Origin of the sequence: Rathayibacter sp. AY2B5 (assembly GCF_002931645.1) — a bacterium.
GTDB lineage: Bacteria > Actinomycetota > Actinomycetes > Actinomycetales > Microbacteriaceae > Rathayibacter.
The window spans coordinates 38,877-233,195 of sequence record NZ_PSUE01000002.1 but is presented as its reverse complement, the minus strand read 5'-3'; the positions used below and the strand labels follow the sequence as shown (position 1 = coordinate 233,195).

Below are 194,319 nucleotides of genomic sequence, written 5' to 3'. Positions count from 1 at the left end.
GGGCGTCCGTCGTCCGCCCCTTCTGGTCGAGTGGCCGCGGAGCGGCGTGCCGAGAGTCGGCTTCCTGCGCGGACGGCCGCCCGCTGACCCCCCGAGGTCCGGGCAGCCGTCCGCGCAGGAAGCCGACTCTCGGCACGCCGCTCCGCGGCCACTCGACCAGAAGGGGCGGACGACGGACGCCCTCCCACCGCACGGTAGACACATCGCGCCCTGGAAATGGGAGTCTTGATACGCCGCTCTGCGGCTACTCGACCAGCAGGAGGAGGGAGCGCCCTCTCACCGCAAGGTGGAGGGCGCGTCCGAGAATCGCGTGGCAGCGATTCGAGGCAGCCCGACGGAATACGCTCTGCGGAACGCACCCCGTCGGGAGGCCGACCGCGCTGAGCCGCGCAGGGAGCGGCTCAGAGTCGAGCTCAGCCCAGCGCCCGCTCGATCTTCTCCGTGATCTCGTTCTGGTCGAGGTAGTTGTCGATGACGACGACCTCGGCGAAGGTGCGGCCGATGCGGTCGACGAGCTCGCCGGAGGTGAGGATGACCTGCGCGTCGGCGGCGAGCGCGTCGACGGAAGCCAGGTCGGAGGCGATCACCTCGGCCTCGAGGTCGAGGGTCTCGAGGGCGCGCTCGGCGCCGAGCTTGAGGATGGCGGAGGTGCCGATTCCGGCGCCGCAGAGGGTGACGATCTTCATGCGCTTCTTCCGTGGTGCGGGTGGTGCGGGGTGCTGTCGGTGAGGACGGCGTTGATGCTGCGGAGGGTGCGGGCGGCGGCGAGGGCGCCGACCGCGTCCGGACGGCTGAGCACGTCGGCGAGCCCGGAGACGAAGCCGACGTGCCCGTGCGCCTGGGTGGCGGCGATCCCGATGACGACCGAGACCGGATCGTTGGTGCTGTGCCCGAAGGCGACGGGCTCGGCCAGCGTGACGACGGAGAGGCCGTCCGCGAGGACGTCGTTGCCGGGCCGGGCGTGCGCGAGGGCGAGCCCGGGCGCGATGACGATGTACGGCCCGAGCACGTCGACCTGCTCGACCATGCGCCGGGAGTAGGCGGCGTCCACCGCGCCGGTCCGCTCGAGAGCACGGCCCGCCTCGAGGACGGCCTCCCGCCAGGATCCGGCGGAGTGGCGGAGGGCCACCGCCTCCTCGGGAAGCGCGTCGAGCGGCACCGTCAGGCCGCCTCGAAGCCGGCGCTGATCGTCTCGACGAGCTCGCGGCGCTCGTCGAGCGGCAGGAAGGCGGCGTGAGCCGCGTTCAGCTGGAAGGCCTCGAAGTCGTCGAGATCGTACCCGAACGCGTCCGACAGGAGGGCGAGCTCGCGGCTGAGGGTCGTCGCGCTCATCAGGCGGTTGTCGGTGTTCACCGTGACGCGGAAGCCCAGCTGGTAGAGCAGGTCGAAGGGGTGGTCGGCGAGCTCGGCACCCCACGCCGCGACGGCGCCGGTCTGCAGGTTGGAGGAGGGGCTGAGCTCGAGGGCGATCTCGCGGTCCTTCACCCACTCCGAGAGCTCGCCGAGGGTCACGTAGCTCGCGTCGTCGTCCTGGCGCTCGATGCGGATGTCCTCCGCGATCCGGACGCCGTGGCCCAGGCGCAGCGCGCGGCCGTCGAGCAGGGCCGAGCGGATGCTGTCGAGGCCGTCCGCCTCCCCCGCGTGCACCGTGGTCGGGAAGTGAGCCGCCGCGAGCAGCTCGAAGGCGGGACGGTGCCGCGAGGCGGGGAAGCCCGCCTCGGCTCCGGCGATGTCGAAGCCGATCGCACCGCGCTCGCGGTGGCGCAGCGCCAGCTCGGCGACCTCGAGCGAGCGGTCGGCGTGCCGCATCGCGGTGATCAGCTGGCCGACGCGGATGCGGTGTCCCTGCGCCGCCGCCTCCTGCACGCCCTGCTGCAGTCCCTCCTGGACCGCCTCGACAGCCGCGTCGAGCGAGAGCCCGGCGCGCTGGTGCTGCTCCGGCGCCCAGCGCACCTCGCCGTGCACGACTCCGTCGGCGGCGAGGTCGAGCACGAACTCGCGGGCCACGCGCTCGAGCGCCGGCGCGGTCTGCATCACGGCGACCGTCGTCTCGAAGGTGGCGATGTAGTCGGTGAGGGAGCCGGAGTCGGCCGTGGCGCGGAACCACTCGGCGAGGGCATCCGGCTCCTCGGCCGGGAGCGGCACGCCCGTCTCGCGGGCGATCTCGAGGACCGTCCCGGGCCGCAGCCCTCCGTCGAGGTGGTCGTGCAGCGACACCTTGGGGAGCTCGTCGATGAGGACGCCCTCGCCCGGGAGGAGGTACTCCTCGGTCTGATCGGTCACGGTGCTCCTCGCGGGTCGGCGGTGGTTCGCCGACCACCCTAGAGGGTCGGCGGGAGCGGCTCGCCGGGCGGCGCCTCCTCCGTGCCGGGCGGCGCAGGGCTAGGAGACGCGCTCCGCCACGAGGGGGCCGCCGTCGAGCACCTCGTCGCCGTCGTCGCCGATCCGGTAGGCACCGTCGAGCGCCTCGAGCGCCCGGGCGAAGCGCTCCGGCTCGTCGGCCGACAGCGTGAGCAGGGGCCGGCCCGCGCGGACGCGGTCGCCCGGCTTCGCGTGCAGGTCGATCCCCGCCGCGTGCTGCACCGCGTCGGACTGTCGGGCGCGTCCGGCGCCCAGGCGCCAGGCGGCGATGCCGAACGGCAGCGCCTGCTGCTCCACCAGGACGCCGTCGCGCTCGGCGACCACGACGTGGGTCTCGCGGGCCTCGGGGAGCGCCGCATCCGGATCCCCTCCCTGAGCGCGGATGACCGCGCGCCAGGTGTCCATCGCCGCGCCGCCGTCGAGGGCGCGCTCGACGTCCGCGTCCGGCTGCCCGGCGAGGGCCAGCATCTCGCGGGCCAGGGCCAGCGTCAGCTCCCGGACGTCCGAGGGACCGCCGCCGGCGAGCACCTCGACCGACTCCCGCACCTCGTTCGCGTTGCCGATGGCCAGACCGAGCGGCACGTTCATGCTGGTCAGCAGCGCGGTGGTCCGCACCCCCGCGTCGTTGCCGAGGTCGACCATCGCCCGCGCCAGCTCCCGCGAGCGCTCGATGTCGACCATGAACGCCCCTGAGCCGAACTTCACGTCGAGCACCAGGGCGTCGGTCCCCTCGGCGATCTTCTTCGACATGATCGAGGACGCGATCAGCGGGATCGCCTCGACGGTCCCGGTGATGTCCCGGAGCGCGTAGAGCTTCTTGTCGGCGGGGGCGAGGCCCGAGCCCGCGGCGCAGATCACGCCGCCGACCGTCCGCAGCTGCTCCAGCATCTCCTCGTTGCCGAGGTCGGCCCGCCAGCCCGGGATCGACTCCAGCTTGTCGAGCGTTCCGCCCGTGTGGCCGAGCCCGCGTCCCGAGAGCTGGGGCACCGCCACGCCGAAGGAGGCGACCAGCGGCATCAGCGGCAGCGTGATCTTGTCGCCGACCCCGCCCGTGGAGTGCTTGTCGACCGTGCGCTTGCCGAGTCCGTCGAACCGCATGCGCTCGCCGCTGGCGATCATCGCCAGGGTGAGGTCGCGGATCTCGTCGCGCTCCATCCCGTTCAGCAGGACCGCCATCGCGAAGGCCGCCATCTGCTCGTCGGCGACGTAGCCGCGGGTGTAGGCGTCGATCAGCCAGTCGATCTGCGCGGTCGAGAGCGTGCCGCGGTCGCGCTTGGTGCGGATGATGTCGACGGCGTCGAAGTCCTCGACGGGGGTGGTGCGGGTCATGCGGAGTCCTCGGTTCGGGAGTGGGAGCGGTGACGGCGGCGCTAGGAGGCGGCGTAGGCCTCGAGCGTGCGCGGGCCGAAGGCGTCGGGGATGACCTCGTCGATCGTCTTCACGCCCGACACGGTCTGGAGGAGCATGCCCTCGGCCGAGTGCTCGAAGAGCAGCTGGCGGCAGCGCCCGCAGGGCATCAGGACGCCGCCCTTCCCGTCGACGCAGGTGAAGGCGACGAGCCGGCCGCCGCCCGTCATGTGCAGCGAGGACACCAGCGCGCATTCGGCGCAGAGCGTGAGCCCGTAGGAGGCGTTCTCGACGTTGCAGCCCGAGATCGTCCGGCCGTCGTCCACGAGCGCGGCGACCCCGACGGGGAACTTCGAGTACGGGACGTAGGCGTGGCTCATGGCCTCCAGGGCGGCCTCGCGCAGCGCCTCCCAGTCGATGTCGGTCACGACGGCTCCTCTCAGGACTTCAGGTACGGCTTGCCGGCGGCGGCCGGTCCGCGGGACTGGCCGACGAGACCGGCCACCGCGAAGATCGTCACGACGTACGGCAGCATCAGCATGAACTCGCTGGGCACGGGCGAGCCGATGACGCCGAGCACGTTCTGCAGGTTGGTCGCGAAGCCGAACAGGAGCGACGCGAGCGTCGCCTTGATCGGGTCCCAGCGGCCGAAGATGACGGCGGCCAGGGCGATGAAGCCCGCGCCCGCGGTCATCTCCTTGCCGAACGCGCCGACCGCGTCGAGCGTGTAGTACGCGCCGCCGACTCCGGCGATCGCCCCGGCGAGGGAGACGTTCCAGAAGCGCGTGCGGGCGACATCGATGCCCACGGTGTCCGCGGCCTGCGGGTGCTCGCCCACGGCGCGCAGGCGGAGGCCCCACTTGGTCTTGAACAGGCCCCACCACACCGCGAATATCGCGAAGTACATCAGGTAGACGATCACCGTCTGGTTGAACAGGACGGCGCCCACGATCGGCACCTGGCTGAGCACCGGGATCGGGAGGCGGTCGAACTTCACCGGCGAGTTGAACGTCGACGCGTCGGCGGAGAGGACCTGGGAGTAGAGGAAGCTCGTCAGGCCGGTCACCAGCACGTTCAGCACGACTCCGACGATCACCTGGTCGACCAGGTACTTGATCGCGAAGGCGGCCAGCACGAACGACACCAGGACGCTCGCGACCATCGCCGCGAGCAGGCCGAGCACCGGCTGGCGGGTGAGGGAGCCGACCATCGCCGCGGTGAAGGCGCCGGCGAGCAGCTGCCCCTCGATCGCGACGTTGACGACTCCGACCCGCTCCGAGATGACGCCGCCGAGCGAGCCGAAGATCAGCGGAGTGGCGAGCCCGACGGTCCCGAGCAGCAGCCCCGAGACGGGCAGCGCGGCACCGGCCGACGCCCAGACGAGGAACCCGATCAGGAAGACCAGGGCGAAGACCGCCGAGAGCCAGAGCGGGATCCGGCGGCCGGCGCGGGTGAGCGCGGCCGACGCGACGGCCAGGGCGACCAGGAGGATCGCGACGACCACGCCCGTCCCCCGCGTCGGGAACGGGATGTCCGGCAGCGCGAAGAAGTCGGTCCCCGCGGCGAGGCGGAACGAGCTCGTCCCGTCGCGGCCGAGGGCCACGAAGAGGACGACGGCGAGCAGCGCGAAGACGCCGAACGCGATCGGCGCCTTCCAGCTGCGGATCACGACGCGGTCGGGGGCGGTGGCGACGGCGGTGCTCATGCGGACACCTCCGAGGTGCGGCGGGTGCGGCGCTTCGGGGCGGCCCCGGGCGTCGGGAGGCGGAAGATCGCGCGCACCAGCGGCGGTGCGGCGATGAAGAGGACGATCAGCGACTGCACGACGAGGACCACGTCGATCGGCACGCCCTCGGCGGCCTGCATCGAGTAGCCGCCCGCCTTGAAGGCGCCGAAGAGGATGCCGGCGAAGAACACACCCCAGGGGCGGGAGCGGCCCAGCAGCGCGACCGTGATCGCGTCGAAGCCGATGCCCGCGTCGATCCCGGAGGTGAAGCCGGTCGTGACCGTCCCCATCACCTGGGCGCTGCCGGCCAGGCCGAGCAGGCCGCCGGAGAGCAGCATCGCGTACACGTAGCTGTTCTTCACGTCGATGCCCGCGACCCGTGCCGCGTGCGGGTTCTCCCCCACCGCGCGGAACTTGAAGCCGATCGTCGAGCGGTTCAGGAGCCACCAGACGAACACGGTCGCGAGGACCGCGAAGACGAAGCCGAGCGTGAGCGAGTATCCGGGGCCGAGGAGCGCCGGGAAGACCGCGGTCTCCTTCATCCCGGGCGACTTCGGGTTGTTCGAGCCGGGCGCCTGCAGCGCGCCGGGCGTCCGCAGGAGGTAGGAGATCAGGTAGAACGCGACGTAGTTGAGCATGATCGTGAGGATCACCTCGTGCGCGCCGGTGCGGGCCTTGAGCAGTCCCACGAGTCCGCCCCAGAGCGCGCCGCCCAGGATGCCGGCGGCGAGCGCGACGATCAGGTGCACGCCCCACGGGAGGTCGAAGGAGAAGCCGACCCAGCCCGCGCAGGCGGCGGCGATCAGCATCTGGCCGCGGCCGCCGATGTTGAACAGGCCGACGCGGAAGGCCAGCGCCACTCCGAGGCCGCCGGCGATCAGCGGGGTCGCGAAGGCCAGGGTGTCCGTCAGCGGCTTGATGCCGTTGGCGAAGCCCTCGCGGCGGAAGTTGTAGACCGAGCCCTGGAAGAGCGAGGAGTAGGCACCGGAGACGGACTGCCAGATCGCCTGCAGGGTGTCGAGCGGCCGGGCGAAGAAGTAGCCCGACGCCGCCTGGACGTCCTTGTCGGTCGCGGCGATCAGCACGCCGCCCGCGATGAGGGAGAGCAGCACGGCGAGCACCGACATCAGCGCGGTGCCGGAGAGGATGTCGCGCAGGACACGCGAGGCACCGCTCTCGAGCGGGCCGGGGCGCACCTCCTGATCCGGCTTCTGGCCGCGCTCGAGCCCGGACGCCTTCTCGGTCTCCGCGTCGGGATCGACCGCGGGCAGTTGCGCGTCGCTCACGCCGCCGCTCCCTTCTCGGCGGGCGCCTGCCCGGCCATCATGAGCCCCAGGACCTCGCGGGGCGTGTCGGCGGGGACGATGCCGATGATCCCGCCCTTGTACATGACCGCGATGCGGTCGGCGAGCGCCGCGACCTCGTCGAGCTCGGTCGACACCACGATCACGGGTACCCCGGTGTCGCGCGTCTCGACGATGCGCTTGTGGACGAACTCGATGGAGCCGACGTCGATGCCGCGAGTGGGCTGCGCCGCGATGAACAGCCGCAGCTCCCGGCTGAGCTCGCGCGCGAGCACCACCTTCTGCTGGTTGCCTCCGGAGAGGCGGCCGACGTGGGTGCCGATCCCCTGGGCGCGCACGTCGAACTCGCGCACCCGCTCCTCGGCGAAGCGCTCGAGCTCCTTCAGCCGCAGGCCCAGTCCCTTCACGAACGGACCGCGGTCGCTGCGGTCGAGCATGAGGTTCTCGGCGATCGTGAACTCGGCGACCAGACCGTCCTCGGTGCGGTCCTCGGGGACGAAGCCGACCCCCGACTCGAGGACGCGGCGCACGGACAGCCCGTCGAGGCGGCGCCCGTCCAGGGTCACCGAGCCCTCGACCCGCTCCTGCAGGCCCATGATCGCCTCGGTGAGCTCGGTCTGGCCGTTGCCCTGCACGCCCGCGATCGCGAGGATCTCGCCGCGGCGGACCTCGAAGGAGACGTCGTCGACGACGGCCTGGCCGTTGGCGTCGCGCACGGTGAGGTTCGAGACGACGAGGGCCTCGTCGCCCGGCACCGCCTGCTCCTTCTGCACCGTCAGCTCGACGGCGCGGCCCACCATCAGCGAGGCGAGCTCGGCGTTGCTCGCCGTCGGCGACGCCTCCCCCACGACTCTGCCGAGGCGGATGACGGTGATGCGGTCTCCGACCTCGCGCACCTCGCGGAGCTTGTGCGTGATGAAGACGATGGCGGTCCCGGCCGCACGCAGCTGGCGCATGATCGCGATCAGCTCGTCGGTCTCCTGCGGGGTCAGCACCGCGGTCGGCTCGTCGAACACGAGCACCCGGGCGTCGCGGGAGAGGGCCTTGATGATCTCGACCCGCTGCTGGACGCCGACGGGGAGGTCCTCGACCAGGGCGTCGGGATCCACGTCGAAGCCGAAGCGGTCCGAGATCTCGCGCACCCGGGCGCGCGCGGCAGCGAGGTCCAGGCGCCCGCCGGCCTTCGTCTCCTCGTGGCCCAGCATGACGTTCTCGGCGACGGTGAAGACGGGGACGAGCATGAAGTGCTGGTGGACCATCCCGATGCCCGCCTTCATGGCGTCACCCGGACCGGAGAAGTGCTGGACCGCGTCGTCCAGCAGGATCTCCCCCTCCTCGGCCTGGTACAGGCCGTAGAGCACGTTCATGAGCGTCGACTTGCCCGCGCCGTTCTCGCCGAGGAGGCAGTGGATCTCACCGGGTTCGACGGTGAGATCGATGTGGTCATTGGCCACGAGCGCGCCGAAGCGCTTCGTGATGCCACGCAGTTCGAGCTTCATGGGACCAATCTAACTTTCGGTTCGCGCCACGATGCGCCGTCGGCCGGGATCGAGGGACGCAGCGGAGCCGATCCGCCCGCCGGACCGACGAAGAGGCCGGCGGTCCCGAGGTGTGCTCGGGCCCGCCGGCCTCTTCGAGTAAGCGGCTAGGACGCCGCGGGAGCGGACGGGGAGGTGACGGTGATGGAGCCGTCGATGATGCCCGCCTTGATGGTGTCGAGCTCGCCCTGCAGGTCGCCCGAGACCTTCGACTCGAAGTCGTGGAACGGCGCGATGCCGACTCCGTCGTTCTCGAGGGTGCCCACGAAGGGAGTGGGGTCGAAGTCGTCGGCTCCGGCGGAGCTGGTGACGTCGGTCGTGCCGGCCTCGATGCCCTTGAGGATCGAGGTCAGGTACAGGTCGGCGCCGTCGGGGTAGGTCTCGTACAGGTCCGCGTCCACGCCGACCATCGCGATGTCCTTGCCGGAGTCGCGGATCGCCTCGATCGCCGACTGGAAGATCGGACCGCCGACGGGGAGGATGACGTCCGCGTTCTGGTCGATCAGCGACTGCGCGGCCGACTTGGCCTCGACGCCCGCCGCGAAGCCGCCGGTGAAGGAGCCGGTCTGCGCGTCGACGTCCCAGCCGACGACCTTGACGTCCTTCCCCTTCTGCTCGTTGTAGTACTTCACGCCGTCGGCGTAGCCGTCCATGAAGATCGTGACGGTCGGGAACTGCTGGCCGCCGTAGGTGCCGACGACGCCGGTCTTGGAGTACGACGCGGCCGCGTAGCCGGCGAGGAACGCCGCCTGCGAGGTGTCGAAGGTGATCGGCTTGACGTTCGGCAGGTCGATCGACGCGTCGTCGATGATCGCGAAGTCGATGTCCGTGTTCGCCTCGGCCGCGGCCGACGTGGCCTCGGCCAGCGCGAAGCCGACGGTGATGATCAGGTTGCAGCCCTGGTCGACGAGGCTGGTCAGGTTCGGGGCGTAGTCCGTCTCGGACTCCGAGGTGACGGTCTTCGGCGTGACGCCGAGGTCCTCCGAGGCCTTCACGAGGCCGTTGTAGCCGAGCTCGTTGAACGACTTGTCGTCGAACCCGCCCGCGTCGGAGACCATGCAGGGCAGGAAGTCGCCACCGGCGGCGGCGCTGGAGCCGCTCTCCTCGGGGGCGGAGGCGCAACCGGCGAGAAGCGCGGTGACGCCGAGGGCGGCGAGACCGCCGAACGCGGCCTTACGCGAGGTGATAGTCAAGATGTCGTCCTCCAGGAATGCGGCCCCGCGCGACGAGCGCAGCAGGGCGTCGATCCCCACACGTTACCCAATGTGACAAGCCGCTCAGCCGCCCGGACGGTGGTGGTCAGGAAGAGTTACACAGTGTTGATCTTCGCGACATGCGGAGCGTGTCGCGGGGCGGTCGGCTGTGCTCGATTCCGAGCCGCGGAGCGGCTCGGCGCGGTCGCTGTGCTCGATTCCGAGCCGCGGGGCGGCTCGGCGCGGTCGGCTGGGCTCGATTCCGAGCCGCGGAGCGGCTCGGCGCGGTCGGCTTCGCGACGGGTGCTTTCCGCAGAGCGAGTCGCGTCGGGCTGGCCTGAATCGCTTGGCACGCGATTCCGGCTCGCGGCCCTCTCCCCTGCTGCCGGATGTCGAAGGCGTTCGGAGGAGCTCCGCGCTGCGCGCGGTCGGGCTCGACGCGATGCTCCTCCATAGTGGTCGAGTTGCCGCGGAAGCGGCCTATCGAGACCCAGCCACCAGCACCCAGGGCGACGGCCGAGGCCCTCATCGAGGGTGGTCGAGTCGCCGCGCGAACGGCGTATCGGGACCGCCGCACGCGCATGAGGCGAGGGGCGGAACGGCGAAGCGCGGCGCCTCCGAGGGGAGGGCCGCGCTTCGACGGGTGGGACGGAGGGCTAGAGGACGTCCGTGCGGCCGGAGAGGCGCAGGGCGTCGACGACGCCCTTGACCTTCTGGGCGTTCTCGGTCGTGGTCACCAGGAGTGCGTCGGGGGTGTCCACGACGACGATGTCCTTCACTCCGATGAGGGCGATGGTGCGGTTGCCGCCGCTGACGACGATGCCCGTCGCGGAGTCGGCCAGAACACGCGCGTCCTCGCCGAGGATGGCGAGGTCCGAGCGGAGTCCGCTCGAGTGCAGCTTCGCGATCGAGGCGAAGTCGCCCACGTCGTCCCAGGAGAAGTGGCCGGGCACGACGGCCAGCTTGCCCGCGGCCGCGGCCGGCTCGGCGACGGAGTAGTCGATCGCGATCTTCTCCAGGCCCGGCCAGATGCGGTCGACGACCGCGCCGCGCTCCGGGGTGTCCCACGCGGCGGCGAGCTCGAGCAGTCCGGCGAGCAGCTTCGGCTTGGCGCGGCCGAGCTCCTCGAGGAGGCGGTCGGCGCGGGCGATGAACATGCCCGCGTTCCAGAGGTACTGACCACTGGAGAGATAGGCGCGCGCGGTGTCGGCGTCGGGCTTCTCGACGAAGGAGTCGACGGCGAGCGTGTGCGTCGCCCCGTCGATCCCGAGGTGCTTCCCCGTGCGGATGTAGCCGAAGCCCACGGCAGGCTCGGTCGGCGTGATGCCGATGGTCGCGATGTAGCCCGCGTCCGCCGCGACGACGGCCTCGGCGACCGCGTCGTGGAACAGCTGCTGACCGCTGATGACGTGGTCGGCGGCGAACGAGCCGATGATCACGCCCGGCTGGCGGCGCTCGAGGATGGCGGCGGCCAGGCCGATCGCGGCGGACGAGTCGCGCGGCTCGCTCTCGAGGACGACGTTGAGGTCCTCGAGGCTCTCGAGCTGCTCCTCGACGGCGGCGCGGTGCGCGCGCCCGGTCACGACCATGATCCGGTCGGCGCCCGAGATGGGCGCGAGGCGGTCCCAGGTGTCGCGGAGGAGGGTCTGTCCCGATCCCGTCAGATCGTGCAGGAACTTCGGGGCGTCGGCCCGGGAGAGCGGCCACAGCCTCGAGCCGATCCCGCCGGCGGGGATCACGCTGTAGAAGCGGTCGAGCGGGGCGCGGCCATCGGTCTCAGGTGATGTCATGTCCGCAGGATACAAGGGAGCCCGAGCGCGACCGTCCGTTCACCCGGGCGCGCGCCGCCGTTCATCCCGCCGCCGTAGCGTCCGGGGCGTGAGAGTCGCGGTCGTCACCGAGAGCTTCCTGCCGTCGTTGAACGGCGTGACCACGAGCGTCCTGCGGGTGCTCGACGAGTTCGCGGAGCGCGGGATCGAGGCGCTCGTCGTCTGCCCGGCCGCGGGGGCGCCGGGCCACTACGCGGGCCACCGCGTCGTGGAGCACCCGGCGATCGCCTACCGCGACTTCCCGGTCGGGATCCCCACGCTCGCCCTCACCCGGGAGCTGGCCGACTTCGAGCCCGACGTGGTGCACGTCGCCTCGCCCTTCCTCCTCGGCGCCCGCGCCATCGCCTCGGCCGGCCGGCTCGGGGTGCCGAGTGTCGCGATCTACCAGACGGACGTCGCGCGATTCGCGGCCCGCTACGGCATCCGCGGCGCCCGCGCCCTCGCCTGGCGGGTGATCCGCCAGATCCACGCCGGGGCGGACCTGACCCTCGCCCCCTCCACCAGCGCCCTCGACGACCTCGCCGCCGCCGGCATCGAGCGCACCGCGCTGTGGGGCCGCGGCGTGCAGAGCGAGCGCTTCCACCCGCGCCGCCGCTCCTCCCCCTACGCGCAGGCCGTCCGAGCCGGACTCGGCGCCGATGACGCGCTCGTCGGCTACATCGGGCGCCTCTCCCCCGAGAAGAGGGTGGAGCGGATGGCGGCACTCGCCTCCCTCCCGCACGCGGAGCTGGTCGTGGGCGGCTACGGCCCCTCCTCCGCCCGGGTCGCCGCCGCCCTCGGCCCGGCGGCGCGGATGCTCGGCCGGCTCGACGGCGACCGGCTGCCGGCGGTCTTCGCCGCGCTCGACGTCTTCGTGCACACCGGCACGGAGGAGACGTTCGGCCAGACGGTCCAGGAGGCGCAGGCGTCCGGCACCGCCGTGGTCGCGCCGCACGCGGGCGGCCCCACCGACCTCATCGAGCACGGCGTGGACGGCCTGCTCTACGCGCCCGAGAGCGACTCCGACCTCCGCCGACAGGTGGAGCGCCTGGTCCGAGATCCCGCACTGCGCGCCCGGCTCGGCGAGGCGGGCCGCCGCCGCGTGCTCCACCGCACCTGGAGCGCGCTCACCGACGAGCTCCTCGCGCACTACGCGACCGCGGGGGCGCCCGCCCTTGCCCTGCCCCGCAGCTAAGGCTCGCCTAAGCCGCGCCCGCCTGCGAGCGCGCTTAGAATCGGAGGGCGAGTTTCTCGTCGCTCCCCGCCCCGTCCCCGTCCACGCGACGTGGGAACAGGTCAGGCCGTCGGAGCACAACCAGGGAGGGTTGTTCGTGTCAGTTCAAGCTGCTCAAACCCTCGCACCCCGGAAGCAGGGGAAGATCCGGCGTCCGGCCGGCACCCTGTACCGCGGTCGCGAAGGCATGTGGTCGTGGGTGCTCCACCGGATCACCGGTGTCGCCATCTTCTTCTTCCTCCTCGTCCACGTCCTCGACTCCGCTCTCATCGCCGTGAGCCCCGAGGCGTACAACGCGGTCATCGGCACGTACAAGAACCCGATCATGGGACTCGGCGAGACCGGGCTCGTGGGCGCCATCGCGTTCCACGCGCTGAACGGCCTGCGGATCATCCTGGTCGACTTCTGGAGCTGGGCGACCCGCAACCAGCGCGTCCTCTTCTGGGTCGTCATGGGCCTCTGGGTCGTGCTGATGCTCGGCTTCGCGCCGCGCCACCTGATCAACGTCTTCAGCGAGGGGGGTGCGCATTGAGCACCGTCGCCGCACCGCGGACCCCGCACACCCCGACCCGCTCCTCCGGCACCAACTGGGAGAAGTGGGGCTGGATCTACATGCGCGCCTCCGGCGTCGTGCTGATCGTCCTGATCTTCGGGCACCTCATCTACAACCTGCTGCTGGGCGACGGCATCAAGGCCATCGACTTCGGCTTCGTCGGCGGCAAGCTGGCGAACCCGTTCTGGCAGTGGTGGGACGTCCTCATGCTGTGGCTCGCGCTGATCCACGGCGGCAACGGCATGCGCACGCTGGTCAACGACTACGCGACCTCGCCCCTGCTGGCCAAGGCCTTCAAGGGCGGCATCCTCGTCGCCGTCGTGGCGCTGATCGCGCTCGGCACCTGGGTCGTCTTCGCGTTCGACCCGTGCCCCGCCGGCACCGCCGCGGACCTGCTGCCCTCCTTCTGCGCAGCGTGACCACGGTGCCGCGGATCGGAGAGGGGCCCGCGCCCCTCCCGGTCCGCGGCACCGCGTCCCGGCACCTCCCCCTCCCATCCCCGTACGACGGAGCACCCACCCCGTGAGCACACCAGGCCACTCCCACACCGGCGCCGACCAGAGCGCCTTCGCGCAGACGGTCGGACCCGACGGCGTCCACTACCACCAGTTCGACGTCGTCATCGTCGGCGCCGGCGGTGCCGGGATGCGCGCGGCCATCGAGGCCGGCCCCAAGGCGAGGACGGCCGTGATCTCGAAGCTGTACCCGACCCGCTCCCACACCGGAGCGGCGCAGGGCGGCATGGCCGCCGCCCTCGCGAACGTCGAGGAGGACAGCTGGGAGTGGCACACCTTCGACACCGTCAAGGGCGGCGACTACCTCGTCGACCAGGACGCGGCCGAGATCCTCGCGAAGGAGGCCATCGACGCGGTCATCGACCTCGAGAACATGGGCCTGCCCTTCAACCGCACCGAGGAGGGCAAGATCGACCAGCGCCGCTTCGGCGGCCACACCCGCGACCACGGCAAGGCGCCCGTCCGCCGCGCCTGCTACGCGGCCGACCGCACCGGCCACATGATCCTGCAGACGCTGTTCCAGAACTGCGTCCGGCTCGGCATCAACTTCTACAACGAGTTCTACGTCCTCGACCTGGTGATGACCGAGGTCGACGGAGTGGCCAAGCCCTCCGGCGTCGTCGCCTACGAGCTGGCCACGGGCGAGCTGCACGTCTTCCAGGCGAAGGCGATCATCTTCGCGACCGGCGGCTTCGGCAAGATCTACAAGACCACCTCCAACGCGCACACCCTCACCGGCGACGGCGTCGGCATCATCTGGCGCAAGGGCCTCCCCCTGGAGGACATGGAGTTCTTCCAGTTCCACCCGACCGGCCTCGCCGGCCTCGGCATCCTCCTCACCGAGGGAGCGCGAGGAGAGGGTGCGATCCTCCGCAACGCCTCGGGCGAGCGCTTCATGGAGCGCTACGCCCCCACCATCAAGGACCTCGCGCCGCGCGACATCGTCGCCCGCTGCATGGTCCAGGAGGTGGCGGAGGGCCGCGGCGCCGGACCGCACAAGGACTACGTGCTGCTGGACTGCACCCACCTGGGCGCCGAGGTCCTCGAGACCAAGCTCCCCGACATCACCGAGTTCGCCCGCACCTACCTGGGCGTCGACCCCGTCGTCGAGCCGGTCCCCGTCATGCCGACCGCGCATTACGCGATGGGCGGCATCCCGACCAACGTCAAGGCCGAGGTGCTCTCGGACAACACGACCGTCGTCCCCGGCCTCTACGCCGCCGGCGAGTGCGCGTGCGTCTCGGTGCACGGCTCCAACCGCCTCGGCACCAACTCCCTCCTCGACATCAACGTCTTCGGCAAGCGCAGCGGCAACAACGCCGCCGACTACGCCAAGACGGTCGACTTCACCCCCCTGCCCGCCGACCCGGCCGGCGCGATCCGCGACATGCTCGCCTCGCTCCGCTCCGCGACCGGCACCGAGCGGATCGCCTCGATCCGCAAGGAGCTGCAGGACGAGATGGACAAGAACGCCCAGGTGTTCCGCACCGACGAGTCCCTCGAGGCCGTCACCGGGACCATCCAGCGCCTGCGCGACCGGTTCCGCAACATCTCGGTGCAGGACAAGGGCAAGCGCTTCAACACCGACCTCCTCGAGGCCGTCGAGCTGGGCTTCCTGCTCGACCTCGCCGAGGTCGTCGTCTACTCGGCGCGCAACCGCAAGGAGAGCCGCGGCGGCCACATGCGCGACGACTTCCCGAAGCGCGACGACGAGAACTACATGCAGCACACGATGGCGTACCTCTCCGGTGACGCCCACTCCTCCGACGCCGGTGACCACATCCGGCTCGACTGGAAGCCCGTCGTGATCACCCGGTACCAGCCGATGGAGAGGAAGTACTAGCCATGTCGACCGCTACCCTCGAGCAGCCGCCCGCCGCCCCCGCGGCCCCGGAGGCGTTCACCGTCACGTTCATCATCCGCCGCTTCGACCCCGAGGTGGACGCCGAGCCGCGCTGGCAGGACTTCGACGTCGAGATGTACTCGACCGACCGCGTCCTCGACGCCCTGCACCGCATCAAGTGGGACCAGGACGGATCGCTGACCTTCCGCCGCTCGTGCGCGCACGGCATCTGCGGATCCGACGCGATGCGGATCAACGGCCGCAACCGCCTGGCCTGCAAGACGCTGATCAAGGATCTCGACATCTCGCAGCCGATCTACATCGAGGCGATCAAGGGCCTGCCCCTCGAGAAGGACCTCGTCGTCGACATGGAGCCGTTCTTCGCCTCCTACCGCGAGGTGCAGCCGTTCCTGGTCGCCAACACCCCGGCACCCAAGGGCAAGGAGCGCGTGCAGTCGGTCGCCGATCGCGCCCGCTTCGACGACACCACGAAGTGCATCCTCTGCGCCGCGTGCACGTCGTCCTGCCCCGTGTTCTGGACCGACGGGCAGTACTTCGGCCCTGCGGCGATCGTGAACGCCCACCGCTTCATCTTCGACTCGCGCGACGACGCCGGTGGAGCGCGCCTGGACATCCTCAACGACAAGGAGGGCGTGTGGCGCTGCCGCACGACCTTCAACTGCACGGAGGCGTGCCCGCGCGGCATCCAGATCACGCAGGCGATCGCCGAGGTGAAGCAGGCCGTCATCCGCGGCCGCGCCTGATCCTCCCCCTCGCGAACGCGTCCGGCCCGCCGGGATCCTCGGATCCGGCGGGCCGGACGCGTTCCTGCGTGCAGGCGGGCGCGTGCACGGGAGCGCCGCGAGGCCTCAGTACGCTGGAGGAATGACCGAGGCGGCCGACACTCCCCGCGGGATCCCAGGCCTGTTCGAGCGGGTCATGCGGACGCGGCCGGTGCGGGTGATGCTCCACTACTCCGAGACCGGCGGGCCCCTCTTCGCCTCCGGACTCGCCTTCCAGGCCCTGTTCGCGGTCTTCGCGGCGCTCTTCGTCTTCTTCGCCGTCTTCGGCTTCTGGGTGCGCGACGACTCGGTGCTGCGCGACTCCCTCCTCGATCTGGTGACCCGCTCCGTCCCCGGCCTGATCGGCGGGAAGAACGCGCTCGTGTCGGTGGACGACCTGCTCGACTCGTCGATCCTCGGCTGGACGGGTGCGATCGCGGCCGCCGGCCTGCTCTGGACGGCGCTGAACTTCCTGGGGAGCCTGCGCCAGGCGGTCCGGCTGCTCTTCTCGCTCCCCGGACCCACGACCCTCTTCGTCCTGCTCAAGCTCAAGGACGCGGGGCTCGCCCTGGTCTTCGGGGCGGTGCTGCTGGTCTCGGCCGGTCTCTCGGTGTTCTCGACCTCGCTGGTGGACGTGGCGTTCGGCTTCCTCGGGATCGGCAGCGAGTCGATGCCGGCCCGTCTCGCCGGCAGCGCGGTCGGCCTGCTGATCATGCTCGCCCTGGACACGGGCACGCTCGCCGGCTCCTTCCGCATCCTCTCGGGCATCTCGATCCCCTGGAAGAACCTCTGGGCGGGCTCTCTGCTCGGCGGGATCGCTCTCGGCGCGCTCAAGGTCCTCGGGACGCAGCTGCTGGGCGGTGCCTCCCGCAATCCGCTGCTCGCCTCGTTCGCGGTCCTCATCGGTCTGCTGATCTGGTTCAACCTCGTCTGCCAGGTGATCCTGATCGCCGCGTCGTGGATCTCCGTCGGGATGAGCGACGCCGGGATCTCGGCGCGCAAGCTCACGCCGGAGGAGCGCGAGAAGGAGCGGGAGGAGCAGCTGCGCACCGCCCGCCGCACCCTCGCCGAGGCCGAGCGCGAGCGGCTTCGCGCCGCGCTGCCGGAGGCGTCCCTCCTGAAACGACGGCGCCTGGAGCGCCAGCTCGCGCAGCTCGAGGAGGAGCTCGAGCAGCTCGCCGCCTGACCCGGCGGTCCGCTTCCCGGTCTTCCCGGCGTCGCCGAGCCCGATTCCGCCTGCCGATTCTGTCCGTTTCTGTTGACTTCCCTCCTGAACGGGTCTAAAAAGAGGTAAACGCAGATTCGAGGTCGGCAACGACACCGCGGATCCGGCGCACCACCCACGGCGAGACGACGGAGTCCACATGTACGCACCGGAGCGGCACCAGGCGATCCTGGACCGCGCCCGCACCGACGGGCGCGTCGAGGTCCGCGACCTCGCCATCTCCCTCGCCGTGACGCCGGAGACGATCCGCCGCGATCTCACCAGCCTCGAGAAGCGGGGCCTGCTGCGCCGTGCGCACGGCGGCGCCATCCCCGTCGAGCGGCTGGGCATCGAGCCCGAGGTCGCCGCCCGCGAGGGACACCTCGCCGGCGAGAAGGACCGCATCGCCACCGCGGCCCTCGCCGAGGTGCCCGACGGCGGCTCGATCGCCATCGACGCCGGCACCACCACGGTGCGGCTGGCGGAGCTGCTCCCCCTGGACCGCCGGCTGACGGTCGTCACCCACTCCCTCCCCGTCGCGATGGCGCTCGTCGGCCGGCCCAACATCGACCTCCACCTCATCGGCGGGCACCTGCGCGGAGTCACGCAGGCCGCCGTCGGGCCGTGGGCCGCCCAGGCCCTCTCCACGGTCTCGGTGGACGTCGCCTTCATCGGCACGAACGGCCTCAGCCTCGAGCGCGGGCTCACCACCCCCGATCTCGACGAGGCCGTCGTCAAGTCCGCGATCATCGCCTCCGCGCGCCGGGTCGTGGTCCTCGCCGACCACTCGAAGTTCGGCCGGCAGGACTTCGGGCACGTCGCTCCGCTGTCCGCGGTCGACACCGTCATCACCGACGCCGATGTCGACGACGAGCTCGCCGACGACATCGAGTCGGCCGGCCCGGAGGTCGTCCGCGCATGATCGTCACCGTCACCGCCAACCCGAGCATCGACGTCACCCTCTCCACGAGCGGCTTCGCCGTCGGCGAGGTCAACCGCGCGCACGACGTGCGGCGCGACCCGGCCGGCAAGGGCGTCAACGTCGCCCGTGCCCTCGCGCGCAACGGCGTCGAGGCGACCGCGGTCTACCCGGCCGACGCCTCCACCGGCGTCGACCTGTCCACGATGCTCCGGGCCGCCGGAGTCCGCTCGGCCAGTGCGGCGATCGCCCACCCGATCCGCACCAACATCACCGTGGTCGACGACCGGACGGGCCGCACCACCAAGATCAACGAGCCCGGCCCCGCCGTCACGGAGGAGGAGGCTCACGCCCTCTCCGAGCTGATCGGCGAGCACGTCTCGGCCTCGCCCCGCTGGCTCGTCGCCTGCGGCAGCGTCCCCCCGGGACTGGGAGCGGACTTCTACCCCGCCCTCGGCCGCCTCGCCCTGCACTTCGGCGTCCCCCTCGCCGTCGACACCTCGGGAGCCCCCCTGACCGCGATCATCGCGGCCGGCACCGCCACCCTGGTGAAGCCCAACCTCGAGGAGCTCGAGGAGCTCCTCGGCCGCTCCCTGACGACGGTCGGAGACGTCGTCGCCGGAGCCCGTGAACTCCTGCAGCTGCCCGACGCGCGAGCGCTCGTCAGCCTCGGAGAGCACGGCGCCCTCCTCGTCACGGCGCACGCGTCGTGGTGGGCGGGCGCCCCCGCCGTCGTGCCCCTCAGCACCGTCGGCGCCGGCGACAGCACGCTCGCCGGCTACCTCTCGGCCGTCGACGCCACGGAGGCGGAGCGCCTCGCGACAGCAGTCGCGTGGGGTACCGCCGCCGTCCAGCTCCCGGGCAGCGAAGCCCCGGGTCCCGACTCCCTCCGCCTCGACGACGTCTCCGTCGTCGAGAACCCCGACCCCACCCTCCCGATTGGAGAACTGAGCGCATGACTGCTCTCACCGAGGCGTCGACGGTCATCGTCGACCTCACCGCCGCCACGAAGGACGAGGCCACCGCGCAGCTCGCGAAGACGCTCGCCGACGCCGGCCGCGTCACCGACCTCGACGGCTTCCTCGCCGACGTCCGCGACCGCGAGTCGCAGATGGCGACCGGCATGCCCGGCGGCATCGGGATCCCCCACGCCCGCTCCTCCCACGTCGTCTCGCCCAGCGTGGCGGTCGGCATCGCGAAGCAGGGCGTCGACTTCGGCGCCCCCGACGGCCCGGCCGACCTGATCTTCCTGATCGCGGCTCCGGACGGCGCCGACCAGGCGCACCTCAAGATCCTCGCCCAGCTCGCCCGCAAGCTGATCCACGAGTCCTTCACCGGTTCCCTCCGCGCCGCCGCCAGCGGCCAGGAGGTCGCGGACATCATCGCCCGAGAGGTCGTCGTCTCATGAGGATCGTCGCCGTCACGAGCTGCATCGCCGGCATCGCGCACACCTACATGGCGGCCGAGGCCCTCGAGCAGGCCGCGAAGAAGAAGGGGTACGAGATCCAGGTCGAGACCCAGGGCGCCGCGGGGTCCGATCCCATGTCGGACCGGACCATCGCCGACGCCGACGTCGTGATCCTCGCCGCCGACCTCGAGGTCCGCGGCAAGGAGCGCTTCGCCGGGAAGCCCACCCTCGAGGTGGGCACGTCGGAGGCGCTCGCGAAGGCGGCCGACGTCATCGACCGCGCCGTGGCGAAGGTGCAGGACGCGCCCGCCGCGAGCCCCGCCTCCGGCCCGCGCTTCGTCGCCGTGACCAGCTGCATCGCGGGCATCGCCCACACGTACATGGCGGCGGAGGCGCTCGAGCAGGCCGCGAAGAAGCGCGGCTACCCGATCCACGTCGAGACCCAGGGCGCGGCCGGCTCGGACGAGATGACCGCGGCCGACATCGCCGCCGCGGACGTCGTCATCCTCGCCGCCGACCTCGAGGTCCGCGGCAAGGACCGCTTCGCCGGCAAGCCGATCCTCCAGGTGGGCGTCGCCGAGGCCCTGTCCAAGCCGGACGAGGTCCTCGACCGCGCTCTGGCCCTCCGCGGCTCCGGCTCCGCCGCGTCCGCCCCCGCCCGCTCGACTCCGGCCGCGGCCCCCGCCGCGCCGAAGAAGGTCGGCGTCGGCACGCGCATCCGCCAGAACCTGATGACCGGCGTCTCCTACATGATCCCGTTCGTCGCGGCGGGCGGTCTGCTGATCGCGCTGTCGTTCCTGTTCGGCGGCTACCGGATCGTCGACTTCACGGCCCAGCAGATCATCGACGACGGCTTCAACGTCGCGAACATCACCGACTGGGCCGGAGTGATGTTCCTGATCGGAAGCGCGACCTTCGCGTTCCTGGTGCCGGTGCTCTCGGGCTTCATCGCCTTCGGCATCGCCGACCGTCCCGGCATCGCGCCGGGCTTCCTCGGCGGCGCGGTCGCGGTCACCGTCGGCGCGGGCTTCCTGGGCGGTCTCGCCTCCGGCTTCATCGCCGGCTACGCGGCCCTCTACATCTCGCGGATCAAGCTCCCCGCGGCGTTCAAGTCGCTGATGCCCGTCGTGATCATCCCCCTGATCGCCACCTTCATCACCGGCTTCCTGATGTTCGTGGTGCTCGGAGCGCCGCTCCGCGCACTGAGCGAGGGCCTGTCGTCCTGGCTCTCGGGCCTCTCGGGCGGCAACCTGATCATCCTGGGGATCATCCTCGGCCTCATGATGGCGTTCGACATGGGCGGTCCGGTCAACAAGGTGGCCTACGCCTTCGCGACCACCGGCCTCGCCTCCGTCCCCGCCGACGGCGACCCGAACTCCGTGCAGTTCAAGGTGATGGCGATCGTCATGGCCGCCGGCATGACCCCGCCGCTGGGTCTGGCCCTGGCCACGACGCTCCGCAAGCGCCTGTTCACCGACGCCGAGCGCCAGAACGGCAAGGCCGCCTACCTGCTGGGCGCGTCCTTCATCTCGGAGGGGGCCATCCCGTTCGCCGCGGTCGACCCGCTGCGCGTGATCCCGTCCGCCATGGTCGGCTCGGCCGTCACGGGTGCGCTCGTCGCGCTCTTCGGCTCCACCCTCCGCGCCCCGCACGGCGGCGTCTGGGTCACCGGGCTCGTCGGGCAGCCGATCCTCTACCTGGTCGCCATCCTGGTGGGCATGGTCGTCACGGCCGTCTGCGTGATCATCGCGAAGAGCATCAAGCGCGCCCCCGTGGTCGCCGAGGTGCCCGAGCCCGCCACCGCGCAGGCCGTCCCCGCCTGATCCCCTCCGACCGACCGTCCTGAGCGGTCCCGCCGGCGGTCGCCTCCGCGCTCCTCCCCCTCTCCGAGGGAGTCGCGCGAGGCGGCCGCCGGCTTCCGCGTTCCGGGGTGCGAGCGCGGCCGGGCGGCCCGCTCCGCGGCTCCGAATAGACTGCTCCGGTGACTCGCAGCACCCTCCGCATCGCCTCCGTCAACGTGAACGGCGTCCGCGCCGCCTACCGCAAGGGGATGGGCGACTGGCTCGCCGCGCGCGACGTCGACGTCCTGGCCCTGCAGGAGGTCCGCGCCTCCACGGACGACCTCACGGGGCTCCTCGGGGACGAGTGGGACGTGCTGCACGACGAGGCGACCGCCAAGGGGCGCGCCGGAGTCGCTCTCGCCTCGCGCAGGCGCGCCACGATCCACCGGGTGACGTTCGGCGCCGACGACTTCGACTCGGCCGGACGCTGGCTCGAGGCCGACTACGAGGTCGGCGGCCGCTCGCTCACCGTCGTCTCCACCTACGTCCACTCCGGCGAGGTCGGCACCCCCAAGCAGGTCGAGAAGTACCGCTTCCTCGACGCGATGGAGGCGCGCCTGCCCGAGATCCAGGCGCACAGCGAGCTCGCCGTGGTGATGGGCGACCTCAACGTCGGCCACCGCACGCTCGACATCAAGAACTGGAAGGGCAACGTCAAGAAGGCCGGCTTCCTCCCGGAGGAGCGCGCCTACGTCGACCGCTTCGTCGGCGCCGAGGGCGACCCGGACTACAACGCCGGTGCCGGACTGGGCTGGGTCGACCTCGGCCGCCGGTTCGCGGGCGAGGTGCCCGGACCGTACACGTGGTGGTCGCAGCGCGGCCAGGCCTTCGACACCGACACCGGCTGGCGCCTCGACTACCAGCTCGCCACGCCCGCGCTCGCCGACCTCGCCCGCAGCTACGAGGTCGACCGCGCCGCCTCCTACGACACCCGCTGGTCCGACCACTCCCCCGTGGTCGTCGACTACGAGCTCTGACCCTCTCCCCCGCGAACCGACCCCTCGAGGCCACCCATGACTCCCAGCACCCCGGGCGCCAAGCCCGTCATCTTCTCCGGCATGCAGCCCTCCTCCGGGTCGCTGCACCTCGGCAACTACATCGGCGCGCTGACCCAGTGGGTCGCGATGCAGGCGGACTTCGACGCCTACTTCTGCGTCGTCGACCTGCACGCGATCACGGTCCCGCAGGACCCGCAGCAGCTCCGCGAGCGCACCCGCGCGACCGCCGCGCAGTACATCGCCGCGGGCATCGACCCCGCGCGCTCGACCCTCTTCATCCAGTCCCACGTGCCCGCTCACGCCGAGCTCGCCTGGGTCCTCAACACCCTGACCGGCTTCGGCGAGGCCAGCCGGATGACGCAGTTCAAGGACAAGTCGGCGAAGCAGGGCGCTGAGGCCGCCTCGGTGGGCCTGTTCACCTACCCGATCCTGATGGCGGCCGACATCCTGCTGTACCAGACGGACGCGGTGCCGGTCGGCGAGGACCAGCGCCAGCACCTGGAGCTCACCCGCGATCTCGCCGCGCGCTTCAACTCGCGCTTCGGCGAGACCTTCGCCGTGCCGGAGCCCCACATCGTGCGCGAGACCGCGAAGATCTTCGACCTGCAGAACCCGGGCGCCAAGATGTCGAAGTCGGCGGAGTCGGATGCGGGCCTGCTCAGCGTGCTCGACGAGCCGAAGGCGACCGCGAAGAAGATCATGCGCGCCGTGACGGACACCGAGTCGGAGGTGCGCTTCGACCGGGCGGCGAAGCCCGGCGTCTCGAACCTGCTGACGATCTACTCGGTCCTCGCCGACCGCTCCGTCGAGTCGCTGGAGCAGGAGTACGCGGGCCGCGGCTACGGGGACCTCAAGAAGGGCCTCGTCGAGGTGGTCGCCGCCACCTTCGACCCGATCCGCGCGCGGACCGCGGAGCTGCTCGCCGACCCGGCCGAGCTCGACCGGGTCCTCTCCCTCGCCGCCGACCGCGCGTCCGAGACCGCGGAGCGCACGCTCGCCGCCGTCTACGACTCCGTCGGCCTCCTCCGCCGCGTCCGCTGAGGCGGCCGTGCTGCGGCTCGCGCTCTTCGACCTCGACGACACCCTCTTCGCCCATGCCCGCGCTGTGCGGGAGGGGATCGTCGCGTACGCCGCCTCGCTCGGCGCCGCCTACGCCGGCGAGCCGGCCGACGTGCAGCGCCGCTGGCACCTGCTCGAGGAGGAGCGCTACCACCGCTACCTCGCGGGCGAGCTCGACTACGAGGGCCAGCGCCGGGCGCGCGCCACGGACTTCGCCGCGGAGGCCGGAGTCGGGCTGACTCCCGAGGAGGCGAGCTCCTGGTTCCGCGGATACCTCGAGCACTACGTCGCCGCCTGGACCCTCCACGACGACGCGCTGCCCGTCCTCGACCGGCTCGGCGCCACCGGGTTCCGCCTCGGCGTCATCACCAACGGCGTGCTCGACTTCCAGCGGGGGAAGATCGAGGGCACGGGCCTCTCCGGTCGCTTCGAGCACGTGGTCGCCTCCGGCGACGTCGGCGTCACCAAGCCGGACGCGCGGATCTTCGCGATCGCCTGCGAGCGGTTCGGGGTCTCTCCGGAGGAGGCCCTCTACGTCGGCGACCGGCTCGGCACCGACGCCGTCGGAGCGGCCGCTGCGGGCCTGCGCGGCGTCTGGCTCGACCGCGTCGGCGGTCCCGAGCACGGCCGCGTGCTGCCGCCCGAGGCGGTCGAGCTGGGCGTGCGCCGGATCGGCTCCCTGGACGAGCTGGACGCGCAGCTCGGGCTGTCGGCGGACTGAGGCCCCGCCCGGGTCTGGTCTCGATAAGCCGCCTGCAGCGACTAAGCGACCAGCATGCACGTCCGAATTGCCGGGTCTCGATGAGCCGTCTGCGGCGACCACTCGACCAGCATGGGTGTCCCCGAACCACCCCGTTGCGATAGCCGTTGCGCCGTCGTCGGAACGACGAAGCGCCCCACCCGACCCGAGGGTCGGACAGGGCGCTTCACCGTGAACGGACTCACGTCATCCGCTCGCCGCACGAGGTGAACGGGGAGAACGCGTGTCAGCGTTGTCCCCTAGCCGGACGCGACCCGCTCCCCGAGACGAGACCGCCTCGACGAGCCGACCGCGCCGCGGCAGGCAGGGACTGCCGCGGAGAAAACTACTGCACGTCCTCGTCGATCCAGTCGAAGGTCTTGGTGACGGCCTTCTTCCAGAGGCGGTACTGGCGGGCGGCCTCGTCCTGGTCCATCTGCGGGGTCCAGCGCGAGTCCTCCTGCCAGTTCTGGCGCAGGTCGTCGAGGTTCTCCCAGAAGCCGACCGCGAGTCCGGCTGCGTAGGCCGCTCCGAGCGCGGTGGTCTCCGCGACGACCGGTCGGACGACCGGGACGCCGAGGATGTCGGCCTGGAACTGCATGAGCAGGTTGTTGGCGATCATTCCGCCGTCGACCTTGAGCTCCTGCAGGGGGACGCTGGAGTCGGCGTTGACCGCGTCCAGGACCTCGCGGGTCTGGAAGGCGGTCGCCTCGAGCGCGGCGCGGGCGATGTGGCCCTTGTTGACGTAGCGGGTGAGGCCGACGAGGGCTCCGCGGGCGTCGGAGCGCCAGTAGGGGGCGAACAGACCCGAGAAGGCGGGGACGAAGTACGCGCCTCCGTTGTCCTCGACGGTGGCGGCCAGCGCCTCGACCTCGGGGGCCGAGCCGATGAGGCCCAGGTTGTCGCGCAGCCACTGGATCAGCGAGCCGGAGACCGCGATCGAGCCCTCGAGCGCGTAGTGCACCTCGCCGTCGCCGAGCTTGTAGCCGATGGTGGTGAGCAGACCGTTCTTCGAGTGGACGATCTCGGTGCCCGTGTTGAAGATCAGGAAGTTGCCGGTGCCGTAGGTGTTCTTCGCCTCGCCCGGATCGAACGCCGCCTGGCCGAAGGTCGCGGCCTGCTGGTCGCCGAGGATGCCGGCGATCGGGACCTCGCGCAGCAGCGACGAGGACTCGACGTGGCCGTAGACCTCGGAGGAGGAGCAGACCTCGGGGAGCATCGACTTCGGGACCCCGAAGGCCTCGAGGATGTCGTCGCGCCACTCGAGGGTCTCGAGGTCGAGGAACAGGGTGCGGGAGGCGTTGGTGACGTCGGTCTTGTGGACGCCGCCGTCGATGCCGCCGGTCAGGTTCCAGAGGACCCAGGTGTCCGTCGTGCCGAAGATCAGGTCGCCCGCCTCGGCCTTCTCGCGCGCACCCTCGACGTTCTCGAGGATCCAGACGATCTTGGTGCCGGAGAAGTAGGTCGCGAGCGGGAGGCCCACGATCGACTTGAAGCGGTCAGCGCCCTCGTCGCCGGCGAGGCGGTCGACGATCGACTGGGTGCGGGTGTCCTGCCAGACGATGGCGTTGTAGACGGGCTTGCCGGTCGTCCTGTCCCAGACGACAGCGGTCTCGCGCTGGTTGGTGATGCCGACGGAGGCGATGTCGTGGCGGGTCAGGTCGGCGCGGGAGAGAGCCTGGCCGATCACCTCGCGGACGTTGTTCCAGATCTCGATCGGGTCGTGCTCGACCCAGCCGGCGCGCGGGAAGATCTGCTCGTGCTCCTTCTGGCCGGTGGAGACGATCGATCCCTTCTTGTCGAAGATGATCGCGCGGGACGACGTGGTCCCCTGGTCGATAGCGATGACGTAGTCAGCCATGAATGATTACTCCTTCGTAACGGGGGTGAAAGGAAGCGCGGCGGTCTAGAGGACCGGGAGCAGCACGAGCGAGGCGAGGCCCGCGAGCACTCCACCGACGATCGGGCCGGCGACGGGCACCCAGGCGTAGCTCCAGTCGCTCGAGCCCTTGCCCTTGATCGGCAGGAGAGCGTGCGCGATGCGGGGGCCGAGGTCGCGGGCGGGGTTGATGGCGTAGCCGGTCGGGCCGCCGAGGGAGGCGCCGATCGCGATCACCAGGATGGCGACGGGCAGCGCGCCGAGCGCGGCCAGACCGCCGTCGCCCTGACGTCCGCCGCCGAAGCCGATGACGACGAAGACGAGGACGAAGGTGCCGATGACCTCGGTGACGAAGTTCCAGCCGTACGAGCGGATCGCCGGGCCGGTCGAGAAGACGCCGAGCTTGTTCGCCGCGTCGGGCTCCTCGTCGAAGTGCTGCTTGTAGGCGAGCCAGCAGAAGACGGCACCGAGGATCGCACCGATCATCTGGGCGAGGATGTAGACGAGGATCGAGACGATGTTGACGGGCACGCCGGATCCGAACTCGGTCGCTCCGCTCGCGACGAGGCCCAGGGTGACCGCGGGGTTGAGGTGCGCCCCCGAGTTGTACGAGACGATCACACCGGCGAAGACCGCGAAGCCCCAGCCGATGTTGACCATGAGGGTTCCGCCGTTGAGACCCTTGCTCTTCACGAGCGCGACGTTGGCGACGACACCGCAGCCGAGGAGCACGAGCATGGCCGTTCCCACGACTTCGGCGAGGAAGACCACTCCGAGATTGTCCACGTTGACCTTTTCCTTTTCGTAAGACGGACGCGCACAGGCGTCCGCGGCGGGCTTCGATGCCCGACGGTGTGAAGTTATCGGCGCCCTGTCCTAGCGACAAGGAACGGCGCGTGCACGTTTGTGCGTTGTCACGACGGAAGCCCCGGTCGAGGTGGTCCTCGGTCCGGGGCTTCCGTCGATCCGCGCCTGATCGCCGATCAGGAGGCGGGCACGGCCGTCGGGGTCTGCACCGAGGTGCCCCCGACGTCGACGCCGTTGTACTCCTTGAGGTGCGCGATGGTCGCGTCGACCTCCGACGCGCGGGCGGCGTCGTCCCAGCCCAGCACGGCGCCCGTGTGCTCGGCGAGCTCCTCGAGGAGCTCGCGGCTCAGGCCGCCCGTGAAGGCGTGGTTGGTGCGGCGCATCACCAGGTCGATGAGGTGCACCACGCTCTCGCGCTGGGCGAGGTAGCGGATCTCACCGGTGGTGAAGTCCTTGTCGAAGTCGAGCGCCTCGTCGTGTCCGTCGGCCAGGGCCTCGATGACCTCCTGCGCGCGGGTGCCGTAGCGCTCGAGCAGCTGGCCCGTGCGGGCCGAGGAGAGCCCGGAGCGGTGCTGGCTGATCCACTGCGCGCGGGACGCGTCGGTGCGCGGGAAGCCCTTGCCGCCTCCGATGGGGGTCTTCACGGTGGAGACGCGACGGGTCACGCCGATCCGCTTGAAGACCTCGTTCGAGAGGTGCTCCGACAGGGCGCGGAACGTCGTCCACTTGCCGCCGACCAGGCTGAGCACGGGCGAGCCGTTGCCGGGGAGCGTCGAGGGCTCGATGCGGTAGTCGCGGGAGACGAAGCCCGGGGCCTCGTCGTCGTGGCGGGGCAGCGGGCGGATGCCGGAGAACTTGAAGACGATCTGCGAACGGTCCACGCGGATGGCCGGGAAGACGTGGTTGACGAGCTCGAAGAAGTAGTCGATCTCCTCCTCCGTGCACACCGCCGGCTTCGTGGGGTCGGCGTCGATGTCGGTCGTGCCGACCATCACGCGGCCCTTGAGCGGGTAGATGAGGACGATGCGTCCGTCGCTGTGCTCGAAGAACATCTCGCGACCCTCGCAGGCCTCGACCAGCTCGGGGTTGTCGAGCACGATGTGCGAGCCCTTGGTGCCGCCCATGAATTTCGTGGACGTGCCGAGGGCCGTGTTGGTGAAGTCGGTCCACGGTCCGGAGACGTTGACGACGACGTCCGCCGCGAAGGTGAACTCCTCGCCGGACTCGCGGTCGCGGAGGACGACGCCCTTCTCGTCGGCGCCGACGGCCTCGACGTAGTTGGCCGCGCGGGCCTTCCTGCCGCCGATCAGCGCGTCGTGGAGCACGTCGAGCGCGAGGCGCTCGGGCTCGTGCACGGAGGCGTCGAAGTAGGTGGCGGTGTACTTGATCTTCGGGTCGAGCTTGGGGAGCTCGTTCAGCGAGCGCTTGCGCCCGTGGAACTGGTGGCGCGGGACCGTGCCGCCGTCGCGGGAGAAGAAGTCGTACATCGTGAGGCCGACCTTGATCAGCAGCGCACCGCGCTCCTGCGGCTTGCCCGACTTGTGGGTCAGGAAGCGCAGCGGAGCCGCGAGGATGCCCGAGAACGTCGAGTAGATCGGGATCGTCGTCTGCAGCGGCTTCACGTAATGGGGAGCGATCTTCAGCAGGCCGTTGCGCTCGTGCACGCCCTCGTTGACGAGTCGGAACTCGCCGTTCTCGAGGTAGCGGATGCCGCCGTGGATCATGTGGCTCGAGGCGCTCGAGGCACCGGAGACGTAGTCGCCGCGCTCGACGAGGGCGACGTCGACGCCGTTGAGCGCGAGCTCGCGGAAGGTCCCGATGCCGTTGATGCCACCGCCGATGACCAGGACCGTGGCGCGGGGGTTGTCGCGGAGAGCAGCGACGCTCTCGCGCAGAGCGGAGTTTCCGGGAGTTCCGTCGGACTGTGCCACTTCGTACTCGCCTTCGTGTCGTAGGGGTGTCGTCGAGGCCTCCGCACCAGCGTGCACCGGAGAGATGACCGATTGATTTCGCGGAGGAATACAGCCATCCTTGACCCGACAACACATCCGGTCAAGACGGGTGGAAATCCGTGCAGGGAGCGCTATGACCCCGGTGAGACCGGTCGTCGAACTCGACGAGACGACCCACGCGACCCATCCCGACAAGACGCGGGACGCGCTGCGTGCGGCCCAGCTGTACTACATGCAGGATCTGACGATGGACGCGATCGCGCACGAGCTGCACACGTCGCGCTCCTCCGTCTCGCGCCTGCTCTCGCACGCCCGCGCGACCGGCCTGGTCGACATCCAGATCCGCTCCCCCCTCGACCGGGCGAGCGCCCTCTCGGCCGAGGTGCGGTCCCACTTCGACATCACGGCGCACATCGTGCCGGTGCCGGACCACACCAGCGAGATCGACCGGCTCGAGCGGGTCGCCCTGTCCGCAGCGAGGATCCTCGGGCAGTTCATCGACTCGAACATGATCGTCGGCATCGCCTGGGGCTCCACGATGAGCGCGATCAGCCGCCACCTGATTGCCAAGGAGACGCACAACACGCAGATCGTGCAGCTGAACGGCGCCGGCAACACCGAGACCACGGGCATCAACTACTCGAGCGAGATCCTCCGCCGCTTCGGTGACGCCTACGCGGCGAAGGTCCAGCAGTTCCCGGTGCCGGCGTTCTTCGACGACCCGACCACCAAGCAGGCGGTGTGGCGCGAGCGCTCCACCCGACGGGTCCTGGAGCTGCAGCAGCGGATGGACGTGGCGCTGTTCGGGCTCGGGTCGCCGTTCGCGGCGGTCCCCTCGAAGGTCTACATCGGCGGCTACCTGGAGCCGAGCGACTTCACCTCGCTCAGCGGCTCCGGGGTCGTCGGCGACGTCGCGACGGTGTTCTACCGGTCCGACGGCAGCTGGGACGACATCCCCATGAACGAACGTGCAAGCGGTCCGGACCTCTCCACGGTGCGCCGCGCGTCGCGCCGGATCTGCGTCGTGTCGGGCGCCTCGAAGCTGCCGGGCCTGCGCGGCGCCCTGGCGGCCGGCCTCATCACCGACCTCATCCTCGACGAGGGAACGGCCCGCGCCCTCATCTCGGACTGACGACTCCCGCCCTTCCGCGGGACGCGCTCGGGTACGCGGCACGCCGACCCAGGCGCACCGGAGCGGCGTCTCGCGGGAGCGGTCAGGACTCGCGAGCGTGCGCGTCGAGGAACTCGTAGACCTCGGCGTCGTCGATGCCGGGGAAGGTCCCCGACGGCAGCGGCGCGAGCACGTGCGCGTGCAGGCGCGCGCTCGGCCAGGCGTTGCCGTCCCAGCGCGCGGCGAGCTCCGACGGGGCGCGTCGGCAGCAGGACTCGTCGGGGCAGCGGGAGAGCTCGCGGCGGTCGGTGTCGCGGCCTCGGAAGAAGCGGGCCTCGGCGAACGGGACGCCCACGGTGATCGAGAACTCCTCGGTGGCGGTCGTGCCGGTCTGCGACGCCGACCAGAAGGTGCCCGCCGGAGTGTCGACGTACTGGTAGTACTCCGTCGTCCGGTTGGTCCGGGTGAACGCGGAGCGCGCCGACCAGTAGCGGCAGACCACCTGGCCCTCGACGGCCCCGGTGACGTCGGTCGGCAGCGGCAGCCCGTCGTTCTCGTAGGCCTTCTGGATCGAGCCGTCTCCCAGCACCCGCAGGAAGTGCATCCGGATGTCGAGGTGCGAGGTGAGCAGGTTCGTGAAGCGCAGGGCGGCGGCCTCGTGGGTGACGCCGAAGCCGTCGCGGAAGTCCTCCACCGAGATGTCCCGCTCGCGCTTCGCCTCCTGGAGGAACGCGACCGCCGGCTCCAGCGGCATCAGGCACGCGGCGGCGAAGTAGTTGATCTCGAGGCGCTGGCGGAGGAAGTCGGCGTAGGTCACCGGCCGCTCGTGCCCGAGGAGGCGGTGCGCCATCGCCTGCAGCGCCAGCGCCCGCAGGCCGTGCCCCCCGGGGATCGAGGCGGGCGGGAGGTAGATCCTGCCGTTCGCGAGGTCGATCACCGAGCGGGCGGAGTGCGGCAGGTCGCCGACGTGGATGATCTCGAAGCCGAGGTGCCGGGCCATCTTCGAGACGGAGCTGTGGGTCAGTGCTCCTCCGCGGTGCCCGACGGTCCGGAGCATCTCGCCCGCCACCTCCTCGATCTCGGGCAGGTAGGAGCTGCGCTCGCGCAGCTGGAGCCGCTGGGCGGTGTTGGCCCGGCGCGCCTCCTCCGGTGTGGCACTCGCCTCGCTCCGGCGACGGGCGAGCTCGCGGTAGACGCCGAGGAACGCCTCCAGCACGGGCGTGCTCAGCCCCTTGTTGACCTTGAACTCGGGCAGGCCGAGCGAGCGGTACAGCGACCCCGTCTGCACGCGCGCCAGCTCGATCTCGAGCGCGGCCCGCTCGCTCGGCGGCTCGTCCGAGAGCAGCGCCGCCAGCTCGACGCCGAGCGCGGCCGCGAGGCGCTGCAGGAGGGAGAGGCGCGGCTCGCGGCGCCCCGTCTCGATCAGCGAGAGCTGGCTCCCCGACACGTCGACGCGCTCGGCGAGCTGCCCGAGGGTCAGTCCGCGCCGGGTGCGGAAGTGGCGCAGGCGCTGCCCGAGCAGCACGGCGTCGGAGCCCGGGGCGGGCGTCGAGGGATCGGTCACGGCGAGCTCCAGCGATCGGTTGTGACGGAAGCGCAAAAAAGTGGTTTCTTGACCGCCTGAGCGCCGGGAATACCTCCCGATCCTCCTCCATCCTGGCTTCAGGCGCCACTGAGCGCCCCTCCCGGCCCGGCCGGCCTCTTCCCGGCTGCGGCCGGCGACTCCCCACCCCCGTCGACGACGACCACCGAAAGCGGAGCCAGCATGAGCATCTACAGCAACACCGTCCGACTCGAGCCGAGCACCATGACCGCGCCGACGTCCGTCCCCGCGCCCGTCGTGCCGCCGGCGCCCCTCGCCCTCCGCCGCTGGGTGCGCGAGACCGCCGCGATCCTCAAGCCCGACGCGATCGAGTGGAGCGACGGCTCCCCCGCGGAGTGGTACCGCCTGACCGAGCGGCTCGTCGCCTCCGGCACGCTCCTCCCGCTCAATCCGGAGTGGCGGCCCGGCTCGTTCCTGGCCCGCACCGACCCGGACGACGTCGCCCGGGTCGAGGACCGCACCTTCATCTGCACGACCGACGAGGCCGACGCGGGACCGACCAACAACTGGCGCGAGCCCGCCGCGATGAGGGCCGAGCTCGCTCCCCTCCTCGACGGAGCGATGCGCGGACGGACGATGTACGTCGTCCCGTTCTCGATGGGGCCCGTCGGCGGTCCGCTCTCGCAGCTGGGCGTCCAGGTCACCGACTCGGCCTACGCGGTGCTGAACCTGCGGATCATGGCGCGCGTGGGCTCCGAGCCGCTCGCCGCCTTCACCGAGGAGACCCCGTTCGTCCGCGGCGTGCACACCGTGGGGCTGCCCCTCCGCGACGCGGACGGCGTCACCCGCGAGGACGTCGCCTGGCCGTGCAGCCCCGTGAAGTACATCACCCAGTTCCCGGAGACGCGCGAGATCGTCTCGTACGGCTCCGGCTACGGCGGCAACGCCCTGCTGGCGAAGAAGTGCTTCGCCCTGCGCATCGCCTCGGCGATGGGGCGCGAGGAGGGCTGGCTCGCCGAGCACATGCTGCTGATCCGCATCGTCTCGCCCGAGGGACGGCGCTACCACGTCGCCGCCGCCTTCCCGAGCGCGTGCGGCAAGACCAACCTCGCGATGATGCAGCCCGCGATCCCCGGCTGGCGGGTCGAGACACTGGGCGACGACATCACCTGGATGCGCCGCGGGGAGGACGGACGCCTCTGGGCGATGAACCCCGAGACGGGCTTCTTCGGCGTCGCTCCCGGCACCGGGGAGAGCTCGAACCCGAACGCCGTGCAGACGCTCTGGGGCAACACGATCTTCACCAACGTCGCGCTCCGCGAGGACGGCGACGTGTGGTGGGAGGGCCTGACCGACGAGGTCCCGGAGCGGCTGACCGACTGGCGCGGGCAGCCGTGGACGCCGGCGTCCGGCACGCCCGCCGCGCACCCCAACTCCCGCTTCACCGCGCCGGCCGCGCAGTGCCCGTCGCTCTCCGCCGACTGGGACGCCCACGAGGGCGTGCCGCTGGACGCGATCGTCTTCGGTGGCCGACGGGCGAGCAACGTCCCGCTGGTCACGCAGGCCACCTCGTGGCAGCACGGCGTCTTCCTGGGTGCGACCGTCGCCTCCGAGAAGACCGCGGCCGCGGAGGGCACGGTCGGGGAGCTGCGCCGCGATCCGTTCGCGATGCTCCCCTTCTGCGGCTACAACATGGCCGACTACTTCGCGCACTGGCTCGCGATCGGCGCTGAGCTCGGCGATGCGGCGCCGGCGGTCTTCCAGGTCAACTGGTTCCGGAAGGACACGGACGGCGAGTTCCTCTGGCCGGGCTTCGGCGAGAACGCACGGGTGCTGCAGTGGCTCGTCCGCCGCCTGGAGGGGCTGGCGGAGGCGCGGCGGAGCCCCCTCGGCGACCTGCCGGTCGCGATCGACACGCACGGGCTCCGGCTCTCCGCGGCCCAGAAGGAGGAGCTGTTCTCCGTCCCTGTCGAGGCGTGGCTGGAGGAGTGCGCGCTCACGGAGGAGTTCTTCACGCGGTTCGGCGACCGGCTGCCGCCCGAGCTGACCGCCGAGCTCCAGGCCCTGCGGCTCCGGCTCCTCGCCGAGAAGCTGCCACTGGCGGCCTGATCCCCCTGACCGAGCCGGCTCCTGCCGGACACCCCTGTGGCCCGCGGGCGGATCATCCCCCTTTCCTCGCACCCCCGCGGGTCCACTCCCCCCTTCCGCTCCCACGACGACGGGCACCATGACCGACCGCATCACGCTCCGCTTCCTCGCCGCCCCGCAGGACGCCACCGCCGACGGCCGCAGCGCCCAGGCCGGCCGCGTCCTCGAGTGGATCGACAAGGCCGGCTACGCCTGCGCCGTGGGCTGGAGCGGCGGCTACTGCGTGACGGCGTACGTCGGCAACGTCCACTTCACCCGGCCCATCTCGGTCGGCAACCTGATCGAGGCGACCGCCCGGGTCATCCACACCGGGCGCACGAGCATGCACGTGCTGGTGCAGGTCGCGCAGGCGGATCCGCGGACCGGCCTCTACGAGGACGCCACGCACTGCCTCCTCGTGTTCGTGGCCGTCGACGACGAGAAGAGGCCGCGGTCGGTCCCGGAGTGGCGGCCCCGCTCGATCGAGGACCTGTCCCTCGCCGAGGGCGCCGCCGCGCGCATCGAGGGCCGCCGACGGCTGCACGACGTGATGCGCGCCCAGGAGTACACCGAGGAGGGCACCGGTCCGCGGATCGTGTTCCGCTTCCTCGCGGCGCCGGGCGACGTCAACTGGGGCGGCAACGCCCACGGCGGGATCGTGATGCGCTGGATCGACGAGGCGGCCGACGCGGTCGCGCAGCGCTGGACCGGCCGCGACGCGGTGGCCGTCTACTCCGGCGGGATCCACTTCTACCGTCCGGTGCGCATCGGGCACCTCGTCGAGGTGGAGGCGCGCCTCATCCACACGAGCGCCCGGAGCATGCACCTGGCGGTGCACGTGCGCTCCGGGGACCCGCGGACCGGCGAGCTGGAGCTGACCACGCAGTGCCGGAGCGTCTTCGTGGTGCGGGGCTCCGACGGGGCGGCCGAGCCGGTCCCGCCTCTCGAGCCGCGGACCGAGGAGGACCGGCGTCTGGACGCCCATGCGCGCGAGCTGATCCTCCTGCGCGCGGCGCTGCCGCCGCTCCCGCTCGCGGGGACGGCCGGCGCTAGGGTCGGAGCGTGAAGCTGCCGATCCTCGTCCTCAACGGCCCGAACCTGAACCTGCTCGGCACCCGCGAGCCCGAGCTCTACGGCTCGGACACCCTCGTCGACGCCGAGGCGCTGGCGGCGGAGGCGGCCGAGCGGCACGGCTTCACGGTCGAGACCTTCCAGAGCAGCTCGGAGGGCGCGATCGTCGACCGGCTGCACGCGGCTCGCGGCTCCGTCTCGGGAGTGGTGCTCAACGCCGGGGCGTACACGCACACGTCGATCGCGATCCGCGACGCCGTCCTCGCGACCGAGCTGCCGATGGTCGAGGTCCACGTGAGCAACGTGCACCGGCGCGAGCCGTTCCGGCAGCACTCCTACCTCTCGGACGTCGCGATCGCCGTGATCGTCGGCGCGGGGATCGCCGGCTACGGCTACGCGGTGGACGTGCTCGCGCGAGCGGCGGAGAAGCGATGAGCGGCCTCGGACGCTCCTTCGGCAGCGCGGTCGACGCCTACGACCGCGGGCGGCCCGGCTACCCCGACGACGCCGTCGACTGGATCGTGGGGCACGCCCCCGCGCGGGTGGCGGGCGCCTTCGTCCCGGAGCGGGCCCGCGCGGCGGGAGCCGACGCCTCCGATCGGCTGCGCGCCGTGGACCTCGGCGCGGGAACGGGCAAGTTCACCGCGTCGCTCGCGTCCCGCGGCCTCGCCGTGACCGCGGTCGAGCCCGACGCGGAGATGCTCGCGCGGCTCGCCTCGAATCTGCCGGGGGTCCGCCCCGAGGAGGGGACGGCCGAGGCGATCCCCGCCGCGGACGCCTCCACGGAGCTCGTCACCGCCGCGCAGTCGTGGCACTGGGTCGACGCCGAGCGCGCGGGAGCCGAAGTCGCCCGCGTCCTGGTGCCGGAGGGCGTGCTCGCGCTGGTGTGGAACATCCGCGACGAGTCGGTCCCCTGGGTGCGCCGGCTCGGCGAGGTCGCCGGAGCCTCCTCCGCCGAGCGCTTCGAGACGCTCCGGCCGCCGCTCGGCTCCGCTCTCGAGCGGGTGGCGTTCGCGGCCTTCGAGTGGTCCTTCGAGCTGGACCGAGCCGGGGTGCGGGACATGTTCGCGTCCCGCAGCTACATCATCGCGATGCCCGACGAGGAGCGCGCCGCGGTCCTCGCGGCGGTCGACGCCGTGGTGGACGAGGAGTCGGGCGGGAGCGGGACCGTCGCGATGCCGTACTCGACGCGCGTGACGATCGCGCGCCGCTCCTCCTCCGCCTGACTCCGCGCCGCGCGCCGCGGACCGCCCCGCCCGCCGACTACCCTCGGAGGGCGCCGCACCGGCGCGAGCACCGAGAGCACGAGGAGAGACGCACGTGAGCATCATCGCCGCCGCAGACGGGTCCGCACTGGGCAACCCCGGCCCCGCCGGCTGGGCCTGGTACGTCGACGACGAGCGCTGGGCCGCGGGCGGCTGGTCGCACGGCACGAACAACATCGGCGAGCTCACCGCGGTGCTCGAGCTGCTGCGCGCGACCGCGCAGGAGGAGGAGCCGCTGCACATCCTCTGCGACAGCCAGTACGCCATCAAGGCCTGCACCGAGTGGCTGCCGGGCTGGAAGCGGAAGGGCTGGCGCAAGGCCGACGGCAAGCCGGTGATGAACGTCGAGATCATCAAGGCGCTCGACGAGGAGCTGCAGGGCCGGGCCGTCACCTTCGAGTGGGTGAAGGGGCACGCCAACCACCGGATGAACGAGGCCGCCGACGTCCGCGCCCGGAGCGCCGCGACCGCCTACCAGCGCCGGCAGCCCGTCGACGCCGGACCCGGATGGCCGACGGCCGCCGCCGCGCCCGCCGCGGCCGCTGCGCCCCCCGTCGAGGACTCCGCCACCCTCTTCTAGCCGCGTTCCCCCTGGGGCAGCCGCAGCAGCCCCGTCGCCACCAGCTCGCGCACCCGCGGCAGCACCGAGTCGGACACCGCCTCCTCCTCGGCCTGGAGGAGCGAGGCGACCGCCGCCGCGATCGCCGCCACCGAGAGCTCGCCGTCGCAGGCGCCGACCACGGCGGCGAGCACCGTGTCGACCTCCTCGACCCGGGCGAACCCGCCGCCCTGGCGCAGCCGCAGCACCGTCGGATCGTCGTTGCCCGGCCAGTAGTGCCGCTCCTCCGTGACGTCTCCGGCGACGACCAGGGCGAGACCCGCCAGAGCGCGATCGTCGATCGACGCGAGGGCCTCGGCCGCGTCGAGGCAGGCGGTGAGGTGGCCGCCCAGGCCCGCGGTCGCGACCGGCGTGGTGATCCGCTCGAGGCGGCGGATCGGCGGGCGGGGCTGCTCGGGCAGGCGGAGGGTGACGTAGCCGAAGCCGACGCCGGTCACCCCGCGCCGCTCGAAGTCGGTCAGCCAGGCGTCGACCAGCGCGTCGAACGCGGGGCCGCGGGTCGTACCGCCGTCCCGGATCCAGGTCTCGGCGTAGACCGCCGGATCCTGACGCTCGCGCTCCACGACCCAGACGTCCAGAGGAGAGGCGGTCCCGCCCATCCAGGCGTCGAGCCCCTCGGGCCCCGCCTCGAGCGCCTGCTCCAGCGGGCTGCGGGCGTCGGCGAGCCAGTCTGCGATCCGGTCGAAGGCGTCCGCGCCCTCCCGGTACTCCCAGTTCCCCAGGAGCTGGGCGACACCGCCGGGCACCAGGTGCTCGGCTGCTCCGAGGATCACGCGGCGCACGATCTCGTCGCCCTCCAGCCCGCCGTCGCGGTACTCGTAAGAGGGGACGCCCTCGGCTCGCGGCGTGATGACGAACGGCGGGTTCGTGACGATGTGGTCGAAGCGCTCCCCCGCGACCGGCTCGTAGAGGCTGCCGAGGCGGAACTCGATGTTCTCGATCCCGTTGAGCGCCGCGGTGAAGGAGGCGAGCGCGAGCGCGCGCTCCGAGATGTCGGTGGCGACCACCTGCTCGGCGTGGCGGGAGGCGTGCAGCGCCTGGATCCCGCAGCCGGTCCCCAGGTCGAGCACGCGGCCGACGGGCCGCTGGATCATCAGGCCGGTCAGCGTGAGGCTCGCGCCGCCGACGCCGAGCACGTGGTCCTCGTCGAGCGCGCGGCCGAGGGCGAGCTCCCCGAGGTCGGAGGCGATCCACCAGGAGGCCGCGCCGCGCTGGTCGACCACGTCGTAGGGGCGCAGGTCGAGGGCCGCGGTGACGACGGCTCCGGCCTCGACGCGCACCAGGCCGAGCTCCACCGCCCCCTCCAGCGCGAGAGCGCCGAACGCCTCGTCCGCGTCGTCGGCCGGGACGGGATCGGCCAGGAGGAACAGGCGGGCGAGGGTGGCCAGCGCGTCGTGGTCGCCGCTGCGCTCGAGAGCGCGGCGGGCGGGGACCCGGTCGCCGCGGTGCAGCGCCTCGGCCGCTTCGTCGCCCCAGAGCCCCCGCACGGCATCCACGCCGTAGCGGGCGCGGATCAGATCGTCGCGCAGGAGGGCGATACGGGCTCGGTCGAACGGGTCTGCGGAGAACACCGCTCCATCCTCCTGCACGCGGGTCGGCCACCGGGGCCGCCGCGGCCGTACGATCGGAGGCATGCCGCTGACCGGAGAGTACGAACCCAGCACGTCCGAGTGGGCCCGCGAGCAGGCGGAGCTCTACGAGCGGACCGGCGGAGCCGAGGGGAACCTCCTCCGCGGCCGCCCCATCATCGTCCTGACCACCGTCGGCTCGAAGAGCGGGAAGCTCCGCAAGACCGCGCTGATGCGCGTCGAGCACGAGGGCGAGTACGTGGTCGTCGCGTCCAAGGGCGGCGCGCCCGAGCACCCCGTCTGGTACGGCAACATGCTCAAGGAGCCGCACGTCGAGCTGCAGGACGGGCCCGTGAAGAAGGACTACGCCGCGAGCGTGCTCGAGGGCGATCTGCGCGCGGCCTGGTGGGAGCGCGCGGTCGCCGCGTGGCCGGACTACGCCGAGTACCAGACGAAGACCGAGCGGCAGATCCCGCTCGTGCTGCTCACTCCCTGGTCCTGAGCGCGGCGGGCGGCTCGGCCCGTCGCTGAGGCGGCCGTCCTCCGGTCGCGGTCGCGCCGCACGGCAGGCGCCTCACGTGGGCGGCGAGCCCAGCGGATCCCGTCCGGCCTCAGACCCGGGCCGCGATGAGGTCGAGCACCTTCGGGCTCGAGAGCAGCGCGAAGTGGCCGACCACCGAGACCGCGATGTTCTCGCGCGCCCCGGCGAGGCGGCTCCCTCCCGGGATGTACTGGTCGCGCATCCCGTAGATCGACGTGATGCGCGCGTCGGCCTCGCGCTCAGCCAGCAGGGTGCGGATCAGCGGGCGGTGGGGTGCGAACTCCCGGAGCGCCCGCGCCGGGGCGATCCGTGCGAGCGACGAGCCGTTGAACGGGGTCGAGACGGCGATCATCCGCTCGATCCGCCCGTCCTCGCGGTCGTCGACGACCATCATGTGCTTGCCGATCAGGCCGCCCTTGCTGTGCGCGACGACGACGACTCCGCGCAGATCGTGCTCGCGCAGGTAGTCCTGGCCGAGTCCGGCCGACGCGACGATCGGCCGCGTGTTGTAGCCGAGCGCGGGCAGCACGTGGATCGGATGGCCCGCCGTGTGCAGCCTCTCGGCGATGGGCCGGAGGAACTGCCACGTCTCGTAGATGCCGGGGATGAGCAGCACCGGAGCGCCGTCGCCGGACGCGTACCGCGACACGTCCCAGCCCTCCCGCAGGTGCACGAAGCGCGAGCCGTAGGCGTAGCGGTAGTCGCGGAGGTACGCGCGCCGCAGCGAGGTCGAGCGGCGCGGGCGGGCGGAGTCACGCGCCGGCATGGGCCCGCTCCAGCTCCGCGATGTCGAGGCGGCTCATCGCGAGCATCGCCTGCAGAGCGCGCGCGGACGCCTCGGGGTCGGCGCCTCCGAGCAGACGCGGAAGGACCTCCGGCACGATCTGCCAGGACAGCCCCCAGCGGTCGCGGAGCCAGCCGCACCGGCTCTCCTCGCCGCCGTCCGCGATCAGGGCGTCCCACAGCCGGTCGAGCTCGGACTGGTCGCCGACGGTCACGACGATCGAGACGGCCTCGGTGAACGGGAACCGCGGCCCGGCGTTGATCGCCTGGAACCGCTGCCCGTCGAGCTCGAACGTCACCGACAGCACCTCGCCGGGCGACGGGGAGCCCTCCGGCAGCACCTGGCTTCCGGTGATCCGCGAGTTCGGCACCAGCTCCGTGTAGAAGCGCGCCGCCTCCCCCGCGCCGTCGTCGAACCAGAGGAAGGTGCTGACCGCGCCCATCGGAGTCTCCGTCCTGCGCGGGAGGGTCTCCGCAGCTCCCTCAGTGTGCCGCGGAGGCGCGCTCCCCGCGACGGATCACAGCGGGTTGACGCCGAACGCCGTGGCCAGCTTGTCGATCTTCTTGGCGCGGCCCAGCCGGGGCAGGTCGCTGCCGTCGCGGATGACGCGGCCGCGGGCCTCGAAGTCGTCGAGGAAGTCGCGGGCCCAGGCGACGTCGGACGGCGTCGGGCTGATGACCTCGTTGATCACGGCGAGCTGCTCGGTGTCGAGGCAGAGCTTCCCGGTGAGGCCGAGCGAGACCGTGAGCGCGGACTGCTCGCGCAGCACGGGGTGGCTGTTCGAGACGGTCGGGCCGTCGATCGGGCCGGGCAGGTCGCCGATGCGCGAGGCGACGACCAGGCGCGAGCGCGGGTAGGCCATCGCGAGGTCGTCGGCGCTGGTGCCGGTGTCGCGGCGGTAGTCGCCGCTGCCGAACGCGAGGCGGAAGGTGCCGCGGGCGCGGGCGATCGAGACCGCCTCCTCGATGCCGAGGGCGGACTCGACCAGGGCGAGCACCGGGGTGGAGCCGCCGAGGCGATCGAAGGTCTCGGTGACGTGCTCAGCGGCCTCGGTCTTGGCGAGCATGACGCCGGCGAGGCCGGGCAGGCCCTTCAGCGCGTCGACGTCGTCGGACCAGAACGGGGTGGAGTGGTCGTTGATGCGGACCCAGGCGCGCTTCTCGCCGGTCAGCCACTCCGCGACGTCGGTCCGCGCGTCGGGCTTCGCCTTGGGGTCGACCGCGTCCTCGATGTCGAGGACGATCTGGTCGGCGCGGGACGCGTGCGCGGCGTCGAACGTCTCGGTGCGGGTGGCGTTCACCAGCAGCCAGGAGCGCGCGATCTCAGGGGCGACGTCGCGCCCCTTCCGCTTCGCGATGGCGGTGGTGGTGGTCTCGGGCAACGTCACGTTCGGGTCCTCTCGGTGGCGCGGTCCTCGCTCCGCGGACGCCACCGCTCTGCGACGGCGCCGGGGACAAGGGTAGCGGCTCCCCGTCGGCGGGGCTCCGGGCACTCCGGCGTCTCTCCACTCCGGGGCTGCGACGCCCCGAGCGCTCCGGATCAGCGGCCCTCCGGACGCTCCCACAGCGTCAGCACGGTCGTCGGCACCCGGATCCGCTCGCGCGCGACGAAACCCGCCTCAGCGAGCACCGCGTCCGCCTCGCCCTCCGGCAGCGCCTGCCAGACCCGGTCCTCCCCGGCGAGCGCGGCGAGCAGGGCCTCGCCCTCCAGGAGCACGTCGGAGTACGTCCCCGTCGTCCCGTACGGAGCGGCGAGGGCGACGTCGTCCACGCCCGCGAACGCCTCCGGGTAGGCGGCGAGCGCCAGCCGGGGCCGGAGCGAGACCGTCCCGGAGGAGCCGAGGAGGACGGCGTCGCCCGGACGGGCCCGCTCCTCGACGGCGGCCGCCAGACCGCGGAGATCCTGCCCGGCCGGCTTCCCGGTGACCGTGCGCATCTGCACCAGGACCGGCAGGGCGGCCACCGCGATCAGGGCGAGGAGGGCGACGCCCGTCCGGGCCCTGAACGAGTCGAGCGCGAGGCCGAGGAGGACCGCGAGAGCGGGCGTGCTCGACGCGAGGTAGCGCGGAGTGAACATCGGCTCGACGAGGAGGGTCCCGAGCACCAGCACCGCCGTCGGCAGCACGATCCAGAGGACGAGGGCCGGCAGGAGCGGCCCGCGCAGGCCGCCCCGCACCGCGGCGACCGCGAGGAGCGCGACGGCGATCCCGGCCAGCCACCACGCGGATCCGAAGAACGGCTCGACCAGGACGGTGAACGCGGTCACGGGCTGCAAGCGGAGCCAGCCGACCTGGCCGCTCTGCCCTGCGGCGAGGAGCAGCACCGGCACGGCGCCCAGTGCCGAGAGGGCGCTCGCCGGGAGAGCCCGCACGGCACCCCGGGGCGCCGCGGCCGCGGCGAGAGCGACGAGAGCCGGCAGCACCAGCACGGAGTAGAGGAACACCGCGTCCGCCAGACCTGCGACGGCCGCGAACGCGGTCCAGCGCAGGGCGCCTCCGGAGCGGGCCGCCCGCACGACGAGGACCGCCGCTCCCACCACGAGCGCGGTGGCCAGAGCGGAGGACCGCGCCTCGGTCCCCGAGAACGAGGACCGCGGGAGCAGCACAAGCACCGCGGCGGCGAGGAGTGCCGCCCGGGGCCGGTCGAACGATCGCAGCAGGACGACGACGCCCGCCGCCGCCGCTCCCGTGGCGAGAGCGGACGGCGCCCGCACCGCGAGCTCCGACTCCCCGGCGATCGCGATCCAGCCGTGCATCATCAGGCCGTAGACCAGGTGCACCGCGTCCTTCTCCTGCACGAAGGCGAGGAGCTCCCCCACCGGGAGCCGCGCCAGGCGGAGGGTCGCGGCCTCGTCGTTCCAGTAGGAGGGGATCCAGGAGCCGACGAGGGTCAGCGCGGTGGCGAGGGCGAGGACCGCGCTTGCGGGCAGGGTCCGGAGCGCGCGCATCCCGCCAGCGTAGAGGCCGGGCTCAGCGCGCCGAGCGCTCGGCGAGACCCTTCGCGTACGCGGCCTGGCCGACGTGCTGCGTGTCGTCGTCGATCACCGAGACCAGCCGCACCCCGAGGGTCACCGGCGGATCCCACTGCTCGTCGACGACGCGCGCGAGGTCCTCGTCGCCGAGCGTGTCGAGGAGGGCGAGCGTCTGCCGGTGCACGGCGTCGGCGTACTCCGCGAGCAGCGCGGCCGGCACCGCGGCGAGCGCCGCCACCTCGGCCGGCTCCTGCCCGTAGCCGGTCTCGTCGGGCCCGAAGGGCAGGCCGGACCGGCCGTGGAAGCCGTCGGCCGTCCACACCTGCGCGTGGCCTGCGAGCGGGGCGAGGTGGTCGTCCTGCACCCGGACGAGATGCCAGACGAGCCAGGCGGGCGAGTTCGAGCGGGCGTCCGCGCGGAACGCGAGCTGATCGGGGGTGCTGTCGTCGAGGACGGCGTGCACGTTCTCGTGCACCCGGCCGAAGGCGTCGCGGAGGAGGTCGATGGCTGCGCTCATGCCGCCAGCCTGCCGCTCCCGCGCCCGGTGCGGCACCCCCTCCGCGCGCCTCGGAGGAAGTGCGGAGGCGGGTGCCCGATACTCGGCCCGTGACCTCCGGATCCTCGAACCTGGCGACGAAGCCGTGGCTGACCTCCTACGCGGAGGGCGTGCCCGCCGAGATCGACCCTCCCACCCAGACCCTCGTCGACCTGCTCGAGGACTCGGTCGCGCGGTACCGCCGCGGCACCGCCCTCGAGTTCTTCGGCGCCGAGACCAGCTACGCCGAGCTCGGCGAGCAGGTCGCGCGCGCGGCGGAGGGCCTGCGGCGCCTGGGCGTGCGCGCCGGCGACCGCGTCGCGCTGGTGCTCCCGAACTGCCCGGAGCACGTGGTGGCGTTCTACGCCGCTCTCCGCCTCGGAGCGATCGTGGTCGAGCACAACCCGCTCTACACGCCGCGCGAGCTGCGGCGGCAGTTCGAGGACCACGGCGCCCGGTTCGCGGTCGTCTGGGACAAGATCGCCGACGTCGTCGCGACCATGCCCGCCGACCTGGGCATCGAGCGCGTCGTCTCCGTCGACCTCACCCGCTCCTTCCCGCTCGGCAAGCGCCTGGCGCTGCGGCTCCCCCTGCCGTCGGTGCGCCGGTCACGCGAGAAGCTCACCGCGACCCCCCGCAGCCGCTCCCTGGTGCCCTTCGCGTCGCTGCTGAAGAACCGCCGCATCGCGCGCTCGCACCCCCGCCCGGTCCTCGGCGACACGGCCCTGCTGCAGTACACGAGCGGCACCACCGGGACGCCCAAGGGCGCGATCCTCTCGCACGCGAACCTCCGTGCGAACGCCCTGCAGGGCCGCGCCTGGGTGCCGGGCCTGCGCGAGGGCGACGAGACGTTCTACGCGGTGCTCCCCCTGTTCCACGCCTACGGGCTGACGCTGTGCCTGACCTTCGCGATCAGCATCGGCGCGAAGGTCGTGCTGTTCCCGGCCTTCGACGTCGGCCTCGTGAAGGCGGCCGCGAAGTCGTCGCCGCCCACCTTCCTCCCCGCGGTGCCGCCCGTGTACGACGCGCTGGCCCGCGCCTCCGAGCGCCACGAGCTCGACCTGCGCGGCATCCGCTTCGCGATCTCGGGAGCGATGAGCCTGCCGGTCGCGACGGTGGACCGGTGGGAGCGCGCGAGCCGGGGACTCCTGGTCGAGGGCTACGGCATGACCGAGAGCTCGCCTGTCGCCCTCGGGAACCCGGTCGGCCCGACCCGCCGGCCCGGCACGGTGGGCGTGCCGTTCCCCAGCACGACGATCCGCCTCGTCGACCCCGCCGATCCGTCGGTCGACCGCGGCCCGGGCGAGTCCGGCGAGCTCCTGCTCCGGGGGCCGCAGGTGTTCCAGGGGTACTGGAAGCGGCCGGAGGAGACGGCCGAGGCCCTCCTCCCCGGCGGCTGGCTGCGCACGGGTGACATCGCGACCGTCTCGGCCGACGGCTTCGTGACGATCGTCGACCGGGCCAAGGAGCTCATCATCACCGGCGGCTTCAACGTCTCCCCCTCCGAGGTCGAGGGAGTGCTGGAGTCGCACCCGGACGTGACGCGCGCGGCCGTCGTCGGGCTCCCCCGCGAGGACGGCGGCGAGAGCGTCGCGGCGGCCGTGGTCCTGCGGGCCGGGACGGCCGTGGATCCGGAGGCGCTGCGCGACTTCTGCCGGCTGCACCTGACGCCCTACAAGGTGCCCAGGCGGATCGTCCCGGTGGACGAGCTGCCGACCTCGCTGATCGGCAAGGTGCTGCGCCGCCAGGTGCGCGAGAGTCTGCTGGACTGAGGCGACCGGAGCGGGCGGTGGCCCGCGAGGAGGAGGACGACATGGCGAGGATCGTGCAGTACGAGCGGATCGGCGGGCCCGAGGTGCTCGAGACCGTCGAGGCGCCGGAGCCCGAGGCGGGGCCCGGAATCGTGGTGGTCGCCGTCCGCGCGGCCGGTGTGAACCCGATCGAGTGGAAGGTGCGCTCCGGCCTGCGCCCGAGCCCGCCGTTCGACGGTCCGCGGAGGCTCGGGTCGGACGGCTCCGGCGTGGTCTCCGCCGTCGGTCCGGGAGTGACCGGTTGGAGCGTCGGCGACCGGGTCATCGTCAGCGGCGCCACCGGCACCTACGCGACCGCCGTCGCGGTCTCCCCCGACTCCCTCGATCCGCTCCCCGACGGACTCGGCTTCGAGGAGGCGGCCGCGCTCGGCATCCCGGTCTCCACGGCCTACCAGGCGGTGGTCTCGCTCGGCGTCGCGGAGGGATCGACGTTCGTCGTCCACGCGGGCGCCGGAGCGGTCGGCCGGGCGGCGATCCAGTTCGCCGTCGACCGCGGAGCCCGGGTGATCGCCACGGCGAGCCCGGCGAATCACGAGGCGCTGCGCTCGCTCGGAGCGGTGCCGGTCGCCTACGGGCCCGGACTGCTCGAGCGGCTGCGTGCCACGGCGCCCGAGGGCGTCGACCGCGTGCTCGACGCGGCCGGGACGGACGAGGCGCTCGCCGCCTCGCTCGCGCTGGTGGAGGATCCGCAGCACGTCGGAACGGTGGTCGCCGGTCCTCGGGCGGCCGAGCTGGGCATCCGGGCCTGGAGCGGCGGCAGTCCCGTGCCGCTGACCGAGGAGGAGCAGCGCCTCCGCCGCGAGGGGGTGCCGCTGGCCGCCCGGCTGGCGAGCGAGGGGCGCTTCGCGGTCGCGACAGGTCCGCGCCTCCAGCTCGAGCAGGCCGCAGAGGCGCACCGGCTCAGCGAGGACGGCCACGTCCGCGGGAAGATCCTTCTCGTTCCCTGAGCCGGGCCGGCTCCCGGCATCCGTCTCCCCACCGCTTCCCCCGCTCTCACCGTCGAGAAGGAGTCCCCGTGTCCACTGACGACACCACCCCCGTGATCCTGGGGGGCGCCCGCACCCCGTTCGCCCGCTTCTCCGGAGCCTTCGCGCCGCTCTCGGGCGTCGAGCTCGGCGCCGCTGCCATCCGAGGGGCTCTCGAGCGCTCGGGCGCCTCCGCGGCCGACGTCGACGCGGTCGTGCTCGGCCAGGTGATCCAGGCCGGAGCCGGTCAGGGCCCCGCCCGGCAGGCCGCGGTCCTCGCGGGCCTGGGCTGGGACGTCCCGGCGGTCACGATCAACAAGCTCTGCCTGTCGGGTCTCACCGCGGTGATCGACGCGGCGCGGATGATCCGGCTCGGCGAGGCGCAGGTGGTCGTCGCCGGAGGGCAGGAGTCGATGACCAACGCGCCGCACCTCCTGCTCGGATCCCGCTCGGGCCTGGGTGTCGGTCCGCGTCCGCTCGAGGACGCACTCCTCCACGACGGCCTGCTCGATCCGTTCGACCGCCGCCTGATGGGGAGGGTGACCGACGACGGCAACGCCGCACGGGGCATCCGCCGCGAGCGCCAGGACGCCTTCGCCGCGCTCTCGCACCAGCGGGCCGCCGCGGCACGGTCCACCGGCGTGCTCGCCGAGGAGATCGTGCCGTTCGCGGTTCCGCAGCGGCGCGGACCGGACCTCGTCGTGTCCGCCGACGACGGGATCCGGGAGGACAGCACGGTCGAGACGCTCGCCCGGCTGGCCCCCGCGTTCTCGCCCGAGGGCACGATCACGGCGGGCAGCTCGTCCCCGATCACGGACGGCGCCGCCGCGCTGGTCGTCGTGTCCCGCGGCTGGGCCCGCGAGCGCGGACTGCCCTGGCTCGCGACCGTCGCCGAGCACGGGCAGGTCGCCGGACCGGACAACTCCCTGCATTCACAGCCGTCGGCGGCGATCCTCCGGGCGCTCGGCCGCCGCGGTGCAGCGGTGTCCGACCTGGACCTGATCGAGATCAACGAGGCGTTCGCCTCCGTCGTCCTCCAGTCGGCGGACGATCTCGGCGTCGAGCCCGAGGCGGTCAACCCCGACGGCGGGGCGATCGCGCTCGGCCACCCTGTGGGCGCCTCCGGAGCACGGCTGGCCCTGCACCTGGCGCTGGCCCTCCGGCGCCGGGGCGGCGGGCTCGGCGTCGCCGCGCTCTGCGGCGGAGGCGGCCAGGGCGAGGCGCTGATCCTCGAGGGCTGACCGGCGGTCCGCCCCCAGGAGCGCGTCGGCGCCTCCGGCTACGCTCGCGGGATGAGCATCCTGAGCGCCGACGGCCTCGCCTTCGTCACCGAGCGCCACCTGGCCACCCTCTCCACCCCCGGCCGCCAGGGCCGCCTGCATGTGGTCGCCGTGGGCTTCACCTACGAGGACGGCGTCGTCCGCGTCATCACCTCCCGCGAGAGCCAGAAGGTGCTCAACGTCCGGCGGGGCGGCACCGCGACGGTCGGGCAGGTCGACGGCATCCGGTGGCTGAGCCTGGGCGGTCCGGCGACGATCGAGGAGGAGCCGGACGCCGTGCAGCACGCCGTCGAGCTCTACTCCCAGCGCTACCGCACCCCGCGCCCGAACCCCCTCCGCGTCGCCATCCGCATCGACGTCGACTTCGCCCTCGCCTCCTCCGGCCTGCGCGCGGAGTAGCCGGGTGGCCCGCGGCGACGCGCTGGGCGGGGGCGGCGCCGTCTCCTCCCTCCGCACCTACCGCTACGTCCGCCTCTCCCTGGTGGCGGCCGTGGTGCTCCTCACGGCCGGCCTCGTCCACCAGCTCGTCGTCGGAGGCCCGCTGCGCTCGATCAGCGCCTCGTACTACACCCCGGTCCGCTCCCTCTTCACCGGGGCGCTCTTCGCGGTCGGCGTCGCGCTGGTCGTCCTCGCCGGGAGGAGCGTGCGGCGCTTCCTCCTGCTGCTGGCGGGCATGACGGCGCCGGTCATCGCGATCGTGCCGGTGCCCCTCGCCTCGGAGGAGCTGCAGCGCCTCCAGGGAGCGGTGTGCCCGGCGGGAGGGGCGTCGTGCCTTCCCGCGACGGCCGCGGGTGAGGTCGCCGCCTCCCTGCCCGCCTACCTGGTCACGGCCGCGGCCGTCCTCGTCGCCTCCGTGATCCTGCTCGCCCTCGACCGGGTCCTCGACCGCTGGGCACTGGTCCGCACCGCGATCGCCGCCGCCCTCCTGATCTTCCTGGCGGCCTGGAGCACGCTCCCGTCGTTCCTGCGGCTCGGCCACTACGCCGCCGCCGGCGTCTTCTTCCTCCTCATCGCCGTCACCGCCGGTCTGCACGCCGTCGCGGTGCGCGAGGAGGGAGCGAGCGGGCCGGGGACGCCGCGCTTCTACTCCCGCTGCTACGCCGTTCTCGCGGTGCTGATCGCCGCGGTCGATGCGGCGCTGGTGCTCCTGCTGCTCACGGGGCGGGGAGCGGAGCTACTCGGCGAGCAGTGGCTCCTGCTCGGCGAGGCCGTCGCGCTCGCCCTCTTCGGGGTCTTCTGGGTGCTGCAGACCGTCGAGAACTGGGATCGTCCCGACGTGCTGCTCGTCGCGCGGGGCTGAGGGGGCCGGTGGCGGCCCCCTCAGCCGCTCAGCGCTTGAGGGTGATCGACGCGCTCCGCCCGAGGTTTCCTGCGGCGTCGTAGGCGTGCGCGACGATCGCGTACCGCCCGGCCGGGTAGGAGGAGGCCGAGACGGTCAGGCGCCACGTGCCGTCCGACGCCCTCGTCGCGTCGCCCAGCCGCGTGGCTCCGCTCCAGAAGCTCAGCTTTGTCGTGCCGACGTCGTCCTTGGCGGTGGCGACCAGGGTGACCGAGCCGCGCACCGTCGATCCGCTCGTCGGCGCGGTGATGACGGTCTTCGGAGCCGTCGTGTCGCGCGACGGCGCGGGCGAGCCCGTGGGTGCCGGAGCAGGAGCCGCGGTGGGCGCCGACGTGGGAGTCGGGGTCGGGGTCGGAGCCGGTTCGTCGCCGAGGCCCCAGGCCGTCCACAGCTCCTCCGCGATCATCGCCTGGCCGGCGACGTTCGGGTGGAAGTAGTCGACGTCCGTCGAGAGCTGGTCGAGCGAGATCGGAGCCGCCGTGAGGGCGCCGCCGTCCCAGACGCAGTCGTTCGCGGCGGATGCGCAGGCCGATTCGAGTGCCTCGTTGAAGTCGGACTCCCGGTCCTCCGCCGCCGCGAGCGAGGCGGTGTAGGCCGAGCCGGTCAGCGGGGCTCCGGTCGTGGCGTCGACTCCGCGCTGGGTCCGGCAGACCCCGCCCCAGGCCCAGATCGCGGCGCCCGGCGTCGGCTTCACGGCCTCCCACTCCGACTCGATGTCCGGGACCGAGCCGACGAGCACCGTCGCCTCCGGCCACTCCTCGCCGATCGAGCGCAGGATCCGGGTCGCCGACGCGGCGAAGGAGGCCGCGGGCGTCATCGCGTAGCCGTCGCGGGAGTCGGGCGAGAGGCTCAGCGAGCAGAGGTCGTTGCCGCCGATCAGCAGCGTGACCACGTCCGGCTCCTCCCCGGCCGCGACCGCGGCGTCGATCCGCGACTCGACTCCGCTGATGACCGCGCCCGACTTCGCGTAGTTCACCGCGCGGACCGCCGTCCGCGGATCCGCCGCCGCCATCCGGCTCGCGATCGAGTCGACCGCGGGCGCCGATCCCGTCGCCCAGGAGTTCTCGACGCAGTCGCGGTTCACCCCGCAGGTCGTCGCCGCGCGCGTGATCGAGTCGCCGAGCGCGAGCAGCGTCTGCGTCCCGGACGCCTGCGCCGGCGGTGCCGCCAGGAGCCCCGCCAGGAGCGCGATCGCCCCCGCGCCGACCCCTGCCGCTCTCCGCCGTGCCCTGTGTGCTGTGGTCCCCATGTCGTCCCGTCCCCTGGTCGTCCGTCGCTCGAGTGCCTCGCGTGCTGCGAGAGCACGAGGGGCGAGCGTACGTCGCTGCGGATCCCCCGACGGACCGGAGGAGAACGGCTCCCGCCCGGCGCGGCCCGGATGGGGGACACGGAGGACGCACGGAGGCGGGCGGCCCACAGCTTCGGGCGCCCGATCGTCAGGACCTGCACGACCGGCCCGCGCGCTCTCCCGCCCGGAGAGCACGTGGACCGACGGCTCCTCCTCGATACTCTGAGGCGATGATCGGCCGTCGCCGTGGAGGGAAGAGGGATCAGCATGGACTACTCGAACGAGGACGATCTCAAGCAGAGGATCGGTATCGTCTCCTGGAGGAATCTGTCGAAAGAGAACTTCATCGCGTTCGCATCCGAGTTGCCGAACATGAGCGAGGAGCTCGCCCTGAAGGTCGTCGAGCAGTTCCCGGATTTCAAGAATCTCGTCCTCGACTCGTTCAGTGAAGTGCGAGATCAGGCGAGTTCAGCCGTTCGAGCCAACTGGAAGAGTCAGAAGAAGGTTCACAGGGCCTTCGCCGAGTACCGCGCCGTCCTGAACCGCGAGCTGGATCGTGACACCCTGAGCGCGGCGGACCGCTACTCGGTCCTTCGGCTGTTCAAAGAAGCGATCGACGACGAAGCACTCAAGGATTCGGAGCACAAGGCGTTCGTGCTCCGGGCACTGGGCATCGTCGCGATGGTCGCAGTCGCCGGAGTCTCGACGGGAGTCGCCGTCCTCGGCGGTCGAGCCAGGATCGGCGGAGACGCCTAGTACCGAAGCCGATCCAACGGACCACTCCTCCGCCGACGAGCGCGTCGAGGCCGCTAGGCGGTCGACCTTCCGAACAGGCGAGGTTCCCGATCCGGCCGCCGGCACAAAGCAGAAGGCCCGCTCTCTCGAGCGGGCCTTCCGTTGTGGTGGGGGTCCTGGGTGCTTACTCGAAAACAAAGGAGACATCCTGTCAACTTCGTGATCTGCTCGAGAATGCAAGATCAGAACTGGTTTCACGGGAACCGTCTCGTATCCGCAAGCCGCGTTTACCGAAGGAACTTCCCGTTGAGGTCCAGCAATCCATCGTGGATGGATACCGGGCGGGAGCTTCGATGAAGGAGCTTGCACGAGCACATGGGGTTCATCGGACCACTGTTCGTGCAGCACTGGATCGTCATCGTGAACCCGTTCGGGAGCACTCGATTTCATCAGCGCAGGTTGCTACGGCCAGCCGGCTCTACCTGTCCGGACTGTCGCTGGCGAGCGTCGGCGAGAAGCTGGGCTTCAATGCACAGACGATCGCGACTCATCTTCGGCGGGCCGGTGTTCCCTTGCGGGACTCACACGGTCGCGTTCGATGAGCGCAACACCTGATTGATTATGAACATTTTTGGGAAGTTGTCAATGATAATGCAACCTATCGCTTTGAAAATAGAAGTGGGGTGACGCCGTAAACGACGCCACCCCGAAGCTCCTCCCTATCTAGTCCATCGCATCCAGGAACGCTACGGCGTACCCCAGGCTCATTCCGTCCACGGTGGGATGGAAGCTCTCCGGATCGCCTGCGCCGTCATGTGCATTGCGGATGACTCCGTTCAGATATGACGTACCACTGTCGCAAAGCCCGTGGCCGTCGAACGTCGACGGTGACACGTAGACCACATTCGGTGAATCGATCGTCGCAACAGCACCTTCGATGACCTCATTAAGATTATCGATCCAGCCGTTAATCCAGAGTGCGTCGTTGTATGAGACGTTCACGAAGGTCGTCGTCCCCGAGTACACTACACACCTGTAGTCTCCCGGAGCAGTGAGATCGAACACATAGTTGCTCGTGTCTTCACCGAAGAAGGTGGGATACCCAGCGATGTAGATCTTCGCGTTTGGGGCATGCGTCGCGATTGCGTTCAGCGTGTCGACATACGACGAGATGGTCGTTCCACCAGGTGACGTTGCACTTCCAAACCCCGCCAACTTCGAGACCCTGCTCGCTACACTCGAGTTGGTAGCGCCGTCAGCCGCGCATCCATACCCTGGGTGCGTGAGGTAGTCGACACACTGACCCATGACTTCGGCGAAGCCGATGTCATTCCCACCCACCGTGATGGTGACCACTTCCGTGTCGGTCGTCAGAGACTGAACCTGTCCGTCGAGGAAGCCCGGCGGCATCAATCCAGTACCAACGACATCCTGCGTCACGGCACCTGCACAAGCCTGCTGATTCGGCGGGTCAAGGGATGCACCGATTGCAAACTCGAACGGATAGCCGTCGAAGGACCGCATGCAGCCACTCGGCTCGTAATACGTGAACGCACCGAGTCCTGAGCTGTACGAGTCGCCGAGTGCGACGTACTGATCCGCCTTGAGGGCGAAGTTGTACGACCCGTGCTCGTAGTCACCAGATGAGTTCCGACACGTTGCACGCAACGTGTAGAGGTATCCAGGGTTACTGAACCCCTCGCCTGGGGTCAGCTGCTGACTGAACGTCCATGCGCCGGAAGAGTCCGAAGTCACCGTGTCCGTAATCTCGAGTCCGTACGACGTGGCCCCCAGGTCCCCGCTCATAATCTGGTTGCCCTGATCGTGAAGCTGGATATCCACGGGGACATTCGGCTCGCACGCCGTCACTGAGGTGAAGTGCGCCTCGTGCCAGATATTCACGCGATCAACCGTCACTCCGGTCGTCTGACCGACAACCGTGACGGCAACCGGATCGAGTACACGGTTCGGTGAACCACCCCCAGGAGTCTGCGTGCAGTACACCTCGAGCGAGCCGCTTCCCAGAGCAGCGCCAGCCGGAACTACAAACGAACCCGAGCTCCAGCTGCCGTTCGCCACCGAGTAGCCGATGAACAGATTCGAGAACACCTGACTGCCAGAGTCGGTGAAGGTTCCGTAGACGTAGGCATTCGCCTCGCCCGTTGCGGCGTTCGGACAGATGGTGTCCGGGTAGAGCAACGTACGCTCGCGCACCTGCAGGTTCGAGTGTTGCAACTCGATGGTCGGACCGGTCGCAAGCGCCGGAGTCGCCACCCCGAAGGAGGCAGCTATTGACATGAACAGCACCACGAATATGGCGCTGGGTGAAATGCGTCTTTTGCGCATGATTCTACTTTCAGTGAGTAGCCGATTCATCATACGATTGCATGATGAGAGGAACATTGGACAAGAATCTTGCCCAACCCACTGAATGTACGAAATGCGCAGAATTGTGTCAATATGTAGTTCGAATTGCACTCCATGCATGATAATATTGAGATATATGACAACATCAAGAAAGGCGCGCCGAATAGGGCTTCACAGATTCATCGTTCTTGCCGTGGGCGGCGTAATGCTTGCCTTGACTCTCTTTGCGGGGCCGGCGATATCCCATCTTGCACCACATGAATGCATAGAGCGAATAACGAACGAATGCGCAAGCGGAGGCGCTGCCATAATCTCGTTCAGGGCGTATAACGATTCGGTCGCGTGGCTTTGGCTTTCGATCTTCGTGCTTCTGATCGGGGTTGCAATTGCAACAGTGAAGCCACGCCGTTAGAGCCTTACCACTCTCGATCCACTCGCAGGCCGCACGAATCCGTACTCTGCGACAGGGCATGGATTCATCCCGATGTGAGACGATTCCCGACTCATGACCTGCGCCACATCACAAGTTCAGCTGCTCGACTTCGAGGCGCCCTTGGCACCCACGACGGAAAGGGCGAGAACGCCAACCGCACCCGCCCCGATCAGCGCCTTCTGCGAGATCTCCTTACCGGCCGTGACCCGCTGCTGTGGATCGCGGAACGCCTCGCGCCTTGTGATCGCCGTCAAGGTCTCGCGCGTTGACTCGATCCCCAGCGGGCCATGGAAGTCGTCGAGGCTGGCAGCCGTCGCATTGAGTGAACTAATCACGGCACGCGCGGTCCCAGCGTGAAGGAGAACGTTCTCATTCACGATGCCGCCCGCCGCGTCCATCTGCGCCATCAGGCGGGAAGTCTGCGCCACCACGGCGGACCGGCGCTTCTCTCGGGCTGCAGCAACGCCGCGTTGATGACCCTCAAGGTGCTCCGGCGCCGTGGTGAGTACATGATCAAGCTCGACCACACGAAACTCGTCCTGCAGTTCGAAACACCGCGCCAGGATCGCGAGCTGGACCGCGACCTCACGTTCGATATCACTGGTGACCTTCTTCAGCTCCCCAGCCCTGCGCTTGCCCTCAACCTTGTCCGCGAGCGCCCCTAGTGCCAGCAACGCCTCATCCTGCACGTTCAGGATCGACTTGGACACGCCGCTCACCTTGTCCCACGTCGTCTTGGGGTCTCCACCATGCGCCCGAAGTACCATCGCCTCGTCGATCGCTGCCGCCGAGCTCCTCATCTTGGCGAGGACTGCGTCACGTTGCGCGCGGCGCACGTCGTCGAGTTTCTCGTCGATCCGAGCCAGTAGCTCCTTCAGCTCGCGCGCTTCCGCCTGCTGGGCAAACTGGCTCATCATTCCGCCGATGCCGGAGAGCGCTGCCGGGTTCGTCAACAGCGAGGCCGGACCATCCTCCACCTGGAGCCACTTGAGCGAGTCGTTGCCCGTCTCGCCGAGCATGGCGTGGCTAATGCCCTTGGTCTTGGTCTTCATCAGCCCGCCGGCGTCTTTGAGTCGCTGGGCGGATTCCGGCGTGAGCTTGAGATACATCGCCGACTGCTCAGCGATGTCGGCAGCTGTCTCCGCGATGCCAGACCCGGCCTTGAGGAGCGGGCTCAGCTTGCTCAGGCTGAAGGTCTGCGCGCCTTTGAGGAGGCCGTTGTGCTTGAGGAATCGTTCAACCGCAGATCGCTCGCCCGCGACGATCGCCCCGTCACCGTCGCTGACGATCTCTATGCCATCGGCCATCATTCGTCCCTTTCGCGATCCCCAGTAAACATATCGGGGCACAACGACATCGACGTGCGCGTCTAGTTTCGGTTCAGCCCGTGCCGACGCGAGTCCAGGGCGACCTTGAAGTGGCTCTCTGAGGCGTCGATCGCTGAAGTTGGTGTCGACGGGTCGAACACGCGAAGTAGCGAGTATCGGAAGGTCGAAGGATCAAGTCCTCGCAGCTCGACGTTGCCGCCGTGCCCGTTCGTCGCGTACACGGTCCAGCGCTGGCGAATGTTCTCTTCACCGTCGGCTTTTCCGACGTAGTGACGTCCATCGCGGGTATCGGTGATCAGGTAGATTCCCACAACCGACGACAGCGCGGTGCGCCACGAGGTGTAGCGATGCTCGCGCATTACGGCCTGGAGCTGCGCATAGTCCAGGACGAGCCGGTCGAAGCCGGGGAACGGCACCGGTTCCGCATCGGCGATGCCCATCACCGGGTAGCTGGCTGGCGCGCATCCACCAGGTGCGCGGTGATCGCCACCCGATCACAAGGCGCCCCCGCAGGTCCGCCATGTGGTCAGAGACAACCATGTCGAAGATACGGCGCACTCCGTCGTTGGCTATCTCGCCGCGGTTCTCGACCACGGCCCACAGCCGAGCCTGGTCACCGCCCTCACGGATGAAGACGACCCAGTAGCGGGGAGGCACCTCAGGGAACCGTCGTGTGTTCGCCGACTGGTTGCGCGTGTATTCGAGGATCTCCGCGTCGGTCGAGTCCGCGTGGATGCCCGAGATCCCGCTGTCCTCATGCTCACGCACGTAGGCATGGCGGATCACCAGTGCGTCCGACAGGTCGATGCCTGCGTCGAGCAGGATGGGTCCGAGTGTCAGTACCATCCGTGGGTTTCCTCATTTCTTGTGTTCCACTCAGATCTATGGAGTTTGAGCGTCAGCGATGCGACGGGATGGCAGCCAACTACATCGGCTTCAGCGCGCTGCGGCTGGACAATATGCCGACGTCCTTTTTGCTGTTGGGTCGGTCGAGCTTCGCAATCACGGCGTGCTGAGTCTCAGGAGTCCAGAAGATCTTGAGGTTCTCTCGCGCTCGGGTAATCGCCGTGTAGAAGATGCTGTGCGAGAAGCTATCCTCATTGGCATCTGTGATGACCACTTTGACGGAGTCGTACTCGAGGCCTTGCGCCTTGTGGATTGAAACCGCGTATGCCACCTGGAACGGCACGCTCGTATTGAGGTCCTGATCGTCGTCATCGGTGCTGCCATGGGCGAAGACCGAGAACCGCACTGTCGCATCGCCTAGCCACACCAGCTCGGGCCCAGTTACTTCGAACTCCGTGATAGCCCGCTCCAGCTTCACATCGAACTGGATCCGCCCAGGAACCTCCTCGATTCCAACGATCCTGCCCTTGAGGTTGTTGTAGATGACTCCGCGGAACCTGGCGCTGTCGTTGAAGAGCACTGGATCTCCGACCTTGTACGTCGAGACACCCCACGCCGTCGCAGGATTCGGGTTGCCACTTTGGAGGAACTGATTGATGTTATTGATCCCGTACAGGCCTTCGTAGTTGAGGCACAAGATGATCTCGTCATCCTTCTGAGGAGCGAAGAGTGTCTCGTCGAGCCTGGCCGAGTACTTCTGCGCAGCGATGATCTCGGTGATGTTGTCGTCGATCCCCCGCACGGCAGACCAGAATCGCAAGAGGTTGTCGTTCTTCGTCCGATAGGGAGTGGTCAACTCGAAGACCGACGCCTTGGGGAGGAAGGCAGGCGCCAGCGCAAACCAGTTGCCGAACTGGATTGATTCGATCTGAAAGACGTCGCCGACAAGGACGAGCAGCGAGAACGACGTCTGTTGGAGAACCTTCAAAAAGTCGGCGTTGCTGACGGTACTGCACTCATCGATGACGAGCACGTCATAGTGCTTCGCCGAGGGATTGCGGAGCTGACGGCTGATGGTCCTGAAGTCGGAGCCACTCGTCGTCACACGTCGCTTGAGGTTGTCCACCGCTGGGTTCGTATGCGCGAGGAAGAGCTTCTCCTTGTCGTGGAAGTAGCTGGCGATGTGGTTGATCATCGTCGACTTCCCGGTACCGGCTGCACCGTAGATCATCGCTACGCCCGACTGTGCGAAGAGGCGCTTGAGTGCGTCTCGCTTGAGCGGATCGTCGATGTCGCGAGGAGCCTCGTTTAGCCAGAACTCAACCGCGTCCGCGTAGCCGTCGATGCCGGCCGACGCATGGCTCTGGAGCTCCTGAATGATCGCGATCGTGTCCTGCTCGTACTCACTGATGAACAGATGACCGCGATCTTCGACCAGGCAGCGTCCCGGCTTGTGCTTGTAGTAGAGGCGTCCGTTGTAGGCGCGCATGAGTTGGTCGATGTCCTCGAAGCGTTCCACCTCATATTTTGGCGTGTAGAGCATGCCGCGCTGTTCCACATCCGTCTTGACGCGATGCGCCAGGAGCTCGTGCTTCCGCGATGCAGAGTCGAGGCTCTCGATGAGGTCCGAGAACCGCGGATTGTGGCCCAGCGCTGACGTGCACAGGGGCATCGTGTCGAACGGTTTGCATCCCCACGAAAGGTTGAGGTTCGAAAGCCCACCGCACCCCTCTGGGTAATACTGGAGCTTGATCGTCTCGTTCCTCATCCGGAGCAAGAGATAGCGGATGACATTATGCCCGGCGGCCTTCCGTGCAATCAGCTGTCGAGCTTTGGTGAGCACTGGAAAGATGATCGACTTCTGTGCCCGTTGGGTCGCTTCATCGCTCAGCTTCTGGAATTTGGTCTCCGCCAGCGCCATCACGTCGAGAAGGTTTGTGCCCGTCTCGGTCAGGTACTGCATCAAGTGGCGGTATTCGGTCTGTCCGGTGGATACTTTCGAATACTCTCCGAAGATGCCCCCGAAGTTCTCAAACTCGCACGGCCTGATGGAGACTTCCCAGTCCGTGATAACCCGAACCGGCATCGTGTGATCGAGTACCTCGATCTCGTCGTCGATCAGCGTCAGGTTCGACGCGTACTTGTCTGTCATGTCGATGTCCGTGAACGCGATGTGGCGCTCAGTCTTGCTCGTGTGGTCCTTCGCGTCTTGGAACGTGACTTCGTAGTAGATGCGCCCGCCGACGAAGAACGGCCTGGTCTTCAAGACGTAGTATCGATCGCGGCGTCCGGGGGTTCGAAGACCCTGCCTGCCAGCATGAATGCGTTCGGCGATCTTCTGGTGGTACTCGCGAAGCGAAGGGTCAAGATCCACCGGGAACTTCTCGAGATTCGACAGCACGGCAAAGCTCCACTCCGCCTGCGCGAAGTCCCGAAGACGCATCAAGTACTCGTAGTACTTCAGCATCAATCGTTCAGATGCGTCTCCGTCAACGACATAGTGCGAGGCGCTCTCCTGGAGAAGCTTGTGGAAGCGCTTCAGGAAATGGAGCTTCTTCGGAGCCGAGCCAAGATCATCGAGCGCGGCCTTGATCGCGTCATAGTTGTAGTCCGTGCTCGGCTGACCTGTGCTCCAGCGAACCGCCACGCCCTCCACCAGGTTTCGCAGCTGCCCAAGCATCTGCTGTGACAACAAGGGGCGGTCCGGTGTCAGTGCGTTGATCGCGCCACAGATCGCCGCGTCCGCCGCGCGAATTTGGTCGAGCGCGGTGCTCAAGACCGGTCCTCGGTGAGCGTTTCAGGAGTGCTATTCATGCTTGCCAGTCCTCCTCTACGAGGGGTGCACCATTGAGCTCGTCGCGGCGCGATCGCCAGTCCGGCAGATTGCGGTCCATCAGCGCCGCGAAGCGCGCACCGTGGTTTCCGTCGAAGTAGTGCGTGAGCTCGTGCACCACGATGTACTCAAGGCAATCGGGGTGCTTTTTGGCAAGCTCGACGTTGAACCAGAGGCCGTGGGTTTCGCGGTTGCACGATCCCCATTTCGTCTTCATTTTTCGGATGGTCCACCGCGGGACGGTCACGTCGAGACGCTGCTCCCACTTGCTGATCAAATCAGGCAAGGCGGAGCGAAGCTGATCGCGATACCACTGTTCGAGATAGGTGCGGCGCTGCTCAACTGAGGCTTCCTGCGCGACGTACAGCGTGAGCCGATCGCCGTCGACCTCAACATGCGCGCGTCCGGGTCGTTCGACTACTTTCAGCCGCTTCCGGAGCCCCCACACGTAGTGCGACTCGCCCGTAACCATCTCACGAACGGACTGGCGCGCGGCGCTCTGCAACTCCTTGCGCTGACGTCGAATCCAGGCGAGGCGCTGAATGACTGCGAGTCGGATGTGCTCGTCGTCGAAGCCCAACGGCGCAGCGACGCGAATTCGACCCGCGGGCGGGTAGACGCCGACGTGAAGATGCTTGATGTCCTTGCGGATGATGTCGACGTCGAGGCCGCGGACGGTGAGGTACGCGCTAGCGGTACTCATCGCGCGACCTCATGAGATCAAAGACCGCCTCGACCCGGGCATCGCCGTCGGGCAGCGAGCGGGCAATAGCCTGCTTGACTTGCTTCCGCTTCATCGGATTGTCGACCCAGTCGTGCTTCTTCACGTTCCGCACAGTGGAATCGATCACGAACGCGAGGTCGGCGTCGTCGTCGAGCGTGTCGATAAGCGCCTTCTGCCCACCGTGTTTCGCCCACGTCGGGTAGCTCTTGCCGGTTTCCTTGTTGCCGAGCTGCTGCGCGGCATCGAGGATCTTGGCGAGATAGGCCTCGTAGTCGAGCGCCTGTTTGCGTCGTTCTTCGAGGATCGCGTCGAGCAGTTCGCTCATCCGGTCGTAGAACTTCGGGTTCAGCGCGTGTTCGTCGATGATGACCTTGCGCATGTTGTTGATGATGGTCTCGGCGACCGCGTCCTTGCTCTTCCTGATGCCGGGCGGGAGCTTGTCGATAGCCGCGGGACCGAGCTTCACGATCAGGTCGATAAGCCCCGTGTCTTCGAAGTTCGACACCACTTCCGACGCGCCCGCCTTGATATAGGTGTCGAGCAGGAAGCGCATGTCGGCTTCGTAAGCCTTGAAGTCAACGTCTTCGCCAGCGGCGAGCTTCACTTCGGCACGTACGTCGCTGTAGTGGGCGATCTCCTTCTTGATCTTCTCGACGTCTGCAGGGCTGTAGCCGGCCTCAGCCATGTCGTTGGCAATGTTTGCGAAGGCGCGTGTGACCGCCGAGACCGCCTTGTAGAGTTCGACGCGCTTCGGCTCATTGGCCTTGATCTGATCGGGGCTGCCCGCGTCCTTCGCGACGAAGTACGCGCGGTATTGATCCGTGCCCTTGGGCGGGAGCACCGGCTCGCAGAGCGCGCGGATCCGCTCCAGGGCGTCGTCAAGATCATCCCGAGCCTTGTCGATGCGGTCTGTCAACAATCCCTCGATGTCTTGCTTCTCATACCCCTCGAGTGCGCCCGAGGTGTAGTCATTGATAGCGCTTTCGAGTGAGTTGAACAGGTCCCGGTAGTCGACGATGTAGCCGTAGTCCTTGTCGTCGCCGTCGAGGCGGTTCACGCGGCAGATCGCTTGGAACAGCCCGTGATCCTGCATCTTCTTGTCGATGTAGAGATAGGTGGCGCTCGGCGCGTCGAAGCCTGTGAGGAGCTTGTCCACCACGATCAGCAGCCGCATCTGGCCCGGCTCCTCGACGAACTGCTTCTTGACCGCGGCTTCAAACTCTTCGACGCGTCCCATGGCTGCGTCTTCGGATTCGTCGAAGTAGTCGGCCAGCATGCGGCGGTAGATGTCGTACTGCGCGAGCTTCTCGGTCTTGCCCGCGCCCGCATCTTCTTTCGAGATCTCCGTGACGTTGGGCTGATAGCTCGTGACGATCGCGCACTTGCCTTTGAAGCCCGCGTTGACGAACAGGTCGTAGAACTTGCATGCCTGATAGATACTGGCGCCGACGAGCATCGCGTTGCCGCGGCGATCCATGAGCCGCGGCTTCGTCTCCATGTCGAGCAGGATGTCGGCGACGATCTGCTCTGCACGGGACTTGCTGGAGACGACCTTCTGCATGGTGCCCCAGCGCTTCTTGAGCTCGGCGCGCGAGAGGTCGGTCATGCCCTTCGTCTTCGCTTCGAACCACTTATCGACATGCGCGGGCGAGGTCAGGTCCTGATCGATATCGCGGGCCTCATAGCGCAGGTCGAGCACGACGCCGTCGCTCACGGCCTCATTGAACTTGTAAGTGTGGATGAATGACCCGAAGGTCTCAATGCTGGTCGCCTTGTCGGCTTTCAGGAGCGGCGTGCCGGTGAAGCCGATGAACATGGCGTCGGGCAGGAGCTGCTTCATGGCGCGGTGCATCTTGCCGGACTGGGTGCGGTGGGCCTCGTCGACGAAGACGAAGATATTGCCCTTGGCGCGGAAGTCCTTCGGGAGTGCGGCGCTGAGCTCCGCGATGTAGTCGTCGGTGTCGGCGTCAGTGTTTTCACCGCTGTCGCGGAACTTGTGAACGAGCGAGGCGATGAGCCACTCTTCTGATGTGTTGAGCGTCGTGATGAGGTCAGCACCGCTCTTGGTCCGATAGATGGACTCGTTGACTCCCTTGAAGACCTTCTCGATCTGATCATCCAGTTCGGTGCGATCAGTGATGATGAGCACGCGTGGATCGGTGCCTACCTGGGACTCGCGGATCCACTTGGCCAGCCACACCATCGTCAGACTCTTGCCGGAACCTTGGGTATGCCAGATGATGCCGCCCTCGCGTTGGGCGATGCGCTTCTGCGCTGCCTTGACGCCGAAGTACTGGTTGTGGCGCGGACCCTTCTTGACGCCTTTGTCGAAGACGACGAAGTTGTGAATCAGTTCGAGGAAGCGGTCTTTCGCGCACATCTGCAGGAGGGCGCGATCCAGTGGCGAGTCGACGTCCGACTCTTCCTTCCACTCGAGCCAGTACTTCTCGGCTGTGTCGATGACGCCGTAGCGAAGCCCTTCGGCGTCGTTGCCGGCGAACAGATACTGGACGGTTGAGAAGAACGGACGGATGAAGTCCTTGCTCTGGTTGCCGATGGACTGCCGGATCCCCTCGGTAAGGGACACCTTGGAGCGCTTAAGCTCGATGACGCCGAGTGCCAGCCCGTTGACGTAGAGGACGATGTCCGGGCGCTTGGTGTGGTGACCGAGAACTGTGACCTCTTCAGCGAGCGCAAAGTGGTTGGCGGACGGAGTCTGCCAGTCGATGAGCCAAACCGTCTGCGTTGATTCGCCAGCGGCCGCCTTGACCTTTACGCCGTAGCGGAGCAGCTGGTAGACGTCCCGGTTCGCCTCGTACAGGTTGTGGCCGACACCAACGGCGGCCGCCTTCTCGAGCTGCTCAATCGCGCGAGTGATGAGCGCGTCGTCGTAGTTCCGAGCGCGCAGGTTCTGGCTGAGGAGCTCGGCTTCGATGCCATTCGTCCGGTTGCCGTCGTGCCAGTCTCCGAGGTACTCATAGTCAAGCTGCTCCGTGAACAACTTCACGATGCGATCCTGAGTCCTCTTTTCGATCTGTCCTACTGTGCTCATGACGCGCCCCCTGCGTGCTCCACTGTTGATTCATCTACCCAGCGCGCGAGCACGCTCAGCGCCGCCAGGTACTCAAGCGCAACTTGCTCGGAAAGCTCCTGGTCCGCCTCATGCGAAAGCGGATTGCGAATACCCGCAAACACGCCCTCGGCAAACGCCATAGCGCCACGCTGCAGCGACCGATAGGTGTCGCTGTCTTCAGGCGACATCCGCCGCAGGCGCGACTTCCCGAGTTTCGCTTCATCGAGTGAGAATGACTGCTTGAAGAGATCTGTTTCGCTGACGTCCCGACGGCCAACCTTGTTCTGCGTCTCCGCATTGAGCTTGGTTGCGGCGTCGCGTACAGCCTGCACGAAGTGACCTGACTGCCACAGCGAACGCGCACCGCTCCAGATCCACGGGTGCAGGTTGGCTGCAGAGACCGCTGGTGCATCGTCGCCCAGGTTCTGCTTGATCTCCTCGGCCCGCACGAGTTCCTCGCGTGCACGTATCGCTGCTTCGCGATGCTTCGCCCAGCGGTTGTTGGCCATCTTGCCCGTGACGTCTTCGCGCCAGTTCGGCAATATGCGTTCGAGGATCTTCTCGATGACCTGAGCCTGCTTCGCCACCTCTGCGTCTGGTGCTGCTGTGGCGTCCTTGTTCGAGATGCTCACCCAGCCGTCACCCGACGAACTGGCGTTGCGCATCACGGTCTGCTCAATGAACTTGTCGAGCTGCTCGATCGCCCAGGCGGTGTTCAGAGCACTCATTCCGCCGCCTCCACGGGGAGGTGCACGCGACCCGTGAGGAGGTGCTGCATCATGCCTTGCTTGATCGCTCGGGCCTTGGCCAGACGCTCTCCCAGCTGGTCTATCTCCTGATCCACGTCACCTAGCGTTTCTGCGATCGCAACCTGCTCAGGCAAACTCGGCAGCGACGCGACAAATCCCTCGATATCCCCGGGCCTCAGATTGTTGATACTCGACCCTGACAGCAGGACATCGAGCCAGTTTCGGAATACGTGGGTCCGCATCAACTCGGCAATGTACCTCGGGCTTGCGACCGACTGATCCGTCCGGAACGCGCCCATGAACGCCCCAAAGGTATAGTGCGGCTCGCCTCTTTTTGGTTCGAAAAGCGCCGCCTTTCCCACTAGGGCCCGACTACCGTTGGCCATGCAGATGACGATGTCTCCGGAGGCAAGAACTTGCGCCGAAGACACACGCCGTTCGTGAACGAACTGAAGCCCACGCCGAACGATTTGACCGTCCTGCACGTTGTTGGACCGCAGGAGCCGAACTGTGAACGACTGGTCGCTCGACGACAGGTCTGCGTCCGGCTCATAGGCCACGCCGCGAATAGCCTTTCCAAGGCTCCCGAGTCGGGCCTCTGCCCACGGAGCGGTATGGCCCGGAAGGCGGACTCGACCGGAGAGAAGATCCTGTCGCATGCCATGCTTGATCGCCTGCCTCTTGGTGATGAGGCCCTCCAGCGCGACAACCAGGTTGTCGGCGTCATCAAGCGCTCGGGCGATTGTCTTCTGCTCCTCGATGCCCATCTCCGGAACCGGCGTCGACCGTACCTGCACAAGACTGATCTGCGGAAACGCCTGTCCTGTGACAATCGACTCGTAGTACTCCCGCATCGTGTCCTGCGAGAGGAAGTGATAGACGTAGCCGGGGTCGAAGTTTCGATCCTTGATACGGACCCTGGCGATGTGCTGGTTGATATTGGCTGATCCGATACCGGCGAGCCGCACGACTCGGCCCACGTTGCCGGTAATTGTCATGAGGATGTCGCCGTCCTTGACGCGGCTGCGACGCAGCGACTGGTCGGCCGCCTCAGAGATGAACATCGACTGACGCATGTCCAGCCCACGGCCGGAGACGCATTCGCTCCGAAGGAAGGGCACACCGAAGGCCTGCCATTTGTAGCCGTAGGTCGTCGGCGTCGCCCCCTTCGTGATGAAGGTTGAGATTTCTCCGAGAGTTTTCGGCGCCATCAACGAACCCGCATCGCCGCGAGGTGCGCGGCCACCTTCGCGTCGAGAATGGCGAGACGTGACTCGAGGTCACCGACCGTTTCCCCGTAACGCTCACCCAGTGCACGCACGCGGCCGACGAGTGCGAGGGTGAGGTTGCTCACTGCCCCGTCGATGTGCTCAAGCAGAATCGAGTGCCATTTCTGATCCAGCAGAAGCTCCTGCACGTCACTGTCGGTGAGGGCACCGTACTGACGCAGCGTCAGCTCGTCGAGCTCCGTCTGAGCATCCTTTGCCGCCTTCTTCGCGGTGGCTTCATTGCCGTAGAGGCTGATCAGATGGTTCAGCGCGGCGATTTCCTCCTTGTCGCCTGAGCCCTTGATCTCGCGCAGACGTTTGGCTGCCAACACCTTCGAGATCTTCTCGTCATCCATGGCCTCGGCAAGCAGGCCGTCCTCGACAGCATTCTCTTCGACGTACTCCTCGACGGCGAGGGCCGCGTCGTCAGCGGCGACTTGGAGCTCTTCGACCTTCGCCCTTTCGGCGGCGAAGTATCGGGACACTACGAGGGTCGGCGGGATGAGGTCCATCTTGAACTTCTTCTTGGCGCGCCCGCTGCCGATCTCCAGGTCTGCGTCCTCGGTGAGTTTGCGCTCCTTGTCCTCGATCGTGGGGCGAGGCTTGGCAGCGCTGGCCCACGAGCCACCGTTTCCGAGTTCGGTCATGAGCAGATACACGTCGTCATGCATCGTGTCGTTCCAGTAGCTCATGAGCTGCTGGTAGACGTCGTACTCGTCCAGCAAAGGCATGTCCTTGAACCGAGCGAGCAGATCGTCGCCGAGGGCTTGAATCAGGTCGTTCGGCATAGTCTCGGCATCGATCGCGAGGAGCGCCGAGCGGTGCACTTCGAACCATTCATTTACGACCGTCTCGACGTCCGTGCGGATGAACTCGAGACCACTGCGATTCAGCGCGTAATCTTGCACGTCGGCCGGGTCTACTGTGAGCTTCGAGTAACCCTCGCGCAGCGGCTCGAAGAGAGCGTCCTTCAGGGCTGGTAGTGCGTCCCAGTAAGTCTGCAGCGCGTCGATGTCGCGGTTCGGAATGCCACCGTGCAGATGTGCCGACAGATCCTGAAGATCCTCTGGCTCCGAGCTATCGATGTAGCGCGGGATGTTGAGGTTGTAGTTGTTCTTCGGGTCGGCGATCTCGCTCATCGGCACCATGCGCGAGTAACCATCGATCGGCAACTGACGGTTGAAGGTGTCGACGATCTTGTGGATGTCCTGGTCTCGGAGTCGGTTCTTGTTGCCGTCCTTGATGAAGCCCTTGCTGGCGTCCACCATGAAGACGCCCGTGCGGCTAACAGCGTTCTCCTTGTCGAGCAGCACGATGCACGCGGGGATTCCCGTGCCATAGAAGAGGTTCGTCGGCAGACCGATGACGCCCTTGATGAAGCCGCGCTTGAGAAGTTCCCGGCGGATGTTACCCTCCGCGTTACCGCGGAAGAGCACGCCGTGCGGCAGGATGACGGCCGCCTTGCCCTCGGACTTCAGTGATGTGAGGGCGTGAAGGAGAAAGGCGTAGTCGCCGTTCTTCTCAGGTGGCATGCCGTACTCGAACCGGCCGAAGTCCTCTTCGAGTCCGTTGCTCCACGACTTAATGGAGAACGGAGGGTTCATGACGACGTAGTCGAACGTCTTCAGGCTCTTGCCGTTGGTGAGCTGCGGGCTCGGGCTCGTGATCGTGTCGCCCTTGAAGATCTCCGCAGTCGCGTTGCCGTGTAGGATCATGTTCATCCTGGCTAGTGCCCAGGTCGCGTTGTCCTTTTCCTGACCGTAGATCGTCATCCCGCGAGGAGCCTCCGCAGCGGCCTTCAGCAGCAGAGATCCAGAACCACACGCTGGGTCGTACACGGTCTCGTCTTGACTAGTCGAGCTACCGATGCCGACAACCTTGGCGAGCACGCGGGAGACCTCGGCAGGCGTGTAGAACTGTCCCTTGCTCTTGCCCGACTCCGTGGCGAAATGGCGCATCAGGTACTCGTACGCGTCGCCGAGCAGGTCGTCGCCCTCTGCCCGGGAACCACGGAAGTCCAGGTCCCGGAAGATCGTTACGAGCTTCGAGAGGCGGTCTTGCATCTCCTTGCCGTTGCCGAGCTTCTCCGGGTCATTGAAGTCAGCCTGATCGATGACGTTCCGGAGGCCGTTGGCGTCGGCGAGCTTGCCGATGATCTTGTTGAAGCGGTCTCCGATCTCCTTGTCGTTCTTGGCGGCGAACATGTCGTCGAACGAGCCACCCTCAGGCACCTCGATGAGACTCTCGGGATCCGACTTCGCTTTGTCCGAGACGTACTTCATGAACAGCATCGTCAGGATGTAGTCCTTGTACTGGCTCGCGTCCATGCCGCCACGGAGCTGGTCGCAGCTTGCCCACAGCGAGCTATAGAGGTCCGACTTCTTGAGAGCCACTACCACGTCACCACCTTCGGCGACCGGTCGGTCGCGGTGCGCTCGGCAACGTTCCGCCCGGACGGGCGCTTCGATTGGCTGAATGTGGCTCGAGTCATGCTGTGTGGTTCCTCCTACGCGCGTCTGTGCGCGCACTACAGTTACGTCCCCCGGGAGACTGCTCTCAGGGTATCGGGGCAGACGGACATCGCCTTGAATGCGTCCAATCCGGGGTGGCGCGATCGGGAGCGTGGCTCAACAGGTCGCATATACCTATCGTATATTTATACGCTGACCTGGTGTTTTATGCTAGGCCTTCGTCGGCATCTGGCTCCACCGCACTTTTGTCACGGCCAACCGCGCTCTTATCCGTGGACGCCTCGCCGCCCGGCTCATCTCCTTCAAGCACACTGTCGAGCATCGAAGGCTCGATGACGCCGTCGGCGGCAATCTCCGCAGGCAACGCGATGAATGCCTCGAACGCAGCTGACGACCCTTCGTCAAGCGGAACGAGGGCTTGGATTGCGGTACGCACGAGCCCGTCGAGCGGAGGGTTGCTGTTCGTGACAGCAACCACCGTGGACAACTCAAAGTCAACCGTGGCGTGCGTGCCGGCCGTCGGAACGATGGCTGTGGCCCGCACGATGCGCCCTGCATCACCGAAGGACTCCGCCATGCTGACCGTACGGTCGTCGGCGGTGATGTCGTCCGTTGCAAACACCAGCTGACTGCGCCCATCATCAAAGCGCACCTCAGTGATGCCCAGCGTCGGCGCACGTTCGAGCAGCACGGAAGGAGCGATACCGTCTTGCTTGTGGTCCGCCGACAGCTTGGTGATGCGCTTGCGCTTCTCGGCGAAGTGAGCGTCGAAGGTCGGACCAACGAGCCGCAACAGATCGTTCTCGAGGCGCCAGTCGAAATCGGGCTCGTCCGGTTCACGTAGGCGACCGTCTCCGGGGCGGATCCAGGCAGCCTTGGCCGTGAAGCGGTCCACGTTGGCGCGGATCAGTCGACTCAAGTTTGCAGAGTTGGTCGACGCCCCCAACGCGAAAATGCGATCCAAGGAGACGTCGTTCCCGAGGTTGCGCCAGAATGCCCAGTCGTCAATATCGAGCGTGTCAAACAGGAGCGACAGCTCGTTCGCCCCGATTCGAACCCCGGGTTGGAACTGGCCCGGGTACTCGTCCGGGCGCGCGCCGCCCGCGATCCAATAGGTCTGGAGCAGGTACTCAAGCGACTTCGCCTGCCGCGGATCGAAGTCTTCCTGTGAAGTCTGCGCGGCGTCCCCTGTAGTGCTGGCCTCACCGCGCGATGCGCCCTGTAGTCCGCTGGAGATTCGGGAGGTAACCTCAGCCGACTTCGCACGCCCAAAAAGGCCGCGCGCGCCCTTCGCGACGGCGCTGGTAACGACTGACTCGCCACTGCCCTCGCTGGCCGATCGATTCAGCGTGTCGAGTCCAGAAGAGTCGACGACGAGCGTATTGCGGTCCTTCGAGGCCTCCGCCAGCACGGGCGCCTCGTCGCGTCCCTCGAGTTCTCCCAACCCGACCACCATCGAGCCGGTTGGCAGGTCCCGCTCAACGCTGTCCGCGATGAAGTCGGGATGGTCCGGGAAGCGGAGAAAGACGCGCCGCTCAGGGTTCGACCCGTCGCGCCACTCCATCGTGATATCCGGCGCGAACGAGTGATTGAAGAAATCCGTATGGCGGATCGTCGCGCCCGAGTGGAGCCCCTCGAGGTAGTGAGTAATCACTTGCTTGACGCCACCCACGGTGTCGGCCCATGAGACGCGACCAAGGGCGTCGCCCAATGCTGCCTGAATTGGCTGATCTACCTGAGTCATGCCCCAGCCCTCGTGATCTGCGCGCTAATGACAGCTGCTCGGTCCAGGTCCGAAAGCATGAGGAGCTCATGTTTGTCGGAGAGGACGAGCAGCCAGAGAGTCTCGGCCACCTCGGCACACACCGTATCGTCGACTGCCGACGTTGCCTCGCCCACATCGACTCCAAGCGCCTTCGGCGCGTACTTGATGACCGCGTCTCGGACTGCCTCGGCCGTTGTCAACTTGGTCCAGGAACCCTGCGAAAAAGGGTGCCAGGTGATCCACATGAACTGCTCGGTAAAGCCCGGGATCTCCTGACGGGCGCGGTAACAACGTGCGAGGTACTCCTCGTACATCGGACCTTGCTTGCCAACGGTGCTGTAGTTCTTCACCTCGGCCATGAAGGTCTGGTTGGCGAGCGGGCCACCGCGAAAGACGCCGCCCATGTCGTACACGAACGAGGAGTTGTCGTGCCACTGAAACGCAAGCTTCTTGCGCGCAGCTTCCTCCCGGTAGATCCACTGGACATCAACGCGCGTGGTTGCTTCGAGCCATCGCTTGGCCTTCTGGACGCCCTCTGCGCCGACCGCATGCGCCTCTTCGCCAAACATGACACGAGCATATAGATCGGAATGTCGCGCCCGCGGCAACGACTCGGAAGCCGCGTCCTCGTGTCCAGATATGAAGAGGGCGGCGACCGCTCCAGCCGAGAGCGCATATAGCTCTCGAGGCTGGGCAGTCGCCGCCGTCGCGGATGAGTTGGTGTGAGTCAGGCGGCCTCGGCGGCATCGCCGTCTACGGGCACAACTCGGGTCTCCTCCACCTCCGACATCCGTTCGAGGAGCACCATCGCCCAGACGATCGCTTCCCAGTAGTCGGGATAGGTCGCCCGGTTGCGGTACCAGGTGGGGTCACCTGCCGTCCGCACCTCGACGCGGTAGCGCCGGGGCGAGAGCAGCAGATCGCGTGCGGCCGTCGGCACGTCGGTGTCGGCGCCGTTGTCGTCCGGCAGGCCCACGATGACCGCTTCGCCGACGAGCATGGCTCGCTGACGGGCGGATGGGACGTGGTACCACCAGAGGAACGAGGCCCGGCTGTTGAACGGCAGGTGCCGGAGCAGCCCCGACTCGTTGACGTAGACGGTGACGCCGAGGTCGTAGAGATCGACGGCCTCCATGAGCCCACCGACGGTCTCCGCAATGGCGTTCGGTACCGAGGTGTCAAGCTCGCGCAGCGGTTCCCCGACCTCGGCGGGGATGACGATGCCGGTCACCATGAGCGCGTCTCCTTGCTCAGGTGCTCGGCGCAGGTATCGAGCGCTTCGATGCGGACGTCGACGCCGTCGATGAGGACGCCGTCGATGAGCATGGCCCAGAGCTTCGCCTCGAAGATCGACGTGAAGCGGAGCGGGGTGTCGGCCCAGTGGTGCTTGTCCGGGCTGATCTGCACCACGAACTCGTGGTGGTCCATCAGTGCGTGGATCAGCCACGGCAGGGACTTGCCGCCCTCACCCGACTGCGTGCCGACGATCACGGCGTCGCCCAGGAGCAACGCCTTGTCGCGGTGCAGTCCGTGGTACCAGCGCAGCGTCGTCGCCCGAGAGTTGAACGGGCCGGGGTGGTGCTGCACTTCGCCGTTAACGCAGATCGTGGCGTCGATGCCGTCGAGTTCAATGGGCTCGATCCAGCCGCCGGTGACTTCTTGGAAGTCCCGGAGGCCGGCGAGCTCTTCGAGTCGAAGATCACCGCCGCCGTCTTGCGGGATGACGATTCCGAGAACCATCGCTCCCACCTCCTTACTGTTGTCGCGGCCGAGAACCAGTTGGTTCTCTGACGAGCCGCGGGGCAGCAACGAGGCAAGTTGTTGAGGGCAGCCGCCCAGGGAGAGCACGCTGGCTGCGCACTGCGATCCCCGGGCAAGCCGCCCCTCGCTCCGTTCCCCACGACGGGGAGGGAGTCTTCGTCAGGCGGAGCCCGACTTGGTACGCGGAGCCTTCACTCCGGTACCGCCGAAGATGGCCTCGATCGCGTTCTGCTTGGTCTTGGCTTCGCGGTCGATCTCGGCGCGCACCGTTTCGGCCCTGGCGAGGACCTTGGGGTCGGACTTGCCGGTCTCGACCCAGACTTCGAGGGCGATCCGGATCTCTTCGGTGACGGAACGGTCGTTGAGCTGGGCGATTACGTCCAGCTGCGCCCGCAGTCCGTCGGCGATACGCACCGCGAGGGTGCGGATCGGGCCGAGTGCCGTGGAGGGCACGTCGGCGGGTGTGTTCTCACTCATGGTGAGCCTCCTCATCGGGAGCGGCCGGCGAACCTGGTGGTTCTCCTACGAGCCGCATGCCGACGAGGACGTCGCTGAGTATGAACCGATGAATTCTCGCGTCAATCTTCCGGTCGCGAGCGTTGTAAAAACTACGGCGGATCAGGGCTTGAACGCATCGTGGTCATGCTTCATAGTCAGGGGCAACTATGGCGCGATGGGCATCCAGCACCAGTTCCGATTCGATATCGACCCTCCAGCGAGGTCCTGTTTCCTCGGTGCGTCGATTCCTTCCGATCCGAGCTGGTGCTGGCTTCACCATCGTCGAGTTACTCATTGTCATCGTCGTCATCGCGATCCTCGCTGCCATCACGATCGTTGCGTATAACGGCATCACGAAACAGGCAATCGAGGCGTCAATGAAGTCTGATCTCCGGGGCGCCGCAACGGCACTCGAACTGGACAACACGAAGAACGGCAGCTATCCGGCCGATGCGGGATCGGCGAACACCGGAAACGGGCTACAGGCCAGCGGTGACAACTCCTTGGCCTACCGGCGAACCTCGTATGGGTACTGCGTTGCCGTTGAGTATCCAGGAATCTCGTCGCCACTACGGCTGCGAAGCGATACCGACACGTTCGATGTCGGACGATGTGACGCGGCTGCAATCGTATGGACTGCTCACGCCGCTCCGGCTCCGCACCTTTGGCTCGACGTCGCGTACGGCAATGGTCGCTTCGTAGCGGTAGCAACCAGTACCGGTGAGATCGCGACGTCTACGGACGGCGCTTCATGGGCCATCACTCAGGCGCCGAACGTCAACTACTGGAACTCGGTCGCGTACGGCAACGGTCGCTTCGTCGGACTTGCGAACGCGGGCGGCAGCGGCTCCATCATGACGTCGACAGACGGCATCTCCTGGTCCCCACATGATCCGCCAGCCAACACCTACAGGTTCTCCGACATCGCCTACGGGGGTGGCCGTTTCGTCGCGGTGGGATTCGACGGCACGAACCGAATCATGACCTCAACCGACGGCTTGAGCTGGACAGCAGTCGCCGCACCGGAACAGAACAGTTGGCGCTCCGTCACCTACGGCAACGGCCAGTTCGTGGCGGTGGCGTCTTCCGGAACCAACCGAGTCATCACATCGACGAATGGCACCTCATGGACGGCACGTGCGACGCCAGAACAGATGACTTGGAGCGATGTGTCCTACGGTAACGGTCGCTTCGTTGCCTTGGCGAGCTACCCCAGCACAAAGAACATCCTGACATCCACCGATGCCATCACGTGGACAGCAGCCACCGTGAACGACCAGAACAGCTGGAGCTCCATCACCTACGGAGATGACCGCTTTGTTGCAGTAGCGGGGGGCGGCGGCACGAACCGAATCATGACCTCGACCGACGGGAGTACCTGGACGACGGTCGCGGCACCCGAGCAGAACAGCTGGAGCTCCGTCGCCTACGGCAACGGCTGCTTCGTTGCCACGGCTTCGAACGGCACCAACCGCATTATGCGATCGTGCGAGTAGCAATCAAGACAGAGAACTCAATGTATGAAAGACACTTGTAGAAACCAACCCCGCAGCGGCTTCACCATCGTGGAGCTTTTGATCGTCATCGTGGTCATTGCGATTCTGGCGGCTATCACGATCGTGGGCTACAACGGCATCACGAAGCAGGCCGTCGAGGCATCGATGAAGTCCGATCTCCAGACCGCGGCGACAGCCCTCGGGACAGACCACGCCCTGGCCGGACGCTCGCTACCCAGATGACGCGACCTCAGCGAACGACGGACGTGGCCTCAAGAGCAGTGGTCAGAACGCGCTAACTTACCGCAAAACGTCCTACGGCTTCTGCATCGCCGTGGAGAACGCGTCCGTTCCGGCTTCACCATTAAAGCTCCGCAGTGACCGCGGAACGATCGAACCGCTCATCCGCGAGTCCTACCTCGCCTCGGGACGCGTTCCACCCGCGCAATTGCTCGTGCGAACCAACGTCCGCGTCGGCGGTGAGCACTTCACCGTCAACGTTCCGGCCGATTGGGACAGCGGCGACGAAGACGGCCTGATCGAACTACTCACCGATCTCCGACTGCCAGAGGACGAGGCCCTGCAGGCGTTTCTCATGCTCCCAGGCGTGAGCGTCGGGGCCGACAACATCATGGAGAGTTTCCACGAGAGTTACGTCAGCGCCTACCCATTCATCGAGGATGCGGTGCGCGACCTCGCCGAGATCGACAGCCTCGAACTCGCAAGCTACGAAGCCACCGAGTCCCGGTCGATCCCTGACAATGCCGTCACCATCGACTACTCCCTGATCGAAGATCACATCCGAGAAGGCTACGACCTCATTGAGTGGAAGGGACGCACCTATGTCTTCAACAAGTGAGGTGAGGGCCGCTTCGCAGACCGAGGAACGAGGTAGAAATTACGACGGTCATGCACCCCCGTTGCGGGGCGCTGAACCTGCCGTGGAAGCCACCGAAGGACTGGACTTCCTCGGCCGGAAGAGCGTTAATCCGGAGGACCCAGCCGAAGGAAGGAGCCCCATGTCGAACCAAACCAGCCATCCATCAGGTGTTTTCAGCGCCGCACCGCCACCGTTGAAGCCCATCGTCGTTGAACTCGACGAGAACGAGATCACGACGTACGGAACGCCCAACATCCTCGAAGGAGCTGACGCACCACCGGGCTCACGAGCCGTGACCTACCTGCGCGTCTCAAGCAAGGGACAGGTCAATACCGACTACGACCCCGAGGGGATCTCGATCCCTGCTCAGCGCACATCGTGCCAGCGGAAGGCTGAACAACTGGGGCTCACCATCGTTGCCGAGTATGTCGAACCGGGCCGATCCGCTACCGAGATGACCAAGCGCGTCGCGTTCCAGGAGATGCTCGAACGCATCCGCCGTGAGCGCGACGTCGACTACGTCATCGTCTACAAATTGTCCCGCTTCGCCCGAAACCGCACCGACGACGCCATCGTCATGGCCGACCTCCAGAAACGCGGCGTCACGCTCGTGTCAGCGACCGAGTCCATCGACGCCACACCAGTCGGGCAACTCATGCACGGCATCCTCGCCGCGTTCAACGAATACCGCTCCCGTGAAGACGGCGCGGACATCGCTTACAAGATGGCCGCGAAGGCCAAGAACGGTGGCACGCTCGGACGCGCGCCGCTCGGCTACCTCAACGTCACCGAAAACATCGACGGTCGCAAGATCAATACGGTGGCCATCGATGAGGAACGAGCGCCGTACGTCAAGCTCGCATTCGAGATGTTCGCAACCGGAAATTGCACGTACCAGGACATCGCCGACGAGCTCACCGAGCGTGGCCTCCTGACGCGACCTACGGCTCGTCGCCCAGCTTGGCCAGTATCTGACACCAAGATCCAACAGATGCTTCGCGATCGCTACTACCTCGGCGAAGTCACATACAAGGGCGAAACCTTTAAGGGCCGTCGTACCCCGTTGATCGACCCCGACCTCTTCGATCTCGTCCAGGGCATCCTCGATACGCGAGGAGTGTCCGGGGAACGGCGTCGTCGCTACACCCACTACCTCAAGGGCAGCCTCTGGTGCGGGCATTGCCGTCTCGAACGCAACGTCAACCGGCGCCTCATCCAACAGCGCAGCATCGGCAGACATGGCGGCGAGTACTGGTACTTCTTCTGCCGCGGCGTGCAGGACGGGACCTGCGATGCGCCCTTCGCAAACGTCGACAACATCGAGGCCGCCGTCGAGGAGCACTACAAGCAAGTCGAGTTGAGCCCGGACTTCATTCGCGTGGTCCGCGAACAACTCGAAGCAACCCTCCGCGATGAGGCCAAAGCCGAACACCTGCGTCGGACACAGCTCGAAGACCGGCTTGTCGCGCTACAGGCGATGGAAGACAACCTGCTTGACCTCGCGGCTGATGCCTCGCTGCCCCGTGAACGCATCCGCGAGCGACTGCGCGACCTGGCCCGCGAACGCGAAGCCCTTTAAGAGCATCTCAGCGTAGCGACCGCCGACCTGAACGCAGGCCGCGCTCACATCGACACCTTCCTCGAGCTACTCACGGACATCCGAGCGCTCTACATCGCATCTAGCGATGAGGTGCGCCGTGCGCTGAATCAGGCCATCTTCAACAACCTCTACGTCGCCAACGACGACGTGATCGGCGACGACATCAAACAGCCGCTACGCGAGCTTCTCGCGGCGCAGCGCGGCTGGATGACATACACCGCCGATCTGGGGCGCCCAGCCGCCGACACAAGCGCTCAAGCCGAGTCCACGCGCCGCGCAGGGCCGAAACCAAAAGAGACCGCCCGTGTGGGCGGTCTCTTGGGATTAGATCTGTCGGGACTTACTGAAGCAATCCTCACCGGCATCTACGAAGATGGTGATTCGAGTAAGACTCTTATGGTGGATCCGAGGGGATTCGAACCCCTGACCTCTTCATTGCGAACGAAGCGCGCTACCAACTGCGCCACGGACCCGTGCCTTCCGAGCCGTCACCAGCCCGAACAACTCGTCCACACTAGCACGGACGAGCAGTCGCCTCGCACTCGCGTCAGGCCCCGCGGCGGCGCTGCAGCGCCTGGTCGAGGTCGATCGCGTCGACGCCGTCCACGACGCCCATCGCGGCGAAGCGGGAGGAGGGACGCGGCGCCTCGGGAGCGGGAGCGGCGGCACGCGGGACGCGCAGCGGCGCCACCTCGGGAGCGGTCGCGGCGGCTCGCTGGGCGAGCTCCGCCTCCGCCGCGGCGGTGCGCAGGCGCTCCACGGCGTCGATCGACGCCATCGCGGAGGCGGCGACCGTGCCCCGGGAGAGGTAGAGCGGCTTGGGGAGCGGCTGCGGCGTCCAGCTCGCACGGTCCTCGGCGAGCTCCTCGGAGGCGTCGTCCGCCGCCTCCTCGGCGAGCTCGGCCTCGAAGACCTCGGCGCGCCGGCGCTCGGTCGCGGCGGCCGTCGTCGCTGTTGCGGCCGGAGCGGCGGCGCGGCCGCGACCCGGCGCCAGCAGTATCAGCGTGCCGAGCCCCGCGACGGCGAGGAGCAGGCCGACGAGCGGCACCGCACCCGTGCCGCCGAAGGGCAGCATCACGAGCCCGACCAGCGCGGCGACCGCCCCGACCAGCACGGCCAGCGCGGCGCCCTGGCGCCAGCGCAGGACCGAGGGCCCTGACCGCGTGCTCCGCCGTGCGCTCGCGGTCGCCCGTCGCAGCGCGTCGCGCGCCGCCTTCTCCGCCTGTGCCAGCTCCATCGCCTGTGCCTTCTCTTCGGCTCGTCGTCGTGTCTCGGTCACCCGGAGCCGGCGCTGCTGCAGCGCCACCTCGCGGGCCGTCGCCTCCGCACGCACGTGCTCGGGCACTTCCGCGGTCTCGGCGAGGATCCGCAGCGTCTGCTGCAGCCTCACCGCGTTGCGCTCGGTCGCGTTGTAGGACCGCCTGCGCATCCACGTGGGGATCAGGTAGGCGACCCACAGAACGGCGGCGAGCGCCCAGACGACGCCCCCGCCCAGCCAGTCGCTACTCATGCGGACAACGCTAGGAGCACCGGGCACTCCCGTCCGTCATTACGGGTAGGTGTGTCCGTGCGGATCGCGGATCAGCCGGGGCCCCGTCGGAGGGACACCGGCGCCGTCGGAGGGTCCGGAGAGACCCGAGCGGCGGGAGGCGCGGAGGTCCGCGTCGGTCGGCACGCCGACCTCCGACGGGACCTGCCCGTCGAGGTAGCGGCGGAGCACGCCGCGGGGCACCTCCTCCGCCACGAGGGCGAAGCAGAAGTGGTCGCGCCAGTCGCCGTTGATGTGGATGAAGCGCCGCCGCAGGCCCTCGTAGCGGAAGCCGAGCTTCTCGACCACGCGCAGGCTCGGCCGGTTCTCCGGGCGGATGCAGATCTCGATCCGGTGCAGGCCCAGGTCGAGGAAGGCGTGGTCGGCAGCGAGTGCCACGGCGATCGGAGTGATCCCCCGCCCGGCGTAGCGCTCGGACACCCAGTAGCCGATCGACCCGGAGGAGAGCGAGCCGTACCCGATGTTCGAGATGTTGAGCTGCCCGGCGAGCTCGCCGTCCCAGTCGATGAGGAACGGCACTCCCCCGCCGGCCCGCGCGTTCTGCTGCAGCGAGCGGATGCTGGCGCGCACGTCGAACGCGGCGCCTCCCCGGGGGTCGGACGCCTCCCACTGGCGCAGCCACGACCGGTTCGCGATCAGCTCCCGCTCGAGAGGGCGGGCGTCGCGCACGCGGATGGGGCGGACGGTGACACGACCCTCGGTGAGCGTCGGGATCGGGAGCGGCATGATGCGACCCTACTGCTCCGCCGCACTGCGGGAGGGGGACTGGACTCCGCGGCGTTCCGTGCTTCTGTGGAACGGAGGAACGGACGGGATCCCCCGCCTCAGCAGGGGGTCCCGTCCGTTCCGGAGGCGCGCTCGCCGGGGCTCAGAGGCCGGCGACGAAGTCCTTCAACCAGGGCTTGAGGTCCTTGCCGAGGTCGTCGCGGTCGGAGGCGAGCTGCACGATGGCCTTGATGTAGTCGAGCTTGTCGCCGGTGTCGTAGCGGCGGCCGCGGAACACGACGCCGTAGACGCCGCCGAACTCGGCCGGGTCCTGGGCCATGCGCTCCAGCGCGTCGGTCAGCTGGATCTCGCCGCCCTTGCCCGGAGCGGTGTGCTCGAGCACACCGAACACGTCGGGCTTCAGCACGTAGCGGCCGATGATCGCGAGGTTCGAGGGGGCGTCCTCCTTGGAGGGCTTCTCGACCAGGCCGGTGATCCGCACCACGTCGTCCTCGTCGGTCGCCTCGACCGCCGCGCAGCCGTAGAGGTGGATCTGGTCGGGGTCGACCTCGAGCAGCGCGACCACCGTGGTGTCGCGCTGCTCGGCGACGTCGATCATGCGGGAGAGCAGCGGGTCGCGGGCGTCGATCAGGTCGTCGCCGAGGAGCACGGCGAAGGGCTCGTCGCCGACGTGGCGCTGCGCGCGGGAGACCGCGTGGCCGAGGCCCTTCGGCTCGCCCTGACGGACGAAGTGCACGTCGGCGAGGTCGCTGGCGTACTTGACGTGCTCGAGCTTCTTGTCGTCCTTCTTCTGGGACAGGTTCTGCTCGAGCTCGGGCACCGAGTCGAAGTGGTTGGCGAGCGCGTTCTTGTTGCGACCGATGATCACGAGCACGTCCTGGAGGCCGGCGTCCGCCGCCTCCTCGACCACGTACTGGATCGCCGGCTTGTCGACGACCGGCAGCATCTCCTTGGGGATGGCCTTCGTCGCCGGCAGGAAGCGGGTGCCGAGACCTGCGGCGGGGATGACTGCTTTGCGGATTCGAGTGCCCATGGGGCGCCATCCTAGCGGCGGGGGAAGTCGCGGGAGTTTCGCGCCAGCACCGGCGACGGAAGGCGCCGAACCCCGTTCCGGGGCGGTCCGTGACGAGCGTCCCTCAGGGTCGTCCGCGCGGAGGCCGGCGCGGGGCCCGGTTCTAGACTGAGCGCATGCCAGCCGACATCACGCACGAGAAGCGGGCGCTGCGCGCCGAGCTGCGCGAGCGCCGCCGCACGCAGACCTCGACCGCTCGCGACCAGGCCGCGGAGCAGATCACCGCCCACCTGATCGAGCTCGCCACCCGCGTGGGGGCCCGCTCCCTCGCGTGCTACCTCTCCGCTCCGGACGAGCCGAGCACCCGGCCGTTCCTGGGCTGGGCCGAGAGCCACGGCATCCGCGTCCTCTTCCCCGTCTCGCGCCAGGACGGCCTGCTCGACTGGGCGGTCGGCGACGGCCACACCGAGACCCAGGGCCTGTTCGGCATGCCCGAGCCGGTCGGGCAGCTGCTCGGCCCCATCGCGATCAACGACGTCGACCTCATCGTCGTCCCGGCCGCCACCGTCGACCGGCAGGGGATGCGGATGGGCTGGGGGCGCGGCTACTTCGACAAGACCCTCGGCTCGATGGAGAAGTGCCCTCCGGTCTACGCCGTCGTCTTCGACAGCGAGCTCGTCGACCGGGTGCCCAGCGAGGTCCACGACCAGGCCGTCGACGGAGTCGTCACTCCCTCCGGCATCGTCGACCTGCGCCACTGACCCCGTCCTCCTTCTCCCCCACCCGCCTCCGAGGAGCCCCCTGTGCCCACCTACTCCTACCGCTGCACGCAGTGCGGCAACGCCTTCGACATCCAGCAGAAGTTCACCGACGACACGCTCACCGAGTGCCCGAGCTGCCAGGGGGCGCTGCGCAAGGTGTTCAGCGCGGTCGGCGTGACCTTCAACGGCTCGGGCTTCTACCGCACCGACTCCCGCTCCAGCGGGAAGTCGAGCGAGGGCGGCTCCTCCTCCTCGGGATCCGGCTCGTCCGGCTCGGGCGCATCCGGCTCCGGCTCATCCGACTCGTCGTCGGGCTCCTCGGGATCGGGCGGCTCCTCCTCCGGATCCTCGGGTTCATCGGGCTCGGGCGGCTCCTCGTCCGGCTCGGGGTCCTCGGGCTCCGGATCGTCCTCCTCCTCGTCGTCCTCGGGCTCCTCCGGGTCCTCCTCCTCGGGTTCCTCCTCAGGGAGCTGACCCGCCACCCACCGCTCACGGCAGAAACGGAACGATCATGATCAACGGCTTCAAAGAGTTCATCCTCCGCGGCAACGTCATCGACCTGGCTGTCGCCGTGGTCATCGGCGCCGCCTTCACGACCATCGTCAACGCGATCGTGACGGGGATCTTCAACCCGCTCATCGGCGTGATCTTCGACGCCTCCTCCCTCGAGGCCCTGGTCTGGCCCATCCGACCGGGAGAGAACGGCGAGGACCCGACCGTCATCGCCTACGGCTCGGTCGTCTCGGCCCTGATCCAGTTCGTGATCGTCGCCTTCGTCCTCTACTTCGCGTTCGTCCTGCCGATCAACCACCTCAAGAACGCCGCGTTCGCCAAGAAGGCCGCCGACGCCCCCGCCGCGGAGGACAAGGCCCCCACCGAGCTCGAGCTCCTCTCCGACATCCGCGACCTGCTCGCCAACAACGGCACCGCCACCACCGCGAACTCCGGCAAGCACGTCGACTGAGTTGTCCTGTCTTCTTCCGCCGGAGGCGGAAGAAGACCGCGGTCGGCTTCCCGATGGAGAGCGTTCCGTGGAGCGGTGTGCGAACAGTGCGTTCGAAACGCTGGCACGCGTTTCGGACGACACCTGCACCCTCGGCAGGTCGCCTATCGGGGCCTTCAGCGTCTCCGGCGGGGACTGATCGTTCCTGTGTCCACGCCTTCATCGGACATCGCCGGGCATGAGGCGGAAAGCGGTCGATCAGCTAGGCACCGGACGGACGCGATCGTCCGCAGGCACCGGACGGGGAGCAGCCGGTCACCGTCGCCGGGTCCGACGTGAGCGGTCGCCGGACAGCGGCGTGACGCGTTCGCTCGTCGAGGCGGGGCGCGGCGAGGTCCGAGGTCGTCGACGGGTCGAGAGCCGACTCGCGGATAACCGACCGGTCCGGCTGACGTCAGTAGTGCGGGGGGACGTCCTGGCGCAGGCGCGCGTCGTTCGGGCCGGTGTCGGGGCGCGCGGGCGGCGCGGAGGGGTCGGCGATCGGAGCGTCGTGCGGGGACGGATCGGTGCCGGGCTTCGCGGGGAGCGTCGCCCGCCGGCCGCCGCGGGTGCGCCGCAACGGGCGGTCGGCACCCGCGGGGGCGTCGGGATCCGGCGCCACGATCAGTCGCGCGGCAGCGGCTCGACGGGCTGCGTCTCCCCCGACGCCGGAGCGGCGGCGGCAGCAGGAGCGGCGGGAGCAGCAGCGGTGGGAGCAGGAGCCTCGCCGGCGGCGGGAGCAGGGGTCTGCTCCTCCCCCGCGGTCGCACCGATCAGCCCGGCCACCCGCGCGGCCACGGCCTCGGGGTCGGCGAACAGCTCGAAGTTGTGCACCCGCAGGTAGTGCCAGCCCAGCCGGCGCAGCAGCTCCGGACGCAGGCGCAGCGACACGCGCAGGCTCTGCGTGCTCACGTCGCGGTCGGTCTCGACCACCACAGCACGGGTCCCGTGCGCGGCGACGAGCGCCAGCTTGCCCTTGTGCCCGATGTTGACGCGGAGTCCGCGGCGCTCGAGGCGCGCGGCGAGATCCACCAGCATCGGCTCCGAGTAGTCGTCGCGGTCGCTCGGCTGGACGCGGTCCTCCGCCTCCTGCAGCACCTGCGCGAGCGCGACCATGCCGTAGCGCATGCGCGACTCGTCGATGTCGCCCGGGCGGAAGCACGAGACGATGTCCATCGAACGGCGGGCACGGGTCATCCCGACCGCCAGCAGGCGCTCTCCGCCCGGCTCCGCGAGAGCGCCGAAGTTCGACAGCAGGCGGCCGTGGGGCGTCCGGCCGTAGCCGATCGAGAAGATGACGCGGTCGCGGCTCTGCGCGACCGACTGCTCCAGCGTCACGACGGCGAAGGGCTCGGGTCGGTCGCCGAGGATGAAGTCGCTCAGATCGGTGCGCTTGGCGAAGGCCGTCAGCACCGCCTGCTGCACCCGCACGGCGTGGCGAGGACTCGCGGTGATGACCATCAGCGACTCGCGCGGACGGATCACCGCGTGCTCGAGCACCAGCTCGACCACCTTCGCGACCTCGGCGTCGACGGACTCGACGGCTCCGGAGTCGTTCTCGGGCATGCCGTGCCCGCTCGCGATGTAGTGGAAGCGGAGCGAGTCGTGTCCGAGGAACGAGCCGGCCCAGGGCAGCGAGTCGATGCGGCCGCCGTAGAAGCGGCGGTTGACCAGCTCGGCCAGGTCCTCGCCGCCCGCGCGGTAGCTGCGGGTGAGCGTGACGGTGTTGAGCAGCTCGCCGAGTCGGGCGAGCGCCGACTGGGCGTGCAGCGCCTCCACGTCGGTCCGCGAGGCGGTGGAGCCGAACTCCGGCGTCTCGTCGACGCGCAGGCCGAAGGGAGTGGGGGTCTGCGTGACCGGGTCGCCGAACGCGACGACCTGCTTCGCCCGGCGGATCGCTCCGACGTTCTCGGCCAGCGTGGTCGCCCCGGCGTCGACGAGGAACACCGCGTCGAAGGTCGTCTCGGTGCCGATGCGGTGCACCTCGTACGGCGAGGCGAGCCAGGCCGGAGCGAGCACGCGCGAGAGGTGCGGAGCGGCCTTCTGCAGCTCCTGAGGGGTCGTCGCCGCCTCGGTGCGCAGCAGCGCGCGCAGCGCGTCGCGCTCCTGCGGCCAGTCGACGAGCCCGATCTTCCAGGTCTCGGAGAGCTTCCAGGCCAGCAGCTCGGCGCTCGAGGCGGCGTGCGCCTCGTCGACGAGCTTGAAGTCGGCCTCGAGCCGGTCGAGCACGCTCGTGTTGCCGCCGAGCAGCGCACGCTCGTCGGTCAGCATGATCTCGAGCGCCGAGCGCCACCAGGCCAGGTCCAGCTCGCCCGCGACCAGCTCGGCCGGCACGTGGCGGCGCGAGAGGTCGGTGAGCAGCGGGTCCAGGCCCCAGTCGCGCAGGGTGGCGAGGAGGGTCGTCCGCTCCTGGAGGTTGGCCAGCACCTCGCTGTCCTCGGCGAGGCCGGACACCATCGAGGCCAGCTCGGCGAGAGGGAGCGAGGCGAGCTGCAGGTTCGTCCCGCGGCGGCCGAGCGGCTCGTCGAGACGGCTCAGCTGGTCGGTCACCTGCTGGTAGGCCACCTGCACGTCGGCGACGCCGACCGGGACCTCGGGGATCGTGCCGGCGACCGCGTAGCGCTGCCACAGCGTCCGCTGCTGCTGCACCCGGCGGAGCGCCGCGTTGAGGTCGGTGACGTGCGCGCCGGGACGCAGGTACTCGCGGGCGAGCTTCTTCAGGCGCCGGCGGTTGGTGGACGACATCTCGGCGGCCTCGCGGCGCGGCGAGGTGGCGACGATGAGGTCCTGGATCGAGCGGTCGAAGACGGCCGGCTGGAACTTGTCCAGCGTCTCGCGGACGTCCTGCAGCAGGCGCAGGTAGATGCCGAGCTCGGCGACCGACTCGAACGGGCGCATCCGCGTCTGGCCGATGACGTCCTGGGCGCGGTCGAGCAGGCGCGGCAGGTCGCGCAGGTGCAGGCGCTTGGCCAGCTCGTGGGCGATCTCGGCGTCGGCGGTGGAGTCGAACTGGGCCCCGTACCAGGGCGAGTCGCCCGGGCCGTAGCGGAACTCGCCCAGGCGCGCCGACTCGATCAGCATCCGGGTCGCCTCGGGGCGGCTGTGCGCGAGAGCGGTGACGGAGCGGCGGTCGAGGCGGGCGGCGGTCGACGGGGGCGTCCGCAGCTGCGAGAGGCGGGCGAGCTCCTCGAGGGCCTGCAGCGCCGAGACGCCGAAGCTCTCGTCGCGCCGGGAGAGCGCGCCGCGGTAGTCGAGCAGCACCTTCCGCAGCCGGAGCAGGGCGTCGTCGATCTCGCTGACGGAGGGGCGCGCCGCCTTCTCGTTGCGGCCGATCGACTGGATGAGGTCGCGGCGGAGCGTGCGGGGCCCGACCGCGATGCCGCCCAGGCCCGCCGAGAGCAGGCGCTGGTGGATGCTGTCGAGGCTCGACCTGCGGGCGCTGACGACCAGCACGCGCTTGTGCTGGGCGGCCAGGGCGCCGATCGCGTTGACGATGGTCTGGGTGCCGCCCGTGCCGGGGAGGGTCTTCACGACGAGCGAGTTGCCGGCCGCGATGTTCGCGATCACCTGCTCCTGCTCGGCGTCCGCGTCGAGGAGGAGGTTGTCGGTCGCCGGAGGACGCTCGTCCTGCGGGATGATCGACGCCACCTTCTGCGACTGCTGCAGCGCCCGCTTGGCGGCCGGGTTCCCGGCGACGGCGTCGAGGACGGGGTGCTCGAGCATCCGGGCGTCGCGGAGCATGTCGCCCGCCACGTCGGCGAAGCTCGAGACCACGAGGCGCGGGTGCACGGCGAACCACGGCAGGTGCGAGGTCAGGCCGCGCAGCTGGTCGATGACCGGCTGCGGCTTGAAGACGCCGTTCTGCACGGCCAGCTCGACGAACTGCTCGGGGTCGATCGTGATGCCGAACTGCTGCTTGAGGGCGCGCGCGAGCTGCGGATTGAAGTAGGGCTGGCCCTTGAGCTTGAGCTCGAAGTCGCGGCCGTAGCGGCGGATGGCGAGCGGGCGCAGGAGCACGGGTGCGGTGAACTCCGTGTCGCCGGCGCGCCACTGGGCGAGGCCGATGGCGAGGTGGACGCCCTCGATGCCGCGGACCGAGCGCAGCTCGATCCCCTTGTCGGTGATCGCACCCGCGGCGTTCTTCGCGGTGCGCAGGGCGAGCTCGTCGCGGATGAGCGAGGAGAGGAGCGTCGTCTTGCCCGAGATGAACGGGGGCAGCCCGCCGGGGTGCGTGGTCGAGAGCTCGATGCGCGTCCGGGGCGAGTCCACGAAGTGGAGCAGGGGCGACGGACCGCCGACCTTGGCGAGCTCGTCGCGCCACGACTGCCACACCGGATCGGCCACGTTGCCGCCCTGGTAGCCGGCCTCGCCGCTCGTCACCTGCACGGGAGAGGTCGCCGTCGGGGAGAGCCGATGCGCGGACGCCTCCCCCTGGTCACCGGATTCGGGTGAGGTCGCCACCGGTCCGGCTCCTGGGAAATCGTCGACTCGTTGCACACGGACACCCTAAACCGGGCACCTCCGAAAGGCCGTAGCGACGCGGGTCGGCGGCACGGCACCTCCGTACGGCTCACCGGGCCGGAGCATCGGAGGAACGCGGAGCCCAGGGTCGGATCGGCGAGCGCGCCCGCCCGATCGGGGCGGGCGGGGGTCAGGAGGGCCAGACGGCCAGGGGCGGCGCCGTCTCGACCCGGCGCTCGTCGCCGACCACGCGGATCCGGCTGCTCACGCGGTCGTGCCCGGCGGCCGCGGCGACCGCGGTCATGACGAGCCGGGCGTGGTCGCGCGTGAGATGCCCGAAGGCGCTCCGCAGATCGACGGGGCGGCCGGTAGCGAGCGACACGGCGATGCGGGCGACCGCCTCCTCCGAGAGGTCGAGGAGGCACGCCTGCTCGGCGAGGACGGCGAAGTCGATCCGCGGCGCGGCCTCCGTGGCGGCACCGGCCGCCCACGGGTGCTCGGGGCGGAGGCATCCGGCGCGGACGAGGAGCTGCTCCGCGGCTTCGAGGCCGGGCCCGGCGAGGACGGCGATCATGCCGCGGTCCGCTCGGCGCGGCGCCCGGAGGCGCGGACCCCGACGGACACGACGGCCGACAGCAGGCAGGCGACGCCGGCGATCAGCGGCGCGAGCCAGCCGAGGACGCTCACCTCGTCGACGTCCGTGCCGAAGTACTGCCAGTGCGCGATGGCGTAGACGAAGAGGGAGAAGAAGCAGAGCGCGACGCCCGTGAGCGCCGACACCAGGTCTGCCGGACGGACGAGGGGCTCGTGCTCCGCCGAGGCGGCCTGCTCGATCGCGGGCTCGGAGAGGGCGGCGGCCGGGACCTGCGGGAGGGTCGCGGTGGCGGGGTGCTGCGTCATGTCTCGAGGGAACCAGCCGCGCGGTGTCACGGTCGTCACTCGCTGGCATGACGTCCTGAGCCGAGCGGATGGTGGCGCGGTCGGCCGGTCAGGGAGCGACGGGGACGTCCGCTCGGGCCGGTCGGCGTCCGAGCGACGACTGGAACCGCAGCAGGTACCCGTCGGGATCGGCGACCACCAGCTGACGGACGCCCGCCTCCTCCGCTCCGACCCGGTACCAGCGGGTCTCGAGCGGCGAGAACAGCGGCGTCCCGGCCTCGGCGAGCGCCGCCGCCGTCCGGTCCGCGTCGTCGATGTGCAGCTGCAGGTTCATCCCCCGGCCGAACGGGCGCTCCAGCGGTGCCGCGATCCAGTTGCGGCCCCGCCCCGCCTCTTCGAGCATCACGTGCGCGGAGCCGAGGACCAGGTACGCGAAGCCCTCCTCGGGCCGGGCGTAGTGGATCCGGAACCCGCAGGGACCGCACCAGAACCCCAGGCTCCGGTCGAGGTCGGCGACGAGCAGCTCGGGGACGAGATCGGGATCGGCCATCCGCGCGGTCTACGCCTCGGCGCTCTCGGGGCGCTTCGTGCGGCCCGGGAGCAGGAGCAGGCCCGAGACGCCCACGACGATCAGCAGGATGGCCGCGACCGTGACGAAGGAGGCCAGCGCCAGCACGGGCATGATGATCGTCAGGACGCCCGCGATGACCGAGGCGATCCCTGCCGCGATCGGCAGCCACGCGGGGCCGGCGACGGTGCGGCCGCTGGTGATGCTCGAGACGCCGTCGAGGATCCAGCCCGCGCCGATCACGAGGCCCAGGACGCTCAGCGACTCGAACGGGTTCGACAGGCACAGGATGCCCGCGACCAGGATCAGGGCGCCGAGCAGGCCCGCGAGCCAGCGCACCCGGGCATCGAGCCGCGAGGCGGTGAAGGCCAGCAGCAGGCGGAAGACGCCCGCGGCGATCAGGTGGATGCCGAAGACGATGGCGACGGTCAGCAGCGTCGGACCGGGGATCAGGACGGCGATGACGCCGAGCACGATCGCGATCAGCGAGACGGCGATGATCCACCAGCGCTCGACGGAGGTGCGGGACATCGTGGGCGCGGCGGTCTCGGACATGGCGTTCCTTCGCGTCGGGGAGTGCGGACCCCTCGAACGTTAGGGCACCGGGGCGGGGTGGCGCGGGGCCTTGCGCCCGCCCGTGGACGCAGGTCAGTGGCGGGATCCGGTGCGCGCCGCGGCACGGTGCCGCCGCACGCGGCGCACCACGAGCGCGAGCAGCAGCACGCCGAACGCGCTGTAGATGATCGCGTCGAGCACGCCCGCGTACTGGTCGACGAGCTCGTACTGCGTGCCGAGGGCTGCGCCGAGGCCGATCAGCAGGCCGTTCCAGACGCCGGAGCCGAGGATCGTCAGTCCCGAGAACAGCAGCAGGTTCATCCGCTCGGCCCCCGCGGGGAGCGAGATGAGGCTGCGCACGCCCGGGATGAGGCGACCGAAGAGGACCGCCCAGGTGCCGTGCCGGCGGAACCAGCCGACCGCCTTCTCGAAGTCCTCGCGGTCGACCAGCGGGAGCTTGGAGAGCAGGCGGATCGAGCGCTCCGTGCCGATGCGGTGGCCGAGCGCGTAGAGGATCAGGCCGCCGAGGTAGGCGCCGAGGGTCGCCGTGATCACGACCAGCACCAGGTTCATCCGGCCCTGCTGGGCGAGGAAGCCGGCCAGCGGCAGCACGAGCTCGCTCGGGATCGGCGGGAACACCGTCTCGATCAGCGTCAGCAGGCCGACGCCCGCCTCTCCGAGCGCGGCGATCACCCGCGCGGCGACGCCGACGAGTCCGGAGAGCTCGTCGATGCTGTCGGAGGAGGAGGCGGTCGCCACGGAGGCGGGGGCGAGGGCGAGGGTCGCGATCGTCATGACTGAGAAGCTACTCAGTCCGCCGAGCGCGCACCTGGGAATCCGGCGGCCCGCTCAGGGGCGGCCGGTGAGCACGACGGTGTCCGATCCCTGCAGCCGCACCTCGACCGAGGCGATCTCGGAGAGCGGGAGCCCGGTGGCGAGGCTGGGCTCCATCGTCGTCCCCGGCGCGCTCGTCCACGATCCGACGGCCTCGGTGCCGCCCGAGGTGTCCGTGACGTAGAGGACGTAGCCGGCCGAGCCCGCGTACTGCTCGGCCGTGTCGGCCCAGCTGCAGTCCATGTCGATCCGCGTGCCCCACTGCTGCGGCACGAACCGTACGGAGGCCTCGACGGGGACGCCCGGAGCCGCGGCGAGCGAGACGGTCGAGCCGACGGTCTCGACGGGGGCGAGGGTCGGGCCGATCGCGAGCGGCAGGGCGACGGCGGCGGCGGCCGAGACGCCCGCGGCGGCGAGCACCAGGCCCGCGATGCGCAGCCGCGTCCGGCGGCGGACGGAGTCGGTGGCCGCGGCGAGGCGGGTCAGCAGTGCCGCCGGAGCCGGATCGCCGGCCGCCTCCGGCTCCTCGACCAGGCGCATCGCCTCGTCCTGGGGCAGGTGGGCCAGCAGGCCCGGCAGCGGGACGAACTCGGCGAGGGACTCGCGGCAGCCGGGGCAGGCGCGCAGGTGCAGCTCGTACTCGCGGCGGTCGGCAGCGGTCAGGGATCCGAGGAGGTACGCGGCGTCCCAGTCGCGGAAGGGGTCGTCGTGCCGGTCGTCGGAGGAGGGGTCGCGGCTCACAGCTCCGTCACCCCCCGCTCCTGCAGTGCGAGCTTGAGGGCCCGCATCCCGTAGTGCATCCGCGACTTGACGGTGCCCGGGGCGATCCCCAGCAGCGCGGCGATCTCGGTGACCGTGCGGCCGCCGTAGTAGGCGTGCACGATGACCGCGCGGTGGTCGTGGCTCAGTCCGCTGAGCGCGTCCGAGAGCAGCCAGGCGTCGAGCACCTGGTCGGTGCGGTCGGCGGTCGGGCGCTCGGGGACCTCGTCCGTGCCCAGCTCCCGGGCGTAGCGGGCGCTGCGGCGGTCGTCGATGACGAGGTTCCGGGCCACGGTGTAGAGCCAGGAGCGGGCGGCGGCCTCGCCCTGGGCGAGGATCTCGGGGTGCTTCCAGGCGCGCAGCAGCGCCTCCTGCACGACGTCCTCCGCCATCTGGCGGTCGCCGGTCAGGCGCAGCACGAACCGCCAGAGCGCGCTGGCGTGCTCGTCGTGCAGCGCACGCAGCATCTGGGCCTGATCCTCGGACATCTCCACCTCTTCCTGCACCAACGTAACGGGGGCCCGAACGGTTCAGCCGGTTCGCGCGAGCGGCCGCACTCTGGTACTCCGGAGTCGATGACCTTCCCCGATGCCGACGACGCTGCCCGCGTGCGCTCCTTCCTCCGCGACAACCGCTCGCGGATGCTCGACGACGTCCGGCACCTCGTGATGATCGAGAGCCCCAGCGACTCCCTCGAGGCGCTCGGCGAGCTGCACGCCTTCCTGGTGCACTGGGTGGGAGAGCGGCTCGGGCACGACGCCGACGTGCAGCACCGGCGTGCGCAGGACGCGCCGACCGCGACCAGCTGGACCGTCCCGGCGAGCGGTGGCGCAAGACCGCACCGGGGCACGCGTCCGTTCGTGGCGCTGCTCGGCCACTACGACACGGTGTGGCCCCTGGGCACGACCCGCTCCTGGCCCTTCGCCGTCGACGGCGACCGCCTGAGCGGCCCGGGCAGCTACGACATGAAGGCCGGGCTGGTGCAGATGGTGTGGCTGGTGGCCGCGCTCCGCCACGCCGGCGTCCCGCATCCGGCCGTCCGCCTGGTGATGAGCGGGGACGAGGAGATCGGCAGCGCCGCCTCCCGCCCGTTCCTGGAGCGGCAGTGCGCGGGCGCCGACGCGGTCCTGGTGTTCGAGGGCGCGATCGGCGACGCGGTCAAGACGGCGCGCAAGGGCATCGGGCGCTTCGTGATCGACGTGGTCGGGGTCGAGGCGCACGCCGGGGTCGAGCCGGAGAAGGGGGCGAGCGCGATCCACGAGCTCGGCTCGCTGATCCCGCGGGTGCTGGCGATCGCGCGGGAGGAGGAGGGCACCTCGGTCAACATCGGAGTGGTCTCCGGCGGCTCGCGGGTCAACGTGACGACGGCCCGCGTGCGCCTGGAGCTGGAGGCGCGGATCCGCGGATCCGCCGAGGCCGCCCGCGTCGAGGCCGAGCTCGACGCGCTCGCCGCCGCCGACCCGCGCATCCGGCTGGAGGTGCGCGGCTCCTGGGAGCGGCCCGTCTTCGAGCGGACCGCCTCCGTCGCCGCGCTCTACCGCAGGGCCGAGCGGGTCGCGAAGCGGATCGACGTCCCCCTCCGCGAGATCGCGGTCGGCGGGGCGAGCGACGGCAACCTCGTCGCCGCGCTGGGCCTGCCGGTCCTCGACGGGCTCGGCGCCCCGGGCGAGGGTGCGCACGCGCGCAGCGAGGCGATCGGCATCGAGGGCATGCTGGAGCGGACGGCGCTGGCCGCGCTGCTGGTCGCCAGCTTCGGCGACGAGCACTGACCGGCTGCAGAGGAAGGACGAGCGGATGACCCTGTACGAATCGCGCCCCGTGGGCGTCGTGATCGAGGCTCCGGCCGCGGAGGTGTACGCCTTCGTCTCCGACCCGGCGAACCTCCCGCGGTGGGCAGCGGGCCTCGCCTCCTCCGCGCTCGAGCAGGTCGACGGACGCTGGTTCGTCGACTCGCCGATGGGCCGGGTCGAGGTGCGCTTCGCCCCGCAGAACCCGTTCGGCGTCGCGGACCACGAGGTCACGCTCCCCGACGGGACGGTGGTGGACAATCCGCTCCGGGTGCTCGTGAACGGGGACGGCGCCGAGGTGGCCTTCACCGTGCGGCGGCGCCCCGGGATGAGCCTCGACGACTGGGACGAGGACTGCGCGCGGGTCGCGGACGACCTCGAATCGCTCCGGCTGCTGTTCGAGCGCGGGGCGCTGTAGGTTCGTCACAGCTCCGGCGCAGGGCCGGCACCCGTGAGAACGAGGACGCGATGACCTCCCCCGATCGTCCGAGCACCCGCCCCGCGAGCGGCATCGAGCTCAACGGCCTCGACACGATCCAGGAGTCGGAGCGGCACGGCCGCCCTCGCGACCTGTTCTGGCCGTGGTTCGCCGCGAACGTGTCCGTGCTCGGGCTGAGCTACGGCTCCTTCCTCCTCGGCTTCGGCCTCTCCTTCGGGCAGGCGACGCTCGTCAGCGTGATCGGGATCGTCGTCTCGTTCCTCTTCTGCGGTCTGGTCGCCGTCGCCGGCAAGCGCGGCTCCGCCCCGACGATGGTGCTCAGCCGGGCGGCCTTCGGGGTCGACGGCAACCGCCTCGTCTCGGTGATCTCCTGGCTGCTCACGGTGGGCTGGGAGACGGTGCTGGCCTCCCTCGCGGTGCTCGCGACGGCGACGGTGTTCGAGGAGTTCGGCTGGGACGGGGGCGTGCTCACCAAGGTGGTCGCGCTGATCGTGGTCGCCGCGCTCATCGTGATCGCCGGGATCGCGGGCTTCCGCCTGATCATGCGGCTCCAGCTCGCGATCACCGTCGCGACCGCCGTGCTGACCGTGGTCTACGTCGTGCTCGTCCTCGACCGGATCGACCTCGCCGCCGTCGGCGCCCTGCCCGCGGGCTCGGCCGCCGCGGTCATCGGCGGGCTCGTGTTCATGATGACCGGCTTCGGGCTGGGCTGGGTGAACGCCGCGGCCGACTACTCCCGCTACCTCCCCCGCGGTGCCCGCACGAGCGGAGTGATCGCGTGGACGACGATCGGCGGAGCGGTCGCGCCCGTCGTGCTGGTGGTGGTCGGCCTGCTGCTGGCCGGCTCCTCGCAGGAGCTCTCGGACGCGATCGCCGCGGACCCGATCGGAGCGCTCGCCGGGATCCTGCCGACCTGGTTCCTGCTCCCCTTCATCGTCGTCGCGCTGCTCGGCCTGATCGGCGGGGCCGTGATGGACATCTACTCCTCGGGCCTGGCACTGCTCAGCACGGGGCTCAAGGTCTCGCGGCCGGTGGCCGCAGGGATCGACGGCGTGCTGATGGTCCTCGGAGCGGTCTACGTCGTGTTCGTCGCGGGCGACTTCCTCGGCCCGTTCCAGGGCTTCCTGATCACCCTCGGCGTGCCGATCGCGGCCTGGCTCGGCGTCTTCCTCGCCGATCTCCTCCTCCGTCGGCGCGACTACGACCAGGAGGCTCTGTACGACTCCCGCGGCCGCTACGGCAGCGTCTCGGCGGTCCCCGTGGCCCTCGTGCTGATCGGCGCGGTCGTCGGCTGGGGCCTGGTGGTCAACTACTCCCCCGGGTTCGAGTGGGAGGGCTACCTCCTCGGCCCGCTCGGCGGCCGCGACGGCGACTGGGCCGGCGCCAATCTCGGCGTCCTCGTGGCGCTCGTGATCGGCTTCGCAGGGACGCTCGCGCTCTCGCGCGGGGCCGTCCGCCGCCAGGAGGCCTCGGCGTGAGCCTGCTCGTCGCGATCGACCTGCAGCACGTCTTCGCCGATGCGGAGTCGCCGTGGGGATCCGGCGGATTCGAGCGCGCGGCCGAGGGGACCCGCCGGCTCCTCCCGGCGTTCGGCGAGCGGGTCGTGACCACCCGCTTCGTCGCCCCGGAGCGGCCCGCCAGCGCTTGGATCCCCTACTACCGCGAATGGCCGTTCGCGCTCGTCCCCGAGAGCGACCGGCTCTACGAGCTCGTGGCCGGGTTCGAGGGCCACCGCACGATCACCGCCACGACCTTCGGCAAGTGGGGGCCCGAGCTCGAGGCCGAGCTCGACGACTCCCGCGAGCTCGTGCTCACCGGCGTCTCGACCGACTGCTGCGTGCTCTCGACGGCGCTGGCGGCCGCGGACGCCGGAGTGCGGGTCAGGGTCGCCGCGGACGCCTGCGCGGGCGCCTCCGAGGCCGACCACCAGCGCGCGCTCGACGCCATGTCCCTGTACGCGCCGCTGATCGAGATCACGACCGTGGACGCGGTGCTGGCGGACCTGCGCGCCCAGGGCTGAGACCGCGGTCGGGACGCGAGCCGCTCGCGCCGGTCGGCCCCGCGCGTCGCGGGGCGACCCCGTCACCCGGCATGATGTCGGCATGTCCTCCACCGACGAGCGCGTCAGCCCGGCTTCCCGCACCCTGGTCATCGGCGAGGCGCTGATCGACATCGTCGAGCGCGACGGCAGCGCCACGGAGCACGTCGGCGGCTCCCCGGCCAACGTCGCCCTCACGCTCGCCCGACTCGGGCGACCCGCGACCCTCGTCACCGACATCGCCGACGACGAGCGCGGCCGCCGCATCAGCGCCCACCTCGAGGCCTCCGGAGTGGAGGTCCGGCACGGCGACTCGGAGCGCACCAGCACCGCTCGGGCGGTCCTCGCCGCGGACGGGTCGGCCCGCTACGTCTTCGACCTCTCCTGGAACCCGCCGGCGGCGGACCCGGAGGGCGCCTCCCACGTCCACACCGGTTCCATCGCGATCTTCCTCGAGCCGGGCGGATCCGCCGTGCTCGAGCTCCTCGAGGCTCTGCCCGCCGGAGTGACGGCGAGCGTCGACGCGAACATCCGCCCGGCTCTGGTCGGCGCGCACGCCGAGGCGCTCGCGCGCTTCGAGCGGATCGCCGCCGCGTGCGAGGTCGTGAAGCTCAGCGACGAGGACGCGGAGTGGCTCTACCCGACGATGCAGCTCGACGAGGTCCTCAGCCGGCTGCTCTCCCTCGGGTCGCAGCTCGCGGTCGTCACCCGCGGCGCGGAGGGACTTCTGCTGGCCTCGGCCGTCACGCGGATGACCGTGCCCGCCGCCCGGATCGTGGTGGCGGACACGATCGGCGCCGGCGACTCCGCGATGGGCGCGATCCTCGACGAGGCGTTCCGCCAGGGCCTCGGCGCCGCGAACGGGATGCTGCTCGACGGCCCCGCCCTGCACGCGATCGGCCGCCACGCCGCGCACGTCGCCGGCATCACGACCTCCCGCTCCGGCGCGAACCCGCCCACCCGCGACGAGCTCTGAGGACCGGGGGCGGACCTTCTGCAGGACGCCCCTGGTGCTCGCGTCGGGACGCGGAGATACTGGGCGCACCTCGACGGAAAGGCGTGCCGTGCCCACTTCACTGAGCCCCTACATCGGCTTCGACGGCTCCGCGCAGGAGGCGATGGAGTTCTACCGGGACGTCCTCGGCGGCGAGCTCAGCTCCAGCCGCTTCGGCGACTTCGGGATGAGCGCGGATCCGGCCGACCAGGACCGGATCATGCACGCCCAGCTCGTCACGCCGAGCGGGATGATCCTGATGGGCTCCGACTCCCCCTCCTCGAGCCCGGCCGAGAGCGGCGCCCGCATCACGATCGCGCTCTTCGGCGACGACGACGCCGAGCTGAGCGGCTACTGGGACGGCCTGGCCGAGGGCGGCACGGTCGTCGAGCCGCTGGTCGCCTCGCCCTGGGGCGACCGCTTCGGGATGCTGGTCGACCGCTACGGCGTCGGCTGGATGGTGAACATCGCCGCTCCGCCGGCCTGACGCTCCTCCCCAGCGCGGGATCGGGGCACGCCTCCCCCGGGTGCGTCCACCCGTCCCGCCGGGCGCCGCGGCAGGCGCAGAATGGAGGGGCCGCTCCCGCTCCGGGAGCCGTCCCACCTCTCACGAAGGCTGCAGATGACGATCACGCTCGGGTACAAGGCATCGGCGGAGCAGTTCGGCGCCCGGGAGCTCGTCGAGCTCGCGGTCGGCGCCGAGCGGCACGGCTTCGAGACCGCGGTCGTCTCGGACCACTTCCAGCCGTGGCGGCACACGGGCGGGCACGCGCCGTTCTCCCTCGCCTGGCTCGCCGCGGCCGGTGAGCGCACCTCCACCATCACCCTCGGCACCTCCGTCATGACCCCGCACTACCGCTACAACCCCGCCGTCATCGCCCAGGCGTTCGGCACGCTCGGCGTGCTCTACCCCGAGCGGATCATGCTCGGCGTCGGCACCGGCGAGGCGCTGAACGAGGTCGCCACCGGCTATCAGGGCGCGGGCGAGCAGACCTGGCCCGACTTCAAGGAGCGCTTCGCCCGCCTGCGCGAGGCCGTGCGGCTGATGCGCGCGCTGTGGGCGGGCGACCGCGTCACCTTCGACGGCGAGTACTACTCCACGCACGAGGCGTCGATCTACGACAAGCCCGAGAGCGGCGTGCCGGTCTACATCGCGGCGGGCGGCCCCGTCGTCGCCAAGTACGCCGGCCGGGCGGGCGACGGCTTCATCTGCACGTCGGGCAAGGGCATGGAGCTCTACACCGAGAAGCTGCTCCCCGCCGTCGAGGCGGGCGCCGCGGCGGCCGATCGCGACTCCTCGACCATCGACCGCATGATCGAGATCAAGCTCTCCTACGATCCCGATCCGGCGCTCGCGCTCGAGAACACGCGCTTCTGGGCGCCGCTCTCGCTGTCGCCCGAGCAGAAGCACTCGCTGACCGATCCGGTCGACATGGAGCGCGCCGCCGACGAGCTGCCGATCGAGCAGGTCGCGAAGCGCTGGATCGTCGGCTCCGACCCCGAGGAGACGGTCGCGCAGATCAAGCCCTACGTCGACGCGGGCTTCACCCACCTGGTCTTCCACGCCCCGGGCGACGACCAGCAGCGCTTCTTCGACGCCTTCGAGCGCGACCTCGCGCCGCGGCTGCGCGCGCTCTGACCTCCCGCCTCCGCCACGACCCCCTTCGGAAGGGCCGCTCCCGCATGACCACGGCCACCCTGCTCGCCCGGCTCGACCGCGGCGAGGCGTTGACGCGCGTGACCGCCGAGGAGCTCCTCGGCGTGCGCGGCGACGACCTCGACCTGCTGCTGGAGGCCGCCGGCCGCCTGCGCGACGACGGACTCGCCCGCCGCGGACGGCCCGGCGTCGTCACCTACTCGCGGAAGGTCTTCGTCCCGCTGACCAAGCTCTGCCGCGACCGGTGCCACTACTGCGTCTTCGTGGAGACACCGGGCGGGCTCGCGGCCAAGCGCGAGTCGACCTTCATGGAGCCGGAGGAGATCCTCGAGGTCGCCCGCGCCGGTGCCGAGCTCGGCTGCAAGGAGGCCCTGTTCACGCTCGGCGACCGCCCGGAGGACCGGTGGCCGGTCGCCCGCGCCTGGCTGGCCGAGCACGGCTACGCCTCGACGCTCGAGTACGTGCGCGCGATGGCCGTCCTGGTCATGAGCGAGACGGGCATGGTCACGCACCTGAACCCCGGCGTGATGTCGTGGGCCGAGCTGCAGCGGCTCCGCCCGGTCGCGCCCTCGATGGGCATGATGCTCGAGACGACCGCCGAGCGCCTCTGGTCCGAGAAGGGCGGCGTGCACTACGGCTCCCCGGACAAGGACCCGGCGTTGCGCCTGCGCGTGCTCGAGGACGCGGGACGCAGCCGCATCCCCTTCACCACCGGCGTGCTGCTGGGCATCGGCGAGAACGCGGCGGAGCGGGCGGACGCCCTCTTCGCGATCCGCGAGTCCCACGAGCGGTGGGGCCACGTGCAGGAGTGCATCGTCCAGAACTTCCGCGCGAAGCCGCGGACGGCCATGCAGAACGAGGTCGACCTCGAGCTGCAGGAGTACGTGGCCAACGTCGCGGTCGCGCGCCTCGTGCTGGGCGCCGAGGCGACGATCCAAGCGCCGCCGAACCTCACCGACGAGCAGGAGCTCGGGCTGCTGCTGCGCGCCGGGGTCGACGACTGGGGCGGTGTCAGCCCGCTCACGGCGGATCACGTGAATCCGGAGCGCCCCTGGCCGAACATCGACGACCTCGCGCGGCTCACCGCGGCGGCCGGCTACCGGCTGCACGAGCGGCTGACCGCCCACCCGCAGTACCTCCGCGACTCGGCCACCTGGATCGATCCGCGCGTCGCTCCCTACGTCGAGGCACTCGCCGACCGCGGGACCTGGCTCGCCGACGAGGCGGCGGCGGTCCTCCCCCGGCCCTACCGCGACTCGCTCGACCCCCTGCCCCGACCGGTCGCGCCCGCCCTCGGCGCCGTGCTCGCCCGGGCGGAGACGGACCCCGCCGGTCTCGAGGACGCCGACTACCTCGCCCTGCTCGCAGCCGACGGCGACGACCTCGACGCCCTCTCCGCTCTGGCGGACGACCTGCGGCACGACGCCGCCGGCGACGAGGTCTCGGTCGTCGTGAACCGCAACATCGACACCTCGCTCTGGGGAGTCGGCGATCTGACCGTCGAGCGGCTGGAGGAGCTCGCCGACGAGGCGGTCGCGCTCGGCGCCACCGAGCTCTGCCTCCAGGGCGCGATCGGACCGGAGCACCCGGGCGACGATCTGCTGCTGATCGTCCGCACGCTGAAGCAGCGGCAGCCCTCGCTGCACCTGCACGCCTACCGGCCCGGCGAGATCCTCGAGGTCGCCCGGCGTACGGGCCGAACCCTGCCCGAGATGCTCGACGCTCTGCGCGAGGCCGGCGTGGACTCCGTCCCGGGGACCGCCGCCCGCATCCTCGACGACGACGTCCGCGCCGTCCTGAGCGAGGGGACGGACCCGACCGTGGCCGAGTGGCGGGAGGCGATCACGGCCGCGCACCGCAGCGGCCTCCGCTCCACCTCGACCATGGTCTACGGACACGTCGAGACCCCCGAGCAGCAGCTCGCGCACCTGCGCACGCTCGCGGCGATCCAGGACGAGACGGGCGGCTTCACCGAGTTCATCGCGATGCCCTTCGTCCCGGCGGAGGCGCCTCCCGCCGTGGTGCGCGCGAGCCGGGGCGGGCCGACCCTCCGCGAGACCCGCGCCGTGCACGCCGTCGCACGGCTCGTCCTCCACGGCCGGATCGCCCACGTGCAGACCGCCTGGACCAAGCTCGGACTGCACGCGGCGCAGGTCCTCCTCCGCGGCGGGGCGGACGACCTCGGCGGCCTGCTGCTCGACGGCGCCCTGCGGCCCGAGGCCGGAGCGGAGGCCTACCGCTCGCTCGACATCGCGACCGTCGCCCGGCTGAGCGGCGAGATCGGCCGCGGCTGGCGCCAGCGCACCACGACGTACGGCGTGGTCGCGCCGGAGAGGGCGCTGCGGGCGGAGCCCGTCGCAGCGGCGGGTCCTCAGCGGATGCGCCTCCCGGTCCGCGGGACCCGCCGGGCGTCATGACCCGCTCCGAGTACCTGCGGCGCCAGGCCGAGCTGGTCCGGGAGGAGCGGATCGAGTCGGACAGCGCCACCGTGCGGCTGCTGACCGCGGGCGCCGAGAGCCCGCGCGCGGTCCTGCTGCTGACCGGCGTCGGCCGGGGCGCGCGGAGCGATACCGGGCTGCTGCTGCCGATGCTGGCGCGGCGCCACCGCGTCGCCGCGCTCGAGCTCGCCGATCTCGGCGACCCCTGGCTCGACGGACCCGCCGCGGTCCGCGCCTCCCTGGACGCGCTCGGCGCCGAGGAGGCCGTCCTGATCGGCCACTCGCTCGGAGCCGCCGTGGCCCTCGCCGCGGGCGATCGGCGGGTGCGCGCCCTCGCCCTCGTGGCCGGATGGCTGCGCCCGACGGAGCGCCTCCTCCGCATGGCGCGCCTCTGGCCGATGCTGCCGCCCGACGCGCAGGAGGAGGCCGCTCGGCTCCTCGCCGTCCGCTCGGCCACCGCCTCCTCCCCGTGGGGCGCCGACGTCGCGCGGATGCTCGCCGCCTCCGCCCGGGCCGACGTCGCTGCGGCTGCCTCGGACTGCCGGGTTCCCGCCCTCGTGGTCGGCTGCTCCGCCGACGCCGTCGCCGGCGTCGAGGGCGCCGAGGCCCTGCTCGGCGCGATCGACGACGCCCGCTACGCCGTCCTCGACGCCGGTCACGCGGTGCTCGCCGAGCGGCCCGCCGAGCTCCTCGCCGTCCTCGAGCACTTCCTCGCCGATCCGCACCGCGACCCGGCGGGCAGCGTCCTGGCGAGGACGACGGTCTGATGGACGTCGACGTCGTCGTGATCGGCGCCGGGTTCGCCGGGCTCGGAGCCGCGGTCCGCCTGGAGCGCCGCGGCGGGACCTCGTTCGTCGTGCTGGAGCGCGCCGAGCGGATCGGCGGGACCTGGCGGGACAACGTCTACCCCGGAGTCTCCTGCGACATCCCCTCGCACCTCTACTCCTACTCCTTCGCCCCCGAGGCCGACTGGTCGGCGTTCTACGCCCCCGGGGCCGAGATCCAGTCCTACCTCGAGCGCGTCGTCGAGAAGGAGGGCCTGGCGCCCCGACTCCGGCTGGGGACCGAGGTGCTCGAGGCGGTCTTCGACGAGGAGGCGCACCGCTGGCGGGTGCGCACCTCCCGGGGCGACTACTCCGCCGCGGTCCTCCTCGTCTGCGCGGGGCGCCTCTCCGAGCCCCGCCTCCCGGCCGTCCCGGGCCTGGATTCGTTCGCGGGTCCCGCCTTCCACTCCGCCCGCTGGAGGGACGACGTCGACCTCGACGGGAAGCGCGTCGGCATCGTCGGCTCGGGAGCCTCCGCCGTGCAGATCGTGCCGCACCTCGCCGAGCGCGCCGCCGAGGTGGTGCTCTTCCAGCGCTCAGCCCCGTACGTCGTCCCCCGCCGGAACCGCCCGTACCCGCCGGAGGAGCGCCGAACCCTCTCCCGCGCGCCCGGGGCCCTGGCGAGGCTCCGCGAGGAGCTGTTCTGGCGCGCCGAGCTCGGCTTCGCCGGCCGCGTCGCCGTGCCCGAGGCCATCGACCGGCTGCGGGCGGAGGCGCTCGGCCACCTCGAGTCGCAGATCATCGATCCCGCACTCCGCACCGTGCTGACTCCGGACTACGAGATCGGCTGCAAGCGCGTGCTCCTCTCGGACGACTACTACCCCGCTCTCGCGCAGCCGCACGTCCGCGTCGTCCCCGGTCCGCTCCGGCGCCTCGAGGAGGGGGCCGCGCTCGGCGACGACGGCGTCCCGCACGGGGTCGACGTGCTCGTCTTCGCGACCGGCTTCCACTCCACGCGGCCGCCCTTCGCCCGGCGCATCCGCGGCCGCGGCGGCGTCCTCCTCGCCGACCGCTGGGCCGACGGCATGGTCGCGTACGAGTCGACCGCGGTCCACGGCTTCCCGAGCCTCTTCGTCGTCAACGGCCCCAACGCGAGCCTCGGCCACAACTCCGCGGTGCACATGATCGAGACGCAGATCGCCTACGTGCTCGCCGCGCTCGACCACCTCGCGGTCTCCGGCGCCGACCGGCTCGAGGTCACCGCCGAGGCCGAGGCCGCCTCCGTCGCCCGCCTCGACGCCCTCAGCGCCGACACCGTCTGGACCAACGGCGGCTGCGAGAGCTGGTACCTGGACGACAACCGGCGACTCACCCTGCTCTGGCCCGACTTCGCCTTCGCCTTCCGCGAGGAGCTCGGCCGGTTCGACCCCTCGGCCTACACGACCTGACCGCGGCTCGCTATCGTGACCGCATGACCGACCGCGTGCTCGCTCCCGAACCGCCCGCCGACGGTGCGAAGCCGAAGGGACCGGCCTCGTACTTCCCGAGCATCGAGAAGACCTACGACCGTCCCGTCCAGGACTGGCTGGACCTCGCCGACGAGCGTCTGCGCTCCGAGCCGCACATGCAGGTCGTCACCTGGCTGAAGACCGAGCACGGCCTGGGCCACGGCCACGCCAACGCGATCGTCGCCTACGTCCGGGCCGCCCGCGCCTGACCGGTCCGCCCGTCGTCCGCACAGGCTAGGCCCGCCGGCCTCCCCGGACCACCCGTCGTCGGCGCCCGCGCCGTCCGGGGATAATCGGGGCATGCGCGAAGACGACGATGTCGATCTGGTGATCGACGCGTGGGCCGGGGCCCTGCCCGACCTCGATTTCGCGCCTCTGGACGTCGTCTCCCGCCTCCGCCGGCTCAGCCCGCGCGTGCAGGAGGTGCGGCGGCAGTCCTTCGCCGTCAGCGATCTCGCCCCGTGGGAGTTCGAGCTCCTCTCGCTGCTGCGGCAGCGCGGGGAGGGCGGGATGACGCCCTCGGCCCTGGCCACGCACCTCGCGCTGTCCAGCGGCAACCTCGCCAGCCGCGTCGACCGCCTCGGGGCCCGCGGGCTCGTGGTCCGCGAGCAGAACGCCGCCGACTCGCGCAGCAAGATCGTCTCGCTCACCCCGCGGGGCACGAAGCGGGTCGACGAGGCGATGCGCAATCTCGTCGCCGCCGAGGGCGAGGTGCTCGCCGACCTGGACGCCGCGCAGGTGTCGGTCCTCATCGAGTGCCTGCGGCGGATCAGCGACACCCTCGACCGACTGCAATGAGGCACTACGCCCGACGAGCCTGAGAGGTCAAGCCCGTTCGGAGAGACGGGCACCGGACGTAGCGTGAAGCGTGCACGGTCGAGGCGTCAGCCACCCGTGCGGATGATCGCGAAAGCGGAGAGCACCATGACACAGATTTCTTCTATCCAACCCGCGCGATGGAGCCGGAACGGAGTCAGGATCGTCGTCGTTCCCGGGGCGGAGCTGCCCCGGTTCCGACTCGAGATCGACGCCCGACTGACCACCGCGCCCTCCCTCGTCCCCACCGGACCCTTCTCGACCGTCGAGGAGGCCGAGCGGGCCGCCGAGGTCGCCGCCGGCCTGCTGGGGGCGAAGATCCCGGCCTGAGCGCACACCCGTCGAGACGGCCGGATCAGCCCGCGAGCTCCGCGAGCGATCCGGTCGGGACCGCGATCCACCCCTCGGCCTCCGCCGCCTCCTGCAGTTCGGGAGGCACCGGCAGGGTCGCGCCCAGGGCGTGGGCGCGGGCGTTGAGAGCGGCGACGACGGCGTCGAACGCGTCGTCGGAGCGGCTCATCAGCGCGAGCGCGGGCGCCGGCACATCGAGCCAGGGTGCGGCCCGTCGCAGCGACTCCGCGGCGAGCGCCACGGCCTCCGGTCGCGTCTTGTAGCCCGTGGTGTCCACTCCCCAGAGCCGCAGCGCCGCCGCCGGGTACGCCTCGACGAGCCGTCCGCGCCCGGAGCGGTCGACGTCCTCCCCGCTCGCGGCGAAGGCGTCGAGCAGCTCCGCGCAGCGCATCGCGGTCATCCCGAGCCGGTCGGTCGAGACGCTGAGCGGCCAGCGGCCCGTGACCTCGCGCGCCACCCGGTCCGTCTCGCGGTACGCGAGGCGGCGGCGCCAGTCGCGTCCCGCGAGCGTCCGCGGCGAGACCTCCCGTCGCGTGTGCGCGGAGACGAACGCCGCGAACTCCACCGGCCAGCCGAACGCGCAGTCGATCCCGATGACCGCCGCGTCCCGTGACGCCTCGACGATCGTCGCGTCCTCGGCGCCGAGTACGAGCGAGCGGACGACGGCCCGGCCGCCGGAGAACTCGAGGGCGGCGAGAGCGGTGCGCACCGGCTCCGCAGCGAGGTCGACACCGATCGTGAGCACGGGGACAGGGTAGGCGCTCCGGCGCTCCGCTCGAGCGATGACGCCGCCCGCTCCCTCCTCCCGGGCGGAGTCGGCCCGCGTGCCGGTCGCGCTCCTCCGCCTCCTCGTGGCCGCCGCCGTTCTGGTGGCCGTGATCGCGACGGCCGTCGACACCGCCTCTCGGACGCCGCTGAACCCGTTCAACTTCTTCGGCTTCTTCACCATCCAGAGCAACATCGTGCTGGCCGTCGTGCTCGGAGCCACCGCCGTGCTCGCGCTCCGCCCCAGCCCCGCGCCCAGCGGGCTCCTACTGGTGCGGGGTGCCTTCACCGGGTACATCATCGTCGTCGGCCTCGTGTACAACACCCTCCTCACCGATGTGGCGGGCGGAGTGGCGCTGCCGTGGGCCAACACCGTCATGCACGTGCTGTTCCCCGTCTACGGACTGCTCGACTGGCTGCTGCTCGCGGATCGCCCTCCGCTGCCGTGGCGCAGGCTCTGGCTGGTCGTGGTCTACCCGATCGTCTGGCTCGTCGTGGTGCTGATCCGCGGAGCGACGGACGGCTGGGTGCCCTATCCGTTCCTGGATCCCGCGACCGGGTACGGGCAGGTGTCGGTGTTCGTCGTCGGGATCGCGGTCGCGTTCCTCGCGTCGGGGGCGCTGGTCTGGGCGATGAGCCGGCTGCGGATCGTGCCGGTGGCGGGAGGCTGAGAGGACGCTCGCCTTCCAGACGGTTCCGCCCGCCGGACGACCGGATCCGCTGCCGTCGCGCACATCCGGCCCGTTCTGGGGTCACCCGTTCGGGGTCATCCGGGGCGCCGCTCCCCTAGCGTCAGCACCGACGGCTTCCCCACCGTCCTCCCCCTCGAGAACGGTCCCCCATGAGCCTCTCCCTCTCCCGCCCGCCGACCCCGAGCCGCCGCGTCCGCGCCCTCGCCGTCGGAGCCGCGCTCGCCCTCGCCGCCGCGCTGCTCCCGGCGCAGGCCGCCGCCGCCGCCACTCCCGCCACCCTCTCGGTGCTGAGCCTCGGCGACTCCATCACCCAGGCCTACGGGACCTGCGGCTCCTTCGCGGACTGCCCCCGCAACAACTGGTCCACCGGCACCAGCTCCTCGGTGAACTCCTTCGCCTCGCGCCTGCGGACCGCGCGCCCCGGCACCACGGTCACGACCGCGAACTTCGCCACCACCGGCGACGTCGTCGCGCAGGTCCCCTCGCGGATCGACGCCGCGGTCGCCGCCGGCGTGCGGCCGGACGTCGTCACCCTGCTCATCGGCGGCAACGACCTCTGCTCTCCCGACAACCGCGTCGCCTCCGACGGCTACACGATGACGCCGGCGAGCACGTTCCGCACCGGAGCCTCCGCCGCGATCACGAAGATCCGCACCACGTGGCCCTCCGCCCGCATCGTCCTCTCGTCGATGCCGAACGTGGCCTCCGAGTGGTCGGTCGTGAAGACCGGAGTCGGCGCGCTCGTCTGGGCGGGCGGCGACCTCTGCCGGACCACGCGCGGCGTCAGCTCCACCGGCCGCAGGCTCAGCAGCACCGCCGCGGCCGCCTCGGCCGCTGCCGCGAAGACGCGGACGACGCAGTACAACACCGCGCTGCAGACGGCGTGCAGCGCCGCCGGTCAGCTCTGCGACTGGGACGGCGGAGCGCTCACCGCGACCCCCGTCACCAAGGGCCTGATCGGGACCACCGACTACTTCCACCCGAGCGTCGCGGGTCAGGCGAAGATCGCCTCGATCCAGTGGGCGGCGTCGAACTTCTCGAAGTAGCGGCCTCCGAAGCGGCCGCTCACGCGTCGAGCGGCCGCTCACCCTCGCGGCGGCGACGCTGCTCCTCGGCGAGCCGCGCGTAGTGCGCCTCCTCGCGCTCGAGGTCGGCGAGCTGCTCCTCGGTGCTCTTCGGAGCGGGCCGCACCACCATCGGCGGCGGCGCCTGCTTCCGGCGGCGGGGCACTCGGCCGCCCGGCACGAAGGATCCGCCGTCGCCGCGCTTCCAGTCGTGCCCGAGCAGGAACCACAGCGAGACGCCGATGAGCGGGAGGAAGAAGATCAGCAGAATCCACACGATCTTGGGCAGGTTCTTGATGATGTTGTCCGGCTGCCGTACGACGTCGACCAGCGCGAGCACGGTCAGGACGATGATCACCAGCGAGAAGACGAACCCCATGCAGTCGAGGGTACGACGCCGAGGGCTCCCCGTCGCCGCGGTGCCGGCCGACGTCTTTGGCGCCTGCGGTCGAGGAGCGGCTCCGACGCATCCGCCCCGTGCCTCCGCGCTGTTCGGCGCCGATCCCGGGCACACGCCTGCTCCCCACGAACGCGTGCCACCATCGGACGATGACCGAGACGCCGCCCGCCCCCGCCTCGACGCCGGCGAGGAAGCGCCTGACCGCCGCGCGTCTCGCCCTGCTCGCCGGCCTCGTCCTCGCCGTCGCCGGACTCGCGGCCCTCGCGCTCGTGCCTCTGCAGTTCGCGAACATCGACCGTCAGGGCTTCGACTACGTGTGCAGCGTCAGCCTGGGCGGCGTCCCGCCCGAGGCAGGCGACCTGGTCCGCGGCTTCTGGTCGTGGCGGCCGCTGGGCGCGGCCTGCGAATGGACGCTGCTCGACGGCACGACGGTGGTCGACCTCCCCGACTGGTCGACGACCGCCGTCGCGATCGTGGGGGCCGTGCTGCTCGTCGTCGGCGCGGCACTCGCGATCGCGTCGCCGCTCCTCCGCCGGCGCGCTCCGGTCCCGTCCGTCTAGCGGTCGAAGAGGTTCCCGAGGTCGCCGAGCCCCGGCAGCTGGAAGTCGGAGCCGAACTCCGACACCTGCTCCCCCAGCCCGGACACGTGCTCACCCGCACCGGAGACGAACTCTCCCGCGCCGCCCGTGATGTCACCGAAGTCGCCCAGATCGCCGAACCCGCCGGCGAGGTTCTCGAAGTCCACGCCGAGGCCGGACGCCTGCGCGAGCAGCGGACCGGCGACGCTGCTGATCACGGCGCCGCCCGCGACCGCCGCGAGCAGTCCGCCCGCCGCGCCGAGCCCGATACCCGCCGCCGCTCCGACGCCGGCACCCGCGAGGGCGCCGCGGGTCCCCGGCTTCGAGAACATCTTCTTGAGGAACCCCGGATCGTTCGCCTCGCCGCGCGTCGCCGCGCGCGCCAGGTCCTCGGGGGCGGAGGACCGCGGCTGCTCGTTCGCGGGCAGCTCGTCGCGGAGGCGCGCCTCGACCTGGGTGCGCTGCGCCGTCGTCAGCTTCGCGAACGCGTCCCGGTGCACCTGCTCGAGCTGCTCGGGGTCGGCGGTGCGGAGGAGGTAGTCGTAGCGCGCGATCGCTGCGCGGTCCTCCTGCGTGACCACCGGCTGCTGCCCGGGCCGGGCGTCCTGCGGGCGCGCGGAGGGTCGCCGCGGTGAGCCGTACTGCTGAGGCGGCTGGGCCTGCCCGCTCCGCGAGTCGCCTGTCACCTTGTCGGCGGCGGTGCGCACGAGGTCGCGCCAATCGGTCGTCCCGCTCGAGGACGACCCCGAGCCGCTCTTCGAATCGAGCGCCTTCGACGCCATGCCGAGAACGCGCTTGAACATGCTCACAGAGAACCTTCCGTCGAGTACCAGCCTCGATCATGGCGGCGCCGCCTGAGCGAAGGCCCGCGAGACGCCCTCAGAAGGCCGTGAGCGCTCGGAGCCTTGGGCGTCGCTCCGAGAGCGCATCCGTGCTCTCCGCCTGATCGAGGAGCTCGCGCACGTACCGCGGGCGGAGGACGGCCCGCCACATCCCGCCGAGAAGGGGGTCTCGGATACCGCCGGCCACCGCCTGCGGACGGCCGCCATGCGACCGGCTATCGCGAGCAGCGCACTGAAACCCGCGCGCCGTCTGTCCGCGAACGTGTCCCGCTGGATGGAGAGGCTCAGGACGAGGACGGCCGAGAACCCGCGAAGGAGCTCCTCGGTCGTGCGTCCCTGCCGCCGAGGAGTCCCCACCCGGGCAGGACCATCGAGGGCTCGGACCGTCGTCGCCTCGACGAGCAGAGCTCGGAGTACTGGGCGGGGGGCGGACGCTGGCGTCAGACGGAGCGAAAGCGGCGGTCGTCCGATGGACTGATCCCGATTGCGGATCGTGGTGCCCCTGGAGGGACTCGAACTCTCTCGACCCAGCGAACGCGAAGCTACCCGTAGACGCCTCACTGCCCGCGCAGTGAGGCTGACAGTGTCGCGGCCTGCCATGAAGGAACGTCAGAGTACGTGGACGACCGTCTCCGGAAGCACACGAGTTAGCACACGGCACTCGAACGGGCATCTGCCGCCGGCTACTCCGAATACAACTGCGCCATCCCAAATTCTTGGTCGTGCCGCTTCGGGGCACCGCTAGCCGTAGACCAGGACACTCGGTCACGGATGTAGTGGCGGGCTCGGGCGAGCGGGTCGACCATGATGCCTGGATATCCGTCGACACGGGACGTACGCCTCCGCTCATCCTCACCCTCTTCTCGCCGCCACGCACGATGCGCACCGGGGAACTCAAGGTCGAGATACCCGCCGCCGGGGACCTCTGGCGCCTCGAGCTCCACCAGCTCCTCGTCAACCTGAATCTGCACACGGACGCCGACTGCGGTATTCCGACCCTCGTTGGGCACGCGGTACCGACCTGGATCGACCCAGCTGCAGCCCCAAGTAACGTCATGGACCTCGGTTGCTCGCGCTTCGCCAGCCTTCGCGATCGCGTTGGCCTCTGCGGACACCTGGTTCGCACCGATCGAGATGTCATTTGCTGCGCGTGAGATTGAGTTCGCGTCGTGCGCGGCCCGCAGCGCGTCCTTCGCGATTCGGTTGGCGTCCTCTGCAGCGGTGCGAGCACGACGGGCTTGCACCAATCCAACGATGCCAAAGACCAAGCCGGCAATGCCCACGAGCCCCGCAACCCACACGCCGCCAACCGTCGCCGCTGCTGTCAAATCCTCCGCCCTCATGGTCGCGATCGTAGTCAACGCCGCCGCGATCCTCGACGAGATCTCACGCTCTTCAGCCCAGGTGCAACCGACCCCGATCACGACTGTCGGAGGGGACCAAGCGGAGTTAGTGCACCTATCTCTAGAGCTTGCTCCGCACGGGCCGCCCGACTTGGGGGCCTAAGTCGACAGCTTGCTGCGCGACGGCAGCGCGGACTTACCGGCGGTAAACCGACAGCTTGCTGCGCGTCGAGGGCGCGCTACGGGCTGGCCGCAGGTCACTCGTACAGCTCCGAAACTTGCTCCATGGCGGCTCGCAGACGCGCTACGGAGGGGCCTGACTTGTAGCTGCGGGTCATGCGGTTGGTGGAGTGTCCAAGAAGCTCGACGATGGCATCCTCAGCAACGCCGGCCTCGTAGAGCATGTCGACCGCGGCGTGACGAAGGCCGTGCAGCCGGACGTTGCCCGTGATGCCCAGTTCCTTGCGCAGGGTGGTCCAACGGTGGGACATCCAGTCGGGGTCGATCGGGTTGCCGAGCTCGTTGACGAACACGAGCCCGTTGCGCGGGATAGGGCTACTGCGGATGTGCTTGAGCAAGATCCCCCGGAGGGTCTCGACGAGGGGAACGAGACGCACGCCGGCTACTGATTTCGGCCGAGTGAGATACAGCGCTCCGTAAATGTGACGGTGCTCAAAGGTTGCGGGAAAGTCGACGTGCCGCTCGAGGCAGTCCGTTCCTCGTCGCGCGGTTCTGCAAGTGCGGGACTCACAGCCGTGAAGCCAGGGGAAGCGCTGCAACTGCCACGACAGCTCGAGCACCTCCCCCACTCGGCCGAGCTCGAGGCCGAGCACTTCACCGCGGCGGGCCCCCGTAAGAAGGGACGTCAGCCACAGCGCTCCATCAGGACGAGCGCTGAGTTCGTGGAAGACTCGGCGGGCCTCGCGTGTAGTCAGGGCCGCAAGAGACCCCGGCGCCTTTCGCGGGGGACGCATACGTTCAGTTGGGTTGCGCTCCAACATCTCCTCACGGACTGCGTCACCGAAGCAGATAGCGAGCACCCGGTGCGTGTGGAGCGCGCTGCTAGACGAAAGTCCACGGTCGAGCATCACCGTCTCGACCCGCCGAAGGTGGGAGGGCGCCACGGCCGCGAGAGGGACGTCCCCGATCACGGGGACCACATGCAGCCGGATGGCACTCTCGTAGGCGGAGTACGTCATCGGCTTTATACGGCGTCCGGCGATCGACCGGAGCCAGTGCGCGGACCACGTTGCGACAGTCCAGGGCAGGTCCGTTGCGGCGACGGCCGCCCGCGCTGCAGCTAGCTTCCGGGCGAGGCGATCGGACGCGATCTGCTCCGACATGACGCGGAGCGCCTCCCTGGCGACCGCCTCGTTCTTGCTGCGCACGGTCTTCCTGCGTCGCTTGCCGTCCACTGGCGGAAGGTCCACAGTCGCCGTCCAGAGCCCACTCGTTCGTGCGAAGTGCACTGACCCGTAAAGGCATGGGGTTCCGACATCTAAGCGCTCACTCTCAGTCACCTGTAGAGCATGGCTGATCGAACCTTGAGTCAGGAGTTGGAAAAGAGGCCGCCCTCTCCACATGGGCGTATTATCTGCCCGCACGGATAGAAACATGTTCATAAGCGGCCGGAATTAGTCCAGATATGGCTCATCTGGTTTCCTTAGCAACGCAGACGAGCACTTACGTTCTGCCGCGCTTCCACGTCAGGAACGCCTCTGCAGCGTCTCGGAGTGTGTCCCCGCACCCGACGATCCACTCGTCCTGCGTGACGCACACGAAAGTCGGTTGGCCCTGGTACTCGACGAGACGAATCCAACCGAGCTCCTCGCGCTTGTCGCCCATGCGCCACTCGTGGGGGCGAACGGAGCGGGAGACCATCGAGAGGGGCGTCCAGTGGTGCGACATGCGCTGATGGTCGCCGGGACTACTGACACGCGCCGGATCGATACGGTGAGGGGGTGACCGACACTCCTCTTCCGCCGCCGACCTCGAGGTCGACTCCGCAATCGCGTTTTAGTTGGCCGTCCCTGTGGATCGGAGCCGGAGCGGGCTTCGCGCTCGGCGGCTTGCTCGTCGGCGGGATTGTTGCCGGCATCGCTGCATCGAGCGAGGCGAAGCAGGACGAAGCGTCTGCAGCGGCATCCACCGAGGCGCAGTCAGAAGCCGACGCGATCCTCGCGACGGCGTTCCGCGCTTGCGTCAGGAACCCAGAGGGGGCCGAGCTCTCAGACGGAGATCAGACGCTGACGATCGACAGCCAGGGCGAAGACGACCTCGCTGGCCTCACATACTCCGAGCTCGAGTGCATCCTGAGCGCGACGAAAGCCCCACAAGCGGTCATCTCTCACCTTGAGCAGACCACATCGATGGACGGGCGCCAGAGTGACGAGTGGGACAACCTCGAGACGTCGTGGTCGTACCACCCGGACCGCGGCACGGACGGCGTCCTCACTGTCGTCGATTGAGAGGAATCGGGTGCCCTGTCCTAGTAGTGCATCGGCGCCACTGGGGCAGGTAACTGATCGCGCCAGACTCGACGTCTTGTTCTACCTAGAACTCGCTCGGTCCATTCGACAACCAAAGGACCAGGGGCCGACTGGGGGAAGATGAGGACGTCGATCTGCACGGCCTCACCGGGGCTCACGACTCGATCTCCGATGTTTTCAAGGACGGTGTAGCCCCTAGGGGCGGAGACCCTTACTGCAGTCACGCTGCGGAGCATGAGGTTCCGCAGCAGGTAGGAGCTTCTGTCTGACGTCTGCGGCTCGAACCGCTACTTGCCCCGGAGGATTTGCGCCTCACGGCTGTTGCGGTGAGCTCGCCACGTGCCGTATAGGCCCGTTACCGCACCAACGCCGCCGGAAACGTACGGGGCCCACCCCCACCCTGTTGCCGTGCCCGTGATCGTATGGGACGGAGCGATCCATCGCCGCCAGGCACCCCGCCCACGCTGGTCGTTCCCGTAAACGTGCCGCTGGGTCACGGGGTTGATCATCTCCTCGCCGCCCCGCCACGCCAGCAGCCAGGGCGCCTCGTCGCCGTGATCGCGGTAGGCCTGCTCGTAGACGGTCACGGCTCGAGGGCGGGCGGGGTGGTCGGGTCGAAGCGGGTTCCCATTCGCCGATGGTCGCCGAGACCACTGACACCTACGTCATCCGCGCAAGTTGGAAGGTACGCCAGCTAAACCTAGTCGCAATCTAAGCGGCTAGACCGTCCACAGGTCATCGTACAGGTCTGCGTACTCTCTTCGTTCGACCGCTTGGTTGATTGAAGCCGACGACGCCTTAAGGCATTCTGCTGCCGAATCCTCCGATATAAGCCCAAGCTCAACGGCGCGCACGATAACCGCAGCAAAACGACCCGCGCGCATAGGACGGTCCAACAGCTCTACTATTGGGGAATAGCTGGCGGTGTACTTTTCACCACCCTCCCAATCCTGCTCGCGAAGCGGCTCAAAGCGTTGTGCAAAAGGTGAACCGTTGCGCGAGAACGTGTTCCACGCCTGGTATTGCATTAGCGTGACGCTGACACCAAAGTGATTTGTGAGATCCTCGAACGAGTCCAGGTCTCGAGAAGAAACGAGTACGGATCGCGGTGCTAAAAGTTCCGCGGCGAAGGCATTTGCACGCTTCTCGACGTCATCGTTTTCTTTGATGTAATCCCGGTTGTCCAATTTGTCGACCCGGAGAGTTTCTAGATCCACTTCCGGATCGTAAAGAAGGTGACACAACTCGTGGGCAGTGGTGGCGCGCCTGACAGCAACTTTTCCGTTCGGCCCACTCTCATTCAAGACAATTACTCGGCGCCCGCCGACATCAAGCGTGGCACCAGCTATGTCGGGCTGTAGGGTGGCGTGAATAACGGTGATTCCGAGAATATCCTCTGCCAGGGCTCGCATTGACTCAATTGGCGCATCGCCCAGTCCAAAATCTCGACGGAACTTCCTCGCCAGTTCCAACCCATGCTCGAAAGCTGGGTACGAAACAGGGACGGGCTCGCGGAAACTGTCTGGACCCTTCTCCATGGCTTTCTCTAGCCTGTCTTGGGTGCCGACGATCCACGCGATCTCGGCCAGCGAAGCTACGCTTCCCTGACCCAGGCTTCCCTCGGCAAGCGTCAACGTACGTAAGCGCGTGCCGAGCTTGGATTCCGACGCTGAAAGTTCGCCGTCGTAAAGGCTTGACGTAGGCATACCAAGTACTTGAGCTACGTGCTCGTAATCGCGGATCGAACGGTGGCGAGAGGCTTCGATGTCGGTGAGGACTGCAACACTCACCTTCGACCGTCTTGCTACTAAATCCAGTTCGAGACCAAGAGCAAGGCGCCTATCGCGCAACGCGTTCCCTGCAACAGACCCCGAGGTCGAAACATAGGCCATGCCTTCCGCTTCGACCTCACGCAAGATTTCCTCGCCGAATAGCCCTCGCGCTTCTTGATCGGTCATCCGCCTGCCGCGTGCTGCTGGACGAGAGTCGATGACAATCGAATCCAGTCCTCTGACTAGCATCATCGCACCCTCACCCCCTGAACCATCTTGCTGGCGCGTCGGTGTCTTCATCCCATCCGGCACTTTGAACAGGAGTGTGATATTGCTCGAATACAGTAACCGCGTCGTCTAACTCCTGCTGACTCCGCGCGGAGTACCTACCCGAGCCACCGTTGACGTGTAGGGTGATATTGTCGTCGTCCACTAGCCGGGCCTCCCCGCCGCATCGAGCTTTTTCCCCGCCGCTTAAGTTCGTGTGCTTAGCCTTTGTGAGTTCTCTTAGCGGAGCGTGCTCAGCCACGACAGCCAGGTCGTCGTCCCTTATGAGCCACAGATACGCGGTCTCCGGGTTTGCAACGAAGGGTGGATTGCTATTGGGATCGGCAGCCGTGAGTACCATGTTTTCGATGCAGGGCATGAGCATCAGTCCGTCGGCTTCAGTGAGTTGGACGTACGCATCTGGGTGGTCCTTCTGCTTCGGGCCCGGCTTCGTAAACGGTTGCAACTCGTGCGTCTCGCAGAACGTCCCCAGGTCCATCGCGCGAGCCTAGCAGGCGTTTGCTCGGACCATTGATCAATGCACCTTCGCTGGAGGCAGATCCGTCGTCTCGCTTCAGCATCGGGGCGTCCCAGAGGGCCCAGTTCCCGGCGCGACCTTCGTGCCGGATGCTCCGTGTGTGAAAACGGGCAGTACCCGGAGGTCCGGGGCGGGCACGCGAGGGAGCACCCGCCCCACCCCTCAGAACGGGCCAGACAGCACCAGCGCACGCTGCATTTGGCGCCGCTGCTCCTTGGCAATCTCCGTGGGGTCGTAACCGTAGAACGTGTTGCCCGACCCGAGCGAGACAGTCGGCGCCACCGTCTTGCTGTTGTCGACCGTGGTTGTTGAGTCGTACGTCGACATCGGCGAGTAGGCGCGCGGGTCGAACCTCTGCTGCTCCTGGTACACCTTCGCCCGCTCGTAATTAGTCATGCCTCCATCCGCGAACGCCGTCCCGGACGCGGCTAGGCGGGCATAGAGCGGGGCGGAAAACGCCCCGAGACGCTCCCCCGCTTCTTCCCAGATCGCGAGGTTGCGTGCCTCCTGCCCGGGCTTTCCGGAGATGTACGCCTCCCAGCGCGTCTCCGGCTCGGCGAACTTGTGGATCGCGCCAGGACGGCCGGCGTAGATCCCCGGAGCGAAGCCGCCGTTCGCGTAAGCGACTAGGTTCCGTTCGCGGAGGTGATGCCGCCCGCCGAATTGAAGCCTGCGACTCGCTCCTTCAGCACCGTGTTGACGGTAATCGTTCGGCCGGAGTTGCGGTCGATGAACGTCTCAAGCTGGGCCTGAGCTGCCGCCGTCTGCGCGGTCACCTTCCAGTCGGTCTCGGATGGGATTGCCGCGATGTTGTCCGCGAGGGCTTGCGCGGCGTCTGCGTTCCCGGTGAGAGCAAGCGCGCGGTCGTAGACAGCCTGGCGGCTGGCCTCGAGAGCGGCCCGATATCCCTCGGTGCTGCCGGTCGCGTCGAACTGAGCCTTCGCTGCTGCCTGTCCGTTCTTCGCGAGCTCGAGCAGCATGCTGGTGTTGTCGCGGCCGGTCTGGGTGTTCGTGTCGAGCCCGAGTGAGTAGCCCTCCACGCCGGCGCGCGCCTTCTCGATCTGCGCATCGACGTCGGACAGAGACTGCTGGTAGGCAATGTTCTGCGAGACCGCGTCCTGGTTCACGCCGTTTGCGGCGTTCACGGCGTCGAGCAGCTCAGTCATACGGCTGACGAGCTGGTCGACCGAGTCAGCCTCTGTGATGTAGGCCTCGGCCGCCGCCCCCGCCGACTCAGCGCTCCCTTCGGAAGCCTCGGTGAGCCCCTCGTTCGCTTCCTTCGCGTTTCGGTAGCCCTCGAGGGACTTGTCGAGTGACTTCTCGACCTCGCCGATTGCGGCGGAGGCGTTGCCTGCTGCGATGCCCGTGCCGTCGAAGAAGCTGAAGAAAGTGTTCTCCGCGGACAGCTTCTTCTGCACGGTCTCGAGAGCGTCGCCGCCCTCAAGAATCGCGTCGGTGAGTTCCCGCTGCGAGATCCCTGCCGCCCGAGCTGCGTCACCGTAGGCGCCCTTCTGCTGAAGGATGTTGACGACCATCGCACGGGTGCTATCGGTGAATGCTCCCGTCTGCTGATCGAGCGTGCCCGTCAGTGCCTCGGCGTTGGCGGACACGTCGGCGTAGTACTGCCCGATGCCCGACAGCGCCAGCGACGCAGCAGTGATCGCTCCTCCTGCGACTGCGACTCCGCGTGCCAGCTTCCCGGCGCTCAGGTTCGCATCAGCCATCGCCACCTTCATCGCCGCGTACTTCGGCACCGCCAGGAGAGCGGCACCGCCAGCGAGGCTCGTGGCAGCGGCGACGGCACCAAGGGTGAAGACCGTCCCCTGCACCGAGGCGGGCAGGTCGTTGTACATGTTCGTCAGGCCCGTGCCGGTCTGCACCAGGCTTCGCAGCACATCGTTGGCCGTCGACCCACTCTTGATGAGTCCGGTCTCGAGAGCGCCGCCGAGCGCGTCGACATCGCCTTTCAGGTTGTCCAGAGCAATGCGGGCTTGCTCAGCCGCGAAGCCGCTGTCATCGACGGCGGAGGTCCACTCCGCCACCCCCTCGGCGCCGCCCTGGTAGAGCAGCGTGGCAGCGGTGATCGACTCCGCGCCGAAGATGGTTCCAAGGCTCGCCTGCCGGGAAGCGTCGTCCATTCCGCGGTAGGCCTCCGAGAGCTCGCCCGCGGTGGCCTCCATGCCGACGAACTTGCCGTTCGCGTCGAACAGCGTGATGCCGAGACGCTCGATCTCCTTGCTGGCAGCCGCAGACGGCGATGTGAGAGCCGAAAGGACGCTCCGGAGAGAAGTACCCGCCTGCTCCCCCAAGATGCCTGCCTGCGCGAACAGGGCGAGCGTGCCGGTGGTCTCCTCGATCGAGATCCCCATCGACGCGGCCACCGGTCCTACGAACTTGAGCCCGTTCGCGAGGTCATCGACCGAGCCGAGAGCCTTTCCTGCGCCCGCTGCGAGCACGTCAGCAACATGCGCAGCATCGGAGCCCTTGAGGCCGAACTGTGACAGCGAAATGGCCGAAATCTCAGCAGCACGAGCGACGCTGAGCTGCCCTGCCGCAGCGAGGCTGAGCGCACCCGTCAGGCCGCCCGACAGGATCTGCTCCGTCGACAGGCCCGCCTTAGCGAGCTCATCAATCGCGTTCGCAGCTTCGGTCGCCGAGAACGCCGTATTCGCACCCGCATCGAGTGCCGCGTCGCGCAGCAGCGCCATGTTGCTGGTGCTCTCACGAGTAGACGCCTGCACCTGCGACATCGCTGCATCGAAGTCCGCGAACTTCGCGATGCTGAGCGCCACCGATGCTGCGGAGACCGCCCCGAACGCTGTCGCCGCTCCCCCGAGCTCCTGGTACGCGGCGCGCTGATCCTCGAGCGACGCCTTGCCGTCAGCCGCGGTCTCTCGCGTCTTGCGTCGCATCTGCTCAAGACCAGCGATGTACTGTTGCGCCTGAAGGATGGCCGTGACCTTGACTGTTCTGTCCATTTCTGAATCCTTTGATGTCGTGTGATTTCGTATGGTTGGTAGATGGCAGAGACGACCTACAACGGCATGGCATTCCGAGCGAAGCCCTACGGCGAACGCGACGATGATGGTCTAATCACTTGGCTCGTTGAGTACAAGCAGGCTCCCAAGCTGGACTGGGGTCCTCGAGGGGCCTTCTACGAACGCGATGGCGTGTTTCTGGTGCACGGCCGCGAGTATCCCGACGCCGTTAGCGCGTTGTGGCAGCACGCTCACTTCTCGTGGCACCCGCCGAGGTAGACCGTCCCCGGCTACGTGATCGCTATTCGTGGCGAAGGCACGCGATGAGCTTTCTCCGTCGACCGTCATACCGAATGCTTAGATTTAGCGAACCTGCGCGCTCGAGTAGCCTGGCGGCTCGTCGGTAGGACGCAGACTCCACGCGACCCGCCCCCACGGGCACGACGTAGATCGCTGTACCAGCGGGAAGCTCCTTTAGCGCCGCGAGCAATGAGGCCTGCACAGCCCCAGGACCGCGGGACATAGACATCTCCTAAGTGTTGCGAGGACGTGGAAAAATGCCGGGGATAGATATCGCCTGAGCCCCGAGGTCTTTGGCATCGCCGCTAGGGGGGTACCCGCCCACCCGTCAGCCAAGGGAATGCGACCGTCGGACGCTCGGGTCGTGGGGTCGCGCGCCCTTCTTGGCGTTGCACTCTCTGTGAGCTGCTGCTCCGTTCTCGGGCCTGTCTGCTCCTCCGGCGGACAAGGGCACACGATGGTCCACGACGAAGGATTGCGAATCAGTGTGCGGCAACTCGTAGTTGATGTCGTGCCCACACAGGTGACATGCGGCTCGCGTCTTCGCTATCCGTTCGCGCATCTTGTCGCGCGTTGCGGTGCTGCGCTTCGGCTGGTCCGGTCTGGTCATGGTCCTCCTCGTCACGCACGAACGGCGCTCAACTCGGTGGTGGGGTTGAGCGCCGTTCGTGGGCTTGTCTCGTGTGTTCAGCCGAAGAGTCCGTAGGCCATGGCCCGTCTGAGTCCTTCCTCGTTGAGGAAGCGCTGAAGCTGCGCGAGCTCGGTGACGGTGGTGCCTGCGATCGGATGCTCTTCGAGGAACTGAGCGCGAACGCTGTTCCAGTTCTTCTCGAGGCCGGTGCGGAAGATGGCCGATGCGAGGCTCTTGTCGTTGTTGCGCAGGGCCTGAGCGAGCATGCGCTGGGCGTAGTCCTGGTTCTCGATGCCCTTCGTGCTTGGAAGAGCCTGCGCGGGTCGATCTCGCTCGACTTCGCCCGTGGGGATGCGTTCATCTTCGGCGGCGACTCGGGCGAGGTGATCAACCCGAACCGCGCAACGATGCGCTGGTCAGTGCGGGTCGCCGCAGCCCATCGGCGCCTGGGCGAAGACGCGATTCCGGTGATGGGGCTTCACGGACTGCGCCACACCCACGCGACGCTGCTCCTCGGCGCCGGCATCCACCCCAAGGTCGTGCAGGAACGCCTGGGCCACAGCGACATCTCGATCACGATGTCCGTCTACTCGCACGGCACCGAGACGATGCAGAGAGACGCCGTTGATCGGCTCGCAGCCATCATGGCGGGCGCTTAGGCACACCGTTCGGCACAAACCTGAGTTAGGGCCCCCTGATGCCGAGACGAAAAGGCTGGTCAGAGGACTTTTAGTGGTGGTGCCCCTGGAGGGACTCGAACCCCCAACCTGCTCCTTAGGACGGAGTCGCTCTTCCATTGAGCTACAGAGGCTGGCCGAGCCAGTGTACCCGCCGTGCCCCGCCCCCCGCGAAGCGACGACAGGGCCCCACCACAACGCCAGCGAAGCACGCCACGGCCCTCGTCGCGGCGACTGCGCGGCACACCCCTCTTGACACGAAGGCCTCCCGCCTTCATGGTTAGTTACAACACCAATTAACCATCCAACCCAGCACTGAAGGAGCCCGCGTGGACGACTCCCGCCCGCTCTTCCTGCAGATCGCCGAGCAGATCGAGAACGACATCATCGACGGCGCGCTGCCGGAGGAGTCGCAGGTCCCGTCGACCAACGAGTTCGCCGCGTTCCACCGCATCAATCCGGCCACCGCCGGCAAGGGCGTGAACCTGCTCGTCGACGACGGGGTGCTCTACAAGAAGAGGGGGATCGGCATGTTCGTCGCCGAGGGGGCGCGCGACCGACTGGTCGAGAAGCGCCGCACGCAGTTCCGCGACCAGTTCGTCGCTCCGCTGCTCGCCGAGGCCGCCAAGCTCGGCCTCAGCACCGAGCAGCTCTCCGACATGATCTTAGAAGGGGGATCGCGATGAGCGCGGTCATCGAGGTCCACGACCTCACCAAGCACTACGGACGCATGCGCGCCGTCGACGGCATCGGCTTCGCGCTGGAGGAGAACCGCATCCACGGCCTCCTCGGCCGCAACGGCGCGGGCAAGACGACGCTGATGTCGCTGCTCACCGGCCAGGAGTTCGCCAGCTCGGGCGAGATCCGCGTCTTCGGGCAGTCACCTGTGGAGAACGCCGCCGTCCTCTCCCGCACCTGCTTCATCAAGGAGAGCCAGAAGTACCCCGACGACTTCAAGGTGAAGCACGTCCTGCGCAGCGCTCCCTGGTTCTTCGACGGCTGGGACGAGGCGTTCGCCCGCGAGCTCGTCGAGGACTTCCGCCTCCCGGTCGACCGCAAGATCAAGAAGCTCTCCCGCGGACAGCTCTCGGCGATCGGAGTGATCGTCGGTCTCGCCTCCCGCGCCCCGCTCACGTTCTTCGACGAGCCGTACCTGGGGCTGGACGCCGTCGCCCGGCAGCTGTTCTACGACCGCCTCCTCCAGGACTTCGCCGAGCACCCGCGCACGGTCGTCCTCTCCACCCACCTCATCGACGAGGTCAGCAGCCTGCTCGAGCACGTCCTCGTCATCGATCAGGGCCGCCTCGTCGTGGACAGCGACGCGGAGGAGCTGCGGGGTGCTGCGGCAACGGTCATCGGATCCCGGCAGGCCGTCGAGTCGTTCACCGCCGGACGCGAGGTCATCGCCCGCTCCGCTCTCGGCAGCCGTGCCTCGGCCACGCTCCCCCGCCTCGACGACGCCGGCCGCGCCTCCGCCGCCCGCCACGGGCTCGAGCTCGAGTCCGTCCCTCTCCAGCAGCTCGTCGTCCAGCTCACCACCGGGAAGGCCTCGGAATGACCGCCCTCACCGGCGCCCCCGCGCGCCACGACACCGCCGCCGGCCGCCTCGGCAGCATCGTCCGCCTGCACTTCGCGAACCCCGCCACCATCCTCTACACGCCGCTGATCATCACGGCCGTCATCCTGGCGGGCAACCTGGTCGTCTGGTGGCTGATCCTCCGCGGGCTCGACTCCGGCGAGCGCCTCGAGGCGCAGGAGGGGATGACCTACTCCGGCGCGTCCTTCTTCCTCTTCGTCTACATGATGGTCGTGGCCGTCCAGTCGGTGAACGTCACCTTCGGCCTCGCCCTCGGCTACGGCGCCACCCGCCGCGACTTCTCCCTCGGCACGGCCCTCACCTTCGTCGCCCTCTCGGTCTTCTACACCGGCGTCTTCGTGGTCCTCGGGATCGTGGAGCGGGCGACCGACGGCTGGGGCTTCGGCGGCAGCTTCTTCCGCTCGATCTACTTCGGCGGGGACTCCGTGGGCGAGCAGGCTGTCGCGGTGCTCTGCGCCCTGCTCTTCTTCTTCTTCATCGGAGCGGCGACGGCGGCGGTCTACGTACGCTGGCGCCAGCGCGGGATGCTGCTCTTCTTCGGGATCCTCGGCGCCCTCCTGCTGGCCGTGATCACCCTCCTCACGCTCACCGAGAACTGGCCCGCCGTCGGCTCCTTCTTCGGCAGCGTCGGATACGCGGGCGGCTACGCCCTCTCGCTCATCCCGACCGCGATCGCCGGAGTCGCGGGCTGGGCGATCCTCCGCCGCGCCACCCCGCGCAGCAGCTGACACCACCGCCCCCGATCCGAGAGGACCGACCATGACCGCCCCCGCCCGCCGCTCCGCCTCCTCGCGGAGGATCCTCTCCGTTCTGAGGCTCCACCTCGCCCACCCCGGGACGGTCCTCGGCTGGCCGCTGCTCGTCCTGCTCGCCGTCCTCGCCGGCAACCTCGTGATCTGGTGGCTCGTCCTCCGCGGGATCGGGGCCGAGCGGGGCGGCGGCGACTCCGGCATCCTCCTCGTGGGGCCGGGGATGCTGATCGTCGTCTTCCTCTTCATCGGCTCCATCCAGGCCACGACGGCCACCTTCGGGCTGGCCCTGAGCTACGGAGCGACCCGGCGCGACCACGTCCTCGGCAGCGCCCTCGCCTTCGCGGCACTGTCCGTGCTCTGGTCGGCGATCGTCGTGGTCCTCGGGGCGATCGAGGAGGCGACCGGGGGCTGGTGGCTGGGCGGCGCGCTCTTCCTCGCCTCTCCCCTCGACGGCCCGTGGCTCGAGCGCTTCGTCGTCCTGCTCTGCTCGCTCCTCGCCGCCTTCGCCCTCGGCGGAGCAGCGGGAGCGGTCTTCCTCCGCTGGCGTGAGCGCGGAGTGACGGCCTTCCTCCTCGCCCTCGGAGCGGTGGCACTCGCGGTGGTCGTCGTCGTCGCTCTCGCCGGGGGCCGGCCGGTCGTGGCGGACGTCCTCGAGAGCGCGGGCACCGCCGGAGCCGCCGCTCTGCTCCTCGTCCCCGCCGCGCTCCTGACGGCGGTCGGCTCGCTGGTCCTCCGCCGGGCGACGCCGCGCGGCTGACCCCCTCCGGAGCCGGGCCTGCAAGGCCCTTCCGCCCCGGGCGTCCGGATGCCAGCGTGGGCACATGGCCGACTCCCCCGCTCCGTCTCTCCTGCCCGTCCCCGAGCACAGCTGGATCGCGCGACCCGCCGACGCCGAGCTGACCCAGGACACTCTCGACACGGTCGACGCCTGGTGGCGCGCCGCGAACTACCTCGCGGTCGGGCAGATCTACCTGCTCGCGAACCCGCTCCTGAAGACCCCGTTGAGCCGCGAGGACATCAAGCCCCGCCTGCTCGGCCACTGGGGCACCACCCCCGGCCTCAACCTGATCTACGCGCACCTGAACCGCGCGATCCGCGAGCGCCGCCAGCCGACCCTCTACATCACCGGTCCCGGCCACGGCGGACCGGGCATGGTCGCCAACGCCTACCTCGACGGCACCTACAGCGAGATCTACTCCCACATCGACGAGTCGGAGGAGGGGCTGCGCCGCCTCTTCCGCCAGTTCAGCTTCCCCGGGGGCATCCCCAGCCACGCCGCCCCCGAGACTCCGGGCAGCATCCACGAGGGCGGAGAGCTCGGGTACGCGCTGAACCACGCGTACGGAGCGGCCTTCGACAACCCGGACCTCCTGGTCGCGGCGGTCGTCGGCGACGGCGAGGCTGAAACCGGCCCGCTCGCCACCAGCTGGCACTCCAACAAGTTCGTGAACCCGCTCACCGACGGCGTCGTCCTGCCGATCCTGCACCTCAACGGCTGGAAGATCGCGAACCCGACCGTCCTCGCCCGCATCCCGCAGGAGGAGCTCGACAGCCTCCTCCGCGGGTACGGCCACGAGCCGTTCCTCGTCGAGGGCGGCTTCGACGGCGAGGACCCGATGCGCGTGCACGAGCGGTTCGCCGACGTCCTGGACACGGTGCTCGACCGCATCGCGGCGATCAAGGAGCGCGCCGCAGCCGGCGACCTCTCACGCCCGGCCTGGCCGATGATCGTGCTGAAGACCCCGAAGGGCTGGACCTGCCCGACCGAGATCGACGGCGTCCAGGTGGAGGGCACCTACCGCTCGCACCAGGTCCCGCTGCCCAACGCCCGCGACACCGAGGCGCACACCCGGCTCCTCGAGGACTGGCTCCGCTCCTACCGGCCCGAGGAGCTCTTCACCGAGGAGGGCGGCGTGGTCGACCGCGTCCGCTCGCTGGCCCCCGAGGGCGAGCTGCGGATGAGCGCGACCCCGCACGCGAACGGCGGGCTGCTGCGGCAGACCCTCGACCTGCCCGACTTCCGCCGCTACGAGGTCGTCGTGGAGCAGCCGGGTGGCACCGTCGCGGAGGCGACGAAGGTGCTCGGCGAATGGCTCGCCGACGTCATCCGCGCCAACCCGACCAACTTCCGCCTCTTCGGGCCGGACGAGGTCGCGAGCAACCGGCTGCAGTCCGTCTACGCCGCCACCGACAAGCAGTGGGACGCCGAGCTCAGCCCCCTCGACGACCACCTGGCTCGCGCCGGGCGGGTCATGGAGGTGCTCTCGGAGCACCAGTGCCAGGGCTGGCTGGAGGGCTACCTGCTCACCGGCCGCCACGGGCTCTTCACCTGCTATGAGGCGTTCATCCACATCATCGACTCGATGTTCAACCAGCACGCGAAGTGGCTGGACGGCACCCGCGACATCGAGTGGCGCCGCCCGATCGCGAGCCTCAACTACCTGCTCTCGAGCCACGTCTGGCGCCAGGACCACAACGGCTTCAGCCACCAGGACCCGGGCTTCATCGACCACGTCGTCAACAAGAAGCCCGAGGTCGTGCGCGTCTACCTGCCCTTCGACGCGAACACGCTCCTCTCGACCTACGACCACTGCCTCCGGAGCGTCGACTACGTCAACGTGGTCGTCGCCGGGAAGCAGCCCTCGCCCCAGTGGCTCACGATGGCGGAGGCGGTCGCCCACTGCACGCGCGGACTCGGCATCCTGGAGTGGGCGAGCAGCGAGCGGCAGGGCGAGTCCCCGGACGTCGTGCTCGCCTGCGCGGGCGACGTGCCGACCCTCGAGACCCTCGCGGCGGTGAGCATCCTCCGCGAGAAGCTGCCGGACCTCGCGATCCGCACGGTCAACGTGGTCGATCTGATGCGCCTGATGTCGGAGTCGGAGCACCCGCACGGCCTCTCCGACCGCGAGTTCGACGCCATCTTCACTCCCGACCGCCCGATCGTGTTCGCGTACCACGGCTATCCGTGGCTCATCCACCGCCTGACCTACAAGCGGACCGGCCACGGCAACCTGCACGTGCGCGGGTACAAGGAGAACGGCACCACCACCACTCCGTTCAACATGGTGATGCTCAACGACCTCGACCGCTACTCGCTGGTGATCGACGTCATCGACCGGACCCCCGGCCTCGGCGCCCGCGCCGCCGGTCTCCGCCAGGAGATGCAGGACGCCCGCATCCGCGCCCGCGCCTACACCCGCGAGCACGGCGAGGACATCCCCGAGGTCGCGAACTGGACCTGGGCCGGCGAGCGCTCCGGCAACGCCAGCCAGAGCACCGGCAACGACAACGAATAGCGCCGGGTCGCGCACCACGCCCTCCACTGACGGGTCGCGGTCGTGTCGCTGGCAAGGCGGAGGAGGAAGCGATACCGGCGGTATCGCGCCCGACGACAACGCCGCCAGCGGCGCGACCGCGGCCCGTCAGGCGGCGGGAGCCAGGTAGTCGTCCCAGTCGGGCTGCGTCCGCTCCGCGCCGCGCACGAGCCAGGAGCCGGCGCGCGGCATCCGGGGGACGGTGCGCAGACGCCATCCCATCTCGTGCGGGGTGCGGTCGCTCTTGACGTTGTTGCAGCGCTGGCAGCAGGCGACGAGGTTCTCCCACGTGTCCCGGCCCCCGCGCGACTTGGGCTGGATGTGGTCGATCGTCGCCGCGTGCTGACCGCAGTATCCGCAGCGGTGGTTGTCCCGGCGGAGCACGCCCCGGCGCGATACCGGCACACTCCGGCCGCTCGGGATGCGCACGTACCGGGTCAGCACGATCACCGAGGGCCGCACGTGGTCGCCGTGCGCGCTGTGCACCGGATTGCCCTCGTCCGCGGCGATCACGGTCGCCTTCTCCGTCATCAGCAGGACCAGGGCCCGCTTGAACGACACCACCGCGAGCGGCTCGTAGCCGGCGTTGAGAACCAGAGTGCGCATCAGTGACCTCCGTGCTGTCGCACGCCGTCGCGCGAAGGCGCCGCGACCACGAGCAAGGGCGCCGTCGTGACGACGGCGCCCTGCGAGGCCGCGGCGGAGTGACGCGCGATGACGTGGAGTCGTATCCGCGTGTCGGAGGAGTGCACCGCCGCGGTGAGGACCCGCGCGCGCATCGAATCGGCCGGCCGCACGCGCGAGCGCAGCCCCACGCTGTGGCGCCCGCTCCGCTCGGCCATCCCGGCACTCCGTCCCTCGACGAATCGATCCGCTCGCCACGCGAGCGGACTGGGGTTCAGGTTAACCCTTCACGCCCGGAACACCAGGGGTCGGTCCGGATTCGTCACTCGGCGTTCACACGGCGGGACGACGAGAGCCCGCCCCCTCCAGGAGGGGACGGGCTCTCGAGCGGATCGACCGGATCAGCCGTTGATGCGCACGATCCGGTAGTCGGAGGTCCACAGCGGCTGCACGCGGACGCTCGCGCCCTCGTACGGCGCGTGCAGGATGTTGCCGTTGCCCGCGTAGAAGCCGTCGTGGCCGTCCATGATGACGAGGTCGCCGGGCTGGGCGTCGGCGAGCGAGACGGGGGTGCCCATGGCGCCCTGGCCCGCGGCCGAGTGGGGCATCGAGATGCCGTACTGGGCGAAGACGTACATCACGAAGCCGGAGCAGTCGAAGCCGCTCGGGTCGGCTCCACCGAAGACGTAGGGCACGCCCTGGTACTGCATCGCCGTGTCGAACACCGCCGAGAGGCTGTAGCTGGTGGTCGGGGCGGCGGCCGCGATCTCGCTGGCCGAGGCGCCGGAGTAGGAGTTGAACTCCTCGGCGGTCTCGGCGCGCGCCTCGGCGACGTCGCTCGTGTCGACAACGGGCTCGGCGACCACGACGGGCTCGGGCTCCGGTGCGGGCGGCGGGGGCGCCGCCTCGGCCGAGAAGCCGTCTCGGGCGATCGCGGCCTGCACCACTCCGCCGTCGACGGCGACGGTCTGCGCGGAGCCCTGGCGGAGGAGGTCGGCTCGCGATGCCGCGAACAGGCCGTCGTCCTGGCTGCCCGGAGTGAAGGCGTAGGCGGGGAGCGCCATCGTCGCGACCAGCGCGCCGGCGAAGCCGACCATCGCGACCTTGCCGACGACACGGCCCCTGCGCTTGCGCGGGGTCCCGGCCGGCGACGGCACGAAGTCGGTGATGTCCGCGCGGCGGGCAGGAGCTGCGGGAACGGCGCGACGGGAGACGGGTGCGTCCCCGTGGATCCGGGCGCGGATGACCGGGGGCCGGTTCTCGAAGGTCGCGTCGCCGGAGCGGTCGGGGTGGTTGGAGCGGAACCGGTCGGGTGAGCCGGCGTCCTCGTTCGGGGTGAGGGGGTTCTGGGGCAAGGGGGAGATCCTCCGACGTCCCCTCAGCCCAGGCAGCTGTCCCGTCTCATGCACGAAGCATCGGTGTGCACAGGATCCGAGACGGGTGTGGGGGCGTCGGATCCCGCGCCCTGGGACCGAGGCTCGGCCGCAGGGCTCCACAGAGCGTAAGCGACCGTTACCGATTTGTCACCTTCTCGGCGGGAAGAGACCGCTCTCCCGTTCGCCTCCGGTCACCGGATGCGGTAAGGGCCCGTACGGGCCGCTCCCAGGGAGGCGCGGGTCAGACGACGAGGAAGATGTGCGCCGCGACCTCGTTGGGCAGCTCGATGCCCGCCTCGGCTCCGTCGATGCGAGCGAGCACGTAGCCGTTGAGGGCCGAGAACTCGCCCTCGGCACCGGGGACGACCCCGGCCTGCTTGAGTTGGAGGAGGAGCTCCGGATCGACCTGCGCCGGCTCGCCGAGGCGTCGGACGACGCCGCGGCGGGGCTCGCTCGACCCGGCGACGAAGCGCGGCAGGCTGATGACGCCGTCGGCGAAGCGGGAGGCGGGGGTGTCGCCGAGCTCGTCCAGGCCCGGGATCGGGTTGCCGTAGGGCGACTCGGTCGGGTGGTCGAGCATCTCGAGGAGGCGGCGCTCGACCTGCTCGCTCATCACGTGCTCCCAGCGGCAGGCCTCCTCGTGCACGAACTCCCAGTCGAGCTTGATGACGTCGTGGAGGAGCCGCTCGGCGAGGCGGTGCTTGCGCATGACGTGGATCGCCTTGCGGCGGCCGTCGGAGGTGAGCTCGAGGTGGCGGTCGCCCGAGACGACGACGAGGCCGTCGCGCTCCATGCGACCGACGGTCTGCGACACGGTCGGCCCGGAGTGGCTGAGCCGCTCCGAGATGCGCGCGCGCAGCGGGATGATGTTCTCCTCCTCGAGCTCGAGGATGGTGCGCAGGTACATCTCGGTGGTGTCGATCAGATCCGTCATCTCAGCCTTCCCGTCTCGGCGCGCTCCACCCTAGTGGTCGCCACGACGCAGCATCGGCGCTGCGGCGCGACGCAGGCCTCCGTCGCTCGGAGGAGGGGGTGCGGGCCGGGGACCCTAGTATTAACGCATGCCGGACCTCACCATTCCTCGCGAGCTGCTCCCCCACGACGGACGGTTCGGCTGCGGCCCGTCCAAGGTGCGGCACGACCAGCTCGCCCACCTCGCGACGCAGGGCGCGCACCTCCTCGGGACCTCGCACCGCCAGGCGCCCGTCAAGGACCTCGTCGGGCGCGTGCGGGAGCACCTCGCCACGCTGTTCCGCATCCCCGAGGGCTACGAGGTCCTGCTGGGCAACGGCGGCTCGACCGCCTTCTGGGACGCCGCGGCCTTCTCCCTCATCGAGCGCCGCGCCGAGAACCTCACGTTCGGCGAGTTCGGCCAGAAGTTCGCGGCCGCCGCCTCCGCGCCGTTCCTCGAGCCGGCCCACGTCGTCTCCGCCCCCGCGGGGTCCCGGAGCGAGGTCGAGGTCGTCGAGGGGATCGACGTGTACGCGTGGCCCCACAACGAGACGAGCACCGGAGTGATGGCCTCCGTCCGCCGGGTCCGCGGCGACGAGGGCGCGCTCACCGTCATCGATGCCACCAGCGCGGCGGGCGGCATCGACGTCGACATCGCCGAGGCCGACGTCTACTACTTCGCCCCGCAGAAGAACTTCGCCTCCGACGGCGGACTCTGGTTCGGCCTCTTCTCCCCCGCCGCGATCGAGCGGATCGAGCGCATCGCGGCGAGCGGCCGCTACATCCCCGAGTTCCTGAGCCTCAAGAACGCCGTCGACAACTCGCGCCTGAACCAGACGCTGAACACTCCGGCGCTCTCGACCCTCCTGCTGATGGAGTCGCAGCTCGAGTGGATGAACGCCTCGGGCGGCCTGGCCTGGGCGTCGGCGCGCACGGCCGAGTCCTCCTCCACGATCTACGACTGGGCCGAGGCCTCGAGCCTCGCCACCCCGTTCGTCGAGGTGCCCGAGCACCGCTCCCAGGTCGTCGCGACCGTCGACTTCGACGCCTCCGTCGATGCCGCTCTCGTCGCGAAGATCCTCCGCGCGAACGGGATCGTCGACACGGAGCCGTACCGCAAGCTCGGCCGCAACCAGCTGCGCGTGGCGACGTTCGTCGCGATCGAGCCGGACGACGTCCGCTCGCTGCTCGGCTGCATCGACCACGTCCTCGAGCGCCTGGCGGTCTGATGCACGCCATGCGGCTGTGGCTGCGCGAGGAGGAGCGGCGGCCCGCGCCGCCGCCCTACGCGAGCGACGACGCGACGGCTCTGCTGGTCGGGTGCGCCGTCTGGGCCGTCGCCCTCGTGGCCGTGCTCGTGGCTGCGGCCGTCGGAGCCGTCGTCGAGCCGGTCGTCCTGTCGACCGTCGTGATCGGACTGGTCCTCGGCACGATCGGGCTGTTCTACAGCCGCAACCGCCGCTAGACCGCGTCGGTCTCCATCCGGAGCCCGGTGCCGTCGGCCTCGGGCTCGAGACGGACGCGCAGGCCGGCGAACTCGCCGAGGCGCTCGACGTGGGTGCCGCCGCACGCGATCGCGGCGTCCCCCGCGGGGAGGGTGCAGCGCCATGTCCGCCGCGTGCTGAGGAGGTCGTCGTCGCGCTCGATGCGCACCTCCGCGTCCGAGGCGATCCACTCGGCGAGAAGGGCGTTCACCCGCTCCTGCACCTCGAGGATCTCCGCCAGCAGGCGGGCGGTGTCCATCCCGCTGCGTCGGAGGGACTTGCCGAGGCGGTAGACGTCGGTGGAGCCGGACTCGCGGATCCGCGAGGTCTGGATCGCGGCCTGGTCGAAGTCCGGGTTCCCGAGAGCGTCGGTGCGCGCCGGCTTCGACCAGAACGAGGCCAGAGCGGCGTTGAGGGCGAGGGAGGCGAGGTGGCAGGCGGTGTGCCCGCGGGAGAGCTCGTGCCGGTGCTCCTGCTCGACCTCGACGCCGACCTCGTCGTCCACGTGGAGTGAGGAGGCGTCGTCGACGATGTGGACGACGACGAAGCTCCACTCCGGAGTACCGAGCCGCGCCGGGAGCCGCTCGCCGACGTGCAGCTCGCCGCCCTGCCACGCCCCGATGAGGCAGTCGATGAGGGGAAGCCGCTCCCCCGCCACGACCAGCGCACCGCGGTCGGGCCCCTGGTCGGGCCAGGTCGGGTCGACGGGGTGAGCGGAGGTCGCATCGAGGACGACCGCCCAACGGCCGTCCTGCAGCCGGCCCACGTGCTGCACGCGCCCGGAGGAGCGCACGGCGCCGTCGGGATAGGCGATGCGGGTGTCGGAGTCGATGCTCATCGGGCGGCGCCGGACCGGATCAGCGGCGACGGCGACGGCGACGGCGACGGGTGGTCGGGGCGGGAGCGGGTTCGGGCTCGACGTCGTCGGAGTCCTCGTCGTCCGAGTCGTCGTCCGGGTCGTCGTCGTCGTCGGAGTCGTCCTCGTCCGAGTCCTCGTCGTCCGAGTCTTCGTCGTCATCCGAGTCGTCGCCCGAGTCCTCGTCCTCGTCCGAGTCCTCGTCCTCGTCCTCGTCGGAGTCGTCGTCCGACTCGTCGTCGAGGTCGTCTTCCTCGGCGTCCTCGAGCTCGTCGTCGTCCGCGTCCTCGACCTCCTCGCCGAGCGCGTCCTGCGCGGTCTGGTAGTCGGCCAGACGCACGGACCACGGCACCCAGTCCGGAGCGAGGACCGCGCCCTCACCCGGCAGCAGCTCGACCTCCAGGACGTTCACGTCCTCGTTCTCGTCGATCCGGGAGAGCGTCGCCGTCCACAGCCAACCCGGGTACCCGCGCATGAGGTTCGCGAACTGCAGCGACACGACGTGCTCGCCCTGCGCCAGAGTCGTGACCAGCTCGCCGATCGTCCCCTCGGGGGCGATCTCGGCGAGCGCGGCGCGCGCGACATCGAGAGACCCGGCAAGCACGGCGTCCGCCTCGTAGACGGGCTCGGGAGCCTCGTCCGCGGCGGTCTGGTCCGCCTCCCCCGGGGAAGCGTCGTCGTCGGCTGACGTCGCGTCCGCCGCCGGTGCGCCATCGGCGTCGGAAGGTTCGTCCATGACGAGGGCGGAATCCTCAGCAGAAGTCGCATCCTCAGCAGGAGTCAAGTCGTCAGCAGGAGCCATGTCCTGAGCAGGAGCCGAGTCCTCAGATGTTCCCGCGTCGTCAGCAGGAACCGCATCGTCAGCAGTGGCCGCGTCCTCAGCAGGAGCCGGCACTGCAGCAGAAGCCGTGTCCGCGCCGGGAGCCCCCGCCTCAGCGGCGACATCGTCGGCCGGAGGAGTCTTCTCCGCAGAGGCGGAGTCCTCGCCAGGAGCCTCGGTCACCGGAGGGGCGGCGTCGCTCTCACCCTCGCCGGAGGGAGCCTCGTCGACAGGAGCCGCCTCGTCAGCGGCGATCTCCTCGTCGGCTCCGCTCGCGTCCTCGGCGGAGGAGTCAGAATCGGCGGGAGTCGCGTCAGGCTCGGCGCCGGAGTCTCCCTCTCCCGAGGACTGCTCCACGCGAGCGTCCTCCGTGGTCGGAGCGGCGACGGTCTCCTCGACCGGGCCCTGCTCGTCGGTCGTGCCGTCGGCGTCAGGCATCCAGCTCGTCCGCAACCCGGCGCAGGAGCGCCGCGATCGTGCGCCCGTGCGCCTTGTCGGGGTAGCGGCCGCGCTTGAGCCCCGCGCCGATGCCGTCGAGCAGCTTGACCGTGTCCTCCACGATCACGGACATGTCGTCCGCGGACTTCCGGTTGAGCTTCACCAGGCTCGGCGGGGCGTCGAGGACGCGCGCCGAGAGCGCCTGCGCCCCGCGCTTGCCGTCGGCGATGCCGAACTCGAGTCGGGTGCCGGCCTTGACCGCGGTCCCGGAGGGCAGCGCGGAAGCGTGCAGGAAGACCTCCTGGCCGTCATCAGTGCTGATGAAGCCGAAGCCCTTCTCCTCGTCGTAGAACTTGACCTTGCCGGTAGGCATGCAGACCCCTCCTGGAAATGAAGCAGCCATCAGTTTAGTCGACCGGGGCCGCCCTATCCTTGACGGGTGAAGCCACAGGAGCCGGCGGGCGTCGGACGCGCGGAGCGCACGCTCGCCTACATGTTCATCGCGATCATCGTCGTGACGGTCCTCGCGTTCCTCGCGATCCTGGTCGCCCCCGCGCTCGGGATCCGCGAGTACGCCGGCCCGTTCTGGCAGTTCGTCTTCGCTGTGCCGCTGGTGGGCCTGCCCATCGCGTTCCTCATGATGATCGCGATGCTCATCGTGGGTGTCCGGCGCCGCCGCGCGCAGCCCTGATCGGACGCGCTCTCCTCCTGCCGCACCGCCTCCGATCCGGCGTTCCCCGCCGCCGAGCCTGCACCGAGCGCCCGGACAACCGACTCCCAGACTTCGTACAGCCGACGGCCAGATACTGTCCTGCATGGACGGACCCCGCATTCTCATCGTCGACGACGAGCCCAACATCAGAGACCTGCTCACCACGAGCCTCCGCTTCGCCGGCTTCGCCGTGCGTGCGGTCGGCAACGGGGCCCAGGCCATCTCGGCAGTCCTCGAGGAGGAGCCGGACCTGATCATCCTCGACGTGATGCTCCCCGACATGAACGGGTTCGGCGTGACCAAGCGCCTCCGCTCGGCCGGGTACACCTCCCCCATCCTCTTCCTCACGGCGAAGGACGACACCGAGGACAAGATCACGGGCCTCACCGTCGGCGGTGACGACTACGTCACGAAGCCGTTCAGCCTCGACGAGATCGTCGCGCGCATCAAGGCGATCCTCCGCCGCACCATGCACGCCGAGGAGGACGCGGTCATCCGGGCCGGCGAGCTGACGATGGACCAGGACACGCACGAGGTCCTCGTCGGCGACGAGCCGGTGGAGCTCAGCCCCACCGAGTTCAAGCTGCTCCGCTACCTGATGCTCAACCCGAACCGGGTGCTCAGCAAGGCGCAGATCCTCGACCACGTCTGGGAGTACGACTTCAACGGCGATGCGGGCATCGTCGAGTCCTACATCTCGTACCTGCGACGTAAGCTCGACACGCATTCGGAGGAATCGCTCATCCAGACCAAGCGAGGATTCGGATACATGCTGAAGGTCGCGAAGGCCTAGCCTCCGCCACCTCGGCGCCACCTCCCGCCGGAGGCGCGGCGCCCGCCGATCCCGAGGGAGTTCCACCGCCATGCACCAGGGTCTGGCCGAGCGGTGGAACTCGATTTCGTTGCGCACCAAGATCACCGCGGTCACGGTCCTCCTGCTCACGCTGGGACTCCTCGTCTCCGGGATCGGGACGATGACGATGCTGAAGCCGCAGCTCGTCGCCCAGCTCGACGCGCAGCTGGCCGACCAGGTCCAGCGGACGGCGAGCGACCTCTCCGTCAACGACCTCGCCGCGATCGACGAGTCCAAGGCCGACTTCGGCGCCGTCTACGACCAGTACGGCACGCTCGACAACACGAACGCGTCCGGCGCGGCCGACCCCGCCTTCCCGCAGACCTTCACCCTCGAGCAGGCGCTGCAGGGCGGCGACAAGCCGATGGAGATCTGGAGCTCCAACGGCAAGGTCGAGTACCACGTCATGTCGACGGTGTTCACGAGGGGCACCGAGTACCAGACGCTCCTGCTCGCGGTGTCGACCCGCAGCGTCGACGTCATCATGACGACGTACCTCACGATCTTCCTCGGCTTCGGAGTCGCGATCGTCGTGATCGGCGCACTCCTCACCCGCCTGCTGGTCACCACCACCTTCGCCCCGCTGCGCGAGGTCGAGCAGACCGCCGCCGCCATCGCCGACGGCGACTTCAGCCAGCGCCTGGACGGCACGACACCCAACACCGAGGTCGGACGCCTCAACCGCTCCCTGAACGCGATGCTCGGGCGGATCGACTCCGCCTTCCGCGACCGCGCCCGCACGATCGACCAGATGCGCCGCTTCGTCGGCGACGCCAGCCACGAGCTGCGCACCCCGCTGGTCTCCGTCCGCGGCTACGCCGAGCTGTACCGGATGGGCGCTCTGCAGACGCCCGAGGCCGTCGGCCAGGCGATGGAGCGCATCGAGAAGGAGGCGATCCGGATGGGCGGCCTGGTCGAGGACCTCCTCGAGCTCGCCCGCCTCGACGAGACGAAGCCTCTCGCACTCGCGCCCGTCGATCTGATGCCGCTCGCCCGCGACGCCGCGATGGACGCGATGGCCTCCTGGCCCGACCGCGACTTCGGCGTCGAGACCCGCGACGACACCCCCGTGGAGACGCCCGCGCTCGAGCCCGACGAGGCCGGCGCCTCCGCCACTCAGACCATGGAGCTGACGAACCCCGGGCTCACCGGCCCGATCGCCGCGGCAGGAGCGAGGCTCGCCCGATTCCGCCGGCGTCCGCGCCGGGTCAACGCCGAGGAGATCGCCGCCGGCACCGCCACCGCCCCCGAGGAGCCGGGCGTGCCCGCGATGGTGATGGCGGAGGAGAACAAGATCCGCCAGGTCCTGACGAACCTGATCGGCAACGCCGTCCGCTACACGCCCGAGGACACTCCGATCGAGATCGGCGTCGCCGTCGACCGCTCCCGCCGCCTCGCCCTGCTGGAGGTCATCGACCACGGCGAGGGCATCCCGCCGCAGATCCGCGAGAAGATCTTCCAGCGCTTCTGGCGCGCGGACACGTCGCGGACCCGCGAGACCGGCGGCAGCGGCCTCGGACTGGCGATCGTGTCCTCGATCGTCGCCGCGCACAAGGGCCGCGTGGACGTCGTCGAGACGCCGGGCGGAGGCGCGACCTTCCGCGTCGCGCTGCCGCTGCTCACGGTCGGCCAGAACGGCGAGACCTCCCCCGCCTCGGTCTGATCCGCACCGCGGTCCGTCCTTCCTCGGGGGCCCCTTCGGTCCGAGCTCTCCCGTCGACGTCCGCGAGCGGCACAGATCGATCCGCCCGAGCGACCGTGACCTCGCCCACCCGGCCCGCACGGCCGCGCACGGCCGCGCACGGCTCACTCTCTCCTCTTGGGGACCAACGGGCGGCGAGCCCGCCCGGACCGCTGGAGATGACACCCGACGCTCGACGGATGCCGCGTCGCCGGCTCTTGCAGAGTCGCCGTCCGCATCCGTTCGGCCGACGACATCTCCGCCCCGACCCCGTACGTCGCGACCCGCACCGGCGCACCCCACGCGCTTCTGGTGCCGGTGTCCGCTGAGGAGACCGAGGCGGCGCGGAGTGCGGTGCCACCGCAGGAGGACCGCCGTTGTGGTCGCGGAGCGGATTCAGAACCACCTGCCGGTTCGGTCGCCTGCTGCTCGCTCAGATGCCTCCGGAAACGCCGAAGGCGGCTCCCCCGGAGGGGAACCGCCTTCTGCGTGGTGGGGGGACGGACTAGAAGTCCATGCCTCCGGTGGGGTCGCCGCCCGCGGCGACCGGGTTCTTCTCGGGCTTGTCGGCGACGACGGCCTCCGTGGTGAGGAAGAGACCGGCGATCGACGCCGCGTTCTGCAGAGCGGAGCGCGTGACCTTGACCGGGTCGATGATGCCCGCGGCGATGAGGTCGACGTACTCGCCGGTCGCGGCGTTGAGGCCGTGTCCGGTGGGCAGCTCGCGGACCTTCGCAGCGACGACGCCGGGCTCCATGCCCGCGTTGAGGGCGATCTGCTTGAGCGGGGCGTCGATGGCGACCTTGACGATGTTCGCGCCGGTCGCCTCGTCTCCGACGAGCTCGAGCTTCTCGAAGGCGAGCTTGCCGGCCTGGATGAGGGCGACGCCACCACCGGCGACGATGCCCTCCTCGACGGCGGCCTTCGCGTTGCGGACGGCGTCCTCGATGCGGTGCTTGCGCTCCTTGAGCTCGACCTCGGTCGCCGCTCCGGCCTTGATGACCGCGACGCCGCCGGCGAGCTTCGCGAGGCGCTCCTGGAGCTTCTCGCGGTCGTAGTCGCTGTCGGTGTTCTCGATCTCGCCGCGGATCTGCGCGACGCGGCCGGCGATGGCCTCGGCGTCGCCGGCACCCTCGACGATCGTGGTCTCGTCCTTGGTGATGACGACCTTGCGGGCCGAGCCGAGCAGGTCGAGGGTGACGTTCTCGAGCTTGAGGCCGACCTCCTCGGAGATGACCTGGCCGCCGGTGAGGATCGCGATGTCCTGGAGCTGCGCCTTGCGACGGTCGCCGAAGCCGGGGGCCTTGACGGCGACCGACTTGAAGATGCCGCGGATCTTGTTGACGACCAGGGTCGCCAGCGCCTCGCCGTCGACGTCCTCGGCGATGATCAGCAGCTGCTTGCCCGCCTGGATCACCTTGTCGACGACCGGGAGCAGGTCCTTGATGTTCGAGACCTTGGAGTTGACGATGAGGATGTAGGGGTCCTCGAACACCGCCTCCTGACGGTCGGGGTCGGTCACGAAGTACTGCGACAGGTAGCCCTTGTCGAAGCGCATGCCCTCGGTGAGCTCGAGCTCGGTGCCGAAGGTGTTCGACTCCTCGACGGTGACGACGCCCTCCTTGCCGACCTTGTCGATCGCCTCGGCGATGATCGCGCCGATCTCGGGGTCCGCGGCGGAGATGGAGGCGGTCGCCGCGATCTCCTCCTTGGTCTCGATCGCCTTCGCGCCGGCGATGAGCTCGGCGGTGACGGCCTTGACGGCCTTCTCGATGCCCTTCTTGAGGCTGATCGGGTCGGCGCCGGCCGCGACGTTGCGCAGGCCCTCGCGGACGAGCGCCTGAGCGAGGACGGTCGCGGTGGTGGTTCCGTCGCCGGCGACGTCGTCGGTCTTCTTGGCGACCTCCTTGACGAGCTCGGCGCCGATCTTCTCGTACGGCTCGTCGAGCTCGATCTCCTTGGCGATGGAGACGCCGTCGTTCGTGATGGTGGGAGCGCCCCACTTCTTCTCGAGGACGACGTTGCGGCCGCGCGGGCCGAGGGTCACCTTGACCGCGTCGGCCAGAGTGTTGAGTCCACGCTCGAGGCCGCGGCGGGCTTCTTCGTCAAAAGCAATGATCTTGGCCATGTGTGTTTCTCGTCCCTCCCGGACGTCGTGAAATGTCTGTGCTGGCACTCGACCGGAGCGAGTGCCAAGGTCGATTCTGGCACTCGCGGTGGACGAGTGCAAGCGACCGGCACGCGCTCCGACACGAAGGAGCCGCCGCCCGCACGAGGCGGACGACGGCTCCCGGGAGGCTCGGCGGTCAGGCCGGGCGGACCGCTTCGGCCTGGGGGCCCTTCGACCCCGTGCCGACCTCGAACGCGACCTGCTGCCCCTCCTCGAGGACCTTGTACCCCGACATGTCGATCGCGGAGTAGTGGACGAAGACGTCCTGTCCGCCGCCGTCGACCGTGATGAAGCCGTAGCCCTTCTCAGCGTTGAACCACTTGACGGTTCCGTTCGCCATCTCTGTACTCCCCAGTGCTGTGATGCCCGCGGCACGAGCGATGTGCTGGTGCCTGGTCAGGAATACTAATCCGGCTGTCGGCCCCGGGAGGGGCTGGAAAGGGCCTCGCGGGGAAGAGTTGCCCGGGATTCAACACGGAGGAAACGTGCCCGTAACAGAGGGCCCCGATCAGCCCTGCTCGGACGCGTAATCGGCCCCCAGGACCACGACGACGGAGCCCGTCTCGACGAAGTCCTGCGAGAGCAGGACGGTCCCCGTTCCGAGCGAGTCGACGAGACCGAGGGCCGCTCCCTCGAGCGCCGGGTCGGTGAAGTAGACGGTCGTGGCGGCGATGTCCTCGGTGTTCGCGTTCGCGACGGTCGGGACGCTCCAGCCGGCCGTCGTCAGGGCGTCGCCGGCGCTGGCGGCGAGTCCGACGGTGGCGGTGCCGTTGAGGATGGCGACGGCGAGCTCGGGATCGAGCGTCGCGGCAGCGGTCGGAGTCGCCTCCGCGGTCGCGGTGGGCGGAGTGAACACGTCTGTGAACTGCACCCGGTCGTCGATGACCAGCAGCCCGATGAAGCCGAGCAGGACGATGACTCCGGTGGCGAGCGCGGCCCAGGCGAGGGCGACGGCGCGGGCGTGAGGGGCCGGCGGCCGGCGGTGGGCGCCGACGCGCGCCTCCGTCGCCGGGACCTCGTCGAAGCGGTCTCTCGGGTGCGTGTTCGACATCGGGGGTACGGCCGGCCTTCCGTTGGTGGACTCGAGCAGCTCGTCTACTCGAGGCGCCCGAGGCGTCGCGAGGCGCGGGCGCCGGCGCGCTGGTCGCGGATGCGCTGCAGCCGCGTGACGAGCATCGGGTCGTGCGCGAGGGCGGCCGGAGAGGCGAGCACCGCGCTGAGCACCTGATAATAGCGGGCGGCCGACAGTCCGAACTGGGAGCGGATGGCGTCGTCCTTGTCCCCGGAGCGGGCCGTCCACTCGCGCTCGAAGGCGAGCACGCGCAGCTCGCACTCGGACAGACCGGTGCCCGGCCTCGGGTCCGTCGTCCTGCTCATCCCCCCAGGGTAGGCAGGCGCGATGCCACCGCAGGGGAGGCGCTCCGAACGGCTCGTGACCGCGTCGCGGCGTGCCGGCGGGGAGTCTCCTCCAGAGCCCGTGGAGGCGGAATGGAGCCGTCGTCCCGGGGGTTGGACCAGGTGGAGGGGCGCGACCGCCCCCGTACACTGACGAGGATTCCGAGGGAGACCCATGTCGTCGTATTCCGTGAACAAGTCCGACGCCGAGTGGCGCGAGGAGCTCGACCGCGACCAGTACGCGGTCCTGCGCGAAGCGGCCACCGAGCGCCCGTGGACCGGCGAGCTGCTCGACGAGCACCGCTCCGGCCTCTACACCTGTGCCGCCTGCAGCGCCGAGCTCTTCAAGAGCGGCACCAAGTTCGACTCCGGCTGCGGCTGGCCGAGCTTCTACGAGTCCGTGAACCCGGACGCGGTCCAGCTGATCGAGGACAGCACCCTCGGCATGGTCCGCACCGAGGTCCGCTGCGCGAACTGCGGATCCCACCTGGGACACGTCTTCCCCGACGGCTTCGGCACGCCCACCGGCGACCGCTACTGCATGAACTCGATCGCCCTGAACTTCCAGGCCGAGGGCGAGTGACCGTGTCCTCCTCCCCCGTGCTCGAGGCCGTCCTCGCGCGCCGATCGCGCTCGAAGGTGACGCCGGAGGCTCCGGGGCACGACGAGATCGCGGCGTTCGTCTCGGCGGCGTCGCGTCTCGCCGATCACAGCTCGCTGCGCCCGTGGCGGGTCATCGAGATCCGCGGCGCCGCCCGCGACCGGGTCGGCCGCAGCTTCGCGGTCGCCTCGGGGGCGAAGAAGGACCCGCGGAAGTACATCGAGAAGACGCACCGCGCCTCCCTGCTGCTGGCCGTCGTGGTCAGCGTCAAGAAGTCGAAGGTGCCGGCCTGGGAGCAGGAGGCCGTCGCCTCGGGCGTCGCCCACCTCCTGAGCCTGCTGCTGGACGAGGCGGGCTGGGGTGTCTTCTGGCGCACCGGCTCCTACACGCGCGACAAGGCCGTGCGGAAGGCGCATCGCCTCGAGAAGGGCGAGGAGCTGCTCGGCTGGCTCTACGTCGGCCGTCCCGACGGGAAGATCGGCGGCCCCAAGCGTCCCGCTCCCGCCGAGCGGCACCTCAGCATCCTCGAACCGTGAGACGCGGCGGGCCCCGATCCGGGCGGATCCGGGGCCCGCGATAGGGTGGCCGGGCGCGCGAGCGCACCTGCCGACGTGGCGCAATTGGTAGCGCACCCGACTTGTAATCGGGCGGTTACGGGTTCAAGTCCCGTCGTCGGCTCAGGAGAGAAGAAGGCCCCGACCGCTGTGTGCGGTCGGGGCCTTCTGCATGCGCGGGGTTCTTGCGCGTCCGGGGCTCAGCCCGCGGCGGCCGGAGTGGGCTCGGAGGAGGCCGGAGCCTCGGTGGAGACCGGGGCGTCGCTGGGAGCGGGGGTCTCGGTCGACGCGGGGGCCTCGGTCGAGGCGGGCGTGTCGCTCGGCGCCGGGGTCTCGGAGGAGGTGGGCGCGGGAGTCGCCGACGAGTAGGAGTCGGCGGCGGCCGAGAGCACGAAGGAGCTGAAGGCGTCCGGGTCGGTCAGCGAGCCCGAGTACGCCTCGCCGTTGACCAGGACGGTCGGGGTGCCCGTGACTGCGGGCACGTCCGTGCCGGGCAGCGGACCCGACGTGGCGCGCTCGGTCGCGGCGCGGACCCAGCTCACGAAGCTCTGGTCGTCGATGCAGGTGTTCACGGCCGCCGTGTCCTCGACGCCGGCCTGCGAGGCGTAGTCCTTCAACTGGTCGTCCGAGAGTCCGTCGGTCCCCTCCGCCGGCTGGTTGGCGAACAGCAGGGAGTTGAAGTCGAAGAACGAGTCGGGCGAGCGGTCCGCGACGCACGCGGCGGCGTTGGCCGAGCGCTCCGAGTACTTGGTGCCGTTGGAGCGGGTCGTGAGGATGGCGATCGGGTGGATCTCGACCGTCGCGGCACCGCTGGTCACCCACTCCTTGATCTGGTCGCCGTTGGTCTTCTCGAACTGGCCGCAGTAGGGGCAGAGGTAGTCGAGGTAGACCCGGATGTCGACCGTGCCGGCCGAGGTGTCGAGCGCGCTGGGGGTGGGCGTCCCGTCGGCGGCGACGGCGCCGCTCGTCTGCGCGACCATGTTCTCGCCGATGACGACACCGTCGCTCGCCATGTTCGCCGGGCCCGGGCCCGCGGGGCGGATGCTCGAGGTGACGGCGAAGACCACGATCACGACGACCGCGATCACGACGGCGGCGAGCCCGCCCTGCAGGGCGAAGCGGCTCACGCGGTCGCGGCGCTTCTGCTGCTCGCGCAGGCGGCGCGCCTTCTCTCGGGCGGCCTCTCGTCGCTGGTTCTTCGAGAGACGGTCATTGGCTCCGCCGGTGGTCATGACAAGAACGCTCCGAATGAGAGAGGGGGAAGAAGGGGGTCGCCGGGCGCGACTCGCCGGAATCCTACGCGCGAGCCCTGGGAAACCTCCAAACGACGGATACGCGGTGCCCGACCGACGACTGTCGGCCCCGTGGCATACTGTGACGGTTGGTCGGAGTCGCCCACGCGATGATGACCATCACTTCCATTCACTCGGATCGTCCGGCACGTACCTGCCGGTGAAGGAGCAAGAACAATGGCGTCCGTAACTTTCGACCACGCGTCCCGCGTCTACCCCGGGGCCACTCGCGCCTCCGTCGACAAGCTCAACCTCGAGGTGGGCGACGGCGAGTTCCTCGTCCTCGTCGGCCCCTCCGGCTGCGGCAAGTCCACCTCGCTGCGCATGCTCGCCGGCCTCGAAGAGGTCAACGAGGGCCGCATCCTCATCGGCGACCGCAACGTCACGGACGTTCCGCCGAAGGACCGCGACATCGCGATGGTCTTCCAGAACTACGCGCTGTACCCGCACATGTCGGTCGCCGAGAACATGGGCTTCGCGCTCAAGATCGCCGGCGTCAACAAGGACGAGCGCGCCGCGCGGGTCCTCGAGGCCGCGAAGATGCTCGACCTCGAGCCCTACCTGAATCGCAAGCCGAAGGCGCTCTCCGGTGGCCAGCGCCAGCGCGTCGCGATGGGCCGCGCCATCGTCCGCAAGCCCCAGGTCTTCCTCATGGACGAGCCGCTGTCGAACCTCGACGCCAAGCTCCGCGTGTCCACCCGCACCCAGATCGGCACGCTGCAGCGCCGCCTGGGCATCACCACGGTCTACGTCACCCACGACCAGACCGAGGCGCTCACCATGGGCGACCGCATCGCGGTCCTCAAGGACGGCCTCCTCCAGCAGGTCGGCTCGCCCCGCGACCTGTACGAGAACCCGAACAACGTCTTCGTGGCCGGCTTCATCGGCTCGCCCGCGATGAACCTGTTCCACGCGGACGTCACCGACGGCGGCGTCAAGTTCGGCGACACCGTCCTCCCGATCGCCCGCGAGGCGCTCGCGAAGACGAGCCAGAAGGTCGTCACGCTCGGCGTGCGACCCGAGGACGTCACCGTCTCGACCCAGCCCGGCGGACTGCCGATCGAGGTCGACCTCATCGAGGAGCTCGGCTCGGACGGCTACCTCTACGGCCACACCGAGGTCGAGGGCCGCCGCACCGACATCGTCGCGCGCGTCGACGGCCGCGTGCACCCGACCGCGGGCGACCGCGTGTACGTGACCGCGAACCACCGCGTGCACATCTTCGACGCGGAGTCGGGCGAGCGCCTCTCCTGAGCCTCCTCCTGCACCGCACGCTGCCGCCGTCCCCTCCAGGGCGGCGGCAGCGTCGTCTGCGGCTCCCCCACCGTCCGACACGCGACACGAACGGCGCACCATGTCCGGCTCCCTGAACATCACCTCGGCCACCGTCGACCCGGCCCTGCTCGACCTGCCGTGGAACCTGCGGCTCGACGACTGGCCCGACGAGTACATCGCCGCCCTGCCGAAGGGCATCTCGCGGCACACGGTCCGCTTCGCCCACCTCTCCGGTCACGTCGTCGCCGTCAAGGAGACGACCGCCGAGATGTCGCGGCGCGAGTACGAGATGCTGAAGACGCTGCAGCGCCTCGACGTGCCGTGCGTGGTGCCGGGCGCCGTGATCACGAACCGCACCGACGACGAGGGCGAGGCCCTGCCCGCCGTGCTGGTCACCCGTCACCTCAAGTTCTCGCTCCCCTACCGGGCGCTCTTCTCGCAGACGCTGCGGCCCGACACGGCGACCCGTCTGGTCGACGCGCTGGCGCTCCTCCTGGTCCGCCTGCACGTGATCGGCTTCTTCTGGGGCGACGTCTCGCTCTCGAACACTCTCTTCCGGCGCGATGCCGGCGCCTTCGCCGCCTACCTGGTCGATGCGGAGACCGGGCAGCTCTACTCGGGCGGCCTCTCGAACGGCCAGCGCGAGAACGATCTGGAGATCGCCCGCGTCAACATCGCCGGCGAGCTGCTCGACCTCGAGGCCGGCGGTCGCGTCGACGACGACCTCGACCCGATCACGGTCTCCGACGGCATCGTCGCGGCGTACCGCAGCCTCTGGAAGGAGCTGACCGGTGCCGAGTCGTTCGCGACGTCGGAGCGCTGGCGGATCAACGACCGCGTGAACCGGCTGAACGAGCTGGGCTTCGACATCGAGGAGCTCGCGATCAAGACCGACGAGGCCGGGTCGACGGTGCGCATCCAGCCGAAGGTGGTCGACGCCGGCCACCACCAGCGGCGGCTGCTCCGTCTCACCGGGCTGGACGCGCAGGAGAACCAGGCGCGACGCCTGCTCAACGACCTCGACTCGTACACGGCGACCTACGACAAGCAGGGCCTGGACGAGGAGATGGTGGCGCACGAGTGGCTGGCGCAGGTGTTCGAGCCGGTCATCCGCTCGATCCCCCGTGATCTCAAGGGCCGCCTGGAGCCGGCCGAGATGTTCCACCAGCTGCTCGAGCACCGCTGGTTCATGTCGCAGCAGCAGGCGCGCGACGTCCCCCTGGCGGAGGCGGTCACCGCCTACGTGAACGACATCCTGCGTCATCGCCGCGACGAGGCGACGGTCATCGCTCCTCCCACCGAGGCGCTGACCCTCCCGAACCTCGTCCTCGACGAGTCCGGCGACGCCGAGCTCACCGACGAGGACGCCGACGTCGACTGGACGAAGAACGTCTGACCCCTCCCACCGCCGCAAGAGGGCCCGCGCTGTCAGCACGGGCCCTCTCCGCATCCCCCCGGCTCGCTCGCCGCAGGCGGCGCACTCGGTCCGCTCGCCGCAGGCGGCGCACTCGGTCCGCTCGCCGCAGGCGGCGCCCCTGTCCGCTCGCCGAAGGCGGCGCCCCTGACATCCAGACCTGGAGCGCGGGTGCCGGCGCGGTGAGCTGCAAGGCGGAGGAGGAAGCGATACCGGCGGTATCGCGCCCGACGACAACGCCGCAGATCGCCGTGCCGGCGCTCGCGCTGTGAGCTGGAAGGCGGAGGAGGAAGCGATACCGGCGGTATCGCGCCCGACGACAACGCCGCAGATCGCCGTGCCGGTGCCCGCGCTACTCGGAGGCGGAGCGGAGTTTGGAGATCTCGTAGAGCGCGACCGACGCCGCGATCCCGGCGTTGAGGGATTCGGTGGCGGAGCTGATCGGGATGGAGACGACGGCGTCGCACTGCTCGGTGACGAGGCGGGAGAGGCCCTTGCCCTCGCTGCCGACGACGACGAGGAGCGGCCGGTCGGCGAGTTCGAGGCCGGGCAGCATTACGTCGCCGTCGCCGTCGAGTCCGATGACGAAGACGCCGGCGCGCTTGAAGTCCTTGATCATGGCGGTGAGGTTGGACGCCATCGCGACGGGGATGCGCGCGGCGGCTCCGGCGGAGGTCTTCCAGGCGGCGGAGTTGAGGCCCACGGAGCGGCGCTGCGGGACGATGACGCCCTGGCCGCCGAACGCGGCGACGGAGCGGATGATCGCTCCGAGGTTGCGCGGGTCGGTGATGCCGTCGAGGGCGACGAGGAGGGGGACCGCTCCGCGGGAGACGCTGCGCTCGAGCAGGTCGCTCGGGTGGGCGTACTCGTAGGGCGGCACCTTCAGCACGAGGCCCTGGTGCACGGAGTCGGGGCCGGCGAGGCGGTCGAGCTCCGGGCGCATGACCTCGAGCACGGGGAGGCCGCGGGCGGTGGCGATCTTGAGCGCCTCCTTGACCCGGTCGTCCATCTCGATGCGGGTCGCGAGGTACAGGGTGGTGGCCGGGATGCTGGCGCGCAGCGCCTCGAGGACCGAGTTCCGGCCCGTCACCATCTCGAAGTCGTCGCCGCTCTTGGGCTTGCGCGACGGGGCGGGGCGCCCCTGTCCGCGGGCGGCCGCGGAGAGGGTTCCGCCGGGGCGGCCCTTGCCGCCTGCGGCGACGAAGCGCTCGCGCGCGAGCTTCGCCTTGCCTGCGGGGTGGTAGGGCCGGTCCTCGGCCTTGGGCGTGGGCTTCTTGCCCTCGAGGGCCTGACGGCCCTGACCGCCGGAACCGACGGCCTTGCCCTTGCTCTTCTTTCGGACCGCTCCGGGGCGGCCGGGCTTATTCGCCATCGAGACTCCAATGCGCACCCGTCTGGGTGTCTTCGATCGTGATTCCCGCCGCGGCGAGATCGGTTCGGATGCGGTCGGCGCTCGCCCAGTCGCGCTGCTCGCGCGCGGTCTGGCGTTCGGCGACCAGGCGGTCGACCAGCACGCTGAGCGCGCGGTACGAGGGTTCGTCGTCGGAGCGCGCCCACTCGGGCGCCTCCGGGTCGATGCCGAGCACGGCCGCCATCGCGAGCACCTGGGTGCGCAGGGCCGAGACGGAGCCGAGGTCCTCGGCGTCGAGGGCGGCGTTGCCGGCGCGCACGGTCTCGTGCAGGACGCCGATGGCCTGCGGGACGGACAGGTCGTCGTCCATCGCCTCGGCGAACTCCTCCGGAACCACCGGCTCGCCGAGCGCGGCGAACCGCGTGCCGTCGAGGCGGCGGCGGGAGCGCTCGAGGAAGCCCTCGATCCGCTCCAGCGCCGCTTCGGCCTCCTCGAGGGCCCCGTCGTGGAACTCGAGGGTGGAGCGGTAGTGGGCCGAGCCGAGGTAGTAGCGGACGACGAGCGGGCGGGCCGCTTCGAGCATCTCGGAGGCGAACACCGAGTTGCCGAGCGACTTGCTCATCTTCTGGCCGGTGACGGACACGAGGCCGTTGTGCAGCCAGTAGCTGGCGAAGGCGTGGCCGGCGGCGCTGGACTGGGCGAGCTCGTTCTCGTGGTGGGGGAAGCGCAGGTCGAGCCCGCCGCCGTGGATGTCGAACTGGGTGCCGAGGTACTTCGTCGACATCGCGGAGCACTCGATGTGCCAGCCGGGGCGGCCGGCGCCCCACGGCGAGGCCCAGGCGGCCGACTCGGGCTCCTCCGGCTTGGCGCCCTTCCAGAGAGCGAAGTCGTGCGGGTCGCGCTTGCCGCGCGGGTCGGCGTCGGTCGCCGCCTCCATGCTCTCGAGGCGCTGGTGGGTGAGTGAGCCGTAGTCCGGCCAGGACCGCGTGTCGAAGTAGACGTCGCCGGAGTCGTCGGGCGCCGGGTAGGCGTGACCGCGCTCGATCAGGGTCTGGATGAGGGTGATCATCTCGGCGATGCTCGCGGTCGCGCGCGGCTCGTAGGTCGGCGGGAGGATGCCGAGGGCCGTGTACGCGGCGGTGAACTCGAGCTCGACGCGGTAGGCGAGCGCCCACCACTGCTCGACCGGCGCGCCCTCGGGCGCCCGACGCCGCGCGTCCTCGGCGATGGCGAGGATCTTGTCGTCGATGTCGGTGACGTTGCGCACCAGGGTGACCTGGAAGCCGCGGTACGCCAGCCAGCGGCGCAGCTGGTCGTAGGCGAGGGCGGAGCGCAGGTGCCCGATGTGGGGCGAGGACTGCACGGTGGGTCCGCAGACGTACATCCCGACCTCGTTCTCGCGGAGGGGGACGAAATCGACGAGGGCCTGGGCCTTCGAGTCATGCAGTCGCAGAGTCACGCGGGCGAGTTTACCGGGCGGACCGCTCCCGGCCGGGTCGGCGGCTCCGCCCGGGGACTACCGGGCGACAGCGGGGGTGGGGAGGACGAGTGCCGTCGCGGTCGCGGCGACCCCTTCGCCCCGGCCGGTGAAGCCCAGCGCGTCCGAGGTGGTGGCGGCGACGCTGACCGGTGCGCCGAGCAGCTCCGAGAGCAGCCTCTGCGCCTCTTCGCGCCGCGGCGAGAACTTCGGGCGGTTGCCGATGAGCTGCACCGAGACGTTGCCGATGGCGAAGCCGGCGGCCTCCACCAGCTCGCGGGTCGCGCGGAGGAAGACCTCGCCGTGGGCGTCCGCGAAGCGCGGGTCGGCCGTGCCGAAGCGGGAGCCGATGTCGCCGAGACCCGCCGCCCCCAGGAGCGCGTCGCAGATCGCGTGGGCGACCGGGTCGCCGTCGCTGTGCCCGGACAGGCCCCGCTCCCCCGGCCAGTGCAGCCCGGCGAGCCAGAGCGGCGACGCGTCGTCGAACGCGTGCACGTCCGTGCCGATGCCGACGCGCGGCACGACGACGGCGGGCGGCGGTGCGAGCACCTGCTCGGCGCGGGCCAGGTCCCAGGGGGTGGTGATCTTGAAGGCGAGCGGGTCGCCGGCGACGACGATCGAGGGACTGCCGCGCGAGGCGAGGAGCGCCGCGTCGTCGGTGAAGTCCTCCTCCGCCGAGGCGTAGGCCTCGTCGAGGAGCGCGCGCGGGAAGCCCTGCGGCGTCTGCACCGCGGCGAGCTCGGAGCGGTCCACCGTGCCGAGGATCCCGCCGTCGGCGCGGATGCGCTTGATCGTGTCGGTGACCGGCAGACCCGGGATCACTCCGCCGCCCGTCTCCCGGACCGCCGCGATCACCCGCTCGAACTGGTCGACGGGCGTGAGGGCGCGGGCGGCGTCGTGCACGAGCACCGTCTCGACGGCCGGACCGAGCGCCCGGAGCCCTCGAGCGACCGACTCCTGGCGGCTGGCGCCTCCGGCGACGACGCTGACGGAGCCGTCCGGGGCTCCGGCGGCGTGCGTCAGAGCGGCCGTCTCCTCGAGGAGGGCGGCGGGAGCCACGACGACGATCTGGACCGGCTCCGCGAGCAGCAGCACCGTGCGCAGGCTGCGCTCGAGGATCGTCCTCCCCGCGCAGTCGACGTAGGCCTTGGGGCGCTCGCGGCCGAGCCTCGTGCCGCTGCCGGCGGCGACGACGACGACGGCCGCGGTCGGCGCGCCGGCCGGACCGTTCAGGATGCGAGGACCTCGTCGAGGAGCACGGAGGCGGCGTCCTCGTCGGTCTTCTCGGCCAGGGCGAGCTCGGAGACGAGGATCTGGCGGGCCTTGGCGAGCATGCTCTTCTCCCCCGCCGAGAGGCCGCGGTCGCGGTCGCGGCGGGTGAGGTCGCGGACGACCTCGGAGACCTTGACGACGTCTCCGGACCCGAGCTTCTCGAGGTTGGCCTTGTAGCGGCGCGACCAGTTGGTCGGCTCCTCGACGACCTCGGCGCGCAGGACCTCGAACACGCGCTCGACGCCATCGCGGCCGATGACGTCGCGGACGCCGACCAGGTCGACGTTGTCGGCGGGCACCTCGATGACGAGGTCGCCCTGCGCGACGCGGAGCTTCAGGTACGTCTTCTCCTGGCCCTTGATCGTCCGGGTCTTCACCTCGGCGATCGTGGCGGCTCCGTGATGGGGGTAGACGACCGTCTCTCCGACCTCGAACTGCATGCGACGTCCTTTCAGCGGCGAACAGAGTACCATGCGCGCCGAGCGGGACGGGAGTCCGGGCGGGCGGAGCCGCGGTGCTCGCTACGCTAGCCTGGTGTCGGCTCGTGCACAGTGAAGTCGCCCTGTCCGGGGCGAGCGGGGCCGACGATCTGGAGGTTCCTGTGAAGGCGCGTATCGCTGCATCCGTCGTTCTCGCGGTCGGCGTCGCCCTCGCTACCGCCGGCTGCAACCTCGTCGCCCCGCAGGCGACGCGCAAGATCTACGACCCGAGCGACGGAGTCGGCGCGACGATCGGCGATCTCGCCATCCGCAACGCGATGATCGTCTCGGACGACGGCGAGGCCGGCACCCTGATCGTGACGCTCGTGAACTCCACCGATGAGGCGCTGAGCGTCGAGGTGCAGTACGAGGGCTCCGCGGGCCGCACCAGCGACACCGTCGACGCCGTTCCCGGCCGTACCGAGGTCCGCCCCGACAGCACCGAGGCCGTCCAGATGGACGACATCGACACGATCCCCGGCGGCCTGCTCCCCGTGTACTTCCAGTACGGCTCCGAGCAGGGCAAGGAGCTCCTCGTCCCCGTCCTGACGAACGCGCTCGAGGCCTACTCGACGCTGACCCCCGCGCCCTCCGCGACGCCGACCGTCACCCCGACGGCCGACCCCGCCCGGACCGCGCTCCCCACTCCGACCGCCGAGCCCGGCGTCGACGCTCCCGCCGCGGAGTAGCCCCCTCCGCCCTCGAGGGCCGTCCACCCCGGTGGGCGGCCCTTCGTCGTCCCCGCAGTTCTCGACACACCCGCTCCGCCGGCTACTCGACCACCAGGCGGGCGACGTCCGGCTGCGCGGGTCTTGATACGCCGACCACTCGAGCACCACGCCCTGAGCGACACCCCTGCCCGGCTCGTCGCGCAGCGACGGCCCACCCCACCTGGCTCGTCGCGCAGCGACGGCCTCGTCCCCCACCCCTCCAGTACAGGGTTGATCGCGGGTCCTGGCGGGGTGAGCTGCAAGGCGGAGGAGGACGCGATACCAGCGGTATCGCAACCGACGACAACGCCGCAGATCGCCCCGCCAGGGCCCGCGATCAAGCGTCGAAGCGGTAGCCGAGGCCGCGGACAGTAACCAGGAGCACCGGCTCCTTCGGCGTCTTCTCGATCTTCGAGCGGATTCGCTTGACGTGGACGTCGAGGGTCTTCGTGTCGCCGAAGTAGTCGCTCCCCCAGACGCGGTCGATGAGCTGGCCGCGGGTGAGGACGCGGCCCGCGTTGCGGAGGAGCATCTCGAGGAGCTCGAACTCCTTGAGGGGCATCGGGGTCTCGACGCCGTCGACTTCGACCGTGTGGCGTTCGATGTCCATGCGGACGGGGCCGGCGACGACGATCCGCTCCTCGCCGGGCTCCTCGGTGCGGCGTCGGAGGACGGCGCGGATGCGGGCGAGCAGTTCGCGGGTGGAGTAGGGCTTGGTGACGTAGTCGTCGGCGCCGAGCTCCAGGCCGACGACGATGTCCACTTCGGAGTCCTTGGCGGTGACCATGATGATCGGGACGGAGGAGCGGGTGCGGATCTCGCGGCAGACCTCGGTGCCGGGCATGCCGGGCAGCATGAGGTCGAGGAGGATCAGGTCGTAGTCGCCCTCGTCGAAGGCGGCGACGGCGCGGTTGCCGTCCTCGGCGACGGTGACGTCGTAGCCCTCGCGTTCGAGCAGGTAGCTGAGGGGCTCGCTGAGGGCGCTCTCGTCCTCGACGAGCAGGATGCTGGTCACGCGTGTTCTCCTATCGGGGCGGTCGCCGCGAAGGGCGTCCGGGCGGGGTCGGCTTCGGGGAGCCGGATGGTGAAGGTGGAGCCGCGGCCGGGCTTGGACCAGACGCGGACGTCGCCGCCGTGGTTCTGCACGGCGTGCTTGACGATGCTGAGGCCGAGGCCGGTGCCGCCGGTGTGGCGGGAGCGGGCCTGGTCGACGCGGTAGAAGCGCTCGAACACCCGGTCGAGGTCCTCCTCCGGGATGCCGATGCCCTGGTCGGTGACGGCGATCTCGACGACGCCGCCGGTGGAGCGGACGCCGATGCCCACGCGGGAGCCGGCGGGCGAGTACTGGATGGCGTTGGCGAGGAGGTTGTGCAGCGCCGAGACGAGCATCTTCTCCTGCCCCACGACGTAGGCCTTCTTCATCCCGCCCTTGACCAGGGTGACGTCGTGCGACTCCGCCATGACGTGGGTGGTCTCGAGCGCCGCCGTGACGACGTCGTCGACGCGGATGATCTCGGCGGAGCCGGCGACGTCGGCGGCCTGGAGGCGGGAGAGCTCGATGATCTCGCGGGTGATCTTCGCGAGGCGGTGCGACTCCTGGGTCAGCCGGTGCGCGAAGCGGCGCACCTGCTGGGGGTCGTCGGCGGCGGAGTCGAGGGCCTCGGCGAGCAGGCCGACGGCGCCGATCGGGGTCTTCAGCTCGTGGGAGATGTTGGCGACGAAGTCCCGGCGGACGGCCTCGAGCCGGCGCGCCTCGGTGTGGTCCTCGGCGATGACGAGGACGTAGCGGGAGCCCAGGCGGGTCGCGTGGACGACGAGCGTCACGGCGGCGTCGGAGAGCGGGCTGGTCGCGAGCTCGAGGTCTTGGACGATGTCGTCGCCGAAGCGGCGGACGCGGTCGACGATGGCGGCGAGGTCGGGGTGGAGCAGCGTGTCCTGCGAGACCAGGCCGAGCGCGACGGCGCGGGTGGACGCCTTCAGCACGTTGTGCGACGGGTCGGTCACGAAGGCGGGCGAGCCGACGGCGTCGATGATCGCCTCGATCCCCTCGGGGAGCCCGACCGAGATCACGTCCTGCGCGATGCGGCCCTGGCGGGCGGCGAGCGTGAGCACGGTCGTCAGTAGGATCCCGATCGCGACACCGAGAACGAGCGACAGAACCACGATCAAGCCCGAATCCACGGACCCAGGCTAACCATCCACCGGGCGTCCCCCTACCGGACGCCCGTCGATCCTCCGGGGGTCGAGTACTGTTCAAACGCCCGGCACCGTCCGTTAACCTGCCGTGGTCATCATGACTGCGCCTGCGCCCACGGAGTGCAGTCGCAGCGGCGTGCGAGGTGCTCGCCGCAGATCCGGCGCCGTCGTCCGCGCGCGCCGTAGAGAGGGTCGAACACAGATGCGCGAAGTTTTCCAGCAGGAGCTGGCCGAGGTCCAGGAACGACTCGTCGAGATCTCCGGACTCGTCGAGATCGCCATCGAGAAGGCGACCCAGGCGTTCAACCACTCCGACGTCACCCTCGCGGAGGAGGTCATCGCGAGCGACGCGCGCATCGACGAGCTGGCCATCAGCCTCGACGAGCTCGCGATCGACATCCTCGCCCGGCAGAACCCGGTCGCCCGCGACCTGCGGATCGTCGTCTCGGCGCTGCGCATCAGCGCGTCGCTCGAGCGGATGGGCGACATCGCCGAGCACATCGCCCAGCTCTCGCGCTACCGCTTCCCCGACAAGGTGGTCCCCAAGAGCCTGCGTCCGACGTTCGTCGAGATGGGCCGCCTCGACGTGGTCGTCGCGCACAAGCTGACCGACCTGCTCCGCTCGCAGGATCCGCGCATCGCCGAGGAGATCCGCGACGAGGACGACAAGATCGACGAGCTGCACGTCAGCGTCTTCGACAAGGTGCTCAGCGAGGCGTGGAAGGGCCAGGCAGCGGACACCGTCGACGCGACCCTCGCCAGCCGCTACCACGAGCGCTTCGCCGACCACGCCGTGTCGATCGCCAAGAAGGTCCAGTACCTGATCTCGGGCGACTACTCCTAGTCGACACCTCGGGCTCCGGCCCGTCTCACCGTCCGGCCCGCAGGAACGATCGTCTCCTGCGGGCCGGACGTGTCCGTGCCGTCCCCGTCGGAGCTGCGGACGGGAACGGCCCGCCGGAGTCGAGGACTCGGGCGGGCCGTTCGCGCGTGCGGGGCGGTGCTACTTCTTGGCGCCCTGGGCGGCGACGGCGGCGGCACCGGCGGCCGCGGCCTCGGGGTCGAGGTAGCGCGCCTCCCCGATGGGCTCGAAGTCCTCGTTCAGCTCGTAGACGAGCGGGATCCCGGTCGGGATGTTGAGCTCCGCGATGTCCGAGTCCGAGATGCCGTCGAGCGTCTTCACCAGCGCGCGGAGGGAGTTGCCGTGCGCGGTGATCATGACGGTCTTGCCCGAGGCGAGGTCCGGCTTGATGTCGGACTCCCAGTAGGGCAGCATCCGCTCGATCACGAGCTTCAGCGACTCGGTGCGGGGCAGGGCGTCGCCGAGGTCGGCGTAGCGCTCGTCGTGCGCCTGCGAGTACTGGTCGTCGTCGTCGAGTGGGGGCGGCGGCACGTCGAAGGAGCGGCGCCAGGTCTGGAACTGCTCGGGGCCGTACTCGGCGAGGGTCTGCGCCTTGTCCTTGCCCTGCAGGGCGCCGTAGTGGCGCTCGTTGAGGCGCCAGGAGCGCTTGACGTCGATCCACAGGCGGTCGGCGACCTCGAGGGCGATGTTGGCGGTCTGGATCGCACGGGTCTGGCGCGACGTGTAGACGATGTCGGGGTGCAGGCCCGCCTCGGTCAGCAGCTCGCCGGCGCGGGTGGCCTCCGCGACTCCCTGCTCGGTCAGGCGCACGTCAACCCAGCCGGTGAAGAGGTTCTTCTGGTTCCACTCGCTGTTGCCGTGGCGCACGAGGATGAGGGTGTAGGTCTCGGACATGCGTCCAGCTTAGAGGCGGCCCCCTCGCCCGCGGATACGCTGGAGAGCATGCCCATCGGAGCCGTCACCCGCGGAACGACGGGCACGAACCGCCTCCGCCGGGTCGACCGCCGGCTCGCCGAGCTGCCCGTCCTGCGCAGCACCGCCTCCCCGCTCGTCGTCGATCTCGGCTTCGGGGCGAGCGCGGTCACCACGCTCGAGCTGCACCGCCGGCTCGTCCGGGCCGCGCCCGACGTCGAGGTGCTCGGCCTCGAGATCGAGCCCGCCCGGGTCGACACCGCTCGACGCCAGCTCGCCCGGGTGAGGGAGGGCGGCACGCCGTTCCCCGCGGACGCGCGCGTGCGCTTCGAGCGCGGCGGCTTCGAGGTGCCCCTGCCCGCGGGGCGGCGGGCGGACGTCATCCGCGCCTTCAACGTGCTCCGCCAGTACGACGAGGACGCGGTGCAGTCAGCCTGGGCGACGATGACGGACCGCCTGCAGCCCGACGGCGTCCTGGTCGAGGGCACCTGCGACGAGATCGGCCGCATCTGCACCTGGGTCGAGGTCGGCCGGGAGGGCCCGCGCTCGCTGACCCTCTCGCTCCGGCTCGCGACGATCCCCTCGCCGATGACGGCGGCCGAGCGCCTGCCGAAGGCCCTCATCCACCGCAACGTGCCCGGCGAGGGCGTGCACGCCTTCCTCTCCGCCCTCGAGCGGGCGTGGACGCTGAACGCCCCTCTCGCCGTCTACGGTCCGGGTCAGCGGTGGATCGCGACGGTCCGGGACCTCCGGCCGGAGTGGCCGGTCCTCGGCGGGCCGCGGCGCTGGCGCCTGGGCGAGGTGACGGTCGCGTGGGAGGCGGTCGCCCCCTCCTCCTGAGCGCCGGGCCTGAGCACCGGGACTGAGCACCGGGCCTCCTGAGCCCTAGGCGAGCGGGGGCAGGGCGGCCCGAGCCTCGGCGGGAGCGGCGCCGGTCGCCGTGAGCAGGTCGACGACGAGCGGGCGGAGCAGGACGAGCACCGTCTTCTCGGCGAGGCGCGCCTCCGGGATCAGCCGCTGGGGGTCGAGCGTGGTCGCGAGCAGCACGAGGTCCTGACGCGCCAGGGCGAGCACCGACGGATCGGCGACCGCGCGGTCGAGCAGCGCGATGCCCGGGCCGAGGGCGGCGACCGCTCCGGCGAGCGCCGGCCGCGGGGCGCCGTCCCCGACGAGGAAGTCGGTGCGGCGCGCGACGATGCGCAGATTCCGGGTCGCGAGGTCCAGCGCGGACAGCATCACGGCCTGGCGGGAGAGCTCGCCGCGGTGCCGACGGACGAACGGCGAGATCCGGGCGACGCCGGTCGCGGAGTCGAGCGCCGCGGTCCAGCCGTCGATGACCGGCTGCGTCCCGCGGATCCGCTCGAGGGCTGCGGTGGACGCCGAGGAGTCGCCCCGGCGGAGCGCCTCGGCCAGCTCCTCCACGGTCCGGCTGAGCGCGGTGAGGAGCCGATGCGCCTCGGCCCGCGCCGTGCGCAGCGGCGGGCGGGGCACGATCGCCGTGCAGAGCAGCGCCGCGAGCCCGCCGATCAGGCCGTCGACGCTCCGGGTGAAGACGCCTCCGTCCGGCGCAGGGAGGACCATCACCAGCATCGCCTGGGTCCCGGCGGCCACGGCGAACCCCGGCGAGGGCGAGAGGGCCCGGCCGAGCGTGAAGACGATCGCGAGGACGACGGCGAGCTGCCAGACGCCGCTCCCCCACAGCAGGAGCAGGACCTCGCTGGCCGTGATGCCGATGAGCATCCCCGTCGCTGTCTCGGCCACCTGCTTGGGGCGGGTGTCGCGCGCGATGCCGAGGCTCGAGATCGTGGCCGTCAGCGCCAGCACCGGCGCGGGGTGCCCGAGGAGGAAGTGCGCGACGGAGTAGGCGAGGGTCGCCGCGAGCACGATCTGCAGCACGGCGGGGAGCGACGCCCCCGCGCGGGCGAGGGCGCGCGCGGGACTCAGCTCGGGGGTCCGGACGAGACCGCGCAGCCGCTCGGCCGCCCGGCCCCGCTCGGCGGGACGTGCGGCCACCACGGCGTGGCCTACCTGGTCGTCGCCCCGAGGCGGGGCAGGCGGGGCACTCCCGCCTCCGCTCCGGCTCCGGGAGGGACCACGACCTCCTGGGCCGCGGCCACGCGCGAGTCGCCGGCCAGCACGGTCAGCTCGAGGTCCACCGGGACGCTCCGCTTGACGACCGCGAGGGCGACCGGTCCGTCCTCGTAGTGCCAGGCGCTGGAGGTGACCGTGCCGACCTCGACCGGCTCGCCGCCCTTGAGCGCCGTGACGACGTCGCCGTGGGCGGGGAGGACCGAGTCGGAGCCGTCGAGCTGCAGCAGGACCAGGCGCCGCGGCGGGTGCCCGAGGTTGTGCACCTTCGCCACCGTCTCCTGGCCCCGGTAGCAGCCCTTGGCGAGATGTACGCTCGAGCGGAGGAGGTCGAGCTCGTGCGGGATGGACCGCTCGTCGACCTCCGTCGCGTGGCGCGGGCGCCAGGCGGCGATGCGCAGGGCCTCGAGGGCGTCGACCCCGGCGAGGGCCACTCCCACCCCGACGGCCGTCTCCGCGAGGGCCTCGAGGGCCGCTCGCGGGACCAGGACCTCGCGGAGCTCCCAGGAGGCCCCGGGGTGCTCTGTGGTCAGCGCGTACTGCCAGCCGCCCGGCTGGACCTGCGACCACGGGTCGCTCCAGACGACGGGCTCCTCGGCCAGGGACAGGGCGAGCGTCAGGGCCGGCCCGTCGCCGAGGGCGGCGAGGGTCGCGAAGTCGTCGGTGCGGTCGGCGACCTCGACGCGGAGCATGAAGCGCATCCGGTCGAGCCAGGCGGCCAGGCCGGCCGTCTCGTCGCGGTCGAGCAGGAGCCAGGCGGTCTCGCCGTCGTCGACGAGGCGGATGACGTGCTCGATCCGGCCGGTCGGGTCGAGCAGGAGCGTCTCGGCGGACGCGCCGGGAGCGAGGCGCGAGACGGCCTGGCTGGTGAGCGAGTCGATCCAGGTGAGGCGGTCCGGCCCCGTGACGGTCACGACGCCGCGGCCGGAGAGGTCGACGAGCGCGGTGCCCGCGGCGAGAGCGCGCTGCTCGCGGAAGGGCTCGCCGTAGTGGGCGGCGACGCCGGGCTCGGCGGCGCTCGTCGTCGCGACGGCGCCCGGGGCGGCCAGGAGCGGGGAGGGCGCGTCAGTCGACACGGGCGAGCCGTCCGGAGGAGTGGGTCCGCAGGCCCTGGCCGAGCGCGGCGATGTCCCACGCCCACAGCAGGTGGTCGTCGACCAGGCCGTAGAGGCGCGTGGCGGCGGCGTAGTCCTTCGCCGCGGCAGTGCGCATCACCGCGTCGGTCGCGAGGTCGATCCGCGGCCCCTTGACCTGACCGAGGTAGAGCTCGCTGACCCCGTCCGGGTGCACGAGCGAGACCTCGATGTCGAAGCCGCCGGCGGCGTTGCGCAGCGTCTCGACGGACTCCGCGTCGGGGAAGGCGGGTGCGCCGCGGCCGGGCAGCATTCCCGGGCCGGCGTCGGAGTCGGTCAGAGCGCGGCTGAGGCGCCAGTAGCCCGTCTCGGTGACCAGGGGCCGGGGCGCCTCCTCGGCGCCCTCCTCGATCAGCCACGTGTAGGAGTTGTAGTTGAGGTACGGGAGGCCGTCGTAGCTGAAGCTGATGCGATGGCCGAACTCGGCCTGGACGGAGTCGTCGCCGATCGTGTAGTCGATGACGCCCGAGCCCTCCCAGACGCCGAGCAGCCAGGACAGGGGGACGAGCTCGGGCGGCAGGCCCGACGGAAGCGAGATCACTCGGGCTCCGGCGGCGGCTAGCGCTGGCCGCGGTAGAGCTTGTAGACGACCACGCCGGAGACCCACGCGATGGCGAGGGAGGCGAGCCCGAGCAGACCGAGGTAGAAGAGTTCCAGGGCGAGAAGCATGCGCTCATCCTACCCGCCGCCTCCGACGCCGGGGCGGGGCGGACGCGGCCGCTCAGGCGGTGCTGATCCGGGCGCTCGGGACGGGACGGCGCGACTGCTCAGGCGGGGAGGAGGAGGGCGATCCCGCTCGCGACCGCGACCACGGCCATCGCCCCGACGATGCTCGTCATCGCGCGGAGGAGGTACCCCTCGGCGCGGGCCACGGCGAGCTGCACCGCGAAGGTCGCGAGCACGCATCCGCCGAACGTCAGCGCGAGCCAGAGCTGCCGGGACTCCGGAGCGGCGATCGCCAGAGTCAGCACGGAGCCCGCGAGTGCGAGCGCCCAGACGACTCCGATGCCCACCCGATCCCTGCCCATCCGACAATTGTGCCCCAGGCGGACGCCCCTCCCGGCCCGCCGCTAGTATTGCGGGCAGACCAGTTCTGGAGGATCCGTGGCGCAGTTGTTGATACTGACCTCGGCGGGAGGCGCCGAGGTGCTCCCCGCACTGGGGCTCCTCAGCCACCGGACCCGGCAGATCCCCGCGGAGCCCGCCCAGCTCGTGAACGCCCCGAGCTGCGATCTGATCCTGGTCGATGCGCGGCAGGACCTCGCCAGCGCCAAGTCGCTCTGCAAGATCCTCACGACCACGGGCATCAACGTCCCCCTCATCCTGATCCTCACGGAGGGCGGGCTCACGGCCGTCTCGGCCGACTGGGGCGTCAACGACGTCATCCTCGACTCGGCCGGCCCCGCCGAGGTCGACGCCCGCATCCGCCTGGTGATCGGCCGGCTGGCGCAGGAGCAGTCGACCTCGCGCATCCAGGCCTCGGGCGTCGTGATCGACGAGGCAAGCTACTCCGCCAAGGTGCACGGGCGCCCGCTCGACCTCACCTTCAAGGAGTTCGAACTCCTCCGCTTCTTCGCCACGCACCCCTCGCGCGTCTTCACCCGCGAGCAGCTGCTGAGCGAGGTGTGGGGCTACGACTACTTCGGCGGCACCCGCACGGTCGACGTGCATGTGCGGCGCCTCCGCGCGAAGCTCGGCGACCTGGAGTCGCTGATCGGCACGGTCCGCAACGTCGGATACCGCTTCAACGTGTACGAAGAGGACAATGAGCGAGTCGCTCAACCTGTCCGTTGAGGATCTGGCCGATCCCGCGGTGGCGGTCGGCCTCGAGCACCTGATCGGGCGCGCCGCCTGGTTCGACCACCAGCCCCCCTTCAGCGATCAGACGCTCGTCGACGCCCGGGCCGGCTCGCGCACCCTCCTCGTGGGGCTGCGCGCCGACGTGGTCGTGGCGGCGGCGATCCTCGGGCAGGGCGAGCTGGAGTTCGTCGTCGATCCGGAGTGGCGCGGGGTCGGCTTCGGCACCGCGACCCTGGAGCAGGTCCTCGCGAGCGGCCGGACGGGCCTGCTCGCCTGGGCGCACGGCGACCACCCCGCCGCCCGGGCCCTCGCGGCCTCCCACGGCTTCGCCCCGGTGCGCACCCTCCTGCACCTCGAGCTCGAGCCGCTCGCCGCCCCCGAGGTCCGCGTCCCCGAGGGCGTCGTCCTCTCGGACGCCCGCGACCTCGCTCCGGCCGAGTGGATCGCCCTGAACGCGCGGGTCTTCGCCGCGCACCCCGAGCAGGGGCGGATGACGGAGGAGGACCTGGCGGCCCGCCGCGCCGAGCCGTGGTTCGACGAGGGCGACTTCCTCCTGCTCCGCGACGCCGACGGCACGCTCCTCGGCTACGACTGGCTCAAGATCGAGCCCGGATCGACGACCGGCGAGATCTACGTCCTCGGGGTCGCCCCCGAGGCGGCCGGACGGGGACTCGGCCGCACCCTGCTGAACGCCGGGCTCGCGCGGATGCTCGAGCGCGGCTGCACCACGGCCGACCTCTACGTCGAGGCCGAGAACCGGTCGGCGGTGGCGCTCTACCGCTCGCTCGGGTTCACGGACGCCTCCGTCGACGTGCAGTACCTGCAGCGGGCCGCGCCGCTGCGCTGAACCGGCACTCCTCCACAGGGCCTCCCCCGGCCCCGTTCATCCGGCATTCACGAGCGGCGGCGCGGAGCGGACGGACGCGGTGCCAGGATGGTCGCATGGACGGCGACAACCTGCTTCTCGAAGACGGTCTCAGCGATGACCTCGACGACGACTTCGACGACGAGGAGGAGCACTCGGACCCGCTCCTCCCTGACAACCGCTACCTCGACCGGGAGCTGAGCTGGCTCGCGTTCAACCAGCGCGTGCTCGAGCTCGCGGAGGATCCGCTGGTTCCGGCGCTCGAGCGGGCGAACTTCCTCGCGATCTTCTCGTCCAATCTCGACGAGTTCTTCATGGTCCGGGTCGCCGGCCTCAAGCGCCGCATCCTCACGGGGCTCGCCCTGCCGACGAACATCGGGCGCGTGCCGGTCGACGTGCTGACCGACATCTCGGAGAAGGCGCACCTGCTGCAGCAGCGCCACTCCCGAGCGTTCAAGGAGCTCGTCGAGCCCGCCCTGCGCGACGGCGGCATCGACCTCGTCCGCTGGGACGAGCTGAGCGACGCCGAGCGCACCGTGCTGGACGACTACTTCTCGGCCCAGGTGTTCCCGGTGCTGATGCCGCTCGCGGTCGACCCGGCGCACCCGTTCCCCTACATCTCCGGCCTCTCGCTCAACCTCTCGGTGCGGGTGCGGAACCCGAAGACGCAGAAGGTCGAGTTCGCGCGCCTCAAGGTGCCGCAGATGCTCCCCCGCTTCGTGCGGATCGCCGGCGTCGCGGCGCCGGGCGAGCCGATGCGGTTCATCTCGCTCGAGGACCTGATCGCCAACCAGCTGGACGACCTGTTCCCCGGCATGGAGATCCTCGACCACCACGTGTTCCGGGTGACGCGCAACGAGGACGTCGAGGTCGACGAGGACGAGACCGAGAACCTGATCAAGGCCCTCGAGAAGGAGCTGCTGCGCCGCCGGTTCGGCCCGCCCATCCGCCTCGAGGTCACCGACGACATGGACGACGAGACGCTGGGCCTGCTGGTCCGCGAGCTCGACATCACGACGCAGGAGGTCTACAAGCTCCCGGCCCCGCTCGACCTCAGCGGGCTCTTCAGCCTGCAGAAGATCGACCGCCCGGACCTGAAGTACCCCAACCACGTCCCGACGACGGCAGTGCAGCTCTCGCCCAGCGAGCCCAACCAGCGGCAGGACGTCTTCAAGGCGGTCTCCCGCGGCGACGTGCTCCTGCACCACCCCTACGAGTCCTTCGCGACGAGCGTGCAGTCGTTCCTCGAGCAGGCGGCGGCCGATCCGGACGTGCTCGCGATCAAGCAGACGCTCTACCGCACCTCCGGCGACTCCCCCATCGTCGAGGCGCTCATCGACGCGGCCGAGTCGGGGAAGCAGGTGCTCGCCCTGGTCGAGATCAAGGCGCGCTTCGACGAGCAGGCGAACATCTCGTGGGCGCGCAAGCTCGAGAAGGCGGGCGTGCACGTGGTCTACGGGCTCGTCGGGCTGAAGACCCACTGCAAGCTCGCGCTCGTCATCCGCCAGGAGAAGGGCGGAGTGCTCCGCCACTACTCCCACATCGGCACCGGCAACTACAACCCGAAGACCTCGCGCATCTACGAGGACCTCGGACTCCTGACGGCCGACCCCGAGGTCGGCAAGGACCTCACGCGTCTGTTCAACGAGCTCTCGGGCTACGCGATCGAGAAGAAGTTCAAGCGCCTGCTCGTCGCGCCGCGCCACCTGCGGAAGGGCCTGCTCAAGCGGATCGCCGCCGAGACCGAGAACGCCCGCGCGGGGCGCCCCTCGGGCATCCGGATCAAGGTCAACTCGATCGTCGACGAGTCCGTGATCGACGCGCTCTACCGCGCCAGCCAGGCCGGCGTGCCGGTCGACGTGTGGGTGCGCGGCATCTGCGGGCTGAAGCCCGGCCAGGAGGGGCTCTCCGAGACCATCCGCGTGCGCTCGATCCTCGGCCGCTACCTCGAGCACTCCCGCATCTTCAGCTTCGTCAACGGCGGCGAGCCGGACGTCTTCATCGGCAGCGCCGACATGATGCACCGCAACCTCGACCGCCGCGTCGAGGCTCTGGTGCGGATCGTCGAGCCGGCGCACCTCAGCGAGATCGACGACATGTTCGAGCGGGCGATGGACGAGCGGACCGCCTCCTGGTGGCTCGGCCCGGACGGCGACTGGACGCGGCACCACCTCGATGAGGAGGGCGCTCCGCTCGCCGACCTGCAGAACCAGCTGATGCAGCACATCACCCATCGCAAGCGCGCGGCGACACGGTCCGCCAACCGGGCCTCCAGCCGCTGACGCCCGTGACGGGCACCGTCTACGCAGCAGGAGCGGTGTGCTGGCGGATCATCGAGGGCCGCCCGCACATCCTCGTGATCCACCGGCCGCACCGCCGGGACGTCAGCCTGCCCAAGGGCAAGGTCGACGCGGGCGAGTCCCTCCCGGAGACCGCGGTGCGCGAGATCCGCGAGGAGACCGGGCTCTCGGTGGCGCTCGGGGTGCCGCTGGGGTGCACCGAGTACACGCTGCCGAGTGGGCGCCCGAAGGCCGTCTACTACTGGGCGGCGCAGGTGACCGAGAAGGCCGTCCTGGCGTCCGACTTCCTCCCGAACGACGAGGTCGAGGCGCTCGAGTGGGTGACGCTCAAGCGGGCCCGGAGCTACCTGACCTATCCGCACGACGTGACGATCGTCGACGAGTTCGCCCGGATCGCCGCACGCGGTGCGCTCGAGACCTTCGCGATCGTGGTCCTGCGGCACGCGAAGGCGGTGCCCGCCTCCTCCTGGGACGGCCGCGACTCCACCCGCCGCCTCACCGGGCGCGGCCGGGTCGAGGCCGCTGCCGCCGCTCAGGCCGTGGCCGCCTGGCGCCCGCGCCGCCTCGTCTCGAGCACCGCCAAGCGCTGCCGGTCGACCATCGCCCCGCTGTCCGGTCTGGTCAGGAAGCCGGTCAAGCTGCGCGACGACCTCAGCCAGGAGGCGCACGAGCAGGGCACCGCCGACGTCCGCGCCCTGGTCGGCAAGCGGGTCCGCGCCCGCCGCACCGCCGTCCTCTGCAGCCACCGACCGGTGATCCCCGAGATCCTGCGCGAGATCGCCCTCGCCACGGCGACCCCTCTCGGCGCCTACCTCGACGAGGCGGCAGCGCTCCCGACCGGCGGCTTCGCCGTGGTGCACCTCTCCACCGGTCACCCCGGCTCCGGCATCGTCGCGATCGAGACGCACACGCCGCTGGCCTGACCCGCCCGGGCGCTGCGCGGCCGGCTCGACGGGTCCCTCCGGACCGGGCCGGTCGCGCCGCCGGGACCCGCCGGACGCACCGCGCCTTCCCCGCCGCCCCGTCGCTCCGCAATCCCCGAGGCGGACCCGTTCACCGCGCGTTCACCGAGCGGTCGGTGCCAGGACACGACCCCTCCGTACTCTCGCTCGCGGGCTGCACCAGGCCCTGTTCTGTTTTCCACGCTTTCCTACCCGAAAGGGATACTTGTGAGATTCTCGCGTCTCGGCCAGGCGGCCGTCGTCGCCGCCGTCGCAGCGATCACGCTGACCTCCTGCGCTGCCAACGAGGCACCGGCCGCAGGCGGCAGCTCCGGCTCCGCCACCACCTCCACGCTCTCCGGCACCATCACCGGGATCGGCTCGTCCGCTCAGGGCACCGCGCAGACCACCTGGGCCGCCGCGTTCCAGACCGCGAACCCCGAAGTCACGGTCAACTACGACCCGCAGGGCTCCGGCGCCGGCCGCACCAACTTCATCGACGGCGCCGCCGACTACGCCGGCTCCGACTCCGCGCTCAAGGACGAGGAGCTCGCAGGCACCTTCGCCGCCTGCGCCCCCGACACCAAGGCGATCGACCTCCCGGTCTACATCTCGCCGATCGCGGTCATCTTCAACGTGGAGGGCGTCGACGAGCTCAAGCTCGACGCGGCCACCATCGCGGGCATCTTCAAGGGCACCATCACCTCCTGGGACGCCCCGGAGATCAAGGCCCTGAACCCCGACGCGACCCTCCCGTCGGCGAACATCACCTCCGTGCACCGCTCGGACGACTCGGGCACCACGCAGAACTTCACCGACTACCTCGCGGCCACCGCGAGTGACGTCTGGGACGCTCCCGCCGCGCAGACCTTCCCGTACCAGAGCGGTGACGGCGCCAAGGGCACCTCGGGTGTCGTCGACGCGGTCAAGAACGGCACCAACACGATCGGCTACGCCGACGAGTCCGGCGCCCAGGGCATGGACATGGCCCAGCTGAAGGTCGGCGACGCGTTCTCGACCATCTCGGCCGACGGAGCCGCGGCGGTCGTCGCCGCCTCGCCCATCGCCGAGGGCCGCGAGGACAACGACCTCGCGATCAAGATCGACCGCACCGGCACCGAGGCGGACGCCTGGCCGATGGTCCTGGTCAGCTACCTCATCGTGTGCCAGGAGTACGCGGACGCCGACAAGGGCGAGGTCGTCAAGTCCTTCGCCTCCTACGTCGCGAGCGAGGAGGGCCAGGAGGCCGCCGCCGCTCAGGCCGGCTCCGCTCCCCTGAGCTCCGAGCTCGCCTCGACCGTCGCCACCGCGATCGAGTCGATCAAGTAGTCCCACCGGCAGGGCCCGTCTCGCAGCACGATCCGCGGGACGGGCCCCGCCTGTGCCGGGCTCGACCCACCGGACGCCCCCTCCGAGCCCTAGCATCTCCCTGTGCGCCCCGCCGAACCCCCTCGTCTGAAGAGAGTCCCCTGGAATGGCAACTGAGACCGTCGTCCGCCCGAAGGCGAAGGTGCGTGTCGGAGATCGGGTCTTCTCGATCTCGACCGTCGCCGCCGGTTCCCTCATCCTCCTCGTCCTCGCCGCCGTCGCGATCTTCCTCATCGCGCAGTCGATCCCCGCGTTCACCGCGCCGGCCGGCAGCCTCCCCGGCGACGCGACGAGCTTCTGGGCCTACGTCGGCCCCCTGGTCTTCGGCACGGTCTGGTCGGCGGTGATCGCCCTGGTGATCGCCCTGCCGCTCTCGATCGCGATCGCCCTCTTCATCTCGCACTACGCGCCGCGCCGCATCGCGATGGCCCTCGGCTACGTGGTCGACCTCCTCGCCGCCGTCCCCTCGGTGGTCTTCGGCCTCTGGGGCGCGACCGTGCTGGCGCCGATGGTGCAGCCCTTCTACCTCTTCCTCAACGTGAACATCGGCTGGTTCCCGCTCTTCGGCGGCCAGGCGTCGGGCACCGGCAAGACGATCCTCACCGCCTCGGTGGTGCTGGCCGTCATGGTCATCCCGATCATCACCGCGGTCTGCCGCGAGATCTTCCTCCAGGCCCCGCGCCTGCACGAGGAGGCGGCACTCGCGCTCGGCGCGACCCGCTGGGAGATGATCCGCATGGCCGTCCTGCCCTTCGGCGCTCCGGGCATCGTCTCGGCCGCCATGCTCGGCCTCGGCCGGGCCCTCGGCGAGACGCTCGCCGTCGCGATGGTGCTCTCGCCCGCGACGGTCGTCTCCTTCCTCCTGCTCACCTCGCAGAACTCGAACACCATCGCCGCGAACATCGCGCTGCAGTTCCCGGAGGCGAGCGGAGTCGGCGTGAACGTCCTCGTCGCCTCGGGCCTCATCCTCTTCGTCATCACCCTCGTCGTGAACTCGGTCGCGCGGTTCATCGTCAACCGCCGCAAGGCCTTCTCGGGAGCCAACTGATGTCCGCCGCCACCTCGTCGATGCCCTTCTCGCTGCAGGCGGGCAAGCTGCCCAAGGGCACTCCCTGGATGCTGCTCGTCGGCAGCTGGGTCGTGTTCGCCGCCGTCTTCCTGATCCTCCAGGCGGCCGGCATGATGAACGACTTCAGCCTCGTCGGAGCGATCTTCTGGGGCACCGTCCTCTTCGACGTCGCAATCTACGTGGTCTCGCGCCTGGTCGAGGGCGGCCGCAAGGCTGTCGACCGCCTCGTGACCTCGCTGGTCGCGACCGCGTTCATCATCGCGCTGCTCCCGCTGATCTCCCTGCTCTACACGGTCGTCTCCAATGGAGTCGCGCGGTTCGATCCGCTCTTCTTCTCCTCGTCGATGCGCAACGTCATCGACGCGGGCGGCGGCGCCCTCCACGCGATCATCGGCACGCTCGAGATCACGGCCATGGCCGCGCTGATCTCGGTGCCGATCGGCCTGCTCACCTCGATCTACCTCGTCGAGTACGGCCGCGGCCACCTCGCCCGGGCGATCACCTTCTTCGTCGACGTGATGACGGGCATCCCCTCCATCGTCGCGGGCCTGTTCGCCTACGCGCTCTTCGCGCTGCTCCTCGGCCCCGGCGTCCGGATGGGCTTCGCCGGCTCGATCGCCCTCGCCGTGCTGATGATCCCCGTGGTCGTCCGCTCGTCGGAGGAGATGCTGAAGCTGGTCCCGAACGAGCTGCGCGAGGCGTCCTACGCCCTCGGCGTGCCGAAGTGGCTGACCATCGTCAAGATCGTGCTGCCGACCTCCATCGCCGGCATCACGACGGGCATCACCCTCGCGATCGCCCGCGTCATCGGCGAGACCGCCCCGCTGCTCATCGTCGCCGGCTTCACCGCGTCGATGAACTACGACCTCTTCAGCGAGCGGATGATGACCCTCCCGGTCTTCGTCTACACGCAGTACGCGAACCAGGGCCCCGACGCCGAGGCGTTCCTCAACCGGGCCTGGACCGGCGCGCTGGCCCTCATCCTGATCGTCATGGCGCTGAACCTGGTCGCCCGCCTGATCGCGAAGATCTTCGCCCCCAAGCTCGGCCGCTGACACCCACCACTCGGCTCCGGCCGGAATCCCCGAAGGAAGCAATGTCCAAGCGCATCGAGGTCAACGACCTCAACGTCTACTACAGCCAGTTCCTCGCGGTGGAGGGCGTCTCGCTCGCCATCGAGCCCCGCACGGTCACCGCCTTCATCGGCCCGTCCGGCTGCGGCAAGTCGACCTTCCTCCGCACGCTCAACCGCATGCACGAGGTCATCCCCGGCGCGCACGTCGAGGGCGAGGTCCTGATCGACGGCAACAACCTGTACGGCCCGGGCGTCGATCCGGTGCAGGTCCGTCGGCAGGTGGGCATGGTCTTCCAGCGCCCCAACCCGTTCCCGACGATGTCCATCCGGGACAACGTGCTGGCCGGCGTGAAGCTCAACAACCGCCGCATCTCGAAGTCGGACGCGGACGCGCTCGTCGAGCGCTCGCTCCAGGGCGCGAACCTCTGGAACGAGGTGAAGGACCGCCTCGACAAGCCCGGCTCCGGTCTCTCCGGCGGCCAGCAGCAGCGTCTGTGCATCGCCCGCGCGATCGCCGTCTCCCCCGACGTCCTCCTGATGGACGAGCCCTGCTCGGCCCTCGACCCGATCTCGACCCTCGCGATCGAGGACCTCATCGAGGAGCTCAAGAACGACTACACGATCGTCATCGTGACCCACAACATGCAGCAGGCCTCGCGCGTCTCGGACCGCACCGCGTTCTTCAACATCGCGGGCACCGGCAAGCCGGGCAAGCTCATCGAGTACGACGACACCGCGACGATGTTCTCGCGCCCGTCCGTCCAGGCGACCGAGGACTACGTCTCGGGCCGCTTCGGCTGATCCGCCGCAGGCGAGAGCGAGCCGCGTCCCTCCGGGGTCGCGGCTCGCTCTCGTTCCACCGCGTGCCCTCCGGGAACGAGAAGAGCCGCACTCCGTGAGGGGAGTGCGGCTCTTCTCGTGCTCGGGCCGTCAGGCGATGTCGATCGCCAGTATCGGATCGGTGGTCGGAGTCGGCGAGCCGCCGGCGTCCTCGACCGTCACGGCGACGACTCCGCCCTCGGTCAGGCTCCCCTCGAGCGGGGCCACGGTGCTGCCCTCTCCCCCATCGAACGTCCCTGCGGCGACCGGACCGGACGAGCCGATGTACCAGAGCTCGTAGGTCTTGTCCTCCGGCAGCGGCGCCAGGTCGTCCACCACGAGGGCGGAGCGGCCGAGCGAGCTCGACCAGACCAGCGTTGCCTGCTCGCCGGTGGCGACCGTGCCGGTCGTCTCCTGCGCGTCGGGGGCGCTGCGGATCTGCTCCAGAGCCGTCTGCTGCTGCGTCTGGCCGGGGCCGGACGAGAGCAGCGGCGGAAGGGTCACTCCGCCGACCACGATCACCGCGGCGGCCGCGGCCGCCGAGAGGTAGACCGCGGGGCGGGCGAACCAGCGGCTCCGTGCACGGTTCGCGGCGCTGCCGCCACCGTCCCGGCGAGCCGTCGGACCGCTCCGCTCGCCCTCGGAGGCGACGGGGACCAGACGGGGCGCGGAGGGCACCTCGTGGTCCTCGTCGGGCTCCTCCAGCGGCAGCTGCGGAGTGGTGGCGATGAGCGCCATCAGGTCGGCCTTGAAGCCCGGCGAAGGCTCCACGGCGGGTGCGTCGGCGACCAGCGCCTCCGCCACCTCGGCGAACGCGTCGGCCTCGCCGCGCGCCTCCGGGTGCTCGGAGAGGAAGCGCTCGTAGCGCTCCTGCTCCTCGGGCGTCAGGATGCCCAGTGCGTGACCCGCCGCGAGATCGCGCGGGTCGTCAATCCCGTCGGGGAGTCGCACATCGTTCACAGGGCCACCCCCATCTCTTCTCGAAGTCTGATCATTCCGTCACGCAGGCGTGTCTTGACGGTTCCCACGGGGCACTGCAGGATCCCCGCGATCTCGCTGTGCGAGTATCCGCCGTAGTAAGCGAGCTGCAGCGCCTGCCGCTGCAGTTCCGTCAGGCGGCCCATGGCGGCCGCGACCTTCTCGTGCTCGAGGGACACCTCCGCCTGCTCGGAGACCTGGTCGTAGTCGCGTCCGAGGTCTCGGATTCCGATGCGCATGTCCCGATCACGGCCGGCTTGAGCCGCGCGGACCCTGTCGATGGCCCTGCGGTGTGCCATCGTGAGGATCCAGGTCGTCGCGCTTCCTTTATTCGGAGCGAAACGCCCAGCGGTTTGCCAGATCTCGAGGAAGACCTCCTGGGCCACCTCCTCGGACTGGGAGCGGTCGACGAGGACGCGGATGATCAGGCCGAGGACCCGGCCGGCCATCTGGTCGTAGAGCGCGGCGAACGCGGCCTGCTCTCCCCCGGCGATGCGCTCGAGGAGGACAGCCGCCTCCGCTGTGGTGTCGTCCGTCATCAGCCCCGCCTCGCCCGCGCCCGGGCTGAAAGAATCCGCGTCATCCAGAAGGCTGTCACGGCCAGGCCTGCAACGACGACCGACACCTCGATCGGATGCGTCACGAATCGGACATCCAGCGCCAACGCGCCGATCGGCACGAGCGCGGGTTCGCCCAGCCGGGGGGCCAGCCAGAGCGAGATCACGGCCACCGCCGCAGCGGTGATGCCCGGATAGCTGCGCGGGCGGATGAGGACCCAGAGCCCGGCGAGCACGTCGAGGACCGCGAGGACGCGCATCACCGTGCCCTGCGAGAGCGAGACCCCCGCGGCGAACTGGGCGCCCTCCGCGTCGTCGACGCTCGGCGCGGCGAGGAGGTAGAGGGCGGCGACGACCAGCAGCCCCGTCCCCGCCCAGACGCGCGCGCCGATCCGGAGAGCTCTGCTGTTCTTCATTCCGCTGGCGCCTGTCTGTGGGGACTCGGGCGAGGATCGACTCCTCCTGGGCCCTCGCCTCGCGCACCGTGGCCTCGATGCGAGCAGAGAAGGGGCCGGACCGCAGGAACGCCTCTCGGCGCGAGGCCGCTCGAAGCGGCTATAAGTGGAGCCCGGGGTTACTGCGATCCGGCTTCCGCCAGTCTACCAAAGGCCTCCGCGGTGGCGGCGAGCGGCGTTCGCAATGGGTGAACGCGGGTTGCGCGTCACTCCAGGGAGTCGCTCCGCCACAGCCGCGCGCAGCTCACGAGCTCGGCCGCGGTGGTCGAGAGGCGCAGGGCGCGGGTGGTCAGCTCGCTCGCCCGGACGGGGTTCACCGGCTCCACATCGTCGGCGACCGAGACGGCTCCGGAGGCGCTCACGCGGCAGAACGCCGCGGCGCGGTCCAGTGCCACCGCGAAGTCGCCGTCGAAGACGCCGCGGAGGATCCGGTCGGCCAGCTCGGTGATCTCGGCCGGCCCCGTGGGAGTGCTGGCTCCGGCGACCACCGGGTCGATCGTGGCGGACAGTTCGACTCCGCGCTGGTAGAGGAAGCTCGTGCTCTCCGGGTCCTGCCGGATGACCAGCCGCAGCAGGTAGATCCGCCAGAGGGCGCCCGGCAGGCTCGCCGCGCTGGAGCGCGCCCAGAGCTCGGCCAGCGCGTCGATGCCGTTGTGGTCGGTGTACTCGACCAGGCGGTCGATGACCACCGGGTCGGGGTCGTTCCGGACACGGCTCAGCAGCGCGATCGCGGTCTCGTGGGCGACGCGGCTGATCTGCGCCGGGTCCTCTCCTCCCTGGAACGCCTCGAAGACGTGGGAGGGGAACTTGGTCGGCTTGTGGAAGCCGTCTGTCATGGGGCCGCCTTCCGCGGTCGTGCGCGCGGACGCTCTCGCGCTCGCGCTCCGTAGGGGGTTCGAGGAGGGTAACGCCCGCGGCTGGGCGGGTATGCCCGCGCGGAGGACGCGGTCCGCTCCGGGATCGTCCGCGCTCCGGGCCGCACCTGCTCCGGGCCGCACCTGCTCCGGGGGGCGTCGACGGCCCGCTACCCTGGAGCGCGCGGGCCTCTAGCTCAGTTGGCAGAGCAGCGGACTTTTAATCCGCGGGTCGTCGGTTCGAGCCCGACGGGGCCCACCACACGACCGCCTGGTCGCGCTTTCCGGACAGTGCCAGGGCGCAGCCAGGTCGCCGCACTACCGTGCAGAGGTGCTGACCGTCCTCCGCGTCCTCCTGCGCCGGCCTCGGCTGTGCGAGGCGTGCCGAGTCCGGCCGGCCCGCCGCCGTGACCCGTTCTGCTCGACGGACTGCGCGAAGACGTACTACCTCTACCTCTGACGGCTCGTCCGGGCCGCGGTGCTCCGCGACGGCATCACTCGTGGCAGAGCGACCACACCTCGTCCGGGTAGTCGCGGACCTTCTCGCCGACGAGCAGGCGCCAGCGGCCGTCCTGGTGCTCGAGCAGGCGGCCGGTGACGACCTCCGAGAGCCAGTCGGAGTCGATCCGGTACCAGCGGACGAGGCGGACGGTCGTCGCGGTGTGCGAGACGCGGGTCGTCATCGCGGGAGTCCCTTCTCGAGGAGGGAGCGGGGTGCTGGAACCAGCGGGGCGTTCGACGCGCGAACGGGGGGATGACCCGCGCCGGGACGACTCCGTTGTCGACCGGCCGGGAGACTGCGGCGGGCATCCGGCGGACCGGATGCCAGGAACTCTAGACGACCGCGCAGACGGTGTCTGTCCCGTCGCCGGTCACAGCGGAGCGACTCCGTTCAGCGGGCTCAGGGCTGGACGGTGCAGCCGGCCGGGCGCGTCTGCCGGAACGCGGCCGCCTCGCGGGTGCGGGAGCGGAGCCTCCTCGCGCGGCGGCGGAGGAGCCGCTCGCTCGGGCCGAAGGCTCCGGATTCGAGGAGCTGGCGGAGGGACAGGGTCACCTGCCGGGCCAGACGGGGATCGATGCGGCCGGGGATCCGGATCGCGTCGATGAGGTCGAGGGCGTTGCGCGTGGTGCGGGAGATCGCCATGACGGAACCCTAGGGACGTCGGGGCGCGGTGTGCGCGCCCCGGACGGGGGCGCCGACGGGGACTGATGCTCAGCCCCGGGGCGCCCCGGCGGGATCAGTCGTGCCCGTTGCTGCCGTCGCCACGGCCCGTGGAGGACTGCAGGCGGTCGATGTGCTCGGAGGCCTGGGCCTTGGTGAGGTCGGCGGGCAGGGTCTCGCCCGCCTCGCGCGCGAGGGTGTCGAGGTAGCTGCGCTGCGGGCCGGTCATCGGCTCGTCGCCGGTGACCCAGTCGGACGGGTCCTTGCTGGCGCTGGTGTCGCTGCCGTCGTCGGCACGGGCGCCGAGGACGTCGCCCTCGGTCTTGACATCGGGATCGGTGGTGTTGTCATCGCTCATGGTGCGACCGTACGCCCGACCACCGACGCCGACGAGGGCTTGCGGAGCGGGCCCGGGCGCCCCGCTTCACGACCCGAGCAGCGCGTGCGCGACGGTGAAGATGACCAGCCCGGCCAGGGAGCCCACGACGGTGCCGTTGATCCGGATGAACTGGAGGTCCTTCCCGACCTGCAGCTCGAGCTTCTCGGACGTCTCGCGCGGGTCCCAGCGGTGGATGGTGTCGCCGATGATGCTGGCGATGTCGGTGCGGTAGCGGTCGACCAGGTTGGCCGCGACCGATCCGATCCAGGAGTCGACGGTCGCCGCGAGACCGGCGTCGGTCGAGAGCCGGCGGCCCAGATCGACCACGATCGACTCGATGCTGCCGCGGAGGGGGCTCGACGGGTCGTCCATCGCGCCGAGGAGGGAGGCCTTCGTCGCCTCCCAGGCGTCCCCGGCGAGCTCGCGGACGCGCGGGCTGTCGAAGGCGCGGTTCTTGATCTCCTCGACCCGGGCGATCAGGTCGGGGTCGGTGCCCAGATCCTGCGCCAGCGTGGCGAGGTAGCCGTCGATCGCGATCCGGAACGGGTGCACCTGGTCCTCGCGCACCGCGGCGACGAAGACGAGCGCCTCGCGGTACAGCCGCTCGTCCACCGCTCGGCTGACCGCGGAGGGCAGCCAGCTCGGCAGGCGGCCGCTGACCATGCGGGTGAAGCTCTGCGGGTTCGCGGTCAGCCACGCCTCCGCCTGCTCCACCAGCGTGTCCACGAGGCGCCGGTGGTGGCCCGCCTCGACCACGCTGCCCACCAGCGAGCCCAGCGGCGGGCCCCACTGCGGGTCGAGGAGGTGGCGCCGCGCCAGCGCCTCGATCACGCGCTGCACGTCGGAGTCGTCCAGCAGGGCGATCGCCGAGCGGACGGCCGCGGCACTCTCGCCGCCGACCCGGTGCGCGTTCTCCGGCTCGGCGAGCCACAGCCCCGCCCGCCGGGCGATCCCGAAGGAGTCGAGCTTCTCGCGCACGATGGCGCCGCGGAGGAAGTTCTCCTCGACGAACTGCGCGAGGCTCGCGCCGATCTCGTCCTTCTTGGTCGGGATGATCGCGGTGTGCGGGATCGGCAGGCCCAGCGGCCGACGGAACAGCGCTGTCACGGCGAACCAGTCGGCGAGCGCGCCGACCATCCCGCCCTCGCTCGCGGCCCGGACCCACTGCAGCCACGGGTAGCGCTCCTGCAGGGCGAACGACACGGCGAAGACGACGGCCATCACCACGAGCAGGCCCGTGGCGAGCCGCTTCATCCGGACGAGGGCGACGCGCTTGGCCTCGTCGTCGCGCCCGACGGCCGCGAGGGTGGTCATGACGCGGTGGGGAACCCCTCGTGGCGGATGCCCCACGCGACGGTCCACTCCTCGCCCGGGTCGAGCCAGCGCAGGCCCTGCCCGCTGTTGAAGGCCTCTGCGGGAGCGGTCATCGGCTCCACGGCGATCGCGGTCTTCACGTCGTCGCCGTCGGGGAAGATCCGGGTGATGAAGACCTGGATGAAGTTGTGCGAGGCGTCGGCCCAGAGGAGCACGCGGCGGCCGTCCGCGGCGCGGAGGCCGTGCACGCTCTCGCCGTCGACCATCCGGACGTCGGCCCAGGCGTCGTCGAGCTCCAGGTCGCCGATGCGGCGGCCGGAGCGGAGGTCCCACTCGGTGCCCTCGACCGGGTTCTGCACGGTGGGGTTGAGGCGCTCGTCGACCTCGATGTGCACCGCCGCGTCGACGGTGATCTCGAGCTCGTCGGTCGGGACGTCGCCGATGGCGAGGAAGGGGTGCGTGCCGATGGCGACGGGCGCCTCGTCGGCTCCGACGTTGACGACGCGGTGGACGACCTTCAGCCCGTCGGCCTGCAGCTCGTAGCGGACCGAGGTCTCGAGGTGGAACGGGTAGCCCGCCTGCGGCACGACCGGCGCGGCCAGCTCGACGAAGGACGGGCCCTGGTCGACGAGGCGGTACGGGGTGCTCACCAGGAGGCCGTGGATGGCGTTGTGGTACTTCGGCTCGGTGATCGCGAGCTGGAGCGTCTCGCCGCGGTGGTGCCAGCGCCCGTCCTTCACGCGGTTGGGCCAGGGCATCAGGACGATGCCCGAGCCGAACGGCGGGACGGTGCTCTCCGGGTAGGAGGCGGTGATCTCCACTCCGTCGACCGAGAGGTGGCGCAGCGCTGCGGCCACCTCCGTCACGACGGCGTGCAGGGTGCGTCCCTCAGCGGTGAGGTCGAGCGAGAACTGGCGCCCGGTGGCGGGGGCGGGGGTGAAGTCGGCCATTCCTCGATCCTACGGACTGACGCGCTCGCCGAGCGCCCGGCAGCGGGTGACCGCGAGCCCCGCCTCCTCCAGAGCGGCGACGAGTCCGTCGGCGGCGCCCGCCCCCGTGAGCAGACGGTCGAACTCGTCGGGAGCGGCGACCCGGCCGAGGTCGACCACTCCGAGCTTCGAGGAGTCCGCGACCACGACCCGGCGGGTCGCCGCCTGCAGCATCCGACGCTTCAGGGTCGCCTCCGGGAGATTGACGTTGGTGACGCCGGCCTCGGGGTGCACGCCGGTGCAGCCGATGAAGGCGATGTCGGCGCGGATCCGCTCGAGCAGCTCGGACGCCAGCGGCTCGACCAGCGAGTGCTGCAGCGGCCGCAGAGTGCCCCCGGTGACGACGACCGTGAAGCGCGGGATGGCCGGCTCGAGCGCCAGCGCAGTGGAGAGGCCGTTCGTGATCACCGTGACGTCGCGCAGATCCTCCCGCGCCACGAGCGCGTGCGCGATGGCGAGCGGGGTGGTGCCCACGTCGAGCACGATGCTCTGCCCGGAGGAGACGGAGGCGGCGGCCTCCTCGCCGATCGCGGCCTTCTCGTCGGAGGCGGCGCTGAGGCCCTCCTCGAGCGAGCGCTCGCCGGTGGGCCTCGGCGCCGGGATCGCCCCTCCGCGCACCCGCTGGAGGACGCCCTCGCTCGCGAGCAGGGCGAGATCGGAGCGGACCGTGACGACCGAGACCCCGAGCATGTCGGCCATCGGGGCGACCCCGACGAAGCCCGAGCTCTCGGCGGCTAGACGCAGCCGCAGCCGGCGCTCGATCGCCGACGTGGACTCCTGCTCGCCGTCCGTCCTCATCCGCCCATCGTGCCCGCGGACCGGTGGACTTGTCAAAGGGAAAACGAGCTTTCCTTTTCGAAGATGCGGCCCTAGTCTGACTCCTGCCATGAACGAAGCGATCACACTCTCCGCCGGCGTCGTCAAGCGCCCGCACACGCTGGCCGACGGCCGCGAGCTCCTCTACTTCGACGACGCCGACACGACCCTCCCCCCGGAGCGCGCCGCCGACGCACGCCACCTCGACCCCCGCCCCGCCACCGCGCGGATGCGCCAGGACGTGCTGACCGGCGAGTGGGTCTCCATCGCCGCGTCGCGCCAGAACCGCGTGTTCCTGCCGCCGGCCGAGCTCGATCCGCTCGCCCCGGCGTCGCCGACGAACCCGTCGGAGGTGCCCAGCCGGTACGACGTCGCCGTCTTCGAGAACCGCTCCCCCTCCTTCGGCCCGCTCCTCGAGGACGCGGACGCGCCCGCCTCCCTGGAGGACCTGCGCACTCTCGGGCTCGGCCGGACGCTGACCAGCGTCGGCCGCTGCGAGGTCGTCTGCTTCAGCCCCGAGCACGAGGGCTCGTTCGCCACGCTCAGCGCCTCCCGCGCCCGGACCGTGGTCGAGGCCTGGGCCGACCGCGTGGGCGCCCTCTCGGCCCTTCCCGGCGTGCAGCAGGTCTTCCCGTTCGAGAACCGCGGCGAGGCGATCGGCGTCACGCTGCACCACCCCCACGGGCAGATCTACTCCTACCCCTACGTCACGCCGCGCACGACCCGCCTGCTCGCCTCGCTCGACAGCTACGGGCCGTCGATGTTCGCCGACGTCCTCGCCTTCGAGCAGGCCGGCGAGCGCGTCCTCCTCCGCGGCGAGCACTTCACCGCGTTCGTGCCGTTCGCCGCGCGCTGGCCCGTCGAGGTGCACCTCCTGCCGCACCGCCACGTCCCGGACCTGGCGGCGACGACCCCGGAGGAGCGCGACGAGCTGGCTGTGATGTACCAGCGCCTGCTCCGCGGCATCGACGCCCTCTACGACACCCCGACGCCCTACATCGCCGCCTGGCACCAGGCCCCGGTGCACGAGCGCCGCGACGAGGTGCGCCTGATGCTCCAGATCACCTCGCCCCGCCGCGCCGAGACGAAGCTCAAGTACCTCGCGGGGAGCGAGGCCGCGATGGGCGCCTGGATCGGCGACATCGCCCCCGAGACGAGCGCCGCGGCCCTGCGCGCGGCGATCGAGCGGGCCGACGCGGCCGTGCTCGAGGCCGGGATCGCACAGCGCCCCGACGCGGCCCTGCCGGTCGCCGCGCACAGCGACGACTCGCTTCCCGGCGGCGCCGCCACTCCCGCCACCACCGCCGCCGACATCGCCGAGGAGAACCGATGACCGCCGCTCCCGCCTCCCTGACCGCCGTCGCCGAGAGCGCGGCCGCCGCCTTCGAGCGCACCTTCGGCCGCCCCGCCGCCGGCGTCTGGGCCGGCCCCGGCCGCGTGAACCTGATCGGCGAGCACACCGACTACAACGACGGCTTCGTCTTCCCCTTCGCGATCGACCGCGCCACGGCGATGGCCGTCGCGCCCAGGGAGGACCGCCTGATCCGGATCAGCAGCGCCTTCTCCCCCGAGGTGGTCGAGGTCGCTCTCGACGAGCTCGGCCCCGGCGCCGTGACCGGCTGGTCGGCCTACCCGCTCGGCGTGGTCTGGGCGCTCACCGAGTACGGCGTCGACCTGGGCTCCCGCTCGGGCTTCGACGCGTACGTCGACTCCGACGTGCCGGTCGGCGCGGGGCTCTCGAGCTCGGCGGCGCTGATGTGCGCGATGGCCGTCGCCCTCGACGAGCTCTGGGACCTCGGCTTCGACCGCGCGACGATGGCCCGCGTCGGCCGTCGCGCCGAGAACGTCGCGGTCGGCGCCCCCACCGGGATCATGGACGAGTCCGCCTCCCTCTTCGGGAAGCGCGACGCCGCGGTGTTCCTGGACTGCCGCAGCCTCGACACCGAGGTCGTCCCCCTCGGCTTCGAGGAGGCCGGCCTCGTCCTGCTCGTCGTCGACACGCGCGTCGAGCACGCGCACGCCACCGGCGGCTACGCCGAGCGGCGCGCCTCCTGCGAGCTCGGCGCCGCGACCCTCGGCGTGCCGTCGCTCCGCGAGCTGACGGTCGACGACCTGCCGCGCGCCCAGGAGCTCCTCGACGACGTCACCTACCGGCGCGTGAAGCACGTCGTGACCGAGGACGTCCGCGTGCTCGAGACCGTCCGCACCCTGCGCGAGCACGGTCCCCGGGCGATCGGCGATCTGCTCGACGCCGGCCACGTCTCCCTCCGCGACGACTTCGAGATCTCGGTGCCCGAGCTCGACACCGCCGTCGAGGCGGCGCGCGGCGCCGGAGCGATCGGCGCCCGGATGACCGGCGGCGGCTTCGGCGGCTCCGCGATCGCCCTCACCCCGGTGGAGAAGGAGGAGGAGGTCCGCGCCGCGGTCCTCGCCGCCTTCGCCGAGAAGGGCTTCACGACTCCGGAGCTCTTCCTGGTCACGGCCGCCGACGGCGCGGGTCGGGTGCTCTGACCTCTGCTTCCGTCGACGCCCCCTGCGACCTCGCGTCGCAGGGGGCGTTCCTCGTCCAGCCGCTACGGCGCCGGATCCGGCGGAACGACGGCGCGCCCTTCTCCCCCGGTGACCCGAACCAGCTCGGCGAAGCTCGTCGGGTAGACGGTGTGCGCGTGCCCGGCCGCAGCCCAGACCACGTCGTAGGCGGCGAGGGCCGTGTCGACCACGGTGCGCAGCGGCGCGGGATGGCCCACCGGCGCGATCCCGCCGATCGTCTGGCCCGTCGCGGACTTCACCTCCGCGGCCGGCGCCCGGGTGATCGATCCGCCCAGCTGCACGCCCAGCCAGGCGGTGTCGACGCGGTGGCCGCCGCTGGTCAGGACCAGCAGCGGCGCACCGTCGATCAGGAACACGAGCGAGTTGGCGATCTGGCCGACGTCGACGCCCAGCGCCTCGGCCGCCAGTGCCGCCGTCGACGCGGCCGAATCGAGCCAGCGCACGGTCGGGTGCACGCCGTGCCGGTCGAGGTCGGCGAGGACGCGGTCGACGGCCGGGTGGCTCCGTTCGCTCATGCCGCCGAGGCTAGCGCCCCGGCCGCCCTCACTTCTCGAACGTGGAGGCGTCGATCACGAAGCGGTAGCGGACGTCCGAGGCGAGGACGCGCTCGTAGGCCTCGTTGATCTGCGACGCCGAGACGACCTCGACCTCGCTCGCGATGCCCTTCTCGGCGCAGAAGTCGAGCATCTCCTGGGTCTCGCGGATGCCGCCGATGCCCGAGCCCGCGAAGGAGCGACGGGCGCCGAAGAGCGTGAAGACGTGCAGCGGCAGCGCCTCGGCCGGAGCGCCCACGTTCACCATCGTGCCGTTGCGGCGCAGGAGCCCCAGGTAGGCGTCGAGGTCGAGGGGCGCGCTGACCGTGTTGACGATCAGGTCGAAGGTGTTCGCGAGATCGGTGAAGGTCGCCTCGTCGCGCGTCGCGTAGTAGTGGTCGGCGCCCAGGCGGAGGCCGTCCTCCTTCTTGCTGAGGGTCTGCGAGAGCACGGTGACCTCGGCGCCCATCGCGTGCGCGAACTTGACGGCCATGTGGCCGAGCCCGCCGAGGCCGACGACGGCCACGCGCTTGCCGGGGCCCGCCTCCCAGTGCGAGAGCGGCGAGTAGGTCGTGATGCCCGCGCACAGCAGCGGAGCGGCGGCCTCGTAGGGGATCGACTCCGGCACGCGGAGCACGAAGTCCTCGACGACGACGACGTGCGTGGAGTAGCCGCCCTGGGTGATGGTGCCGTCGCGGTCGACGGAGGCGTAGGTGCCGGTGTTGCCCTTCAGGCAGTACTGCTCCTCGCCCGCGAGGCAGTTCTCGCACTCGCGGCAGGAGTTCACCATGCAGCCGACGCCGACGCGGTCGCCGACGGAGTGCTTGGTGACCTCGGAGCCGACCTCGGCGACGACGCCGACGATCTCGTGGCCGACGGTCAGCGGGTACGCCACCGGTCCCCAGTCGCCGCGGACGGTGTGGATGTCGGAGTGGCAGATGCCGGAGTAGGCGATCTCGATGAGCACGTCGTGCGGTCCGACGTCGCGGCGCTCGATGGTGGTGGGGACGAGCGGCTCGGTCGCGGAGGGGGCGGCGTAGGCGGTGACGGTGAGCATGGGTTCTCCTCGTGGGGCGGGGCGCGCTCCGAGGACGTGTCCGACGGGGTGGGGGACGCGAGAGCGCCGGGCCACGCTACCGGCAGGCGACTGGACGTCGCCCCCGAGCGCGGTCCGGCGCGGGTCCTGTGGCGCGGGACCGGTCAGCGCAGGGCGCGCTCGGCCGCCGTCACCACGTTGTGGATGAGCATCGCGCGCGTCATCGGGCCGACTCCGCCGGGCACGGGCGACAGCCAGCCCGCGACCTCCGCCGCCTCCGGTGCGACGTCGCCGGTCAGCTTCGCGCGGCCCGTCTCCGGGTTCTCGACCCGCGTGATGCCCACGTCGAGCACGGCGGCGCCGGGCTTCACCCAGTCGGCGCGGATGAGCCCGGGCACGCCCACGGCGGCCACCACGATGTCGGCGCGGCGCACCTCCGCGGCGAGATCGGCCGTGCGGGAGTGGGTGAGGGTCACGGTGGCGTCGAGGCCCTTCCGCGTGAGCAGGAGCCCGAGCGGACGGCCGACGGTGAGCCCGCGGCCCACGACGACGACATGCCGGCCCGAGGTCGGGATGCCGTGGCGCTGCAGCATCTCGACGATCCCGTTCGGCGTGCAGGGCAGCGGGCTGTCCAGCTCGCCCTCGACGCCGAGAACCAGGCGGCCGAGGTTGGTGGGGTGCAGGCCGTCGGCGTCCTTGTCCGGATCCATGAGCTCGAGCATCGCGTTCTCGTCGATGCCCTTCGGCAGCGGGAGCTGGATGATGTACCCGGTCACGGCCTCCGAGTCGTTGAGCTGCCGGATGGCGGCGCGGATGTCGTCCGCCGACGCGGTCGCGGGGAGGTCCACGCGGATCGACTCGATCCCGACCTCCGCGCAGTCGCGGTGCTTGCCCGCGACGTACGAGCGGGAGGCGGGATCGTCCCCCACCAGCAGCGTTCCGAGCCCGGGCACGACGCCCCGCTCGCGCAGAGCGGCGACCCGCTCCGCGATCTCCGTCTTGACCGCCGTCGCCGTCGCGACGCCGTCGAGTACCTGTGCCGTCATCTCGGGCTCCTCGGTCGTTGCGCGGCGGAGGGGGACGGTGCCCCGGCCTCCGCCGCGCGGGTGGTGCAGCGGATCGACTACAGCCCGGGGTAGAGCGGGAAGTCGTCGGTGAGGCGGGCGACACGGCCGCGCAGCGCCTCGAGGTCGGCCGAGGGCTTGAGCGCCTCGGCGATGACGTCGGCGACCTCGGTGAACTCCGTGTCGCCGAAGCCGCGGGTCGCGAGCGCCGGCGTGCCGATGCGCAGGCCCGAGGTGACCATCGGCGGGCGGGGGTCGAACGGCACGGCGTTGCGGTTGACCGTGATGCCGACCTCGTGGAGGCGGTCCTCGGCCTGCTTGCCGTCCAGCGGCGAGTCGCGCAGGTCGGCGAGGACGAGGTGGACGTCCGTGCCGCCGGTCAGGACGTCGATGCCCTCGGCCTTCGAGTCGGCCGCCGTGAGGCGCTCGGCGAGGATCTGCGCGCCGCGGATGGTGCGTGCCTGGCGGTCGGCGAACTCGGGCTCGCCGGCGAGCTTGAACGCGGTCGCCTTCGCGGCGATCACGTGCATGAGCGGGCCGCCCTGCTGGCCGGGGAAGACGGCCGAGTTCAGCTTCTTGGCGTACTCCTGCTTCGCGAGGATGAGCCCCGAGCGCGGGCCGGCCAGCGTCTTGTGGACGGTGGTCGTCACGACGTCGGCGTAGGGCACCGGCGACGGGTGCAGCCCCGCCGCCACGAGGCCTGCGAAGTGGGCCATGTCGACCCAGAGCTTCGCGCCGACCTCGTCGGCGATGGCGCGGAACGCCTCGAAGTCGAGCTGACGGGGGTAGGCGGACCAGCCGGCGATGAGCACCTGCGGACGGACCTCGAGGGCCTTCTCGCGGACCGCGTCCATGTCGATGCGGAAGGTCTGCGGGTCGACGCCGTACGCGGTCGCGTTGTAGAGCTTGCCCGAGAAGTTCAGCTTCATGCCGTGGGTCAGGTGGCCGCCGTGCGCGAGCTCGAGGCCGAGGATGGTGTCTCCGGGCTGCACGAGCGCGGCGAGCGCCGCGGCGTTGGCGGAGGCTCCGGAGTGCGGCTGGACGTTGGCGAACTCGGCGCCGAAGAGGGCCTTGGCGCGGTCGATCGCGAGCTGCTCGGCGATGTCGACGTACTCGCAGCCGCCGTAGTAGCGGCGTCCGGGGTAGCCCTCGGCGTACTTGTTGGTCAGGACGGAGCCCTGCGACTCGAGGATCGCGCGCGGCACGAAGTTCTCGCTCGCGATCATCTCGAGGTAGCCGCGCTGGCGGTCGAGCTCCTGCTGGAGCACGGCGGCGATCTCGGGGTCGACCACCGACACGGGCTGGTCGAACGAGGCGGCGACGCCGGGGCTGGCGGGGGAAGAGGACACGGACGCTCCTTGGCTGGGAAACGGAAGGGGCCCGGCAGGTCGCTGCGGCGCGACACGGCTCGTTCGGGCGACCCGATCTACGGTATCCGTTCCAGCCCAGGCGTGCGGCGGGAAAAGTGTCCGGGGCGCTGCCCCGGAGGAGGTGCCGCTCCCTGATGGTCACCCATCCGAACGCCAGTCGCGGCGGGCTCACTCTAGCAAGCGGGCCGGGTGGCGCGGGAGTCGCGCCAGTCGGGGGCGGGCACGCGCGATCGTGCGACGATCCCTCGGGCGGTCCCGGCGCGGGACCGGGAGGGAGGGCGTCGCCGTGGGTCCTCGACGCCGCTCCGAGCGCATCGACGGCCGCAGCGACGAGGAGCTCGTCGCGCTGGTCCGGGAGGGCCGCACCGACGCGGTCTCCGAGCTCTGGCGCCGCCACTCCTCGGCCGGGCGCACCGTGGCCCGGGCGTGGGCGAGCAGCTCCGACCCCGACGACCTGGTCTCGGAGGCGTTCCTCCGCGTCCTGCGGGCGATCGAGCGCGGCGGCGGACCCGAGGGCGCCTTCCGCCCCTACTTCTTCACCACCGTCCGCAACGTCGCGGGATCCTGGGCCCGGCGGGACCGGCACGAGCGGCCGTTCGACGAGGCCGACCGCGCCCTCCCCTCTGCCGGCCCCGATCCCGAGGCGCACGCCCTCGCCGCCCTCGAGCGCGACCTGGGCGCGCGCGCGTTCCGGGCGCTGCCGCCGCGCTGGCAGGAGGTGCTCTGGTACACAGAGGTGGAGGGCCTGTCGCCCGCCGCCGCCGCGCCGCTGATGGGCCTGCGGCCCAACGCGGTCGCAGCGCTCGGGGTGCGGGCGCGGGAGGGGCTGCGCTCCGCGTGGATCCGGGAGCACGTGGCGGACGCCTCGGCGACGGGCGAGTGCGAGTGGGTGCTCGAGCGGGCCGGGACGTACGCGCGAGGACGAGTCCCCGTCCGGGACAGGCACCGCATCGACCGGCACCTGGACGGGTGCCTCTCCTGCCGGGAGGCGCTGGCGGAGGCCGAGAGAACTGCGCGCCGCCTCGCGTCGGTGCTGCTGCCGCTCTCGGCCGGCGTGAGCGGTGCGGCCGCCTGGGCGGCGGGCGGGGGCTCCGGCGCGGCCCCCGGTCCGCTGCCGAGCGCGGTCCGGGCGTCGAGCGCGGTCCGCGCATCGGCGGTCCGAGCGTCGAGAGCGGGCAGCGGAACAGGAGTGGTCGTCGCCGCGTCCGCTGCGGCGGCACTCGCGATCGCGGGAGTCGTCGGGGCGGCGGTTCTGCTGTCCGGGAACGGGGGCGGCGCGCTCGTGGCGGCGGAGGACGCCTCCGCGCGGGTGGACGAGCGCGCAACGGCCGAGGCGGTTGCGCCGGCGTCGAGCGGAGGAGCGACGGCGAGCGCCGACCGACCGGAGACGGACCCGGAGGCCGCGGACCGGACGAGTGCAGCGGACGGCGATCCGGCGGGGCGGTCCAGGGGTTCCGGCGCTGCTCCGAGGAGCACGGTGCCGGCCGTGGCCGGACGGGCTGCGTCGGACGATGCCGGAGCGACGCGCGCGACCCCCGGGAGGACGGGACGCCCGCCGCAACAGGAGCCGTCCCACGATCCCGTCGGCGCACCGGCGTCGAGAGGGATCGAGGTGACCGCCTCCCCGACTTCTGCCGCCGAGCCCGCCCCGTCCCGCCCTGCCGTGACCGGCAGCCCCGCACCGGCGCCCTCCCCTGCCGGCACCGAGGCTCCGGCCCCCTCCGGGCCCCCGGGGACCACGACCGGGAGCTCCGCGCCGGGCCCGATCGGCAACGGCCCGGGCCTGCCCTCCGTTCCGGTCCCGACCCCCGCACCCAGCACTCCGGTCCCGGTTCCTGTTCCTGTTCCTGTTCCTGTTCCGACCGTGACTCCCCCACCGGACACTCCGGCTCCGGCAGCGACGCACGCACCGAGCACTCCGGCGCCGGCCCCTACAGAGGCGCCGAGCACCTCCGCTCCGGTCTCGACTCCCGCGCCGGTCACGACCCCCACTCCGGCCGCACCTCCCGCTCCGGCCGCACCTCCCGCTCCGGCCGCACCGACCCTCGCGCTCGACACCGACGGCCGGCTGCTGCCCGATGCCCGGGGCACCGCCGCGCCCGGCGCCGAGGTGCTCCTCGAGGACGCCTCCGACGGACACCGCGTGGGCTCCGCCACCGCCGACGCCGACGGCTCCTGGACCGCGCCGGCGCTCCCCCTCCCCGCGGGCACGACCACGGTGCTGGCGCGCACCGCTGCAGGAGTCAGCGCCCCCGAGACGGTCGACCTGCGCGCTCCGGTGCTCCTCGCCCGGGCCGCGTCGAGCGGGGGCGCGGTCGGCGTGCTCGTGCTCGCCGATCCCGACGCGGACGGCCTCGACCTCCTGGTCGACGGCGGGCAGGTGCGGTCCCTCGCTCCCGGAGCCCCCGTCCTCGCCGCGACCCTGGAGGTCGGTCCCGGGAGGCACACGATCGGCGTCCGCTACTCCTCCCCGGACGGGCGGACGGGACCCGTCGCCGTCGTGTCCGTCGACGCGGGCTGAGGCGCGCGGACCGCCCCGTGCCCCACCGTTATCCTGGGCGGATGCAGCCCGAACCCGCCGCGTCCGCGACTCCCCGGCCCGCCCCCGCGAGCACCCGTCCGACGGGCAGCGACGCCGCGTGGTCCGGCGCCCGGCCCGCGGGAAACCACTGGACCCTGACCTTCGCCTGCCCCGACCAGCCGGGCATCGTGCACGCCGTGTCCGGTGCCGTCGTCCAGGCCCGCGGCAACATCACCGAGAGCCAGCAGTTCTCGAGCGCCGACACCGGCCGCTTCTTCATGCGCCTGCAGGTGGAGTCGCCGATCAGCCGCGAGGAGTTCGCCGCCGCCCTGCTGCCGATCACGGAGCACTACGGGATGACCTGGCGCCTCGACGTCGTCGGCCGGCCGCTGCGCACCCTCGTCCTCGCCTCCACCGCCGCGCACTGCGTCAACGACCTGCTCTTCCGCCAGCGCGCCGGGCAGCTCGCGGTGGACATCCCGATGATCCTGTCCAACCACGGCAGCCTTCGCGACCTCGCCGAGTTCTACGGCGTGCCCTTCGAGTCGCGACCCGTGGTCTCGCCGGAGTCGAAGCGCGGGTTCGAGGAGCGCGTGCTGGAGGTCGTCGAGGAGCACGACGTCGAGCTCGTGGTCCTGGCGCGCTACATGCAGATCCTCTCCCCCGAGCTCTGCGCGCGACTGGCCGGCCGCGCTATCAACATCCACCACTCGTTCCTGCCGGGCTTCAAGGGCGCGAACCCCTACAAGCAGGCGCACGCCCGCGGCGTCAAGCTGATCGGGGCGACCGCGCACTTCGTCACCAGCGACCTCGACGAGGGGCCGATCATCGAGCAGAACGTGGTGCGCGTGGACCACTCGCACTCGGTCGCCCAGCTCGTGGCGATCGGGCAGGACGAGGAGAGCCGTACGCTCACGCAGGCGGTCAAGTGGTTCGCGGAGGACCGGGTGCTCCTCGACGGGGCCCGCACCATCATCTTCCGCTGACCTCCGGCGGCTAGCATGGTCGGCGTGAATCGAGCAGGAGCGGACACCGCGGGCACCGACATCAGGATCGGCCCGAACGCGATCCTCCGGTTCCTCCTGGAGCTCGTCGCGCTGGCGACCTTCGCCCTCTGGGGCTTCGCGTCGTGGGACCTCCCGTGGAACATCGTCCTCGGCATCGGCGCTCCGGTGGTCGCCGCGCTGATCTGGGCGCTCTTCCTCTCGCCGCGCGCGGTCCTCGCGATCGACGTCTACGGCCGCTCGCTGATCGAGCTGCTCGTGATGGGCGCCGCCGCGCTGGCGTGGCTGGACCTCGGCCAGCCGGTCGTCGCGATCGTCTTCGGCGTCCTCGCCGTCGTCTCCGGCGTCATCGCGGGACGCCGCTCCCTCTGATCCTGACGGCGGCCGCTCAGGCCGAGGGGGGCGCTCGCTCGGAGCCGTCCACCGCTGTCCCCGAGGGTGCACCGCGGTCCCCGTGCGCTCGCCGCCGCCTCGGACCGGAACCGAACGCGTCGTCCCGGCTCGCAGCGGCAGGTCGCCACCGCGTTCTCCCGTCGATGCACCTCCGGGGATGCGCGACCGCAGCGGGACCCCGGGCCGATCGCGCCGCCGGGCCCCCAGTCGGAGGTGCTCCGCCCCGCCTGATCGTCGATCTCTCCCCGACCCGCTCCCGCCTCCGCTCTCGAGCCGTTCCCCCACGCAGCCCGGCTGGTCCTGCTCCCGGCCCGCACCACGAGCCGCCCCGTCTCCGCCTCCCCCGCCCGAGAACGGCGAACGGCCGCCCCCGCCGCTCCGGGAGGAGCAGGGGGACGGCCGTTCGCGGCGGTCGCGGAGGACTACTCCGCGGCGCCCGCCTCACGCTGCGCCAGGGCGCGGCGTCGGAGGCCGGTGATCACAGCACCTGCACCGAGGAGGGCGAGGGCGGCGGCTCCGAGGAGACCGCCGTCGAAGCCCGTCGACGGGAGGCCGCCGGCGCCGTGGCCGGGCGCGCCCGGTCCGGCGGTCGGCGTGGAGGTGGGCTCCCCCGGTCCGGCGGTCGGCGTGGAGGTGGGCTCCCCCGGTCCGGCGGTGGGACCGGCCGTCGGCGTCGCGGTCGGCTCCGGGGTGCCCGTGGGCTCCGGAGTCGCGGTCGGCGTCGGGGTGGGGGTGACCGCCTCGGTGACGTCGACGCTCACGAGCGTCGCGAGTCCCGAATCGGTGTAGGCGACACGGCCGAGGTAGCGGGCCGGGCCCGCCAGGTTCGACCAGGAGACCGCGTACGCGATCGGCTCGCCCTGCACGGCGTCGACCACGGCGGGGTCGGTGCTCAGCGAGCCGAGACCGTTCTCCGGAGTGATGACGAAGCTGCGGAAGTCGAACGTGACGGTCGAGGATCCCGGGGCGGTCGAGTAGACATCGGCCTGGACCGTGTACTCGCCCGGAGCGGGGTCGGCGATGTCGACTCGCTCGTCGGCCGAGCCGGTCGCCGAGGTGAAGACCTTGTCGGTGCTCTCGCTGGTGACGGTGAGGTCGAGGTCGGCCGCGTCGTCGAGCGAGTCGAGATCGAAGCGGGCGAACTCGGCGCCCTCCGGCACCACGACGGTGGTCGTCAGCGACTTCCCCGTGGGGAGCGTCGCCGAGTGGCCGTCGGCGGCGGTGGCGTCCTCGGCGAGGACACCCTCGGCGAGACCGCTCGCGGTGAGCGGCAGCGCGCCGGTGATGCCGGGCGTGACCGTCACCGTGCCGGTGCCGGTCGAGCCGGTGCCGGAGACCTCGTAGGGCGCGTCCAGCAGGACGGGGCGCACCGCGATCGGGCTGCGGACGTCGTGCTCCGCGCTCGCCCAGGTCAGATAGCCGGTGGCGAACTGGTTGAGCGCCGCCGAGCCGGTGGTGAAGGAGACCGTGTACTCCGCCGTCTGGCCCGCACCCGTGAAGGAGAGGGTCGAGGGCGAGACCACGGTGTCGATCCCGGCGAGGCCGTCGACCGAGGCGGTGTAGGTGCCCGCGCCGGTCGAGGTGACCGTGCGGGTCACGGTCTGCGTGCCCGCGAGGGCGCCGATCGCGATCGAGGCCTGGTTGAGGTCGGACGGGTCGATCGCGGCGATCGGGTCGATCACCGGGTTCGAGGTGAAGACGTAGCCCGCACCCTTGAGGAACGCGATCCAGTCCTCCGTGCCGCTCTGGTAGAGCAGTCCGGGGTCGAGGAACGCGGCCGGGTCGACGTGTCCGGCGCCCTGGGCGAAGACGTCCTCGGACGCGGCGCCCGACTGGTCGACGCTGTCGTAGGCGGAGGTCATCATGGCCGACTTCACCGCGGACGGCGAGGCCTTCGGGGTCGCGCCGAGGATCAGCGCGCCGAGGCCCGCCACGTGCGGCGACGACATCGAGGTGCCGGACTCGAACGCGAAGGCGGGGTCGTCGCCCTCGGCGTTGAAGCTGTCGGCGAGGATCGCGACGCCGGGCGCCGTGAGGTCGGGCTTCAGCACGTCGGCGCCGTCCGCCTCAGCGGGTCCGCGCGACGAGAAGCCGGCGACCTGCGGGACGGGGATGGAGGCTCCGGACGAGTTGCCCTCGGAGAGGGTCACGTCCGCACCGGCGGTACCGGCGTAGGTCGTGATCGCCTGGTAGGCCTGCGAGTCGATCTGGATGCTCGGGACCGAGTGGTCGTCGACGTGCAGGGCATTCGGGGTCGGGTTGAGCAGCAGCATGCCGATGCCGCCGGCCCGCTCGACCTCGGCCGACTTGGAGACGCGCGCGGTGACGCCCGCGGTGCAGGCGACGATCGTGCCCTTCACCTTGTCGGGGTCGAGGGTGCCGGTCTCGCAGATGGCGGGGTTCTCGGCGCCCGAGCGGACGACGTCGGCGCTGTTCACCAGCGGTCCGGTGACGTCCTCGTGGACCGAGATGGATCCTCCGACGAACTTCTGGCCGTCGCCGAGAGCGGCGGTCGCGGTGTAGGTCGGGATGGAGGACGCGGCGACCGTGGTGTACCAGGGCGACGCGTGGTCGAGCGTGGAGGCGCCCGCACCCGAGTTGCCGGCCGAGGCCGCGACGAAGACGCCCGCGGCGGCGGCGTTGAGGAACGCCTCGTCGATCGCGGTCAGGGTCGAGGTGGCCGAGCCGCCGCCGATCGAGAAGTTGATGACGTCGACGCCGTCCTTGGTCGCGGCGTCGATGGCCGCGAGGATGCCCGCTCCGGAGCAGAAGTCGTCGTCGTCGGTGCCCTCGTCGGGTCCGTTCCAGCAGACCTTGTACGCGGCGACCTTGGCGGCCGGGGCGACTCCGGAGGTCTTCCCGTAGTCGTAGCCGTCGACGCTCGCCTCGACGCCGTTGTTGCCGGCTGCCGTGCTCGCGGTGTGCGAGCCGTGTCCGTCGGCGTCGCGCGGGGAGCGGTACTCGGGGTTGTCCGTCGAGCCGACCTCCTCGTCCGCGAGGAACCAGCGTGCGCCGATGAGCTTCTGGTTGCACTCGTCGCCGTCCCACTGCTCGGAGGCGGGGAGCCCCGGCGAGCAGGACCCGACGAAGGTGCCGCCGTCCGACTTCACGAAGGAGGTGGTGGTGCCGTCCGTGTAGGGGGCCGCTCCGGGCGAGGTCGCCAGGGGCGCGCCCTCGAAGGAGGGGTTCTCGGGCGCGATGCCGGAGTCGATGACGCCGACGACGACGCCCTCGCCCGCCTTGTCGATGCCGCCCAGCTTCTGCCAGACGCCGTTCTCGCCCTCGAGGCCGAGGAAGTCGGTGGAGCGCTGCTGTCCGGTGTCGGGCACCGGGGTGCCGGCGGCGGCCGCGGCGAGCGGCGAGGCCTGCGCGGCGCGGTCGACCTTCAGGTCCTCGACCTTGCGGACCTGGGCGACGTCGCGGCGGCTCGCGAGCTCGCCCGCCTGCTCGCCCGAGAGGGTCGCGGAGAAGCCGTTGAGGGCGACGGTGTAGTGGTAGCCGATGGCGGCGTCGACCGCGGAGGCGACGTCCTCCTGGCGCTGCTCGAGGTGGGCGGAGTAGTCCTCCACCGGAGCCGAGGCGGCCTGCAGCTGCGCACCGTCGACGGGCGCGGTGCGGGCGAAGCGGGCATCGCTGCCCTGGTAGGTGGCCGCGGAGGGCTCGACGAGGGTGACGACGTAGTCGCCGTCGTCGAAGCTCTGGCCGACGGAGAGCCCGCCGACGAGCGAGGCACTGCCGGCGAGAGGGGCGGCACTGGCGCCGGTGGTGGCGAAGGCCGCGGTCGCGGCGACTCCGAGGACGGCGAGGCCCGCGAGGATGCGCCTCTCAGCGCGGCGGACGGGTGGTCGGTGGGACAGGTGGATCGGCAATCGATGTCCTTACTCACATTCGCTGGGAACCGGATCGGTTTCCACACAGAAACGACCCTACGAACTCGATTGCCCAGCTTTGTTACGAACAGGTAACGAAGTTGACGCTGAAGGGGGCCGATCCGTTGGCACTCCCCCTCCCCGAGTGCTAATTTAATCGCGTTGAGCCGGGTCGGCTCAACTCTTGGAACTCTTCGTTGCACGACTGAATGGAGTGATCTCATGGCTGTCACCTACGACCCCGTCCGCGAGCTGGACCGCCTCGCCACCGCCCTCCTCGGCTCCGGTCAGGGGCCCCGCCGGATGCCGATCGACCTGTACCGGGACGGCGACCACTACGTCCTCACCGCCGACCTCCCCGGCATCGACCCGGGGTCCGTCGACGTCGACGTGGACGGGCAGCTCCTCACCATCCGCGCCCAGCGCACCGTCGCGAGCGGCGACGATGTCACCTGGATCACCCGGGAGCGCCAGTCGGCGACCTTCGTCCGCCAGCTGAGCCTCGGCCAGGGCGTCGACACCGAGCGCATCGCCGCGTCCTACGACAACGGCGTGCTCTCGGTGACCATCCCGGTCAGCGAGAAGGCGCGTCCCCGCCGCATCGAGGTCGTCTCGACCGCCCGCCCCGAGCAGGTGCGGATCGGCGAGGCGGCCGCCGAGTAGGACGACGAGCGAGGGCCCGTCCGCGATCGTGCGGGCGGGCCCTCCGCCTGTCCGCACGCCCTACGCTGGCCGGATGCGCGCCTCCTCCTCCGACACCGCTGTCGGCGTCCTGCTCCCCCGCGATCTCCCCGCCTCCGAGGTGCTCGTCTACGCCCGCCGCGCCGAGGAGCTCGGCTTCGACGAGCTCTGGGTGGTCGAGGACCTCGGCTTCCGCGGCGGCATCGCCCAGGCCGGCGCGGTACTCGCCGCCACCGAGCGGATCGTCGTCGGCATCGGCATCCTGCCCGCCGCCGTCCGCACGGCGGCCTTCACCGCGATGGAGCTCGGCACTCTCGCCGAACTGTTCCCCGGCCGCGTCCACGCCGGCATCGGGCACGGGATGCCGCACTGGATGCGCGGCCTCGGCGTCTGGCCGCGGAGCCCGCTCACCCTGCTCGAGGAGCAGTTCGGCGCGATCCGCTCGCTGCTCTCCGGCGAGCGCACCGACCGCTCCGGCCGCTACGTGCACGTGGACGGCCTCGTCCTGGAGTCGCCGCCCGCCGTCGTGCCGCCGCTGCTGGCCGGCGTCCGCGGACCGAAGTCGCTGGCGCTCGCGGGCCGGATCGCCGACGGGGTCGTCCTGGCCGAGCCCGTCACTCCGGAGTACCTCGCGGCGGCCCGCGGCCACCTGGGCGGCACCGGACGGATCGTCGCCTACAACGTGGCCGCCGTGGACGACGATGCGGCCGCCGCGCGCGACGCGGTCCGGCCGGGACTCGAGTGGATCGGCGAGCCGGACTGGGCGCCGCACATCGAGCCGCTCCCCTTCGCCGAGGACTTCGCCCGCCTGCGGGCCGAGAGCGCCGACCGCGCCGCCTTCGTCCGCGACCTGCCCGACGCCTGGGTCGACCAGCTGGCCGTCGTGGGCACTCCCGAGGACGCTCGTCGCCGCATCGGCCTGCTGCACGAGGCCGGTGCGTCGAGCGTCGTGCTGATGCCGTCGGGGCCCGATCCGCTCCACGCGATGGAGGAGCTCGCCCGGGCGCTCTGAGGCGCTCGGCCCGGGCGCGTCCCACCGGGCCCGGAGACGCGTCCGGCCCGCAGGATCCGAGGATCGTGCGGGCCGGACGCGTCTGCTGAAGCCGGTGATCAGGCCGACATGCGGGCCTTCAGGTTCTCGTCGAGGGTCGCGAGGAACTCCTCGGTCGTCTGCCAGCCCTGCTCGGGGCCGACGAGCAGGGCGAGGTCCTTCGTCATCTTCCCGGACTCGACCGTCTTGATGACCACGTCCTCCAGGGTGAGCGAGAAGTCGATGAGCTCCTGGTTGCCGTCGAGCTTGCCGCGGTGCGCGAGACCGCGCGTCCAGGCGTAGATCGAGGCGATCGGGTTCGTCGAGGTGGGCTTGCCGGCCTGGTGCTGGCGGTAGTGGCGCGTGACGGTGCCGTGCGCCGCCTCCGCCTCGACGACGCTGCCGTCGGGCGTGGAGAGCACGGAGGTCATCAGGCCCAGCGAGCCGAAGCCCTGTGCGACGGTGTCGGACTGGACGTCGCCGTCGTAGTTCTTGCAGGCCCAGACGTAGCCGCCCTCCCACTTCATGGCCGAGGCGACCATGTCGTCGATGAGGCGGTGCTCGTAGGTGAGGCCCGCGGCGTCGAAGCGCTCCTTGAACTCGGTCTCGAAGATCTCCTCGAAGATGTCCTTGAAGCGGCCGTCGTAGGCCTTGAGGATCGTGTTCTTGGTGGAGAGGTAGACCGGGTAGTTGCGCGAGAGGCCGTAGTTCAGCGACGAGCGGGCGAAGTCGCGGATCGACGCGTCCTGGTTGTACTGGACCTGCGCGATGCCGTCGTCCGGGGCCTTGTAGACCTCGAACCTCATCGGCTCGGAGCCGTCCTCGGGCGTGAACTCGACGGTCAGCGTGCCCTTGCCCTTGAAGACGAAGTCGGTGGCGCGGTACTGGTCGCCGAACGCGTGGCGGCCGATGATGATCGGCTTGTTCCAGCCGGGGACCAGGCGCGGGATGTTCGAGATGATGATGGGCTCGCGGAAGATCACGCCGCCGAGGATGTTGCGGATCGTGCCGTTGGGCGACTTCCACATCTTCTTGAGGCCGAACTCCTCGACGCGGGCCTCGTCGGGGGTGATGGTCGCGCACTTCACGCCGACGCCGTGCTTCTGGATGGCGTGCGCCGCGTCGATCGTGACCTGGTCGTCCGTCTCGTCGCGGTACTCGATGCCGAGGTCGTAGTACTCGAGGTTCACGTCGAGGTACGGGTGGATGAGGGTGTCCTTGATCTTCTGCCAGATGATGCGCGTCATCTCGTCGCCGTCGAGCTCGACGACCGTTCCCTCAACCTTGATCTTGGACATTGCTCTCCCATGGTGTCGATGACCCCGCACCTGTGCGGGACGGGCGGCTCTGCACCGCTCCGGATGGCCTCCGCCAGCCTACCCGAGGCCCGAACTGTCTCGATGTCGAGACAGTTCTCGATCGTCCGCGCCGGGGCCGGCGCACGTCGCCCGACAGGAGGATGCCCGCCGTCCTGCGCCGCCGGTACAGTGACGGCATGAGTGACCTCCGCCTGGAAGAGCTGTCCGCCTCGAACATCTCCGCCGTGAACGGCCTGAGCCTCAAACCCGGCCAGGAGCAGTTCATCGCGCCGGTCTCCTACTCCGCCGCCGCCGCGGTGATCGACCCGGGCGCCTCCTGGCAGCGGGCCGTGATGGACGGCGACGAGCTGCTCGGCTTCATCCACGCGCACTTCGACCCGGAGGCGGCGGAGGAGTTCCGCAGCTGCATCTGGCGCATCAACATCGACGCGGCGAAGCAGGGCCGCGGCGTCGGCACCTTCGCCGTCCGCGCCACCGCCGACGAGGCGCGCGCCCGCGGCTTCGACACCCTCACGGTGATCTGGGAGTCCGGCGAGGACGGCCCGGAGCAGTTCTTCCGCTGGATCGGCTTCGAGGTCGTCGGCGAGACGCAGTACGGCGAGAACATCGGGGCGCTGACGCTCTGAGCGCGGCGCCGGAGGCAGCGGAGCCGGCCGACTTCGTCTCCGCCGTCCTCGAGGTGGTCGCCTCCATCCCGCCCGGCCGCGTGATGGCCTACGGCGAGATCGCCGCGGTCCTCGGCACGCGTGCGGCACGCGCGGTCGGCACGGTGATGGCCCGCTACGGCTCCGACACCGCCTGGTGGCGCGTCGTCCGCGCGGGAGGAGCGCCCCCGGTCGGCCACGAGGAGCGCGCCCGCCGGGAGTACGAGCGCGAGGGCACGCCCCTCGTCGTCACGCCGGGCGGCTGGCGCGTCGACGTGCGCAGCGCCCGCTGGCGCCCCTGAGCCGGGAGCGGCTCCGGGACGTGAGTCGCGAGCGGCAGCCGATCAGACGAGCGAGTCCCGCCAGGCCGCGTGCAGGGTGGCGAAGCGGCCCTCGCCGGCGATGAGCGCCTCCGGGGTGCCGTCCTCGACGATGCGGCCGTGCTCCATCACCAGCACCCGGTCGGCGATCGCGACCGTCGAGAGGCGGTGCGCGATGATGACCGCCGTGCGGTCCGCCAGGAGCGTCTGCAGGCCCTGCTGCACCAGGCGCTCGCTCGGGATGTCGAGGGAGGAGGTCGCCTCGTCCAGGATCAGCACCGCCGGGTCGGCCAGGAACGCGCGGGCGAACGAGATCAGCTGGCGCTGACCGGCCGAGACGCGGCCGCCGCGCTTGTTCACATCGGTGTCGTAGCCGTCCGGAAGCGCCTGGATGAACTCGTGCGCGCCGACCGCCTGCGCGGCCCGGACGATCTCGTCGTAGGACGCGGTCGGCCGCCCGATCGCGATGTTGTCGGCGACGGATCCGGAGAAGAGGTACGCCTCCTGGGTGACCATCACGATCGCGCGCCGCAGGTCCTTCGGGTGCAGCTGCCGCAGGTCCACGCCGTCGAGGGTCACCACGCCGTCGCTCGGGTCGTAGAAGCGCGAGATCAGCTTGGCGAGCGTCGTCTTGCCGGCGCCCGTGGACCCGACGAGGGCGATGGTCTGCCCGGCGGGGATGTCGAGGTCGAAGCGCGGCAGCACCTCGCGGTCGGCGGTGTAGGCGAAGCGGACGCCCTCGAAGCCGAGGCGGCCCCGCGCCTGCCGCAGGTCGACCGGGCGGGCCGGATCCGGGACGCTCGGCTCCTCGGCCAGCACGCCCGAGATCTTCTCGAGCGCGGCGGCCGCCGACTGGTAGGAGTTGTAGAACATCGCCATCTCCTGCACCGGGTCGAAGAAGCGCCGTGTGTAGAGCAGGACCGCCAGCAGCGCGCCGATCTCGAGCCCGCCGTCGAGCACGCGGACGCCGCCGATGAACAGCACCACGGCGACGGTGACGTTGCCGATCAGCACGAGCCCGGGGTCGAAGGTGCCGAACACTCCGAAGACGCGCTTGTAGGCGAGCCGGTACTGCTCGACGACCCCGCCGAACACGGACTCGTTGCGCTTCTGCGTGCGGAAGGTCTGCACGGCGCGGATGCCGGTCATCGACTCCACGAACTGCACGATGAGCCGCGACGAGGCGACGCGAGTGCCGCGGAACAGCGCCTGCGACCGTTTCTGGAACCAGCGGGTGAGCAGCGCGAGCGGCACCAGGGCGCAGGCGAGCACGATGCCGCTCACGCCGTCCAGGGAGACCAGGGCGATCGCGACGAAGCCCATGTAGAGCGCACCCTGCACCAGCTGGTTGATGCCGGAGTCGAGCAGCTCGCGGATGGAGTCGAGGTCGCTGGTCTGGCGCGAGATGATCCGGCCGGAGGTGTAGTTCTCGTGGAACTCCAGGCTCAGCTTCTGGGTGTGCAGGAAGACCCGCTTGCGCAGGTCGATCAGGATCGCCTGGCTCACCCTCGCGGAGAGCACGGTGTACCAGGCGACCAGGAGCGCGCCGACGAGTCCGGTGAGGATGTAGGCGCCGACCGTGACCGCCAGCGGGACCGCGTTCCCCGCGAGGACCGCGGGCAGACCGTTGTCGATGCCCGCCGCGATCAGCGCCGGTCCCGCGACCTGGGCAGCGGTCGCGACGACGACCACGACCGCGGTGAGCACCAGCCGCAGCCGGAGCGGCCGCAGCAGGGAGCCGAGCAGCCGCAGCGAGCGCCGGCGCAGGGCCGCCGACTCCGCTCTGCTGAGGTCGTCGCGCTCCTCGGAGGAACCGAGCGTGCTCATGATCGCGTCTCCTGGTGGGTCGTCGTGGGGCGGGAGCCGATGCGCTCGGTCCCGGCGGGCCGGGTCAGCTCGTCCTCCTCGAGGCTCGAGATGACGAAGCGGTAGTGCGGGCTGCTCGCGAGCAGCTCGCTATGGGTGCCGACCGCGGTGATGCGGCCCTCCTCCATCAGTGCCACGCGATCGGCGAGCGCCACCGTCGAGGGGCGGTGGGCGACGATGATCGCCGTGGTGTCGCCGAGCACGCGGCGCAGCCCCGCCTCGACGCGCGCCTCCGTGTCGACGTCGAGCGCCGAGAGCGGGTCGTCGAGGACGAGCACCGCCGGACGCGCGGCCACCGCGCGGGCGAGGGCCAGGCGCTGGCGCTGGCCGCCGGAGAGACTCATCCCCTCCTCGCCCACCTTCGTGTCCAGGCCCTCGGGGAGGCGGTGGACGAAGTCGGCCTGCGCGATCTCGAGGGCCTCGAGCAGCTCCTCCTCGGTCGCGTCGGGTCGGCCGAGGAGGACGTTCTCGCGCACGCTCGTGGAGAAGAGCGTCGCGTCCTCGAACGCCATGCCGATGTGCGTGCGCAGCTCGTCGCGGCGGAGCCGGCGGATGTCGACGCCGTCGAGCTCGATGGCTCCGCCGGTCACGTCGTAGAGGCGCGGGAGCAGCGCGGTGAGCGTCGTCTTCCCGGAGCCGGTGATGCCGACCAGTGCCATCGTCTCGCCCGGCTCGACCTCGAGGTCGACGCCGTCGAGGAGGTCGCGGTAGCGCTCGGGGGCGTCCTGGTAGCGGAAGTGGACGTCGCGGAAGCGGACCCGACCGCGCGGCTCGAGGATCGTCTCGGGGTCCTCCGGGTCGGTGATGGTGTTCCGGCTGTCCATCACCTCGAAGTAGCGGTCGACCGCCGTGCGGGTGTCGAAGGTCATCGAGAGGAGGAAGCCGATCGACTCCACCGGCCAGCGCAGCACGGTCGCGGTGGCGAAGAAGGCGAACAGCTCGCCGACGCTCAGCTGGCCGGCCGCGGCGAGCCAGACCCCGCCGAGCAGGCAGAGCGCGAACGCGATGTCCGGCACCAGCAGCAGGACGAGCCAGATCCCGGCGATGGCGCGGGCCTTGTCGATCTCGGTGCCGCGGAGCTTCTCGGCCTGGCCGGCGAAGTTCTCCAGCGCGTGCTGGTGGCGGCCGAAGGCCTTGAGGACGCGGATGCCGTGCACCGACTGCTCGACGGTCGTGGCGAGGTCGCCCGCCTGGTCCTGGCTGCGGCGCGCGATGCTCGAGTAGCGCTTCTCGAACGCGAACCCGTAGATCCAGACCGGGATCGAGCACACGACGAAGAGCACGCCGAGGATCGGGTTCCAGTAGACGAGGACGCCGAAGCCGACGACGATCGTCAGCGCGTTGACCACGAGCAGGACGAAGCCGAAGGCTATCCAGCGGCGGATGAGGCTGAGGTCGCTCATCGCCCGCGACAGGAGCTGCCCGCTCTGCCAGCGGTCGTGGAAAGAGACGGGGAGGTCCTGCAGGCGGCTGTAGAGCGCCGAGCGCATGCGCGCCTCGATCCGCGTGCTGGGGGTGAGGGCCATCCGGCGCCGCAGCGCGATGGCACCGGCCTCGACGACGCCGAGCACGAGGATGACGGCGACCGGGCCGATCAGCGGCCCGAGGTCGCCGGAGCCGGCGGAGGCCGCCCCGTCCCCGAGCGGTCCGTCGACGAGCTGCTGCAGGACGATCGGGATGACCAGCGACACCAGGCTCGCCACGAGCGCGACCGCGATGCCGCCGACCAGCCGGGGCAGGGAGTCGCCGACGAAGGGGACGAGGCGCAGCAGGGTCTGCAGCGTGCTCGGACGCTTCTGCGCGGGGGCGCCGGGAGACGGGAGGGCGGGAGCGGACACGGCGGAGGGCTTTCGCGACGAGGGCGGAGCCTCCCCTGCCGGGTGGGCGGGGAGGCGGGAGGTACCACCGGGCCGGAGAGCTCCGGGCAGCCTTGAAGGCTATACCCGGGCTATGTGCTCCGTCCAGCGGCCGCCGCGATCCGGCGGTTCCCCCGCCTCCGCCGTCAGCGGACGCGGACCGAGAGGCAGGTGACGCAGCCCTCGAGCTTCTCGAATTCCGAGATGTCCACGGTCAGGACGCGGTAGCCCAGGCTCCGCAGCAGCTCGGCGCTCCGGGGAGCGGAGGCGGCCATCAGGAGTGTGTCGTCGTCGAGGACGACCACGTGGGCGCCCGCCTCCTCGGGCATCGGCAGGAAGAAGGGGAACAGGCGCGGCTCGTCGACGACCGGCTCCCAGCCGATGACCGTGCCGTCGGGCAGCGCGGTCACGGCGCTCTTGAGGTGCAGCACCTTGGTCAGCGGGACCGCGACGACGTCGTACCCGCGGGGGCGGAGGATCGCGCGCAGCTGGGCTACCCCCGCCGCGTCGGTCCGGCCTCCGCGGCCGACGTAGACCGTCGATCCCACCTTGAGGACGTCGCCGCCGTCGAGCGTGCCCGGCTCCTCGATGCGGTCGACCGTCAGGCCGAGGGCGCGGACGGCCTCCTCGGCGCCCTCCGTCTCTCCGCGGCGGGACTCCGCTCCGGACCGGGCGATCACGGCGTGGTCGCCGAAGACGACGACCGCGTCCTCGAGGAAGACGGAGTCGGCGAGTCCGGGCGCCGGTGCGGCCTCGACCGTCTCCCAGCCGGCCCGCTCGAGCAGGTCGACGTACGCCTCCCACTGCTGCTGGGCGCGCTGCTGGTCGACGGGGACGCGCTCGAGGTGGGTGAGCTCGCCCGCCGAGAGGTCGGCGGCCGGGGCCCGGACGATCGCGATGCGGCGGTCGGTGACGACGGCGGCCGGCGCGCCCGTGGTGCGGAGGCGGTTCCAGAGCGCGCGGCCGACGCTCGCCGCCGAGACGGTGAACGCGAGCAGGAAGACGAGGTTGAGTCCGGCGAAGGTCTGGAAGATGGAGGCCCAGACGGCGCCCGTGACGGCCTCGCCGGTGGCGCTGGCTTGGACGAGCGTGCCGAACACGGCTCCGACCACACCCGCGACGAGTCCCGCGAGGGCGGCGCTCCAGGTGCGTCCGAGCATCCCCGCGACGGCGAGGACGAGGACGACCACGAAGCCGAGCACGCTCGAGAGCAGGAAGTAGGCGTTGACCTGCGGGATGGAGCCGGGCTGCAGCTGGTTGCCGATGAAGAAGGCCAGCAGGTTGGCGAGGTGCGCCACGAGCGCGGTCGCCGCGGCGGCGAGGAGCGCGACGAGGATCCGGCGGCCCGTCCCGGGCGCGCGGTCCCGGTTCGGGGCGATCGTGGAGGCGGCGGTCGGGGTGTCGGGAGTGGACGCGGGCGTCGAGTCGGAAGGCACCCGGTGACCCTACGCGCCCCCGCCCGCGCCTCGCCTGTCGATCCCCTAGCAGCCCCCTAAGAGCCGCCCACCGCACCGCAGAGCACTTTCAGCGGGAATCGCGTGCCAAGCGATTCACGCGGTCGGCGACGCTACCCGCTCTACGGAACGCACCCCGTCGCGAAGCCGACCGCGCCCCGCCGCGCAGGGAGCGGCGGGGAGGACGAGCACCGCAAGGCAGAGCCGGTTCAGCGGGAATCGCGTGCCAAGCGATTCCCGCGACCGGCGACGCACCCCGCTCCACGGAACGCACCCCGTCGCCGAGCCGACCGCGCCCCGCCGCGCGGGGAGCGGCGGGGAAGACGAACACGCCAAGGCAGAGCCGGTTCAGCGGGAATCGCGTGCCAAGCGATTCCCGCGACCGGCGACGCGACCCGCTCCACGGAACGCTCAGTGTCGCGAAGCCGACCGCGCCCCGCCGCGCAGGGAGCGGCGGGGAAGACGAGCACCGCAAGGCAGAGCCGGTTCAGCGGGAATCGCGTGCCAAGCGATTCCCGCGACCGGCGACGCACCCCGCTCCACGGAACGCACCCCGTCGCC

The 194,319-nt window shown here is 70.4% G+C and carries 184 protein-coding genes and 4 tRNA genes; 88 read left to right on the top strand and 100 right to left on the bottom strand.

Features of this window, described 5'->3' with window-relative positions:
• Positions 1-413: 413 nt before the first annotated feature.
• From C5C30_RS02720 to C5C30_RS02675, 10 genes are all read right to left on the bottom strand, one after another.
• Positions 414-686: a PTS sugar transporter subunit IIB gene (locus C5C30_RS02720; protein WP_104226416.1), complete on the bottom strand. Its 273-nt coding sequence runs from the start codon at positions 684-686 to the stop codon at positions 414-416.
• Complete coding sequence (locus C5C30_RS02715) at positions 683-1,159, bottom strand: PTS sugar transporter subunit IIA (protein ID WP_104223177.1); 477 nt, start codon at positions 1,157-1,159, stop codon at positions 683-685. The genes C5C30_RS02720 and C5C30_RS02715 overlap by 4 nt, the downstream gene beginning before the upstream one ends.
• Before the next feature lie 2 nt (positions 1,160-1,161).
• A complete protein-coding gene (locus tag C5C30_RS02710; protein ID WP_104249478.1) occupies positions 1,162-2,283 on the bottom strand; it encodes an adenosine deaminase in 1,122 nt (373 codons plus the stop codon).
• A 99-nt stretch (positions 2,284-2,382) separates the two neighbouring features.
• Positions 2,383-3,690 carry a thymidine phosphorylase gene (locus tag C5C30_RS02705; protein ID WP_104261600.1) on the bottom strand — a complete coding sequence of 436 codons (1,308 nt, stop codon included), beginning with the start codon at positions 3,688-3,690 and terminating at the stop codon, positions 2,383-2,385.
• 41 nt (positions 3,691-3,731) lie between these two features.
• The gene (locus tag C5C30_RS02700; RefSeq protein WP_104223180.1) at positions 3,732-4,136 is read right to left on the bottom strand and encodes a cytidine deaminase; all 405 of its coding nucleotides are present in this window, start codon (positions 4,134-4,136) and stop codon (positions 3,732-3,734) included.
• An 11-nt stretch (positions 4,137-4,147) separates the two neighbouring features.
• Complete coding sequence (locus C5C30_RS02695; RefSeq protein WP_104232837.1) at positions 4,148-5,413, bottom strand: ABC transporter permease; 1,266 nt, start codon at positions 5,411-5,413, stop codon at positions 4,148-4,150.
• Positions 5,410-6,720, bottom strand: coding sequence for an ABC transporter permease (locus C5C30_RS02690; RefSeq protein WP_219827775.1), 1,311 nt, complete (start codon positions 6,718-6,720; stop codon positions 5,410-5,412). Before C5C30_RS02690 ends, C5C30_RS02695 begins: the two co-directional genes overlap by 4 nt.
• Positions 6,717-8,237 (bottom strand): ABC transporter ATP-binding protein, encoded by a 1,521-nt coding sequence (locus C5C30_RS02685; RefSeq protein WP_104226419.1) that lies wholly within the window; start codon positions 8,235-8,237, stop codon positions 6,717-6,719. Before C5C30_RS02685 ends, C5C30_RS02690 begins: the two co-directional genes overlap by 4 nt.
• A gap of 146 nt (positions 8,238-8,383) precedes the next feature.
• On the bottom strand, positions 8,384-9,469 hold the full coding sequence (locus tag C5C30_RS02680; RefSeq protein WP_104246690.1) for a BMP family protein: 1,086 nt from the start codon (positions 9,467-9,469) through the stop codon (positions 8,384-8,386).
• Between the two features lie 656 nt (positions 9,470-10,125).
• The gene (locus C5C30_RS02675; protein ID WP_104223184.1) at positions 10,126-11,259 is read right to left on the bottom strand and encodes a mannose-1-phosphate guanylyltransferase; all 1,134 of its coding nucleotides are present in this window, start codon (positions 11,257-11,259) and stop codon (positions 10,126-10,128) included.
• An 88-nt stretch (positions 11,260-11,347) separates the two neighbouring features.
• On the opposite strand from C5C30_RS02675, the gene C5C30_RS02670 reads away from it, so the two are divergent.
• The 13 genes from C5C30_RS02670 to C5C30_RS02605 all read left to right on the top strand — a co-directional run bounded on the left by C5C30_RS02670 (position 11,348) and on the right by C5C30_RS02605 (position 24,354).
• Positions 11,348-12,472: a glycosyltransferase family 1 protein gene (locus C5C30_RS02670; RefSeq protein WP_181065415.1), complete on the top strand. Its 1,125-nt coding sequence runs from the start codon at positions 11,348-11,350 to the stop codon at positions 12,470-12,472.
• Between the two features lie 136 nt (positions 12,473-12,608).
• Entirely contained in the window at positions 12,609-13,043 is a 435-nt protein-coding gene (gene sdhC, locus C5C30_RS02665; RefSeq protein ID WP_374952907.1) for a succinate dehydrogenase, cytochrome b556 subunit, read from the top strand.
• On the top strand, positions 13,040-13,483 hold the full coding sequence (locus C5C30_RS02660; RefSeq protein ID WP_104223187.1) for a succinate dehydrogenase hydrophobic membrane anchor subunit: 444 nt from the start codon (positions 13,040-13,042) through the stop codon (positions 13,481-13,483). Before sdhC ends, C5C30_RS02660 begins: the two co-directional genes overlap by 4 nt.
• Before the next feature lie 202 nt (positions 13,484-13,685).
• Positions 13,686-15,422 (top strand): succinate dehydrogenase flavoprotein subunit, encoded by a 1,737-nt coding sequence (gene sdhA / locus C5C30_RS02655; protein WP_244230709.1) that lies wholly within the window; start codon positions 13,686-13,688, stop codon positions 15,420-15,422.
• A 2-nt stretch (positions 15,423-15,424) separates the two neighbouring features.
• Entirely contained in the window at positions 15,425-16,186 is a 762-nt protein-coding gene (locus C5C30_RS02650) for a succinate dehydrogenase iron-sulfur subunit (protein ID WP_068254543.1), read from the top strand.
• 121 nt (positions 16,187-16,307) lie between these two features.
• Positions 16,308-17,390: a YhjD/YihY/BrkB family envelope integrity protein gene (locus tag C5C30_RS02645; protein WP_104223189.1), complete on the top strand. Its 1,083-nt coding sequence runs from the start codon at positions 16,308-16,310 to the stop codon at positions 17,388-17,390.
• Positions 17,391-17,568: 178 nt separating this feature from the next.
• A complete protein-coding gene (locus C5C30_RS02640) occupies positions 17,569-18,330 on the top strand; it encodes a DeoR/GlpR family DNA-binding transcription regulator (RefSeq protein WP_104273084.1) in 762 nt (253 codons plus the stop codon).
• The gene (locus tag C5C30_RS02635; protein WP_104226424.1) at positions 18,327-19,286 is read left to right on the top strand and encodes a 1-phosphofructokinase family hexose kinase; all 960 of its coding nucleotides are present in this window, start codon (positions 18,327-18,329) and stop codon (positions 19,284-19,286) included. The genes C5C30_RS02640 and C5C30_RS02635 overlap by 4 nt, the downstream gene beginning before the upstream one ends.
• Complete coding sequence (locus C5C30_RS02630) at positions 19,283-19,735, top strand: PTS sugar transporter subunit IIA (RefSeq protein WP_097166616.1); 453 nt, start codon at positions 19,283-19,285, stop codon at positions 19,733-19,735. The genes C5C30_RS02635 and C5C30_RS02630 overlap by 4 nt, the downstream gene beginning before the upstream one ends.
• Complete coding sequence (locus C5C30_RS02620; protein ID WP_104232839.1) at positions 19,732-21,558, top strand: PTS fructose-like transporter subunit IIB; 1,827 nt, start codon at positions 19,732-19,734, stop codon at positions 21,556-21,558. Before C5C30_RS02630 ends, C5C30_RS02620 begins: the two co-directional genes overlap by 4 nt.
• Positions 21,559-21,716: 158 nt before the next feature.
• Entirely contained in the window at positions 21,717-22,553 is an 837-nt protein-coding gene (locus tag C5C30_RS02615; protein WP_104223192.1) for an exodeoxyribonuclease III, read from the top strand.
• Positions 22,554-22,589: 36 nt separating this feature from the next.
• On the top strand, positions 22,590-23,615 hold the full coding sequence (gene trpS, locus C5C30_RS02610) for a tryptophan--tRNA ligase (protein ID WP_104273085.1): 1,026 nt from the start codon (positions 22,590-22,592) through the stop codon (positions 23,613-23,615).
• Between the two features lie 7 nt (positions 23,616-23,622).
• Entirely contained in the window at positions 23,623-24,354 is a 732-nt protein-coding gene (locus tag C5C30_RS02605) for an HAD family hydrolase (protein WP_104333124.1), read from the top strand.
• 364 nt (positions 24,355-24,718) lie between these two features.
• On the opposite strand, the gene glpK is transcribed toward C5C30_RS02605, so the two are convergent.
• The 3 genes from glpK to C5C30_RS02590 all read right to left on the bottom strand — a co-directional run bounded on the left by glpK (position 24,719) and on the right by C5C30_RS02590 (position 28,989).
• Positions 24,719-26,233: a glycerol kinase GlpK gene (gene glpK, locus C5C30_RS02600; protein WP_104333123.1), complete on the bottom strand. Its 1,515-nt coding sequence runs from the start codon at positions 26,231-26,233 to the stop codon at positions 24,719-24,721.
• A gap of 45 nt (positions 26,234-26,278) precedes the next feature.
• A complete protein-coding gene (locus C5C30_RS02595) occupies positions 26,279-26,989 on the bottom strand; it encodes an MIP/aquaporin family protein (RefSeq protein ID WP_374952909.1) in 711 nt (236 codons plus the stop codon).
• Positions 26,990-27,234: 245 nt separating this feature from the next.
• Positions 27,235-28,989: a glycerol-3-phosphate dehydrogenase/oxidase gene (locus C5C30_RS02590; protein ID WP_258061232.1), complete on the bottom strand. Its 1,755-nt coding sequence runs from the start codon at positions 28,987-28,989 to the stop codon at positions 27,235-27,237.
• A gap of 154 nt (positions 28,990-29,143) precedes the next feature.
• Between C5C30_RS02590 and C5C30_RS02585 the strand changes: the two genes are divergently transcribed.
• On the top strand, positions 29,144-30,142 hold the full coding sequence (locus C5C30_RS02585) for a sugar-binding transcriptional regulator (protein WP_104223198.1): 999 nt from the start codon (positions 29,144-29,146) through the stop codon (positions 30,140-30,142).
• Positions 30,143-30,224: 82 nt separating this feature from the next.
• Here C5C30_RS02585 and C5C30_RS02580 read toward each other — a convergent pair whose 3' ends face one another.
• Positions 30,225-31,685, bottom strand: coding sequence for a helix-turn-helix domain-containing protein (locus tag C5C30_RS02580; RefSeq protein WP_104333122.1), 1,461 nt, complete (start codon positions 31,683-31,685; stop codon positions 30,225-30,227).
• Positions 31,686-31,928: 243 nt separating this feature from the next.
• Here C5C30_RS02580 and C5C30_RS02575 point away from each other — a divergent pair, with 243 nt between their 5' ends.
• The 5 genes from C5C30_RS02575 to C5C30_RS02555 all read left to right on the top strand — a co-directional run bounded on the left by C5C30_RS02575 (position 31,929) and on the right by C5C30_RS02555 (position 36,707).
• The gene (locus tag C5C30_RS02575) at positions 31,929-33,773 is read left to right on the top strand and encodes a phosphoenolpyruvate carboxykinase (GTP) (protein WP_104333129.1); all 1,845 of its coding nucleotides are present in this window, start codon (positions 31,929-31,931) and stop codon (positions 33,771-33,773) included.
• A gap of 118 nt (positions 33,774-33,891) precedes the next feature.
• On the top strand, positions 33,892-34,857 hold the full coding sequence (locus C5C30_RS02570; protein ID WP_104226429.1) for an acyl-CoA thioesterase: 966 nt from the start codon (positions 33,892-33,894) through the stop codon (positions 34,855-34,857).
• Positions 34,854-35,297 (top strand): type II 3-dehydroquinate dehydratase, encoded by a 444-nt coding sequence (gene aroQ / locus C5C30_RS02565; protein WP_104226430.1) that lies wholly within the window; start codon positions 34,854-34,856, stop codon positions 35,295-35,297. The genes C5C30_RS02570 and aroQ overlap by 4 nt, the downstream gene beginning before the upstream one ends.
• On the top strand, positions 35,294-36,088 hold the full coding sequence (locus C5C30_RS02560) for a class I SAM-dependent methyltransferase (RefSeq protein ID WP_104333121.1): 795 nt from the start codon (positions 35,294-35,296) through the stop codon (positions 36,086-36,088). The genes aroQ and C5C30_RS02560 overlap by 4 nt, the downstream gene beginning before the upstream one ends.
• 94 nt (positions 36,089-36,182) lie before the next feature.
• The gene (locus tag C5C30_RS02555) at positions 36,183-36,707 is read left to right on the top strand and encodes a ribonuclease H (protein ID WP_104223203.1); all 525 of its coding nucleotides are present in this window, start codon (positions 36,183-36,185) and stop codon (positions 36,705-36,707) included.
• Here C5C30_RS02555 and C5C30_RS02550 read toward each other — a convergent pair.
• Positions 36,704-38,380, bottom strand: a complete 1,677-nt coding sequence (locus tag C5C30_RS02550; RefSeq protein WP_104333120.1) for a methyltransferase — start codon at positions 38,378-38,380, stop codon at positions 36,704-36,706. The genes C5C30_RS02555 and C5C30_RS02550 overlap by 4 nt on opposite strands.
• Between C5C30_RS02550 and C5C30_RS02545 the strand changes: the two genes are divergently transcribed.
• A complete protein-coding gene (locus C5C30_RS02545) occupies positions 38,379-38,816 on the top strand; it encodes a nitroreductase family deazaflavin-dependent oxidoreductase (protein WP_104223205.1) in 438 nt (145 codons plus the stop codon). The two genes, C5C30_RS02550 and C5C30_RS02545, sit on opposite strands and share 2 nt — an antisense overlap.
• A gap of 109 nt (positions 38,817-38,925) precedes the next feature.
• Here C5C30_RS02545 and C5C30_RS02540 read toward each other — a convergent pair whose 3' ends face one another.
• The 5 genes from C5C30_RS02540 to C5C30_RS02520 form a co-directional block, all read right to left on the bottom strand.
• Complete coding sequence (locus tag C5C30_RS02540) at positions 38,926-39,621, bottom strand: triacylglycerol lipase (RefSeq protein WP_104333119.1); 696 nt, start codon at positions 39,619-39,621, stop codon at positions 38,926-38,928.
• Positions 39,608-40,081: a VOC family protein gene (locus tag C5C30_RS02535; RefSeq protein ID WP_104263191.1), complete on the bottom strand. Its 474-nt coding sequence runs from the start codon at positions 40,079-40,081 to the stop codon at positions 39,608-39,610. The genes C5C30_RS02540 and C5C30_RS02535 overlap by 14 nt, the downstream gene beginning before the upstream one ends.
• 75 nt (positions 40,082-40,156) lie before the next feature.
• Positions 40,157-41,020 (bottom strand): CoA ester lyase, encoded by an 864-nt coding sequence (locus C5C30_RS02530; RefSeq protein WP_208543400.1) that lies wholly within the window; start codon positions 41,018-41,020, stop codon positions 40,157-40,159.
• A gap of 158 nt (positions 41,021-41,178) precedes the next feature.
• Positions 41,179-42,585, bottom strand: coding sequence for a glycosyltransferase family 39 protein (locus C5C30_RS02525; protein WP_104333118.1), 1,407 nt, complete (start codon positions 42,583-42,585; stop codon positions 41,179-41,181).
• Positions 42,586-42,607: 22 nt separating this feature from the next.
• Entirely contained in the window at positions 42,608-43,126 is a 519-nt protein-coding gene (locus C5C30_RS02520; protein ID WP_104333117.1) for a DinB family protein, read from the bottom strand.
• 89 nt (positions 43,127-43,215) lie between these two features.
• Here C5C30_RS02520 and C5C30_RS02515 point away from each other — a divergent pair, with 89 nt between their 5' ends.
• The 5 genes from C5C30_RS02515 to C5C30_RS02495 all read left to right on the top strand — a co-directional run bounded on the left by C5C30_RS02515 (position 43,216) and on the right by C5C30_RS02495 (position 48,500).
• The gene (locus C5C30_RS02515) at positions 43,216-44,916 is read left to right on the top strand and encodes a long-chain-fatty-acid--CoA ligase (RefSeq protein WP_104273091.1); all 1,701 of its coding nucleotides are present in this window, start codon (positions 43,216-43,218) and stop codon (positions 44,914-44,916) included.
• A 41-nt stretch (positions 44,917-44,957) separates the two neighbouring features.
• Positions 44,958-45,902 (top strand): NADP-dependent oxidoreductase, encoded by a 945-nt coding sequence (locus C5C30_RS02510; protein WP_104333128.1) that lies wholly within the window; start codon positions 44,958-44,960, stop codon positions 45,900-45,902.
• 68 nt (positions 45,903-45,970) lie between these two features.
• Positions 45,971-47,161, top strand: coding sequence for an acetyl-CoA C-acyltransferase (locus C5C30_RS02505; RefSeq protein ID WP_104333116.1), 1,191 nt, complete (start codon positions 45,971-45,973; stop codon positions 47,159-47,161).
• A 51-nt stretch (positions 47,162-47,212) separates the two neighbouring features.
• On the top strand, positions 47,213-47,599 hold the full coding sequence (locus tag C5C30_RS02500; protein WP_104223212.1) for a pyridoxamine 5'-phosphate oxidase family protein: 387 nt from the start codon (positions 47,213-47,215) through the stop codon (positions 47,597-47,599).
• A 4-nt stretch (positions 47,600-47,603) separates the two neighbouring features.
• Positions 47,604-48,500 carry a hypothetical protein gene (locus tag C5C30_RS02495; protein ID WP_104268389.1) on the top strand — a complete coding sequence of 299 codons (897 nt, stop codon included), beginning with the start codon at positions 47,604-47,606 and terminating at the stop codon, positions 48,498-48,500.
• A 28-nt stretch (positions 48,501-48,528) separates the two neighbouring features.
• Here the strand turns inward: C5C30_RS02495 and C5C30_RS02490 are convergent, their stop codons facing one another.
• The gene (locus C5C30_RS02490; protein WP_104333115.1) at positions 48,529-49,788 is read right to left on the bottom strand and encodes a GDSL-type esterase/lipase family protein; all 1,260 of its coding nucleotides are present in this window, start codon (positions 49,786-49,788) and stop codon (positions 48,529-48,531) included.
• A 306-nt stretch (positions 49,789-50,094) separates the two neighbouring features.
• Here C5C30_RS02490 and C5C30_RS02485 point away from each other — a divergent pair, with 306 nt between their 5' ends.
• Positions 50,095-50,583: a hypothetical protein gene (locus C5C30_RS02485; RefSeq protein ID WP_104261101.1), complete on the top strand. Its 489-nt coding sequence runs from the start codon at positions 50,095-50,097 to the stop codon at positions 50,581-50,583.
• 702 nt (positions 50,584-51,285) lie between these two features.
• On the opposite strand, the gene C5C30_RS02480 is transcribed toward C5C30_RS02485, so the two are convergent.
• The 14 genes from C5C30_RS02480 to C5C30_RS02415 form a co-directional block, all read right to left on the bottom strand.
• The gene (locus C5C30_RS02480; protein ID WP_181131427.1) at positions 51,286-52,872 is read right to left on the bottom strand and encodes an SGNH/GDSL hydrolase family protein; all 1,587 of its coding nucleotides are present in this window, start codon (positions 52,870-52,872) and stop codon (positions 51,286-51,288) included.
• A gap of 585 nt (positions 52,873-53,457) precedes the next feature.
• Positions 53,458-54,669, bottom strand: coding sequence for a hypothetical protein (locus C5C30_RS02475; RefSeq protein WP_146081470.1), 1,212 nt, complete (start codon positions 54,667-54,669; stop codon positions 53,458-53,460).
• Positions 54,670-54,731: 62 nt separating this feature from the next.
• Positions 54,732-55,133, bottom strand: a complete 402-nt coding sequence (locus C5C30_RS17930; RefSeq protein WP_374955296.1) for a GIY-YIG nuclease family protein — start codon at positions 55,131-55,133, stop codon at positions 54,732-54,734.
• A gap of 482 nt (positions 55,134-55,615) precedes the next feature.
• A complete protein-coding gene (locus C5C30_RS02465) occupies positions 55,616-58,312 on the bottom strand; it encodes an ATP-dependent RecD-like DNA helicase (RefSeq protein WP_104333112.1) in 2,697 nt (898 codons plus the stop codon).
• Between the two features lie 34 nt (positions 58,313-58,346).
• A complete protein-coding gene (locus C5C30_RS02460; protein WP_104333111.1) occupies positions 58,347-59,072 on the bottom strand; it encodes a M48 family metallopeptidase in 726 nt (241 codons plus the stop codon).
• Entirely contained in the window at positions 59,059-62,145 is a 3,087-nt protein-coding gene (locus tag C5C30_RS02455) for a type I restriction endonuclease subunit R (RefSeq protein ID WP_104333110.1), read from the bottom strand. Before C5C30_RS02455 ends, C5C30_RS02460 begins: the two co-directional genes overlap by 14 nt.
• Positions 62,142-62,894, bottom strand: a complete 753-nt coding sequence (locus tag C5C30_RS02450; RefSeq protein ID WP_104333109.1) for a TIGR02391 family protein — start codon at positions 62,892-62,894, stop codon at positions 62,142-62,144. The genes C5C30_RS02455 and C5C30_RS02450 overlap by 4 nt, the downstream gene beginning before the upstream one ends.
• Positions 62,891-64,126, bottom strand: coding sequence for a restriction endonuclease subunit S (locus C5C30_RS02445; RefSeq protein ID WP_104333108.1), 1,236 nt, complete (start codon positions 64,124-64,126; stop codon positions 62,891-62,893). The genes C5C30_RS02450 and C5C30_RS02445 overlap by 4 nt, the downstream gene beginning before the upstream one ends.
• Positions 64,126-66,576 (bottom strand): type I restriction-modification system subunit M, encoded by a 2,451-nt coding sequence (locus tag C5C30_RS02440; RefSeq protein ID WP_104333127.1) that lies wholly within the window; start codon positions 66,574-66,576, stop codon positions 64,126-64,128. The genes C5C30_RS02445 and C5C30_RS02440 overlap by 1 nt, the downstream gene beginning before the upstream one ends.
• 283 nt (positions 66,577-66,859) lie before the next feature.
• Positions 66,860-68,398 carry a hypothetical protein gene (locus tag C5C30_RS02435; RefSeq protein WP_104333107.1) on the bottom strand — a complete coding sequence of 513 codons (1,539 nt, stop codon included), beginning with the start codon at positions 68,396-68,398 and terminating at the stop codon, positions 66,860-66,862.
• A complete protein-coding gene (locus tag C5C30_RS02430; RefSeq protein WP_104333106.1) occupies positions 68,395-68,988 on the bottom strand; it encodes a hypothetical protein in 594 nt (197 codons plus the stop codon). Before C5C30_RS02430 ends, C5C30_RS02435 begins: the two co-directional genes overlap by 4 nt.
• 158 nt (positions 68,989-69,146) lie before the next feature.
• Positions 69,147-69,653, bottom strand: coding sequence for a DUF3846 domain-containing protein (locus C5C30_RS02425; protein WP_104333105.1), 507 nt, complete (start codon positions 69,651-69,653; stop codon positions 69,147-69,149).
• Complete coding sequence (locus C5C30_RS02420) at positions 69,647-70,267, bottom strand: hypothetical protein (RefSeq protein WP_146081469.1); 621 nt, start codon at positions 70,265-70,267, stop codon at positions 69,647-69,649. Before C5C30_RS02420 ends, C5C30_RS02425 begins: the two co-directional genes overlap by 7 nt.
• Positions 70,268-70,339: 72 nt before the next feature.
• The gene (locus C5C30_RS02415) at positions 70,340-70,657 is read right to left on the bottom strand and encodes a DNA-binding protein (protein ID WP_104333103.1); all 318 of its coding nucleotides are present in this window, start codon (positions 70,655-70,657) and stop codon (positions 70,340-70,342) included.
• Positions 70,658-70,914: 257 nt separating this feature from the next.
• Between C5C30_RS02415 and C5C30_RS02410 the strand changes: the two genes are divergently transcribed.
• The 4 genes from C5C30_RS02410 to C5C30_RS02395 all read left to right on the top strand — a co-directional run bounded on the left by C5C30_RS02410 (position 70,915) and on the right by C5C30_RS02395 (position 74,633).
• Entirely contained in the window at positions 70,915-72,174 is a 1,260-nt protein-coding gene (locus C5C30_RS02410) for a type II secretion system protein (protein WP_181131426.1), read from the top strand.
• Between the two features lie 24 nt (positions 72,175-72,198).
• Positions 72,199-72,417 carry a type II secretion system protein gene (locus tag C5C30_RS02405; protein WP_104333101.1) on the top strand — a complete coding sequence of 73 codons (219 nt, stop codon included), beginning with the start codon at positions 72,199-72,201 and terminating at the stop codon, positions 72,415-72,417.
• A 91-nt stretch (positions 72,418-72,508) separates the two neighbouring features.
• Positions 72,509-73,033, top strand: coding sequence for a hypothetical protein (locus C5C30_RS02400; RefSeq protein WP_146081468.1), 525 nt, complete (start codon positions 72,509-72,511; stop codon positions 73,031-73,033).
• A 160-nt stretch (positions 73,034-73,193) separates the two neighbouring features.
• Positions 73,194-74,633 carry a recombinase family protein gene (locus C5C30_RS02395; RefSeq protein WP_181131424.1) on the top strand — a complete coding sequence of 480 codons (1,440 nt, stop codon included), beginning with the start codon at positions 73,194-73,196 and terminating at the stop codon, positions 74,631-74,633.
• 418 nt (positions 74,634-75,051) lie between these two features.
• Here the strand turns inward: C5C30_RS02395 and C5C30_RS02390 are convergent.
• From C5C30_RS02390 to galU, 4 genes are all read right to left on the bottom strand, one after another.
• Positions 75,052-75,127 (bottom strand) — tRNA-Ala (locus C5C30_RS02390).
• Positions 75,128-75,201: 74 nt separating this feature from the next.
• A complete protein-coding gene (locus C5C30_RS02385) occupies positions 75,202-76,164 on the bottom strand; it encodes a hypothetical protein (RefSeq protein WP_104333098.1) in 963 nt (320 codons plus the stop codon).
• A gap of 39 nt (positions 76,165-76,203) precedes the next feature.
• A complete protein-coding gene (locus C5C30_RS02380; protein ID WP_104223217.1) occupies positions 76,204-76,929 on the bottom strand; it encodes a GNAT family N-acetyltransferase in 726 nt (241 codons plus the stop codon).
• Positions 76,930-77,071: 142 nt separating this feature from the next.
• Positions 77,072-77,962, bottom strand: a complete 891-nt coding sequence (gene galU, locus C5C30_RS02375) for a UTP--glucose-1-phosphate uridylyltransferase GalU (protein ID WP_104223218.1) — start codon at positions 77,960-77,962, stop codon at positions 77,072-77,074.
• A 155-nt stretch (positions 77,963-78,117) separates the two neighbouring features.
• Between galU and C5C30_RS02370 the strand changes: the two genes are divergently transcribed.
• The 3 genes from C5C30_RS02370 to mscL are packed head-to-tail and all read left to right on the top strand — an operon-like array spanning position 78,118 to position 79,666.
• Positions 78,118-78,702, top strand: a complete 585-nt coding sequence (locus tag C5C30_RS02370) for a 5-formyltetrahydrofolate cyclo-ligase (protein ID WP_104223219.1) — start codon at positions 78,118-78,120, stop codon at positions 78,700-78,702.
• 42 nt (positions 78,703-78,744) lie between these two features.
• Entirely contained in the window at positions 78,745-79,176 is a 432-nt protein-coding gene (locus C5C30_RS02365; protein ID WP_104333097.1) for an FmdB family zinc ribbon protein, read from the top strand.
• 37 nt (positions 79,177-79,213) lie between these two features.
• The gene (gene mscL, locus C5C30_RS02360) at positions 79,214-79,666 is read left to right on the top strand and encodes a large conductance mechanosensitive channel protein MscL (RefSeq protein WP_181131422.1); all 453 of its coding nucleotides are present in this window, start codon (positions 79,214-79,216) and stop codon (positions 79,664-79,666) included.
• 433 nt (positions 79,667-80,099) lie between these two features.
• On the opposite strand, the gene C5C30_RS02355 is transcribed toward mscL, so the two are convergent.
• From C5C30_RS02355 to C5C30_RS02315, 9 genes are all read right to left on the bottom strand, one after another.
• Positions 80,100-80,306 (bottom strand): hypothetical protein, encoded by a 207-nt coding sequence (locus tag C5C30_RS02355; RefSeq protein ID WP_104223221.1) that lies wholly within the window; start codon positions 80,304-80,306, stop codon positions 80,100-80,102.
• Between the two features lie 2 nt (positions 80,307-80,308).
• Positions 80,309-84,145, bottom strand: coding sequence for a DEAD/DEAH box helicase (locus tag C5C30_RS02350; RefSeq protein WP_374955295.1), 3,837 nt, complete (start codon positions 84,143-84,145; stop codon positions 80,309-80,311).
• Positions 84,146-84,335: 190 nt separating this feature from the next.
• Positions 84,336-84,719, bottom strand: coding sequence for a hypothetical protein (locus tag C5C30_RS02345; protein WP_104333096.1), 384 nt, complete (start codon positions 84,717-84,719; stop codon positions 84,336-84,338).
• Positions 84,716-85,045 (bottom strand): hypothetical protein, encoded by a 330-nt coding sequence (locus C5C30_RS02340; RefSeq protein ID WP_104226447.1) that lies wholly within the window; start codon positions 85,043-85,045, stop codon positions 84,716-84,718. The genes C5C30_RS02345 and C5C30_RS02340 overlap by 4 nt, the downstream gene beginning before the upstream one ends.
• Positions 85,046-85,133: 88 nt before the next feature.
• Entirely contained in the window at positions 85,134-85,574 is a 441-nt protein-coding gene (locus tag C5C30_RS02335) for a VOC family protein (protein WP_104333095.1), read from the bottom strand.
• A gap of 9 nt (positions 85,575-85,583) precedes the next feature.
• On the bottom strand, positions 85,584-86,147 hold the full coding sequence (locus tag C5C30_RS02330; RefSeq protein WP_104225073.1) for an HdeD family acid-resistance protein: 564 nt from the start codon (positions 86,145-86,147) through the stop codon (positions 85,584-85,586).
• Positions 86,148-86,240: 93 nt separating this feature from the next.
• A complete protein-coding gene (locus C5C30_RS02325) occupies positions 86,241-86,942 on the bottom strand; it encodes a DedA family protein (protein ID WP_104225072.1) in 702 nt (233 codons plus the stop codon).
• Between the two features lie 54 nt (positions 86,943-86,996).
• Positions 86,997-87,722: an anti-sigma factor gene (locus C5C30_RS02320; RefSeq protein WP_104273099.1), complete on the bottom strand. Its 726-nt coding sequence runs from the start codon at positions 87,720-87,722 to the stop codon at positions 86,997-86,999.
• On the bottom strand, positions 87,719-88,228 hold the full coding sequence (locus C5C30_RS02315; protein WP_104225070.1) for a sigma-70 family RNA polymerase sigma factor: 510 nt from the start codon (positions 88,226-88,228) through the stop codon (positions 87,719-87,721). Before C5C30_RS02315 ends, C5C30_RS02320 begins: the two co-directional genes overlap by 4 nt.
• 87 nt (positions 88,229-88,315) lie before the next feature.
• Here C5C30_RS02315 and C5C30_RS02310 point away from each other — a divergent pair, with 87 nt between their 5' ends.
• The 13 genes from C5C30_RS02310 to C5C30_RS02250 all read left to right on the top strand — a co-directional run bounded on the left by C5C30_RS02310 (position 88,316) and on the right by C5C30_RS02250 (position 100,511).
• On the top strand, positions 88,316-89,509 hold the full coding sequence (locus C5C30_RS02310; RefSeq protein ID WP_104225069.1) for a M20/M25/M40 family metallo-hydrolase: 1,194 nt from the start codon (positions 88,316-88,318) through the stop codon (positions 89,507-89,509).
• A 25-nt stretch (positions 89,510-89,534) separates the two neighbouring features.
• Positions 89,535-89,945: an SRPBCC family protein gene (locus C5C30_RS02305; RefSeq protein WP_104226451.1), complete on the top strand. Its 411-nt coding sequence runs from the start codon at positions 89,535-89,537 to the stop codon at positions 89,943-89,945.
• 50 nt (positions 89,946-89,995) lie between these two features.
• Entirely contained in the window at positions 89,996-91,444 is a 1,449-nt protein-coding gene (locus C5C30_RS02300; RefSeq protein WP_104249451.1) for a cytosine permease, read from the top strand.
• Positions 91,441-91,986 (top strand): cysteine hydrolase family protein, encoded by a 546-nt coding sequence (locus C5C30_RS02295; protein WP_104333094.1) that lies wholly within the window; start codon positions 91,441-91,443, stop codon positions 91,984-91,986. The genes C5C30_RS02300 and C5C30_RS02295 overlap by 4 nt, the downstream gene beginning before the upstream one ends.
• Before the next feature lie 82 nt (positions 91,987-92,068).
• Positions 92,069-92,980 (top strand): carbohydrate kinase, encoded by a 912-nt coding sequence (locus C5C30_RS02290; protein ID WP_104333093.1) that lies wholly within the window; start codon positions 92,069-92,071, stop codon positions 92,978-92,980.
• An 88-nt stretch (positions 92,981-93,068) separates the two neighbouring features.
• Positions 93,069-93,485 (top strand): VOC family protein, encoded by a 417-nt coding sequence (locus C5C30_RS02285; RefSeq protein ID WP_104246718.1) that lies wholly within the window; start codon positions 93,069-93,071, stop codon positions 93,483-93,485.
• Between the two features lie 135 nt (positions 93,486-93,620).
• The gene (gene fgd, locus C5C30_RS02280) at positions 93,621-94,637 is read left to right on the top strand and encodes a glucose-6-phosphate dehydrogenase (coenzyme-F420) (protein WP_181074566.1); all 1,017 of its coding nucleotides are present in this window, start codon (positions 93,621-93,623) and stop codon (positions 94,635-94,637) included.
• 44 nt (positions 94,638-94,681) lie between these two features.
• Positions 94,682-97,072, top strand: coding sequence for a 7,8-didemethyl-8-hydroxy-5-deazariboflavin synthase CofG (cofG, locus tag C5C30_RS02275; protein WP_104333092.1), 2,391 nt, complete (start codon positions 94,682-94,684; stop codon positions 97,070-97,072).
• On the top strand, positions 97,069-97,860 hold the full coding sequence (locus C5C30_RS02270; protein WP_104333091.1) for an alpha/beta fold hydrolase: 792 nt from the start codon (positions 97,069-97,071) through the stop codon (positions 97,858-97,860). The genes cofG and C5C30_RS02270 overlap by 4 nt, the downstream gene beginning before the upstream one ends.
• Positions 97,860-99,305: an NAD(P)/FAD-dependent oxidoreductase gene (locus C5C30_RS02265; RefSeq protein ID WP_104246721.1), complete on the top strand. Its 1,446-nt coding sequence runs from the start codon at positions 97,860-97,862 to the stop codon at positions 99,303-99,305. Before C5C30_RS02270 ends, C5C30_RS02265 begins: the two co-directional genes overlap by 1 nt.
• 23 nt (positions 99,306-99,328) lie before the next feature.
• The gene (locus C5C30_RS02260) at positions 99,329-99,574 is read left to right on the top strand and encodes a DUF4287 domain-containing protein (RefSeq protein WP_104232872.1); all 246 of its coding nucleotides are present in this window, start codon (positions 99,329-99,331) and stop codon (positions 99,572-99,574) included.
• A 91-nt stretch (positions 99,575-99,665) separates the two neighbouring features.
• Positions 99,666-100,163 carry a MarR family winged helix-turn-helix transcriptional regulator gene (locus tag C5C30_RS02255; RefSeq protein ID WP_104225059.1) on the top strand — a complete coding sequence of 166 codons (498 nt, stop codon included), beginning with the start codon at positions 99,666-99,668 and terminating at the stop codon, positions 100,161-100,163.
• A gap of 102 nt (positions 100,164-100,265) precedes the next feature.
• Complete coding sequence (locus C5C30_RS02250; RefSeq protein ID WP_104226461.1) at positions 100,266-100,511, top strand: hypothetical protein; 246 nt, start codon at positions 100,266-100,268, stop codon at positions 100,509-100,511.
• A gap of 25 nt (positions 100,512-100,536) precedes the next feature.
• Here the strand turns inward: C5C30_RS02250 and C5C30_RS02245 are convergent, their stop codons facing one another.
• The gene (locus tag C5C30_RS02245) at positions 100,537-101,277 is read right to left on the bottom strand and encodes a DUF429 domain-containing protein (protein ID WP_104246722.1); all 741 of its coding nucleotides are present in this window, start codon (positions 101,275-101,277) and stop codon (positions 100,537-100,539) included.
• Positions 101,278-101,314: 37 nt separating this feature from the next.
• Here C5C30_RS02245 and C5C30_RS02240 point away from each other — a divergent pair, with 37 nt between their 5' ends.
• Positions 101,315-101,968, top strand: coding sequence for a Pr6Pr family membrane protein (locus C5C30_RS02240; RefSeq protein WP_104261112.1), 654 nt, complete (start codon positions 101,315-101,317; stop codon positions 101,966-101,968).
• A gap of 170 nt (positions 101,969-102,138) precedes the next feature.
• On the top strand, positions 102,139-103,035 hold the full coding sequence (locus C5C30_RS02235; RefSeq protein WP_104327087.1) for a GDSL-type esterase/lipase family protein: 897 nt from the start codon (positions 102,139-102,141) through the stop codon (positions 103,033-103,035).
• 19 nt (positions 103,036-103,054) lie between these two features.
• Here the strand turns inward: C5C30_RS02235 and C5C30_RS02230 are convergent, their stop codons facing one another.
• Positions 103,055-103,432, bottom strand: a complete 378-nt coding sequence (locus C5C30_RS02230) for a PLD nuclease N-terminal domain-containing protein (protein WP_104291645.1) — start codon at positions 103,430-103,432, stop codon at positions 103,055-103,057.
• 170 nt (positions 103,433-103,602) lie between these two features.
• Between C5C30_RS02230 and C5C30_RS02225 the strand changes: the two genes are divergently transcribed.
• The gene (locus C5C30_RS02225; protein ID WP_104333090.1) at positions 103,603-104,013 is read left to right on the top strand and encodes a hypothetical protein; all 411 of its coding nucleotides are present in this window, start codon (positions 103,603-103,605) and stop codon (positions 104,011-104,013) included.
• Here C5C30_RS02225 and C5C30_RS02220 read toward each other — a convergent pair.
• From C5C30_RS02220 to C5C30_RS02210, 3 genes are all read right to left on the bottom strand, one after another.
• Positions 104,010-104,834 (bottom strand): hypothetical protein, encoded by an 825-nt coding sequence (locus C5C30_RS02220; protein WP_258065759.1) that lies wholly within the window; start codon positions 104,832-104,834, stop codon positions 104,010-104,012. The genes C5C30_RS02225 and C5C30_RS02220 overlap by 4 nt on opposite strands.
• Before the next feature lie 722 nt (positions 104,835-105,556).
• The gene (locus tag C5C30_RS02215; protein ID WP_146081467.1) at positions 105,557-106,216 is read right to left on the bottom strand and encodes a hypothetical protein; all 660 of its coding nucleotides are present in this window, start codon (positions 106,214-106,216) and stop codon (positions 105,557-105,559) included.
• A gap of 257 nt (positions 106,217-106,473) precedes the next feature.
• Positions 106,474-107,604, bottom strand: coding sequence for a tyrosine-type recombinase/integrase (locus C5C30_RS02210; RefSeq protein ID WP_181131420.1), 1,131 nt, complete (start codon positions 107,602-107,604; stop codon positions 106,474-106,476).
• A 573-nt stretch (positions 107,605-108,177) separates the two neighbouring features.
• Between C5C30_RS02210 and C5C30_RS02205 the strand changes: the two genes are divergently transcribed.
• Positions 108,178-108,684 (top strand): hypothetical protein, encoded by a 507-nt coding sequence (locus C5C30_RS02205; protein WP_146081466.1) that lies wholly within the window; start codon positions 108,178-108,180, stop codon positions 108,682-108,684.
• A 740-nt stretch (positions 108,685-109,424) separates the two neighbouring features.
• Here C5C30_RS02205 and C5C30_RS02195 read toward each other — a convergent pair.
• The 4 genes from C5C30_RS02195 to C5C30_RS02185 all read right to left on the bottom strand — a co-directional run bounded on the left by C5C30_RS02195 (position 109,425) and on the right by C5C30_RS02185 (position 114,260).
• A complete protein-coding gene (locus tag C5C30_RS02195; protein WP_104333084.1) occupies positions 109,425-110,777 on the bottom strand; it encodes an ImmA/IrrE family metallo-endopeptidase in 1,353 nt (450 codons plus the stop codon).
• Positions 110,737-111,243, bottom strand: coding sequence for a hypothetical protein (locus tag C5C30_RS17290; protein ID WP_146081465.1), 507 nt, complete (start codon positions 111,241-111,243; stop codon positions 110,737-110,739). Before C5C30_RS17290 ends, C5C30_RS02195 begins: the two co-directional genes overlap by 41 nt.
• 201 nt (positions 111,244-111,444) lie before the next feature.
• Positions 111,445-111,678: a hypothetical protein gene (locus C5C30_RS02190; protein ID WP_104333083.1), complete on the bottom strand. Its 234-nt coding sequence runs from the start codon at positions 111,676-111,678 to the stop codon at positions 111,445-111,447.
• Between the two features lie 230 nt (positions 111,679-111,908).
• Positions 111,909-114,260, bottom strand: coding sequence for a phage tail tape measure protein (locus C5C30_RS02185; protein ID WP_104333082.1), 2,352 nt, complete (start codon positions 114,258-114,260; stop codon positions 111,909-111,911).
• A 42-nt stretch (positions 114,261-114,302) separates the two neighbouring features.
• Here C5C30_RS02185 and C5C30_RS02180 point away from each other — a divergent pair, with 42 nt between their 5' ends.
• Positions 114,303-114,539 carry a hypothetical protein gene (locus C5C30_RS02180; protein WP_104333081.1) on the top strand — a complete coding sequence of 79 codons (237 nt, stop codon included), beginning with the start codon at positions 114,303-114,305 and terminating at the stop codon, positions 114,537-114,539.
• A 349-nt stretch (positions 114,540-114,888) separates the two neighbouring features.
• On the opposite strand, the gene C5C30_RS18200 is transcribed toward C5C30_RS02180, so the two are convergent.
• Positions 114,889-115,122: an HNH endonuclease gene (locus tag C5C30_RS18200; protein WP_374955297.1), complete on the bottom strand. Its 234-nt coding sequence runs from the start codon at positions 115,120-115,122 to the stop codon at positions 114,889-114,891.
• Positions 115,123-115,241: 119 nt separating this feature from the next.
• On the opposite strand from C5C30_RS18200, the gene C5C30_RS02170 reads away from it, so the two are divergent.
• Positions 115,242-115,850 carry a site-specific integrase gene (locus C5C30_RS02170; protein WP_219827774.1) on the top strand — a complete coding sequence of 203 codons (609 nt, stop codon included), beginning with the start codon at positions 115,242-115,244 and terminating at the stop codon, positions 115,848-115,850.
• Between the two features lie 77 nt (positions 115,851-115,927).
• On the opposite strand, the gene C5C30_RS02165 is transcribed toward C5C30_RS02170, so the two are convergent.
• Positions 115,928-116,002: transfer RNA gene (locus C5C30_RS02165), tRNA-Arg, on the bottom strand.
• 195 nt (positions 116,003-116,197) lie between these two features.
• Here C5C30_RS02165 and C5C30_RS02160 point away from each other — a divergent pair.
• The 5 genes from C5C30_RS02160 to C5C30_RS02140 all read left to right on the top strand — a co-directional run bounded on the left by C5C30_RS02160 (position 116,198) and on the right by C5C30_RS02140 (position 121,513).
• Positions 116,198-116,554, top strand: coding sequence for a GntR family transcriptional regulator (locus C5C30_RS02160; RefSeq protein WP_104333079.1), 357 nt, complete (start codon positions 116,198-116,200; stop codon positions 116,552-116,554).
• Positions 116,551-117,426: an ABC transporter ATP-binding protein gene (locus C5C30_RS02155; RefSeq protein WP_104333078.1), complete on the top strand. Its 876-nt coding sequence runs from the start codon at positions 116,551-116,553 to the stop codon at positions 117,424-117,426. Before C5C30_RS02160 ends, C5C30_RS02155 begins: the two co-directional genes overlap by 4 nt.
• Positions 117,423-118,193 (top strand): ABC transporter permease, encoded by a 771-nt coding sequence (locus C5C30_RS02150; protein WP_104233881.1) that lies wholly within the window; start codon positions 117,423-117,425, stop codon positions 118,191-118,193. The genes C5C30_RS02155 and C5C30_RS02150 overlap by 4 nt, the downstream gene beginning before the upstream one ends.
• A 31-nt stretch (positions 118,194-118,224) precedes the next feature.
• A complete protein-coding gene (locus C5C30_RS02145) occupies positions 118,225-118,974 on the top strand; it encodes a hypothetical protein (RefSeq protein WP_104333077.1) in 750 nt (249 codons plus the stop codon).
• A gap of 64 nt (positions 118,975-119,038) precedes the next feature.
• Positions 119,039-121,513, top strand: coding sequence for a phosphoketolase (locus C5C30_RS02140; RefSeq protein ID WP_104333076.1), 2,475 nt, complete (start codon positions 119,039-119,041; stop codon positions 121,511-121,513).
• 126 nt (positions 121,514-121,639) lie between these two features.
• Here C5C30_RS02140 and C5C30_RS02135 read toward each other — a convergent pair whose 3' ends face one another.
• The 3 genes from C5C30_RS02135 to C5C30_RS02120 all read right to left on the bottom strand — a co-directional run bounded on the left by C5C30_RS02135 (position 121,640) and on the right by C5C30_RS02120 (position 124,465).
• Positions 121,640-122,137 carry an HNH endonuclease gene (locus C5C30_RS02135; RefSeq protein ID WP_104224608.1) on the bottom strand — a complete coding sequence of 166 codons (498 nt, stop codon included), beginning with the start codon at positions 122,135-122,137 and terminating at the stop codon, positions 121,640-121,642.
• Positions 122,138-122,556: 419 nt separating this feature from the next.
• A complete protein-coding gene (locus tag C5C30_RS17870; RefSeq protein WP_258060437.1) occupies positions 122,557-123,510 on the bottom strand; it encodes a C40 family peptidase in 954 nt (317 codons plus the stop codon).
• A gap of 262 nt (positions 123,511-123,772) precedes the next feature.
• On the bottom strand, positions 123,773-124,465 hold the full coding sequence (locus C5C30_RS02120) for a metal-dependent transcriptional regulator (protein WP_104224606.1): 693 nt from the start codon (positions 124,463-124,465) through the stop codon (positions 123,773-123,775).
• A 127-nt stretch (positions 124,466-124,592) separates the two neighbouring features.
• Here C5C30_RS02120 and serC point away from each other — a divergent pair, with 127 nt between their 5' ends.
• A complete protein-coding gene (gene serC, locus C5C30_RS02115; RefSeq protein WP_104247683.1) occupies positions 124,593-125,711 on the top strand; it encodes a phosphoserine transaminase in 1,119 nt (372 codons plus the stop codon).
• An 8-nt stretch (positions 125,712-125,719) separates the two neighbouring features.
• Complete coding sequence (locus tag C5C30_RS02110) at positions 125,720-125,947, top strand: DUF2530 domain-containing protein (RefSeq protein WP_146081464.1); 228 nt, start codon at positions 125,720-125,722, stop codon at positions 125,945-125,947.
• Here C5C30_RS02110 and C5C30_RS02105 read toward each other — a convergent pair.
• From C5C30_RS02105 to C5C30_RS02095, 3 genes are read right to left on the bottom strand one after another with little or no spacing between them, the layout of a single operon-like run.
• The gene (locus C5C30_RS02105) at positions 125,944-126,804 is read right to left on the bottom strand and encodes a metal-dependent hydrolase (RefSeq protein WP_104333074.1); all 861 of its coding nucleotides are present in this window, start codon (positions 126,802-126,804) and stop codon (positions 125,944-125,946) included. The genes C5C30_RS02110 and C5C30_RS02105 overlap by 4 nt on opposite strands.
• 19 nt (positions 126,805-126,823) lie before the next feature.
• Complete coding sequence (locus C5C30_RS17865; protein WP_219827773.1) at positions 126,824-128,080, bottom strand: DUF3027 domain-containing protein; 1,257 nt, start codon at positions 128,078-128,080, stop codon at positions 126,824-126,826.
• On the bottom strand, positions 128,073-128,453 hold the full coding sequence (locus C5C30_RS02095; protein ID WP_104224602.1) for a cold-shock protein: 381 nt from the start codon (positions 128,451-128,453) through the stop codon (positions 128,073-128,075). The genes C5C30_RS17865 and C5C30_RS02095 overlap by 8 nt, the downstream gene beginning before the upstream one ends.
• 66 nt (positions 128,454-128,519) lie before the next feature.
• On the opposite strand from C5C30_RS02095, the gene C5C30_RS02090 reads away from it, so the two are divergent.
• The 3 genes from C5C30_RS02090 (at position 128,520) to C5C30_RS02080 (ending at position 131,308) form a co-directional block, all read left to right on the top strand.
• Positions 128,520-128,771, top strand: coding sequence for a hypothetical protein (locus C5C30_RS02090; protein ID WP_258061220.1), 252 nt, complete (start codon positions 128,520-128,522; stop codon positions 128,769-128,771).
• Between the two features lie 124 nt (positions 128,772-128,895).
• Positions 128,896-129,585, top strand: a complete 690-nt coding sequence (locus C5C30_RS02085; protein WP_055787731.1) for a response regulator transcription factor — start codon at positions 128,896-128,898, stop codon at positions 129,583-129,585.
• Positions 129,586-129,655: 70 nt separating this feature from the next.
• Entirely contained in the window at positions 129,656-131,308 is a 1,653-nt protein-coding gene (locus tag C5C30_RS02080) for a HAMP domain-containing sensor histidine kinase (protein ID WP_104224601.1), read from the top strand.
• Between the two features lie 523 nt (positions 131,309-131,831).
• Here C5C30_RS02080 and groL read toward each other — a convergent pair.
• The 4 genes from groL to C5C30_RS02060 all read right to left on the bottom strand — a co-directional run bounded on the left by groL (position 131,832) and on the right by C5C30_RS02060 (position 134,873).
• Positions 131,832-133,454: a chaperonin GroEL gene (gene groL, locus C5C30_RS02075; protein ID WP_104224600.1), complete on the bottom strand. Its 1,623-nt coding sequence runs from the start codon at positions 133,452-133,454 to the stop codon at positions 131,832-131,834.
• 178 nt (positions 133,455-133,632) lie between these two features.
• Positions 133,633-133,836 (bottom strand): cold-shock protein, encoded by a 204-nt coding sequence (locus C5C30_RS02070; protein WP_104309427.1) that lies wholly within the window; start codon positions 133,834-133,836, stop codon positions 133,633-133,635.
• Between the two features lie 168 nt (positions 133,837-134,004).
• Positions 134,005-134,547, bottom strand: coding sequence for a LytR C-terminal domain-containing protein (locus C5C30_RS02065; RefSeq protein WP_104266885.1), 543 nt, complete (start codon positions 134,545-134,547; stop codon positions 134,005-134,007).
• A 44-nt stretch (positions 134,548-134,591) separates the two neighbouring features.
• The gene (locus tag C5C30_RS02060; RefSeq protein WP_104333073.1) at positions 134,592-134,873 is read right to left on the bottom strand and encodes a DUF3263 domain-containing protein; all 282 of its coding nucleotides are present in this window, start codon (positions 134,871-134,873) and stop codon (positions 134,592-134,594) included.
• A 193-nt stretch (positions 134,874-135,066) separates the two neighbouring features.
• Between C5C30_RS02060 and msrB the strand changes: the two genes are divergently transcribed.
• From msrB to C5C30_RS02045, 3 genes are all read left to right on the top strand, one after another.
• Entirely contained in the window at positions 135,067-135,474 is a 408-nt protein-coding gene (gene msrB, locus C5C30_RS02055) for a peptide-methionine (R)-S-oxide reductase MsrB (RefSeq protein WP_104224596.1), read from the top strand.
• Complete coding sequence (locus C5C30_RS02050; RefSeq protein ID WP_104226480.1) at positions 135,471-136,028, top strand: nitroreductase family protein; 558 nt, start codon at positions 135,471-135,473, stop codon at positions 136,026-136,028. The genes msrB and C5C30_RS02050 overlap by 4 nt, the downstream gene beginning before the upstream one ends.
• Positions 136,029-136,097: 69 nt before the next feature.
• Positions 136,098-136,170, top strand: a tRNA-Thr gene (locus C5C30_RS02045).
• A gap of 76 nt (positions 136,171-136,246) precedes the next feature.
• Here C5C30_RS02045 and C5C30_RS02040 read toward each other — a convergent pair.
• Positions 136,247-137,278 carry a thioredoxin domain-containing protein gene (locus C5C30_RS02040; RefSeq protein ID WP_104283280.1) on the bottom strand — a complete coding sequence of 344 codons (1,032 nt, stop codon included), beginning with the start codon at positions 137,276-137,278 and terminating at the stop codon, positions 136,247-136,249.
• A 237-nt stretch (positions 137,279-137,515) separates the two neighbouring features.
• Between C5C30_RS02040 and C5C30_RS02035 the strand changes: the two genes are divergently transcribed.
• Together C5C30_RS02035 and C5C30_RS02030 are read left to right on the top strand one after the other, a co-directional pair.
• A complete protein-coding gene (locus C5C30_RS02035) occupies positions 137,516-138,592 on the top strand; it encodes an ABC transporter ATP-binding protein (protein ID WP_104224593.1) in 1,077 nt (358 codons plus the stop codon).
• A gap of 100 nt (positions 138,593-138,692) precedes the next feature.
• Positions 138,693-140,009: a DUF4032 domain-containing protein gene (locus C5C30_RS02030; RefSeq protein ID WP_104226481.1), complete on the top strand. Its 1,317-nt coding sequence runs from the start codon at positions 138,693-138,695 to the stop codon at positions 140,007-140,009.
• Between the two features lie 370 nt (positions 140,010-140,379).
• Here C5C30_RS02030 and rlmB read toward each other — a convergent pair whose 3' ends face one another.
• From rlmB to C5C30_RS02010, 4 genes are read right to left on the bottom strand one after another with little or no spacing between them, the layout of a single operon-like run.
• Positions 140,380-141,399, bottom strand: a complete 1,020-nt coding sequence (gene rlmB, locus C5C30_RS02025; RefSeq protein WP_104333072.1) for a 23S rRNA (guanosine(2251)-2'-O)-methyltransferase RlmB — start codon at positions 141,397-141,399, stop codon at positions 140,380-140,382.
• Entirely contained in the window at positions 141,389-142,837 is a 1,449-nt protein-coding gene (gene cysS / locus C5C30_RS02020; protein WP_104333071.1) for a cysteine--tRNA ligase, read from the bottom strand. Before cysS ends, rlmB begins: the two co-directional genes overlap by 11 nt.
• A 57-nt stretch (positions 142,838-142,894) precedes the next feature.
• Positions 142,895-144,091 (bottom strand): 2-C-methyl-D-erythritol 4-phosphate cytidylyltransferase, encoded by a 1,197-nt coding sequence (gene ispD, locus C5C30_RS02015; RefSeq protein WP_181131429.1) that lies wholly within the window; start codon positions 144,089-144,091, stop codon positions 142,895-142,897.
• Positions 144,085-144,567, bottom strand: a complete 483-nt coding sequence (locus C5C30_RS02010; RefSeq protein ID WP_104226484.1) for a CarD family transcriptional regulator — start codon at positions 144,565-144,567, stop codon at positions 144,085-144,087. The genes ispD and C5C30_RS02010 overlap by 7 nt, the downstream gene beginning before the upstream one ends.
• 161 nt (positions 144,568-144,728) lie before the next feature.
• Between C5C30_RS02010 and C5C30_RS02005 the strand changes: the two genes are divergently transcribed.
• The gene (locus C5C30_RS02005; RefSeq protein WP_104273393.1) at positions 144,729-145,295 is read left to right on the top strand and encodes a hypothetical protein; all 567 of its coding nucleotides are present in this window, start codon (positions 144,729-144,731) and stop codon (positions 145,293-145,295) included.
• 358 nt (positions 145,296-145,653) lie between these two features.
• Here the strand turns inward: C5C30_RS02005 and C5C30_RS02000 are convergent, their stop codons facing one another.
• Both C5C30_RS02000 and C5C30_RS01995 read right to left on the bottom strand, forming a co-directional pair.
• Positions 145,654-146,331, bottom strand: coding sequence for a response regulator transcription factor (locus C5C30_RS02000; protein ID WP_104227263.1), 678 nt, complete (start codon positions 146,329-146,331; stop codon positions 145,654-145,656).
• Positions 146,328-147,497 carry a cell wall metabolism sensor histidine kinase WalK gene (locus C5C30_RS01995; RefSeq protein WP_104224692.1) on the bottom strand — a complete coding sequence of 390 codons (1,170 nt, stop codon included), beginning with the start codon at positions 147,495-147,497 and terminating at the stop codon, positions 146,328-146,330. Before C5C30_RS01995 ends, C5C30_RS02000 begins: the two co-directional genes overlap by 4 nt.
• 217 nt (positions 147,498-147,714) lie before the next feature.
• Between C5C30_RS01995 and phoU the strand changes: the two genes are divergently transcribed.
• The gene (gene phoU / locus C5C30_RS01990) at positions 147,715-148,356 is read left to right on the top strand and encodes a phosphate signaling complex protein PhoU (RefSeq protein ID WP_104224693.1); all 642 of its coding nucleotides are present in this window, start codon (positions 147,715-147,717) and stop codon (positions 148,354-148,356) included.
• 159 nt (positions 148,357-148,515) lie between these two features.
• On the opposite strand, the gene C5C30_RS01985 is transcribed toward phoU, so the two are convergent.
• A complete protein-coding gene (locus C5C30_RS01985; protein WP_104224694.1) occupies positions 148,516-149,268 on the bottom strand; it encodes a phosphoglyceromutase in 753 nt (250 codons plus the stop codon).
• Positions 149,269-149,316: 48 nt separating this feature from the next.
• On the opposite strand from C5C30_RS01985, the gene C5C30_RS01980 reads away from it, so the two are divergent.
• Positions 149,317-150,126, top strand: coding sequence for a class I SAM-dependent methyltransferase (locus tag C5C30_RS01980; protein WP_104333070.1), 810 nt, complete (start codon positions 149,317-149,319; stop codon positions 150,124-150,126).
• A 45-nt stretch (positions 150,127-150,171) separates the two neighbouring features.
• Here C5C30_RS01980 and C5C30_RS01975 read toward each other — a convergent pair whose 3' ends face one another.
• The 4 genes from C5C30_RS01975 to C5C30_RS01960 all read right to left on the bottom strand — a co-directional run bounded on the left by C5C30_RS01975 (position 150,172) and on the right by C5C30_RS01960 (position 153,535).
• The gene (locus C5C30_RS01975) at positions 150,172-151,302 is read right to left on the bottom strand and encodes an aromatic acid exporter family protein (protein ID WP_104333069.1); all 1,131 of its coding nucleotides are present in this window, start codon (positions 151,300-151,302) and stop codon (positions 150,172-150,174) included.
• Between the two features lie 8 nt (positions 151,303-151,310).
• Positions 151,311-152,450, bottom strand: a complete 1,140-nt coding sequence (locus C5C30_RS01970; RefSeq protein ID WP_104227266.1) for a folate-binding protein YgfZ — start codon at positions 152,448-152,450, stop codon at positions 151,311-151,313.
• The gene (locus tag C5C30_RS01965) at positions 152,440-153,048 is read right to left on the bottom strand and encodes an FABP family protein (RefSeq protein WP_104224698.1); all 609 of its coding nucleotides are present in this window, start codon (positions 153,046-153,048) and stop codon (positions 152,440-152,442) included. The genes C5C30_RS01970 and C5C30_RS01965 overlap by 11 nt, the downstream gene beginning before the upstream one ends.
• Positions 153,049-153,274: 226 nt before the next feature.
• The gene (locus tag C5C30_RS01960; RefSeq protein WP_146076503.1) at positions 153,275-153,535 is read right to left on the bottom strand and encodes a hypothetical protein; all 261 of its coding nucleotides are present in this window, start codon (positions 153,533-153,535) and stop codon (positions 153,275-153,277) included.
• Between the two features lie 76 nt (positions 153,536-153,611).
• Between C5C30_RS01960 and C5C30_RS01955 the strand changes: the two genes are divergently transcribed.
• The 8 genes from C5C30_RS01955 (at position 153,612) to pstB (ending at position 162,726) form a co-directional block, all read left to right on the top strand.
• Entirely contained in the window at positions 153,612-154,301 is a 690-nt protein-coding gene (locus C5C30_RS01955; protein WP_104224700.1) for a winged helix-turn-helix domain-containing protein, read from the top strand.
• Positions 154,273-155,154 (top strand): mycothiol synthase, encoded by an 882-nt coding sequence (gene mshD, locus C5C30_RS01950; RefSeq protein ID WP_104333068.1) that lies wholly within the window; start codon positions 154,273-154,275, stop codon positions 155,152-155,154. The genes C5C30_RS01955 and mshD overlap by 29 nt, the downstream gene beginning before the upstream one ends.
• 95 nt (positions 155,155-155,249) lie before the next feature.
• On the top strand, positions 155,250-157,454 hold the full coding sequence (locus tag C5C30_RS01945) for an RNA degradosome polyphosphate kinase (RefSeq protein ID WP_104224702.1): 2,205 nt from the start codon (positions 155,250-155,252) through the stop codon (positions 157,452-157,454).
• Between the two features lie 5 nt (positions 157,455-157,459).
• Positions 157,460-158,395: an NUDIX domain-containing protein gene (locus C5C30_RS01940; protein ID WP_104224703.1), complete on the top strand. Its 936-nt coding sequence runs from the start codon at positions 157,460-157,462 to the stop codon at positions 158,393-158,395.
• A 246-nt stretch (positions 158,396-158,641) separates the two neighbouring features.
• Complete coding sequence (pstS, locus tag C5C30_RS01935) at positions 158,642-159,742, top strand: phosphate ABC transporter substrate-binding protein PstS (RefSeq protein WP_104233897.1); 1,101 nt, start codon at positions 158,642-158,644, stop codon at positions 159,740-159,742.
• Between the two features lie 145 nt (positions 159,743-159,887).
• Positions 159,888-160,829, top strand: a complete 942-nt coding sequence (pstC, locus tag C5C30_RS01930) for a phosphate ABC transporter permease subunit PstC (protein WP_104227270.1) — start codon at positions 159,888-159,890, stop codon at positions 160,827-160,829.
• Positions 160,829-161,905, top strand: coding sequence for a phosphate ABC transporter permease PstA (gene pstA / locus C5C30_RS01925; protein ID WP_104224706.1), 1,077 nt, complete (start codon positions 160,829-160,831; stop codon positions 161,903-161,905). Before pstC ends, pstA begins: the two co-directional genes overlap by 1 nt.
• A gap of 41 nt (positions 161,906-161,946) precedes the next feature.
• Entirely contained in the window at positions 161,947-162,726 is a 780-nt protein-coding gene (pstB, locus tag C5C30_RS01920; protein WP_104224707.1) for a phosphate ABC transporter ATP-binding protein PstB, read from the top strand.
• Positions 162,727-162,855: 129 nt separating this feature from the next.
• Here pstB and C5C30_RS01915 read toward each other — a convergent pair whose 3' ends face one another.
• The 4 genes from C5C30_RS01915 to C5C30_RS01900 all read right to left on the bottom strand — a co-directional run bounded on the left by C5C30_RS01915 (position 162,856) and on the right by C5C30_RS01900 (position 165,570).
• Positions 162,856-163,704 carry an anti-sigma factor domain-containing protein gene (locus C5C30_RS01915; protein ID WP_104333067.1) on the bottom strand — a complete coding sequence of 283 codons (849 nt, stop codon included), beginning with the start codon at positions 163,702-163,704 and terminating at the stop codon, positions 162,856-162,858.
• On the bottom strand, positions 163,701-164,261 hold the full coding sequence (sigK, locus tag C5C30_RS01910) for an ECF RNA polymerase sigma factor SigK (RefSeq protein WP_104224709.1): 561 nt from the start codon (positions 164,259-164,261) through the stop codon (positions 163,701-163,703). Before sigK ends, C5C30_RS01915 begins: the two co-directional genes overlap by 4 nt.
• Positions 164,261-164,695: a hypothetical protein gene (locus tag C5C30_RS01905; RefSeq protein ID WP_104333066.1), complete on the bottom strand. Its 435-nt coding sequence runs from the start codon at positions 164,693-164,695 to the stop codon at positions 164,261-164,263. The genes sigK and C5C30_RS01905 overlap by 1 nt, the downstream gene beginning before the upstream one ends.
• Positions 164,696-164,940: 245 nt before the next feature.
• Complete coding sequence (locus C5C30_RS01900; RefSeq protein WP_104261007.1) at positions 164,941-165,570, bottom strand: DNA-directed RNA polymerase subunit beta; 630 nt, start codon at positions 165,568-165,570, stop codon at positions 164,941-164,943.
• Between the two features lie 204 nt (positions 165,571-165,774).
• On the opposite strand from C5C30_RS01900, the gene C5C30_RS01895 reads away from it, so the two are divergent.
• A tRNA-Lys gene (locus C5C30_RS01895) sits at positions 165,775-165,850 on the top strand.
• A gap of 232 nt (positions 165,851-166,082) precedes the next feature.
• On the opposite strand, the gene C5C30_RS01890 is transcribed toward C5C30_RS01895, so the two are convergent.
• From C5C30_RS01890 to C5C30_RS01865, 6 genes are all read right to left on the bottom strand, one after another.
• Entirely contained in the window at positions 166,083-166,271 is a 189-nt protein-coding gene (locus C5C30_RS01890) for a hypothetical protein (protein ID WP_104224712.1), read from the bottom strand.
• 218 nt (positions 166,272-166,489) lie between these two features.
• A complete protein-coding gene (locus tag C5C30_RS01885) occupies positions 166,490-166,732 on the bottom strand; it encodes a hypothetical protein (protein WP_104256416.1) in 243 nt (80 codons plus the stop codon).
• A 94-nt stretch (positions 166,733-166,826) separates the two neighbouring features.
• Positions 166,827-167,108 carry a DUF3072 domain-containing protein gene (locus C5C30_RS01880; protein WP_104224714.1) on the bottom strand — a complete coding sequence of 94 codons (282 nt, stop codon included), beginning with the start codon at positions 167,106-167,108 and terminating at the stop codon, positions 166,827-166,829.
• A 66-nt stretch (positions 167,109-167,174) separates the two neighbouring features.
• Complete coding sequence (locus C5C30_RS01875) at positions 167,175-168,443, bottom strand: DUF445 domain-containing protein (RefSeq protein WP_104224715.1); 1,269 nt, start codon at positions 168,441-168,443, stop codon at positions 167,175-167,177.
• Entirely contained in the window at positions 168,440-169,393 is a 954-nt protein-coding gene (locus tag C5C30_RS01870) for an aldose 1-epimerase family protein (protein ID WP_104247697.1), read from the bottom strand. The genes C5C30_RS01875 and C5C30_RS01870 overlap by 4 nt, the downstream gene beginning before the upstream one ends.
• 9 nt (positions 169,394-169,402) lie before the next feature.
• Complete coding sequence (locus C5C30_RS01865) at positions 169,403-170,230, bottom strand: DeoR/GlpR family DNA-binding transcription regulator (protein WP_104227275.1); 828 nt, start codon at positions 170,228-170,230, stop codon at positions 169,403-169,405.
• Between the two features lie 88 nt (positions 170,231-170,318).
• Between C5C30_RS01865 and galT the strand changes: the two genes are divergently transcribed.
• Positions 170,319-171,581, top strand: a complete 1,263-nt coding sequence (galT, locus tag C5C30_RS01860; RefSeq protein ID WP_104224718.1) for a galactose-1-phosphate uridylyltransferase — start codon at positions 170,319-170,321, stop codon at positions 171,579-171,581.
• The gene (galK, locus tag C5C30_RS01855) at positions 171,578-172,759 is read left to right on the top strand and encodes a galactokinase (protein ID WP_104224719.1); all 1,182 of its coding nucleotides are present in this window, start codon (positions 171,578-171,580) and stop codon (positions 172,757-172,759) included. Before galT ends, galK begins: the two co-directional genes overlap by 4 nt.
• A gap of 62 nt (positions 172,760-172,821) precedes the next feature.
• Here galK and C5C30_RS01850 read toward each other — a convergent pair whose 3' ends face one another.
• From C5C30_RS01850 to glyA, 4 genes are all read right to left on the bottom strand, one after another.
• Entirely contained in the window at positions 172,822-173,313 is a 492-nt protein-coding gene (locus C5C30_RS01850; RefSeq protein ID WP_104227277.1) for a YbaK/EbsC family protein, read from the bottom strand.
• 28 nt (positions 173,314-173,341) lie between these two features.
• Positions 173,342-174,388: an NAD(P)-dependent alcohol dehydrogenase gene (locus C5C30_RS01845; RefSeq protein WP_104233905.1), complete on the bottom strand. Its 1,047-nt coding sequence runs from the start codon at positions 174,386-174,388 to the stop codon at positions 173,342-173,344.
• 143 nt (positions 174,389-174,531) lie between these two features.
• The gene (locus C5C30_RS01840) at positions 174,532-175,413 is read right to left on the bottom strand and encodes a bifunctional methylenetetrahydrofolate dehydrogenase/methenyltetrahydrofolate cyclohydrolase (RefSeq protein WP_104247702.1); all 882 of its coding nucleotides are present in this window, start codon (positions 175,411-175,413) and stop codon (positions 174,532-174,534) included.
• A gap of 77 nt (positions 175,414-175,490) precedes the next feature.
• On the bottom strand, positions 175,491-176,780 hold the full coding sequence (gene glyA, locus C5C30_RS01835) for a serine hydroxymethyltransferase (protein WP_104224723.1): 1,290 nt from the start codon (positions 176,778-176,780) through the stop codon (positions 175,491-175,493).
• A gap of 307 nt (positions 176,781-177,087) precedes the next feature.
• On the opposite strand from glyA, the gene C5C30_RS01830 reads away from it, so the two are divergent.
• From C5C30_RS01830 to C5C30_RS01820, 3 genes are read left to right on the top strand one after another with little or no spacing between them, the layout of a single operon-like run.
• Positions 177,088-179,322, top strand: a complete 2,235-nt coding sequence (locus C5C30_RS01830; protein ID WP_146081463.1) for a sigma-70 family RNA polymerase sigma factor — start codon at positions 177,088-177,090, stop codon at positions 179,320-179,322.
• Positions 179,323-179,363: 41 nt separating this feature from the next.
• Positions 179,364-180,308 carry a formyltetrahydrofolate deformylase gene (gene purU, locus C5C30_RS01825; RefSeq protein WP_104224944.1) on the top strand — a complete coding sequence of 315 codons (945 nt, stop codon included), beginning with the start codon at positions 179,364-179,366 and terminating at the stop codon, positions 180,306-180,308.
• A gap of 24 nt (positions 180,309-180,332) precedes the next feature.
• Positions 180,333-180,698, top strand: a complete 366-nt coding sequence (locus C5C30_RS01820) for a YrdB family protein (RefSeq protein WP_104276971.1) — start codon at positions 180,333-180,335, stop codon at positions 180,696-180,698.
• A gap of 443 nt (positions 180,699-181,141) precedes the next feature.
• On the opposite strand, the gene C5C30_RS01815 is transcribed toward C5C30_RS01820, so the two are convergent.
• A complete protein-coding gene (locus C5C30_RS01815) occupies positions 181,142-184,588 on the bottom strand; it encodes a S8 family serine peptidase (protein WP_104333064.1) in 3,447 nt (1,148 codons plus the stop codon).
• A gap of 222 nt (positions 184,589-184,810) precedes the next feature.
• Between C5C30_RS01815 and C5C30_RS01810 the strand changes: the two genes are divergently transcribed.
• Positions 184,811-185,251: an Hsp20/alpha crystallin family protein gene (locus C5C30_RS01810; protein WP_104233909.1), complete on the top strand. Its 441-nt coding sequence runs from the start codon at positions 184,811-184,813 to the stop codon at positions 185,249-185,251.
• Positions 185,252-185,324: 73 nt separating this feature from the next.
• Positions 185,325-186,281, top strand: coding sequence for an LLM class flavin-dependent oxidoreductase (locus C5C30_RS01805; protein ID WP_104333063.1), 957 nt, complete (start codon positions 185,325-185,327; stop codon positions 186,279-186,281).
• Positions 186,282-186,379: 98 nt separating this feature from the next.
• On the opposite strand, the gene C5C30_RS01800 is transcribed toward C5C30_RS01805, so the two are convergent.
• Positions 186,380-187,597, bottom strand: a complete 1,218-nt coding sequence (locus C5C30_RS01800; protein ID WP_104224939.1) for an NADP-dependent isocitrate dehydrogenase — start codon at positions 187,595-187,597, stop codon at positions 186,380-186,382.
• A gap of 197 nt (positions 187,598-187,794) precedes the next feature.
• Between C5C30_RS01800 and C5C30_RS01795 the strand changes: the two genes are divergently transcribed.
• Together C5C30_RS01795 and C5C30_RS01790 are read left to right on the top strand one after the other, a co-directional pair.
• The gene (locus C5C30_RS01795; RefSeq protein WP_104227289.1) at positions 187,795-188,244 is read left to right on the top strand and encodes an N-acetyltransferase; all 450 of its coding nucleotides are present in this window, start codon (positions 187,795-187,797) and stop codon (positions 188,242-188,244) included.
• Positions 188,241-188,564 carry an MGMT family protein gene (locus tag C5C30_RS01790; RefSeq protein WP_104238475.1) on the top strand — a complete coding sequence of 108 codons (324 nt, stop codon included), beginning with the start codon at positions 188,241-188,243 and terminating at the stop codon, positions 188,562-188,564. Before C5C30_RS01795 ends, C5C30_RS01790 begins: the two co-directional genes overlap by 4 nt.
• Positions 188,565-188,606: 42 nt before the next feature.
• Here C5C30_RS01790 and C5C30_RS01785 read toward each other — a convergent pair whose 3' ends face one another.
• The 3 genes from C5C30_RS01785 to ddaH form a co-directional block, all read right to left on the bottom strand.
• Positions 188,607-190,409, bottom strand: coding sequence for an ABC transporter ATP-binding protein (locus C5C30_RS01785; RefSeq protein ID WP_104258297.1), 1,803 nt, complete (start codon positions 190,407-190,409; stop codon positions 188,607-188,609).
• Positions 190,406-192,286 carry an ABC transporter ATP-binding protein gene (locus C5C30_RS01780; RefSeq protein WP_104333062.1) on the bottom strand — a complete coding sequence of 627 codons (1,881 nt, stop codon included), beginning with the start codon at positions 192,284-192,286 and terminating at the stop codon, positions 190,406-190,408. The genes C5C30_RS01785 and C5C30_RS01780 overlap by 4 nt, the downstream gene beginning before the upstream one ends.
• A gap of 164 nt (positions 192,287-192,450) precedes the next feature.
• Entirely contained in the window at positions 192,451-193,740 is a 1,290-nt protein-coding gene (gene ddaH / locus C5C30_RS18155) for a dimethylargininase (protein ID WP_308471018.1), read from the bottom strand.
• Positions 193,741-194,319: the final 579 nt, after the last annotated feature.

Bases quoted from the DNA above. Each gene is read 5' to 3' on its own strand.
- C5C30_RS02720 (WP_104226416.1), bottom strand. From the start codon at position 686: ATGAAGATCGTCACCCTCTGCGGCGCCGGAATCGGCACCTCCGCCATC.
- C5C30_RS02705 (WP_104261600.1), bottom strand. From the start codon at position 3,690: ATGACCCGCACCACCCCCGTCGAGGACTTCGACGCCGTCGACATCATC.
- C5C30_RS02695 (WP_104232837.1), bottom strand. From the start codon at position 5,413: ATGAGCACCGCCGTCGCCACCGCCCCCGACCGCGTCGTGATCCGCAGC.
- C5C30_RS02685 (WP_104226419.1), bottom strand. From the start codon at position 8,237: ATGAAGCTCGAACTGCGTGGCATCACGAAGCGCTTCGGCGCGCTCGTG.
- C5C30_RS02675 (WP_104223184.1), bottom strand. From the start codon at position 11,259: ATGACATCACCTGAGACCGATGGCCGCGCCCCGCTCGACCGCTTCTAC.
- C5C30_RS02650 (WP_068254543.1), top strand. From the start codon at position 15,425: ATGTCGACCGCTACCCTCGAGCAGCCGCCCGCCGCCCCCGCGGCCCCG.
- C5C30_RS02645 (WP_104223189.1), top strand. From the start codon at position 16,308: ATGACCGAGGCGGCCGACACTCCCCGCGGGATCCCAGGCCTGTTCGAG.
- C5C30_RS02640 (WP_104273084.1), top strand. From the start codon at position 17,569: ATGTACGCACCGGAGCGGCACCAGGCGATCCTGGACCGCGCCCGCACC.
- C5C30_RS02635 (WP_104226424.1), top strand. From the start codon at position 18,327: ATGATCGTCACCGTCACCGCCAACCCGAGCATCGACGTCACCCTCTCC.
- C5C30_RS02630 (WP_097166616.1), top strand. From the start codon at position 19,283: ATGACTGCTCTCACCGAGGCGTCGACGGTCATCGTCGACCTCACCGCC.
- C5C30_RS02620 (WP_104232839.1), top strand. From the start codon at position 19,732: ATGAGGATCGTCGCCGTCACGAGCTGCATCGCCGGCATCGCGCACACC.
- trpS (WP_104273085.1), top strand. From the start codon at position 22,590: ATGACTCCCAGCACCCCGGGCGCCAAGCCCGTCATCTTCTCCGGCATG.
- glpK (WP_104333123.1), bottom strand. From the start codon at position 26,233: ATGGCTGACTACGTCATCGCTATCGACCAGGGGACCACGTCGTCCCGC.
- C5C30_RS02595 (WP_374952909.1), bottom strand. From the start codon at position 26,989: ATGCTCGTGCTCCTCGGCTGCGGTGTCGTCGCCAACGTCGCGCTCGTG.
- C5C30_RS02585 (WP_104223198.1), top strand. From the start codon at position 29,144: ATGACCCCGGTGAGACCGGTCGTCGAACTCGACGAGACGACCCACGCG.
- C5C30_RS02575 (WP_104333129.1), top strand. From the start codon at position 31,929: ATGACCGCGCCGACGTCCGTCCCCGCGCCCGTCGTGCCGCCGGCGCCC.
- C5C30_RS02570 (WP_104226429.1), top strand. From the start codon at position 33,892: ATGACCGACCGCATCACGCTCCGCTTCCTCGCCGCCCCGCAGGACGCC.
- C5C30_RS02560 (WP_104333121.1), top strand. From the start codon at position 35,294: ATGAGCGGCCTCGGACGCTCCTTCGGCAGCGCGGTCGACGCCTACGAC.
- C5C30_RS02545 (WP_104223205.1), top strand. From the start codon at position 38,379: ATGCCGCTGACCGGAGAGTACGAACCCAGCACGTCCGAGTGGGCCCGC.
- C5C30_RS02550 (WP_104333120.1), bottom strand. From the start codon at position 38,380: ATGCCTCCGATCGTACGGCCGCGGCGGCCCCGGTGGCCGACCCGCGTG.
- C5C30_RS02540 (WP_104333119.1), bottom strand. From the start codon at position 39,621: ATGCCGGCGCGTGACTCCGCCCGCCCGCGCCGCTCGACCTCGCTGCGG.
- C5C30_RS02535 (WP_104263191.1), bottom strand. From the start codon at position 40,081: ATGGGCGCGGTCAGCACCTTCCTCTGGTTCGACGACGGCGCGGGGGAG.
- C5C30_RS02525 (WP_104333118.1), bottom strand. From the start codon at position 42,585: ATGCGCGCGCTCCGGACCCTGCCCGCAAGCGCGGTCCTCGCCCTCGCC.
- C5C30_RS02520 (WP_104333117.1), bottom strand. From the start codon at position 43,126: ATGAGCGCAGCCATCGACCTCCTCCGCGACGCCTTCGGCCGGGTGCAC.
- C5C30_RS02510 (WP_104333128.1), top strand. From the start codon at position 44,958: ATGGCGAGGATCGTGCAGTACGAGCGGATCGGCGGGCCCGAGGTGCTC.
- C5C30_RS02500 (WP_104223212.1), top strand. From the start codon at position 47,213: ATGAGCATCCTGAGCGCCGACGGCCTCGCCTTCGTCACCGAGCGCCAC.
- C5C30_RS02490 (WP_104333115.1), bottom strand. From the start codon at position 49,788: ATGGGGACCACAGCACACAGGGCACGGCGGAGAGCGGCAGGGGTCGGC.
- C5C30_RS02485 (WP_104261101.1), top strand. From the start codon at position 50,095: ATGGACTACTCGAACGAGGACGATCTCAAGCAGAGGATCGGTATCGTC.
- C5C30_RS02475 (WP_146081470.1), bottom strand. From the start codon at position 54,669: ATGGCCGATGGCATAGAGATCGTCAGCGACGGTGACGGGGCGATCGTC.
- C5C30_RS02460 (WP_104333111.1), bottom strand. From the start codon at position 59,072: ATGAGTACCGCTAGCGCGTACCTCACCGTCCGCGGCCTCGACGTCGAC.
- C5C30_RS02455 (WP_104333110.1), bottom strand. From the start codon at position 62,145: ATGAGCACAGTAGGACAGATCGAAAAGAGGACTCAGGATCGCATCGTG.
- C5C30_RS02450 (WP_104333109.1), bottom strand. From the start codon at position 62,894: ATGAGTGCTCTGAACACCGCCTGGGCGATCGAGCAGCTCGACAAGTTC.
- C5C30_RS02445 (WP_104333108.1), bottom strand. From the start codon at position 64,126: ATGGCGCCGAAAACTCTCGGAGAAATCTCAACCTTCATCACGAAGGGG.
- C5C30_RS02435 (WP_104333107.1), bottom strand. From the start codon at position 68,398: ATGACTCAGGTAGATCAGCCAATTCAGGCAGCATTGGGCGACGCCCTT.
- C5C30_RS02430 (WP_104333106.1), bottom strand. From the start codon at position 68,988: ATGTTTGGCGAAGAGGCGCATGCGGTCGGCGCAGAGGGCGTCCAGAAG.
- C5C30_RS02425 (WP_104333105.1), bottom strand. From the start codon at position 69,653: ATGGTGACCGGCATCGTCATCCCCGCCGAGGTCGGGGAACCGCTGCGC.
- C5C30_RS02415 (WP_104333103.1), bottom strand. From the start codon at position 70,657: ATGAGTGAGAACACACCCGCCGACGTGCCCTCCACGGCACTCGGCCCG.
- C5C30_RS02405 (WP_104333101.1), top strand. From the start codon at position 72,199: ATGAAAGACACTTGTAGAAACCAACCCCGCAGCGGCTTCACCATCGTG.
- C5C30_RS02395 (WP_181131424.1), top strand. From the start codon at position 73,194: ATGTCGAACCAAACCAGCCATCCATCAGGTGTTTTCAGCGCCGCACCG.
- C5C30_RS02385 (WP_104333098.1), bottom strand. From the start codon at position 76,164: ATGAGTAGCGACTGGCTGGGCGGGGGCGTCGTCTGGGCGCTCGCCGCC.
- C5C30_RS02380 (WP_104223217.1), bottom strand. From the start codon at position 76,929: ATGCCGCTCCCGATCCCGACGCTCACCGAGGGTCGTGTCACCGTCCGC.
- galU (WP_104223218.1), bottom strand. From the start codon at position 77,962: ATGGGCACTCGAATCCGCAAAGCAGTCATCCCCGCCGCAGGTCTCGGC.
- C5C30_RS02370 (WP_104223219.1), top strand. From the start codon at position 78,118: ATGCCAGCCGACATCACGCACGAGAAGCGGGCGCTGCGCGCCGAGCTG.
- mscL (WP_181131422.1), top strand. From the start codon at position 79,214: ATGATCAACGGCTTCAAAGAGTTCATCCTCCGCGGCAACGTCATCGAC.
- C5C30_RS02345 (WP_104333096.1), bottom strand. From the start codon at position 84,719: ATGATCGCCGTCCTCGCCGGGCCCGGCCTCGAAGCCGCGGAGCAGCTC.
- C5C30_RS02340 (WP_104226447.1), bottom strand. From the start codon at position 85,045: ATGACGCAGCACCCCGCCACCGCGACCCTCCCGCAGGTCCCGGCCGCC.
- C5C30_RS02335 (WP_104333095.1), bottom strand. From the start codon at position 85,574: ATGGCCGATCCCGATCTCGTCCCCGAGCTGCTCGTCGCCGACCTCGAC.
- C5C30_RS02330 (WP_104225073.1), bottom strand. From the start codon at position 86,147: ATGTCCGAGACCGCCGCGCCCACGATGTCCCGCACCTCCGTCGAGCGC.
- C5C30_RS02325 (WP_104225072.1), bottom strand. From the start codon at position 86,942: ATGACGATCGCGACCCTCGCCCTCGCCCCCGCCTCCGTGGCGACCGCC.
- C5C30_RS02315 (WP_104225070.1), bottom strand. From the start codon at position 88,228: ATGTCCGAGGATCAGGCCCAGATGCTGCGTGCGCTGCACGACGAGCAC.
- C5C30_RS02310 (WP_104225069.1), top strand. From the start codon at position 88,316: ATGACCTTCCCCGATGCCGACGACGCTGCCCGCGTGCGCTCCTTCCTC.
- C5C30_RS02305 (WP_104226451.1), top strand. From the start codon at position 89,535: ATGACCCTGTACGAATCGCGCCCCGTGGGCGTCGTGATCGAGGCTCCG.
- C5C30_RS02300 (WP_104249451.1), top strand. From the start codon at position 89,996: ATGACCTCCCCCGATCGTCCGAGCACCCGCCCCGCGAGCGGCATCGAG.
- C5C30_RS02290 (WP_104333093.1), top strand. From the start codon at position 92,069: ATGTCCTCCACCGACGAGCGCGTCAGCCCGGCTTCCCGCACCCTGGTC.
- fgd (WP_181074566.1), top strand. From the start codon at position 93,621: ATGACGATCACGCTCGGGTACAAGGCATCGGCGGAGCAGTTCGGCGCC.
- cofG (WP_104333092.1), top strand. From the start codon at position 94,682: ATGACCACGGCCACCCTGCTCGCCCGGCTCGACCGCGGCGAGGCGTTG.
- C5C30_RS02270 (WP_104333091.1), top strand. From the start codon at position 97,069: ATGACCCGCTCCGAGTACCTGCGGCGCCAGGCCGAGCTGGTCCGGGAG.
- C5C30_RS02265 (WP_104246721.1), top strand. From the start codon at position 97,860: ATGGACGTCGACGTCGTCGTGATCGGCGCCGGGTTCGCCGGGCTCGGA.
- C5C30_RS02260 (WP_104232872.1), top strand. From the start codon at position 99,329: ATGACCGACCGCGTGCTCGCTCCCGAACCGCCCGCCGACGGTGCGAAG.
- C5C30_RS02255 (WP_104225059.1), top strand. From the start codon at position 99,666: ATGCGCGAAGACGACGATGTCGATCTGGTGATCGACGCGTGGGCCGGG.
- C5C30_RS02250 (WP_104226461.1), top strand. From the start codon at position 100,266: ATGATCGCGAAAGCGGAGAGCACCATGACACAGATTTCTTCTATCCAA.
- C5C30_RS02240 (WP_104261112.1), top strand. From the start codon at position 101,315: ATGACGCCGCCCGCTCCCTCCTCCCGGGCGGAGTCGGCCCGCGTGCCG.
- C5C30_RS02235 (WP_104327087.1), top strand. From the start codon at position 102,139: ATGAGCCTCTCCCTCTCCCGCCCGCCGACCCCGAGCCGCCGCGTCCGC.
- C5C30_RS02230 (WP_104291645.1), bottom strand. From the start codon at position 103,432: ATGGGGTTCGTCTTCTCGCTGGTGATCATCGTCCTGACCGTGCTCGCG.
- C5C30_RS02225 (WP_104333090.1), top strand. From the start codon at position 103,603: ATGACCGAGACGCCGCCCGCCCCCGCCTCGACGCCGGCGAGGAAGCGC.
- C5C30_RS02220 (WP_258065759.1), bottom strand. From the start codon at position 104,834: ATGTTCAAGCGCGTTCTCGGCATGGCGTCGAAGGCGCTCGATTCGAAG.
- C5C30_RS02215 (WP_146081467.1), bottom strand. From the start codon at position 106,216: ATGAGGGCGGAGGATTTGACAGCAGCGGCGACGGTTGGCGGCGTGTGG.
- C5C30_RS02195 (WP_104333084.1), bottom strand. From the start codon at position 110,777: ATGAAGACACCGACGCGCCAGCAAGATGGTTCAGGGGGTGAGGGTGCG.
- C5C30_RS17290 (WP_146081465.1), bottom strand. From the start codon at position 111,243: ATGGACCTGGGGACGTTCTGCGAGACGCACGAGTTGCAACCGTTTACG.
- C5C30_RS02190 (WP_104333083.1), bottom strand. From the start codon at position 111,678: ATGACTAATTACGAGCGGGCGAAGGTGTACCAGGAGCAGCAGAGGTTC.
- C5C30_RS02185 (WP_104333082.1), bottom strand. From the start codon at position 114,260: ATGGACAGAACAGTCAAGGTCACGGCCATCCTTCAGGCGCAACAGTAC.
- C5C30_RS02180 (WP_104333081.1), top strand. From the start codon at position 114,303: ATGGCAGAGACGACCTACAACGGCATGGCATTCCGAGCGAAGCCCTAC.
- C5C30_RS18200 (WP_374955297.1), bottom strand. From the start codon at position 115,122: ATGCGCGAACGGATAGCGAAGACGCGAGCCGCATGTCACCTGTGTGGG.
- C5C30_RS02155 (WP_104333078.1), top strand. From the start codon at position 116,551: ATGAGCGCGGTCATCGAGGTCCACGACCTCACCAAGCACTACGGACGC.
- C5C30_RS02150 (WP_104233881.1), top strand. From the start codon at position 117,423: ATGACCGCCCTCACCGGCGCCCCCGCGCGCCACGACACCGCCGCCGGC.
- C5C30_RS02145 (WP_104333077.1), top strand. From the start codon at position 118,225: ATGACCGCCCCCGCCCGCCGCTCCGCCTCCTCGCGGAGGATCCTCTCC.
- C5C30_RS02140 (WP_104333076.1), top strand. From the start codon at position 119,039: ATGGCCGACTCCCCCGCTCCGTCTCTCCTGCCCGTCCCCGAGCACAGC.
- C5C30_RS02135 (WP_104224608.1), bottom strand. From the start codon at position 122,137: ATGCGCACTCTGGTTCTCAACGCCGGCTACGAGCCGCTCGCGGTGGTG.
- C5C30_RS02120 (WP_104224606.1), bottom strand. From the start codon at position 124,465: ATGACGGATCTGATCGACACCACCGAGATGTACCTGCGCACCATCCTC.
- serC (WP_104247683.1), top strand. From the start codon at position 124,593: ATGCCGGACCTCACCATTCCTCGCGAGCTGCTCCCCCACGACGGACGG.
- C5C30_RS02110 (WP_146081464.1), top strand. From the start codon at position 125,720: ATGCGGCTGTGGCTGCGCGAGGAGGAGCGGCGGCCCGCGCCGCCGCCC.
- C5C30_RS02105 (WP_104333074.1), bottom strand. From the start codon at position 126,804: ATGAGCATCGACTCCGACACCCGCATCGCCTATCCCGACGGCGCCGTG.
- C5C30_RS17865 (WP_219827773.1), bottom strand. From the start codon at position 128,080: ATGCCTGACGCCGACGGCACGACCGACGAGCAGGGCCCGGTCGAGGAG.
- C5C30_RS02095 (WP_104224602.1), bottom strand. From the start codon at position 128,453: ATGCCTACCGGCAAGGTCAAGTTCTACGACGAGGAGAAGGGCTTCGGC.
- C5C30_RS02085 (WP_055787731.1), top strand. From the start codon at position 128,896: ATGGACGGACCCCGCATTCTCATCGTCGACGACGAGCCCAACATCAGA.
- C5C30_RS02080 (WP_104224601.1), top strand. From the start codon at position 129,656: ATGCACCAGGGTCTGGCCGAGCGGTGGAACTCGATTTCGTTGCGCACC.
- groL (WP_104224600.1), bottom strand. From the start codon at position 133,454: ATGGCCAAGATCATTGCTTTTGACGAAGAAGCCCGCCGCGGCCTCGAG.
- C5C30_RS02070 (WP_104309427.1), bottom strand. From the start codon at position 133,836: ATGGCGAACGGAACCGTCAAGTGGTTCAACGCTGAGAAGGGCTACGGC.
- C5C30_RS02065 (WP_104266885.1), bottom strand. From the start codon at position 134,547: ATGTCGAACACGCACCCGAGAGACCGCTTCGACGAGGTCCCGGCGACG.
- C5C30_RS02060 (WP_104333073.1), bottom strand. From the start codon at position 134,873: ATGAGCAGGACGACGGACCCGAGGCCGGGCACCGGTCTGTCCGAGTGC.
- msrB (WP_104224596.1), top strand. From the start codon at position 135,067: ATGTCGTCGTATTCCGTGAACAAGTCCGACGCCGAGTGGCGCGAGGAG.
- C5C30_RS02040 (WP_104283280.1), bottom strand. From the start codon at position 137,278: ATGACCACCGGCGGAGCCAATGACCGTCTCTCGAAGAACCAGCGACGA.
- C5C30_RS02035 (WP_104224593.1), top strand. From the start codon at position 137,516: ATGGCGTCCGTAACTTTCGACCACGCGTCCCGCGTCTACCCCGGGGCC.
- C5C30_RS02030 (WP_104226481.1), top strand. From the start codon at position 138,693: ATGTCCGGCTCCCTGAACATCACCTCGGCCACCGTCGACCCGGCCCTG.
- rlmB (WP_104333072.1), bottom strand. From the start codon at position 141,399: ATGGCGAATAAGCCCGGCCGCCCCGGAGCGGTCCGAAAGAAGAGCAAG.
- C5C30_RS02010 (WP_104226484.1), bottom strand. From the start codon at position 144,567: ATGCAGTTCGAGGTCGGAGAGACGGTCGTCTACCCCCATCACGGAGCC.
- phoU (WP_104224693.1), top strand. From the start codon at position 147,715: ATGCGCGAAGTTTTCCAGCAGGAGCTGGCCGAGGTCCAGGAACGACTC.
- C5C30_RS01985 (WP_104224694.1), bottom strand. From the start codon at position 149,268: ATGTCCGAGACCTACACCCTCATCCTCGTGCGCCACGGCAACAGCGAG.
- C5C30_RS01980 (WP_104333070.1), top strand. From the start codon at position 149,317: ATGCCCATCGGAGCCGTCACCCGCGGAACGACGGGCACGAACCGCCTC.
- C5C30_RS01960 (WP_146076503.1), bottom strand. From the start codon at position 153,535: ATGGGCAGGGATCGGGTGGGCATCGGAGTCGTCTGGGCGCTCGCACTC.
- mshD (WP_104333068.1), top strand. From the start codon at position 154,273: ATGAGCGAGTCGCTCAACCTGTCCGTTGAGGATCTGGCCGATCCCGCG.
- C5C30_RS01945 (WP_104224702.1), top strand. From the start codon at position 155,250: ATGGACGGCGACAACCTGCTTCTCGAAGACGGTCTCAGCGATGACCTC.
- pstC (WP_104227270.1), top strand. From the start codon at position 159,888: ATGGCAACTGAGACCGTCGTCCGCCCGAAGGCGAAGGTGCGTGTCGGA.
- pstA (WP_104224706.1), top strand. From the start codon at position 160,829: ATGTCCGCCGCCACCTCGTCGATGCCCTTCTCGCTGCAGGCGGGCAAG.
- pstB (WP_104224707.1), top strand. From the start codon at position 161,947: ATGTCCAAGCGCATCGAGGTCAACGACCTCAACGTCTACTACAGCCAG.
- sigK (WP_104224709.1), bottom strand. From the start codon at position 164,261: ATGACGGACGACACCACAGCGGAGGCGGCTGTCCTCCTCGAGCGCATC.
- C5C30_RS01905 (WP_104333066.1), bottom strand. From the start codon at position 164,695: ATGAAGAACAGCAGAGCTCTCCGGATCGGCGCGCGCGTCTGGGCGGGG.
- C5C30_RS01900 (WP_104261007.1), bottom strand. From the start codon at position 165,570: ATGACAGACGGCTTCCACAAGCCGACCAAGTTCCCCTCCCACGTCTTC.
- C5C30_RS01890 (WP_104224712.1), bottom strand. From the start codon at position 166,271: ATGACGACCCGCGTCTCGCACACCGCGACGACCGTCCGCCTCGTCCGC.
- C5C30_RS01885 (WP_104256416.1), bottom strand. From the start codon at position 166,732: ATGGCGATCTCCCGCACCACGCGCAACGCCCTCGACCTCATCGACGCG.
- C5C30_RS01880 (WP_104224714.1), bottom strand. From the start codon at position 167,108: ATGAGCGATGACAACACCACCGATCCCGATGTCAAGACCGAGGGCGAC.
- C5C30_RS01875 (WP_104224715.1), bottom strand. From the start codon at position 168,443: ATGACCACCCTCGCGGCCGTCGGGCGCGACGACGAGGCCAAGCGCGTC.
- C5C30_RS01870 (WP_104247697.1), bottom strand. From the start codon at position 169,393: ATGGCCGACTTCACCCCCGCCCCCGCCACCGGGCGCCAGTTCTCGCTC.
- C5C30_RS01865 (WP_104227275.1), bottom strand. From the start codon at position 170,230: ATGAGGACGGACGGCGAGCAGGAGTCCACGTCGGCGATCGAGCGCCGG.
- galT (WP_104224718.1), top strand. From the start codon at position 170,319: ATGAACGAAGCGATCACACTCTCCGCCGGCGTCGTCAAGCGCCCGCAC.
- galK (WP_104224719.1), top strand. From the start codon at position 171,578: ATGACCGCCGCTCCCGCCTCCCTGACCGCCGTCGCCGAGAGCGCGGCC.
- C5C30_RS01850 (WP_104227277.1), bottom strand. From the start codon at position 173,313: ATGAGCGAACGGAGCCACCCGGCCGTCGACCGCGTCCTCGCCGACCTC.
- C5C30_RS01845 (WP_104233905.1), bottom strand. From the start codon at position 174,388: ATGCTCACCGTCACCGCCTACGCCGCCCCCTCCGCGACCGAGCCGCTC.
- C5C30_RS01840 (WP_104247702.1), bottom strand. From the start codon at position 175,413: ATGACGGCACAGGTACTCGACGGCGTCGCGACGGCGACGGCGGTCAAG.
- purU (WP_104224944.1), top strand. From the start codon at position 179,364: ATGCAGCCCGAACCCGCCGCGTCCGCGACTCCCCGGCCCGCCCCCGCG.
- C5C30_RS01810 (WP_104233909.1), top strand. From the start codon at position 184,811: ATGGCTGTCACCTACGACCCCGTCCGCGAGCTGGACCGCCTCGCCACC.
- C5C30_RS01805 (WP_104333063.1), top strand. From the start codon at position 185,325: ATGCGCGCCTCCTCCTCCGACACCGCTGTCGGCGTCCTGCTCCCCCGC.
- C5C30_RS01800 (WP_104224939.1), bottom strand. From the start codon at position 187,597: ATGTCCAAGATCAAGGTTGAGGGAACGGTCGTCGAGCTCGACGGCGAC.
- C5C30_RS01795 (WP_104227289.1), top strand. From the start codon at position 187,795: ATGAGTGACCTCCGCCTGGAAGAGCTGTCCGCCTCGAACATCTCCGCC.
- C5C30_RS01785 (WP_104258297.1), bottom strand. From the start codon at position 190,409: ATGAGCACGCTCGGTTCCTCCGAGGAGCGCGACGACCTCAGCAGAGCG.